This window comes from Actinomycetospora sp. TBRC 11914 (assembly GCF_012933465.1).
GTDB lineage: Bacteria > Actinomycetota > Actinomycetes > Mycobacteriales > Pseudonocardiaceae > Actinomycetospora.
The window spans coordinates 57672-287311 of sequence record NZ_JABBND010000001.1; the positions used below are offsets into that span (position 1 = coordinate 57672).

Annotated in this window: 209 protein-coding genes and 3 pseudogenes (2 of these 212 cut by a window edge); 124 read left to right on the forward strand and 88 right to left on the reverse strand. The window is 73.5% G+C overall.

Annotated features, from left to right (window positions below):
- Positions 1–2771, reverse strand: the 5' portion of a protein-coding gene (locus HH311_RS00270; protein WP_169181603.1) for a tetratricopeptide repeat protein. Its footprint begins 1051 nt before the window's first position; the window shows 2771 of its 3822 coding nt (coding positions 1–2771); its start codon is at positions 2769–2771; its stop codon lies off the left edge, out of view.
- A gap of 211 nt (positions 2772–2982) precedes the next feature.
- Between HH311_RS00270 and HH311_RS00275 the strand changes: the two genes are divergently transcribed.
- Complete coding sequence (locus HH311_RS00275) at positions 2983–3264, forward strand: hypothetical protein (RefSeq protein WP_169181604.1); 282 nt, start codon at positions 2983–2985, stop codon at positions 3262–3264.
- Positions 3265–3464: 200 nt separating this feature from the next.
- Complete coding sequence (locus tag HH311_RS00280) at positions 3465–3692, forward strand: hypothetical protein (RefSeq protein WP_169181605.1); 228 nt, start codon at positions 3465–3467, stop codon at positions 3690–3692.
- Here the strand turns inward: HH311_RS00280 and HH311_RS00285 are convergent.
- The gene (locus HH311_RS00285) at positions 3689–4681 is read right to left on the reverse strand and encodes an IS481 family transposase (RefSeq protein ID WP_169181606.1); all 993 of its coding nucleotides are present in this window, start codon (positions 4679–4681) and stop codon (positions 3689–3691) included. The genes HH311_RS00280 and HH311_RS00285 overlap by 4 nt on opposite strands.
- Positions 4682–6211: 1530 nt before the next feature.
- On the opposite strand from HH311_RS00285, the gene HH311_RS00290 reads away from it, so the two are divergent.
- From HH311_RS00290 to HH311_RS00315, 6 genes are all read left to right on the forward strand, one after another.
- On the forward strand, positions 6212–9526 hold the full coding sequence (locus tag HH311_RS00290) for a P-loop NTPase fold protein (protein WP_169181607.1): 3315 nt from the start codon (positions 6212–6214) through the stop codon (positions 9524–9526).
- Between the two features lie 562 nt (positions 9527–10088).
- Positions 10089–10742 carry a hypothetical protein gene (locus HH311_RS00295; RefSeq protein WP_169181608.1) on the forward strand — a complete coding sequence of 218 codons (654 nt, stop codon included), beginning with the start codon at positions 10089–10091 and terminating at the stop codon, positions 10740–10742.
- Position 10743: 1 nt separating this feature from the next.
- Positions 10744–11484: a hypothetical protein gene (locus HH311_RS00300; RefSeq protein ID WP_169181609.1), complete on the forward strand. Its 741-nt coding sequence runs from the start codon at positions 10744–10746 to the stop codon at positions 11482–11484.
- 1387 nt (positions 11485–12871) lie between these two features.
- On the forward strand, positions 12872–13684 hold the full coding sequence (locus HH311_RS00305; RefSeq protein ID WP_169181610.1) for a pentapeptide repeat-containing protein: 813 nt from the start codon (positions 12872–12874) through the stop codon (positions 13682–13684).
- Positions 13685–13773: 89 nt separating this feature from the next.
- Entirely contained in the window at positions 13774–14031 is a 258-nt protein-coding gene (locus HH311_RS00310) for a hypothetical protein (RefSeq protein ID WP_169181563.1), read from the forward strand.
- A gap of 526 nt (positions 14032–14557) precedes the next feature.
- Positions 14558–14701, forward strand: a complete 144-nt coding sequence (locus tag HH311_RS00315) for a hypothetical protein (protein WP_169181611.1) — start codon at positions 14558–14560, stop codon at positions 14699–14701.
- A gap of 1999 nt (positions 14702–16700) precedes the next feature.
- On the opposite strand, the gene HH311_RS00320 is transcribed toward HH311_RS00315, so the two are convergent.
- The 3 genes from HH311_RS00320 to HH311_RS00330 form a co-directional block, all read right to left on the reverse strand.
- Positions 16701–17219, reverse strand: a complete 519-nt coding sequence (locus HH311_RS00320; protein ID WP_169181612.1) for a DUF1269 domain-containing protein — start codon at positions 17217–17219, stop codon at positions 16701–16703.
- 110 nt (positions 17220–17329) lie between these two features.
- Complete coding sequence (locus HH311_RS00325; RefSeq protein ID WP_169181613.1) at positions 17330–20143, reverse strand: BTAD domain-containing putative transcriptional regulator; 2814 nt, start codon at positions 20141–20143, stop codon at positions 17330–17332.
- A gap of 90 nt (positions 20144–20233) precedes the next feature.
- Positions 20234–21589, reverse strand: a complete 1356-nt coding sequence (locus HH311_RS00330) for an FAD-binding oxidoreductase (RefSeq protein WP_169181614.1) — start codon at positions 21587–21589, stop codon at positions 20234–20236.
- A 319-nt stretch (positions 21590–21908) separates the two neighbouring features.
- On the opposite strand from HH311_RS00330, the gene HH311_RS00335 reads away from it, so the two are divergent.
- From HH311_RS00335 to HH311_RS00350, 4 genes are all read left to right on the forward strand, one after another.
- Positions 21909–22979 carry an alpha/beta fold hydrolase gene (locus tag HH311_RS00335; protein ID WP_169181615.1) on the forward strand — a complete coding sequence of 357 codons (1071 nt, stop codon included), beginning with the start codon at positions 21909–21911 and terminating at the stop codon, positions 22977–22979.
- Positions 22980–23219: 240 nt separating this feature from the next.
- The gene (locus tag HH311_RS00340; RefSeq protein ID WP_169181616.1) at positions 23220–23372 is read left to right on the forward strand and encodes a hypothetical protein; all 153 of its coding nucleotides are present in this window, start codon (positions 23220–23222) and stop codon (positions 23370–23372) included.
- Between the two features lie 103 nt (positions 23373–23475).
- Positions 23476–23751 (forward strand): STAS/SEC14 domain-containing protein, encoded by a 276-nt coding sequence (locus HH311_RS00345; protein WP_169181617.1) that lies wholly within the window; start codon positions 23476–23478, stop codon positions 23749–23751.
- On the forward strand, positions 23748–24230 hold the full coding sequence (locus HH311_RS00350) for an STAS/SEC14 domain-containing protein (protein ID WP_169181618.1): 483 nt from the start codon (positions 23748–23750) through the stop codon (positions 24228–24230). Before HH311_RS00345 ends, HH311_RS00350 begins: the two co-directional genes overlap by 4 nt.
- Before the next feature lie 370 nt (positions 24231–24600).
- Here HH311_RS00350 and HH311_RS00355 read toward each other — a convergent pair whose 3' ends face one another.
- Positions 24601–25491 carry a universal stress protein gene (locus tag HH311_RS00355; RefSeq protein ID WP_169181619.1) on the reverse strand — a complete coding sequence of 297 codons (891 nt, stop codon included), beginning with the start codon at positions 25489–25491 and terminating at the stop codon, positions 24601–24603.
- Positions 25488–25664: a hypothetical protein gene (locus tag HH311_RS00360; RefSeq protein WP_169181620.1), complete on the reverse strand. Its 177-nt coding sequence runs from the start codon at positions 25662–25664 to the stop codon at positions 25488–25490. The genes HH311_RS00355 and HH311_RS00360 overlap by 4 nt, the downstream gene beginning before the upstream one ends.
- Positions 25665–26042: 378 nt before the next feature.
- Between HH311_RS00360 and HH311_RS00365 the strand changes: the two genes are divergently transcribed.
- The 3 genes from HH311_RS00365 to cydD are packed head-to-tail and all read left to right on the forward strand — an operon-like array spanning position 26043 to position 31939.
- On the forward strand, positions 26043–27437 hold the full coding sequence (locus HH311_RS00365) for a cytochrome ubiquinol oxidase subunit I (RefSeq protein WP_169181621.1): 1395 nt from the start codon (positions 26043–26045) through the stop codon (positions 27435–27437).
- A 39-nt stretch (positions 27438–27476) separates the two neighbouring features.
- Positions 27477–28559 (forward strand): cytochrome d ubiquinol oxidase subunit II, encoded by a 1083-nt coding sequence (cydB, locus tag HH311_RS00370; protein WP_169182557.1) that lies wholly within the window; start codon positions 27477–27479, stop codon positions 28557–28559.
- Positions 28556–31939, forward strand: coding sequence for a thiol reductant ABC exporter subunit CydD (gene cydD / locus HH311_RS00375; protein ID WP_169181622.1), 3384 nt, complete (start codon positions 28556–28558; stop codon positions 31937–31939). Before cydB ends, cydD begins: the two co-directional genes overlap by 4 nt.
- Here cydD and HH311_RS00380 read toward each other — a convergent pair.
- Together HH311_RS00380 and HH311_RS00385 are read right to left on the reverse strand one after the other, a co-directional pair.
- Positions 31926–33401 carry an AAA family ATPase gene (locus tag HH311_RS00380; protein ID WP_169181623.1) on the reverse strand — a complete coding sequence of 492 codons (1476 nt, stop codon included), beginning with the start codon at positions 33399–33401 and terminating at the stop codon, positions 31926–31928. The genes cydD and HH311_RS00380 overlap by 14 nt on opposite strands.
- Positions 33398–34375, reverse strand: a complete 978-nt coding sequence (locus HH311_RS00385; RefSeq protein ID WP_169181624.1) for a universal stress protein — start codon at positions 34373–34375, stop codon at positions 33398–33400. The genes HH311_RS00380 and HH311_RS00385 overlap by 4 nt, the downstream gene beginning before the upstream one ends.
- Positions 34376–34920: 545 nt before the next feature.
- On the opposite strand from HH311_RS00385, the gene HH311_RS00390 reads away from it, so the two are divergent.
- From HH311_RS00390 to HH311_RS00400, 3 genes are all read left to right on the forward strand, one after another.
- Positions 34921–35130, forward strand: a complete 210-nt coding sequence (locus HH311_RS00390) for an SHOCT domain-containing protein (RefSeq protein ID WP_248291979.1) — start codon at positions 34921–34923, stop codon at positions 35128–35130.
- Positions 35131–35237: 107 nt separating this feature from the next.
- On the forward strand, positions 35238–36563 hold the full coding sequence (locus tag HH311_RS00395; protein ID WP_169181626.1) for a wax ester/triacylglycerol synthase domain-containing protein: 1326 nt from the start codon (positions 35238–35240) through the stop codon (positions 36561–36563).
- Between the two features lie 199 nt (positions 36564–36762).
- Complete coding sequence (locus HH311_RS00400; RefSeq protein ID WP_169181627.1) at positions 36763–36978, forward strand: dodecin family protein; 216 nt, start codon at positions 36763–36765, stop codon at positions 36976–36978.
- Between the two features lie 447 nt (positions 36979–37425).
- Here HH311_RS00400 and HH311_RS00405 read toward each other — a convergent pair whose 3' ends face one another.
- From HH311_RS00405 to HH311_RS00435, 7 genes are all read right to left on the reverse strand, one after another.
- Positions 37426–38799: an MFS transporter gene (locus tag HH311_RS00405; RefSeq protein WP_169181628.1), complete on the reverse strand. Its 1374-nt coding sequence runs from the start codon at positions 38797–38799 to the stop codon at positions 37426–37428.
- A 63-nt stretch (positions 38800–38862) separates the two neighbouring features.
- Positions 38863–40248, reverse strand: a complete 1386-nt coding sequence (locus tag HH311_RS00410; RefSeq protein WP_211189446.1) for an MFS transporter — start codon at positions 40246–40248, stop codon at positions 38863–38865.
- Positions 40241–41047, reverse strand: a complete 807-nt coding sequence (locus HH311_RS00415) for a PEP/pyruvate-binding domain-containing protein (RefSeq protein WP_169181629.1) — start codon at positions 41045–41047, stop codon at positions 40241–40243. The genes HH311_RS00410 and HH311_RS00415 overlap by 8 nt, the downstream gene beginning before the upstream one ends.
- A gap of 7 nt (positions 41048–41054) precedes the next feature.
- Positions 41055–42695, reverse strand: coding sequence for a PEP-utilizing enzyme (locus tag HH311_RS32990; protein ID WP_169181630.1), 1641 nt, complete (start codon positions 42693–42695; stop codon positions 41055–41057).
- A gap of 426 nt (positions 42696–43121) precedes the next feature.
- The gene (locus HH311_RS00425) at positions 43122–45236 is read right to left on the reverse strand and encodes a glycosyltransferase (protein WP_169181631.1); all 2115 of its coding nucleotides are present in this window, start codon (positions 45234–45236) and stop codon (positions 43122–43124) included.
- Entirely contained in the window at positions 45233–46087 is an 855-nt protein-coding gene (locus HH311_RS00430) for an NAD-dependent epimerase/dehydratase family protein (RefSeq protein WP_169181632.1), read from the reverse strand. The genes HH311_RS00425 and HH311_RS00430 overlap by 4 nt, the downstream gene beginning before the upstream one ends.
- Positions 46084–46881, reverse strand: coding sequence for an aldolase (locus HH311_RS00435; protein WP_169181633.1), 798 nt, complete (start codon positions 46879–46881; stop codon positions 46084–46086). The genes HH311_RS00430 and HH311_RS00435 overlap by 4 nt, the downstream gene beginning before the upstream one ends.
- A gap of 133 nt (positions 46882–47014) precedes the next feature.
- Between HH311_RS00435 and HH311_RS00440 the strand changes: the two genes are divergently transcribed.
- The 6 genes from HH311_RS00440 (at position 47015) to HH311_RS00465 (ending at position 54714) form a co-directional block, all read left to right on the forward strand.
- Positions 47015–48019 (forward strand): iron ABC transporter substrate-binding protein, encoded by a 1005-nt coding sequence (locus HH311_RS00440; RefSeq protein ID WP_211189447.1) that lies wholly within the window; start codon positions 47015–47017, stop codon positions 48017–48019.
- 10 nt (positions 48020–48029) lie between these two features.
- On the forward strand, positions 48030–49595 hold the full coding sequence (locus tag HH311_RS00445; RefSeq protein WP_169181635.1) for an iron ABC transporter permease: 1566 nt from the start codon (positions 48030–48032) through the stop codon (positions 49593–49595).
- A gap of 14 nt (positions 49596–49609) precedes the next feature.
- Positions 49610–50686 carry an ABC transporter ATP-binding protein gene (locus tag HH311_RS00450; protein WP_211189448.1) on the forward strand — a complete coding sequence of 359 codons (1077 nt, stop codon included), beginning with the start codon at positions 49610–49612 and terminating at the stop codon, positions 50684–50686.
- Positions 50687–50905: 219 nt separating this feature from the next.
- The gene (locus tag HH311_RS00455) at positions 50906–51697 is read left to right on the forward strand and encodes a hypothetical protein (protein WP_169181636.1); all 792 of its coding nucleotides are present in this window, start codon (positions 50906–50908) and stop codon (positions 51695–51697) included.
- A gap of 207 nt (positions 51698–51904) precedes the next feature.
- Positions 51905–53077 carry an NAD(P)-binding domain-containing protein gene (locus HH311_RS00460; protein ID WP_169181637.1) on the forward strand — a complete coding sequence of 391 codons (1173 nt, stop codon included), beginning with the start codon at positions 51905–51907 and terminating at the stop codon, positions 53075–53077.
- Between the two features lie 59 nt (positions 53078–53136).
- On the forward strand, positions 53137–54714 hold the full coding sequence (locus HH311_RS00465) for a class I adenylate-forming enzyme family protein (protein ID WP_169181638.1): 1578 nt from the start codon (positions 53137–53139) through the stop codon (positions 54712–54714).
- 19 nt (positions 54715–54733) lie between these two features.
- Here the strand turns inward: HH311_RS00465 and HH311_RS00470 are convergent, their stop codons facing one another.
- On the reverse strand, positions 54734–55123 hold the full coding sequence (locus HH311_RS00470) for a DUF5997 family protein (RefSeq protein WP_169181639.1): 390 nt from the start codon (positions 55121–55123) through the stop codon (positions 54734–54736).
- Between the two features lie 42 nt (positions 55124–55165).
- On the opposite strand from HH311_RS00470, the gene HH311_RS00475 reads away from it, so the two are divergent.
- Entirely contained in the window at positions 55166–55861 is a 696-nt protein-coding gene (locus tag HH311_RS00475; protein WP_169181640.1) for a LysR family substrate-binding domain-containing protein, read from the forward strand.
- Between the two features lie 37 nt (positions 55862–55898).
- Here the strand turns inward: HH311_RS00475 and HH311_RS00480 are convergent, their stop codons facing one another.
- From HH311_RS00480 to HH311_RS00495, 4 genes are read right to left on the reverse strand one after another with little or no spacing between them, the layout of a single operon-like run.
- Positions 55899–56858, reverse strand: coding sequence for an alpha/beta hydrolase (locus HH311_RS00480; protein WP_169181641.1), 960 nt, complete (start codon positions 56856–56858; stop codon positions 55899–55901).
- A complete protein-coding gene (locus HH311_RS00485; protein ID WP_169181642.1) occupies positions 56855–58492 on the reverse strand; it encodes an NAD(P)/FAD-dependent oxidoreductase in 1638 nt (545 codons plus the stop codon). The genes HH311_RS00480 and HH311_RS00485 overlap by 4 nt, the downstream gene beginning before the upstream one ends.
- A gap of 10 nt (positions 58493–58502) precedes the next feature.
- Positions 58503–59630, reverse strand: a complete 1128-nt coding sequence (locus HH311_RS00490) for an NDMA-dependent alcohol dehydrogenase (protein ID WP_169181643.1) — start codon at positions 59628–59630, stop codon at positions 58503–58505.
- A 55-nt stretch (positions 59631–59685) separates the two neighbouring features.
- Positions 59686–60243, reverse strand: coding sequence for a TetR/AcrR family transcriptional regulator (locus HH311_RS00495; protein WP_169181644.1), 558 nt, complete (start codon positions 60241–60243; stop codon positions 59686–59688).
- Positions 60244–60314: 71 nt separating this feature from the next.
- On the opposite strand from HH311_RS00495, the gene HH311_RS00500 reads away from it, so the two are divergent.
- Positions 60315–61769, forward strand: a complete 1455-nt coding sequence (locus tag HH311_RS00500) for an NAD(P)/FAD-dependent oxidoreductase (RefSeq protein ID WP_169181645.1) — start codon at positions 60315–60317, stop codon at positions 61767–61769.
- Positions 61770–61807: 38 nt separating this feature from the next.
- Here the strand turns inward: HH311_RS00500 and HH311_RS00505 are convergent, their stop codons facing one another.
- From HH311_RS00505 to HH311_RS00520, 4 genes are read right to left on the reverse strand one after another with little or no spacing between them, the layout of a single operon-like run.
- The gene (locus tag HH311_RS00505) at positions 61808–62773 is read right to left on the reverse strand and encodes a zinc-binding dehydrogenase (protein ID WP_169181646.1); all 966 of its coding nucleotides are present in this window, start codon (positions 62771–62773) and stop codon (positions 61808–61810) included.
- Entirely contained in the window at positions 62773–63855 is a 1083-nt protein-coding gene (locus tag HH311_RS00510) for a phosphotriesterase (RefSeq protein ID WP_169181647.1), read from the reverse strand. Before HH311_RS00510 ends, HH311_RS00505 begins: the two co-directional genes overlap by 1 nt.
- On the reverse strand, positions 63852–64577 hold the full coding sequence (locus HH311_RS00515) for an HpcH/HpaI aldolase/citrate lyase family protein (RefSeq protein WP_169181648.1): 726 nt from the start codon (positions 64575–64577) through the stop codon (positions 63852–63854). Before HH311_RS00515 ends, HH311_RS00510 begins: the two co-directional genes overlap by 4 nt.
- Positions 64574–65833 carry a cytochrome P450 gene (locus tag HH311_RS00520; RefSeq protein ID WP_169181649.1) on the reverse strand — a complete coding sequence of 420 codons (1260 nt, stop codon included), beginning with the start codon at positions 65831–65833 and terminating at the stop codon, positions 64574–64576. The genes HH311_RS00515 and HH311_RS00520 overlap by 4 nt, the downstream gene beginning before the upstream one ends.
- A gap of 67 nt (positions 65834–65900) precedes the next feature.
- Between HH311_RS00520 and HH311_RS00525 the strand changes: the two genes are divergently transcribed.
- The gene (locus HH311_RS00525; RefSeq protein WP_169181650.1) at positions 65901–66383 is read left to right on the forward strand and encodes an SRPBCC family protein; all 483 of its coding nucleotides are present in this window, start codon (positions 65901–65903) and stop codon (positions 66381–66383) included.
- 12 nt (positions 66384–66395) lie between these two features.
- Here HH311_RS00525 and HH311_RS00530 read toward each other — a convergent pair whose 3' ends face one another.
- The 5 genes from HH311_RS00530 to HH311_RS00550 are packed head-to-tail and all read right to left on the reverse strand — an operon-like array spanning position 66396 to position 71317.
- Positions 66396–66989 (reverse strand): TetR/AcrR family transcriptional regulator, encoded by a 594-nt coding sequence (locus tag HH311_RS00530; RefSeq protein ID WP_169181651.1) that lies wholly within the window; start codon positions 66987–66989, stop codon positions 66396–66398.
- Positions 66990–67029: 40 nt separating this feature from the next.
- Positions 67030–67791, reverse strand: a complete 762-nt coding sequence (locus tag HH311_RS00535; protein WP_169181652.1) for an SDR family NAD(P)-dependent oxidoreductase — start codon at positions 67789–67791, stop codon at positions 67030–67032.
- Positions 67792–67804: 13 nt separating this feature from the next.
- Entirely contained in the window at positions 67805–68635 is an 831-nt protein-coding gene (locus HH311_RS00540; protein WP_169181653.1) for an enoyl-CoA hydratase/isomerase family protein, read from the reverse strand.
- On the reverse strand, positions 68632–70164 hold the full coding sequence (locus HH311_RS00545; RefSeq protein ID WP_169181654.1) for an AMP-binding protein: 1533 nt from the start codon (positions 70162–70164) through the stop codon (positions 68632–68634). The genes HH311_RS00540 and HH311_RS00545 overlap by 4 nt, the downstream gene beginning before the upstream one ends.
- Before the next feature lie 4 nt (positions 70165–70168).
- The gene (locus tag HH311_RS00550) at positions 70169–71317 is read right to left on the reverse strand and encodes an acetyl-CoA C-acyltransferase (RefSeq protein WP_169181655.1); all 1149 of its coding nucleotides are present in this window, start codon (positions 71315–71317) and stop codon (positions 70169–70171) included.
- 172 nt (positions 71318–71489) lie between these two features.
- Between HH311_RS00550 and HH311_RS00555 the strand changes: the two genes are divergently transcribed.
- The 12 genes from HH311_RS00555 (at position 71490) to HH311_RS00610 (ending at position 85528) form a co-directional block, all read left to right on the forward strand.
- Entirely contained in the window at positions 71490–72809 is a 1320-nt protein-coding gene (locus HH311_RS00555; RefSeq protein WP_169181656.1) for an NAD(P)/FAD-dependent oxidoreductase, read from the forward strand.
- Entirely contained in the window at positions 72806–73567 is a 762-nt protein-coding gene (locus HH311_RS00560; RefSeq protein WP_169181657.1) for an SDR family NAD(P)-dependent oxidoreductase, read from the forward strand. Before HH311_RS00555 ends, HH311_RS00560 begins: the two co-directional genes overlap by 4 nt.
- A gap of 36 nt (positions 73568–73603) precedes the next feature.
- Entirely contained in the window at positions 73604–74023 is a 420-nt protein-coding gene (locus tag HH311_RS00565; protein WP_169181658.1) for a Zn-ribbon domain-containing OB-fold protein, read from the forward strand.
- Positions 74020–75144, forward strand: coding sequence for a thiolase family protein (locus HH311_RS00570; RefSeq protein WP_169181659.1), 1125 nt, complete (start codon positions 74020–74022; stop codon positions 75142–75144). The genes HH311_RS00565 and HH311_RS00570 overlap by 4 nt, the downstream gene beginning before the upstream one ends.
- On the forward strand, positions 75138–76358 hold the full coding sequence (locus HH311_RS00575; protein ID WP_169181660.1) for a cytochrome P450: 1221 nt from the start codon (positions 75138–75140) through the stop codon (positions 76356–76358). Before HH311_RS00570 ends, HH311_RS00575 begins: the two co-directional genes overlap by 7 nt.
- Positions 76358–77113: an SDR family NAD(P)-dependent oxidoreductase gene (locus tag HH311_RS00580; RefSeq protein ID WP_169181661.1), complete on the forward strand. Its 756-nt coding sequence runs from the start codon at positions 76358–76360 to the stop codon at positions 77111–77113. The genes HH311_RS00575 and HH311_RS00580 overlap by 1 nt, the downstream gene beginning before the upstream one ends.
- An 82-nt stretch (positions 77114–77195) precedes the next feature.
- The gene (locus HH311_RS00585) at positions 77196–78101 is read left to right on the forward strand and encodes a CoA ester lyase (protein ID WP_211189449.1); all 906 of its coding nucleotides are present in this window, start codon (positions 77196–77198) and stop codon (positions 78099–78101) included.
- A 5-nt stretch (positions 78102–78106) separates the two neighbouring features.
- Positions 78107–78547 carry a MaoC family dehydratase gene (locus tag HH311_RS00590; protein ID WP_211189530.1) on the forward strand — a complete coding sequence of 147 codons (441 nt, stop codon included), beginning with the start codon at positions 78107–78109 and terminating at the stop codon, positions 78545–78547.
- Complete coding sequence (locus HH311_RS00595) at positions 78544–80637, forward strand: acetate--CoA ligase family protein (protein ID WP_169181663.1); 2094 nt, start codon at positions 78544–78546, stop codon at positions 80635–80637. The genes HH311_RS00590 and HH311_RS00595 overlap by 4 nt, the downstream gene beginning before the upstream one ends.
- Entirely contained in the window at positions 80634–81803 is a 1170-nt protein-coding gene (locus tag HH311_RS00600; protein ID WP_169181664.1) for a CaiB/BaiF CoA-transferase family protein, read from the forward strand. Before HH311_RS00595 ends, HH311_RS00600 begins: the two co-directional genes overlap by 4 nt.
- Complete coding sequence (locus HH311_RS32995; RefSeq protein WP_169181665.1) at positions 81800–83935, forward strand: acyl-CoA dehydrogenase; 2136 nt, start codon at positions 81800–81802, stop codon at positions 83933–83935. Before HH311_RS00600 ends, HH311_RS32995 begins: the two co-directional genes overlap by 4 nt.
- Positions 83936–83944: 9 nt before the next feature.
- On the forward strand, positions 83945–85528 hold the full coding sequence (locus HH311_RS00610; RefSeq protein WP_169181666.1) for an AMP-binding protein: 1584 nt from the start codon (positions 83945–83947) through the stop codon (positions 85526–85528).
- Here the strand turns inward: HH311_RS00610 and HH311_RS00615 are convergent.
- Positions 85523–86191: a GntR family transcriptional regulator gene (locus tag HH311_RS00615; RefSeq protein ID WP_211189450.1), complete on the reverse strand. Its 669-nt coding sequence runs from the start codon at positions 86189–86191 to the stop codon at positions 85523–85525. The two genes, HH311_RS00610 and HH311_RS00615, sit on opposite strands and share 6 nt — an antisense overlap.
- Before the next feature lie 41 nt (positions 86192–86232).
- Here HH311_RS00615 and HH311_RS00620 point away from each other — a divergent pair, with 41 nt between their 5' ends.
- The 7 genes from HH311_RS00620 (at position 86233) to HH311_RS00650 (ending at position 95380) form a co-directional block, all read left to right on the forward strand.
- The gene (locus HH311_RS00620) at positions 86233–87009 is read left to right on the forward strand and encodes a citryl-CoA lyase (protein WP_169181667.1); all 777 of its coding nucleotides are present in this window, start codon (positions 86233–86235) and stop codon (positions 87007–87009) included.
- Between the two features lie 108 nt (positions 87010–87117).
- Complete coding sequence (locus HH311_RS00625; protein ID WP_169181668.1) at positions 87118–88647, forward strand: HNH endonuclease signature motif containing protein; 1530 nt, start codon at positions 87118–87120, stop codon at positions 88645–88647.
- Positions 88648–88892: 245 nt separating this feature from the next.
- Entirely contained in the window at positions 88893–90242 is a 1350-nt protein-coding gene (locus HH311_RS00630) for an LLM class flavin-dependent oxidoreductase (RefSeq protein ID WP_312029854.1), read from the forward strand.
- The gene (locus tag HH311_RS00635; RefSeq protein ID WP_169181669.1) at positions 90235–91458 is read left to right on the forward strand and encodes a CaiB/BaiF CoA-transferase family protein; all 1224 of its coding nucleotides are present in this window, start codon (positions 90235–90237) and stop codon (positions 91456–91458) included. Before HH311_RS00630 ends, HH311_RS00635 begins: the two co-directional genes overlap by 8 nt.
- Positions 91458–92399: a CoA ester lyase gene (locus tag HH311_RS00640; protein WP_169181670.1), complete on the forward strand. Its 942-nt coding sequence runs from the start codon at positions 91458–91460 to the stop codon at positions 92397–92399. The genes HH311_RS00635 and HH311_RS00640 overlap by 1 nt, the downstream gene beginning before the upstream one ends.
- The gene (locus HH311_RS00645) at positions 92396–93610 is read left to right on the forward strand and encodes an MFS transporter (protein WP_169181671.1); all 1215 of its coding nucleotides are present in this window, start codon (positions 92396–92398) and stop codon (positions 93608–93610) included. Before HH311_RS00640 ends, HH311_RS00645 begins: the two co-directional genes overlap by 4 nt.
- Before the next feature lie 165 nt (positions 93611–93775).
- Positions 93776–95380, forward strand: coding sequence for a Na+/H+ antiporter (locus HH311_RS00650; protein WP_169181672.1), 1605 nt, complete (start codon positions 93776–93778; stop codon positions 95378–95380).
- 31 nt (positions 95381–95411) lie between these two features.
- Here HH311_RS00650 and HH311_RS00655 read toward each other — a convergent pair whose 3' ends face one another.
- The 7 genes from HH311_RS00655 to HH311_RS00685 form a co-directional block, all read right to left on the reverse strand.
- A complete protein-coding gene (locus HH311_RS00655) occupies positions 95412–95873 on the reverse strand; it encodes a hypothetical protein (RefSeq protein WP_169181673.1) in 462 nt (153 codons plus the stop codon).
- An 857-nt stretch (positions 95874–96730) separates the two neighbouring features.
- On the reverse strand, positions 96731–97153 hold the full coding sequence (locus HH311_RS00660; protein WP_169181674.1) for a MerR family transcriptional regulator: 423 nt from the start codon (positions 97151–97153) through the stop codon (positions 96731–96733).
- A 175-nt stretch (positions 97154–97328) separates the two neighbouring features.
- Positions 97329–97787: an Hsp20/alpha crystallin family protein gene (locus tag HH311_RS00665; RefSeq protein WP_312029855.1), complete on the reverse strand. Its 459-nt coding sequence runs from the start codon at positions 97785–97787 to the stop codon at positions 97329–97331.
- A gap of 184 nt (positions 97788–97971) precedes the next feature.
- Complete coding sequence (locus HH311_RS00670; RefSeq protein ID WP_169181675.1) at positions 97972–99348, reverse strand: diacylglycerol kinase family protein; 1377 nt, start codon at positions 99346–99348, stop codon at positions 97972–97974.
- 55 nt (positions 99349–99403) lie between these two features.
- Positions 99404–99913 carry an amphi-Trp domain-containing protein gene (locus HH311_RS00675; RefSeq protein WP_169181676.1) on the reverse strand — a complete coding sequence of 170 codons (510 nt, stop codon included), beginning with the start codon at positions 99911–99913 and terminating at the stop codon, positions 99404–99406.
- A gap of 99 nt (positions 99914–100012) precedes the next feature.
- A complete protein-coding gene (locus HH311_RS00680) occupies positions 100013–100846 on the reverse strand; it encodes a YhjD/YihY/BrkB family envelope integrity protein (RefSeq protein WP_169181677.1) in 834 nt (277 codons plus the stop codon).
- Between the two features lie 155 nt (positions 100847–101001).
- Complete coding sequence (locus HH311_RS00685) at positions 101002–102234, reverse strand: AI-2E family transporter (RefSeq protein ID WP_169181678.1); 1233 nt, start codon at positions 102232–102234, stop codon at positions 101002–101004.
- 321 nt (positions 102235–102555) lie between these two features.
- Here HH311_RS00685 and HH311_RS00690 point away from each other — a divergent pair, with 321 nt between their 5' ends.
- The gene (locus tag HH311_RS00690) at positions 102556–103020 is read left to right on the forward strand and encodes a hypothetical protein (RefSeq protein ID WP_169181679.1); all 465 of its coding nucleotides are present in this window, start codon (positions 102556–102558) and stop codon (positions 103018–103020) included.
- Positions 103021–103178: 158 nt separating this feature from the next.
- Here the strand turns inward: HH311_RS00690 and HH311_RS00695 are convergent, their stop codons facing one another.
- The 3 genes from HH311_RS00695 to HH311_RS00705 form a co-directional block, all read right to left on the reverse strand.
- Positions 103179–103706 (reverse strand): hypothetical protein, encoded by a 528-nt coding sequence (locus tag HH311_RS00695; RefSeq protein ID WP_169181680.1) that lies wholly within the window; start codon positions 103704–103706, stop codon positions 103179–103181.
- A gap of 15 nt (positions 103707–103721) precedes the next feature.
- Positions 103722–103976, reverse strand: a complete 255-nt coding sequence (locus HH311_RS00700; protein WP_211189451.1) for a DUF1049 domain-containing protein — start codon at positions 103974–103976, stop codon at positions 103722–103724.
- Between the two features lie 131 nt (positions 103977–104107).
- Positions 104108–104380: a hypothetical protein gene (locus HH311_RS00705; protein WP_169181681.1), complete on the reverse strand. Its 273-nt coding sequence runs from the start codon at positions 104378–104380 to the stop codon at positions 104108–104110.
- Positions 104381–104708: 328 nt separating this feature from the next.
- Between HH311_RS00705 and HH311_RS33000 the strand changes: the two genes are divergently transcribed.
- The 5 genes and pseudogenes from HH311_RS33000 (at position 104709) to HH311_RS32430 (ending at position 109047) form a co-directional block, all read left to right on the forward strand.
- Complete coding sequence (locus HH311_RS33000; protein WP_169181682.1) at positions 104709–107213, forward strand: LuxR C-terminal-related transcriptional regulator; 2505 nt, start codon at positions 104709–104711, stop codon at positions 107211–107213.
- Between the two features lie 81 nt (positions 107214–107294).
- Positions 107295–107492, forward strand: coding sequence for a hypothetical protein (locus HH311_RS00715; RefSeq protein ID WP_169181683.1), 198 nt, complete (start codon positions 107295–107297; stop codon positions 107490–107492).
- Between the two features lie 103 nt (positions 107493–107595).
- A complete protein-coding gene (locus tag HH311_RS00720) occupies positions 107596–108030 on the forward strand; it encodes an SHOCT domain-containing protein (protein WP_169181684.1) in 435 nt (144 codons plus the stop codon).
- A 20-nt stretch (positions 108031–108050) separates the two neighbouring features.
- Positions 108051–108839 (forward strand): annotated as a pseudogene (locus HH311_RS00725) (glutaminase); the annotation flags it as partial.
- A gap of 82 nt (positions 108840–108921) precedes the next feature.
- On the forward strand, positions 108922–109047 hold the full coding sequence (locus HH311_RS32430; protein ID WP_312029965.1) for a glutaminase: 126 nt from the start codon (positions 108922–108924) through the stop codon (positions 109045–109047).
- A gap of 22 nt (positions 109048–109069) precedes the next feature.
- On the opposite strand, the gene HH311_RS00730 is transcribed toward HH311_RS32430, so the two are convergent.
- Positions 109070–111817 (reverse strand): AAA family ATPase, encoded by a 2748-nt coding sequence (locus HH311_RS00730; protein WP_169181685.1) that lies wholly within the window; start codon positions 111815–111817, stop codon positions 109070–109072.
- Between the two features lie 585 nt (positions 111818–112402).
- Here HH311_RS00730 and HH311_RS33670 point away from each other — a divergent pair.
- The 5 genes and pseudogenes from HH311_RS33670 to HH311_RS00750 form a co-directional block, all read left to right on the forward strand.
- Positions 112403–112663, forward strand: a pseudogene (locus HH311_RS33670) (esterase/lipase family protein); the annotation flags it as partial.
- 47 nt (positions 112664–112710) lie between these two features.
- Positions 112711–113103 carry an alpha/beta hydrolase gene (locus HH311_RS30835; RefSeq protein WP_396027419.1) on the forward strand — a complete coding sequence of 131 codons (393 nt, stop codon included), beginning with the start codon at positions 112711–112713 and terminating at the stop codon, positions 113101–113103.
- A 110-nt stretch (positions 113104–113213) separates the two neighbouring features.
- Positions 113214–114278: a helix-turn-helix domain-containing protein gene (locus HH311_RS00740; protein ID WP_169181686.1), complete on the forward strand. Its 1065-nt coding sequence runs from the start codon at positions 113214–113216 to the stop codon at positions 114276–114278.
- Positions 114275–114913 carry an HD domain-containing protein gene (locus HH311_RS00745; RefSeq protein WP_169181687.1) on the forward strand — a complete coding sequence of 213 codons (639 nt, stop codon included), beginning with the start codon at positions 114275–114277 and terminating at the stop codon, positions 114911–114913. Before HH311_RS00740 ends, HH311_RS00745 begins: the two co-directional genes overlap by 4 nt.
- Positions 114914–114919: 6 nt before the next feature.
- On the forward strand, positions 114920–115696 hold the full coding sequence (locus HH311_RS00750; RefSeq protein ID WP_169181688.1) for an SGNH/GDSL hydrolase family protein: 777 nt from the start codon (positions 114920–114922) through the stop codon (positions 115694–115696).
- 28 nt (positions 115697–115724) lie between these two features.
- Here the strand turns inward: HH311_RS00750 and HH311_RS00755 are convergent, their stop codons facing one another.
- Positions 115725–116516 (reverse strand): alpha/beta fold hydrolase, encoded by a 792-nt coding sequence (locus tag HH311_RS00755; RefSeq protein WP_248291983.1) that lies wholly within the window; start codon positions 116514–116516, stop codon positions 115725–115727.
- Positions 116517–116571: 55 nt separating this feature from the next.
- On the opposite strand from HH311_RS00755, the gene HH311_RS00760 reads away from it, so the two are divergent.
- The 4 genes from HH311_RS00760 to HH311_RS00775 all read left to right on the forward strand — a co-directional run bounded on the left by HH311_RS00760 (position 116572) and on the right by HH311_RS00775 (position 119817).
- Positions 116572–117447, forward strand: a complete 876-nt coding sequence (locus HH311_RS00760) for an AraC family transcriptional regulator (RefSeq protein ID WP_169181689.1) — start codon at positions 116572–116574, stop codon at positions 117445–117447.
- Positions 117448–117515: 68 nt separating this feature from the next.
- Positions 117516–118289: a phosphatase PAP2 family protein gene (locus HH311_RS00765; protein WP_169181690.1), complete on the forward strand. Its 774-nt coding sequence runs from the start codon at positions 117516–117518 to the stop codon at positions 118287–118289.
- A 107-nt stretch (positions 118290–118396) separates the two neighbouring features.
- Positions 118397–119182, forward strand: coding sequence for a phosphatase PAP2 family protein (locus tag HH311_RS00770; RefSeq protein ID WP_169181691.1), 786 nt, complete (start codon positions 118397–118399; stop codon positions 119180–119182).
- 242 nt (positions 119183–119424) lie between these two features.
- A complete protein-coding gene (locus tag HH311_RS00775; protein WP_169181692.1) occupies positions 119425–119817 on the forward strand; it encodes a hypothetical protein in 393 nt (130 codons plus the stop codon).
- An 18-nt stretch (positions 119818–119835) separates the two neighbouring features.
- Here HH311_RS00775 and HH311_RS00780 read toward each other — a convergent pair whose 3' ends face one another.
- Genes HH311_RS00780 through HH311_RS00795 form a run of 4 tightly spaced genes read right to left on the reverse strand, consistent with a single transcriptional unit; the run spans position 119836 to position 123248 of the window.
- Positions 119836–120798 (reverse strand): AraC family transcriptional regulator, encoded by a 963-nt coding sequence (locus tag HH311_RS00780; protein ID WP_169181693.1) that lies wholly within the window; start codon positions 120796–120798, stop codon positions 119836–119838.
- Positions 120798–121250 (reverse strand): DUF1931 family protein, encoded by a 453-nt coding sequence (locus HH311_RS00785; protein WP_169181694.1) that lies wholly within the window; start codon positions 121248–121250, stop codon positions 120798–120800. The genes HH311_RS00780 and HH311_RS00785 overlap by 1 nt, the downstream gene beginning before the upstream one ends.
- A 1-nt stretch (position 121251) precedes the next feature.
- Entirely contained in the window at positions 121252–122979 is a 1728-nt protein-coding gene (locus tag HH311_RS00790) for an FAD-dependent oxidoreductase (protein WP_211189453.1), read from the reverse strand.
- Entirely contained in the window at positions 122976–123248 is a 273-nt protein-coding gene (locus HH311_RS00795) for a UBP-type zinc finger domain-containing protein (protein WP_169181695.1), read from the reverse strand. The genes HH311_RS00790 and HH311_RS00795 overlap by 4 nt, the downstream gene beginning before the upstream one ends.
- Positions 123249–123564: 316 nt before the next feature.
- Here HH311_RS00795 and HH311_RS00800 point away from each other — a divergent pair, with 316 nt between their 5' ends.
- From HH311_RS00800 to HH311_RS00845, 10 genes are all read left to right on the forward strand, one after another.
- Positions 123565–124053, forward strand: coding sequence for a thioredoxin domain-containing protein (locus HH311_RS00800; RefSeq protein WP_312029856.1), 489 nt, complete (start codon positions 123565–123567; stop codon positions 124051–124053).
- 249 nt (positions 124054–124302) lie between these two features.
- Complete coding sequence (locus HH311_RS00805) at positions 124303–124797, forward strand: Hsp20/alpha crystallin family protein (protein ID WP_312029857.1); 495 nt, start codon at positions 124303–124305, stop codon at positions 124795–124797.
- A 25-nt stretch (positions 124798–124822) separates the two neighbouring features.
- Entirely contained in the window at positions 124823–125344 is a 522-nt protein-coding gene (locus HH311_RS00810) for a general stress protein (protein ID WP_211189454.1), read from the forward strand.
- Between the two features lies 1 nt (position 125345).
- Positions 125346–127250, forward strand: coding sequence for a molecular chaperone DnaK (dnaK, locus tag HH311_RS00815; protein ID WP_169181697.1), 1905 nt, complete (start codon positions 125346–125348; stop codon positions 127248–127250).
- A gap of 8 nt (positions 127251–127258) precedes the next feature.
- Complete coding sequence (locus HH311_RS00820) at positions 127259–127891, forward strand: nucleotide exchange factor GrpE (protein WP_169181698.1); 633 nt, start codon at positions 127259–127261, stop codon at positions 127889–127891.
- Positions 127892–127897: 6 nt separating this feature from the next.
- Positions 127898–128887 (forward strand): DnaJ C-terminal domain-containing protein, encoded by a 990-nt coding sequence (locus tag HH311_RS00825; RefSeq protein WP_169181699.1) that lies wholly within the window; start codon positions 127898–127900, stop codon positions 128885–128887.
- A 17-nt stretch (positions 128888–128904) separates the two neighbouring features.
- Positions 128905–129219, forward strand: coding sequence for a chaperone modulator CbpM (locus tag HH311_RS00830; RefSeq protein ID WP_169182568.1), 315 nt, complete (start codon positions 128905–128907; stop codon positions 129217–129219).
- Complete coding sequence (clpB, locus tag HH311_RS00835; RefSeq protein ID WP_169181700.1) at positions 129219–131861, forward strand: ATP-dependent chaperone ClpB; 2643 nt, start codon at positions 129219–129221, stop codon at positions 131859–131861. Before HH311_RS00830 ends, clpB begins: the two co-directional genes overlap by 1 nt.
- Positions 131858–132340, forward strand: coding sequence for a thioredoxin (gene trxA, locus HH311_RS00840; protein WP_169181701.1), 483 nt, complete (start codon positions 131858–131860; stop codon positions 132338–132340). Before clpB ends, trxA begins: the two co-directional genes overlap by 4 nt.
- Positions 132337–132813, forward strand: coding sequence for a hypothetical protein (locus HH311_RS00845; RefSeq protein WP_169181702.1), 477 nt, complete (start codon positions 132337–132339; stop codon positions 132811–132813). The genes trxA and HH311_RS00845 overlap by 4 nt, the downstream gene beginning before the upstream one ends.
- A gap of 97 nt (positions 132814–132910) precedes the next feature.
- Here the strand turns inward: HH311_RS00845 and HH311_RS00850 are convergent, their stop codons facing one another.
- Positions 132911–133207: a putative quinol monooxygenase gene (locus HH311_RS00850; protein WP_169181703.1), complete on the reverse strand. Its 297-nt coding sequence runs from the start codon at positions 133205–133207 to the stop codon at positions 132911–132913.
- Between the two features lie 354 nt (positions 133208–133561).
- Between HH311_RS00850 and HH311_RS33005 the strand changes: the two genes are divergently transcribed.
- The 3 genes from HH311_RS33005 (at position 133562) to HH311_RS33010 (ending at position 136019) form a co-directional block, all read left to right on the forward strand.
- Entirely contained in the window at positions 133562–134536 is a 975-nt protein-coding gene (locus HH311_RS33005; RefSeq protein WP_169181704.1) for an AraC family transcriptional regulator, read from the forward strand.
- 126 nt (positions 134537–134662) lie between these two features.
- Positions 134663–135133: an STAS domain-containing protein gene (locus HH311_RS00860; protein ID WP_169181705.1), complete on the forward strand. Its 471-nt coding sequence runs from the start codon at positions 134663–134665 to the stop codon at positions 135131–135133.
- Positions 135134–135281: 148 nt separating this feature from the next.
- On the forward strand, positions 135282–136019 hold the full coding sequence (locus tag HH311_RS33010) for an ANTAR domain-containing protein (RefSeq protein WP_169181706.1): 738 nt from the start codon (positions 135282–135284) through the stop codon (positions 136017–136019).
- A gap of 64 nt (positions 136020–136083) precedes the next feature.
- On the opposite strand, the gene HH311_RS00870 is transcribed toward HH311_RS33010, so the two are convergent.
- Positions 136084–137043 carry a helix-turn-helix transcriptional regulator gene (locus HH311_RS00870; protein ID WP_169181707.1) on the reverse strand — a complete coding sequence of 320 codons (960 nt, stop codon included), beginning with the start codon at positions 137041–137043 and terminating at the stop codon, positions 136084–136086.
- 245 nt (positions 137044–137288) lie between these two features.
- Here HH311_RS00870 and HH311_RS00875 point away from each other — a divergent pair, with 245 nt between their 5' ends.
- The gene (locus tag HH311_RS00875; RefSeq protein ID WP_312029858.1) at positions 137289–138713 is read left to right on the forward strand and encodes a helix-turn-helix domain-containing protein; all 1425 of its coding nucleotides are present in this window, start codon (positions 137289–137291) and stop codon (positions 138711–138713) included.
- A 24-nt stretch (positions 138714–138737) separates the two neighbouring features.
- Here the strand turns inward: HH311_RS00875 and HH311_RS00880 are convergent, their stop codons facing one another.
- Positions 138738–139106, reverse strand: a complete 369-nt coding sequence (locus HH311_RS00880) for an STAS domain-containing protein (RefSeq protein ID WP_169181709.1) — start codon at positions 139104–139106, stop codon at positions 138738–138740.
- A 392-nt stretch (positions 139107–139498) separates the two neighbouring features.
- Between HH311_RS00880 and HH311_RS00885 the strand changes: the two genes are divergently transcribed.
- A complete protein-coding gene (locus HH311_RS00885; RefSeq protein ID WP_169181710.1) occupies positions 139499–140026 on the forward strand; it encodes a hypothetical protein in 528 nt (175 codons plus the stop codon).
- Positions 140027–140185: 159 nt separating this feature from the next.
- The gene (locus HH311_RS00890) at positions 140186–141373 is read left to right on the forward strand and encodes a hypothetical protein (RefSeq protein ID WP_169181711.1); all 1188 of its coding nucleotides are present in this window, start codon (positions 140186–140188) and stop codon (positions 141371–141373) included.
- Positions 141374–141391: 18 nt separating this feature from the next.
- Here the strand turns inward: HH311_RS00890 and HH311_RS00895 are convergent, their stop codons facing one another.
- From HH311_RS00895 to HH311_RS00905, 3 genes are read right to left on the reverse strand one after another with little or no spacing between them, the layout of a single operon-like run.
- The gene (locus tag HH311_RS00895) at positions 141392–141793 is read right to left on the reverse strand and encodes a hypothetical protein (protein WP_169181712.1); all 402 of its coding nucleotides are present in this window, start codon (positions 141791–141793) and stop codon (positions 141392–141394) included.
- A 57-nt stretch (positions 141794–141850) separates the two neighbouring features.
- Complete coding sequence (locus tag HH311_RS00900) at positions 141851–143020, reverse strand: zinc-dependent alcohol dehydrogenase (protein WP_169181713.1); 1170 nt, start codon at positions 143018–143020, stop codon at positions 141851–141853.
- Between the two features lie 23 nt (positions 143021–143043).
- On the reverse strand, positions 143044–143979 hold the full coding sequence (locus HH311_RS00905; RefSeq protein ID WP_169181714.1) for an SRPBCC family protein: 936 nt from the start codon (positions 143977–143979) through the stop codon (positions 143044–143046).
- A gap of 315 nt (positions 143980–144294) precedes the next feature.
- Here HH311_RS00905 and HH311_RS33015 point away from each other — a divergent pair, with 315 nt between their 5' ends.
- From HH311_RS33015 to HH311_RS00920, 3 genes are all read left to right on the forward strand, one after another.
- Positions 144295–145035, forward strand: coding sequence for an ANTAR domain-containing protein (locus tag HH311_RS33015; RefSeq protein ID WP_169181715.1), 741 nt, complete (start codon positions 144295–144297; stop codon positions 145033–145035).
- A gap of 132 nt (positions 145036–145167) precedes the next feature.
- Positions 145168–146640, forward strand: coding sequence for a helix-turn-helix domain-containing protein (locus tag HH311_RS00915; protein WP_312029859.1), 1473 nt, complete (start codon positions 145168–145170; stop codon positions 146638–146640).
- Between the two features lie 63 nt (positions 146641–146703).
- Positions 146704–147156, forward strand: coding sequence for a hypothetical protein (locus HH311_RS00920; protein ID WP_169181717.1), 453 nt, complete (start codon positions 146704–146706; stop codon positions 147154–147156).
- Here HH311_RS00920 and HH311_RS00925 read toward each other — a convergent pair whose 3' ends face one another.
- From HH311_RS00925 to HH311_RS00960, 8 genes are all read right to left on the reverse strand, one after another.
- Positions 147157–148335: a low temperature requirement protein A gene (locus tag HH311_RS00925; protein ID WP_211189457.1), complete on the reverse strand. Its 1179-nt coding sequence runs from the start codon at positions 148333–148335 to the stop codon at positions 147157–147159.
- A gap of 15 nt (positions 148336–148350) precedes the next feature.
- Positions 148351–150465: a xanthine dehydrogenase family protein molybdopterin-binding subunit gene (locus HH311_RS00930; protein ID WP_169181718.1), complete on the reverse strand. Its 2115-nt coding sequence runs from the start codon at positions 150463–150465 to the stop codon at positions 148351–148353.
- Positions 150462–151532: a xanthine dehydrogenase family protein subunit M gene (locus HH311_RS00935; RefSeq protein WP_169181719.1), complete on the reverse strand. Its 1071-nt coding sequence runs from the start codon at positions 151530–151532 to the stop codon at positions 150462–150464. The genes HH311_RS00930 and HH311_RS00935 overlap by 4 nt, the downstream gene beginning before the upstream one ends.
- Positions 151529–152047 carry a 2Fe-2S iron-sulfur cluster-binding protein gene (locus HH311_RS00940; protein ID WP_169181720.1) on the reverse strand — a complete coding sequence of 173 codons (519 nt, stop codon included), beginning with the start codon at positions 152045–152047 and terminating at the stop codon, positions 151529–151531. Before HH311_RS00940 ends, HH311_RS00935 begins: the two co-directional genes overlap by 4 nt.
- 56 nt (positions 152048–152103) lie before the next feature.
- Entirely contained in the window at positions 152104–153273 is a 1170-nt protein-coding gene (locus HH311_RS00945) for a zinc-dependent alcohol dehydrogenase (RefSeq protein ID WP_169181721.1), read from the reverse strand.
- Positions 153270–153719, reverse strand: a complete 450-nt coding sequence (locus HH311_RS00950) for a hypothetical protein (RefSeq protein WP_169181722.1) — start codon at positions 153717–153719, stop codon at positions 153270–153272. Before HH311_RS00950 ends, HH311_RS00945 begins: the two co-directional genes overlap by 4 nt.
- Positions 153720–153888: 169 nt before the next feature.
- Entirely contained in the window at positions 153889–155037 is a 1149-nt protein-coding gene (locus tag HH311_RS00955; RefSeq protein WP_169181723.1) for a glutathione-independent formaldehyde dehydrogenase, read from the reverse strand.
- Positions 155038–155069: 32 nt separating this feature from the next.
- Positions 155070–155630, reverse strand: coding sequence for a type 1 glutamine amidotransferase domain-containing protein (locus tag HH311_RS00960; RefSeq protein ID WP_169181724.1), 561 nt, complete (start codon positions 155628–155630; stop codon positions 155070–155072).
- A gap of 369 nt (positions 155631–155999) precedes the next feature.
- Here HH311_RS00960 and HH311_RS00965 point away from each other — a divergent pair, with 369 nt between their 5' ends.
- Complete coding sequence (locus HH311_RS00965) at positions 156000–157112, forward strand: glycosyltransferase family 4 protein (protein WP_169181725.1); 1113 nt, start codon at positions 156000–156002, stop codon at positions 157110–157112.
- A gap of 5 nt (positions 157113–157117) precedes the next feature.
- Here the strand turns inward: HH311_RS00965 and HH311_RS00970 are convergent, their stop codons facing one another.
- Together HH311_RS00970 and HH311_RS00975 are read right to left on the reverse strand one after the other, a co-directional pair.
- The gene (locus tag HH311_RS00970) at positions 157118–159286 is read right to left on the reverse strand and encodes an amylo-alpha-1,6-glucosidase (protein ID WP_169181726.1); all 2169 of its coding nucleotides are present in this window, start codon (positions 159284–159286) and stop codon (positions 157118–157120) included.
- Positions 159283–159549 carry a GlsB/YeaQ/YmgE family stress response membrane protein gene (locus HH311_RS00975; RefSeq protein ID WP_169181727.1) on the reverse strand — a complete coding sequence of 89 codons (267 nt, stop codon included), beginning with the start codon at positions 159547–159549 and terminating at the stop codon, positions 159283–159285. The genes HH311_RS00970 and HH311_RS00975 overlap by 4 nt, the downstream gene beginning before the upstream one ends.
- Before the next feature lie 214 nt (positions 159550–159763).
- Between HH311_RS00975 and HH311_RS00980 the strand changes: the two genes are divergently transcribed.
- The 7 genes from HH311_RS00980 (at position 159764) to HH311_RS01010 (ending at position 169241) form a co-directional block, all read left to right on the forward strand.
- The gene (locus tag HH311_RS00980) at positions 159764–161152 is read left to right on the forward strand and encodes a cytochrome ubiquinol oxidase subunit I (protein ID WP_211189458.1); all 1389 of its coding nucleotides are present in this window, start codon (positions 159764–159766) and stop codon (positions 161150–161152) included.
- Complete coding sequence (locus HH311_RS00985) at positions 161149–162393, forward strand: cytochrome d ubiquinol oxidase subunit II (RefSeq protein WP_211189459.1); 1245 nt, start codon at positions 161149–161151, stop codon at positions 162391–162393. Before HH311_RS00980 ends, HH311_RS00985 begins: the two co-directional genes overlap by 4 nt.
- Before the next feature lie 217 nt (positions 162394–162610).
- Positions 162611–164794: a malate synthase G gene (locus HH311_RS00990; protein ID WP_169182570.1), complete on the forward strand. Its 2184-nt coding sequence runs from the start codon at positions 162611–162613 to the stop codon at positions 164792–164794.
- Between the two features lie 53 nt (positions 164795–164847).
- Positions 164848–165612, forward strand: a complete 765-nt coding sequence (locus tag HH311_RS00995; protein ID WP_169181729.1) for an alpha/beta fold hydrolase — start codon at positions 164848–164850, stop codon at positions 165610–165612.
- 109 nt (positions 165613–165721) lie between these two features.
- The gene (locus tag HH311_RS01000; protein WP_169181730.1) at positions 165722–167893 is read left to right on the forward strand and encodes a SpoIIE family protein phosphatase; all 2172 of its coding nucleotides are present in this window, start codon (positions 165722–165724) and stop codon (positions 167891–167893) included.
- Positions 167890–168261, forward strand: a complete 372-nt coding sequence (locus HH311_RS01005) for an STAS domain-containing protein (protein ID WP_169181731.1) — start codon at positions 167890–167892, stop codon at positions 168259–168261. The genes HH311_RS01000 and HH311_RS01005 overlap by 4 nt, the downstream gene beginning before the upstream one ends.
- Positions 168262–168323: 62 nt before the next feature.
- Complete coding sequence (locus tag HH311_RS01010; RefSeq protein ID WP_169181732.1) at positions 168324–169241, forward strand: ATP-binding protein; 918 nt, start codon at positions 168324–168326, stop codon at positions 169239–169241.
- A gap of 75 nt (positions 169242–169316) precedes the next feature.
- On the opposite strand, the gene HH311_RS01015 is transcribed toward HH311_RS01010, so the two are convergent.
- Positions 169317–170087 carry a GAF and ANTAR domain-containing protein gene (locus HH311_RS01015; protein WP_312029860.1) on the reverse strand — a complete coding sequence of 257 codons (771 nt, stop codon included), beginning with the start codon at positions 170085–170087 and terminating at the stop codon, positions 169317–169319.
- Positions 170088–170519: 432 nt separating this feature from the next.
- On the opposite strand from HH311_RS01015, the gene HH311_RS01020 reads away from it, so the two are divergent.
- The gene (locus tag HH311_RS01020; protein WP_169181733.1) at positions 170520–170987 is read left to right on the forward strand and encodes a hypothetical protein; all 468 of its coding nucleotides are present in this window, start codon (positions 170520–170522) and stop codon (positions 170985–170987) included.
- 53 nt (positions 170988–171040) lie between these two features.
- On the opposite strand, the gene HH311_RS01025 is transcribed toward HH311_RS01020, so the two are convergent.
- The gene (locus tag HH311_RS01025) at positions 171041–173248 is read right to left on the reverse strand and encodes a phosphatase domain-containing protein (protein ID WP_169181734.1); all 2208 of its coding nucleotides are present in this window, start codon (positions 173246–173248) and stop codon (positions 171041–171043) included.
- 60 nt (positions 173249–173308) lie between these two features.
- On the reverse strand, positions 173309–173536 hold the full coding sequence (locus HH311_RS01030; protein WP_248291984.1) for a hypothetical protein: 228 nt from the start codon (positions 173534–173536) through the stop codon (positions 173309–173311).
- Between the two features lie 323 nt (positions 173537–173859).
- Here HH311_RS01030 and HH311_RS01040 point away from each other — a divergent pair, with 323 nt between their 5' ends.
- The 3 genes from HH311_RS01040 (at position 173860) to HH311_RS01050 (ending at position 176384) form a co-directional block, all read left to right on the forward strand.
- Complete coding sequence (locus HH311_RS01040) at positions 173860–174204, forward strand: hypothetical protein (RefSeq protein WP_169181735.1); 345 nt, start codon at positions 173860–173862, stop codon at positions 174202–174204.
- A gap of 91 nt (positions 174205–174295) precedes the next feature.
- Positions 174296–175582 carry a wax ester/triacylglycerol synthase domain-containing protein gene (locus HH311_RS33020; RefSeq protein WP_169181736.1) on the forward strand — a complete coding sequence of 429 codons (1287 nt, stop codon included), beginning with the start codon at positions 174296–174298 and terminating at the stop codon, positions 175580–175582.
- 79 nt (positions 175583–175661) lie between these two features.
- A complete protein-coding gene (locus HH311_RS01050) occupies positions 175662–176384 on the forward strand; it encodes a TIGR00266 family protein (protein WP_169181737.1) in 723 nt (240 codons plus the stop codon).
- A 7-nt stretch (positions 176385–176391) separates the two neighbouring features.
- On the opposite strand, the gene HH311_RS32465 is transcribed toward HH311_RS01050, so the two are convergent.
- From HH311_RS32465 to HH311_RS01100, 11 genes and pseudogenes are all read right to left on the reverse strand, one after another.
- Positions 176392–176799: a hypothetical protein gene (locus HH311_RS32465; protein ID WP_312029861.1), complete on the reverse strand. Its 408-nt coding sequence runs from the start codon at positions 176797–176799 to the stop codon at positions 176392–176394.
- 200 nt (positions 176800–176999) lie between these two features.
- Positions 177000–177317 (reverse strand): annotated as a pseudogene (locus HH311_RS33025) (cytochrome c biogenesis CcdA family protein); the annotation flags it as partial.
- Positions 177214–177960 (reverse strand): thioredoxin domain-containing protein, encoded by a 747-nt coding sequence (locus HH311_RS01060; protein ID WP_169181738.1) that lies wholly within the window; start codon positions 177958–177960, stop codon positions 177214–177216. The pseudogene HH311_RS33025 and the gene HH311_RS01060, both read right to left, overlap by 104 nt.
- Positions 177957–178415, reverse strand: a complete 459-nt coding sequence (locus tag HH311_RS01065) for a hypothetical protein (protein WP_169181739.1) — start codon at positions 178413–178415, stop codon at positions 177957–177959. The genes HH311_RS01060 and HH311_RS01065 overlap by 4 nt, the downstream gene beginning before the upstream one ends.
- A 60-nt stretch (positions 178416–178475) precedes the next feature.
- Positions 178476–180089, reverse strand: a complete 1614-nt coding sequence (locus HH311_RS01070; protein WP_396027411.1) for a molybdopterin-dependent oxidoreductase — start codon at positions 180087–180089, stop codon at positions 178476–178478.
- Between the two features lie 67 nt (positions 180090–180156).
- Positions 180157–180714 (reverse strand): glutathione peroxidase, encoded by a 558-nt coding sequence (locus HH311_RS01075; RefSeq protein WP_169181740.1) that lies wholly within the window; start codon positions 180712–180714, stop codon positions 180157–180159.
- A gap of 110 nt (positions 180715–180824) precedes the next feature.
- Positions 180825–181703, reverse strand: coding sequence for an LLM class F420-dependent oxidoreductase (locus tag HH311_RS01080; RefSeq protein WP_169181741.1), 879 nt, complete (start codon positions 181701–181703; stop codon positions 180825–180827).
- A gap of 117 nt (positions 181704–181820) precedes the next feature.
- The gene (locus HH311_RS01085) at positions 181821–182540 is read right to left on the reverse strand and encodes a DUF4383 domain-containing protein (protein ID WP_169181742.1); all 720 of its coding nucleotides are present in this window, start codon (positions 182538–182540) and stop codon (positions 181821–181823) included.
- A 73-nt stretch (positions 182541–182613) separates the two neighbouring features.
- Positions 182614–182967 carry a WhiB family transcriptional regulator gene (locus HH311_RS01090; protein WP_169181743.1) on the reverse strand — a complete coding sequence of 118 codons (354 nt, stop codon included), beginning with the start codon at positions 182965–182967 and terminating at the stop codon, positions 182614–182616.
- A gap of 139 nt (positions 182968–183106) precedes the next feature.
- Positions 183107–184003 carry a MerR family transcriptional regulator gene (locus HH311_RS01095; protein ID WP_169181744.1) on the reverse strand — a complete coding sequence of 299 codons (897 nt, stop codon included), beginning with the start codon at positions 184001–184003 and terminating at the stop codon, positions 183107–183109.
- 192 nt (positions 184004–184195) lie between these two features.
- A complete protein-coding gene (locus HH311_RS01100; protein ID WP_169181745.1) occupies positions 184196–185221 on the reverse strand; it encodes a 6-phosphofructokinase in 1026 nt (341 codons plus the stop codon).
- A 301-nt stretch (positions 185222–185522) separates the two neighbouring features.
- On the opposite strand from HH311_RS01100, the gene HH311_RS01105 reads away from it, so the two are divergent.
- From HH311_RS01105 to HH311_RS01125, 5 genes are all read left to right on the forward strand, one after another.
- The gene (locus tag HH311_RS01105) at positions 185523–186563 is read left to right on the forward strand and encodes a helix-turn-helix domain-containing protein (protein WP_169181746.1); all 1041 of its coding nucleotides are present in this window, start codon (positions 185523–185525) and stop codon (positions 186561–186563) included.
- A 67-nt stretch (positions 186564–186630) separates the two neighbouring features.
- A complete protein-coding gene (locus HH311_RS01110) occupies positions 186631–187344 on the forward strand; it encodes an SDR family NAD(P)-dependent oxidoreductase (protein ID WP_169181747.1) in 714 nt (237 codons plus the stop codon).
- 17 nt (positions 187345–187361) lie between these two features.
- Positions 187362–188609, forward strand: coding sequence for an acyl-CoA dehydrogenase family protein (locus HH311_RS01115; protein WP_169181748.1), 1248 nt, complete (start codon positions 187362–187364; stop codon positions 188607–188609).
- Between the two features lie 26 nt (positions 188610–188635).
- A complete protein-coding gene (locus HH311_RS01120; RefSeq protein WP_169181749.1) occupies positions 188636–189112 on the forward strand; it encodes a nuclear transport factor 2 family protein in 477 nt (158 codons plus the stop codon).
- Between the two features lie 48 nt (positions 189113–189160).
- Positions 189161–190018: a PaaX family transcriptional regulator C-terminal domain-containing protein gene (locus HH311_RS01125; protein WP_312029863.1), complete on the forward strand. Its 858-nt coding sequence runs from the start codon at positions 189161–189163 to the stop codon at positions 190016–190018.
- 32 nt (positions 190019–190050) lie between these two features.
- Here HH311_RS01125 and HH311_RS01130 read toward each other — a convergent pair whose 3' ends face one another.
- Positions 190051–190440: a RidA family protein gene (locus tag HH311_RS01130; protein WP_169181750.1), complete on the reverse strand. Its 390-nt coding sequence runs from the start codon at positions 190438–190440 to the stop codon at positions 190051–190053.
- 101 nt (positions 190441–190541) lie between these two features.
- On the opposite strand from HH311_RS01130, the gene HH311_RS01135 reads away from it, so the two are divergent.
- From HH311_RS01135 to HH311_RS01145, 3 genes are read left to right on the forward strand one after another with little or no spacing between them, the layout of a single operon-like run.
- Positions 190542–191927: an AMP-binding protein gene (locus HH311_RS01135; RefSeq protein WP_169181751.1), complete on the forward strand. Its 1386-nt coding sequence runs from the start codon at positions 190542–190544 to the stop codon at positions 191925–191927.
- Complete coding sequence (locus tag HH311_RS01140; protein ID WP_169181752.1) at positions 191924–192136, forward strand: hypothetical protein; 213 nt, start codon at positions 191924–191926, stop codon at positions 192134–192136. Before HH311_RS01135 ends, HH311_RS01140 begins: the two co-directional genes overlap by 4 nt.
- Positions 192137–192138: 2 nt before the next feature.
- Positions 192139–194424, forward strand: a complete 2286-nt coding sequence (locus HH311_RS01145) for a bifunctional salicylyl-CoA 5-hydroxylase/oxidoreductase (protein ID WP_169181753.1) — start codon at positions 192139–192141, stop codon at positions 194422–194424.
- Positions 194425–194506: 82 nt separating this feature from the next.
- On the opposite strand, the gene HH311_RS01150 is transcribed toward HH311_RS01145, so the two are convergent.
- From HH311_RS01150 to HH311_RS01160, 3 genes are all read right to left on the reverse strand, one after another.
- Entirely contained in the window at positions 194507–196111 is a 1605-nt protein-coding gene (locus HH311_RS01150; protein WP_169182574.1) for a thiamine pyrophosphate-binding protein, read from the reverse strand.
- Between the two features lie 2 nt (positions 196112–196113).
- Positions 196114–196887, reverse strand: coding sequence for a cyclase family protein (locus HH311_RS01155; RefSeq protein ID WP_169181754.1), 774 nt, complete (start codon positions 196885–196887; stop codon positions 196114–196116).
- 139 nt (positions 196888–197026) lie between these two features.
- Complete coding sequence (locus HH311_RS01160; protein ID WP_169181755.1) at positions 197027–199609, reverse strand: IPT/TIG domain-containing protein; 2583 nt, start codon at positions 199607–199609, stop codon at positions 197027–197029.
- Between the two features lie 332 nt (positions 199610–199941).
- On the opposite strand from HH311_RS01160, the gene HH311_RS01165 reads away from it, so the two are divergent.
- Both HH311_RS01165 and fmdA read left to right on the forward strand, forming a co-directional pair.
- Positions 199942–200226: an FmdB family zinc ribbon protein gene (locus HH311_RS01165; protein WP_169181756.1), complete on the forward strand. Its 285-nt coding sequence runs from the start codon at positions 199942–199944 to the stop codon at positions 200224–200226.
- Positions 200227–200318: 92 nt separating this feature from the next.
- Positions 200319–201572: a formamidase gene (fmdA, locus tag HH311_RS01170; RefSeq protein ID WP_169181757.1), complete on the forward strand. Its 1254-nt coding sequence runs from the start codon at positions 200319–200321 to the stop codon at positions 201570–201572.
- Here fmdA and HH311_RS01175 read toward each other — a convergent pair.
- Positions 201505–202218, reverse strand: coding sequence for an alpha-ketoglutarate-dependent dioxygenase AlkB (locus HH311_RS01175; RefSeq protein ID WP_169181758.1), 714 nt, complete (start codon positions 202216–202218; stop codon positions 201505–201507). The genes fmdA and HH311_RS01175 overlap by 68 nt on opposite strands.
- A 183-nt stretch (positions 202219–202401) precedes the next feature.
- Between HH311_RS01175 and HH311_RS01180 the strand changes: the two genes are divergently transcribed.
- Positions 202402–203265: an SGNH/GDSL hydrolase family protein gene (locus HH311_RS01180; protein WP_169181759.1), complete on the forward strand. Its 864-nt coding sequence runs from the start codon at positions 202402–202404 to the stop codon at positions 203263–203265.
- A 4-nt stretch (positions 203266–203269) separates the two neighbouring features.
- Here the strand turns inward: HH311_RS01180 and HH311_RS01185 are convergent, their stop codons facing one another.
- On the reverse strand, positions 203270–203680 hold the full coding sequence (locus HH311_RS01185) for an NUDIX domain-containing protein (RefSeq protein ID WP_169181760.1): 411 nt from the start codon (positions 203678–203680) through the stop codon (positions 203270–203272).
- A gap of 29 nt (positions 203681–203709) precedes the next feature.
- A complete protein-coding gene (locus tag HH311_RS01190) occupies positions 203710–204315 on the reverse strand; it encodes a dihydrofolate reductase family protein (RefSeq protein WP_169181761.1) in 606 nt (201 codons plus the stop codon).
- 244 nt (positions 204316–204559) lie between these two features.
- On the opposite strand from HH311_RS01190, the gene HH311_RS01195 reads away from it, so the two are divergent.
- The 6 genes from HH311_RS01195 (at position 204560) to HH311_RS01220 (ending at position 210206) form a co-directional block, all read left to right on the forward strand.
- On the forward strand, positions 204560–206059 hold the full coding sequence (locus HH311_RS01195; protein ID WP_169181762.1) for a hypothetical protein: 1500 nt from the start codon (positions 204560–204562) through the stop codon (positions 206057–206059).
- A 113-nt stretch (positions 206060–206172) separates the two neighbouring features.
- Positions 206173–206961: a hypothetical protein gene (locus HH311_RS01200; protein WP_169181763.1), complete on the forward strand. Its 789-nt coding sequence runs from the start codon at positions 206173–206175 to the stop codon at positions 206959–206961.
- Positions 206958–207815 (forward strand): hypothetical protein, encoded by an 858-nt coding sequence (locus HH311_RS01205; RefSeq protein ID WP_169181764.1) that lies wholly within the window; start codon positions 206958–206960, stop codon positions 207813–207815. The genes HH311_RS01200 and HH311_RS01205 overlap by 4 nt, the downstream gene beginning before the upstream one ends.
- A gap of 156 nt (positions 207816–207971) precedes the next feature.
- On the forward strand, positions 207972–208334 hold the full coding sequence (locus tag HH311_RS01210; protein ID WP_169181765.1) for a hypothetical protein: 363 nt from the start codon (positions 207972–207974) through the stop codon (positions 208332–208334).
- 99 nt (positions 208335–208433) lie between these two features.
- Positions 208434–209099 carry a hypothetical protein gene (locus HH311_RS01215; protein WP_169181766.1) on the forward strand — a complete coding sequence of 222 codons (666 nt, stop codon included), beginning with the start codon at positions 208434–208436 and terminating at the stop codon, positions 209097–209099.
- Between the two features lie 129 nt (positions 209100–209228).
- On the forward strand, positions 209229–210206 hold the full coding sequence (locus HH311_RS01220; protein WP_169181767.1) for a heparin lyase I family protein: 978 nt from the start codon (positions 209229–209231) through the stop codon (positions 210204–210206).
- Here HH311_RS01220 and HH311_RS01225 read toward each other — a convergent pair.
- Together HH311_RS01225 and HH311_RS01230 are read right to left on the reverse strand one after the other, a co-directional pair.
- Positions 210203–210634, reverse strand: coding sequence for a hypothetical protein (locus tag HH311_RS01225; protein WP_169181768.1), 432 nt, complete (start codon positions 210632–210634; stop codon positions 210203–210205). The genes HH311_RS01220 and HH311_RS01225 overlap by 4 nt on opposite strands.
- Before the next feature lie 100 nt (positions 210635–210734).
- The gene (locus tag HH311_RS01230; protein WP_169181769.1) at positions 210735–211679 is read right to left on the reverse strand and encodes an NADP-dependent oxidoreductase; all 945 of its coding nucleotides are present in this window, start codon (positions 211677–211679) and stop codon (positions 210735–210737) included.
- 101 nt (positions 211680–211780) lie between these two features.
- Between HH311_RS01230 and HH311_RS01235 the strand changes: the two genes are divergently transcribed.
- The 3 genes from HH311_RS01235 (at position 211781) to HH311_RS01245 (ending at position 213856) form a co-directional block, all read left to right on the forward strand.
- A complete protein-coding gene (locus tag HH311_RS01235) occupies positions 211781–212296 on the forward strand; it encodes a MarR family transcriptional regulator (RefSeq protein WP_169181770.1) in 516 nt (171 codons plus the stop codon).
- Positions 212297–212439: 143 nt separating this feature from the next.
- The gene (locus tag HH311_RS01240; protein WP_169181771.1) at positions 212440–213237 is read left to right on the forward strand and encodes a GntR family transcriptional regulator; all 798 of its coding nucleotides are present in this window, start codon (positions 212440–212442) and stop codon (positions 213235–213237) included.
- Between the two features lie 16 nt (positions 213238–213253).
- The gene (locus tag HH311_RS01245; protein ID WP_169181772.1) at positions 213254–213856 is read left to right on the forward strand and encodes a GNAT family N-acetyltransferase; all 603 of its coding nucleotides are present in this window, start codon (positions 213254–213256) and stop codon (positions 213854–213856) included.
- 351 nt (positions 213857–214207) lie between these two features.
- Here HH311_RS01245 and HH311_RS01250 read toward each other — a convergent pair whose 3' ends face one another.
- Both HH311_RS01250 and HH311_RS01255 read right to left on the reverse strand, forming a co-directional pair.
- Positions 214208–214639: a hypothetical protein gene (locus HH311_RS01250; protein ID WP_169181773.1), complete on the reverse strand. Its 432-nt coding sequence runs from the start codon at positions 214637–214639 to the stop codon at positions 214208–214210.
- Between the two features lie 96 nt (positions 214640–214735).
- Positions 214736–216454: an ABC transporter substrate-binding protein gene (locus HH311_RS01255; protein WP_169181774.1), complete on the reverse strand. Its 1719-nt coding sequence runs from the start codon at positions 216452–216454 to the stop codon at positions 214736–214738.
- 197 nt (positions 216455–216651) lie between these two features.
- On the opposite strand from HH311_RS01255, the gene HH311_RS01260 reads away from it, so the two are divergent.
- From HH311_RS01260 to HH311_RS01315, 12 genes are all read left to right on the forward strand, one after another.
- On the forward strand, positions 216652–217704 hold the full coding sequence (locus tag HH311_RS01260; protein WP_169181775.1) for an LLM class flavin-dependent oxidoreductase: 1053 nt from the start codon (positions 216652–216654) through the stop codon (positions 217702–217704).
- A gap of 15 nt (positions 217705–217719) precedes the next feature.
- On the forward strand, positions 217720–220008 hold the full coding sequence (locus tag HH311_RS01265) for a penicillin acylase family protein (RefSeq protein WP_169181776.1): 2289 nt from the start codon (positions 217720–217722) through the stop codon (positions 220006–220008).
- A gap of 96 nt (positions 220009–220104) precedes the next feature.
- Entirely contained in the window at positions 220105–221475 is a 1371-nt protein-coding gene (gene glnT, locus HH311_RS01270; RefSeq protein WP_169181777.1) for a type III glutamate--ammonia ligase, read from the forward strand.
- Positions 221476–221527: 52 nt separating this feature from the next.
- Positions 221528–222427 carry a glutamine amidotransferase gene (locus HH311_RS01275; protein ID WP_248291986.1) on the forward strand — a complete coding sequence of 300 codons (900 nt, stop codon included), beginning with the start codon at positions 221528–221530 and terminating at the stop codon, positions 222425–222427.
- Complete coding sequence (locus tag HH311_RS01280; protein WP_169181778.1) at positions 222415–223107, forward strand: glutamate synthase; 693 nt, start codon at positions 222415–222417, stop codon at positions 223105–223107. Before HH311_RS01275 ends, HH311_RS01280 begins: the two co-directional genes overlap by 13 nt.
- Positions 223107–224474 carry an FMN-binding glutamate synthase family protein gene (locus tag HH311_RS01285; RefSeq protein WP_169181779.1) on the forward strand — a complete coding sequence of 456 codons (1368 nt, stop codon included), beginning with the start codon at positions 223107–223109 and terminating at the stop codon, positions 224472–224474. The genes HH311_RS01280 and HH311_RS01285 overlap by 1 nt, the downstream gene beginning before the upstream one ends.
- Complete coding sequence (locus HH311_RS01290; protein WP_169181780.1) at positions 224467–225645, forward strand: FAD-binding oxidoreductase; 1179 nt, start codon at positions 224467–224469, stop codon at positions 225643–225645. The genes HH311_RS01285 and HH311_RS01290 overlap by 8 nt, the downstream gene beginning before the upstream one ends.
- Complete coding sequence (locus HH311_RS01295) at positions 225642–226292, forward strand: XRE family transcriptional regulator (protein ID WP_169181781.1); 651 nt, start codon at positions 225642–225644, stop codon at positions 226290–226292. The genes HH311_RS01290 and HH311_RS01295 overlap by 4 nt, the downstream gene beginning before the upstream one ends.
- A 51-nt stretch (positions 226293–226343) precedes the next feature.
- Positions 226344–227075, forward strand: a complete 732-nt coding sequence (locus HH311_RS01300) for a ZIP family metal transporter (RefSeq protein ID WP_169181782.1) — start codon at positions 226344–226346, stop codon at positions 227073–227075.
- 233 nt (positions 227076–227308) lie between these two features.
- Positions 227309–227986 carry an HAD-IA family hydrolase gene (locus tag HH311_RS01305; RefSeq protein ID WP_169181783.1) on the forward strand — a complete coding sequence of 226 codons (678 nt, stop codon included), beginning with the start codon at positions 227309–227311 and terminating at the stop codon, positions 227984–227986.
- Between the two features lie 31 nt (positions 227987–228017).
- Positions 228018–229244 (forward strand): sedoheptulose 7-phosphate cyclase, encoded by a 1227-nt coding sequence (locus HH311_RS01310; RefSeq protein WP_169181784.1) that lies wholly within the window; start codon positions 228018–228020, stop codon positions 229242–229244.
- On the forward strand, positions 229241–229640 hold the beginning of the coding sequence (locus tag HH311_RS01315; RefSeq protein WP_169181785.1) for a class I SAM-dependent methyltransferase. The gene runs 443 nt beyond the window's last position; only the first 400 of its 843 coding nucleotides appear in the window; its start codon is at positions 229241–229243; its stop codon lies off the right edge, out of view. The genes HH311_RS01310 and HH311_RS01315 overlap by 4 nt, the downstream gene beginning before the upstream one ends.

Here is a 229640-nt window from a genome sequence, read left to right on the forward strand (position 1 = left end):
GCCTCCGACCGGACCTGACGGATTACGCCGTCCCGCACTTCAATATAGCTATCGTACGCAGACTTGAGAGAATGTGCATCAATCTGGAGGGCAGCTCCAGCGCCAACCATCAGAATCCATAGTTTGCTGCCCACACTGTCAAACTCGGGTGGTGACCCGTCACCCCCCTCCAAGCACAGCCGGACCCGCGCCACCCAATTCTGCGCCTCAGCCACTTGGCCCCGCGCGGACCATAACGAATTCAATGTCACCGCGATGTGGTAACCCTCTGTCCAGCGCTTCGACTCCAGCGAGTACGCGAGCATATCTGTCAAGTTTCGACTCTCGACCTCAACGAGAGCCATCGCAGCTTCGCCTTGGCCGCTGTCAATTTCTTTAGTCAGAACTTGAGCATAGCCCCCATAAGCACTGAGAAGCGCTTGGCGCGCGCCGAGAATCTCGGCTGAAAATTCATTGGAAGATTCGTGTCGCCATCGCTGTATAAGGTAGAGGGCCAGGCCTGGGTGGACTGAGTAGTCGAGGCGTCGTGCCGCGACGAGCCCAACTGCGGCTGCAGCTTCCAGGGTGTCCGTCCAGGCATCGGGCTCAACATGAGCAAAACGTTGAGGTACGCCGTCCATAGAAGAGAACGCAGTGAGGACGTGCACAGAGACGACACCATGAAAAAGGCTCACCGCAGTGAGGAGCCTTTGCTGTGTTCCGTCGAGATAATCGACTGAGTTGGCCAGAGAAGCCGACAATGGCAGCAGGATGTCGCCGTCCCAATCTTGGCCGTGCGGCGCAAGCCCCCTCAGAAACATAAGCAGCTCTTCTGGCCCAACCCGCGCAAGTTGCGGCAGCGTTACGCGCATATACAGCGGATGGCCATCTAACCAGGACATTAAGTCCTCGTAGCCTCGCTCGGCTCGCTTGGCTCGTGCTGCCGGTAAAGGTGACAAGAGCTGGTCGGCGTACTCGGCGGCCTCTTGTGCATTCAGTCGCGGCAGCGGAATTCGTAGCACCTCGGAGCCCAGCCACAGTTCGGGACTGCGACTAGTGAATAATAGTAAGCTTTGCCCTCCACTGCCGATGTCGTGCAAAAACTCCACGAACTCATCTCGAGACTTGCGAGTCAGCGGCAGTCTCGGCGACGATGATCCGGGCATCGAGCATGCGTGCTCGAAATTGTCGAGAATAATCAACATGCGACGCGCGTTCAGTTCAGCGAGCACTGAGCTTCTGCGTGCAGCTGTGCTTCTCTCCGAGAAGGCGGTGCCAAATACTCGATGACCGATTGCGTCTACAATCGCCTCGACGTCCGAAGCGTCGATGTCCGGGTCTGCGAAATCCCACACTAGCAAGTCGTTGCGGTCGATCGCGCCGCTCTCGCACCACCACTCTCCGAACGCTCTCGCAAGCTCAGTTTTGCCCCGACCAGCCAAGCCGTAGAGGAGAATGGTGGGCCGCAGGCGGGCCGCTGTCTCAAGACTGTGATACATGTCGTCCCGACCGACAAAACTCTGCGCCAGAATGTGAAGTTCAGGTTTGGCCGGTCGGGCTCTGAGCTGGTCAAGTGCCGCATTCAGGGGCACTTCGCGGGACGCAGGTGTTGCCGCTAGGCCGGCAAAGTGCGCCTCGGAATCTTGATAGTGCACGGGTACAACCCAATCGGCCAGGCGCAGCTCACCTCTGGGTGAGGGTCGGCGGTCGTTTCGAGCTAGGCGAACTCGCCCAGACATCACAGCGTCTGCAACAGGCTGGCCGGCGAAGATGCTCTCGTAAAACGCCGCCATGAACTCAGCCGCCGCAACTGCGGAGATGGTGTACGCCATCGCCACTACGGACGACGCTCCTTCTGCCAGTAGGCTCGTGGCGATCGCGGACTCAAGGGTCTTGCTAAGAGCCCCAGACTGGCAAGCATTTAGTACCACCACCGGGACGCGCGCCTCCCCGAGCACTCGCGCGACTTGGGCGGCGGGCACATGATCCGGACCACCCTCGAACCGCTCAAACGCTAGCGTTCCGATAGCCTCGCCCAGGGGTGGGGCTGACGGCTTTGAATCCGAATCATCTCCACGGCGGTTCAATGCACCGTGACCATCAAAATGGACAATCTGGAAGGGTTCGTCGGAGTCGGCTGCCTGCCTCAGCGAAGCTTCGAGCGCAGCGAATGTAGGTGGGCGCAAGACCACCAAGTCAACTTCTCCACCCACAGCGGCCAACCTACGCAGTAGCGGGCGAGCTATCATCCGGTAGCTCACGTCTCGTGGGCCATCCGGGCGGGCGATCACCATGAGGACTCGTAAACGGCGGCCCGGTATAGGTCGGGCTGGAGTTGTCGACTTCGATAGAACGCTTCGGCAAATCGTGAACGTCTCCAGGGCCGCTGGAACTGCCGCGGAGGGCTCGGCCAATAGCTCCCAGGGCAACCCCAGCCACTCGGCGCGCGCCGAACGCAACATAATCTGCGGGCGCGTCCTGTCGGCCGAAGACCGCTCTCGTAATGCCGCGTACGCTTCCCGTGCCACTTGCGAGGAGAGTATGCTCGAGAAGAGACGCTGGCCCCATTCTCGAAATTCACTGGCAATTCGAACCGCCCGGTCGTTGTATACCCCGTAAGGCGCTTGGGCGTAGTCCTCTAAGTACCACCGCAGCTCCTCAAGTTCCTTGATGGAGAGCGGTAGTGTCAGCTGAACAGACTTAACCAGCAACTTTGGAGACTGCTCGTCGATACGGATAGAGATACGAGCACGTCCCGAATCTCCAATGTCGAATATCAACTGATCTCGCATGTCTGCTCCCGCGATAATCCGATCGACTCTGCTCCGACACAATGTTTACAGAACGTGCGGGAGCCCTCAGCGCGGCGACCACGCGGCGCGGTGCGCCTCCCATCGCGCCGCGTCCGCGCAGCCCTGCAACGTCGTACGGGCCGAGGCGCTCACCAGTCACGTCGCGCGCCCTGCAGCACGTGGGCTCTCCGCCGCCACCGTTAACGATCGCGTGACGACGAGCCCCGAGCCTACGGACCTCGAGGGACAGGTGAACGCGTTCGCCGACGACCTGACCGCGACCGTCCGCGCCCTCGTCCCCGGATGCGATCGCTTCGAGGCTGGAGTGCTGGCTGCCGACGACGATGGCAGCGGACGGATCAGCGTCAGGCAGACCCCCAACACGGGGGGGGTGCCGCTCAAGGTCAACGGCGAACCGCTGCTGACGCTGACCGTGTCGATGTTCCTGTTGTGGGACGCGCCGGGGGCAGTACATCGCCGTCGACGACTCTGAGTTCAAGGTCTGGGAAGGCGCCCAGGCCAAGGGCGAGCCGCTGCTCCGCTACGAGTACCTGCGGTGGCCGCGGCCGACGACGTTCCCGGCGCCCACCTACAGGTCCACGGGCACGGGACGCCATCGCCCACCTCATGTCGCGCGCGGGAACTGGCACGAGACGTGGCCGCAGGCGCGCTAAGAGCGACGCCGTGCCGCGGATGAGTGAGCTGCACCTCCCGCTCGGTGGGCCACGATTCCGCCCGTGCCTCGAGGACGTCCTCGAGATGCTGGTGAACGAGTTCGGGGTCGAGTGCACCCCCGAAGGACTCACGGCCTTGCGGGACGCCCGCGAGCAGTGGCGTGGCGTACAGCTCGCCACCGCGACCAGGGACGCTCCGGAGCACGCCATCCGGGCCCTGGCGGAGCTCGGGTACTCGGTGAGCTAGATGTTCGAGCCGGACAGGTTGGTCAAGCGGGTGATCGGGGGCTTCCGCTCGGTGGCGCTGTGGGGCCGGTGGTGGTTGTACTCGTGCAGCCAGCCCGGCAGCGCCTTCCGCCGCTGGGATTCGCTCAGATAGAGGCGGCGGAAGGCCCACCCGGCGGTCATGGTGCGGTGGAAACGTTCGATCTTGCCGTTCGTCTGGGGTCGGTAGGGCCGGGTCCGCTTGGGCACCACGCCGAGCTCGGCGCAGGCGTCGCGCCAGGCGTGCGAGCGGTAGGCCGACCCGTTGTCGGACAGCACCCGTTCGACGGTCACGCTGCGGGCGGCGAACCAGGCCACCGCGCGCACCAGCACGCCGATGGCGGTGGCGGCGGTTTCGTCGTCGTGGACCTCGGCGTAGGCCACCCGGGAGTGGTCGTCGATCACGGTGTGGACATACGCGGTCCCGATCTTGGGATTGTGGTGCCGGTTGCGGGGCTTGCCGGCGGTGCCAGCCCGGTTCTTGAGGCCTTGACTGCGTCCGACGTAGCGCCATCCGCCCTGGTCGGGGATGTTGCCGGGCTTCTTGACATCGACGTGGATGATCGAGCCGGGATAGGGGTGTTCGTAGCGGCGCACCGGCTCCCCGGTCGCTCGATCAACATGGGAGAGCCGGCTGATCCGGCAGCGGCGCAGCACCTGGTGCGCGGTCGAGGACGCGACCCCGACCCGCGCGGCGATCTCGAGTGGGCCCAGACGCTGCTTCCACCGCAGGTGCACGATCTTGCGCACCACTGGCTGCGGGGTCTTGCGCGGCATCCGGTGCGGGCGGCTCGAGCGGTCGGCCATGCCGGCCTCGCCTTCGGCCTCGTAGCGGGCCGCCCAGCGTTTCGCGGTCGGCCAGGACACCTGGAACCGGGTCGCGGCCTGCGAGACCGGGCAGTGCCCGTCGACGATCAGACGCGCGAGCTTCAATCGGGCTCGCGGGGTCAGGGCAGCGTTAGCGTGGGCCACGGAGGACCTCCCGGTCGGTGTGGAAGCCGTCAGACAGCTCCACAGCACTCCCGAGAGGTCCTCCCCTCAAGATCATTCAGACCGTGTCATCGCACGCGTTCAACCAACGTGTCCGGTCAGTACAGCTAGAACGGCCAAGAGGTCGAGCCGCCTGGGACGCCGTGGAAGGCAAGGTTTCTCCAGACCGATCAGCGTCCCCGGAGCATGTGGAAATGTCGGTAACGCACACCCCGGGGCGATCGAACAAAGCGGCGTGGTCAGCAGTGCGCGCCGACGTAGCGCCCGCCGCGGGTTGATCATCCCGACGACACGCAATCGCGTCGCGAAGGCCTGTCTGACGGTCTGGTCGCGGTTGCGCTACGGCCCGGTCTCCCTGAGCGGCGGGGTGATGCTCGTCGTCGCAGCTGGGATGGCTGCGAGCAGACTGACTCCGCGCAGAGGCCATCGCGCGGAGTAGGGCCGTCCGGTCGCAACGCAGCCCCGTGAAGCCGACGGTGTTAGCACTGTCAATCGGTCCACAGCGCTCGGCATTGTCCGTGCGCGGCTTTGACGGCTTCGTAACGGATGGCGTCTTCTAGCGCGAGCGGGTTCGAGCGGGCAGGCGTGTGGGGCCGGCGTCGGCAGGCGGAGTTGACATAGAGCGACTTATCGGATAAGTAGGCGCGTCTATACTGGTTCGTGCATCGGGTGAGCCTAGTTGCGACGATCCGTTGCCCGGGGCCCGGCGGCTCTGGAAGTGAGCGCAGGGGACAACTCACGGAAAGGCCGCGTTCTACTGCCGGCCAAAGCGGCCATTGTCCACGACACGGCAAGACGTCGATCCCGCGGCCTGTCTCTGTCTGCGCCGATTGACCGCATCCCGAAGCTGTCGAACGGGCGAGCCGCGCTCGGCCTCACGACCCGACTCGATACAGTGCGCGGACACTGCGGTGCCGCAGCTCACACCAGAGATCTCAGCGGCGCAGCTCAGCGTGTCATCACTCAAGCGTTACTCGACCGAAAGTCGGGGCCCGCCTCACCGCAGCGACACGACCCCAACCGGCCGGTCGATCACACCCTCAGCTGCACTCCAATTCCGGAAGAGCCCCTTACACGCCCACTTTGACCCCAAGGGGCTTTACGCATCGAGTGCGGGAGGAGTGGAGGACGGGACGAGCACCCAGCCCCGATCGGGCTCGCTCTGACGTGCCTTCTGATCCGTAGTTACGTGCCGACCGCGTGCATGCCCACTAGCGCTCCGGCCCTCGCCGACCCATGCACACCCCAGTTGATCTATCAGGGGTGTCGTCGTTGACACCAACGAAGTAGCGGGCCCTGACGCGGCTAGTGCTCTCTGGGCGCTCATCGCTGTCGCCCTGCTGTCGTGAGGGGCAGCTCCCGGCCTCCGTACATCCGGTGACAGGGACAACATTGACCCGAAAGGCCGCATCCGACGCAGCGCCGCCGAGTGTTTGATTACTAGCCGTGGCGAGTGTGTCTCCCGGGGAGGGCGGAGGACCTGACTCCGCCTACGTGTTGCGGTTAAGGCCGTTGACCAAGCTCAAACACTTCGGCGCTCTGTACTGGGGCGCGGTCGGCGAGGTCAGCGCCGCGCAGTTAGTGCTGGCAGCAGGCAGTCGCGAGGAGCCGCTGCGCTTGTGGGATCCCGCGACCAGCGAGATGTTGGCGGCGCCGCTGCACGGCATCGTCGCGTCGCCGTGGGGGGCGTTCGGCGAACTCGGCAACGCGAAGCTAGTCCTGGCCACACCCGGGCGCGATGACACGACGGTGCAGCTATGGGATCCAGCCACCGGCCAGGCGCACGGAAAGCCGCTGACCGGTCACACCGGCCGGGTGTCGTGGGGGGTGTTCGGCGAACTCTCCGACGGACAGGTGGTGCTGGCCACCGGCGGCGACGACACGACGGTGCGGCTATGGGATCCGGCCACCGGCCAGGCGCGACGGGAGCTGGCCGGCCACGACGGCGGAGTCTTCTGGGGGGTTTTCGTCGAGATCGAGAGTCAGGTGGTGCTGGCCACCGGCGGCATGGACGGGACTGTGCGGTTGTGGGATTCGGCCACCGGCCAGGCGCGACGAGAGCTGACCGGCCACAACGGTGGAGTCTTGTGGGGAGCGTTCGCCGAACTTGAGGGTCGTGCGGTGCTCGCTACGGGTGGCGGCGCCCGTGACCAGACGGTGCGGTTGTGGGATCCCGCGAGCGGAAAGGCAGTGGGTGAACCGCTTTGGGTTCATCAAGGCGTCGTGAAATGGGGAGCGTTCGCCAAGCTGCCGGATGGAAGTCCGGTGCTGGTCACTATCGGCGACGACGGTTTCCTACGGGTGTGGGAGTTGCTGTACGAGAAGGCCGTTACCCGACGGCGTCCGATATACCGAAGCGACACCGTCGGCGGCGAGGACGAGCTGCGTAGGGGTGTAGAGGCAACCGCCCTGGCAGAGCTCATCACCTCCAAGTCGGTGCGGCCGCCGTTGGCGATCGGACTGTTCGGGGATTGGGGAACTGGCAAGAGTTACTTCATCGACCTCATCCGCCGCGAGGTCGCCGGCGCGGCCCGCCGTGGCGGCGACCTCGCGTTCCGGGAAGTCCGCCAGGTCGGGTTCAACGCCTGGCACTACGCCGAGACCGACTTGTGGGCCAGCCTTGTTGCCCAGATCTTTCGCCAGCTCGCTAACCCCACTCCGGACGACAGCACTGCGGAGGCTGGCAGCCTTGACCGGGAGACGGCACAGCGACGACAGTTTCGGCTGGATGCAGACCTTCTCGCCCAACGCGGCACCGTCCAGGAGCTCACAGCGGCCGAGAACAGGCTCGACGATCTGCGCGCCGTGGTACGCGACGAACGCCGGACCCCCTGGAGGAAGCTCCCGGAGGAGCAGCAAACGGAGCTTAAGGGGGCTTTGGGGTCCATCGACGCCGCCAAGGCTTACGCCGTGGCGACAAGCCAGATGAGGTGGCTGCGACTGCTGGCCTTCCAGCTCCGGGAGCTGCGTCGCGCACTGCGGGGCCGCGAGCTGGTCGTCGCAGCGTTGGCGACTCTGATAGTAGCCGGGCTAGTAGTAGGCGTTGCCGCTCTCGGTCCGTTGCTGGTGCAGTGGGCCGGGCGTTTGCTCGCCGTTGTCGGAGGCGGCGGGCTGGTAGCCGTCGTGGCGGCAAGTCAAGATCAAATTCGAGGGGCCCTAAAGCAGGTCGCTTCGGCCACCGCCCGCGCGCGACGCTTCATTGAGGCCCAGCAGAGCCAACTCCAGAGCGCGATCAAGACTGAAGAAGTCAGAATCGCTGCTCTGAAGCGCAAAGTGCAGAACTTCACTGCCGCCGGGAAGCTGGCTGGGCTGGTCGCTGAGCGCGCCGCCGAGGGCTACTACCGACGCTCGTTGGGGTTAATGACCGACATCCGCGAGGACTTCGAACACATGGCCAGCCTGCTTGCCGCCGCCGCCGAAGCCCCCGACCAAACCTCGTTTGGAGGCGAGCCCCAACTGGCCGCATCTTCCACTAACGGCGAGCGGGTACAGCGCTCTCCGCTTCAAGATAAGGCTGGGGACGAGCTGCCGCGCATCGACCGGATCGTGCTCTACATCGATGATCTCGACCGGTGCCCCCCGGCACGAGTGGTGGCGATGCTCGAAGCGGTGCACCTACTGTTGGCCGTCAAGGGAGGGCTGTTCGTGGTGGTACTCGCGGTGGACCCGCGCTGGCTGCTACGCGCCGTTGGCGCCCACTACCGCGACGTGCTTGACCATCGCGACACTGCCTTTGCCGGTGCCGGTGTTGAGCAGGCCGACGAGGCCACGCTGGGGGCGGCCACCCCCGCCCAGTACCTCGAGAAGATCTTCCAGTTGGTTTTCACCCTGCCCTCCCTGCGTGACCCCGGGTACCAGAGCCTTATCGACTCGATGATCGACCTCCGCGACGACACAACGCAGGCACCAGCAACCTCGCCTCAGCCGTCGGTTGGCGATTCCACCCGGGGCTCCCCAGACCGAGCTCGACGGCAACGTCGGGGGCCGGATCAGCTCATGACCGGACACCAGCCGGTCCAGTTGTCCGCAGCCCAGAGGGTCGACAAGATCGACCCGTTCGCGCTTAGCAAGGACGAGAGGGACCTGATGCGGTTGTTGGGCCCCCCGCTGATCGTCACACCACGCAGCGTGAGGCGCTTGGCCAACAGCTACGGTCTGCTCGCCGCCCTGCGCCGACTGCGCGACCCAACGGACGAGGACCCTGCCGTCACGCTAGCGGCCATGGTGCTACTCGGCGCCCTCGTCGGCTACCCCGCTCTCGGGCCCCAGCTAGTCAACCGCCTTCACCGAAACGACAGCCCTAGCTATACGTGGTCTGAGTTCCTCGCCCAGGCTCCACCGGTGCCTGGCCGCGATCCCGGAACTTCCGATCACGTGCGAGCGAGCGCCGAGACAATCCCTGGCGGCGGACCTGATGGGCCTTCGGCAGCGCAGGGCCGAGCTTCCGACCCGGACCAAGCCCGCACGCGCCGGAGTGGCGAGGCCCAATCGCGATGGATCCAGAAAGTGCACGACGTTGCCGACGCCCGAGTCGCCGCCCTAGAGCGTGAGGCGCTGGACTTCACCGCTGCTGGAGAACCCGCCGGGCTGGTCCTCGAACGCTCCTCCTCTCCCGCTGACGCGATGCCTGCACAGTGGCAGGAGATGACCGAGGCCTTAGTCTCGGTCACAAAGCGCGCCAACAAGAAAGGGATCCAGTTGCCGGAGGACCTAGAGGTCTGGGCAGCCGTCGTTGAGGACGTGGCCCGGTTGTCCTTCCCCGCTGGCGCTGTGATCACTCAGCTCGCTTCGCGTACTCCGACCCCTGATGACGGCCATCGCACCTGACTTCACGATCGGTTTCAGCGCCGACCACCGTGTCAGTCGGCGATCGCCGCCGAGACCGCGCGTCCACGCTAACGAGCGACCTAGAGCAAGCGACGCACTTGCCGGGGAAGCCGACCCCAGGTGTCTCGGGGGTGTGCAGTACCGCAGCGCGGGCTGGGGCGTGACCCCGGAACCCTAGTTAGCGCCATCACAGCCGCTGAGCGAGTCAGTAGTCCGACCCTAGTGGACGGCCATGCAGATCGGAGAAGGAGCGCAAGCATAGACGTCCGGGCGAGTGACGAACGGGCCGCTGCTTGCTTCCGTCGGAGGACTTCCTACGACCTAAAACGCTTGCCGGCGTCGAGGGACGTGCCCGGATGTGAGACCACCGGAGGAGCGCTGGGGCTCTACGGGTACAAGCTTGTAGCACTAGTCTGCCCCTCCATCCTGCCGCTACACTAACGCTTCCCGAGAGTGGCGAAGCGATCGCAGGCCAGATTGACGGCTCCCGAGCGTCGCGAGACCGCAATAACGAGCTGACGTCCCGCTGTCGTCACAGGAAGACCCCTGAAATGGAGGTCGTATGACGTGGCCCGCGCTCCTTCTGGCGTTTGGTGTGGCGACATTGGTCGTCATCTTAGAGATCCTCGGCCGGTACGGAGAGGGATTCGGATCAGCTTTTAGAACCCCGGGCTTCGTCTTGGTCCTAACATTAAATGTTGGATGGAGCTTCCTCGCGACTTCGCTAGTTCTCAACTTTAGTGGAAGCGCTCTGAGTGCACCGCTAGTCGGTGCGATTGGAGGGATCGTTGGTCCCATTTTGTCCAACGTAGGCGTCGCGCGCATCAGTCGCAGATCATCTGCTGAGACGCTGATTGGACCAGCGTTCATTACTGGATACGCGTTTAGATTGATGGATGAGAGTGTCGACGATCGTGAGGCCTCAAAGCGAGCACTGCGCGCAATCTCAGCTGCCGAGGCTTTCGCAAACGTTCCGGACAGCTTGATTTACCAGTACATTCAATCCGCAATAGTGTCGCGTGAGCAAAGTCCGAGCAGCAGGAGGGCGCTGACATCCTTCGTCAAGAACCTCGTGGACACGGAGATGGAACCGAAGGAACGGAACTACATTCTTGCGCAGTTCCTGCTTGAAAGAGGCGGAAAGCGCGCTCTCGACGACCTGATCGAGGCCAGTGCAGGGGCTGCGCCCCGCAATTCTCAGGTCGAGGAGACGTAGAATGTGGTGGCTGCTTTCGGCCGGGGTCGCCGCAGTCGCAAGCCTGATTGAGATTTTTTCTGGCTACGGCACAAGAATCCCGAAGACCGCAGCTGGATGGGTCTCTCTTAGAGTCTTCATCGACGGCTTTGTGGGCGCTGTCATCTATGCTCCGGCAACAGCGGTACTCCCGGCAACTTGGAGCCCTACGTTGACGGCTTTCCTCGCAGGGTTATCGGGCGCGGCTATCCTTCGAGCGTCGATAAACGTCAATCGGGGCAGTGGGCCTAAAGCTTCTCTAGGGCTCGAGAGCGGATACTCTCGATTGCTAGATCAGGTCAATAAGCAGATCAAGTCTGCTGGACAACTCGATACCACAAGCTGGTTGGCCGGCAATCGAGACATGCTGACGTCCGTTGACTATCAGGAGTTTGCACTTATTGCTAGACTGTACCTTCTTCAAGACCCAGTCGGCGACTCGAAGGTAGGGCTTGACCTAATCAAGAGGCTACAGAAGGACGGCTCGAAGACCGATGAGGAGAAGCGTGAAGAATTGCTAAATCACCTCGTAAAGTCGAACGAGATCGCGCTGCTGAGGCTGGTCGTCAAAGAAGTAGCGGGGGAGGACGGAGGCGAGCGGGGCAAGGGGTCTAGAGTCGTTGCGCCCGACCGTCGCCAGAGCACTGAGAGCGACAGGACTCATACGAGTGACGTTGTGAACGCACTTGAGGGTAACGAGACACCAGATAGGAAATTAGGGTGAATTGTTCTCTGTGACTGTTCCGAGCGCAGGAAGGACCTATCAGCGTTGGTGCACCTAACCTCGAGGCGGTCTAGGCAATCTCCTAGGCCGACGCTCGTGCACGCGTCCGCGTCCTTCGGAGTCCGTGCGCGCTGAAGGGCACCACGCCGCCCTCGAACTCCTCGCCGGCGGCCCTCGACCAGGTCACATGCCTGCACCCAGCCATCCGCCGCGACCTGGCCCACCTCGACGGCCCGGAACTCGGCAGCAGCCTGCTCGAACGCGTCATGCGCGAACTCAACGCCCGTACCGACATCGGCGGCAGCCGATGGTCGGTCGACGGCCTCTGCGACCTGGTCACCATCCAGCTCGCCCGGATGACCAAGCATCCCTCGTGGGCCACACTGCGCGCGTCGACCCATCCGCCGAGGCATCGACTTCAAGATCAATAACCTGAAGTCCAACGCTGGCTGACGCTACCGAATTCTCACGGCTCCAGTGGCGCGGCGCACCTTAAACATAGAGGGCAGCCAATGTGCAAGCGTCGATACCCACGGCCATATCGGCGCCAACCAACGCACCATACTCCGTATCGAGCTCACCGAGCCCCAGACGCCCGCTCGACAAGAACATCGATCAAGGCAGCGTTGGGCCTGACGGAACAGACGACTCGTCGTGCTAACCGAACCACGGATTACGAGGACGTTTGTCTCCGCGAGCGGCAGCCTCTGTGCGTCCATCGGTGCACGTCGATAGCCCCGCCGTGCTCGCCCACGCGCTCACGTTCCACCCGTCTCATGCCGCGACCCGTTCCACCGGCGCGGGCCAAGCCGCTCGCGGTCGGCGCCAGAGGCGGACTCGCGGCTCCGTTGAGGCAGGTAGCTAACCCGGAGCTCGCCCCCCGCTCGGGGGCCCGCTGCCGGGGGCGACGGGCGGGGATGCCGGCTGCCACAAGGCCCGTGCAGCCGTCTCGCTCCCCGCGCGCCGACCAAGCACGCGTCCTTCTTGCAGTCTTCAATGCTCGGGCAGAATGTAACGCGAGGCCTTCCAATGATGGCAGTCGGTAGAGCTCTGCTCACCAGACGTAATCTGAGACTACTCCTAATGAGTGGTCGTGGTGCCGGTTCGCTACGTTCGTTACCACCCTAGCCTCGAAGGTTGGGAAGATAGCCGTCCTGCAATCGTCCGTATTCAATTCGTTCGGAACACGATGACACAGCCGCGCTCGCGAGACCGTCGCCGTCGCCCTTCTGGTCACGCTTCAGTGGCGAACCGGCTACGACGACCGCCCGTAGCCGGGCGCTATGCCTCAAGATCGGCGCTGCGCTGTCCCAAGCGGTCATTATGGCGTCGCTTCACCGACGGGCTTGCGCGAGTGTGGCGTGGAGTGCGGGGGAATGCAGCTGTGGTGGCGGCAATCGCCACCGCCCTGGCGGCAGTGATAAGCGCCCTCGTGGCCACTGCCGCGCTGAACTCCACTCAACGACAGATCGAGATCGCTGAGCAGGGCCAGGTCACCGATCGCTATACCCGAGCTGTATCACAGCTTGGCGATCCGGGCCCCGACGTGCATCTTGGTGGTATATACGCTCTTGAGCGCCTGTCTCACGATTCCCCTCGCGATCAGCCAACGATTCTCGCTGTGCTGTCTGCATATGTTCGCAATCACGCACCAAAATCGTCTTGCCCCTCTCGGAATCCGCCGGCGTCGGGCCAAAGTTCGGCATTACCAGCGGTGGTTTTTGGTCTGCCTGAACCTCCGAGCGACGTCGCTGGGGCGCTCACCGTCCTAGGGCGACGTGATCCGGCCCAAGACGCAGGTAGTAGGATCGATCTGGCCGGAGCATGTCTGCTGGGCGCTAATCTGATCGGCAACAACTTTGCAGGCGCGCGCATCTTCGACGCCGACCTCACGGGCGCCAATTTGACTGACAGTGGCCTCAAGGGCACCGAGTTCGTAGGCAGCAAACTTAACTTCTCCCACCTCGCAGATGCAGATCTTCGAGGTGCTGACTTCTACGACGCTGATCTTTCTTTTGCCCGCGCCGCTGGCGCCAATTTTGCGGGCGCAACACTAAGGGGCGCCAACCTCAGCGGCGCCGACCTAACGGGCGCAGACCTAAGCGGTACCGACCTAACGGGTGCTGACATTTCGTCCGCTATCCTTATTAATGCCACTGGGGCAAACCTCACCGACACTCTCGGGGTACCGCTCCGCTGAATTGCTGGCCTGGGCCGGCCGAGGTCGGAGCGCCGAGCGAGGTCGCCCAAGGCCGCCTCACCGCCCCTGCGCGCGCAGCCGCCGACTCCTTGCGCACCGTTAACTCCGAGCGCGGCCTCGTCCGCCGGTTCGTAGCCCTGTTCTGCTCTGAGGTCGCCACCTACCTCGACGAGCCGGACCGCCGCGAGGCAGCGCGCGATGACGTGGCGGACAGGCTTGCCGCCGTCGCCCCACGGGTGGTGATCGCGCACTCGCTCGGCTCGGTTGTCGCATACGAGGCGCTCTGGGCCCGCCACGCGCCAGCCGTGGAGCTGCTGGTCACCCTTGGTGCGTTCAGGGCCACCTGAACTAGCCGATCAGGGCACAGGACTACTGGCCGAGGGCAGTCTGAAGCTTTGCCTGGCCCACGGCCCGCTGAAGGCGATCTGGTTCCGACATAGCCCGACGAAACTGGACAGCACGGCCATCCACTGGCCGGTCAAGGGCAGCGACACGATCTCTACCTGGCGCTGTGGCCAACCGAGGCCGGCGATGTCGCTGACCTGCTCGACGCCGTGGACGCCGACGGACGGGGGGCGTGCCAGGACGCCTGGGCGCTCGGACCCAACCAAGCACCTTCTGGATCTGCCCCGATGAGTAGCCCGACGATGACCACCGCCTCGAGCGCATCGAGCAGCTCGGGGTAGCCGTGGGCGGGGAGCAAGTAGGTCTCGACCTCGGTGCGTCGCCTACATGCGGGCGGGGTGACCCTGGTCGAGCCCTACCGCCAGCTCATCGGCACGGCAGCCTCCGGCTCAGCTCCCCGACGGGGTCAGGACGACCTGGCCATCGCCTTCGCCGAAGGAGCTGTCGTTGATTCGGCAGGTGACGCTCGTGGCGGTCATGACGTGGGTGGCCGAGCTCCCGGCGCCACCGCCGCCGGCCGCCGACGTGCCGCCCGCTCCGCTGCTGGGTTTCCCACGGTTGACGCCCCCGCCGCCCCCGCCGCCGTTCGCGCCGAGCCCGGAGCCGCCCTGACTCCGGCCGCCACCCATGCCCGACTCGCCGCCGGCCGCGCCGCCCCTGCCGCCGTCAACAGGAGAACCGTCCCTGCCGTTCTGTCCCGTCCACGAGGGGCTCCGCTGCGGAACCCCGCTGCATCCGGCGAAGCCGCCCTGCCGTAGTCCATCGGGTCCCCGCTGGGCCCGCCGTCACCGCCCCCGCCGCCGGCTCCTGTGCTGCCAGTCATCCACTGACGCGAGCTATCGGCACTGCCCCTCGCCGACCACCGGAACCATCGCTTCTGCAGACGGCAATTAGCGCCTGCGGGCCGGCCGCGACATTGCAGCCTGCTTGCTGTCGCAAGTGGGCACAGCCACGTGGGGATGAGACGTTAGGGCTGCACCTGAGCAAGTAGTCGAGACTTAGCCCGTGCCCAGCTACATGCACGAACTTCCTGTGGCAGACCGCGACTCCGGCACGGACGTCTTCTACCGACTGCCCCAGATCAAGCGGTTGGACTGGCCAGAGGAGGTAGTCAAGCAGTGGCTGTACGACAACGCCATCATGTGGCCTTCCTCGCCGGCTATCGAGTCGAGACGTCGACCTTGAGGAGGTCCATTGGGCCTTTGAGCTCGTCCCCTGACCGAGCTCGCCATCAACATCAGCGTTGAGGACGAATAATGCCGACTATGCCCGCGACGAAGACGCTCGCTAGCAGCCAGCCCAAGATTTGGACACCGAGTTGGCCAACCGACAGGAGTGCTAAGTAGCCATCACCAGGGCGCACTTTGCACACCTTGTCCGCGCCTCCAGTAACGATTGGAAGGGTCAGCGAAGTGGCGTAAGTTATGCTCTGCGAAAGCGAACATGGGCGGTCGACGGGCAGACCGGGACTGTCGGTAGCCTGCACTAGCCAAGAGCCGCCTAGGAGAGTACAGAAGGCCACCGAGACGACCATGAGAAGCGTCAGCCAGTAGATCGCCCGTGCTGGCGTCTCGCTCCCACCACGGGACGGTGAATCTGCCGGGATGTCGTATCCATGGCATGGTCGGCGGGCAGCCGCTGGCCGGAATTGCGCTCGGAGGCGAGTGCCGGGCCAGATGACTCCGTGGGTCGTTGACCACGTCATCTGGAACGACGAACGCCGACGACCACCAGGCCCAGGTCGGCAACGAGGCTGACCCAGGTCTGCGGCTCGACCGGGGTCATCTTGCAGAAGGAGGGCAAGACGGGCCAGCAATCGACGTTGCCGATGCGCAGATCGGGCGCAACTTCGAGATGGTCGCCGGTCGCAGTAGAAGTCCAAATGGACCGGCCATCAATCTCACCGGGACTAGGATCGGAGGGCTTCTCAATATCTCAAACCAAAGCGCTTGCTCAAGTGTGTCCGAGGTTGAGGCCGGCGCTCGATGGCCCTCGTCGCTCGACGTGTCGGATGAACGCACCAGCGCGGGCGCCGCTGACAGGGGAGACGCCAGCTCGGGAGCGCAAAGCATCTGGACGACGGAAGGGGAACGCGAAAAGTGGCGCCTTTATGCTTGGCGCGCAACTGGTTGGCGGGCGGACGGGCAAGTGCTGCTCGAGCACTGCACCTACTCGGGCGTGCCGCAAGGCGTGAGTCGCGATGAGTTGATGAGGTGGATTATCGGGCCTCCAGAGCGCCGATACGAGCCGTCAGCCTTTCAGCAACTCGCCCGTGCCTATGACAGGGAGGGCGACCAAGCTGACGCATTGGGATGCGCGACAGGGTCGCGGAGCCGCTCCTTCTTCAACGCGCGACAGCACGTCGTCAATAGTACGGGTGCAAGCATCCAAGCTGACGGGATTGAGGTCCGTCGAGACGTCGTCTTCGGACCGGGTTTTGCACCCACCCCGACGCCGGGGCGGCCCGAGCCCGGGTGGTCGATCACCTGGTCGGCGCGCGGTGACGCCGGGACATCCCCGCGCCGCGGGTGCCGCACGCGGCACCGTCGCGGCCGCGAGGTGAGCGATCGTCCCGCTCGTGCCCGACTCGAGCAGGACGCGACCCGCGCGGTCAGTGCGACACCCCGCTCGATGCTCCTGTCTGGTCGGTGGACCGGGTGTCGGCGGAGAAGGCGCGGGTCAGCGCGTCCTGCTGGGTCCGGGTGAGCGTGGTGGCGAGCAGATCGATGTGCGTGTCCGCGAGGACCTCGCCGACCGCGTCGACCACGGCGTCGTCGGTGAGCAGGAACAGCGCTGACGTGCCGGCGACGATGCGGTCGCGGACCCGACCGAGGAACGCGTCGGGCAGCCCGACGTGGGCCAGCCCCGCCCCGGCGGCGGCCGTGGACCCGCTGAGCGGGAGCAGGAACACCGTCCCGAACAGCAGGCCCCAGAACGCGCCGGACAGCGCGGCCGTCCCGGCGGCGGTCCCGGCCTGGTAGGTCCGGGGCCGCGCCGCGTCGGCCGCCCAGGCGACGACGGAGGCGTCGTCGAGGGTGAGCAGCCGCTGGTTCTGCCGGCGCTCGAGCGGTCGCAGCGCGGTCTCGGCACCGGTCTCGGTGTCGAACGTCCAGATGCTCAGCGTGGTCATGTCGGTGCTCCGGTCCCGCTGCGGGCGGTGTCCCCGCCCGTCTGCCGACCACGGTGCCGCGGGTCCTCCAACGCGACTCCAACTCCGGTCGCGCGGGTTGGAGCCGCTGCTCAGGCCAGGAACTCGACGAGGGCGGTGCGGGCCCCCTCGGCCCGGGCGCGGGCGGCCGTCGTGGCGCCGAGACGGGCGGTGATGGCCGCGAGCAGTGTCGACATCTCCTCGTCCCGGGGCCACGGCACGCCGGCCGAGCGGTGCTGGGCCTCGGCCGCACCGAGGACGCGCAGCGCCGCGGCGTCCTCGCCGGCCCGACCGAGCGCGAGGCCGTAGATCTCCAGGGCGAAGGCGTTGTCGCGCAGGCCCGCATCGGCCGACGCCTGCAGCATCGCGCGCGCCCAGGGCAGTGCCTGGTCGGGACGGCCGTCCGCCAGCGCGATCGTCGCCGCCCCCGCCGCGGCGCTCCACGCCGTGTACAGGTTGTCGGCGGCACGGGCGTCGTCGTGGAGCGCGGCGAAGCGCGCCACCAGCTCCGGGCGGGGATCGGCGACGGCCTCGGCGAGCAGCTGCGCGTGCCGGACGACGACGTCGAGCGCCGGGGCACCCGCGGCGAGCCGCGTGCTTGCGGCCGCCACCTCGGCCAGGACCTCCGCGTCGCCGACCCGGCCCAACGGGCCCGTCGTGACGGCGAGGTCGTCGCACACGATCGCGGCGTCGTCGCCGGTCAGGGACTCCGCGGCGGCCAGCGCCTCCCGGACGCGAACCCGCCCGGCGGCGGGATCGCCCTGCACGAGCCGGGAGTTGGCGTCGCCGAGCAGGAGGAGCACGCGGTCGACGGGCTCCGCGAGGGCCGGGTCGGCCTCGACGGTCCGCAGGACGGTCTCGCGCTGGCGGTCGCCCTCCAGGGCCTTGCCGCTGAACGCCCAGTACAGCCCGAGGCGGGCCACGAGCGCCGCGCCCAACGGGGTGGGGGCGTCGACCAGGGTGCGCTGCACCGTCGCGCGGATCCCGGCGAGGTCGTCGTCGAGGGCCGCGTACCAGCTCGCCATCGTGTGCGAGCCGAGCCGCGGCTTGTCGCGGGCGAGACCCTCGACCCACGCGTCGCGCCGGGCCGCCGGGTCCTCACCGGCCCGGTCGGCCTCGTGCACGGCGTGCCCGCGCACCGTCGCGAGCTGGGCGAACCGCGACGCACCACCGGCTCGCGGCGGCCCGAGCGCCGACAGCATGGAGCGGTGCACCAGCCCGGCGACGGCGTCGACCGCGTCCGTCGTCGTCATCCCGGTCAGCGCCGCCGCGACGTCGACGGTGAACGGGCCGGGCACGGCACCGACGGCGCGGTGCAGCGCGGCGAGGGGCTCGGGGAGGGCGCGGTAGCTGGTGTCGACGGCGTCGCGGACCGTCCGGTGATGGTTCGTGCCGCGGCGGCGCCCGACCCGGCTCAGCGTGCTGGCGTCGGCCCGGACCTGGGCGGCGATCTCGGTGAGCGTGTACGCGCGGGCGCGGCCGGCGGCCAGCTCCAGCGCGAGCGGGAGCCCGTCGACGGCCTCGGCGATGTCGCGGACGTCGACCATCGACTCGTCGTCGCCCACCCCGCCGGGCACGAGCGCGTCGAGCCGGTCGAGGAACAGCTCGACCGCCGCCGTCGACGTGAGCGGTGCCAGGGCCACGACCTCCTCGCCGTCGACCTCCAGCGGTTCCCGGCTGGTCGCCAGCACGGCGAGCTGCGGTCCTCCGACCAGTACCTTCTCCACCAGCTCGGCGACGGCGTCGAGGACGTGCTCGCAGTTGTCGAGGACGACGAGCATGCGCCGCGCGGACGTGAAGCGGCGCAACGCCTCCGCGGGCTCGGCGGGACCCGAGGCCGGCACCTCCAGCGCGGACGCGATCGTGTCGGGGACCCCCTCGGGGGTGGCGACCGTGAGGTCGACGAACCACGACCCGCCGGGCGGCGCGGTCTTCCGGGCGACCTCCAGCGCGAGCCGCGTCTTGCCGCACCCCGCCGCGCCCACGATCGTGACCAACCGCCCGGGCACGACCAGCCCCGCGAGCTCGGCCGTCTCCCGTTCCCGCCCCACCAGCCGGCTGCGCGCCTCGGGGAGGTGCTGCGACGGCTCCGCCCGGGCAGGCGCGACGACGGGCCCGGGTGCCTCGTCACGCAGCAGTTCGGCGTGCAGCGCCTGGAGTTCGGGCCCCGGCTCGACACCCAGCTCCTCGACGAGGACGGTGCGGGCGTCGGTGTAGGCCTGCAGCGCCTCGGCGCGCCGCCCGGCGTCCCGGTAGGCCGTCATCCGCAGCAGCCACAGCCGCTCCCGCAACGGTTCCTCGGCCAGCGCCGTCTCGAGCTCGCCGAGGGCCTGCTCCGGAGCGCCGGTGCCCAGCAGAGCCCCGATGTGGGTCTCGCGGAGGCCGGCACGGACCGCGTCGAGACGGGCGACTGCGGCATGCGCCCAGTCCTGCTCGGCGGCCACGCCGTAGGGCCGACCCCGCCACAGGGCGGCCGCCCGGGTGGCCTGTGCCAGAGCGCCGGTCGCGTCGCCGGAGGCGAGACGATCGGCCGCGGCGGTCGCCAGCCGGACCAAGCGGGCCGAGTCGGTCGGGTCGTCCCCGGTCAGCACGAGCCGGTAGCCGCCGGGGTCGCGGACCAGGACCCTCGACGGCTCGCCCCGCGCCCGGCCGGGTTCGAGCACCCGGCGCAGCCGCCACACGTGGGAGTCGAGCGTCGACACCGAGCGGTCGACGCCGCGCTCGCCCCACATGGCCTCGCACAGCGCGTCCACCCCGACGGTGTGGCCGCCGTGGATCAGCAGCAGCGCGAGCGCCGACTCCAGCCGGGCGCCCCCCACGGCACTCACCTCGCCGCCCCGTTCGACCTCCAGCCGGCCGAGGTCCCGGAAACGCACGGGCGGCTCGGCGGGCGTGTCCGTGGTCATCGGCTCCCCTCGCACCGAGGGGAGCTCGTCGTCACGGTCCCGAATATGGACCAGGCCTGAGCCGGTCCACAACGGGCGCGCTACCGGGACTCACGACACGGATGCGGGTTCCAGGATCGTGACGCCGGTCCGGAACAGGTTCCGCGGGTCCGTCTCCGCCTTCACCTCCTGCAACCGGGCGAGCGTCGCCGCGTCGAAGGCGCCGCGGGCGTCGACGGGCCTGCCGTCGGGCCGGCAGGTGAAGTTGAGCAGTGACCGGCCGCCGCTCCACGGCAGCAGCCGCTGGTAGAACGCGGTCTGGATGCCGGCGGCGTCCGCGAACGCCGGGCCCGGGTAGGCCGAGGTGAACACGTTGAACGCGGCGTCTCGGTGGCCGACGGCGTCGGGCACGGCGGCCGGGCGGGCGAGGGCGCCACCGAGGTGGCGCAGCTCCAGCATGTGCGGCGTCGACGCGCCGACCTCGGCGAGCAGCACCTCGATCGCGGCGTCGTCCCACACGGGGAGCACCGCGCCGCCGCAGCTCACCGGCTGCGGGGCGGTCGGGTCGCCGTGGATGGTGCCGAACTCGAGGATCGGCAGGGGCCGCACGGTGTCGAGGATCGGGGCCGCCACGGCGCGGAGCGGAGCGATGAGCCGCTCGGCCTCCTCGGGCGCACCGCTGTACGTCACCCGCAGGTGGGCGACGAAGCGGCCGCGCAGCGGCGCCGGGACGGCCTCGATCGGCGGGAAGGACACGAAGGCCACGGACAGGCTGAGCGCGTCGGGCGCGCCCGCGGTGACGCGGCCGAACGCGGCCACCAGCTCCGCGGCGCACTCCCCCGGCAGGAACAGCCCGCCGCCGTACAGCGCGTCGCCGGGGACGAGGTCGAACTCCAGCTCCGTCGCGACACCGAAGCCGCTGCCGCCGCCGCGGACCGCCCAGAACAGCTCCGGGTCGGGGGCGGCAGTGACGTCGCGGACCTCGCCGTCGGGGGTGACGAGCCGAATCCGGCGGACCCGGTCGGCCGCCCAGCCGTACCGCCGGCCGAGCGGGCTCAGCCCACCACCCGTCGTGTAGGACGCCACGCCCACCTCGGGCGACGACCCGCACAGCGGGATCAGCCCGGCCGGCGCGCAGTGCGCGAGGACCGGCGTCCACGTCGCGCCGCCGCCGACGACTGCGGTGCGCCGCTGCGGGTCCACGCGGACCCGGTCGAGCGCGCGGGTGTCGATCAGCACGCCGCCCTCGTCCCCGCCGACCGGGCCGTGGCCCGTCGTGCGGACCACGACGGGCAGGTCGCGCTCGGCGGCGAACCGCACCGCGGTGACGACGTCGGCCTCGTCGCGGGCGGAGACCGCGACGTCGGGGGTGGGGATCGCGGACAGGTCGAAGCCGGCGCGGGCCGCGTCGTAACCCGGGGTGCCGGGCGTGAACACGGTGGGGATGGTGTCGAGGATGGTGGACATGGCCGGCTCCTGGGGACGGGGCCGGTCGTCGGCCCGCTCGGCCACGACGTTGCGCGCCGCAGCTCCAAGACCCCTTCAACCCGGCTCCAGCGGAATTGGAGACGGTCCTGTCACCATCCCGACGTGCTGAGGAGCCCGTCCGCCCTGCGGTCCGCGCTGGCGCCGCTGCCCGGGCACTGGGGAGCCGCCGATCCGGCGCCCGTGGGCACACGCGGCGTCCACTCACTGCCCGTCTGCGCACCTAGGGCCCGTCCGACCCTTTTGTGTCGTTCGCGCCACTGGTACGTGGGGTGGACGACACCACTGAGGGAGGCCGGTCATGGCAGCCATCGAGAACCCGTTCTACACACACGAGCACCACGGCGATTACGAGGAGATCAGCATCGGGCGCCTGGACCTCGAGGAGGGCGGCTCGATCCCGGACTGCCACCTCGCGGTCACGACCTTCGGAACGCTGAGCGAGGCCAAGGACAACGTGATCCTCGTGGTCACGTGGTACTCGGGCACCCACCAGATCTTCCGCGAGCAGTACATCGGCGAGAACCACGCGCTCGACCCGTCGCGGTACTTCATTGTCGTGATCAACCAGATCGGCAACGGACTGTCGACCGCGCCGCACAACGCGTCGGGGGTCAACGCCGAGCTCGCGATGTCGGCATTCCCGAAGGTCCGCATCGGGGACGACGTCGTGGCGCAGGAACGCCTGCTGCGCGAGCACTTCGGCATTGATCATCTCCAGCTCGTGGTCGGCGGCTCCATGGGCGCGCAGCAGACCTACGAGTGGGCCGTGCGGTTCCCCGACAAGGTCCTGCGCGCCGCGCCCATCGCCGGCACCGCGCAGAACACCGACCACGACTTCCTCTACGTCCGCACGCTCATGGAGGCCATCACCTCCGACCCGGGATTCCGCGACGGCGAGTACTCCTCCAACGACGAGGTCCAGGTCGGACTGGAGCGCCACGCCCGAATGTGGGGCGTCATGGGCTTCTCCACCGAGTTCTGGAAACAGGGCGTCTACCAGGGCCTCGGCTTCGACGACATGGACGCGTTCCTCGCCGGATTCCTGCAGCCCTACTTCACAGTGCGCGATCCCGATGATCTGCTGGCGATGATGTGGAAGTGGCAGCGCGGCGACGTCGCGCGGCACACCGGCGGCGACCTGGGCGCGGCCCTCGCAAGGATCACCGCGAAGACGTTCGTGATCCCGATCGACGAGGACATGTTCTTCCCGCCGCGGGACTGCTCGTTCGAGCAGAACATGGTCAAGGGCTCGGAGCTCCGGGTCGTGAACGACGTCCTGGGCCACCTCGGCCTCTTTGCGGTCAATCCCGACTACATGCCCCAGATCGACCGGCACCTGCGCGATCTGCTCCGGACCCCGGTCGGCTGACCATCGCCCGAACCGACCGCCGCCCGGCGTCTCTCCGCGCAACCGAAAACGGTGCGGCCGTTCGAACGGCGTCGCCCGGCCACCCCATTCTCGGCGCCGTTTGGAGGTCTTCCGGATATCGAGTGCACGGGAGGCCATGGGCGACCGGGCCGGTGGGGCCGTGTCGGTGCAGTAGGCAGGCCCCGAGAAAGTTGATGACCGAGGTTCCTACGCCTGCGCCCCGTCGCGGACCCGGCGGCGATGGGCCCGCTCGCCGTCCTCGGCGCACTGCCCGGCATCGCGGTGGGGGTCGCGATCGTGACCGCGAGCCCCGAGCCGTTCCTCGTCCTGGTGGTACTCACTGTCGGACTCCGGATCCTCGCCACCGCCCGCCGCACGAGCGCCCGTCGGTGATCACCACCGGTCCGGCTCTGCTCGCGCGGTCCACCCCGATGGTCCGCCCGCCCGGGGACCGTCGGCCGTGTCGGCGGCGATGCCCACGGGCTGCACTCACGAGATGATCGAACGAGACCTGGATGTCCCGGCCGGCGTGGCTGCCGTGCGGGCCGTGGGCATCGTGACCCCGCAGGACTACCACGACGTCGTGGCCCCGATCCTCGCCGCGGCCGTGGCCGAGCGGCGCGGGCTGCGCATCCTGTGCACGGTCGACGAGGCGTTCACCGGGATGACGCCGGGCGCGGTGTGGGACGACGTGCGCCTCGGTTTCGCCGCGATGCGCCACCTCGCCGGCTGCGCGCGGTGGTCTCCGACCTCCTGTGGGTCCGGGACATGACCGCCTTCTCGGCCTTCTTCCTCCCCGGCCACGTCCGCGTGTTCGCGGTGGCGGAGCGGGACGAGGCCCTGCGGTGGTTGAGCGAGCTGCCCGGTCAGCTCGCCGGGGTGCGCCTGCAGGCCGAGGACGGCGTGGTCGTCGTCGACATCGGGCAGCCGCTGCGCCGCGAGGACGTCGACGCGATCGCCGCGGAGGTCGACGGGTGGCTCGCCGAGCACCGCGACCTGCCCGGGCTGGCGTTGCGAGCGCACGGCTTCCCGGGGTGGGAGAACCTCTCCGGCCTGCTGCACCACATCCGGTTCGTCGCCGGTCACCAGTCGCGGGTCGCCCGGTTGGCGCTCGTGTTCGACGCGCCGGGCGCCGACGTCGCGGCGCGCCTCGCGGGCACGCTCCTGCACCCCGAGATCCGCCACTTCCCGGTGGCGGCGCGCGACGAGGCCGTGCGGTGGGCCGCGACCCAGCCCGTTCCCGCCGGGTGAGGTCGCGCCGGCGCCGAGGTCGCGTGACCCCGGCGCCGGTAGCAGGTCAGGCGGCGACGGGCAGCGGCACCACGGTGACCGGGCCGGGGCCCCGGAGCACCTCCTCGGTCGGGGCGGCTCAGGTCGCGTGGCTCTCGTGGTCGTCGGCCTCGGCGCGACCCTCGGCCGGTGCGCGGACGACGAGGACGCTGCCATGGGCGTGCACACGGTGCTCAGGCCCACCGAGCCGGCTCCTCGGGGCCGCCGCCCGGGTCTCCCGCCGTCCCTCGCCGTCGACGTCCGGGTCCGGCTCGTGCCACGGACCGGGTGACGCGCCCCTGCGGGGACCGTCGTGACGGTCCCCGCAGGGGTGTCGCGACAGATGCAGGCCCTAGACCGACGACGCCCGGTGAGCCACCGCGTCGTCACGGACGGCGCGGGCAACTGCGGTCGGCAGGACGGCCACCGGGCAGCGGGTCAGGGCGATCACGTCCCGGCAGGTCGACCCGAGGAGGGCCTTCCCCAGGGTGCCGCGCCCGCTGGAGGCGAGCACGAGCAGCCGACCCCGGGGCCCCGCGGCGCGGATGAGCTCCTCGGCGGCGATCCCGGAGCGTACGAGCTCGTGGATGCGCAGGTCGGGATGGTCCGCCGGGAGACCCGCCACGGACTCCGCGAGCCAGCGGCGCAACTCGATCTCGTCGTCCTCGTCGATCCAGGGACCCACGGTCACCGCGGTCAGGGGGACGCCCCAGCGCTCGGCGGTCACGGCGGCGAACGCCGCCGCGCCGACAGAGGGCTCCGACCCGTCGATCCCGACGACGACGTCGCCGACGTGCACGCTGCGAGGAGTCCAGTTCTGCGGGACGACGACCACCGGGCACGGCGCATGCGCGAGCAGGTGGGCGATCGTACGCCCCACGCCGGGCGCGTACCCCCGCTCCGGGATCCGGGAGCCGGTCACCAGCAGCAACGCGTCCGCGGCGGCCTCGGCCAGCGCCGGCCCCACCGCACCCTCGACCACGGAGAGCCGGACCACCAGGTTCGCGGCGACGTCGTGGGCCGCACGCCGGGCGTGGTCGAGCAGGCCGCTCGCCCGTCCGGAGGGGGCGTGGGGGTCGGGGTCGCTCCCACCGGGAGGGTGGACCTGGACCAGGTCCAGCTCGGCCCCGCGAAGGACGGCCTCCCGGGCCGCCCACCCGACCGCACGCAAGGTCGCCGGATGGTCATCGACCCCGACGAGCAGCCGTGAGCGGCGCTCCCGCGACACGGCGTCCGTGCTCACCGAGGGACCGGCGCCCCGAGGCGCACCCCGGAGAAGTCGACGACGTCGTTCTTGCTGGTGAGCACACCGAGGCGCACACCCGCGAAGTCGGTGACCCATCCCTCCGAGTCCACCGTCCCGACCGCGATGCCGCTGAAGTCCTCGACCCGGCGCTCCTCGTCCATCTCCGCCATCTCCTCCCGTTCGGTTGGGACTCGAGCGTGGGCACCGGGGAGGTGCGCACACTCGGGTCCTTCGGGCCCCGCTCGGCGGTCATCGGTCGCCCGCACGAAGGCTCTCGATGCGGTCCGGGGGCGGTGTCGACCACCTCGAGCCTCTCGGGTCCGGTGCCGGCGGCCTCCGCCGCCGCGGCGAGCACGGCCGGTCGATCACCCCGGCGTGGGGGCCCGCCACCACGGCGCCCCGGCCCACACGTCCGCCTCCCGCGCGCCGGGGGACCCGATGGTCCGGGACCTCCCGGAGGACGTCCGGCCCTGATCTTGCCCCGGGGCCCCGACGCACCCTGCCCCCGACGCCGACCCCGGCGCCACACGATCCGGAGGGCGGGAGAGATGGCGCTGGACCTGGCGCGGTGGCAGTTCGGGATCACCACCGTCTACCACTTCCTCTTCGTCCCCCTGACGATCGGCCTGTCGCTGCTGGTCGCCGGGATGCAGACCGCCTGGGTCCGCACCGGCGACGAGCGCTGGTTACGGATGACGAAGTTCTGGGGGAAGCTCTTCCTGATCAACTTCGCCATGGGCGTCGTCACCGGCATCGTCCAGGAGTTCCAGTTCGGCATGAACTGGAGCGACTACAGCCGCTTCGTCGGCGACGTGTTCGGCGCGCCGCTGGCCATCGAGGGGCTCCTGGCCTTCTTCCTCGAGTCGACGTTCCTCGGCCTGTGGATCTTCGGCTGGGACCGGCTCCCGAAGCGGGTGCACCTGGCGACGATCTGGCTCGCCGCGATCGGCACCACGCTCTCGGCCTACTTCATCCTCGCCGCGAACTCGTGGATGCAGCACCCGGTCGGCTCGACCGTCAATCCGGTCACCGGGCGCGCGGAGCTGCACGACTTCGCCGCCGTACTCACCAACTCGACCGCGGTCGGGGCCTTCGCCCACACCATCACCGCCGCGTTCCTGTCCGCGGCCATGCTGATCCTCGGCGTCTCCGCCTGGCACCTGGTCCGTGGCAACGAGGTCGCGGTCTTCCGCTCCTCGCTGCGGGTGGCGCTGTGGACCGTGGTCGTCGCCGGTCTCGGAGCCGTCGTCACGGGCGACCTGCAGGCGCGGCTGATGACCCAGCAGCAGCCGATGAAGATGGCCGCGGCGGAGGCGCTCTACCAGACGTCCTCGCCCGCGTCGTTCTCGCTGTTCACCATCGGCAGCCTCGACGGCTCCCAGGAGCTGTGGAGCATCCGGCTGCCCAAGGTCCTGTCGTTCATGGCCACCGGCAGCCCGGACGGCACCGTCGAGGGCATCGACAACATCCAGGCCGACTCGGTCGCCCGCTTCGGCCCGGGGGACTACGTCCCGAACATCCCGGTCGCCTACTGGTCGTTCCGCGTGATGATCGGGTTCGGCATCCTCGCGCTGCTGCTCGCCCTGGTCGGCCTCTGGCTGCAGCGCGGCGGCCGGGTGCCCGGGCAGCGATGGTTCGCCGGGCTGGCGCTCGCCGGCATCGGCTTCCCCGTGGTCGCCAACTCCGTCGGCTGGATCTTCACCGAGACGGGCCGGCAGCCCTGGGTGGTCTACGGCCAGATGACGACGGCGAGCGGCGTCTCGCCCTCGGTCGGGCCCTGGACGGTCGCGACCTCGCTGATCGTGTTCACCGTCCTGTACGGCGTGCTCGCCGTGGTCGAGGTGGGGCTGCTGGTCCGCTACGCCCGCCGCGGCCCGGACCCGGTGCCGCCGCCCGCTCCCGAGGGTGCCGACGAGCCCCGGCCGCTCGCCGTCGCGTACTGACGATCCCGACGACGGAAGCGAGGCACCGACGTGTTCGGTCTGGCACTCACCGACATCTGGTTCCTGCTCATCGCCGTCCTCTGGACCGGCTACTTCGTCCTCGAAGGCTTCGACTTCGGTGTCGGCGCGCTGCTCGGCGTGCTGGGCCGCGACGAGATCGACCGCCGGCGGATGATCAACACGATCGGCCCGGTCTGGGACGGCAACGAGGTGTGGCTGCTCGTCGCCGGCGGCGCCACCTTCGCGGCCTTCCCGCAGTGGTACGCCAGCCTCTTCTCGGGCTTCTACCTCGCGCTGCTGCTGATCCTGGTGGCGCTGATCGGGCGCGGGGTGGCCTTCGAGTACCGCGGCAAGGTCGACGACCCGCGCTGGCGGCGCCGCTGGGACGCGGTGATCATGGTCGGCTCGGCCGTGCCGGCCCTGCTGTGGGGCGTGGCGTTCGCGAACATCGTCCACGGGGTGCCGCTGGACGCGCAGCACGAGTTCACCGGCACGCTGCTCACCCTCCTCACGCCCTACGCGCTGCTCGGCGGGCTCACCACGCTCGGGGTGTTCCTGCTCCACGGTGCCGTGTTCACCGCGATGCGCACCGACGGCGAGCTGCGCGACCGCGCGGTCCAGGCCGCCCTGTGGACCGCGGCGGTCGCCGTCCCGATCGCGGCGGTGTTCCTGGGCTGGACCGAGGCCGAGCACGGAGGCGGCTGGACGCTCGTCCCGGCCGTGATCGCGGCGCTGGCGCTGGTGGTGGCGGTCCTGACCGTCGGGCAGGGTCGCGAGGGCCGTGCCTTCGCGGCCACCGCGATCGCGATCGTCGCGACGACCGTGACGCTGTTCGGGGTGCTCTACCCGGACGTCCTGCCCTCGACCCTGGACCCGGCCGGCACGCTGACCACCACCAACGCGGCCTCGACGCCCTACACCCTGCGCATCATGACCTGGGTGGCCGTCGTGATCACACCGATCGTGCTCGTCTACCAGGGCTGGACGTACTGGGTGTTCCGGGGCCGGATCACCCGGGGCGTCATCCCGCCGCCGGTGGGTCTGCCCCCGCGGGGGCGCGGCGACCGCTCGGGGCCGGACCCGGCGGAGCCCGGCACCGAGGCCGCCCAGGGCTCCCGGTGACGCCGCTGGACCCCCGCCTGCTGCGCCACGTCCGCCCGGCCCGCACCTTCGTGGTGCTCACGGCCGCGGCGGGCGTGGCCGTCGCCGGCCTCGTCGTCGCGCAGGCCGACCTGCTCTCGCGCACCGTGGCGAGGGCCTTCACCGACGGCGCCGGGCTCGACGTCCTCGCACCGCTGGTGCTCGCCCTGGTCGTCGTCGGCGGGACCCGTGCCGTGCTGACGTGGGCGACGGAGGCCGCGGCGGTGCGCACCAGCGCGCTGGTCCGCGCCCGGCTGCGGGCCGACCTCGTCGACCACGTGCTGCGCCTCGGCCCGCGCGACCCGCGCCTGCCCTCCACCGCCGAGCTGGCCGTCCTGGCCACCCGCGGTGTCGACGCCCTCGACGGGTACCTGCGCCGCTACCTGCCGACCCTGTTGCTCGCGACCACCGTGCCGGTGCTCGTCGGCGTCCGGCTGCTCACCGCGGACTGGGTGGCGGCCGCGATCGTGGCGGTCACCGTCCCGCTCGTCCCGGTGTTCATGGTGCTCGTCGGGCTGCACACCCGCGACGACACCGCGAAGCGCTGGCGCGCCCTCGCCGTGCTGGGCCACCACTTCCTCGACCTCGTCGCCGGGCTCGACGTCCTCGTGGCCTTCGGGCGTGCCGGGCGCCAGTCGGAGCGGCTCCGTACCGTCGCCGAGGAGTACCGCCGCGCCACGATGCGCACCCTGCGGGTCGCGTTCCTCTCCGCCCTGGTGCTCGAGGTTCTCGCCAGCCTGTCGGTGGCCCTGGTCGCGGTGTCGGTCGGGCTGCGCCTGGTCGACGGCAGCCTCGACCTCGCCACCGGCCTGCTCGCGATCATGCTCGCGCCGGAGATCTACCTGCCGCTGCGCGCGCTCGGGGCCCGCTTCCACGACAGCGCGGAGGGCCTCACCGCCGCCGGCGAGGTCTTCGCGGTGCTCGACACCGCTCCCCCGGATCCCGGGTCCGCCCGGCGGCCCGCACCGGACCCGTCGCGGGTGCCGCTGCGGGTCGAGGACGTGACGGTCGACGGGCGCCACGGCCCGGTGCTCGACGGACTCCGGATGCGGATCGTGCCCGGTGAGGTCGTCGGCGTCCGCGGCGCCAGCGGGGTCGGCAAGTCCACCCTGGTCGATCTGCTGCTCGGGCTGCGCCGGCCCGAGCGCGGCCGGATCTCCGTGGGTGGGGTGGACCTGGCCGAACTCGACCTCGCCTCGTGGTGGGAGCGGGTGGCCTGGGTGCCGCAGCGCCCGGTGCTGGTCGCGGGAACCGTCGCCGAGAACCTCCGGCTCGCCCGGCCCGGCGCCCCCGACGACGACGTGGCCGCGGCTGCCCGGGCGGCCCACCTCGACGTGGCCCTCGACGCCGAGGTGGGCGAGCGGGGCGGTGGGCTGTCGACCGGTCAGCAACGGCGGGTGGCGCTGGCGCGGGCGCTGCTCGCCGACCGGCCGCTCCTCCTGCTCGACGAGCCCACCGAGGGCGTCGACGCCGACACCGAGGCCGCCATCGTCGCCGCGCTGCCGGCCGCGCTCGCGGGCCGCAGCGCACTGGTGGTCAGCCACCGCGACACCGTGCTGGCGGCGTGCGACCGCGTGGTGGCGGTGGCCGGCGGGGCCGCGGTCACGGTGCCGTCGCCCACGACGGCGAGGGCTGCGCCCGCCGCTCCGGTCGTGGAGGTGCCACCGGCCGTCGTCGCGGACCCCGCACCCGTCGTCGGGACCCACCCGCTGCGGTGGCTCGCGGGGGCGGTGCGCGGCCGGCTGGGCCGGCTGGCGGCCGCGGTGGCCCTCGGGGCCGCCGCGCTCGGCTGCACCGTGGCCCTCACCGCGACCTCGGCCTGGCTGATCTCGGCGGCCGCCCTGCGCCCGCCGGTGCTCGCCCTGACCGTCGCGATCGTGGCCGTCCGGGCGTTCGGGGTCGGGAAGGGCGTCCTGCGCTACCTCGAGCGGCTCGTCACCCACGACGTGGCGCTGCGCCTCGGCACCGATCTGCGGGTGCGGGTGTGGCACGCCCTCGTCCGGCAGGGCCCGGCGACGACCGCCCGGCTGCGCCGGGGCGACCTGCTCGCCCGGTTGACCGCCGACGTCGACGCCCAGCAGGACGTCGTGGTGCGAGGCCTGGTCCCGGGACTCTCCGCGCTGCTGGGCGGCCTGGGGGTCGTCGCGCTGTTCGCGGTGCTGCTCCCGGCCGCAGCGGTCGTCCTGGCCGTCGGTCTGCTGCTCGCGGGGGTCGTCGGACCGCTGCTCGCGGTGGCGACCGGACGCCGGGCCGACCGGGCGACGGCGGCCACGCGGGCCGCGGTCTCGGCCGGCGTGGTCGAGCTCCTCGACGGGGCCGCCGACCTGCTGGTGCTGGGCGCGGCGGCCGGGCGGCGGCGACGTCTGGCCCGCCTCGACGCCCGGCTGGGGGCGCTCGAGCGCGCCCAGGCCGGCGCCGCCGGGCTGGGCGCCGGGCTCGGGGTGCTGGCCACCGGGCTGGCCGCCGCCGGCGCGACCGCCGTCGGCATCGCGGCCGTCGGCAGCGGGGCGCTCGCCCCGACCGCGCTCGCGGTGCTCGCGCTGACCCCGCTGGCCGCCGCCGAGCTCGTCGCGGGCCTGCCCGACGCGGCCGCCCGCACCGCCCAGGCCCTGCCCGCCGCTCGGCGTCTCGCCGAGCTCGAGCAGCGGGACGCGCCGGTCACCGATCCGGCGGACCCTCGTCCCGTTCCCGACGACCCGGCCGTGGCGACCGAGGCCCTCGCGGTCCGCTGGCCGGGGGCGTCGGTCGACGCGGTGTCGGGCGTGGGATTCGCGCTCGCCCCGGGCGGCCGGACCCTGCTCACCGGACCCTCCGGGGCGGGCAAGAGCACCGTCCTCGCCGCGGTCATGCGCACCCTCGCGGCCCGCCGCGGCGCGGTCACCCTGGACGGCGCGGACACGGCCACGATGGCGGCCGGCGACGTGCGGTCCCGGATGGGCTGGTCGGGGGCTACGGCCCACCTGTTCGACAACACGCTGCGCGAGAACCTGCGCGTCGCCCGGCCGGGCGCGACCGACCACGAGCTCGAGCACGCCCTCGCGCGGGCCCGTCTCGCCGACTGGTACGCCGGGCTGCCGGCCGGTCTCGACACCCCGCTCGGCGAGCACGGTGGCCCGGTGTCGGGCGGGGAGCGCCAGCGGCTCGCCGTCGCGCGGGTCCTGCTCGCCGACCGGCCGATCGTGGTCCTCGACGAACCCACCGCCCACCTCGACGGGCCCACCGCGACCGCGCTGGCCGGCGAGATCGAGGAGGTCACCCGGGAGCGCACGGCGCTCGTGGTCACCCACCGGCCCGGTGAGTTCCCGGGGCTCCCGGCCGTGGCCGTCGGGAGCCGGAGGGCCGCACCCGTCACCGGCCGATGACGGTCCAGCGGGCGTGGGACCGGGGGCTGTGGACCTCGGTGAGGGCGAGCTCGATCGCGGCCTCGGCCGGACCGGCGGTGTCGATGACGGTGGCCTCCGGCCACGGGTCGGCGTCGAGCGACATCACCGCGGCCACCATCGGTGTGGCGTCCGAGGCGGACCCGCGCCGGCTGCGGATGCGCGGCTCGGTGACCTCGCGCGGCGCCCGGCACTCCAGGCAGGTGAGCTCGGCGTGGGCCTGCGTGGCGAGCTCCGTCGCCCGGGCGCGCTCGTCGGCGTCGGTCCACGAGGCGTCGAGGACCACGGTCTCGCCGCGGGCGAGCAGGTCGGCGGCCCGGGCGCGCAGCGCCGCGTAGGTGGAGGCGGTGTGCTCGGCGCGGTAGAGGCCCTCGCCGTACCCGCTCGGCGCGGGTTCGGTGGGATCGAGCCCGGCGAGCTCCTTGCGCAGCGGATCGCTGGAGACGACGGCCGCGCCGAGCCGGTCGCCGAGCCCGTCGGCCACCGTCGTCTTGCCGGTGCCGGGCAGGCCGCCGACGAGGACCAGGCGCACCTGGCCCGCCTCGAGGTGCCGCCGGGCCTGGCCGAGCAGGGCACGGGCCTCCTCGACCCCGGGGCCGCCCTGGTCGACGCGCACCGCGGACACCGCCGCGCGGGTCGCGGCCCGGTAGGCGCGGTAGTGGTGGCCCAGCGAGGCCGGCCAGCGGTCTCCGGAGAACTCCCCGTAGAGCCGGAGGAAACGCTCGCCCAACGCGGGACCGCCCTGGTGCTCGAGGTCCATCGCCAGGAACGCCGCGTCGTCGAGGGTGTCGAGGTAGCGCAGCCGGTCGTCGAACTCCAGGCAGTCGAGGAGCACCGGCCCCATGCGCAGGCAGAACACGTCGTCGCTGAGCAGGTCGCCGTGGCCGTCGACGATGCGTCCGGCCTCGCAGCGCAGGTCGAACAGCGTCCTGCGGCCGGCGAGGTAGCGGGTCGCCAGGGCCGAGACGCGGGCGACGTCGTCGTGGTCGAGGATCTCCCCGACGTGCCGGCGCAGGCCGGCGAGGACCCCGCGCCAGCGCCCACGCAGCGCCTCGGCCCGGCCCTCGCGGGTGACCTCCGGGCCGCGGCGCGCCATCGCGTGGAACGCCGTCAAGCGGCGCGCCACCGCGCGCAGCTCGTCGTCGACGTGGGCGCCCTCGCGCACGAGTGCGCCCAGGCTGCGGTCGGCCGGCATCCGGCGCATCAGCACGAGGTGGTCGGCGACGGCGCCGTCCGGGCCGAGCAGCGTCTCGATCCCGAGGTAGGCCTCCGGGCTCAGCCGCGCGTTGAGCGCGACCTCGCGCTCGCAGGCCTCGCGGCGCGCGGCCACGGTGGTGAAGTCGCAGAAACCGAGGTCGACCGGCTTCTTGAGCTTGTGCACCCGGTCGTCGAGGAACCACAGCACCGCGGTGTGGGTCTCGCGGACGGCGGCGGGCCCGGTCACGCGATCGGGCCGATCGGCAGCGCGGTGGCCGACTCCTCCGCCGCGTGGGCCGTGGCGGGCGTCGGGACCGGCGGCGGAACCACGGTGACCGGGCACGGGGCGTGGAGCACGACGCCGAGCGCCACCGAGCCGAGCAGCGCGCTGCGCCACGGTCCCCGCCCGCGGTGCCCGACGACGAGGAGCTCGGCGTCGACGGCCGCCTCGACCAGGGTCGGCACGGACGAACCGGTGATCGCGATCGCCTCGGCCTCCGCCGTCGACCCGGTCTGCTCGCGCAGCTCCTCGATGCGTCGGCGGACCTCGGCGGTGGCCAGCCTGCGGCCCTCTGCCGGATCGGGCTGCACGACGTCCTCGAAGGAGTACGACTCGGGCGGACGCACCGCGACCACCGCGCGCAGCGCGGCACCACGACGTCCGGCCTCCGCCAGGGCCCAGCGCAGCGCCTCCTCGGCCCCCGGTGACCCGTCCACCCCCACCACGATCACGCTCTCCGTCGTCGGCGGTCGGTCACGGGCGGGCACCACGGTGACCGGGCAGGGCGCGTGCAGCACGCAGCCCAGGCTCGTCGAGCCCATCAGCACGCTCGAGACGGCCCCGCGCCCGCGGTGGCCGACCACCAGTTCCTGGGCCCCTTCCGCAGCCTCCACCAGGGCCTCGACCGGCCACCCGGGGACCGCGTCGATCTCGACCGGGGGCATGGTCGGCAGCTCGGGCCGGACCGCCTCGAGGACGGGCTCGACGATCTTCCGCGCGACCCGCCGCTCGCTCTGCTGGTACACCTCGAGCCGGGGCAGCGGAACGGCGCCGGTCGGGCCCCAGCCCCACGCCCCGGACATCTCCGGCGGCTCGTACACGAGCACGGCGCGAATCCGTGCCCCCCGGCGGCCGGCACGCCGGATCGCCTCCTCGAGGGCCGCGCGGCCCCCGACCGAATCGTCGATCCCGCAGACCACGGTCGGCAGGTGCTCGGTCATGGTGTCCTCCTGGTGTCGTGATCCATCAACGGGGCCCGGAAGCCCGCTCGTGCCGGCCCGCCGGGCTCGCGTCCTCCGTCGCGGTGCCCGCGCTGCCCGTCGGGACGACGAGGACGGGCCGGCGGCCTTTCCCGATCGCGGCGTGCGAGACCGAGCGGTGCTTCGGCCGACGACCACACCACCGTCGGCGGGCGTGGCGCCCGGGACGGACATGGGGACCTCCGGATCGGCGGCGGACGACGACCTCCGCACGATGGCGTGGATGCGACGGCGACCTCAGGGCCGAACGACCGTTCGGTGGTCATCGGACGGGCGCCGGACGTCCCGCGTCTCCTGGTCCGTCCGGCCCGGCAGGCCCGGCGTCGAGGACCCGGCGCGCGCCGGGAACCGGGAGCTCCTCGTCGCGGACCTGCGGAGCCCGGGGGCCCTCGGTCCCCGAGACGGTGACCGTTCGCCCCTGATCGCTCCGCCCGCGTCCGACCAGCGTCTCCCCCGACACTCCGAGGAGGGAGGCCGAGATGATGTGGGGTCACGGAGGCGCCTGGATGACCCCGGCCATCATCGGCGTGACGGGCTTGCTCGTCTGGGTCCTCCTGCTGACGGCCGTGGTGGCGTTGCTGGGTTGGTCACGATCGGCTCGCTCACCGCAGGTCCGCGCTCCGGACGCCCGCGAGGTGCTCGACCAGCGCTTCGCCCGCGGCGAGATCGACGCCGACGAGTACGCCACGAGACGTCGCGTACTCGAGGACCGCTGACGGTCACGAGGAGGCGAGCACGCCCGACGTGACGGCGAGTCCGACCAGCCGACGCCTCGGACCCGGTCGGGCAGGACCTCCGGCCCTGTCCCGGGGGACCGCCGGCCGTGAGGCTCGCCGCCGTGCAGCCGGACGGGATGATCGACCGGGCGCGCCCGGACGACCTGCTCGAGCTGGCGGTCGATCGCGGCCCCGTGCCGTGGCAGGTCGGTGCGCTGCTCGTCCTCGACCGCGCCCTCACTCCCTCCGAGGTGCGCCGCGCCCTCGCCGAGCGGGTGCAGGCGGTTCCACGGCTGCGGCGCAAGCTCGTGCGGACCCCGCCGCTGTGTGGCCGGCCGATCTGGGTCGACGACCCGGACTTCTCGGTCGAGCACCACGTGCGGGAGGTGAGCGTCCCCGGGTCCGACCGGACCACCCTGTTCGACGTCGCGATAGCTGCGGTGGGCTCCCGGGTGTCGCTGCGGCGCCCTCCCTGGGAGGTGGTCGTGGTCAGTGGCGGCGAGGGAGACCGGGGCGCGCTCGTCCTGGTGTTCCACCACGTGCTCGCGGACGGCATCGGCGGCCTCGCCGCCCTCGCGCAGCTCGTCGACGGAGCCCCACCTGCCGAGGACCGCAGCTTCCCGCGCCGACCCCCCACCACACGAGCGCTCGCCGTCGACGCCCTGCGGGCGCGGGCCGCCGTGCTGGCCCACCTGCCGCGGGCCCTGCGGCAGCTCCACGATGCCGTCCGCGAGCTCCGCTCGACTCGTGCGCCCCGCGCGCCCCGGTCTTCGCTCGACTGCCCGACCGGCTCACGACGTGTCCTCCGCGCGGTTCGGACGGATCTCGCGGCGGTGCGCGAGGCTGCCCACCGCCGCGGCGGTACGGTCAACGACGTCGTCCTCGCGACCGTGGGCGGGGTACTGGGCGCCCTGCTGGCCCGGCGCGGGGAGACGGTCGACGACGTCGTCGTCTCGGTGCCGATCTCGGCGCGGCGACGCACGACCGCCGACCAGGTGGGCAATGCCGTCGGCGTCCTGCCCGTCGCCGTCCCGACGACGGGGCCGGCCGAGGCCCGCCTTGCCACTGTCGCCCGCCGGACCGCGGGACGGGACCAGAGCCCGCGGGCGGCGTCCGCGCCGCTGCTCGACGCCGGGTTCCGCCTCGTCGCCGCGACCGGGGCACTCCCCTGGCTCCTCGACCACCAGCACCTCGTCACGACGTTCGTGACCAATCTGCGCGGCCCGGCGACACCCCTCGCGTTCCTCGGCGCCCGGGTCGTCGACCTCATCCCCATCACGACGACGACCGGGAACGTCCCGGTCGTGTTCGGCGCCTTCTCCTACGCCGGGGCACTGACCATCACCGTCGTCGCGGATCCCGACGGCTGCCCGGAGGTCGATGACCTGGTCGACGACCTGCGTAGAGAGCTCGCCGAGGTGCAGAGTCCCTGAGGACCGGCCGACGGTCAGCCCACCTCGGGCCGTCGACTCGACGACACGAGGTCCCCGGGCACTCGCCTGCCCCCCGGGAACTCCTGGCGGCGGCGCAACGACACGGTGGCGTTCCTTCGAGGGTCGGGCTACCGTCGTGGAACGATGTGGTCTGGATCACACCTGGCCTGCAGCGTTCTTCCCGTGAGGAGGTCAGGTCGTGACCGAGAGCGTCTACCGCGTCACCGAGGTCATCGGTACGAGCAGCGAGTCGTGGGAAGCGGCGGCTCGGAACGCCGTCGAGACCGCTGCGAAGTCCGTGCGGGACATCCGCATCGCCGAGCTCGTCCGCTCCGATGTGGTCGTCGAGGAGGGACGGGTGACCGGCTTCCGCGTCCGTCTCGCCATCTCTTTCAAGTTCGAGTCGGGCGACTGAGCGCCGTGACCTGGATCGGGATCGGGAACCACCTGGACCGGTGACCCTCGACCCCGGCCCGGAGGAGCGTCATGCTCTGGGTGTGACCGCACCGGTGGACGACCTCATGCGTCGCGCGGTGAAAGCTCGGCAACGGGCGCAGACCGAATTCGCGACGGCGGTGCGGGAGGCGAGAGCGGCTGACTGGTCGTGGGAGCGCATCTCGACCGCACTGGGCGGCTCGCCGGATCCGGAGAAGCTCCGACGGGCGTTCGGCGTCGAGCGGTTCGACGAGGGCGGCCCAGGCCCGTCGTGTTGCGGTGGGGAGGGCGGGTGCGTCTGCGCCGGGTGCGGGTCCCCCTGAGGCCAGGGCCCTCGACGGGTCGCCCGGCCGAGTCGGCGATGCACCCCGCGGACCGCTGAGGTCCCGGAGCCCGTGCACTCGCGGACGCGGACGTGCGGGGCGGATCACGGGCGGTCCGGACCCACGGACGTGCCCGTCGGACGTGTCGCCTCCTGGTCACCGGCCTCCGCCGTGGGAGTCGGCGAGGGAGACGGCTCGCCTGCCATCGCCGCGGCCAGCTCCTCGTCCTCACGCGGATCGTGGTTGCGTCCGAGGGCCAGACCAACAGCCGACAGGACGCACGCGACGGCGACGTACGACGCCGCCGCGACCCAGCCGAAGCTGGCCTGGAACTGCGTCAACAGCAGCGGCGCGATCGCGCCGCCGACGACACCGGCGACGGTGTAGCCCAGCGACGAGCCGGTGGCGCGGAGCCGCGGGGAGAACTGCTCGGTGATGAACGCGGCCTGCGGGCCGTAGGCGGCTGCGTGCAGGACGAGGCCGACCACGACGCCGAGGACCAGCAAGGCGAACGTCCTCGAGGAGATGGTCGGGAACAGCACGAAGACCCACACGCCCCCGCCGAGCACGGCGACGACGGAGAGGGCCCGCCGGTTCCACCTGTCCGACAGCGCCCCGAAGGCCGGGACGAGCCCGAGCTGCAGCGCCGAGCCGATCAGCACCGCGGAGAGCACCTGGGCACGCGAGAACCCAGCGGTCCGGGTCGCATAGGTCAGGACGTAGACGGTGAGCAGCGAGTAGGCCACGTCAGGACCCAGGCGGGAGAGGACCACGGCGAGGAGTGCGCGTGGCTGGGTCCGCAGGACCTCCACGATCGGGTGCGCCGGCGTCGATCCGGCGGCCTGCAGCGCGCGGAACACCGGGGTGTCCTCGAGCCGCAGCCGGATCCACAGGCCGAAGGCCACGAGCACCGCGGAGAGCAGGAACGCCACGCGCCAGCCCCACGAGAGCAGCTGGTCGGCCGTGAGCGCGGCGGCCAGGACGGCGAAGACGCCGTTGGCGAGCAGGTTGCCCGCGGGCGGGCCGATCTGGGCCGCCGAGGACCAGAAGCCGCGGCGGCGGGGATCACCGAACTCTCCGGAGAGCAGCACCGCGCTCCCCCACTCGCCCCCGACGCCCACGCCCTGGGCGAAGCGCAGCAGCACGAGCACGATCGGCGCGGCGACCCCGATCGTGCGGTAGGTCGGCAGCAACCCGATCAGCACGGTGGCGACCCCGATGAGCAGCAGCGTGATCACGAGGACACGCTTGCGCCCGACGGTGTCCCCGAGCCGCCCGAACACGAAGCCACCGAGCGGCCGGGACACGTAGCCGACCGCGAAGGTCGTGAACGCGAGGAGCAGACCGGTCACCGGGTCGTTGCCGGGGAAGAAGAGCTGTGGCAACACCAGCGCCGACGCCGTGCCGTAGACGGCGAAGTCGTAGTACTCCAGCGATGTCCCTGACAGGGACGCGACGAAGGCCCTGCGCCTGTCCATGGCGGTGTGGTGCCCCATTGGTGGCATAGATCACACATCCGGTCCAGCGCTCGAACCGGCCGGTCACGAGCCGCCCGTCACCGAGGCGCTGCTCGCGCCCACCGACCGTCCGGGCAGGGCCACCGCGCAGGCGAGGCCCGCGACCAGCGCCGCGGCGAAGACACCCAGGACGGTGTGGTGCTCGCCGAGGACCGCGAGCCGGTTGCCGGTGTCGACGAGGCGTCCGAGGAGCGCGATCCCGACGATTCCGCCGAGGTAGCGCATGGTCGAGTTGATGCCGGCGGCGGCGCCGCTGCGCTCGCGCGGGACGGCGGCGAGCGACGCGCTCTGTGCCGCGGGGGTCGCCAACCCGACACCGAGACCGAACAGCGCGAGCGGCAGGACCAGCGATCGCACCGAGGACAGGTCGTTCGCCGCCAGCAGGCCCACCGCCACGAGGCAGCACACGGTCCCGCCGACCGCGACCGGCCGCGGCCCGATCCGGTCGGTGAGCCGCCCGGCCACCAGGGAGGCAAGGACCGTCGTGGCCGTCATCGCGACGAGGAGCCGGCCGGTGGCGGCGGCGTCGACGGCGAGCAGCGCGTCGAGCACCTGGGGCAGCTCGAACAGCAGCGTGTACACCGCCAGGTTCTGGAAGGCCAGCAGGAGGGACCCCGCCGTGAACGACAGCGAGCCGAACAGCGCGAAGATCACGACCGGGTCGTCGGCCCGGCGCTCCCACCACACGAACAGCGCGAGCAGGGCGGCGCAGGCACCGAGGAGGACCGCAGCCCTCACCCCGTCGGCCTCCAGGCCCAGGACGAGCGCGCTCAGTGTAGTCGTGAGCAGGACCGCACCGACCAGGTCGAAGCGCGAGCGGTGCGTCGACTCGGCCCGTCGTCGGTGCCCGCTGGCGAGCAGCGCCGAGAGGCCGATCACCGGCAGGTTGACCGCGAAGATGCTGGTCCATCCGAAGACGCCGACCAGTTCGCCGCCGACCACCGGGCCGATGCCCGCCGCCAGCGACATGATCGCGCCGAACAGCCCGAAGGCGCGACCGCGGCGCTCCGGCGGGAGCTCGATCCGCAGCAGGGCCAACGTCGCCGGCACGGTCGCGGCCCCGCCCGCGGCCATCAGCACCCGGGCCACGGCGAGCGTGGCGAGCCCCCACGCCAGGATGCCGAGCACGGCGCCGGCGGCCGTCAGCAGCTGACCGATGGTGAGGACCCGCCACTGCCCCAGGCGGTCGCCCAGCTTGCCGCCCGGACTCTGCAGCACGAGCGCGGCGACGAGGTAACTCGCCACGACGGCCTGTGCCACCGCCCCCGGTGCCCGGGCGAACTCGCGGGCGATGTCGGGGAGGGCCACCGCGATCATGGTCGAGTTCAGCGGCAGCAGTGAGGAGGCGAGCAGCGCCGCTCCGAGCGCGCGCCGTGCTCCGAGCGCGCGCCGTGCTCCGGGCTCAGCCACCGGTGATCGGGCGTCGCTGCAGGAGGAACACGGCGCCGTCGACGAGGGCGAACTCGATGTCGTGTCCGCGGGACCCGTAGACGGTGTCGCACGCCTCGGCGAGGGCGTGCAGCGCGGCCAGCTGCGCGTCCTCCAGGCACGGCGTGTGGACCGCCGGACCGGCGACCGCGACTTCCTCGGTGCCCTCCGGACCGGCACGGAGCGCGACGTCCTTCTCCCCGGACGAGCGCTCGATCACCCGCCCGCCGGTGTCGAGCCGGTACCGGTCCGGGACGACCAGTCCGGCGACCACGGCCTCGCCGAGACCCCAGCTCGCCTCGATCACCCGCTCCTCGGCGCCGGTGACCGGGTTGCGCGTGAACATCACCCCGGCCACGTCCGCCGGCACGAGCTCCTGGATCACGACGCCCATCCGACACGGGCCGAGGCCGAGCCGGCTGCGGTACGCGCGGGCGCCGGCCTCTGCACCGGAGGCGTGCACGCGTCGAACGGCCGCCACTACGGCGTCGGGCCGACACACGCCGAGGACGGTGCGGTGGGCACCGGCGAAGCTGGCCACCCCGGAGTCCTCGCCGACCGCGCTGGAGCGTACGGCTCGCCGGCCGCCCCCGGCACAGGCCGCCCGCAGCGGTGTGACGACATCCGGGTCCGCACGGATCACGGCATCGACCGCGTCCACGGACAGCGCGAACCCGGTCGGCACGGGCAGACCGGCGCGGGCGGCCGCTCCGAGCGACACCGCCTTCTCGCCGAACGCGGCGGTGTCGGTGGCCTCGACGAGCGGGGTCAATGGGCACATGCCGCCCTCAATCCAGTAGCCGTACCTCGCCGGTCGTCCCGTCGACCCGCACCCACGCTCCGTCCGGGATGAGCCGGGTGGCCTCGCGGGTGCCGACGACGCCCGGGATGCCGTACTCGCGCGCGACGATCGCGGCGTGGCTGAGCTGGCCGCCGCGGTCGGTGACGACGGCGCCGAGCAACGGCAGGACGACGGTGAAGTAGGGCGAGGTCATGCGGGTGACCAGCACGTCTCCCTGCTGCACGCGGTCGAGGTCGGTGCCGTCGACGACGAGGCGGGCCGGGCCCTCACAGACGCCGGTGTTGACCGCGAGCCCGTGGAGCGTCGTTGCGGAGTTCGGGGTGTCGGGGACCCCGAACAGGTTGCCCATCGCGGCGTCCGTCGCGAGCGTGGCGCGACGGGCAGGCTCGGGGACCGCGTCCAGTGGTGGGGGCGGTGACGGCGGCGGGCCGATCAGCAGCGGCGCGTCGTCGACGGTCAGGGTCGTGCGGCGTCGGAACCGCGCGGCCACCTGGTCCGCACTCGGACCCGGCTCGCCGCGCAGGAGCGCCGCGAGTTCGGCCGCGTCCGCGTCGACGGCGTGTTCCGGGTCGGCGAGCGCGCCGCGGGCGGCGAGCCGGCGTCCGGTCTCGAGCAGGGCGCGGCGGGCGAGGCCGACGGCCCACCCGTCGGAGTACGTGGCTCGCTCGTCGCGGAGCCGGTTGGCCAGCCGTGCCTCGTGCAGTCGATCGTCGAACTCGGCGAGCTTCTCGGCGGGTACCCGCGCGCGGATCGCGATCAGCGCGGTATCCCCGTCGTCCCCCGGCCCGGTCTTCCGGTGCGCGACGGCCGCCCGGATCGCCCCGACCTCCATCGCGGGTAGCTCACCCGCGGACGGTTCCCCGACGTCGTAACCGATCGACCGGTACCGAACGGCGTCGAGGTAGGCCTGGGCGGCCGGCCCCGCGCCGGGGTCAGTGCTGAGGGCACCGAGGACAGCCGCCGGGTCGCCGGGCGAGCGGAGGATCGCTCGCGCGCTCTCGGATGCGGAGACGGCATCGACCAGCGCGTCCAGCTCCGCGGTGGCGAACCCGGTGGAGATGGGGGAGGTACCCCGCAGCAAGCCCATCAGCTCCCCGGCGGTCGCGCCGGTCCACTCCAGGGCGCCGGCGAGGAAGTCCCCGGTCGCCATCAGCGAGGGCGCGCTGTAGCGGTGGTGCAGCTCGACCATCGCCTCGAGATGGTCCCGGCACCGCGCGACGTGTTCGGCCAGCTCGTCGTCCGACAGCCGCGTCGGGTCGACCGCCTGGACGGCCAGATGCGCGGCGATCGCGTCGGGCTTGACCACCTCGTCCCAGTGGGTGAGGTCCTCCCGCCAGAACCGCTCGGTGAACGCGCGGGACGACGTCTCGACCCGCGCACGCATCTGCTCGGGGGTCGCTGTCCCACCGAAGCCGTACGGCAGACGCTGGGCGTACATGAAACCGCCGATCACCGCCACGTCGTAGCGGCCGAGCAGCAGCCCGTAGCGCGCCAACCCTTCGGCGAACCCGCGCGGGAAGCCGGAGACCAGCGCGGACCGCGTGAACGAGGTGATCGGCCGGTTGTTGTGGGTCGTGTCCAGCTCCCACGTGCCGTCGTTCGGTGGTTCGAACGTGTCGTCGTCCACAGGAATCACTCCACTCGGTCCGACCCCGTGACACGGCGGCGGCGACGCCAACGAACCCCCCTCCGCCGTCGTGTCGCGCGGGAGTCCCTCAGTGTCGATGTAACACTGAGCCACAGCACTAACCCGAATGAGTGGGCCAAGCATCGGATATACCCTCGAACGGCTCCAAAACCGATCAGGACTTCGACAGAGCGTTGCTAGACACGACTCGACGCCCCCGAGCCGCGGTCGCCCCGCACAACCCCGAGGAGGCAACACCGAGCTCGTCCCGGCGCTCAGCGCCTCACCAACCAGAAGGATCACGCGGCAGACCGCGCTACACCACGCCCTGGGACTTGGTCGTAGGCGACCCGGACCCGCAGCTGGCCCGGGCCGGGGTGCGGCTCGACGACGTCATTCAGGGCCAGAACATGTTCGGGGTCGCCATCATCGGACCCAGCGCTGGACCATCAGGGAGGTCCAGGTGCCGCGGAGGAACCACTGCTCCTGGACCCGCAGGCCCGCCCGGACGAGCAGCTCGTCGCCGTCCACGGGCCCGGTCTCGCCGCGGATGATCGGCACCCGCACGTACCAGACGACGGGCGGGTCGGGGACGGCGAGCACCGGAGGAACGCGCAGGTCGGGGGCGATCTGCGGGTGGCGCGTGCGCACGTGGTGCTCGAGACCGAGGGCGGACTGCCGGTCCCCCGCGACCACCGCGTCGCCCGGGCGGTGCGCGGCCGCGATCAGGGCTGCGGCGTCGTCGGCGCGCTCGCGCGGCGTGACCCGCAGCAGCGTCGTCGACGCGGCCAGCGACGCGGCGACCAGCACCACCGACAGCACGACCGCGACACGCCGCGACGACCATCCGGCCGCACCGCAGGCGGTGAGGACGCCCAGTCCGAGCAGCGCCGCGAGCACGTAGCGCGGCTCGTAGACCGGGCGCACCCAGTGCTCGACGGCGAGGAGCAGGGCTACCGGCACCCCGACCCAGGCGAGCGCCACGACGCGCAGGCGCCGCGCGCCCCGGACGATCCCGAGCAGCCCGAGGACGGCGACGACCAGCGCCGTCCCGTAGTCGGTGCCCGACCACTGCCAGGCCGCGAAGAGCGGCAGGCGCAGTTCGGTGTCGTAGAGCAGGGCGGCGTTGCGGTCGCCGACCGTCGACCGGTTGAGCTCCACCATCGCGGCGGTGGGCAGCGCGGCGAGGGCGCCCACCACGAGCAGCGCCGGGGACCGCCGCGGCGCGAGGGCCGCGCCGCCGGCGACGATCCCGGCGACGGCCAGCAGCGCGAACCAGTGGGCGAGGCCGGCTCCGGCGCCGGCCAACCCGACGAGGAGCAGCCCGCCCCGGCACCGGTCGAGCCACCGGGCGAGGCCCAGCGCCGTCCCCGCGACCGCGAGCACCGCGACGCCGTAGGGCCGGGCCTCCGTGATCCACGCGAGCACCAGGGGGTTCGCCGCGACCGCGAGCCCCGCGACCACCGCGATCCGCCGAGGCCCGCCGAGCCGGGCGACCGCGCGCGTCAGCACCGCGACGCCGACCGCCCCCGCCAGCAGCGACAGCACCCGCAGGACGGGGTCGGCCTCGCTCCCGACCAACCACAGCCACAGGTGGGCGAGCACGTACCAGGGCAGGTTGTAGGACGGCGGGATGTCGCGCAGGGACCAGGTGGTGCCGTGGCCCTCCCAGGCCGCGCGGAGGATCTCGGAGAGCGGTCGGCGCGCGACCTCCATCGAGTAGAGCTCGTCGTACCAGAGCCCGTGGGCGCGGCCGAACACGATCACCGAGCCGAGCACCAGGGCCAGGACGGCGGGGCCCGCCCACCAGACCCACGACGACGAGGTCGCGCGCCGGGCCACCAGCCAGCCCAGGCTGCGCAGCGACAGGCGCAGGCGCGCGGCGCCGGTCCACGCCGAGGCGCCCTCGGCCCGGGCGTCACGAGCCACCGGGACGCTGCGCACCGGCAGGCGGGCGGCGCCGATCGCCGCCACGAGGCTGGGGGCGCGGGCGTCCAGCACCGCCTCCCGAGCGCGGGGGCCGAGCACGAGGAACGCACCCGCGTCGGGCGGCAGCCCGGTCAGGGCGCTGACGGCGCGGCGGTGCAGCGCGCCCGTCACCCGGCGCCCCCGCGTCCCGTACACGCCCCGCCGACCGGCGAACACGGCGTCGGGCCGGTCGACGGTCCCGGCCAGCGCGTCGAGCAGGGCGGGCAGCGCCTCCGGCGGGTCCTGCAGGTCGGCGTCCAGGCACACCCACGCGTCGGCGTCGGGCTCGTCGGCGAGGCCGCGCTCGAGGGCCCGGTGCTGGCCGACGTTCTGCGCCAGCACGGTCACCGCGACACGCGGGTCGCGCGCGGCCAGCTCGGCGCCCACCGCCGCGCTGTCGTCGGGCGAGCCGTCCACGACGAGGCGCACCCGCCACGCCTGCTCGGCGAGGGCGGCCCCGAGGCGCTCGACCAGCGCGGGCAGCGTGGCGGCGTTGCGGTAGACGGGCACGACGACCGCGACGGTCCCCGTCGCCACGGGTGCGGCCTCGGGGGCGCGAACCTCGGTGCTCACCGGGCCGCCCAGGTGCGGCGCAGGCCCTCCTGGAGGTCGACGGCCGGCGTCCAGCCCAGCAGTCGGCCGGCGAGGGCCGGGTCGGCGACCCAGTCGGCGGTGTCCCAGGCGCGGCCGGGGTGGGCGCCCACCGCGCGGGCGATCGGTCGGCCGGTGGCCCGCTCGGCGTGGCCGACGAGGTCCTCGTTGGTGGTCTGCGTCCCGGTCCCGAGGTTGAGCACCTGCCCCGGCGGCAGGGCGTCGTCGGCGGCGGCACGCACGCAGGCGTCGACCACGTCGCCGACCCACACCCAGTCGCGGCACCGCCCGGGGGCGGTCAGCGGCAGCGTCGCGCCGCTCGCCGCCGCGGCGAGGACCGTCGGGACGAAGCGGTCGGCGTGGTCGCCGGGTCCGTAGACCTGGAACGCGCGCAGCACCGCTGCCCGGACGCCCCGCTCGGCGGCCGCGGCCAGCAGCAGCAGCGAGCCGGCGGCCTTGGTCGCGCCGAAGAAGCCGCGGGGCGTCACCGGGGCGTCCTCGGCCATCGGGCGCCCGGACGCGCCGTACTCGGTCGACGACCCCAGCCGGACCACGGTGCGGCACCGAGCGGGCAGGGCGTCGACCAGCCACGGTGCGGTGTTGACCGCGGTGGTGGCCGCCCGATCGGCGGCGGTGGCCTTCGCGCGGCCGGCGGCCAGCCAGAACACCACGTCGGGGTCGGCGGCCCGCACCGCCTCGCGCCCGGCGTCGGGGTCGGCGAGGTCGACCTCGGCGCGCGGCGGGGCGATGACGTCCCACCCGTCGGCGCGCAGGCGGGCAACGAGGTGGCGCCCGACGAACCCGCCGGCGCCGGTCACGAGCACGCGGGTCACGCGGGCAGGAGGGGTGCGGCGGGGCGCGCGAGGCGGCCGTGGAGGGCGACCAGCTCGGCCCGGTCGGCCCGCACCTGCGCGGGGGTGCGGCCGCGCAGGGCGTCGCAGGCGGCGTGCATCCGCGGGATCTCCACGGCGGGGTCGCGGTCGGCGAGGTCGGCGAGGAAGGACCGGCGCAGGAAGGTGAACGCGGCACCGATCCTGTCGAGCTCGGCGGCGAGCAACTCCGTCGGCACGGGGTCGCCGCGTCCCGGCAGCGTGAGGCCGGCCACCCCGAACGGCACGTCGACCGCCGCGCGGACCGCATCGACGGTGCCGTCGAGCAGCGGGGTGAACAGGTCGGTGGCGCCACGGTCGATCCGCAGGTCGTTGAGCCCGACGTAGAGCCGGCTCAGCGGACGGCGGGCCAGCTCGGCGACGCGGGCGACCGCGTCCCGCGTCTCGACGAGGATGCCGAGCCCGCACCGGCCGTCGACGAGCTCGAGAGTCCGGTCGACCTCCTCCGGCCGGCGCACCATCGGCAGCAGGAGCTCGTCGGCGCCGCGCGCGACGGCGGCCTCGACCTCGCCGGAGGTCCACGGCCCGTACGCGTTGACCCGGCAGAGCACGCGCCCGCCGGTGGCGGCCCGGACGCGCTCGAGGTCCCGGGGCGTGTGCCGGTTGATCTCGGTGTCCTGGCCCTCCTGGCGGCGAGCCTTGCCACGGCACTCCCAGTCGACGACGACGCCCGCGGCGCCGGCGGCCACGACGTCGTGGACGAACCCCGGGTCGACCGAGAACACGTACAGCTGCACGCGCAGCAAGGTAGGCAAGCCTGTCCTGTTATGTCCAGTTCCGTCCTGTTCACGGCCGCGAGGAGTACAGAGTCCCCCTCATGAAGGTAATGCTAGGTTTACCTCGGTCGGGAGATGAGGAGGCGTCGTGCGGGTGAGCAGGGGTGTCATCGGCCTCGTCGTGGGAGCCCTGCTCCTCGCCGGCTGCGGGTCGGCGGGTCCGCCCGAGCCGGCCACGGTGACGCTCTACAACGCCCAGCACGAGGACCTCGCCCAGGAGTGGGTCCGGGACTTCACCGCACGCACGGGCATCCGGGTCGAGGTGCGCAACGGCGACGACAGCGAGCTCGCCAACCAGATCGTCCAGGAGGGCCAGGCCTCACCCGCCGACGTGTTCATCACCGAGAACTCCCCGGCGATGTCGCTGGTGTCCGACCGCGGCCTGTTCGCCCCGGTGGAACCGGCCGCGCTGGGCCAGGTGCCGCCGCAGTTCCGGTCGGCGGCGAACGACTGGGTCGGGATCGCCGCGCGCTCGACGGTGCTGGTCTACAACCCACGGCTGCTGCCCGCCGACCAGCTCCCGCGCTCGATCATGGATCTCGCCGGGCCGCAGTGGCAGGGCCGCGTCGGGTTCCCGCCCGGCGGCGCCGACTTCCAGGCCATCGTCAGCGCCGTCGCCGCCACCCGCGGCGAGGCCGCCACCGGGCAGTGGCTCCAGGGCCTCGAGACCAACGGGCGGCTCTACCAGAGCAACACCGCGACGATGCGCGCCGTGAACGCCGGCGAGATCCCCGCCGGGATCATCTACCACTACTACTGGTCCAAGGACCGCGCCGAGGCCGGCGCCAACAGCGCGAACGCCGAGCTCCACTACTTCGGCAACCAGGACCCGGGTGCGTTCCTGTCCACCTCCGGCGGCGGCGTGCTCCGCTCGAGCGACACCCCACGCGAGGCCCAGGCGCTGGTGGCCTACCTCAACGGGCCCGACGGGCAGCGCGTGCTCGCGAACAGCACGGCGCTGGAGTACACGGTGAACCCGGCGGTGCCGTCGAACCCCCGCCTGCCCCCGATCGCGCAGCTCGGGGCGCCGCCCATCGACCCCAACGCGCTCGACGGGCCGCGCACCGTGCAGATGATGCAGCAGGCCGGCCTGCTGTGAGGGCCGCCGCGTGTCCGCCGGCCTGACGACGGCGCCCGCGGCCGCGGCCGCGCGGGTGCGGCCTCGGGTGCCGTTCGGTTCCGTCGCGGCGGTCGCGGTCGCGGCCCTGACGCTGGTGCCGCTGGGGTTCGTGCTCGTCGCCTCCGCCGGCGCCGGGCCCGCCGAGGCCGGCGCGCTGCTCTTCCGGGCCCGGGTCGGCGAGCTGCTGCTCAACACGGTCGGCCTGGTCCTCGCCACGACGACGGCGTGCGCGGTGGTGGGCACGGCCGCGGCGTGGGTGGTGGTGCGCACCGCGGTGCCCGGACGCCCGGTGTGGCTGGCCCTGCTGGCCGCGCCGCTCGCCGTGCCCGCCTTCGTCAACAGCTACGCGTGGGTGTCGCTGACGCCGGCGGTCGAGGGCTTCGCCGGCGCCGTGCTGATCACGACGCTGTCGTACTACCCCTTCGTCGCCCTGCCCGTGGCCGCGGTGCTGCGCGGACTCGACCCGGTGCACGAGGAGAGCGCCCGCGCCCTGGGCCTGGGGCCGGTCGCGGCGGTGCGCCGGGCCGTGCTGCCCCTGCTGCGCCCCGCCGTGCTCGGCGGCGCCCTGCTGGTGGGGCTGCACCTGCTCGCGGAGTTCGGCGCGCTGCAGATGCTGCGCTTCCCGACGTTCACCACCGCCATCTACGACGCCTACGAGGCGACGTTCGCCGGCCCCGCGGCCACCCTGCTCGCCGCCGTGCTCGTGCTGCTCTGCCTGGTGCTGCTGGTGGGCGAGCTGCGCCTGGCCGGTCGCGCCCGGCTGGCCCGCGTCGGCTCCGGCGCGGCGCGCCTCCGCCCGCCGCGGCCGCTGGGCCGGGCGACCCCGCTCGCGCTCGCGGGCCTCGCCGCGTTGGTCGTGCTGGCGCTCGGGGTGCCCCTCGGCGTGCTCGGACGCTGGCTGGTGGAGGGGAGCTCGACGGCGTTCCCGCTCGTCGAGCTGGGTGCGGCGACCCTCACGACGCTGGGCCTGGCCGCGGGTTGCGCGGTGCTCACCACCCTGCTCGCCCTGCCCGTGGCCTGGGTCGCCGTGCGCCGCCGCGGGCGCCTCATCCGGATCGTCGAGCGCAGCAGCTTCATCGGCAGCTCGCTGCCGGGCATCGTCGTCGCCCTCGCGCTGGTCACGGTGGCGGTGCGCGGCCTGCCGGTGATCTACCAGACGACCGCCCTGCTGCTCGTCGCGTACGCGATCCTCTTCCTGCCGCGCACCATGGTGGCGCTGCGGGCAGCGCTGGCTCAGGTCCCGCCCGAGCTGGACGACGCCGCCCGCTCGCTCGGTGTCCGGCCGGCCGGGGTGCTCGCGCGGGTGACCCTGCCGCTCGTCGCGCGAGGGCTGGGTGCCGGCTCCGCCCTGGTCTTCCTGGCGGTGGTCACCGAGCTGACCGCGACGCTGCTGCTCGCCCCGATCGGCACCGACACGCTCGCCACGGAGTTCTGGGGGCACGCCGACGCCGTGGCCTACGGGGCGGCCGCTCCCTACGCCGCGCTGATGGTCCTCCTCTCGGCGCCGGCGGCCTACCTGCTCACCCGGCGCGGGATCCCGGAGGCGGTGTCGTGAGCGGGAGCGGTGTCGTGGGTGGAGTCGGTGGGCCCACGGGTCTCTCGGTCGCCGCGGTGTCCGCGTCCTTCGGCGCCGTCCGGGTGCTCCACGACGTCCACCTCGAGGTGCCGCCGGGCAGCCTGACCGCCGTGCTCGGGCCGTCGGGGTGCGGCAAGACGACCCTCCTGCGCATCATCGCGGGTTTCCTGCGTCCCGACACCGGCTCCGTCGCCCTCGACGGACATCCCGTCCTCGGGCTGCCACCCGAGCGGCGGCGGATCGGCTACGTCAGTCAGGAAGGCAGCCTCTTCCCCCACCTCTCGGTGGCCGACAACGTGGGCTTCGGCCTGCCGCGACGCCTCCGGCGAACCCGCCGGCGCGTCGGGGAGCTGCTCGAGCTCGTCGGCCTCGGCCCCGATCTCGCCGACCGCGCGCCCCACCAGCTCTCGGGCGGGCAGCAGCAGCGCGTCGCCCTGGCGCGGGCCCTGGCCCCGGAGCCGCGCGTGGTGCTGCTCGACGAGCCGTTCGCCGCCCTCGACGCGTCGCTGCGCGAGACCACCCGCCACGGCGTGGTCTCTGCCCTCGCCACGGCCGGGACGACCGCCCTGCTGGTCACCCACGACCAGGCGGAGGCCCTGTCCGTGGCCGGCCAGGTCGCGGTGATGCGCGAGGGCCGGGTCGTGCAGGTCGCCCCGCCCGCGGAGCTCTACCGGCGCCCTGCCGACGCAGCGGTCGCCGGATTCGTGGGCGACGCCGTGCTGCTGCCGGCGACCGTCCGGGCCGGGCGTGCCGAGTCCGCGCTCGGCCCGCTCCCCGTGGCCGGTAGGCCGGAGGACGGACCCGCCACCGTCCTCGTGCGCCCCGAGCAGCTCGTCCTCCGGCCCGCCACCGACGGAGGTGCCACCGGCGAGCCGATCGCCCGCGTCGTGGCCACCACGTTCTACGGGCACGACGCGACCGTCCGACTCCGACTGCACCACGAGGCCGACAGCAACGGACACGCCCTGCCCACGGTGCTGGCCCGCACTCCCGGGCACGCCGCGCCCGCCGTCGGCAGCGACGTCCGGGTCGAGGTCGACGGGAACGTCACGACGGTGGATGGTCACTGACAGGGCGCACTCGACCTCGGGGTCTGGTTACGTGAGTCCTCCACACCTGGACGCCGATAGGTCAAGCCCTCTTCTACCCACCCCTACGATTCCCAGGCCTGCGATTCCTGGGTCTCCAGTGGCATAGCCCATTTCGGGGTCGGTTTCCATGAAACAGCCGAACCGAGGCGACCTTCCCGTCCTGTTCACCCGATACGACGTCGAGTAGATTGCCGGTCGATGGTGTGGTTGACGTCGCTCCCGGTCGGCCTCCTCATCGGAGGCTGTCTCCTCGTCGCCGGACTCATCGCCATCGCCAGTCGGCTCGCGGCGCGCGCCTTCCTTCTCGAGTCCCAGCACGACGGGGCCCATGCGATCGCCGCGCCGCTGATGTCGTCGTTGGGGGCCGGATTCGCGATCCTCGCCGCGTTGACCCTCGCCAACGAAGCCGCTGCCCTCAGCGACGCCGAGTCGATCGTGAGCAACGAGGCCGCCGACGCCTCACGTCTGGCGTGGGCGGCGACCACGCCCGGGGTGGCGGCCGACCTCGTCCACACCGCGTTGCTGCGCTACCTGGAAGCGACCCGGGCCAACGAGTGGCGTGGTCAGCAGGCCGCGGCCGGGAACGACCCGCGGACCGCGAGCGCCGTCGCCGACCTGGAGAGGGTCGTCCGGACCGAAGCGGTGAGGCCCGGGCTGAGCACGCCGGTGAGCACCGAGCTGCTGGCCTCGGTCGACGCGATCACCACCGACCGGCGCGCCCGGCTCGCCTCGGCGGCCAAGCAGCTCCCGGGCCTGTACGTGATCACCCTCGTCGTCGGCGGCATCGCCCTGATCGCGAACGCCGGGGTACTCACGGTGCGCGTCCACCGTCGAGGAGCGTTGGTCATCAGCGGACTGACCATCGTGATCGGCTTGAGCGTCGCGCTCATCCTCGCCCTGCACAATCCCTGGGACGGTTCCATCGTCGTCAGTGGCTATCCCCTGGACTCGGTCATCAACGACCTCGTTCACGATTACTTCCATACCTGACACCGCGCGCGGAACGGACAGGGACGCAGCGAACCGACGGACACGAGAGACACCCCGGTCCCCTGGACGGCGCCGGACCAGCGATATCGCGCGAACCCCGCGTAGGCCCCGACGATGGCGGGCCGGTCTTCCTCCGGTCGGGCGGTTGCTCTGCGTGCCCGCCTCTTGCGATGCTTCGCCGGCAAGGCGACTCATTGGGGGGACGAAATGGTCGATACGTCGCTGCTCGTGATCGGGGCTGGCCCGTACGGGTTGGCGGTGGCGGCCTACGCCCGACATCGCGGTATCGAGCCCACGGTGCTCGGGGAGCCGATGGGCTTCTGGCGCGAGCACATGCCCCGCGGGATGTTCCTGCGCTCGGGCCCGGACTGGCACCTCGACGCGACCAACGTCCACACCTTCGAGGCCTACCTCGCCGAGCGCGGCGTGGACCCGGCCGCCGTCGACCCGATCCCGGTCGACCTGTTCCTCGCGTACGCCACATGGTTCCAGGAGATCGCCGGCCTCCACGTGCGTCCCCAGCTCGTGACCGCGCTCCGCCGCCACGAGGGCGCCTTCGAGGCCGACCTCGACGGCAGAGGCACGGTGTCGGCAACGACGGTGGTCGCCGCCCCGGGGATCAGCCACTTCACCAACATCCCGCACCGGGCCGTGGCGGAACTGCCCCCGGAGCGGTTCACCCACACCTGCTTCCTCACCGAGGTCGACCGGGCCCGCGACGCCCGCACGCTGATCATCGGCGGCCGGCAGAGCGCGTTCGAATGGGCTGCGCTGCTCGCCGACGCCGGTGTGGACGAGGTCCACGTCGCCTACCGCCACGACACCCCCGCGTTCGCCCCGGCCGACTGGCACTTCGTCGACCCGATGATCGATCAGACCGTCGCCGTGCCCGGCTGGTTCCGGCACCTCCCGGCCGACCAACAGGACGCCGTCGCGCAACGGTTCTGGGCCGAGGGCCGGCTCAAACTGGAGCCGTGGCTGACCCCCCGCATGCCCGAGTCGGTGGTGCACCGCCACCCCCGCACCGAGGTGACCCGCTGCGTCGAGCTCCCCGACGGCGACATCCGCGCCGAGCTCTCCACCGGTGACGTCCTGCTCGTCGACCACGTCGTCCTGGCGACCGGCTACCGGGCCGACATCACCGCCGTGCCCTACCTCGCCGACCTGCCCGGCCTCGAGACCATCGACGGCTTCCCCGTGCTCGACGAGCACATGCAGACCAGCGTGCCCGGCCTGTTCCTCACCGGCTTCGCCGCCACCCACGACTTCGGGCCCTTCTTCGGCTTCGTCCGCGCCTGCCCTGCCGCCGCCCAGATCATCGTGCCCGAACTCGCCCGCCTCCTCGAGGCACGCGCAGAGCTCAGCGGCCAGTCGCGGTGAGCGGAGGCGACAGCAGGGCGAGAACGGAGAAGCGCCCGTCGACTTCGCCGCTCGGAGCAATGTCCGGTTCCCCCGACGACCGGCGCCGCGAGAGCACGACGCTGCCGCGGGAACGTGGGGCCGGGGAGGCCGCCCGCGCGGCGAACCGGCCCTACATCGCTGCGCTGCTCGAGATGCTGCACGATGCCGGCGAGCGAACCGTGCTGCGGCACGAGGGTCGCGACGTCAGTGGTTCCGCGTTGCTCGGGGCCGTCCACCGATACGGCCGAGTCCTCGACCAGCTCGGTGTCGGTCATGGGGACCTGGTCGCGCTCTACGCGCCGAACCGGCCGGAGAGCCTGGTGGTGCGCTACGCCACCCACCTCCTCGGAGCGGCGTCGGTGTACCTCTCCGCGCCCCCCGACCCGGCGATCCGGGCGCGCATGCTGGTCGACTTCGACCCCCGACTGGTCGTGGTCTTCCCCCAGACCGCGCACCTGCTCCCGCAGACCAGCGCCCCGATCGTCGCCGTCGGCCCGGTCAACGGGGTCGAGACCCGCCTCGATGTGCTGGCCGCCGACCAGGCGTCCGGGCCACTGCACCCGCGGGCACGCCAGCACGACCTGGCCGTGGTGGTGTCCTCCGGCGGCACCACCGGGGTGCCCAAGGGCAGTGTGAGGGACTTCGCCACCTGGACCGCCTCCGTCCGCGCCCCGCACCGCCCGGAGCGGCGCCAACTCGCGAACGGCCCCCTGGCCTACCTCACCCAGATCCTGATCGATCAGACCCTGCTCGGCGCCGGCACGGTCGTCCTCGACGACGACACCACCGCGGCCGCGACCCTCACCGCCATCGAGCAGGAGCGGATCACCGACCTCTTCCTCGTCGAGCCGCAGCTCGTCGACCTCGTCGACCACCCGGACCTGGCAGAGCGGGACCTTCGATCACTGCGCACGTTGACCCACATCGGGGCGTCCGCGCCCCCGACGCTGCGCCGCCGCGCCTACGAGCGCCTCGGACCGAGACTCGCGCACACCTACGGAGCCAGCGAGATGGGCATCGTCAGCGCCGCATCCCCGGCGGCGTACGACCGCGACGGGTTCACCGGCGCCGGCCCCATCGTCCCCGGCGTCGAGGTCCGGTTCCGTCGCACCGACACCTCCCTGGACCCGACCGTCGGGCGCGTGGAAGTGCGCTCGCCGACGGTCGCGCAGGGCTACCGGCACCGCCCGGTCGACGCGGCCGCGAACTTCGTGGACGGCTGGTATCGCACCGGGGACCTCGGACGCCTCGACGACGCCGGCTGCCTGCACGTCCTCGGGCGGGCCGTCGACTGCGAGGACCTCGACGGCGCCCTGGTCAGCCCGACCTCGCTGGAGGACACGCTGTGCCGGCTCCCGCCGGTGCGCTACGCCGTGGCGGTCTGCGACCTCGACCGGCCCCGGCGCATCCTCGCCACGCTGGGGTGGCCCGGCCGGTCGGTCGACCCGCGCGCCTGCATCGACGCCATCCGCGTCGAGCACGGCGCCTCCGTCGCCGACACCGTCATCGTCGTCCCGCTCACCCGGATGCCGCTCACCGAGCAGGGCAAACCGGACCGCTCGACCATCCGCCGCCTCGCCGCGGCCCGAGCAGCCCCGCGCGGCAGGGAGGCCTAGCGCGATGGGACACGGCCGGCTACCGCGCGCCCCCGTCGCCCGACCGTTCCGCGCGCAGTCGGGCCTCCTCGCGCTGCACCTCGGCGCGGAGGGCGCGCTCGCGCCGCAGCCACTCCGGCGGTTCCTCCTTCAGCGCCGTGATCTGGGCGGTGGTCAGCGGCTCGGTGATCTCGGCGCGGGCCAGACCGGAGATCGACACACCGAGCCGGTCCGCGACCACGGGGCGCGGATGCGGGCCGTCGCGGCGGAGCTCGCGCAACCACGCGGGCGGGTCGGCCTGCAGGGCGTCGAGCTCGTCGCGGGACACCACGCCGTCGCGGAACTCGGCAGGCGTGGCGTCGAGGTGCACGCCCAGCTTCTTCGCCGCCGTCGCGGGCTTCATCGTCTGCGTCGCCCTCTGCCGCGTCATCGGCCCACTTTATCGGGCTCGACCCGTCGATAGCCTGGGCTCGTGACCGACCCCGGCGAGACCGCGTCCTTCCGACTCGGGTACGTGCCGGGCGCCACGCCGGGCAAGTGGGCACGGATCTGGGCCGAGCGCCGCCCCGACGTCCCTCTCGAGCTCCTCGGCGCGACCACCGACGACGTCGTCGACCGGATCCGGTCCGGTGAGGTGGATGCCGGTGTGGTCCGGCTGCCGATCGACCGGACCGGGCTGCACGCGATCCCGCTCTACACCGAGACCACCGTGGTCGTCGCGCCGAAGGAACACGTGCTCACCGCGGTCGACGAGGCCGTGCTCGAGGATCTGGCCGACGAGATCGTCCTGCGACCGCGGGACGACACCCTCTCCTGGGACGATGCCGGGCCGGGCCGGGCGGCAGCGTTCGAGCCCACGACGACGGCCGAGGCGATCGAGCTCGTCGCCGCCGGTGTCGGCCTGCTGGTCCTCCCCCAGTCGCTGGCGCGCCTGCACCACCGCCGGGACCTCGCCCACCGGCCCGTGGTCGACGCGCCGCAGTCCAGCGTCGTCCTCACCTGGCCGGACGCGGACAACACGGAGCTGATGGAAGAGTTCATCGGGATCGTCCGCGGACGCACACCCAACAGTTCCCGCACCCCACGACGTCAGGACCGCCCGTCACCGGGCGCCCCGGCCCGCGCGAAGAAGCGGCCTACCGGGCGCCGGGCGACCCGCCGTCGGTGAGCCCGAAGAGCGTGACGCCGAGGGCGATGTCGAACAGCTAGGCGCGAGGGCCGAGCACGCGCCGGAGCCACGGCAGTCGGGCCGCCCGGGCGGCGCGGGAGAGCTCCGCGTCGGGCACCATCCCGTCGAACACGTGGAATCCGCCGGGCCAGACGTGCAGCTCGGCCTGGCCGCCCGCCGCCCACAGCGCGGACGCGTAGGTGACCGTCTCGTCGCGGAAGGTCTCGGCCGACCCGACGTCGAGGAACGTCGGCGGGAGCCCGGCGAGGTCCGTGCACCGTGCGGGCGCGGCGTAGACGGACACGTCGGGGCCACCACGCCGGCCACCGAGGAGCGCGGTCCAGCCGGTGTCGTTCGCCGTCCGGTCCCAGACCCCGACCCCCGCCATCTGCTGGGCGGACCCGGTGTCGTTGCGGTCGTCGAGCATCGGGCAGAGGAGCATCTGCCCGGCGGGCATCGGGCCACCACGGTCCCGGGCCATCAGGGTGATGCCGGCGGCGAGTCCGCCCCCGGCGCTCGTCCCGACGACGACGGCGCGCGCCGGATCGAGCCCCAGATCGTCGGCCTTCCCGTGGAGCCACGTCCACCCCGTGTAGCAGTCCTCGACCGGCACCGGGTCGGCGTGCTCGGGCGCGAGCCGGTAGTCCGCCGAGACGACGGTCGCCCCGAGGGCCTGCGCCCACTCGACCACCTCGAGCAGCGCCATGCCGCGCGACGAGCCCATGATCATCCCGCCGCCGTGCAGGTAGTAGAGCAACGGGGTGGGCCCGGTGGCCGCGGTCGGGCGGCACACCAGCAACCCGACCCCGGCCTCGTCCGCCCCGATCTCGCGCACCTCGACCGCCCCACCGCGGGCGAGGTCCTCGTCGCTGGCCGTGCGGGCGCCGGTGACGGCGCGCATGGTCGGGATGTGGTCGGGCCCGAAGCCGGGCGGGACGTGCTCGTTGATCGTCGGCAGCGCCGCCGCGAGCTCGGGGTCGAACGGCGGGCGGGTCACGCGCTCACCGGCCGGGGCGTGCGGAGCGACGGGGAGTGGGGGTCGGCCCGCTGCCGCGTGAAGCCTCGGTAGTCGTCGGCGGCGACGGCGTCGCACACGTCGCGGTAGGCGGCGATGCCGCCGACCCAGGCCAGGTGCACCCGTGGCTTGCCGGGGATGTTCGAGCCCAGGTACCAGGAGTCGGCGCGCGGGTAGAGCGTCTGGTCGACCATCGCGGCGGTCTGCGTGACCCAGGCCTCCTCCGCGGCCGCCTCGACCTCCATCGTCGCCACGCCGTCGGCCTCGCACCGGGCGATCGCGTCGGTGATCCAGTCGACGTGCTGTTCGATGGAGACGACCATGTTCGAGAGGACGTTCGGGCTGCTCGGCCCGGTGACGGTGAACATGTTCGGGAAGCCCGCGACGGCGAGCCCGAGGTAGCTGCGGGCGCCGTCGGCCCAGTGCTCCGAGAGACGCTCGCCGTCGCGGCCGACCGGGTCGACCGCGAGCAGCGCGCCGGTCACGGCGTCGAAGCCGGTCGCGAGGACGATGGTGTCCACCTCGGTGACCCCGTCGCGCGTCCGGAGGCCGTCGGCCGTGGCGCGCTGGATCGGGGTCTCCCGGGCGTCGACGAGGTGGACGTGGTCGGCGTTGAACGCCTCGTAGAACCCGGTGTCGAGACAGGGCCGGCGGGTCCCCAGCGGGTACGACCGCGGGGAGAGCGTCTCGGCGACGGCGGGATCGGTCACGGTCTCCCGGATGCGCTCCCGCACGAACTCGGCCGCGGTCTCGTTGGCCTCGAGGTTCGTCCGGATGTCGGTGTAGGCGGAGGTCACCGCGGTGAGCACCCCGCTGTCCCAGCGCTCCCGGTAGGTCGCGGCGCGCTCGGCCGGGTCGACCTCCAGCGCCGAGCGGGTGGGCAGTGCGACGGGGACCCCGAAGCCGGAGGCGCGCTGGGCGTCGCGCCACTGCGGGTACGTGGCCTTGCGCTCGGCGATCTCGTCGGCGTCGAGGGGCCGGTTGAACGCCGGGAAGGAGTAGCTCGGGGTTCGCTGGAAGACGGTCAGCTCGGCGGCGTCGGCGGCCAGCACGGGGGTCACCTGGATCCCGGAGGACCCGGTCCCGACGACGGCGACGCGCTCGCCGGTGACGTCGACGCCCTCGTGCGGCCAGCGGGCCGTGGACAGCACCCGGCCGCCGAAGTCGTCGAGCCCGTCGATCTGCGGGTCCTTCGGCACCGAGAGGCAGCCGGTCGCCCAGATCAACCAGCGGGAGGTGATGCGCTCGCCCGCATCGGTGGTGATCCGCCAGCCGTCGTCGGCCCACGACGCGGCGGTCACCGAGGTGTCGAACGTGATGTCCCGGCGCAGGTCGAACCGGTCGGCCACGTGCTGCAGGTAGGCGAGGATCTCCGGCTGCGCCGGGTACTTCTCGGTCCACGTCCAGTCCTGCTCGAGCTCCGGGGAGAACGAGTAGGAGTACGACATCGACTCGACGTCGCAGCGGGCACCCGGGTAGCGGTTCCAGTACCAGGTGCCTCCGACGTCGGACGCGGCGTCGATGACCCGCGTCCGCAGGCCGAGGTCGCGCAGCCGGTGGAGCTGGTAGAGGCCGGCGAAGCCGGCCCCGACGACGAGAACGTCGATGTCCGTCATGGGCGACCCTTCAGTGCTCGTGCACGACGACGCCGCGCAGGTTGCGGCCCGCGTGCATGTCCTCGTAGCCCTGGGCGATGTCGTCGAGCGCGTACGTCGTGGTGACCAGCTCGTCGAGCTTGAGCGCGCCCTGCCGGTAGAGCTGGATCTGACGGGCGATGTCGGCTCCTGCGTTGGTCGAGCCGAACAGACTGCCCTGCAGCCGCTTGCCGTAGAAGGCGAGCTGGCCGGCCGGGATGTCGATCCCGACCTGGGTCATCAGCCCGACGCCGGTGACCACACAGGTGCCCGCCTTGCGGATGGCGGCGAACGCCTCCCCGATGTGGTCGGGTCGGGTGACGCCGACGGTGACGATGGCGGAGTCGGCGCCCTGGCCGTCGGTGGGCCCCCGCACGATCTCGACGGCCTCGTCCATCGTGGCGACGGCGTGCGTGGCGCCGAACTCCAGGGCCTTCTCCCGCTTGAACGGCACCGGGTCCACCCCGACCAGGGTCGTGGCCCCGGCGTGGGCGGCACCCTGCACGGCGTTGATCCCGACGCCGCCGACGCCCATCACGATCACGGCGTCACCCGGCCGGACCGCGGCGTCGTTCACCGCGGAGCCCCAGCCGGTGCCGACCCCGCAACTGAGCAGGCACGCGACCTCGAAATCGATGTCGTCGGGCAGCGGCACGACCGAGTCCACCGACACCGTGGTGGTGGCACAGAACGTCGACAGGCCCGACATCTGCCCGACCGGACGGCCGTCCTCGGCGAGGTGGAGCCGGAAGTCGTCGGTGGTGCCGGGGCGGGCCCCGGAGAGGGTGCTGCCGCCCATGTTGCAGAGGTGCGAGCGGCCGACCGCGCACCACCGGCACCGGCCGCAGGCGGGCACGAAGGAGAAGACGACGTGGTCGCCCTCCCGGATGCCCTTGTGGTTCGGCGGGGCCACGGTGACGATCCCGGCGCCCTCGTGCCCGCCGGCGAAGGGGTAGACCGCCACCGGCAGGTCACGGGTCGCGATGTGGTCGTCGGAGTGGCACAGCCCCGCGGCCATCACCCGGACCTGGAGCTCACCGGGTCGCGGGTCGTCGAGGTCGATGTCGACGACCTCGTACTTCCCGGGCGCCTCACGGACGACCGCCCCACGCGTACGCATGTAGCCCTCCTCACACCGTCGTGTCGCATGACCAAACCATCGTTCGGTTTACGGGTCAAGACGATGCCGGAGGTCGCGGCCGCAGACCGTCGGAGACCAGCGCGATGTAGCGGGCGCGCCGGTCGTCGTCGCGCTCGGGGGCCTGGCCGAGGAGCATGAGCAGGTCGGCCAGGTCGACGTCCGTGCGCATGTCCCCGGCGCGCTGGGCGGCCGCGACCATGGCGCCCATCGCCGCCACGGCGCGCGCGGCCGAGCCCTCCGGGTCCTCCGCGGACCCCAACTCGAGCAGGGCCGCCGTCGTGACGACCGCACGGTGCGCGCTGTAGCCCTGGGCGATGGAGGCGAACAGGCCCTCCAGCTGCGACCAGGCGCTCGCGCCGAGCCGCACCTGGTCCAGCGCGTCCTCGGCGCGGACGGCGAGCGCCCGCGTGGACTCCTCGACGACGGCCCCGATCAGGTCGGACTTCGTCGGGAAGTGCCGGTAGAGCGTGCCGACGGCCACGCCGGCCCGCGCGGCCAGGGCGTCCATCCGCACCGCGTCGCCGTCACGGGCGACGAGCTCGCGGGCGGCCTCGACGATCTGCTGTCGGTTCCGGACGGCGTCGACTCTCACGTCGACAAGATGAACCCTGCTTCATTATCGTCGCAAGAGTGAATCCTGATTCAGGTAAGGGGATGGTCCACGTGGACGACCACGCGACGCCGCGGGTGCTCGTCATCGGCTCCGGGATCGCGGGCATCCTGACCGGGATCGAGCTGCGCGCCCGCGGTCTGACCGACTTCACGATCCTGGAGAAGGCCGACACGCTCGGGGGCACCTGGCGGGACAACGTCTACCCCGGGGTCGCGTGCGACGTCCCCGCGCACCTCTACAGCTTCTCCTTCGCCCCCAACGTCCACCCGACGACGCGCTTCGCGAGCGGACCGCAGCTCTGGGACTACTTCCGGGAGATCGCCGAGCGGTACCGGGTCACCGAGCACATCCGGTACGGCACCGAGGTCGCGGACGCGCGGTGGGACGGCTCCCGTTGGACGGTCACGACGACCACCGGCGAGTCGCTGGTGGCCGACGTCGTCGTGTCCGCGGTGGGCCGGCTGCAGCAGCCCTCGCTGCCCGACATCCCCGGGATCTCCGACTTCCGCGGACGCGTGTTCCACTCCGCGCGCTGGGACCCCGCCGCCGACGTCGACGGCGCCCGCCTCGGGATCGTCGGCACCGGGTCCTCCGCCACGCAGATGACGGTGGCCACCGCCCCGCGGGTCGCCCACCTCGACCTGTTCCAGCGCACCGCCCAGTGGATCTTCCCGATGGACAACACCCCCATCCCGTGGTGGCGCCGGACGCTGATGCGGCTGGTCCCGGGCTACGCCCGCCGCTACCGCGCCGGCATCAAGCGCTGGGTCGACGAGATCGGGCGGGCGGCCACCGGCGACCCGCGCGCGGCCGACGAACGGCGGCAGGCCTGCGTGGACGCGCTGAACACGGTGCGCGACCCGGACCTGCGCGCGAAGCTCACCCCCGACTACGAGGTCGGCTGCAAACGGCTGGTGATCTCCGGGGAGTTCTACGACGCGGTGCAGCGCGACAACGTCGAGGTGGTCACCGCGGGCATCCAGCGGGTGGAGGCGGACGGCGTACGCACCACCGACGGGGAGCTGCACGAGCTGGACACCCTCGTCCTCGCGACCGGGTTCCACGCCGACGCCTACCTCCGGCCGATGACGGTCACCGGCGAGGACGGCATCACCCTCGACGACATCTGGGCCGACGTGCCGATGAACTACAAGTCGGTGGCGCTGCCCCACATGCCGAACTTCTTCCTCATCAACGGGCCCTTCTCCCCGGGCGGCAGCGCCTCGGTGCTCTCGATCATCGAGATCCACGTCGGCTACGTCATGCAGCTGATCGACCGGGTCGTCGCCGACCGGGTGGCCCTCGAGCCCGACCCCGATCGCAGCGCCGAACTGCTCGCGGCGATCCGGGAGCAGGCGTCGAAGACGGTCTGGGGCACCGGCGGGTGCTCCAGCTGGTACCTCGACCGCAACGGCGTGCCCCTGGTCAACCCGATCCTGCTCGACGACCTCGCCGCCGACATGGCCCACCCCGAGCCGACCGATTTCCACGCCGTGCCCCGCTGACCACGACGCCGTCGCGGCGGCCCTCGGCTGACGGGTCGCTAGCGCGCCGCGACGACGACCTTCGTCCGGCCGGGTCGCGGCCATGCGGCCCGGTCGAACGCGGTCTGCACGTCGTCGACGGGCAGGACGTCGGTGACGTAGGCCGCGCGCAGCGCCGGGTGCGCCGCGAGGTGGGCGTCGGCGGCCGCCAGCACCCGCCGCCGTTCCAACGCCACCCCCGAGCGCATCGTCAGGTTCTTGCGCAGGAACGTCCGCATCGGGAACGGGTAGACGAGATCGTCGGCGACCCCGAAGTAGAAGACCTGCCCGCCGAACGCCGCCGCGTCCACGGCCTGCGCCAGCGTCGCGGTCTGGTGCCCGATCGCCTCGATGACCACGTCGGGGCGATCGGCGCCCACCGAGGCCACCCACCGGTCGATCGGGGCGTGGACGGCCTCCGTGACCCCGTACACCGACGAGACGGCGCTCCGGTCGACGCGGTCCACCCCGATCACCCGCGAGGCGCCGCCGCACGCGGCGAGGTGGGAGAACAGCAGGCCGATCGGGCCCTGACCGAGTACCGCGACCGACCGCCCCGCCACCGGTCCCAGCTGCTCCATCGCGTAGAGAACGCACGCCAGCGGCTGGATGGTCACGGCCTCCCACGGCTCCAGGCCCGCGGCGTACGGCGCGACCCCGTCGCCCGCGGTGACGACGTACTCGGCGATGCCGTCGAAGCCGGACGCCCACCCGACGACCCGCTCCCCCACCGCGACCTCGGGGTGGGCGGAGGCCAGGACCTCGCCGACGACCTCGTGCATCGGGAATCCCGGCGACCCGAACGACGGCCGTTCCGGCGGCGCGTCGGGCGCCGTCCCACCCCGGAAGAACGGGAGGTCCGAGCCGCAGATGCCGCCCGCGGTCGTCCGGAGCAGGACGTGGCGCGGCGGGAGGGCCGACGCGTCCGGATCGGGTGCCTCGCACGGCGCGAACGTCGACGGCGCCACGAGGCGCTGGGCCCACATCAGGCGTTCCGGGGCGAGCGCAGCGACGGGGAGGTGTTCCGGGGCGAGCGCAGCGACGGGGAGATGTTCCGGCCGAGCAGCCGGGCCGGGTTCGTCACCATCATCTGCTCGATCGCCTTCTCCTCGAGGCCGCGCTCCCGCAGCGCGGGGAGGATGACGTCGCTGACGTGCGTCGGCACCCAGGTCGCGGGATAGGCGTCGAAGGAGTCGAGCCAGTCGCAGGCCATCAGGCAGTCGTGGGAGAGCACGATCCGGTCGGCGTAGCCCTCGCCGCACAGGGCGATGATCGTGTCGAGGCGCTGGTCCTCGCTCGCGCGGCCCGCGCCGTTCAGCCCGAACCGGTCGGAGGCGATCGTCGACCCGGCGTCCATGAGGGCGCGGAGGTAGTCGAGGTCGGTCGTGTCGCCGGAGTGCCCGACGACGACGCCGGCGAGGTCCAGCCCCTCCTGCGCGAAGATCGCCTGTTGCGCCAGCCCGTTGCGGGCGGGCGCGTGGGTGTGGCAGGTGATCGGGGCTCCCGTGGCGATCGCCGCCTGCGCGGCCGCGCGCAGGATGCGCTCGTTGTTGGCGGTGACGCCGGGGGCGTCGGTCATCACCTTGATGTTCTGGGCGCGGACCCCGGACTCGCCGATGCCGACCTGCAGGTCCCGCAGGAACAGCTCCGTCATGACGTCGACCTCGCCCGGCCGCCGCGGCCGGTGCTTCAGGTAGAAGGGCAGGTAGTCGTCGGTGTAGATGCCGGTGGACACGACGACGTGGAGCTCCGGCACGGCCGCGTTCGCCTCCGCGACGAACGCCATGTCGCGGCCGTGGAACAGCGCCGTGCAGTCGACGATCGTGCGGATCCCCCGGGCGTACGTCGCCCGCAGCTGGGCGACGACGTCGGCGAGGGCGGCCTGGCGACCCCGTGGCCACGCCCGCTCCGGGTAGTCCCGCGCGAACTCGACGGAACTGACGACGAGGTGCTCGTGGGTCAGGGTCGGGCCGAGGTCGCCGACGGCCACCGGCCCCCGGACGGTCTCGATGGTCGAGCTCCGCTCCGCTCCGTCTCCGGTCTCCACGGTCTCCACGGTCGAGCTCATGTCGTCCTCTCTCGCGCAGCCTGCAGGGCCCGGGCCATCCCGGACGCGATCACGGCCCGGTCCGCGGCCACCGTCAGGAAGGACAGCCCCCGCGCCAGGAGGTCGGTGACCGCGTCGGCGTCGGCGGCCACGCCGCCGACGGGCAGGTCCCGACGACGGGCGGCGGCGACACAGGTGTCGACGGCGGCGGCGAGCCCGGGCGGCGGCGGCCCGGTGACGACGCCGAGGCCGAGGTCGAGCCCGAGGTCGACCGTGCCGAGGAACAGGCCCGAGAGACCGTCCGTCGCGGCGATCGCGTCCACCTGCTCCAGCCCGGTCGTCGTCTCGATCATGGGCAGGACCAGCGGGTGCTCCGCCTGGGCCCGTCGCCGGGCCGGGCCGTACGACCGCACCCCGGCCGGCGGGTACCGCGCGGCCCGGACCGCGGCCGCGGCGTCGTCGGGACCCGAGACCAGCGGGACCACCACGCCGGCGGCCCCGAGGTCGAGCGCCGTGCCGACCAGACGCTCGTCGTTGGCCGCCACCCGGACCAGCGGGGTCGCCCCGGCCAGCTCCACCGCCTGCAGGACCGGCGCGAGCGTCGAGTCGGTGACCGTGCCGTGCTGCGTGTCCACGAGCACCCAGTCAAAGCCGGTCGCGGCGACCGCCTCGGCCTGGACCGGGTCCGGCGAGGTGACCCACGCCCCGAAGCCGGGCGGACCGCCGTCGGGAACGAGGCTCATGCCCGCGCTGCCTCGACCGGGACCGAGCCCCACCCCCACTGGAACGACGACGGGTGGCGCTGCGCGCGGGCCTCGTCCACGGCGTAGTCGCCGACGCGGGCGAGGAACTCCTCGGCGAGGACGACCATCTCCAGCCGCGCCAGGTGCGCACCGACGCAGAAGTGCTGGCCGCGCCCGAAGGAGAGCTGGCGCGGGATCGGGCGGTTCCAGCGGAACGCGTCCGGGTCGTCGAACTCGCGCGGGTCGCGGTTGGCCGACGCGATCAGCGACATCACCCGCTGGCCGGGGCGGACGGCGACCCCGCCGATCTCGACCGGCTCCCGCACCGTGCGCAGGAACCACTGCGCCGGCGCGCAGTAGCGCAGGAACTCCTCCCGGGCCATTGGCAGCGTCGTGGTGGGGTCGGCGCGCACCGCGGCGAGCTGATCGGGATGACGGGCGAGCTCCCACAGACCGTGCGCGGTGACCTTCGGGACCGTCTCGGTGCCCCCGACGAAGATGCAGACCAGGTTGGTGGCGATCTCGCGGTCGTCGAGGCGGCGACCCTGGAACTCCAGGTCCAGCAGGCCGTCGATCATGCGGCTGCGCCACGGGGCGCCCTCGTCGACGTCCCCGGCGCGGTGCCGCGCAACGGCCGGGACCAGGATCTCCAGGGACCGGGTGAAGAGCTTCACCTTGTCCAGGCCGCCGTCGCCGGAGTTGGTGCCGGTCGAGGAGTTCACGACGTCGAGGACGTCGTCGGCCAGCTCCGGGGGCAGCGCCAGCAGGTGGCAGATCATCCCCGCGGCCACGCGGCCCCCGTACTCCTGCGCGAGGTCGAACGGGCCGCCGCGGTCGAGGAGCTCGTCGAGCCGGGTGCAGGCGAGGTCGCGGACGACGTCGGCGAGCGCGCGGACCTGTCCGGCGCGCAGCGGCCCGGCCGAGGCGTGGCGCACCGTCTCGTACACCGGTGAGCCGAACATGTTCGCGCTGCCGAGCGGGTCGGTCGGCGGGTCCGCGACCGGGCCGCCGTTGTGGGTCCGCAACGTGCTCGGCGAGGGCAGGCTCGACTCGCTGGAGACGAACGTGCCGCTCATGTCGCCGAGCACGGCGTACACGTCGTCGAACCGGGAGATCGCGAACGTGTCGTAGGCGGGCAGGTAGTGCACCGGGCTCTCGTCCCGCAGGCGCCGGTAGAACGCGAGCGGATCGGCCATCACCGCCGGCGAGAACGGGTCGTAGTCCTCGGGCGCCGGACCGAGCGTCGCTGCCGTCATCTCCGCCTCCGCTGCTTCGCCGACCCTGTGTTTGGTTAAAGCCGTGGCGAGGCTAACATCGCGGGCCATGGGCGTGTTCACGGCGAGCGGCGAGACCCTGCTGGACGCGACGCCGGAGGAGACCTACGACTTCATCTCCGACCCGCGGAACTGGCCGAAGCTCTTCCGGGGCAGCGCCGACATCTCCACCTCGGTCGAGATCCCGCTGGGCGTCGGGGACTCGTTCACCGAGGTCGTGGAGGTGGGAGAGCTCTCGCTCCGCTCGACCTGGACCGTGATCACGGCGGTCCGTGGGCGGGTCTTCGCCTACCAGCAGGTCGACGACCTCGGCGCCGACGGCGACGGGCAGGGCGGGGTCGACGGCATCACCACCATCACGTACACCCTGACACCCGTCGACGGCGGGACGATGTTCCACCGCGTGCTGCGCTGCGAGCTGCCGCGCGGGGTCAGCATCCCCGTCCCGCTGCTCGTCGCCCGCGCGACGACGGCCAACATCGAGCACTTCCAGGAGAACGTCGGGCGGGAGATCGCCCGGGTGCGCGCCTGACCGGACGCCGGATCAGCTCCGGGCGGCGGCGACGGAGCCGACCGCGATGCCGGCGATCACCGTGTCGGCGATCTGGTCGGCGACCGCGTCCGGGCCGAGCGGACCGTCCGGGTTCCACCACCGGGTCAGCCAGTTCAGCGCGCCGAGCAACGTCATGGTCATCAGCCGCGGGTCGCGGTCGGGCCGGAACGCCCCCGAGGCGATCCCGGCCTCGACGATCTGCTGGACCATCGAGGTGTACTCGCGGTCGTTGGTACGCCACTGGTCGCCGAGATCGGTCGCGGCGGTCTCGTAGAGGTAGACCGCCGCGAAGTCGTAGATGTCGACGAGGACGTCGACGTGACAGCGGACGACGGCCCGCAGCTGGTCGGCGGGCTCGCCGCCGCCGTCGCGGATGGCGCGGACCTCGGTGAGCAACCGGTCGGCCGGCACCTTCACCACCGCGAGGAGCAGATCCTCCTTGGAGGAGATGTAGTTGTAGAGGCTGCCCTTCCACATCCCGAGGTCATCGGCGATCTCCTCCAGCGACGCCCGGGCGAACCCCCGGCGCCGGAACACCTTGGCGGCCGAGCGCACCACGTCGTCCCACCGGCTGGGTCGGGCCATGGTGTCCTCCTTGTCCGGGGTGGAGTCCCACCCTAGGAGTTCACCGCGGCCCCATCCGGATCGCGCCGTCGAGACGCACGGTCTCGCCGTTCACCATCGGGTTCTCCAGCAGCGAGATCGCCATCTTCGCGTACTCCGCCGGGTCGCCCATCCGTCGCGGATGGGGCACGGACGCCGCGAGGGACTCCTTGACCGTGTCGGAGAGCGTGTCGAACAGCGGGGTCTGGAAGAGGCCCGGCGCGATGGTGTTGACCCGGATCAGCTTCGAGGAGAGGTCCCGCGCCGCGCAGATGGTCATCGCCACGACGCCGCCCTTCGACGCCGTGTACGCCATCTGCCCGATCTGGCCCTCGAAGGCGGCGACGCTCGCCGTCATGACGACCGCCCCCCGCTCGCCGTCGACCGGCGGCGTGTGGGCCGCCATCGCCGCGCCCGCGACCCGCAGCACGTTGAAGGAGCCGAACAGGTTGACCCGCACCACGCGCTCGAAGTCGGCCATGCTCCCCGGCTCGCCCGACTTCTCGACGACGCGGGTGAAGCTGCTGATCCCCGCGCAGTGCACCACCGCGCGCAGCGGGCCCGCCTCCACCGCGGCGTCGACGGCGGACCGCACCTGCGACTCGTCGGTGACGTCGGCGGGCACGAACCGGCCCCCGAGGTCGGCCGCGACCTTCTCGCCGTTCGAGGACGGGAGGTCCGCCACCACCACCTGGGCGCCCGCCGACGCAAGCGCCATCGCGGTGGCGAGACCGAGCCCCGACGCGCCGCCGGTGACCAGGGCCACACTGCCGTCGAGCTGCATGGATCTCCTCTGCTCAGGGGGTGGGGGCCGGACCGAACTGGGCGTCGCGCCAGGCGAGCGCCTCCTTGACGCCCTGCTCGGCCGCCATGGCCCAGAACTCGTTGTCGTCGTCGTTGCCGTGGGAGTCGCGGATGGCGTCGAAGGCGGCCTTGAAGTCGCCGATGTCACGGCGCCGCAGGATCTCGGCCATCGCCGACTTGAAGGCCGTGACCGACGTCGGGTGCATCCGGGCGACCGACGAGGCCAGCCGGATCGCCTCGTCGAGGACCTCGGACTCCGCGACCACGCGGTTGACCGACCCGCAGGCCAGCAGCTGCTCGGCGGACAGGCGGCCGAGCAGGGCGATCTCGTTCACGAGCTTCACCGGGAGGAGTCCGGAGAACGCCGCCGCCCCGGCCGCGCCGCCCGTGCGCATCACCTCGAGGTTGAACACCGTCCCCGGAGCCGCGACGACCAGGTCGGTCGCGAGCACCTGGAACACCGCCTGCCCGACGACGTGACCGTGCACGGCCGAGACGATCGGCTTGGTGAACTCGCAGGTCAGGTCGAGCGGCGAGCCCTCGGGCCAGATGAACTCGTAGACCTTCGACCAGTCGTGGGCCTCGGCGGCCAGGTCCTTGATCACCTGGCCGACCTCGGCGAGGTCGTGGCCCGCCGAGAACATCCGGCCCGCGCCGTGCTGCACCACCACCCGGACCGCGGGGTCGGCCTCGGCCTCCTGCAACGCGTGAAGCCAGTCCAGGTCGAGCTGGCGGTTGATGGCGTTGAGCCGCTCCGGGCGGTTCAGCGTGAGGACGCAGACGCCGTCGGACACGCGCGTCGTCACGAACTCGTAGTCGGTCACGACCGCTCCCTCTCCCGCGCGCTCAGCTCGCCCTTCGCCAGCTTCCCGACGGAGGTCCGCGGCAGCGCGTCGAGGAACTCCACCTCGCCGGGCAACTTGTAGCGGGCGAGGCGCTCCGCGCAGTGCGCGAGGACCTCCTCGGCGGTCACGGGACCCGAGGCCACCACGAACGCCTTCCCCATCTCGCCGCGGCGCGGGTGCGGCACCGCGATGACCGCGGCCTCGAGCACGGCGGGGTGGGCGGCGATGACCTCCTCGACCTCCGTGGAGGAGACGTTCTGGCCGGCGACCTTGATGATGTTCTTGGTCCGGTCGACGAAGTAGAGGTAGCCGTGCTCATCGAACCGGCCGAGGTCACCGGTGTGCACCCAGCCGTCGACCATCGTGCGGGCGGTCTCGGCCGGGTCGTCGAAGTAGCCCGCCATGACGGTGCGCCCGGGCACTCCGTGCACGACGATCTCCCCGACCTCCCCCGCCGGCACCGCCTCGCCGTCGGGACCCTCGATCCGCACCTGTCGGTCGAGGGCGGGCAGCCCGACGGCCGGCCAGCGCTGGGGTCCGTGCAACGGCGACATCGCCACGGTCTCCGTCACCTCGGAGAGACCGTAGATGTTGATCAGCTCGAGCCCGAAGCGCTTCTCGAACTCGTCCTTCTCGGCGTCCGGGATGTTGATCGCGAACCCGGTGCGACGGATGCGGTGGTCGCGGTCGTCGTCGCGCGCCGGCTCGGCGAGGAGCGCCTTGGCCTGCGCGGCGACGACGCTGGTCGCGGTCGCCCCGTGCCGCCGGACCTGGTCGAGGTAGCGCGCCGGGTCGAACGCCTCGAGCAGCACCACCGTCGCGCCGACGGTGAGCGCCGCCAGCACCGTCACCGACTGCGCGTTGACGTGGAACAGCGGCAGCGCCGTCAGGCACCGGTCGGAGGGCTCCAGCCCCATCCCGAGACCCATCCGGACCCCGGACCACAGCGCGTTGGCGTGCGTGACCATCACGCCCTTGGGCTTCGACGTCGTCCCCGAGGTGAAGAGGATCTGGTGCAGGTCGTCGGACCGCACCCCGGGCCGGGCGGCGGCGGGCGCCGCCGCCAGCAGGTCCGCGAACGGCCGCATCCCGTCCGGCGCCGGACCGTCGCCGGCCACGAACACCACCTCGACCCCGGTCACCACCGACGTGGCAGCCGGGTCCACGACGGCGACCCGCACCCCGGCGCGCTCGACGAGGAACGCCACCTCGGAGGCCGTGTTCGCGATGTTCGACGGGACGATCACGGCGCCGATCGACGCCGCGGCGAACCAGGTGATGAGGAACTCGGGGCCGTTGCGCAGGTGCAGCAGGACCCGGTCGCCCGGCCCGACCCCCACCGCGAGCAGTCCACCCGCCGCCCGCGCGACGTCGTCGGCGAAGCGCGCGTACGTCCACTCGGAGACCACGCCCGCGCGGTCCTCGACGACCAGGAAGACACGTCCGGGGTCGCGACGGCACCGCTCGTCGAGCAGGTCCGTGAGCGTCCGTTCCCCCACCGCGTCCACGACGTCAGACCCGCTCGATGATCGTGGCGTTGGCCTGGCCGCCGCCCTCGCACACGGTCTCCAGCCCGTACCGCGCGCCCCGGCGTTCGAGCTCGTGGAGCAGGGTCACCATGAGCCGGGTCCCGGTCGCGCCGAGCGCGTGACCGAGGGCGATCGCCCCGCCGTTGACGTTGGTGCGCTCCAGGTCGGCGCCCGTGTCGTGCGCCCAGGCCAGGACCACCGTCGCGAACGCTTCGTTGATCTCGAACAGGTCGATGTCGTCCATCCCGAGCCCCGCCTTGCGCAGGACCTTGTCGGTGGCGGGGATCGGGGCGGTGAGCATCAGCCACGGGTCGCTGCCGGCCGCGACCATCGAGACGATGCGGGCGCGCGGGGTGAGGCCGTGCCGCTCGACGGCCTCGGCGGACGCGAGCAGCACGCCGGTGGCGGCGTCGGCCACCTGACTGGCGGTCCCGGCGGTGAGGATCCCGCCCTCGGTGATCGGCTTCAGCGTCGCCATCTTCTCCAGCGTCGTGCCGCGACGGATCGTCTCGTCGGTGTCGAGCTCGTTCACGCGGTGGACCTCGCGGTCGAAGCGGCCCTCGGCCCACGCCTGCTCGGCCCGCTGGTTCGACGCGAGCGCGAACCGCTCGGTCTCCTCCCGGGTGATCGCCCACTTCTCGGCGATGCGCTCCCCCGACATGAACTGGTGCACGCGGTCGGACCCGTAGCGCTTCGTCCACCCCTCGCCGGAGAAGGGGTAACCGACGCCGAGGTCCTCGCCCCACTCCCCCGAGCAGTTGAGCGGCACGAGGCTCATCACCTCGATGCCGCCGGCGATCGCGAGGTCGTAGTCCCCGGCCCGGATGCCCTGCGCCGCGAAGTGCAGGGCCTGCTGCGAGGACCCGCACTGGCGGTCCACGGTGACCGCGGGGACCGATTCCGGCAGGCCCGCCGAGAGCCACGCCGTCCGCGCGAGGTTGAACGCCTGCGCGCCGAACTGGGAGATGCACCCGACGATCACGTCGTCGATCAGCTCGGGGTCCACTCCCGACCGGTCGACGAGCTCCTTCATCACGGCTCCGCCGAGGTCGGCGGGGTGGAACCCCGACAGACCTCCGTTGCGCTTGCCCATCGGCGTGCGCAGCGCGTCGACGACGTAGACCTCGGTCATGCGATTCCGACCTCGCTCTCGGTGCTCCGCACCCACGGGAAGCAGCTCGAGAATGAGCAAACCAGCGTTCGTTCATCGCCGTCAACCCTCGGGCCCCGGGCCGGGACCCTTGGCGGCCGGACCGACGAGAGCCTAGGGTGACGCCCCGTCTGATATATCAGGTTGGAGGACGATGAAAGCCTGCATCATCGGTGGCGGCGTCGCCGGGATCACGGCCGCGAAGGCGCTCGCCGAGCGGGGGCTCGACTTCGACTGGTTCGAGCAGGGTTCGGCGATCGGCGGCATGTGGCGCTACGAGAACGACAGCGGGACGTCGTCGGCCTACCGCTCGCTGCAGATCGACACCAGCTCCCGCAGCCTCGCCTTCCCCGACTTCCCGATCCCGCCCGACCGGCCGGCCTACCTGCGGCACTCCCAGGTGCTCGCGTACCTGGAGGCGTACGCGGAGCACTTCGGGGTCGCCGACCGGGTGCAGACCTCCACGCCGGTCCGGTCGGTACGCCGTGACGATCGCGGGTGGGCGGTGACCGTCGGGGAGGAGACGCCGGCGCGCCGCTACGACGCGGTGATCGTGGCCAACGGCCACCTCTCCACCCCGCGTCGCCCGGAGGTGCCCGGGCACTTCGACGGCGAGCAGCTCCACTCGCACCACTACCGCACCCCGGAGCCGTACACCGGCCGGCGGGTGGTCGTGGTCGGGATGGGCAACTCCGCCTGCGACATCGCCGTGGACCTCGCGCGGGTCGCGTCCCAGGTGCACCTGGCTACCCGGAGCACCGCCTGGATCCTGCCGAAGTACCTGCTCGGCCGGCCCACCGACCACTGGAACGGCCTGCTGGTCCGCAAGCTCCGGCTGCCGACCCGGGTCGCCCGCAACATCGTGCGGCTCGCGGTCCGGCTCGTCGTCGGGGACCAGGAGCGCTTCGGCGTCCCCCGGCCCCCGCACCGCATCGACCAGGCCCACGGCACCGTCGGGCAGGAACTGCTCCAGTACGTGGCGTACGGCTGGATCCAGGTGACCCCGGCGATCGAGCGCCTGGACGGCGGCGAGGTGGTCCTCACCGACGGGACCCGCCGCGCCGCCGACGCGATCGTGTGGGCGACCGGGTACCGGCCCTCGTTCCCGTTCCTCCCCGACGACGTCGTCGCCTCGGCCGACGAGGGCGCGCGGCTGTACCGGCGGATCGTGCACCCGGACGAACCGGGACTCTTCTTCTCCGGGCTGGTCCAGCCCGTCGGCCCGACGATCCCCCTGGTCGAGGTGCAGGGCCGGTGGATCGCCGACGTCCTCGCCGGGGTCGTCCCGCTGCCGGAGCGCGCCGCGGCGGAGCGGGAGATCGAGGCCCACCGGCGGTGGGTCCGGAGGACCTTCGTGCGCTCCGAGCGCCACCGGCTCGAGGTGGACTTCCGGGCGCACACCGCGGCGCTGCGCGAGGACATGGCGCGGACGACGAGCCCCGGACCGGCGTCCGACGCCCGGGCGACGGCATGAGGCTCGCGGACCGCGTCGCCGTGATCACCGGCGCCGGCTCGGGGATGGGCCGGGCCGGTGCCGAACTGTTCGCCGCCGAGGGCGCCGCCGTCGTCGTGGTCGACCGGGACGCCGCGGGGGCACAGGCCACCACCGCGGCGGTCGAGGCCGCCGGGGGTCGCGCCGTGACCGTGGTCGCGGACATCGCCGAGGCCGACGGCAACGAGGCCGCCGTCGCCGCGGCGACCGCGCAGTTCGGCGGGCTCGACGTGTTCTGGGCGAACGCGGGGGTCGCCGCGCCCTTCCGCCCCGTGTCCGACATCGAGCCCGGCGAGTTCGACCGGCTGATGGCCGTCAACGCCCGCGGCCCGTGGCTCGGCGCCCGGGCCGCCCTGCCGGCGCTGCGGCGACGCGGCGGGGGCGCGGTGGTGATCACCGCGTCGCTCTCCGGCCTGAAGGGGCGGGCCGACGCGAGCGCCTACCAGGCCTCCAAGGGCGCCACGGTCATGCTCACGCGATCGTTGGCGCGGGAGTTCGGCCCCCTCGGGATCCGGGTCAACTCGGTGTGCCCGGTGGCCTCGGTGACGGCGATGTGGCCCACGCTGATGGCGGGCTACGCCGACCCCGACGACGCCGCGGTCGACTTCGCGCGGGCCGTTCCGCTGGGTCGACTGGCCACGCCGGAGGACGTCGCGCGCGCCGCCCTGTTCCTGGCGTCCGACGACGCCGCGTTCGTCACCGGGGTGAACCTGCCGGTGGACGGGGGCGCGTCGGCTTAATTGACCGTGCGTTTGGTTATCGCTAGCGTCGCGGCCATGGCCCCTGTCTCCGTCGAGCGGACCGGGTTCGACCCCCGACCTCGGCTGCGCACCGATCCGCCCGCGATCGAGGGCGTGCGGTGCGCCGCCTGCGTGCACCCCTCGCTGGAGCCGGTGACGCGCTGCCCGGTGTGCGGCGGCGAGGTCGCGCCGACGACCTTCGCGTCCACCGGCACGGTCTTCTCCGGGACCGTGCTGCGCATCCCGGTCGGCGACCGGACGCCACCGATCTCGCTCGCCTACGTCGACCTGGACGACGGTCCGCGGGTGCTCGGCCACGGGAACGACCCGGAGCAGGCACTGCGGCCGGGGCAACGCGCGGTGCTCGTCGGCCGGACGGCCGAGGGCGACCCGTGCTTCGCGGGCGAGGAGACGGAGCGCAGCGGAGCTCGACCGGTCAGCGAGGAGGACGCATGACCGGCGTCGGCATCCGGGGCGTCGGGACGAGCACCTTCGCCAAGCAGCCGCAGCGCGGCGCTCCCGCCCTGGTGCGCGACGCGGTGGCCGAGGCGTTCGCGGACGCGGGGTCGGCCCACGTGGACGCCGTGTTCGCCGGCACCGTCTTCGACGGCCCCGGCACGGTCCAGCGCTGCCTGCAGACGCTCGGAATCGTCGGGGTCCCGGTGGTCACGGTGGAGAACGCCTGTGCCAGCGGGACCACGGCCTTCCACGAGGCGGTGGAGGCCGTCCGGCTCGGCCGCTACGAACGGGTCCTGGCCGTCGGCGTCGAGACCATGAACCACACCTTCGCCGGCTCGATCGTCCCCGAGGACACCGACCGCGAGGGCCGCTCCGGCATGGCGATGCCGTCGATCTACGGGATGGCCGCGGCGCGCTACGGCGCGGAGTTCGGGACGACGCCCGAGCAGCTGGCCGCGGTGGCGGTGAAGAACTACCGGCACGGCGTCGCGAACCCGCGCGCGGCCCGCCGCCGCGAGGTCTCGATCAACGAGGTGCTGGCATCGCGCATGATCGCCGACCCGCTGACCGTGCTGCAGTGCTGCGGGATGAGCGACGCCGCCGCGGCCGCCGTCGTCGGGCCCGCCCGTGCCGGCGACGTGGCCGTCCGCGGGACCGCCCTGCGCTCGGGCGGGCTGTGGGACCACCGGAGCAGCAAGGTCTGGGGCTGGGACGTCGTCCACGACACCGCCACCGCGGCGTTCGAGGCCGCCGGTGTCGGGGTGGCCGACGTCGACGTGTTCGAGGTGCACGACGCCTTCACCATCGGCGAGATCGTCACGACGGAGGCCCTCGGGCTCGCCCCGCTCGGGGAGGGCGGGAAGCTCGCCGCGGAGGGGATCACGGCACTCGGCGGGGAGTCACCGGTGAACCCGTCCGGCGGCCTCCTGTCCCGCGGGCACCCGCTCGGCGCGACGGGGCTCGCCCAGATCGCCGAGATCACCTGGCAGCTGCGCGGTCGGGCGGCGGACCGCCAGGTCGAAGGGGCCCGGCTCGGGGTCGTCGAGACCATGGGCGGTGGAGCCGCGGGGATCGACGGCAACGGGTGCGTGGTCGCCGTCCTGGAGGGGTCGTGCTGAGCGGGACCGACCTGCTGGAACCGTCCGCGGTCGCCGATCCCTACCCGCTGCTCAACCGTCTCCGCGCCGAGAGCCCCGTCGTCTGGGCGGAGAAGCAGCGCGCCTTCCTCGTCCTGCGCCACGACGACCTCACCGCGGCGCTGGGCGACCCCCGACTGTCGTCGGACCGGGTGCGCCCGATCTACGAGAAGAAGCTGACCCCGCAGCAGCGCGAGGAGCGGGCGCCGACCTACGACCTGCTCGAGCACTGGATGGTGTTCAACGACCCGCCGAACCACACCCGCCTGCGCAAGCTCGTCCGGGCGGCGTTCACCGTCAAGGCCGTCCGCCGGCTCGAGCCCCGCGTCGTCGCGATCGTCGACGAGCTGCTCGACGGGCTCGACGACCGTCGCGGTGACGAGGTCGACCTGATCACCGAGTTCAGCTACCTCATCCCCGCGGCGGTCATCGCCGAGATGATGGGCGTCCCGCGCGCCGACGTGCCGAGGTTCAAGGACTGGTCCGACTCCGTCATGACCATCGTCTTCGGCGTCGCCCGCGAGCCGGGGGTCCTCGCGGCCGCCCAGCAGGGGCTGGTCGAGCTCCGCGACTACCTCACGGACCTGGCGCGCCACTACCGCGAGCACCCGGCCCCCAACCTCGTGTCCGATCTCGCCGCCGCCGTGGACGACGACGACCGTCTGACGCTGGACGAGATCGTCGCCACCTGCGTGCTGCTGCTCTTCGGCGGCCACGAGACGACGACCAACCTCATCGGCAACGGCAGCCGGGCGCTGCTGCGCCATCCCGACCAGCGGTCGTGGTTCCTCGAGCACCCCGACCAGGTGGGCGCCGCGGTCGAGGAACTGCTGCGCTACGACGGCCCCTCGAAGCTCGAGGTCCGCCGGTGCGTCGAGACCCACGAGCGCCGCGGGGTGACCATCCCGGCCGAGGCCCAGGTCTACCTGGTCCAGCTCGCCGCCAACCGCGACCCGGAGGCGTTCGCCGACCCCGACCGCCTCGACCTCGCCCGGACCGACGGCCGGCACGTCACCTTCGGGCACGGCATCCACTACTGCCTCGGCGCCCCGATCGCCCGCCTGGAGGGCACCATCGCGCTCGAGAGACTGCACCGTCGCTTCCCGACGATGGCCGAGGGCCCCACGGACCCGGTCTGGCACCCGACGCTGGTGAGTCGCGGCATGTCGTCCTTCCCCGTGGTGCTGGAGCGCTGATGGATCCCTTGTTCGACCTCACCGACCGCGTCGTCGTGATCACCGGCGCCTCGAGCGGCATCGGTGCCAGCGCGGCGCGGTGCTTCGCCGACCGCGGTGCGCGGGTGGTGCTCGCGGCGCGGCGCAAGGAGCGGCTCGACGAGCTGGCCGCCGACCTCCCGGGGGCGGTCCCGGTGGCCTGCGACGTCGCCGACCCCGACGCGTGCGCGGCCCTCGTAGATCGGGCGATCGCCGAGTGCGGGCGCCTCGACGTGCTCGTGAACAACGCCGGGACCCATCACGTCGGACCCGCCGAGGACGAGCCGGTCGAGACGTTCTCGGCCGTCGTCGACCTGAACCTGACCTCGGTGTTCGCGCTGTCGCAGGCGGCCGCCCGGCCGATGCTCGCCGTCGGGCGGGGCTCGATCATCACGATCGCGTCGGTGTTCGGGCTGAACGGAGCGGGTCAGGTCCCGCAGGCCTCGTACTCGGCCAGTAAGGGCGCGGTCGTCAACCTGACCCGCGAGCTCGGCGCCCAGTGGGCGCGGCGCGGGGTGCGGGTGAACGCGATCGCGCCGGCCTTCTTCTCGACCGAGATGACGACGGCGATGTTCGACGACGAGGGCGCCACCCGCTGGATGCGCCGCAAGACCCCGATGGGGCGCGCGGGCGAGCTCGACGAGCTCCACGGTGCGCTCGTGTACCTCGCCAGCGACGCCTCGAGCTACGTCACCGGCACCACCCTGCCCGTCGACGGCGGCTGGACCGCGGTCTGAGAGAGCAGAGCAGGGCCGACTCGTCCGGCCTCCGCCGGAGGTCTCTGATATATAAGGTTTAGAGGTCAGGAGGAGCACGCCGATGCCGACGTCGTCGTCCGCGAGCAGGTCCCCGTACCGATCGATGCTGTTCGTGCCCGGGCAGCGGCCGTCCTGGGTGGAGAAGGCCCGGCGTGCCAGGCCGGACGCGATCATCCTCGACCTCGAGGACGCGGTGGCCGACTCCGCGAAGGCCGAGGCCCGCGAGGCCGTGGCCGCGTCGATCGACGCCCACCCCGGCGACGTCGACCTGTGGGGTCGGCCGAACGGCCTGGACACCCCGCACGTCGGGTTCGACGTCGAGGCGCTCGTGCGGCCCGGCCTGGTCGGGCTGGTGCTGCCCAAGCTCGACGGCCGCGACGACGTGATCCGGTACGACGCCCTGGTCACCCACGCCGAGCACCGTGCCGGGCTGCCGATCGGGTCGACGCGCTTCCTCGCGTCGCTGGAGACGGCGCCCGGCATGGCGCGCTGCGAGGAGATCGCGGCCGCCTCGCCGCGCATGTGCGCCCTGGTCGGGGCCACGGCGCGCGACGCCGACACCGCGCGGTCCCTGGGCTACCGCTTCTCGCTCGAGGGCCACGAGACGCTCTACCTGCGCAGCCGGATCCTGCTCGCGAGCCGCGCCGCCGGGCACGACTTCGCGGTCTGCGGCATGTGGCAGGACATCGCCGACCTCGACGGCCTGCGCACCTTCGCCCGGGCCCAGCGCGACCTCGGCTACGACGGCCAGATGCTGATCCACCCGAGCCACGTCGGGCCGGTCCACGAGATCTACGGGCCGAGCGCCGAGGAGGTCGAGTTCTACCGCGGGATGGTCGCCGCGTTCGACGCGGCCGCCGCGGGCGGCGCGGCCTCGGTCGACTACCGCGGCCAGCACATCGACGCGGCCCACGCGAAGACCGCCCGCGCGATCGTCGCGCGCCACGGGAGAGAGGACCGGACGTGAGCGGGATGTACTACGAGCAGTTCGTCGTCGGGGACACCATCGAGCACCCGCTGCGGCGCACGATCACCGAGGCCGACAACACGTGGTTCTCGGCGTTGACGATGAACCCCCAGCCGCTGCACATGGACGAGGAGTCCTCCCGCGACACGAACTTCGGGACGCGCATCGTCAACAGCATCTTCACCCTCGGCCTCGTCTGCGGGATGCCGGTGTACGACATGACGCTCGGGACCACGCTCGGCAACCTCGGGTTCACCGAGATCTCCTTCCCCGCCCCGGTATTCCACGGCGACACCCTGCGCTCGCGCACCACGGTCACCGAGAAGCGGGAGTCCCGGTCCAACCCCGCCGCCGGCATCGTCACCGCGCGCCACGAGGGCCTCAACCAGCGCGACGAGATCGTCTGCTCCTGCGTGCGGGTGTTCCTCATGAAGAAGCAGCCGTGAGCGCGATCGAGCCGCTGCCCGTCGACCCCCGGTTGGAGCCGCTGTTCCACCCGGGGTCGGTCGCGGTGGTCGGCGCGAGCTCCCGGCCGGAGCGGGTCGGGGCCCGCGTGCTGCGCTTCCTCGTCCAGGGCGGGTTCGCGGGGAGCATCCTGCCGGTCAACCCGCGCGCCGAGGAGCTGTACGGCCTGCGGTGCCACCCGTCGATCACGGCCCTGCCGGAGGTGCCCGACCTCGCCGTCCTCGCCGTCGACGCGTCCCAGGCGACGGCGGCGGTGCGGGAGCTCGCGGCCCGCGGCGGGCGGACCGCGATCTGCCTGGCGGCCGGGTTCCGGGAATCGGGTGCCGCCGGCGCGGTGCTCGAGGACGAGCTCGCCCGCACCGCCCGCGAGCTCGGCGTGACGCTCCTCGGCCCCAACTCCGCGGGCATCCGCCACACCGCGACCGGGCTCTTCGCCACCTTCGCCACCGACGTCGCGCTCGGCCCGCTGCCCGGATCGGTCGCCGTCGTCAGCCAGAGCGGCGGGCTCGCCGGCTACCTCGGCGCGGCCGTCACGAAGTCCCGCGGCATCGGCTACCGCTGGATCGTCGACCCCGGCAACGAGGCCGACGTCGACGTCGCCGACTGCCTCGCGGTGCTCGCCCGCGATCCCGAGGTGTCGGTGATCGGGCTGATCACCGAGGGCTTCTCCGACGGCGACCGCGTCCGCCGCGCCCTCGCGACGGCGGCCGCGCAGAGCACGCCCGTCGTGGTCCTGAAGATCGGGACCTCGGAGGCGGGGGCCCGCGCCGCGGCCTCCCACACGGGTGCGCTCGCCGGGAGCGACCGGGTCTACGACGCCGTGCTGCGCCAGCACGGTGTCCTGCGGGCCCGCGACGAGCACGAGTTCCTCGCGGCCCTGCGCCTGCACGCCGCCGGCCGGGTCCCGCAGGGCCGGGGCGTCGCGGTGTTCAGCCTCTCCGGCGGGGTGGCCACCCTGCTCGCCGACCTCTGCTCCGAGCGCGACCTCGACATCCCGACGCTGCCCCCGCCGCCGGACCCGGCCGCCGCCGAGGCCCTGCCCGCCGCCCGCTTCGACAACCCGCTGGACCTCACCGGCCAGATCGGCAGCCGGCCCGACCTGCTCGAGGACGTCCTCGACCACGTGCTCGGCCGCCCCGAGATCCACAGCGCGGTCCTGGGCTTCGCCTACATGCTGCAGGCGACCCACATCAGCGACGTGTTCGTGCCGGCGATCGTGCGGATGGCGGCCCGGCACGGCAAGCCGCTGATCATCACCGGACTCGCGAACGCGGCCGCGGAGGCCGACCTGGCCGCCGCCGGGATCCCGGTCGAACCGCTCGCGATCGACGCCGTCGACGCGATCGCCGCGGCGAGTCCGGCCCGCCCGGCGGGGCGGCCGGGCCCGAGGGCGTCCGTCCCGGCGCCTCCGGTCGCGGGGACGGTCGAGACCGGGCCCGCCGCGGCGGCCCGCCTGCGCGGCATCCCCTTCGTGACGTCGAGCGTGGTGACGCTCCCCGAGGAGGCCGCGGCAGTGGCCGCGGAGCTGGGGTGGCCCGTCGTCGCGAAGCTGGAGGGCACCGGCGAGGCCCACAAGACCGAGGGCGGCCTCGTCCGCACCGACCTGGCCGACCCGGCGGCGCTCGACGTCGCGTTCCGGGCCCTCGCCGCCGAGCGCGACCGTCGGGGTATCGGCCAGATCGTCCTGCAACCGCAGGTCGAGGGCGTCGAGACGGTGCTCGGGCTGTCGACCGATCCGACGTTCGGACCCGTCGTCATGGTCGGGCTCGGCGGGGTGTTCGTGGAGACGCTGCAGGACGTCGCGTTCGGGCTCCCACCGCTGGACCGCGCCGAGGCGGCCCGGGCGATCCGGTCCCTACAGGGTTTCCCGCTGCTCGACGGAGCCCGCGGGAGCCGCCCGGCGTGCGTCGAGGAGCTGGTCGACGCCGTCGTCGCCCTGTCCGACGCGGCGCTCGCGCACCGGGGGCGGCTGCTCGAGGCGGACGTGAACCCGTTCGTCGTGTCGTCCGTCCCGGGGCGCAGCGCCGCGGTCGACGTGCTGCTGACGTGGGCCGACGGTGGTCCCGAGTGACCGGGGCGGGCGGAGCGACGGGGAGAGGCACCGGCTGGCTCGACCGCACCGACACCGGGTCGGCCCTCGACGGCGTCCGGGTCCTCGACTTCTCCACGCTCCTGCCTGGGCCGCTGGCCACGCTGATGCTCGCCGAGCAGGGTGCGGACGTGCTCAAGGTGGAGCGGGCGGACACGGGGGACGAGATGCGCCACGTCGGGCCGTTCGCGGCGGACGGCTCGTCGATCCGCTTCACCCTGCTCAACGCCGGGAAGCGGTCGGTCGCCCTCGACCTGAAGTCGCCGGCCGGCGTCGCGACGGCACGCGCACTCGCCCGAGAGGCGGACGTCGTCGTCGAGGGCTTCCGACCCGGCGTCATGGACCGGCTCGGGCTCGGGGCGGATGTTCTGCGCGAGGACAACCCGCGGCTCGTGTACTGCCCGATCACCGGCTACGGGCAGGACGGGCCCCGCGCGCACACGCCGGGCCACGACCTCAACTTCGCCGCCGAGCTCGGGCTGCTCTCGCTCGTGCGAGACGCCGACGGCGCACCGCCGATGCCGGCGACGACGTGGGCCGACATCGGCGGCGGGAGCTACCCGGCGGTCCTCAACGTGCTGCTGGCGCTGCTGCGCCGCGAGCGGACGGGCGTCGGGGCCCACCTCGACGTCGCGATGGCCGAGAACCTGCTGACCTTCGTCTACTGGGGCGTCGCCGCGGGCGGTGCGGGCCGCTGGCCGACCGCGAACGGCGAGGTGGTCACCGGCGGGTCGCCGCGCTACGGGCTCTACCGCGCCGCGGACGGCCGCTGGCTCGCCGTCGCGGCGCTTGAGGACCGCTTCTGGCACCGGTTCTGCGCGGCCGTCGGCCTGGAGCCCGCGGTCCGTGACGACCCCGACCCGACGACGGTGCGCGCCGCGGTGGCCACCCGTCTCGCCGCGCGGACCTCGACCGAGTGGGAGGCGGTGCTCGCGGCGGCCGAGGCCTGCGTCAGCCCGGTCCGCGACCTGGCCGACGCGGTCGGCGACGAGCACGTCGTCGCCCGCGGCGTGCTCGCGGGCCGGGTCGCGACGCCGTCCGGCGAGACGCTGGCGGCCGTGCACGTCCCGCTCGCGGGCGCGCTGCGCCGACCGCCGTCGGCCGCACCGCCCCGCGCCCCCGATCTCCCCGCCGAGGAGGCCCCGTGACCATCGCCCTCGACCCCGAGCACGTCGACTTCCGGGCCGTGCTCGGCCAGGCCCTCGAGCGGATGAAGGCCACCCCGGCCGCCCACGCCGCGCTCGACCGGGACACCGAGACCCTGCCCACGCTCTGGGCCGAGGCCGCCGACCAGGGCTGGCTCGCCCTGCACCTGCCCGAGGACGTGGGCGGGGCCGGGGCCGGACTGTTCGAGGCCGCGCTGGTGATGGAGGCGGTCGGCGAGCACTGCGCCCCCGGTCCGTTCCTGCCGACCGTCCTGTCCGCGGCCGTGATCGACGCCCTCGGCTCGGAGGAGCTGCGCCACCGCCTCCTGCCCGACCTCGCGAGCGGCGAGCGGGTGGCCGCGACCGGGCTCGTGGACGGGGACGGCTTCGTCCTCGGCGCCGCCGTCGCGGACGTGCTCCTGCTGCGACGGGGCGACGACCTGCTCGTCGTCGACGCCGACCACGAGGGGGTCGTCCGCGAGGTGGTGCGCACGGTCGACCGCAGCGCGGGCGGGGCACGCGTGCGGTACACCGGGTCCGAGGTCGACGAGGTGCTGCCCGGCGGCGCCGCCCTCGCGCTGCGGATCGGGCGGGTGCTCGCCGCCGCACAGGCCGCCGGCGCCGCGAACGCCCTGGTCGGGATGAGCACCGGATACGCGCTGGTCCGGGAGCAGTTCGGGCGGCCGATCGGGTCCTTCCAGGCGGTCAAGCACCTCTGCGCGGACATGCTCGTGGCCGCCGGGACCGCGACCGCCGCCGTCTGGGACGCGAGCCGGCCCGGCGTGCGGACCGCGGACCAGGCGGGGCTCGACGCCGCGGTCGCCGCGACCGTGGCGCTGCCCGCGTTCCGGGTCTGCGCCGAGACGAACATCCAGGTCCACGGCGGGATCGGGTTCACGTTCGACCACGTCGCGCACCTCTACCTGCGCCGCGCCGCCACGCTCTCCGCCGTCTTCGACCCGGCGGGCACGGCGAGCGCGGACGTGCGGGCCCTCGCCGAGGCCGGGGTGACCCGCGACCGGGAGGTGCCACTGCCCGACGCGGCCGACGCCGTCCGGGCGGAGGCGCGGTCGTTGCGGACGCAGATCGCGGCCCTCCCCGCCGACGAGCAGGCGGAGGCGCTCGCCGCGTCCGGGGCCCTCATGCCGGAGTGGCCCCGGCCCTTCGGCCGCGCAGCCGGCACGCTCGAGCAGTACGTGCTCAAGCGGGAACTGGCCGAACTGCCCCGCCCCCGGATCGAGGTCCCCTGGGTGCCGATGACGATCGGCCAGCAGGGCACCCCGGACCAGGCGGAGCGCTACCTCCCCGGGTCGCTGCGGGGCACGGTGCGATGGTGTCAGCTCTCCTCCGAGCCCGACGCCGGGTCCGACGCCGCCGCCGTGCGCACCCGCGCGGTGCGCACCGATGGAGGGTGGCTCGTGACCGGGCAGAAGGTGTGGACCAGCCACGCCGGGACCGCCACGCACGGGCTCGCCACGGTGCGCACCGACCCGGACCGGCCCAAGCACGCCGGCCTGTCGCTGCTGATCGTCGACATGTCCTCCCCCGGGATCACCGTGCGGCCGTTGCGCGAGATCGTCGGCGGCGCCCGCCCGGGCGCGACCGAGTTCGGGGAGACGAGCTTCAACGAGGTGTTCCTCGACGACGTGTTCGTGCCCGACGCCGACGTCGTCGGCACGGTCGACGACGGGTGGCGCCTCGTGCGCATCCTGCTGGGCAACGAGCGCACCACGATCGGCGAGCGCAGCTCACCGATCACGGCGGAGGCCCTGCTCGACGCCCTGGTGCGGATCGCGCCGGACGACGCCGGGTTCTCCCGCGAGGTCGGCGCGGCCCTCGCCGAGGAGCAGGCGGTGCAGGCCCTGACCCTGCGGCGGCTGTTGCAGGCGATGACCGGCGCCGAGCCGGGCCCGGAGGCGCAGATCGCCAAGATCGTGAACTCCGAGCGCATCCAGCGGATCGCCGACGTCGGCCTGCGCCTCGTCGGCACCGCCGGCGTCGACGAGGCGGACGACTTCGGCTGGCTCTACCTGCGCAGCCGGTTCACCACGATCGGCGGCGGCACCTCGCAGATCACCCGCAACGTGCTCGCCGAGCGGGTGCTGGGGCTGCCCCGCGAGGTGGCTCGCCCCTAAGGAGGGCCCATGGAGTTGACGGACCACGGTGACCGAATCGCCCTGCTCGCCGACGGGGCGCCGACCACCTACGCCGAGCTCGCCGCGCAGGTCGACGCGCTGTCCGCCGACCTGGCCGCCCGAGGGGTGCGGCGCGGTCAGGTCGTCGGGCTGTGCCTGCCGACCTGGCCGGAGGCCGTGGCGTGGGAGTTCGCCCTCGCCGCGCTCGGCGCGGTCGCGATGGGCATCCACACCCGCTACCAGCGCCACGACGTCGCGCACCTGCTCCGGACCGCGGAGCCTGCCCACGTCGTGGTGCCGTTCGCGTTCCGCAGCGGCAGCCGGGAGCTCGACCTCGCCGGGACCCTGCGCGACGCCGCCACCGACGCCGGGGCTGCCCCGACGGTGCACGTCGTGCGCGCCCCGGACGGCGCGGAGCTCGCGGGCTTCGACCTCGGGGGCGGGGTCCACGCCTCCTGGGGCGACGGCGGCGGGGCGGCCATCCCCGACGTCGGGCAGCCGGGGGACCCGTTCAAGCTCTTCACCACGTCGGGCTCCACCAGCGCCCCGAAGCTCGCGGTGCACGACCGGGCGTCGGTGTTCGCGCACGCCGCGCACGCCGCCCGTGCCCTCGGACTCGGTCCCGGCGACGCCCTGCTGCTGCCCCTGCCGCTTGCCGGGGTCTTCGGGCACACGGCCGCGATGGCCGCCCTCGCCGCCGGCGCGACCCTCGTGCTCCAGCCCGTGTTCGACCCGGCCGGGGCGCTGCGGCTGGTGCGCGACCACCGGGTGACCCACCTGATCGGCGGCGACGACCTGTTCGGCCGGCTCAAGGACGCGTGGGAGGCGGATCCGGTGGAGCTGCCGGCGTGGCGGCACGGCGCGATCGCCGACTTCTCCGGGCGGTCTCCCGAGGTGGCGCACTGGGCGCAGGACCGCTTCGGGGTGCCGGTGTGCGGGGTCTACGGGTCCTCCGAGAGCTTCGCGCTCGCCGCGCTCCAGGACCCCGACCTGGACGTCCACCGCCGGGTGCGCGGCGGTGGCCGTCCGGTGTCGGACGACATCGAGGTCCGGGTGGTCGACGCCTCGTCGGGAACGGACCTCGCGGTCGGCGAGACGGGCGAGCTGTGGTTCCGGGGCCCGCACGTGATGAGCGGCTACCTCGGCAACACCGATGCGACGTCGGCCGCGCTCACGCCGGACGGCTGGCTGCGGACCTCCGACCTCGGGCACCTCGACCCCGACGACCCGCGCCGCTACCTCTACTCCTGCCGCGCGGGCGACGCGCTGCGGCTGCGCGGGTTCCTCGTCCAGCCCGCCGAGATCGAGGCGTTCCTCATCGAGCACGACGAGGTGGCGACGGCGAAGGTGGTCGGGGCGAAGGACGCCACCGGCGGCGACGTGGCGGTGGCCTTCGTCGTCGCCGTCGAGGGCTCCGGGTGCCGCGAGGAGGACCTGCTGACGCACTGCCGGGCCCACCTCGCGGCCTTCAAGGTGCCGACGCGCATCGAGCTGCTCGCGGAGCTCCCGACGACGGCCGGGACGAACGGGCCGAAGGTCCGCACCACGGTCCTGCGCGAGCGGGCCGCGACCCTGCTCGCGGACGGATCATGACCCGCGGTGACCGCTGAGCAGCTCCGCCGGGACCGCGTAGTGGCGCTCGGTGACCTCCCTCGCTCCCTCCCCGTCGCGCCGGCGCAGCGCGGCGACGAGCTCGTCGTGCTCGTCGAGGGCGCACGGCACGTGCTCCGGGAAGACCTCGAGGAAGGTCCGCGGGATCGTCCGGCCGGTCTGCGCGATCAGGCTGATCAACCGGCGGGACCGCGACGCCCGGTTGATGTCGCGGTGGAACCGCCAGTTGTGCTCGGCGAGTCGGTCCCCCGAGCGCATCGCCTCCTGCGACGCCTCCAGGTCGGCGAGCTCCTCCGCGGTCATCCGCTCCGCCGCGAGCTCCGCCGCGAAGCCGGAGAGCCGGGCCATGAGCCGGAAGTTGTCGACCACCTCCCCCGGCTCCAGACCGATCACCGTCACCCCGCTGCGCGGCGCCATCCGCAGCAGCCCCTCGGTCTGGAGCGCCAGGCACGCCTCGCGGACCGGCGTGCGGCTCACCCCCAGCTCGGCGGCCACGGCATCGAGGTCGAGCCGCTCGTCGCGCCGGTACCGGCCGGTCAGGATGCGATCCCGCAGCTCGCGGGCCACCCGGTCGCGCACGGTGTCACCGAGCCGCCCGACCGGGGCCCCGGCCAGGGCCCACGGTCCTTCGTCCGCTTCGTCCACCCCGCCGAGTCTAGAGATATATCAGGTAGAGGAGCCCGCCCGTGTCCTACTCCCCCACCCCGATCCGCTCCGACATCGCCTGGAGCACCCCCGACCGCATCGCTGTGCGCGGGCTGGACCTGCCGTCGGAGATCCTCGGCCACTTCTCCCTGGCCGACTTCTCCTTCCTCCAGCTCACCGGCCGTCGTCCCACGCCCGAGCAGTCCCGCGTGTACGACGCGCTGCTGATCACGCTGGTCGAGCACGGCCTGACGCCGAGCGCGCTGGCGGCGCGCATGACCTACGCGGGCGCTCCGGAGTCACTGCAGGCGGCCGTGGCGGCCGGACTGTGCGGGCTCGGCAGCGTCTTCGTCGGGAGCACCGAGGGCGCCGCGCGCATGCTCACCGACGCGCTCGCCGACGACCCCGAGGACCTCGACGCGGCCGCGGCGGAGATCGTCGCGGGCTTCCGCGCCCGCCGCGAACCCGTCCCGGGGATCGGGCACCCGTTCCACAAGCCGGTGGACCCGCGGGCGCCCCGGCTCTTCGAGATCGCCGCCGAGAACGGCCTGTCCGGGCGCTACGTCGACCTGGTGCAGCGCGTCGCGGCCGCCGGAGGCCGGGCGATCGGGAAGGACCTGCCCTGCAATGCGACCGGGGCGATCGGCGCCCTGACCTGCGAGCTCGGCCTCCCGGTGCGCGCGGTGCGCGGTCTCGGGGTGATGGCCCGCGCGATCGGGCTCGTCGGGCACATCCTCGAGGAGGGCGAGCGGCCGATGGCGGTCGAGCTGTGGCGCCGGGCCGACGACGAGGCCTCGGCACACCTGCGGCCGGAGTGACCGGTTCGCATTGCTCCGTTCGACAGGACGGAGGATGGCGACCGCTGATCGAACATGCGTTCGAACAGCGGATGTTCTCGCAGCTCAAGGGCACCTAGCCTGATCGACATGAGCACGAGCGACGCCGACGAGGCGGTCATCGCCCGGGCCCGCGACGCCATGACCGCGGCCCGGCTCGCCGAGCACGCCCTGCTCACCACCATCGGGGAACTCGCCGAGACGGCCGCCTGGACGTCCACCGGACACCGCGACCTCGGCCGCTTCCTCGAGGAACTCTGGCGCCTCGACCACGCCCACGCCCGACACCTCCTGCGTCACGCCGAACAAGCCCTGCCGCTGGTCGCACTCTCCGGCCAGGACCTGCCCCCGCGCCTGCCCGCCTCCGCCGCGGCCGCCGCCGACGGCGCCATCGGCGAGGAACACCTGCGCGTCCTCGTCCGCGCCATGGACCGCATCATCGCGCTCGAGGACATCGAACCCGCCCAGGTCACCGCCGCCGAGGACCTCCTGGCGTCCTCGGCGCGACAGCTCTCCCCGCACGGCCTCGAACGCGTCGCGGCCCGGCTGCTGGCCACCCTCGACCCCGACGGGGCCGCACCGGCCGAGCCCGACGAACCCGACGACGAATGGCTGCTCGTCCACCGTCGCGACGGCACCCTGGCCTTCACCGGCCACATCCACGGCGCCGCCGACGTCGAACTGCTCCTCGAGACCCTCGACGCCCTCGCCGGACCCGCCGGCCCCGACGACACCCGCCCCCTCGGCGCCCGCCGCGCCGAAGCCCTGCTCGACCTCTGCGCCGCCGCCCACACCCCCACCGGCCTCATCGACCCCCAGGACACCGAGGACCCCCAACCCCGCCCTGACGACGTGGCGTCAGAGGGCGAGGACCCCGACGGCGAGGACTCCGACGGCGAGGACTCCGACCTGGAACGCCGCCACAGCCGACTCCACCTCGTCCCCGACGAGCCCGATCCCCACGAGCCCGATCCCCACAAGTCCGATCCCCACGAGTTCGATCCCGGCCCCGGCGCCCGCAGCGAGCCCGATCCCGGCGTTGGCGGACCGGACGACAGTCCGCCCGCACCACCGTCGACCCCTTCGCGAGCGCGCCCCGGCGCGCACCGGGCGGGGCGACTCCCGATCCCCGCCCGCGCGCAGGTCGCGGTCACCATCCCCCTCGAGTGGCTGCGCGCCCAGATCGGCCACGCCGAGTTCGACACCGGACGCCCCCTCGACCCCGCCGCCGCCCGACGCCTCGCCTGCGACGCCCAGATCCTCCCCGCCGTCCTGGGCACCCGCAGCGAACCGGTCGAACTCGGCCGCGCCACCTACGCCGTCACCGAAGCCCTCCGCCGCCTGCTGACCATCCGCGACCGCGGCTGCGCCCACCCCGGCTGCACCCGCCGCCCCCGCCGCTGCCACGCCCACCACATCCGCCACTGGATCGACGGCGGGGACACCGACCCCGACAACCTCGTCCTGCTCTGCCGCTACCACCACCACCTCGTCCACCACGGCGGCTGGGACATCCGCATGATCGGCGGCCGCCCGTGGTTCACCCCACCCCGCTGGATCGACCCCGCCCGACGACCCGTCCCCGGCGGCGGCAGCCCACCCGGCACCGTCGCGGCCTGACCGTCAGACCCGCGCGGGCTCCCCGCCGGGGAGTTCGTTGAGCACGGGCACGGGGTGGTCGCGGAGCGACGGCAGGACGGGCCCGGTCATCGCGCGAGGTACCCGCCGTGCCGCCGCCGGCACCAACGCGACACGTCCCGACAGGTCGAGAGGCACGCGGGCCCCCTCCTCCTGCCCGGTTGACCTTTCCCGATCCCGGCCCTACGGTCAATACCTGATATATCAGAGCCGTCGATGGAGGTTCCGTGCCGCGACCCGATCAGATGTCCCTCGTCGCGTTCCTGCAGGCATCGAACGTGTCGGTGTACTCCGGGTCGTGGCGCTACCCGTCGGCCACCCAGGACTTCGGGGACCTGCGTTACTACCAGCGGATCGCGCGGGTCCTCGAGGAGGGCACGTTCGACCTGATGTTCTTCGACGACCGCCTCGCGATGCCGGCGATCTACGGGGACTCGACCGACGACGCGGTCCGCTACGGCGCCCGCCCGGTCAAGCTCGACCTCACCGCGGTGCTCGGCGTGTGCGCGGCGGCGACGGAACGGTTGGGCCTGGGGGCGACGTACTCGACGACGTACTACCCGCCCTTCCACGTCGCCCGGACCTTCGCCACGCTCGACCAGCTCACCCGCGGCCGCAGCGCGTGGAACGTGGTCACCAGCGTCAACGACGCCGAGGCCCGCAACTTCGGCCAGGAGATCCACCTCGGCCACGACGAGCGCTACGACCGGGCCGAGGAGTTCGTCGAGGTCGTGGCGCAGCTGTGGGACTCCTGGGAGGACGACGCGGTCGTCGGCGACCGCGACTCGGGCCTGTTCGCCGACCCGACGAAGGTCCACGAGCTGCACCACCACGGGCGGTACTTCGACGTGCGCGGGCCGCTCACGGTGCCCCGTTCACCCCAGGGGCGGCCGGTCCTGCTGCAGGCGGGCTCGTCGGGGCGGGGCCGCGACTTCGCCGCCCGCTGGGCCGAGCTGATCTTCACTGGCGACCCGAGCCGCGAGGTCGCCGCCGAGCACTACCGCGACCAGAAGGAGCGCATCGCGGCCGCCGGGCGTGATCCGGACGACGTGCGGATCCTGCCGATGGCCTACACCGTCGTCGGCGAGACCGAGGCGATCGCGAAGGAGAAGGAGGAGATCCTCCTGTCGCAGCTGGTGCACCCGATGGCGTCCCTGACGCTGCTCTCCGAGCTGCTCAACCACGACTTCTCCGGGCACGACCTCGACGACCCCGTCACCGACGAGCTGATCGCGGGCGTCTCCGGCATCCGCGGTCTGGTGGAGGGGGTCCGACGGCAGGTCGGCGACGAGCCGCTGACCCTGCGCACCCTCGCGGCCCACCGGGCGACGCTGCTGCAGGGGCCGCGGTTCGTCGGGACCGGCGAGCAGGTCGCCGAGCAGATGGCCGACTGGTTCACCGCCGAGGCCTGCGACGGCTTCGTCCTCGCGGCCACCCACTTCCCCGGCTCGTTCGAGGACGTCGTCCGGATGGCCGTGCCGCACCTGCGCCGCCGCAGGGTGTTCCGCTCCGAGTACCCCGGCACGACGCTGCGGGACACGCTCGGGCTGCCACGCCCGGAGCGCCTGCATGTCTGAGTCGTCCCCCGTCGCTCCGCTCGCCCCGGAGCTCCCCCTCCGCGGACTCCGCGTCCTGGACATGGCTTCGCTGGCTGCGGCGCCGCTCGCCGCGACCTACCTCGGCGAGTTCGGCGCCGACGTCGTCAAGGTCGAGCCCCCCGGCGTCGGCGACGCGATCCGCGGGTGGGGCGCCCAGAAGGACGGCGTCGGCCTGATGTGGAAGAGCATCGGGCGCAACAAGCGCTCGGTGACCGTCGACCTGCGGGTGCCCGACGGGCAGGACCTCGCTCGGCGGCTGGCCGCGCAGTGCGACGTCGTCGTCGCGAACACCCGCCCGCAGACCCTGCGGCGCTGGGGCCTCGACTTCGAGCGCCTCCACGCGGAGAACCCGCGCGCGGTGATGCTGCACGTCACCGGCTTCGGGTTGGAGGGCCCGAAGAGCCAGCGGCCGGGATTCGGCACGCTCGGCGAGGCGATGAGCGGGTTCGCGCACATGACCGGCGAGGCCGAGGGCCCGCCGACGCTGCCCGCCTTCATGCTCGCCGACTCCGTCGCGTCCCTGAACGCCGCCTACGCCGTGATGATGGCGCTCTACGACCGCGACGTGCACGGCGCGCCGGGCCGGCTCATCGACGTCAACCTGCTCGACCCGCTCGCCCGGATCCTCGAGCAGTCCCTGGTCACCTGGGACGCGGTCGGCACGGTCGGGCGGCGGGCCGGCAACAAGTGGGACATCTCCGCGCCGCGCAACACCTACCGCACCGCCGACGGCCGCTGGATCGCGATGTCGGGGAGCGCGCCCACCGTGGCGCTGCGGGTGTTCCGGGCGATCGGGCGGCCGGACCTCGCCGAGGACCCGGACTTCTCCGACGCGCAGCGCCGCCTCGCCCGCGCCGGCGAGGTCGACGCGGTGGTCGCCGACTGGGTCGCGCAGCAGACCCTGGACGACGCGATGGCCGTCTTCGAGGCCGCCGAGATCGCCGCCGCCCCGGTCTACGACGTGACCGACCTCGTCGCCGACGAGCAGATGGTCGCCCGTGAGGTGTTCCGGCGCGTCCCCGACGACCAGCTCGGCAGCCTGCTCGTGCAGGGACCGGTGCCGCGGATGTCCGGCGTCGACGCCCGGATCGACCACCTGGGGCCGGAGCTCGGCGCCCACACGCGCGAGGTGCTCGTCGAGGCGGGCCTGACCGACGCCGAGATCGACGACCTGTCGTCCCGAGGAGTGATCTGATGACCGTCCCGGCTGCCCCGTCGCTCCGCTCGCCCCGCCCACCCGTCCGCCGCTCCGAGCTCGCCACCCCGGCCAGCAACGACCGGATGTTCGCGAAGGCCGCCGGGGCCGGTGCGGACATGGTCTTCCTCGACCTCGAGGACGCCGTCGCGCCCGCGTTCCGCGAATCCGCGCGGGCCAAGGCGATCGCCGCGCTCAACGAGATCGACTGGGGCACCACGGTCCGCGCCGTCCGCATCAACGGCGTGGACACGCACTGGTGCCACGACGACGTCATCGACCTCGTCGAGCAGGCCGGGGCGAACCTCGACACGATCGTCGTGCCGAAGGCGACCTCGGCCCGCGACGTCTGGTTCGTCGACACCCTGCTCACCCAGCTGGAGCGCAAGCTGGGACTGGAGCGGCGCATCCGGCTGGAGGTGCTGATCGAGAACGTCGCCGGGCTCGCTCACGCCGAGGAGATCGCGACGGTGTCCGACCGGCTCGACGCGCTGATCTTCGGCGCCGGCGACTTCAGCGTCTCGCTCGGCGCGCGGGTCGACACGAACTTCGTGCCCACCGTCGACTACCCGGGCGACTTCTGGCACCACGCCCGCTCGACGGTGGCCGTGGCCGCCCGGATCGCCGGGGTGCTCGCGATCGACGCGCCCTACCCCGATTACCGGGACCCCGAGGGCTACCGCCGCGAGGCCACCCGTGCCTCGGCGCTCGGCTTCTCCGGCAAGTGGGCGATCCACCCCTCGCAGGTCGCGATCGCGAACGAGGTCTTCTCCCCCACGCCCGCCGAGGTCGAGCACGCCCGCCGCACCCTCGAGGCCTACCGGGAGGCCGAACGGAACGGGCTCGGTGCGACGGGGATGGACGGCAAGCTCGTCGACGCCGCCCACGTCAAGCTCGCCGAGGAGCTCCTCGCGCGGGCCGACGGGATCGAGGCGCGGTGAGCCGCCGGTGGGTGGTGGCCACGGGAGTCCTGATCATCACCGCCGTCGCCTACGTCGACCGGGTCAACCTCTCGGTGGCCGAGCCGGTCCTCGCCCGCGAGTTCCACGCCTCGACGGCCGTGCTCGGGGTCATCCTGTCCTCGTTCACGTGGACCTACACCGCGTGCGCCATCCCGGCCGGTCTCCTCGTCGACCGGGTCCGCACCCGGGTGGTCTTCCCCGCGATCCTCGGGCTGTGGGCGGTCGCCAGCTTCCTGACGGCGGGGGTGCGGACGGTCGGCGGGCTGATCGCCCCGCGGCTGCTGCTGGGTGTCAGCGAGTCCCCCTTCGCCCCGGCGTCGATCCGGACGCTGAACACGTGGCTCCCGCAGCGGGAGCGGGGCCTCGGGTCGAGCATGTTCATCTCCGGGGTCGCCCTCGGCTCGGCCGTCGGACCTCCGGGGCTCGCCTGGCTGGTCGCCCACCACGGCTGGCAGAGCTGCTTCGTCGCCACCGGCATCCTCTCCGCGGTGATCGCCGTGGTGTGGGCCGTGGCCTACCGCGAACCGCGCCCGGCGGAGGACCACTCCCCCGCCCCCGAGGAGCGCCCGACCGCCCTGCCGTGGCGCGCCCTGCTCGGCTCGCGCAACCTCTGGTTCCTCATCGGCGGCTACTTCTGCCTGCTCTACATCCTCTACACGTTCGTCTCGTGGGTGCCGGGCTACCTCGTCGCCGACCGTGGCTTCACCCTGCTCGGCTCCGGGGTCTCGACGTCGATCCCGTGGGCGGTCGCCTTCGTCGCCGGCCTGTTCGGCGGCCGGCTCTCCGACGCCGCGCTGCGTCGCGGCCGCGCCCCGCTGGCGGCCCGCAAGGTGGTGCTGGTGGGCGGCATGGTCGTCGCGCTCGCCATCGTCGGCGCCGCCCTGATCGACTCCGCTGCCGCCGCGATCGTGTTCCTCGCGATCTCGACGTCCGGGATCATCGTCGCCAACGGTGCCGTGTGGGCCGCGACCCAGGACGTGGTGCACGACCTGGGCATGACGGGCTCGGCCTCCGGTTTCGTGAACTTCTGGGGCAACGTCGGCGGGATCCTCGGCCCGATCGTCACCGGCGTCCTCGCCACCACCACGGGCACCTTCGTCGCCCCGCTGGTCGTCGCCGGCGCGCTCGCCCTGGTCGGTGCGGCGTCGTTCGGGGCGCTGCGCCCACGGGATCAGGCCGTGGCGTCCTAGCCCCACCTCTTGCTCAATGGTTCGGCAGCGCCTCCACCACGACACCGGCGCCCTTGCGGGCCCGGCGAAGGCACGGACGCCGACCGGCAGGTCAGACCTCCAGGAGTTCGGCGAGCCGGGCCGGAGGCTGGGACCTGCCGGGCCGGTGCCCTAGCGTCGTACGGCGTGTACGACCCCACCGGGCTGACGATCCTCGTCCTCTTCGGCGTGGTGATCCTGGCGCTCTCGATCCTGGCGCGACGGACCGGGACGAACGCACCGGTCCTGCTCATCCTCGGCGGCGTGGCGCTGGCTCTGGTGCCGACGATCGCACGCCTGCAGGTGCCACCCGAGTTGGTCGTCCTGATCTTCCTGCCTGCGCTGCTGTACTGGGAGTCGCTGACGACGTCGCTGCGGAAGATCCGTCGCGATCTGCGCAGCCTGGTCCTCTCCTCGGTGTTCCTCGTCCTCGCCACGGCCGCCGCCGTCGCGGCGGCCGCCCACTACGCGCTCGGCATGGACTGGGCCGTGGCGTTCGTGCTCGGGGCGATCGTGGCGCCGACGGACGCGACGGCCGTGACGGCCGTCGCGCGCGACCTCCCCCGCCGCCAGCTGACGATGCTGCGTGCGGAGAGCCTGGTCAACGACGGCACGGCGCTCGTCGTCTTCTCGGTGGCGCTGGGGGTCGCGACCGGTCAGGAGGAGTTCCGGGTGCTGGGCGCCCTCGGCGATTTCGCGATCTCCTACCTCGGTGGGATCGCGGTCGGCGCCCTCGTCGCGTGGCTCGCGGTCCTCGCCCGCCGGATCGCCGCCGACCCGATGCTCGTGACCGTGGTCAGTGTCCTCACCCCGTTCGTCGCCTTCCTGCTCGCCGAGGAGATCCACGCATCGGGTGTGCTGGCGGTCGTGGTGTGCGGTCTGGGGATCGCGCGCGTCGGCCCGCGCATCACCAGCGCCCGCGCCCGTGTCCTGGTCCATTCGTTCTGGCAGGTCACGACCTTCCTGCTCAACGCCGCGCTCTTCGTCCTGGTCGGGATGCAGCTGCCGCGAGCCATCAGCACCGTGTCGTCGCGGTCGGTCGCCGCGGCGGTCGGCGGCGCGCTGCTCGTCGCGGTCGTCGTGGTCGCGACCCGGTTCGTCTGGTTCTTCACCGTTCCGTACGTGATCAGGACGCTCGACCGCCGCCCGGCGCAGCGCGCCCGGCGCATCGGCGCCCGGGGACGCCTGCCGCTGGCCTGGTCGGGGTTCCGGGGAGCGGTGTCGCTCGCGATCGCGCTCGCCGTCCCGCTGACCACGACGGCGGGCACGCCGTTCCCGGAGCGCGACCTGCTCATCGTCCTCGCGCTGGGGGTCATCCTCGTGACCCTCGTCGGGCAGGGCCTGACGCTCCCGGCCGTGATCCGCTTCGGTCGGTTCGGACCCGACACGGCCTTCGACGACGAGGTGCTGCTGGCGCGGCGCCGCACCCTCGACGCCGCGCTGGTGGCGCTTCCCCGGCTCGCGGCCGAGCGCGCGGTCCCCGAGGCGCTCGCCCGACGCGTGCGCGCCGAGCAGGAGCACCGCCTCCACATCCTCGACCCCGCCCACGGCACGCTCGACGACGACCTCGACGACGCCGCCGAGGACGCCGCGATGGAACGTGACCTGCGTGTGGCGCTGCTCGACGAGCGGCGTCGGGTGCTGCTCGCCCTCCGCGACGAGTCCGTGATCGACGACGCCGTCGTGCTCCGCGTGCAGGCCGAGCTCGACAACGAGGAGCTGGGGCTGCGCGGTGCGCCCGGCCCGGAGTGATCCGAGGGGGCGGATTCTCGGCGCGACGACGTCAGCCTGTCCGGTCGACCCGGTCGTGCCGGGTGTCCTCCAGGGGTGACGGGGACGACCCGGCGGCGCGGGTGGGGATCAGGGCGTCGGGTGCGGGCGGTGGTGGGAAGAGCTGGAAACAGAAGTCCACGGTGAGGTTGCCGTGGCCGGAGTCGTCGACGGTGGCGCGGGTGGTGATCAGCCCGGCGGAGTCGGCGGAGTGCAGGGCGGCCAACAGCCCGGCCAGCCGGGCGGCGGCGCCGTGAGGTGGCCGGTCGGTCTGGATCAGGGTGCGATGCGAGGGGGTCAGCGTCCAGGCCTGCGCGGAGCCGGCGCCCTGGTTGGTGGCGGTGACGACGTCGAGCAGCCAGTGCGCGGGTTTCCCCGCGAACGGGGCGGTCTTGTGGGCCAGTACCTCGACGACGTGGTCGGCGCGGACCAGCCCGTGATCGAGGGTCTCGATCCATACCCGCTGCAGTCCCACCGCGTCTCCCCTCCCGTGCTTCGTCGTCCCTCTGGGCTCACGTGATCGCGTGACGGTGGCTGCTCTCGACGTCTCGCGTGCCTCACCGCCGCGAAGGACCGCCGGACGGACACGCCGGGAGCGGCCCCGGAGCCGCAGGCCGGCGCCACCGCCTGGGACCGACCCGGTCACCGATGGAGCGCGGCGTGCCGCCGCTGGGGTGGTCGGTCCAGGGGGATTGCGTCCGGCACTGCGTGTCCGGGGCCGCCCCCGAGCGGAGTGATCAGACCCTGTTCAGAGAGGCGTCCGGCGATTCACTCACCTCCTTCCCGTCACGCCGGTCGAGGTGGTCCCCTCGGCGCGTGGCGGAGGGGAACGGGGCCCCGGGCCGGGTCGTCGGCGGCTCCCGACGTGCCCCTGGTCGATGCTCGGCCCTCGGAGCGACCCCCCGCGACGCGCCACCGGGCGACCCGACCCGCCACCCCGGCGGGTCCGGGTGGCCGGCCGGGGCGGAATCCGCGCGGGCACCCGCTCGCCCCGGCCCGGTGGGTATTCGGCGAGCACGATCGCTACGAACTCGGCGTCGAACACCGCCTGGTCGGCGGCGGGCTCGGCCACCGGCCGGGCCGGCTCTGCCGCCGGCTCACCGCTCCGGCCCGGGCTCCCACCGGGGGAGCAGACCGGGGCCGGGCCCTCGACGGACAGCGTCCCCGCTCGCTCGAGCGCGTCGAGTACGACGGTCATCGTCTGAACACCTCCTCCGGGCACGAGCGCACCGGCTTCAGCGTCCTGTTCTGTGTCTCAACTCACTGGGTAGTTACAACTATAGCTGCAGCTTTTTGTGAGGGTCAACCCCTCATCTTCGTCGGTGGCGGCGGTCAGTCGTCGGGAGCGAGCAGCACCTGCCCGCGGGCGGTGTCGCGCTCGTCGAGGGCGGTGTCACGCTCGTTCCGGGCGGTGTCGCGCTCGTCGAGGGCGGTGTCACGCTCGTCCCGGGCGGTGTCGCGCTCGTCGCGGGTGCGGGCGTGGCGGGCCTGTTCGGCGGCCAGATCGGCCCGCAGATCGAGAATCTCCGCCGCGCTGGCCAGCGTGTGCCCCTGCTCGGCCATCTCGCGCAGCGCGACCACCCGGTCGAGCTGGTTGCGGGAGTAGCGCCGATGGCCCCCGGCCGAGCGGGCCGGGCTCAGCAGTCCGGCAGCGTCCAGGCTGCGCAGGAACGCCGGCGTCACCTCCAGCAGCTCCGCGGCCTGTCCCATCCCGAACGTCGGGTGATCAGGGTCGTCGAGGCGTTCCAGGGCCATCGGTGCTCGTCTTCTTTCCGCCTGGCCCCGGAAACACCGAACGGGGCGGGTCGCTACGACCCGCCCCGCCCGGCCCTCGCGGGTGGCTCACGTCGGGGTTCGGTTCGACTGACTGAGGTCGGCGACCCCGGTGGCCGGCCGCGGGTTCGACGTCCCGCCGGCCCGCGCCCTGGCCCTACCCGGATGCGCTCTCCTGGGTGGTGGCCTTGTCCTTGCCGCCCTCGATGGTGTGCGGTGTGCCGGCGTGCTCGATGCTGATCTGGCGCGGCTTGGCCCGCTCGGCGATCGGGATCGTCAAGCTCAGCACGCCGTCGACGTAGGCGGCGTGGAGGTTCTCGCGGTCGAGCTCCGGGCCCAGCGACAGCCGACGGCTGAACCGCCCCCGAGGCCGCTCGGCCACCAACCAGTCCCCGACGTCGGCCGGGGCGGTGCGCTCCGCCGAGACGGTCAGGGTGTTTCCGTCGACCGACACGTCGATCGAGCCGGGGTCGACCCCGGGGACGTCGAAGCTCGCCACGAAGTGGTCCTCGGCCCGGTAGAGATCCATCGGCATCCCGGTGCCGGCCTGGCCCCGCCAGCCGGTCATCCGGTCCAGCGATCGGAACGCGTCGAACGGGTCGTAGTTCAGCAGCACGATCTCCTCACTCCCCTCATCACCGCACTGCCACCGCACGAACTGACACAGATAGTTGTAGGTGCGCGTAGAGGTTTTGTCAAGCACGAACGTCAGCCATCCGGCATCGGTCTCGCGCCCGCGCCGAGCTCGAGGAGCGCAGCACCGGCGCTGAGCGCGTACCGCGGGGCGATCGTGGTCTCGGTCATCGTTCCGGTCCCGGTTCGCGGTCGCGGCCGGGCCGCGCGAGCGGGCGCGGGGCACGTCCACCGAACGCGGCCTGCACGACGACGCGGATCGTCGAGCGCAGACCCAGCTCGCGCGGGAGGACGTGGCTCGTCCTCCCCAGGGGGCGGCGCACCCGGAGCGCCCCGGGACGCACCCGGAAGTCCAACGGTGCCCGCATCTGCAGCGCTTCGCCGTCGAGGCCGACGTCGATCTCGTCGTCCGAGTCCACCCGGAACGTCGTCGCCTCCCAGGAGAGGAAGCCCCGGAACCGTTCGGGCCGGTTCACCGCGAGCGCCGCCAGGAAAGCCGCGGCGTCGCGGTCACCGCGGAGCACGAGGGCGACCACCCCGAGTCGGCCGGTGTCGAGGCGGGGCCGCGTGGTGCGGGTGCCGGCCGCCCGGCCGTACGGGTTGTTGGAGACCTGCACGACGTGCGCCCCGTCGTGGGTCTCGCCGTCGGGCCCGGTGAAGCGCAGGTCGAACGGTGCACTCCCGGGCCCCAGCGCGGCAGGGAGCGCGCCGAGGGCGGTGTCGACCTTGGCCGCGCGGTACTCGGGTGAGCGGACGACCGCGGCGTACAGCCCGAGCGAGACGTTGTTGACGAACACCCGTCCGTTCACCTCCCCGAGGTCGATGGACTGCTCCACCGCCTCGCCGAACGCGTCGAGGGCCTCGACCACGTTCTCCCGATCGAGGCCGAGATCGAGCGCCAGGTGGTTCCGCGTCCCGGCGGGGACGACCACCATCGCGACCCCTCGCCGGGCCGCCACGCTTGCGACGAGCGCCTGCGACCCGTCACCACCGGCCATGCCGATCACGTCCGCACCGTCGTCGACGGCACGTTCCGCGAGGTCGAGCAGATCGTCACCCGGCTGCAGGACGACGCCCGCGATCCCCCGGGCCCGGCACTGTCCGGCGAGGTCGAACCGCTCGGCCTTCCCCCCGCCGCTCTTCACATTCATGATCAGCACGCCGCGCCGCGCCGGCGGCACCGTCCGCGCCGGCGCCGTGTCGTCGGTGAGCAGGTCGGGGTGGTGCGACACGACGCTCCTGGTGAGCGCCACCGCGACGAGGACCAGTGCTACGCGGACCAGGATCGAGACGAGCCCGGAGCCGTGCAGGGACACGACGACGAAGGCGGCGACCGCGACGACGACCACGAGGCCCGCGAGGAATCGGCGTGGTCCCGTTCGGGTGAGCGCGAACCACATCGCGAGCACGGCGGCCATCACCAGGAGCACCGCGACGGGCACCCGCCACAGATCACCGATCAGGTCGAACGCCGTCGTCCCGAGGGCGACGGCGAGCAGCAGGAGCGCCCCGATCGCCGCGAGACGTCGGGCTCGGTCGGTCACCTCGCGACCTTGCGCAGCCGCGTTCCGGGGCGTCCGCGGGTCGACATCGCACCGACTACGGAGTCGCGGTCGTCCCGGATGCCGGCGACCACTTCAGCTCCAGCTCGAGCTCGACCTCGTCGCCGTCGACCTCGACCTCCGTCTCGCACCGGAATTCCTCGGGCAGGTGCAGTGTCACGGTCGGCCCAGCGAGCGGAACCTCCACCGTGCCGCCCTCGTCGATGGCCTTCGCCAGGTCCGCGAGCCACCGAGCGGTCTCCTGGCGCCCCAGGGTCACCTTCTGCTCGATCTTGACCTCCGCCATCGCCGAACTCCCTCCTCGCGCCGGAGGCCCGACTCTCCGAACCGCTTCCGCCCGGTCGGGGTCGGAGCCACGCGAAATCCTTCCGGCGCTGCTCACCGTGCGCGTCACCCGAGCCGCATGAGAGGCCGGGAGGAACTGCGCCTCACGAATCGTGCCCGTCCGCACCGCCCACCCACCCACCTCGAAGTCGTCGTCGTCGAACGTGCCGACCGCTTCGAAGCCGACCGTGCCCGCCGGCATGTCCGACATCTGCTTGAGCATTCCTCACCCTTCCCGGCGGTCGTCGAACGGCGATCCTCTGCCGAGGACCGACCCGGGGCCTCACCTGTGACGGGTGACAACCGGCCGTTGCTCGGCTCGTCAGCCGCTCGCCCGGCGGGTCCGGGACCCCGTGTTCCGTGCCCGCGCCAGGGAAGGGGACCCGTCCCGGCCGGCCAGCTCGGCGCCGAGCACGGCCGAGAAGACCAGGAGGAGCCCCAGCACGACGAGCCAGGAGACCAGCGCCACGGCGACGCCGATCAGTCCGTACCGTGTCGCCTCCCGCGAGATGGCAGCCGGGAGATATGTCCCGGACAGCACGAGGACCACGGCCTGACCGCTGCCGGTGAGAGCCGCCGCGGGCAGGAGTGGGCGCCACCCCACCCGCCCACCGAGCAGGAGCCGCTGGACCGGCCACCACAGCAGGGTCGCGGCGACGGCGTGGACGACGAGCTTGATCAGGACGTAGCCCTTCACCAGGGCGAGCACGAGCACGAGCAGCGCGAGGCCGCCGAGCCCTCCGACCAGCGCGGTGGCGGCCAGGAGTCCACCACCGAGGCCACGCAGGCCGGTGGACGGGAGCCCCCACGCCGACAGGTAGGTGCGTTGCAGCGCCCGGGTGAACCCCAGCACCGACACGACCAGCAGAACGCTCCCGAGCACCGTGAGCGTGTCCACCCCGGGTGGTCGATGGACCAGCGCCGCCGTCGCCGAGGTCGCCTCCCCGGACAGGCCGAGCCCCTCGACGAGCGCGGCCAGCCCGGGCTGACGGAGACCCTCGGGCAGGACCGCGGCGACGATCGCGAGCGTCGGGATCAACCCGACGAACGCCTGCGCGGACAGTGCGAGAGCCCGGTCGTACCCGTTGATCGCGATCATCCGGCGCATGACCCGCACGACCAGGGTGTCCTCGTACCGTTCGAGTGCCCTGCTCAACCGTGCGTCCCGGGCCACCTGACCACCTCGTCGATCGCCGCCGGATGTGGGTGCTGCTGACCAGGCCGACGAGGGAGCACGCCGGACGCGCCCCGGGACGGACCCGCATCCCCGTCGACCTCGCCGACGGGGTGAGGTCCCGGCCGGCCCGGGGTTCACGGAGACGTCGGCAGTGTTCCTCCCGGCCGGGGGCCGTCGCCGTTCGTGCGCACCCGCGCCGCCTTCTTCTCGGCCTTCGCGGCGGCCTTGCGCTCGGCCTTGGCCACGGCCTCCGCCGACGGCGGTTCGGCGCCGATGAGGGCCTCGACCCACTGGGCGCGGGGGTCGGCATCGATCAGCACGGCCTTCGCGAGCAGCGTCATCGGGACCGCGAGCAGCGCGCCGAGGGGACCGAGGACCCAGGCCCAGAACAGCAGCGCCACGAACGTCACGGTGGCCGAGAGCCCCACCGAGTCGCCGACGAACCGCGGCTGGATCAGCGACTGGATGACCGCGTTCAGGATGCAGTAGACGATGACGACGGTCAGGGCGAGCTTCCAGCCGCCGGTCAGCAGCGCGAGCAGCGCCGGGGGCACCAGACCGATGAGGAAGCCGACGTTGGGGATGTAGTTGGTGATGAACGCCAGCACCCCCCACAGCAGCGCCAGCGAGATGCCCATGATCGCCAGCGCGATGGTGTCGAGCACCGCGACGATGCCGCCGAAGACGGTGGTGACGAGCAGGTAGTTGCGGGTGCCGCGGGCGAACCCGTCGAGTGCCTCGGTCATGTGCGGACGTTGCGCGCCGATCATCTGCATCCGGCGGGAGACCCCGCCGGACTCCGCGGCCAGGAACAGCAGCAGCGCCAGGATGAAGACCAGGGTGCTCACCACGGAGCCCAGCCCGGACAGCACCGCGCCGATGGACGAGATCAGCTTCTGGGGGTTGGCCTGGTTCGCGACGTCGCCGGACTGGGCGGGATCGATGCCGAGTTTCGTGAGCTGCTGGGTGGCCGAGGCGAGCAGTTGCTGGGAGCGCCCCGAGTTCTGCGAGAGCAGCGCGGCGAGCTGGCTGACCGAGGCGACCAGGAACGCGCTGAGCAGCAGGATCGCCCCGAAGATGACCACGAGCAGGGACAGCACCGCCGCCCACGCCGGCCACCCGTGACGCTGCAGCGCCGTCTTGATCGGGTAGACCGCGATCACGATCATCAGCGCCAGCAGCAGCGGCCCGGCCAGCCAGGACACCCAGTACAGCCCGGCGGCGGCGACCACGACCGCCGCGGCTCCGAGGAGCAGCACGACCCCCCGGGGGAGACCCGGCGGAGCGTCGGCCGTGAGCGGCCCGCGCGCCGCGTCCGTGGACACGACCCCGACCCGTGCGGCCCCGTCCTCGCGTGACTCGTCCATGAATCGTCCTTCCCGCCGGAGTTGGACGGTCCGGGCCCGACACCGGCGGACTCGTCCTGCCGAAGGGTCGGGCTCCGCGCGGGGACGGACCTCACCCCGCGTAGGTGACTTGCCTGGTTCGAGGAGACGGGGCGGCGCTCGGGACCCCGACGGCGAGGCCACCGGGACGGCCGCCCACGGCGGAGCTCCGCCGCGATCCGGGACCCCTGCGCGGCACGCTGCACCGGACCTCACCTGCCGCGGGCGAGGCCCCCGGGCCGGGCACGACCCGATCGTGGACACGCCACGCCCGGCAGAGTCAGCACCCGCGAGGAGACCACCATGACCGAGCAAGAGCTCCGCTCCGCGTCCGCGGGAGCCACCCCGCACCGCGCCCAGGGCGCCGGCCCGGCCCGGCCCTCCGGTGCCGCGACCGGCTGGGTCCGCTTCGGCGGCATCCTCATGGCCGTGGTCGGCGGGTTCGGCGTCATCGAGGGCCTCTACGCGCTCTTCCTGCCGACGACGTTCGTCAACTCGAACGGGGCCGTGCTCGCCCTGACCTACACCGGCTGGGGCTGGCTGCACATCGTCCTGGGCGCGCTCGTCCTCGTCGTCGGCCTGTCCCTCCTGCGCAGCGACGTGCCCGGATGGGCCCGGGGCACCGCGATCGTGCTCGTCGCTCTCAACGCGATCGTGCAGCTCAGCTGGCTGCCCGCGTACCCGGTGTGGTCGATCGTGATGATCGTGCTGGACGTTCTGGTCATCGGCGCGCTCGTCGCCATCGGGGACCGAGCGGCCTGGTCGTGACCCCGCGGTCCCACCCGTTCACCGTCCGCCGCCTCGAGCGCCTGGTCGACCTCGGCCTGCTGCGACCCGGCGGGCCGGTCAGTGCGGTGGACGCCCCGCAGCGGGCGACCGGCTGATCCGGCGGTACTTCCTCGCGGGGCATCGAGCACGGTCGCGCTTCAGTGCAGTTCGGCCTTCAGCACGATGATCACGACGCCGAGCAGGATCGACACGACGACCATCGCGATCTTGAACGGGACCGTCCGATGGGACCCATGACCCTCGAGGATGCTGCACAGGGCCAGGGTGACGACCCCGAGCCAGAGGGCCGCATCGATGCTCGGTCCCACCGCGAGCCCGAGTGACGAGAGCACCAGGAGCAACAGGCCGGCGAGGACGCCCGGGACGGCCGCCGTGGCGGAGGCCCCGATCTCGACCGTGATCTCGGTCCTCGACAACCGCTCGGAGGAGGCCAGGGCCGCCGACAGGAGCCCGGCGTACACCTCGCCGAGGAAGATCACGATGCCGGTCCCGGCGACCGTGACGACGGCCTTGCCGAGGGCGGTCTCGTGATCGCCGAGGTAGGCGAGCACCGACATCGCGAAGATCGTCCCGGTGAGCGCCGCCCGGAGAGCGGCTCGCGCCCCGTGGCCGAGGTCCCCCGGTCCGGACGTGTCGGCGCGCTGTCCCCCGTCCCTGGTCGCCATACCGCCGCTCCGCGGTCACTTCTGCCGGCGGCCGAGGACCACCCCGACGACGAGCCCGATGATCAGCGTGATCGCCAGCGCCGCCCACAGCGGCATGAGCACGATCGGGATCAGCAGGCGGATCTCCGTCAGATCGCGGTTCTCGACCACGAACACCACCGCGAGCACCAGGAGCACCACGGCGACGATCGCCCGCGGCGACCAGCGGTTCGTGCGTCCGGCGGACGAGGGCGCACCGGCGACGGGTCGTCTCGGGTCCTGCGCGGTCATCGTGGTCCCTTCGGTCGCCGGTCGCCCGCCCGGCGGGGCGGCTCGCCACCAGCGTGGGCGGCCACGGCGACGGCGACCTCACCCGGCGGAGGTGACATGCCCCCCGGCCACCACCGCGGGCGCCGACCCGGTCAGGGGGCGGGCTCCCCTCCCGGTCCCGTCGCGTCCCCCGCGTCCGGCCGGGCCATGGTCGGGACCTCCATGGGCAGCGAACGCATCTCGAGGACCTGCAGGCCGAACGCGTCCAGGCGGGCGAGGACACCCAACAACTGGGCCGAGTCGGCGACCTCCCCCAGCAGCACGGTCTCGACCGAGGCCTCGCTCACCTCGAAGCCCGTGAAGTCGGCGCGCACCGGGGGCGACAACCGCCCCAGGATGCGCAGCTCGTAGCGGGTCGAGGTCATCGCACGGTCCTCCTCCGCGTACCGGTTCGGCGTCCCCGGCGCACCGCGGACGACCGGGGTCCACCACCGTGCGCCCGGGGACCCGGGAGCCGCGTCATCCGCCCGGGGTGAGTAGCGAGGACGGGCCGATGGTCCCTACCCTCCGTCACCGGCCGCTGTTATACCTCTCCTCCCGTCCAACAGAGGGCGGGGCGCGAGGTGGTCCGGGTGCGGCAGGCGAAGGTCGAGGTCCCGGCGTGCCCGCCGCCGTTCGTGGATCGCCCGGAGGTCCGACGGGCCCTCGACGCGGCGGCCGATCCACCGGGACGAGGGCCGGTCGTGCTGGTCAGTGCCCCGGCCGGGCACGGCAAGACCGCCGCGGTGGCCGACTGGGTGCGCCTCGGGTGGTCCGGCCACCGCGTGGCTCTCGGTCGACCGCGCCGACCGCGACGAGCACCGGTGGTGGTCCTCGCTGCTGGTCTCGCTGCTGGAGTGCCCGGCCGTACCGCCGGGCGCCGCGCTGCACCGCGTGGCGGCGCAGGCGAACGGCCGGGAGACCGAGGCGCGCGAAGGCTTCCTCGCCGGCCTGGTCGAGGCCCTCGAAGAGCTCCCCGAGCCCGTCCGGCTCGTGGTCGACGACGTCCACGAGATCGTCGGCCATCCCGCGCAGCGAGCGCTGCGTGACCTGGTGCGCCATCCCGTGCACGGGCTCACCGTGGTGCTGGCGAGCCGGCTGGACCCCCCGATCGGTCTCGACCGGCTCCGGCTCGACGGGCGGCTCGGGGAGATCCGGGCCGACCGGCTGGCCTTCCGCACCGCCGACGCGGTCCGGTTCTTCGAGGCTGCCTCGGTCCCCCTGCGTGAGGACGAGGCAGCGTCGTTGGTGGAGCGCACCGAGGGCTGGGTCGCCGCCCTGCGTCTCGTCGCGCTCTCGCTGGAGTCCGCGAGCGACCGGTCCGCGGTGGTGGCCGACTTCACCGGAGACGACCGCTCGGTGGCGGACTACCTCGTCGACGAGGTCCTCGGCACCCTCGATGAACCCGAACGTCGGGTCCTCGAGGCGGCCTGCCTGTGCCCGACGGTGCCGCTCGACCTCGCCCGGGCCGTGGCCGGCGGTGACGAGACCGTGGACGTGCTCGAGCACCTCGAGACCCGGACCGGGATGGTGACCGCGGTCGACCGCCGCCGGGAGACCTATCACGCCCACGAACTGCTGCGCTCGCACGTGCTGGCCCGGCTGCGCCGGTCGCACTCCGAGCGGCTGCGGACCATGCAGCAGCGCGCCGCCGCGTGGTTCGAGAACCACGACGACCCGGCCCAGGCGGTGCGCTTCGCCGCGGCGGCCGGCGACGTGGCCGGGACGTCCTCGCTGATCCGGGCGCGGGGGGCCGAGCTGGTCGCCGCGGGCCGCTTCGCCGAGCTCGGCGAGGCCGCCCACCTGCTGAGGACCAGGAAGGCCACCATCCCGGCGGTCCTCGCCCTCGGGGCCCTCGAGGACGGGGGACCGGACCGCGCGGAGGTGCTGCTCGCGGGGAGCGACGCCACGGACCCGGCGGGCGTGGTCGCGCGCAGCATGGTGCAGGCCCGTCGGGCCCTCGTCGACACCGGCCCGGCGGACACCCGGCAGACCTGTTCCGTCCTCGTCCTCCCCGATCCCCCCGGTGAGGTCGCGCTGCGCGCCCTGGCCCTCGCGGGTCGGGCCAATCTGCACGCCCGGACGAGCCCGCAGGAGGCGGGCGCCGACGCCGAGGCCGCCCTGGCACTCGCGCGGGCGCGGGACTGGCCCTGGGTGGAGCTCCAGGCACACACCGCGCTCGCCGTGGTGCACAGCCACGTCGATCGCCTGGCAACCGCCGTGGTCCACGCCCAGACCGTGCTGGATCTGGCCGCCGGGCACCGGTGGCAGCACACCGCGGGTCCCGCCGAGGCCCTCGTCGTGCTCGCGATGAGCGACGCGGTCGGCTGCCGGCCCGAACAGGCCCTGGCGGACGTGGCCGCCGCCGAGACCCTCGAGCCCGCCCACGGTGAGCACCGCACGGTGCTGGCCGCGGTCCGCGGGGTCGCCGAGTACGACTCCGGTCGGCTCCGCGAGGGCTGGCAGCTGCTCCGGGCCGCCCGCATCCAGGCCCTCGCCAAGGACCTCGACGCGCGCGGGGTCGCCTTCGCCGCCCTGCTCGAACAGCAGGCCGCGCTCGGCCTGGGCCGCGTGCGGGAGGCCCAGGAGGTTGCCGGCGCGGTCGCGGACAAGCTCGAGGGCACCGGCGACCACGCCGTGCTCCGGGCGCGCCAACGCTGGGCCGCGACCCGCGACCCGCGGGCACGACGGACACTCGGTCCTGCCCTCGACGGCAGCCGGCCCTGCAGCAGCCCCCTGACCGAGATCGACGCCCGGGTCCTCGACGCCGAGATCGCCTTGGCCGCCGGCCAGCACCCCCTCGTGCGGCGGCGCCTCCACGAAGCCGCCCGCTACGCGGACCAGCGGGCGGTGGTCCGCCCGCTGGTGGTGGCCTCCCCCGCCGTGCACGATCACCTCGAGCGCCACCGCGGCAGCTTCGGCGAGCTCGACCCCCTCGTCGACCGCGTCCTCTCGATCGTCCACGAGAGGTCGCCCGAGGCCGCGCCCCCGCTGACCCGGCGCGAGCGCGAGGTGCTCGAGCTCCTCCCCACCGAGCAATCGGTGGACGAGATCGCGGAGACCCTCGCCGTGTCGCCCAACACGGTGAAGACCCACCAGCGCGGCGTCTACCACAAGCTCGGTGCCAGTGGCCGCCGCGACGCCGTCCGCCGCGCCCGCAGGGCCGGCCTGCTCACCCACGGCGGGCCGAACCCGTCCGACCTCACCCGCGTCGAGTGAGGACCGGTTCCCCGTCCCGGCCCATCCTGGCCGGGGCCCGGTGTCCCGGCGCGGCGGGCCGCAGGAGGGAGCTGGTGAACCGTGCGGTGCGAGATCCACGTCAAGGGCCATCTGCCGCCGGAGGTCTCCAGCGCCTTCGAGGAGTTCGTCGTGAGCGAGCCCCCTCCCCAGACGGTCGTCGTCGGTGAGATCGGCGACCACGCCGAGCTGGCGCGGCTGTTGGCCCACACGCAGGCCCTCGGTCTGACCGTGGTCTCGCTGCGGGCCCTGCCCGGGTAGCGCGAATTCACCCCCCGCAGGTGAAGGGCCGCGACCTCACGCACGGCGATCGTTCCCCCGACGGGCCACGAAGGTCCGGCGTGGCGCCGGGAAGGGGTCGGAGATGCTGCTCGCGCAAGGGGACACGTATCCGCTGCTGGACCTGTTCTGGACGATGCTCGTGTTCTTCGGCTTCGTCGTCTGGTTCTGGCTGCTGTTCGTCATCTTCGGCGACGTCTTCCGCCGTCACGACATCGGCGGGTGGGGCAAGGCCGGATGGACCGTGCTCATCATCGTCCTGCCGATCGTCGGCAGCCTCATCTACCTGATCGCCCAGGGACACGAGATGTCCGACCGGCGGGCCGCCGACGTCGCGGCCGCCCGCGCCGACTACGAGCGCGACGTCCGGAACATCGCGGGCAACGGCCACGCCGCGGGGCCGACGGACCAGATCGCCGCGGGCAAGCGCCTCCTCGACGAGGGCGCCATCACCCCGGAGGAGTTCGACGCGCTCAAGCGCAAGGCCCTCGGCAGCACGGCCGCCCACGCCGCGCCCTGACGGTCGAGACTGCCCGGAGCATGGTCACCGTCCCGGAGACCGACGGACACTCGCGGCTGCCCGCCGAGCGGGCAGCCGCGATCCGTACCCGCATCCGCGAGCTGCACCGTCGCCACGCCGACGAGCCGATCGACGTCGTCTCCTACTACCCGCCGGAGGCCGAGGCCCGGGGGGACCTGTTCGGCCTGTCCGGGGTCCACGTGTCGGGTGTCCGGGTCTCGGTCGGCGACAGCGACGTGCGCTTCCCCCTCCAGTCCATCTCCAAGGTCTTCACCTATGCCCTCGCCCTGGAGGACAAGGGCCGGGAGGCCACCCTGGCCCGGATCGGGGTGGAGCCGTCCGGGGATCCCTACAACTCGATCACCTTCGACGAGGCCCACCACCGCCCGCACAATCCGATGATCAATTCGGGGGCGCTCGCCGCCGCCGCCCTCGTGCACGGAGGGAGCTGCGCCGAGCGCGTCGCACGTCTCGTCGCGCGCCTGCGGGTCTTCGCCGGCAATCCCGCCCTCGACGTCGACCCGGCCATCCTCGACGAGCAGCTCCGTGCCACCGACTGGAACCGCGGCCTCGCCTACCTCATGCGCGCGCTGGGGATGCTCGACGGCGACGTCGAGGACGTCGTCCGCACCTACCTCTCGGCCTGCTCGGTCACGGTCACCACCGACGATCTCGCGGTGATGGGCGCGACCCTCGCCCACGGTGGCGTCAACCCGCTGACCGGCGAGCGGGCGATGCCCGCGGACTACGTCCGGGACGTCATCAGCGTCATGCTCACCTGCGGCATGTACGACGCCGCCGGTCAGTGGTTCCACGACGTCGGCATCCCGGCCAAGAGCGGCGTCAGCGGCGGCATCGTCGCCGCGCTCCCCGAGCGCCTGGGGGATCGCGGTGTACTCGCCCGGGCTCGACGCGCACGGCAACTCGGTGCGGGGTGTGAACATCTGCCGGGATCTCTCCGACCACTTCGGGCTGCACGTCTTCGCCGCCGGGAGGCCGGACGCGGCGTTCGTCTGATCTCCGGGCGGCCGGCGCGGTCTCAACGATGCTCGGCGAGGTTGCGGAGCTGGTGTCTGCCCGCGACGCCCAGGCGCGGGTAGGAGCGGTAGAGGTGGGAGGCGACCGTCCGCGGGGAGAGGAACAGCCGCTCCGCGATCTCGCTGTTGGTCAGGCCCTGGCTCGCCAGCAGGACGATCTCGCGCTGCTGGGCGGTCAGCTCCTCGAGCCGATCCCGGGCGGTGGTCGGGGCGGCGTCGAGCGCGACGCCGCACGCCCGGAGCTCGACTTCCGCTCGCTGCGCCCACGGCCGGGCGCCGAGCGCGCGGAAGACGTCCAGTGCGGGGCCCAGGACCGTCTTCGCCTCGTTGATGCGACGTTGCCGGCGGAGCCATCGGCCGAGGTCGAGCCGGGTCAGCGCTCGTTCGAAGGGCCAGGCGTCCCCGGCCGGGTCCTCCAGGGCCTCGCGGAAGTGGGGCTCCGCCCGGGACGGGTCCGCCAGCAGCCCCCGCGCCCTCCCCGCGATCTGGCGGAGTCGGGGGCCGGCGCCGGGCCCGAGCTCGGTGAGGACCCGCTCGAGGCGCTCTCCGACGCCGTCCGCGTGCTCGAGGTGGGCGGCGGCGTGGGCGAGGTCGGCGAGCCCGAGGTACGACGCGTGGTGGTGGACCGGTTCGCCGTCGACGTCGAGCAGTCCCAGCAGGCGCCGACAGGCCGCGTCGTGGTCGCCGTCGGCGAGCGCGACGAGTCCCGCGGCGTGGTGGATGCGGGCACCGAACGAGCGGTACTCCGCGACGTCGATCAGCTCGACGGCGCTCTCCAGGTGGGCCCGGGCGCCGGTCGGGTCACCGCGGAGGGCCAGGATCGTGGCCTCGGCGACGTCGGCGGTCGCCGACACGGTCTCCATGCGATGGGCCGCGCCCGCCTCTCGCGCCTCGTGGGCGGCGGTGAGCGCTTCGTCCCACCGCCCGCCGTCGATGCAGGCCCACTGCAGTGCCGAGAGCGCTGCGCCGCTCTGCCCGCGCAGGCCGGGCGCCCGCAGCGTGGCGAGGGCACGACGGAGCAGCACGACGGCGGTCTCGGTCTCGTCGAGGAGCCAGGCTGCCGCACCCAGCTTGGCCAGGTCGTCGCTCGGTGCAGCCGGGTGCCGACGCACCGCGGCGACCGCGTCCTCGCGATCGAGATGCGGATCGAGGCAGGCGTCGATCCACAGACGGTGCTCGTCACCGCGGACGAGGACGGCGGCCGGAGACGGCTCCGAGCTGGTCAGTCGGTCGGCCAGGTCGCGGATGTCACGACGAGCGGACTGCAGACCGGACTGGTAGACGACCGTGGCGGCGAGCCCGAGGGCCTGCTCGGCCGTCTCCGGGGAGTCGGTGGCGGCGTCCCTCGCGACGGAGACCAGGGTCTCGAGCGCCTCGGCGTGGCGGTTCGACCAGACCGCGGCCCAGCCCAGACTCAGCCGGGCGGCGACCCGCAGGGACGGGTCGTCGGTGGCTTCCAGCGCTCGCGTCGCGAGGTCGTGCACCCAGTCCGCCTGACCCGCGGCGAGTGCCAGGGCAGCGGCGGCGAGCAGTCGCCGGGTCCGCGCGCGGCCGGGTGGACTGAGTTCCGCGGCCCGTTCCAGCGCTCGGGCCGCCGGGCCGGCACCTCCTCGTCGCTGCGCGGTGGCCGCGGAGCTCTCCAGGAGCGCGGCGAGCGTCTCGTCGGGTCCCCACGCCGCGGCGGCCAGGTGCCAGGCGTACCGGTCGGGTTCGGCACGCAGCATCTCGGCCACCTCACGGTGCGCCGCGGCCCGGTCCGCGAACGAGGCGGAGTGGTAGACCGCCGCCCGGAGCACCGGGTGGGAGAACGTCAGTCGCCCCGCGCCGACCCGCACCAGACCCGACGCTTCGGCGGGCGCGAGCGCCTCCGCGGTCACCGCCGTGCCCGCTCCCGCGGGCAGGTCGTGCCCATCGGCGACGGCGACGTGCAGGAGCGCGGCGCGTGTCGTCGTCGGGAGAGCCTCGAGCTCACGCGCGACCAGCGACTGGAGACGACGGGGCAGCGGGAGCGGCTCAGCCGTCCAGCGGCCCGCCGCCGCGGGATCGGCGGCGACGACCCGGGACAGCTCGACGAGCGCCAACGGGTTCCCGCCCGCCTGGTCGAGCACCGCCCGGCGCAGCCGGCCCCGCGGCGGCACGGGCTGGAGGTCGAGCAGTCGGCCCGCATCGGCGTCGCCGAGCGGACCCAGCTGCAGCCGGGGGACGTCTTTCTCGAAGGCGGGCGCCGTGATCGCGTCCCGGCTGCCGACCAGGAGCCCGACGGGTTCGGACGACCATCGTCGAGCAGCGAACGCCAGGGCGTCGAGCGAGGCGGAGTCCAGCCATTGCCCATCGTCGACGACCACGAGGACCGGCGCCTCGGCGGCGAGGACCGACACCAGGGAGGCCACCGCGGCCCCGGTGACCAGGGCCTCGGACGCCTCCACCGCGTCGACCCGGCCGAGCACACCACCGAGCGCCCGCGACTGCGGCCCCGGCAGGTCCGCGAGCCGGTCGAGGACGGGCCACAGCAGCTCGTGCAGGCCGGCGAAGGCGAGATCGCGCTCGGACTCGCGGCCACTCGCGGTGAGCACGCGCGTCCCCGCGGCCCGCGCGTGCCGAACCACCTCCCCGAGCAGTGAGGTCTTGCCCGTCCCCGCCTCGCCGACCAGGAGCACGAGTCCGCGGGACGACGGCGCCGACAACCGCGCGAGGGCATCGCGCTGCTCGTCCCGACCGATCAACGAGGTCGGCCCGTCCGTGCCGTCCATCGCGCGGGCCGCTCCGGGGGTGCAGTCAACATGCGGATACCTCCTCGATGCTCGCCCAGCCGACGATCACAGGCAACGGTCGGCGCGCACGACCCAGGACACATCACCAGGGGCCGGACCACGACGCGGCCACCAGACAGCTCGGATCGGCCGCCCCCGCGGCCGTTCGCCACGTCCGGAGGGCGTCGCGCGGCGGCTTGTCGTCACGGCTGTCGCCTTCGCGGCCGCAGCCGGAGCCGATTGCCGACCGGAGCCGTCGAGCCGGAAGGAGACCGGACATGACCACCGGCCCGCTCGACGGTGGCCCGGGACGACCGGCGGCACCTCGCACTCGCGGTGAAGAGGCATTCCGCGGGCGTCGACGAGCCGACCCGCCGGGCGGGTCGTCGCGGTTCCGGCGCGTGCCGAAGGGCTTTTCTCCGGTCACCGCGGGTCGACGCCGGTTCCCGGGAAGTCGTGCGCCACCCGCACAGCCCGCCTCATCGCTCGCACATCGCCGGTCGCGCTCGAGAACTACACATGGATGTGCGACCGCACGGGTCGCGGTCCGGTAACCGGACGACCCTTTCTCGGAGAGGAAGCAGAATGCCCGACAAGCCCGCCGTGGTCCTGGTCCACGGATTCTGGGGCGGCGCCGCCCATTGGAGCAAGGCCATCATCGAGCTCCGCGCCCGCGGATACGACGATCTGCACGCCGTGGAACTCACCTTCGCCTCCCTCGCCGACGACGCCGAGCGCGTCCGGCGCCAGATCAGCCGGATCGACGGCCCGGTGCTGCTCGTCGGCCATTCCTACGGAGGCGCCGTGATCACCGAAGCGGGCACCGGCCCCGACGTCGTGGGCCTGGTCTACATCGCGGCGTTCGCGCCCGACGCCGGTGAGAGCCCCGCCAGCTGGCCGCCCAGTTCGCGCCGGCGGCGGCGTTCGGCAACGTCGCCCCCGACCCCGACGGGAACCTGTGGATCGCCCAGGACAAGTTCCGGGAGAGCTTCGCCCAGGACCTCGCCGAGGACGAGGCGTTCGCGATGGCCGTCACCCAGAAGCCCGCCCCGGGTTCGACGTTCGGCGACGCCGTCACCGTGGCGGCCTGGCGCACCGTCCCGTCCTGGTACCAGGTCTCCGGCCACGACCGCATGATCAACCCGGAGGCACAGCGCTGGATGGCGCAACGGATCGGTGCCCGGCACACGCTCGAGCTCGACGCCGGCCACGCCTCGCTGGCCACGCGGGCCAGGGACGTGGCCGGGCTGGTCGACGAGGCCACCGCCGAGCTGGTCCTGTACTAGGGCGACTTCCGGAGCCTGGCCGGTCCACCGCCGGCACGCCGTCGATCGGCCAGGCCCACGGAAGCGCCCCGGCTGCTCCGGCCCGAGTGGCACGCCCCGGCTCCCGCCGGGTGGACGCGGACCGCCCCCGCCGCACGCCGACGCCGCTCCCGAGTTCTCCCACCGAGGTCGACATGCTTGTCATCAACACCGACGACGTCGACGGCGACGAGCGCCCCGACTTCGTCCGCGAGGCGCTGAGCGGGACCCTCGTACCGCTCGAGCTGCACTGGCCCGACGAACTCCGCCATGTGCGTGCCCACGGCTACGTGGCCACGCTCGGTGAGCTGACCATCTGCTCCGGGCGGACGACCGCGCTGCGGGTCGACCGGACCCCGCGGCTGACCCGCGACGACACCGTCGAACCGAGCATCTTCGTCCACGTCCAACACTCCGGGAGCAGTCTCGTCGTCCAACACGGCCGCGAGGCGCTGAGCCGCCCCGGAGACCTGGTCATCTACGACGCGGCCGCTCCGTACACCCTGGTCAACGACAGGGGGGTGACCGGCGACTTCTTCCAGATCCCGCACTCGGCGCTGGCCCTGTCCGAGGACGTGATCCGCGGGGCGTGCGCGGTGAACCTGGCCGACGGACACCCGATCGCGTCGTTGACCAACAGCTATCTGCGATCGCTCGCGGCCGAGACGAGCCTGATGACCCAGCGCGACGCCGACCTCGCCGGGCGCCCGACGATCGAGCTCGTCCGGGCCGCGATCATCACGCATCTGGGCGGCGGCGACGGAGCGCCGGCCCCGACGAGCGCAGCGGGACTCGTGCAGTGCGTCCTGGAATACGCCCGTCGACACCTCGACGATCCCGAACTGTCGGCGCGGCAGATCGCGGCGGCCAACTACATCTCCGTCCGCCATCTCTACAAGGTGCTGGCCGAGCGTGGTATCGGCCTCGCGGACTGGATTCGGACCCGCCGCCTCGAGGCCTGTCGACACGGGCTGGCGGAAGCCCATCCCACGACGACCATCGCCGCCATCGCGCGCGGCCACGGATTCGTGGACATGTCCAGCTTCAGCCGAGCTTTCCGGTCCGAATACGGGATGACGCCCCGGGAATGGCGTGAACAGCACAGCCGCCCGACCACATCTTCCCGACCCCCGCGATCGACGAAGGAGCAGTCATGACCGAGCACGTGTCCGGGATCGCCATCCCCGATTCCTCGCTGGCCCGCGAGGCGACCGAACTCGTCCGCGCCGCCACCAGCGACCTGCTCTTCCACCACTCGCGGCGGGTCTTCCTCTTCGGAAGTCTCCACGGCCGCCGACTCGGGTGGAAGGCCGATCCCGAGCTCCTCTACGTCGGGGCCATGTTCCACGACCTGGGGCTCACGCGACGCTACGGTCGCGACGACCAGCGCTTCGAGATCGACGGCGCGGACGAGGCACGTCGGTTCCTCCGGGCGCACGGAATCCCGGACGGCGACGCCCACCGAGCCTGGACGGCCATCGCGCTCCACACGACCCCCGAGGTCCCCTGGCACATGGAGCCGGAGATCGCTCTGGTCACCGCAGGCGTCGAGACCGACGTCCTCGGGATCGGTTACGCCGAACTCGACCCCTCCGACGTCGCGGGGGTGACCGACGTCCACCCCCGACCGGGCTTCAAGACCGCGATCGTGGACGCCTTCGCCGAGGGCTTCCGCCACCGGCCACAGACGACGTTCGGGACCGTGAACGCCGACGTCCTCGAGCACCGGGTGCCGGGGTTCCGGCACACCGACTTCGTGGAGGTCATCGCGGGCAACGCCTGGCCGGAATAGCGGACGATGAACGGTGCCACGCGGTATGTGGCCCTCGGCAGCTCGTTCGGGGCGGGGCCGGGGCTGCGACCACGCGCGCCGGGGAGCCCCTGGCGAGCTGGCCGGTCGGCGATCAACTACGCGCATCTGGCCGCGGGCCACCTCGCGCTCGACCTGCACGACGCGACCTACTCCGGGGCCCGCGTCGCGGACATCCTCGCCGGGGCCCGGCAGGGTCGGGGTCAACTGGCCGCGCTCGACGCCTCGACGGCGTTGGTGACGGTCACCGCCGGGGGCAACGACATCGGGTACCTCCCGGCGCTGACGCTCGCGAGCCTTCCCGGCGCGGTGCGCGAGCGTGGCCGGGTTCGGCGACGCCTCGCCGGGCTCACCGACGACGGCCGACTGGGAGATCGGCTCCAGCAGCTCGAGCGGGACCTGGAGCGGCTCGCGATCCGGATCCGGGCCGCCGCGCCGTCGGCGCGGCTCGTGCTGGTCGACTATCTGACGATCCTCCCGTCGCGGCCGGATCCAGCACCCCCGCTGCCGACCGATGTCGCGGACTGGGGCCGGCGGGCCGCGTCGGGTCTCTCCCGGACACTGCGCTCGGTGGCGGCGCGGACGGACGACGGCTTCGTGGCCGCCGCCGACGCCTCGCGCGCGCACCACGCGTGGTCCGCGGCACCGTGGACCCGGCGCTTCCACTACTCGCTGCGCGGCGGCGCCGCGTACCACCCGAACGCGACGGGGATGGCGAACGTCGCCCGTCTCCTCGTGGAGCACCTCGAGGACGCCGCGCGGTGATCCGCGCACCCCGACCCTTCGCGCGGATTCAGCCCAGCACCTTCCTGATCGCCGCGGCGACCGCGTCGGGGGCCTCGAGGGGCAAGAGGTGTCCCGCGCCGGGGACGACGGTGAGGTCGGTCGCGGCGGGCAGGGTGGGGAGCAGCAGTTCGCGCAGTGCCCGGGGTGGCTCGACGCGGTCGGACTCCCCGACGATCACCAAGGTCGGCGTGCTGATCGCGCCGGGCCCCAGGTCCGCGGCGATCCCGTGCAGCGGCCAGTCGCGGCGCACCGCCGCGGAGGCGCCCGTGCTGTCGGCGATGACCTGGGCGCGAAGGTCCGCCGGGAGGGGGTTCGCGGTCAGGACGTCGTCGAGCGCGGCCGCCACGGTGTCGGCGGTGTCGTAGGCGTGGGCGAGCTGCTCCTGGTAGGCCGCGGTGATCCAGTGCGGCGGGCGGGGCGGAGCGGGAGCGACGAGGACCAGTCCGCGGAGCCACGCCGGACGGCGTCGAGCAAGGATCTGGGCGACCTTGCCGCCCTGGGAGTGTCCGACGACCACCACGTCGCGCACCCCGAGCCGGTCGACGACGGCCTCGGCGTCGTCGGCGAGGGCGGTGATCCCCCACGGTCCGGGCCGGTCGGCCTGCTCACCCCACCCGCGCTGGTCCCAGGCGAGCATCGCGTGGTCGGGCAGCCGGTCCTGCACGGGCCGCCACGTCGCCGCCGACCCGCCCCAGTAGTGCAGGAACAGCAGCGTCGGCCCGTGGCCCTCGTGGTGATGAAGGGTCATCGCCGGGTCGTCGAGGTGGATCGTCGCCGAGGTCGTGGTCGTGGTGTCCATGCCGTTCACGCTAGGTTCCGACCAGCGTCCGATCATCGTCGTCAAGGGTCAGCACATGGTGGAAACGGGACACGTGCCCGACGGTCTGCGCCAGCTGACGTACCAGCCCGGCCCTGCGGCCCCGGGCCCGATCGAGCTCCTGACCTTCGCCGGCTTCCGGCGCGTCGACCGTGCCCTGCGCACCCGGCCACAACGCCCGGACTTCGACGTCCTCGCGCTCGTCCGCGAGGGCACCGGTCGTCTGCGGGTCGACTTCGACGACACCGCGCTCGTCCCCCGGACCATCGCCTGGATCCGGCCCGGGCAGGTCAACCAGTGGATCGACATCGAGGATCTCGACGGAGATCTCGTGCTGTTCAGCACCGCCGCCGTCGCCTTCACCGCCGACCCGCCGGCCTGCTGGACCGTCCCCGACCCCGCCTGGCGACTGGTCACCCTCGCCGCCGACCACCTACGTGCCGAGTACGACGCCGCGCCGACCGGTCCGATCCTGGCCGACCTGCTCACCGTCCTGCTCCGCCGCGCCACCGCCGACCAACCGCAGGCACCCGAGCACCGCGACGACCTCGCCCGGCGCTTCCGCGCCGCCGTCGAGACCGACCTCGGCAGCGGCCGACGGCGAAGCGTCGCCGAGCACGCCGCCGCGCTCGGCTACTCCGCCCGAACCCTCGACCGTGCCGTCACCCGGGCCACCGGGGTGAGCGCGAAGTCCTACCTCGACCAGCGCGTCCACCTCGAGGCGCGACGGATGCTCGCCCACTCCGCACTCAGCGTCGCCGTCTGCGCCCGACACCTCGGCTTCCCCGACGCCGCGAACTTCTCCGCCTTCTTCACCCGGCTCTCGGGCACCACCCCGGGACGCTGGCGCCACCAGGCCACGGCGGACGTCCCGCGGCCCGCGACGACAGCACCGGAGCGATCCGACACGTGAGGCCTCGCGGGGGGCGCGGCGGCTCGAGCGGCCGACCACCGGCGCCGCTCGTGGGGCACGCTGGGGCGGTGACCGCCCTGCCCGGACCGCTCGACCGCCGGCGCCTCGCCCGGTTCGTCCTCGAGGCGGCGGTGATGGTCTCGCCGTTGGTCGTGTCCGAGCTGCTCGGACGGTTCGCGCTGCCCTCGGAGCGGACGGCGTTCGACCACGCCGAGCAGATCGCCCGCCTCGAGCACACCCTCGGCGTGGACGTCGAGCACCACGTCACCGCCGTGGCCGCCGCGCACCCGACGCTCCACACCGCTGCGACCGGCTATTACGCGACGGTGCACTTCGTGGGGACGGCGGCGGCCGCCCTGACCCTGGCGCTCCTGCGGCCCGGCCGCTGGGCGGGCATGCGGACGGCGTTCCTCGTCGCCTCCGGTCTGGCCCTGGTCATCTCCCGGCTGTGGCCGCTCATGCCGCCGAACCTCGCGGGGCCCGGGATCGGCTCGGCCGGGGCGGTGCTACCCGCGTCGCACCCCCCGAACGCCTACGCGGCCATGCCCTCGCTGCACACGGTGTGGGCGCTCTGGACCGCGGCCGCCCTGGTGCTGGCGACGCGCCGGACGCGGCCCGCGGTGCGGTGGCCCGTCGCGGTCCTGGGCGGGGCGCACGTGGCGGCCACCGTCGCGATCGTGCTCGGGCTCGGCCACCACTTCGTCGCCGACGTGCTGGCGGGGGTGGCGGTCGCCGCGGCCGGGGCGGGCGGAGCGGCGGTGGTGCACGCCCGGACGCGGCGCGGGCGACGCGCGCGCTCCCCGCGGGGGCCGGCGACGATCCAGGCACTCGTCACCGCCTGACCCGGGAGCGGGCACCCGCGTGATCCCCGCGGCGCCCGGGTACCACTCGGCCCCGGCGTCGTCGACCCCCCTGCGCGCCACCCGGAGGCACGCAGCTCGAGGGGGTCGTGATCGCCGTCGACGCGGAGAACCGCGAGTGCCGACGCGCCCGGGACGACGCAGCGGTCGTCCGGCCCGTCCTCGAGGGCTGGGACCGGCGCCGCGCCGGGCGGGTGCTGGGCGAGCTCGCGCTGATGCTGTCGCCGCTGGTGCCCTACCAGCTCCTCGCGATGCTCCCGGACTCCCCGGCGCCGGCGATCGCCCACGGCCGGGCGATCCTCGCGCTGGAGCGGTCCTGGGGGCTGGCCGTGGAGCAGACCCTCGTCGAGGCCACGGCCGCGCGCCCGACGCTGCTCGCGGTGGCCCACGTCTACTACGAGGTCGGCCACTTCGCCGGGGTGGTGCTGGCCGCGCTCCTCGTCGCCGCCGCGGCGCCCGCGCGCTGGCCGGTGCTCCGGACCGCGTTCGTGGTGACCACGCTGCTCGGGCTGGTGGTCTTCGTCCTCGACCCGACCGCACCCCCCAACCTGCTGCCCGGCACCGTCTTCGCCACCCTGCCGACCAGGAACCCGCCCGACCCGTTCGCCGCCATGCCCTCCGAGCACGTCGCGTGGACCGTCTGGGCGTTGACGGCGGTGCTCGTGGCCGCCGCCGCGCTGCGCCGGAAGCGCCACGGCGTCCTCGCCACGGTCGCGGTGGTGCTCGCCGTGGTGCACCTCGGGCTGACGGTGCTCGTGATCCTGGCGACCGGTCACCACTACGTGCTGGACGCCGCGGCCGGTGTCCTCGCCCTCGCGGGGGGCCTCGCGCCGGCCGTCCTGGGCCACCGCCTGCTGCGCCGGTGTGCTCGCTGAGCTTCCCGGCCTGGGCACCGCGGTCCTCGGCCCGACGGGTGGGAGTCGGCCGCCGGGATGTGCCCCGTCGAGCCGGTGCGACGCCGTCGAGGGCCCGGCACCGTGGCGGCCCAGGACGTCGAGGAGGAGAGCCGAGGAGGAGATACGTAGTGGGCCGGACACCGAGGACGACCACCGCCGCGTCGTCCCCCTCGCCCCCGACGCGGACCGGCCCCCGCGCCTCGTCGGCGACGAGGCTCGCCATGAGCTGCGCCGCGGCCGCGTGCGTGGTGGGGGGCTGCGCCTCGGGCACGACGCCCACCGGCCCGACGATGGACGTGACCGTGTCCACGATGACCGACGCCCCGGTGACGATCTATTTCGACGCACGTCAGCGGGGCCGGTCCGGCGTGGCGGGGCGCGGCGTGCCCCCGACGCCGGTGGAGCTGTCCCCGGAGCGCCCGTCCGCCGTCGTGACCGTGCCCTACGACCCGGGCTCCTGGCTGCGGGTGCGCGTGGCGGGTCCGGCCGACCGTCCGACGGGCCACATCGTGGGGTGCGAGCTGCGCGCCACGGACGGCCGCCTCCTCGCCGTCGACGCCACCGACCCCTTCGATCCCCCCGACGAGGACGCCAGCTGCGCGGGCTCCGAGTGAACCGCGGGGACGAGGGGATCAGGCGAACGCGGGGCCGCGCAGGGTCTGTGCGGGTGACCGGCCGAAGCGGGCGCCGTACGCGGCCGGGAACGTGCGCGGCGAGAAGCCCCACGACCTCGCCACCGCGGACACCGTCGTCTCGTCGGGCCGGTGGGACTCCAGATCGCGGTGGGCCCGACCCATCCGGACCCGGTCGACGTCGTCGCGGGGCAGCACGTCGCGGTGACGTCGCCAGCATCCCTGCAGGGCGAGGACGCTGAGCCCGACGCGCGCCGCCACGCTCCCCGAGGTCAGCGGCAGCTCGGGGTGGGCCTCGACCAGATCCAGACCCTCGCGGACCGGGCGCGGGCCCCAGGTCCGGACCGGCGCGTCGAGGGCTTCGCGCTCGGGATGCTCGGTGAGGCGCAGCAGCCCGGCCAGCAACGCGGCCTGCAGGGGCTCCGCGCTCAGCGGGTTCGCGAGGAGGGCCGCGGGGCCGGGCCCGGGCGCGCCGACGGACCGGACCACGCCGGCCCACGCCGCACCGCCCGCCGTCGGCGGCACCGTCGACGCCGGGAGCCGCAGCGGTCGCTGCACGGTCCGGCCGAGGAGCGCCTCCAGGGCGTCCTCGAGCGCGGCCGCCTCGACCCGCACCACGACGACATGGGTGCCGTCGCCGGTGGTCACCGCCGCCGGGGCGAAGGGGGTGACGACGACCGCCTGCCCTGGTCCGAGATCGAGCCCGCGGCCGTGGTGGTCGGCGTGGATCGGCCCCCGGACCGGCAGCCCGGCCAGATAGCCCGGGTCGTCGTCGATCCGCATCCGGATCCCCTCGGAGCAGCGGACGTCCTCCACGGACAGCGGGCCGCGGGTGATCCGGTGCAGGTGCAGGGCGAACCGGGCCTGCGGGGAGTGCGCGAGACGCAGCGCCGCGGTCAGGTGCTCCTCGGCGCGGCGCGGGTCGGTCTCGTGGACGTCGGAGGAGCGGGTGTCGGTCGTCATCAGAACACCTGCCGGAAGATCGTGGTGACTCGGTCCCAGTGCTCCGTCCCGGGATCGACGACCTCGGGGTCGACCGCGCGGAAGGTCCGCGCGAGGGCGACGGCGAGCCCGCCGAAGAGCTCGACCAGCACGTCCTCGGTCTCCTCCGCGAAGGTCACGTCGGCGGGTGGGCGACGGACGGTCTCCGCGAGCAGGCGCCGGATCTCGTCGGCCTCCTCGAGCTCGTCGAACTCCCGCATCCGCTCCTGGACCCCCTTGGTGACGGGGAGGTCCTGGGGCGCGATCACGTCCCGGCCGTTCGACCTGGCGGTGTTGCGGCCGGTGATCGCGACGTCGTCGATCATCTCGTCGACGAAGGTACGGAAACGCTTCACGTCGTTGCGATCGATCTTGACGTGTCCCACCGATCGGAAGAATCGTTGGAACACCGGGATTCCCGACGGGACGGTCATGTCAGCTCCTGCTGGTGACTCGGGCCAGGTACTCGTGCGCGAGACGGACCGCCATGGCCCCCTCGCCGACCGCGGACGCCACGCGTTTGATCGACCCGCTCCGCACGTCGCCCGCCGCGAACACCCCGGGGACGTCGGTCTCGAGCGTCGTCGGCGCGTGCCTGCTCGCTCCCCCGCCGCCGTCGCCGCCGCCGCCGTCGTCGAGGGCGGGTCCGGTGCGGACGTAGCCGCCGTCGTCGAGGGCGACCGACCCGGCCAGCCAGCCGGTGCACGGGCTGGCGCCGATGAACACCATGAGCTCGCGGGCGGGCAGCTCCGAGCGCGTCCCGCTCGTGGTGTCCTCCACGACCACCGCCTCGAGACGGCCGTCCTCGCCCTCGAGATCCCGCACCTCGGTGTGCAGGTGCACCTCGATCCGGGGGTCGCGCAGGATCCGGTCGGCCAGGTACCGCGACATGTACTCGTCGAGGGAGTGCTCCCGGGCGATCAGCCGGACCGAACGAGCGTGGTCGGCGAGGAAGAGAGCGGCCTGGCCCGCCGAGTTCCCGCCGCCCACCACCACCACCGGGTCGTCCACGCACAGCTGGGCCTCGACGAGGGTCGCGGCGTAGTAGACGCTGGTCTGCTCGAACTCGTCGAGCCGTGGGACCGGCAACCGCCGGTACCGGGCCCCGGTGGCGACCACGACGGTGCGCGTGGGGATGGCGTCCCCACCGGACAGCCGGACGGCGGGGTGGGGGCCGGAGACGTCGAGCGAGACCGCATCGGCGGGCACGGTCGCCGTGGCGCCGAACTTCCGCGCCTGGACCTCGGCGCGCTCGGCCAGCTCGGCACCGGAGATGCCGGCCGGGAAGCCGAGATAGTTCTCGATGCGCGACGAGCGCGCGGCCTGACCTCCGGTGGCGACGGCGTCGAGGACCTGGGTGGACAGCCCCTCGGAGGCCGCGTAGACGGCCGCGGCGAGGCCGGCCGGGCCGGCCCCGACCACGAGGAGATCGCACATCCGGGTCGTGGGCCGGTCGGGGCGCCGCCCGACGAGCGCCGCGAGCTCGGCGGTGTCGGGGTTGCGCAGCACCTGGTCGCGCCAGAGCACGACCGGGGTCTCCGCGGTCGTGATCCCGAGGCCCCGCAGGAGCGACTCGGCCCCGACGTCGGACTCGAGGTCGATGAACCGGTGAGGGAGCCGGTTGCGCGCCGCGAACTCACGCAGCCTGCGGGTGTCGGGGGAATACCGGGATCCGACGATGCGGAAGCCGATCCCCTCACCGATCGCGAGGGTGCGCCGTGCCAGGTAGGCCCGCAGGATCTCGTCACCGAACGCCGGGTCGCGGACCAGGAAGTCCCGCAGGCGGTCCACGGGGACCTCGAGCACCTCACCGGGGTCCAGCACCACCGTCGAGAAGAAGGCGACCTCACCGGTCAGCAGGCCGAGCTCCCCCAGGAACCGTCCGGGTCCGTGCACGCGGACGAGCCGCTCCGCCGGGGTACCGAGCGCCTCGACGACGGCGGTCCGGCCCGACAGCACCACGAGGAAGGACTCCTCGGGGCGCCCCTCGGTGACGAGCACCTCCCCGCGGCGGGTCTGCCGGCGCGACCCGTCCTGGCTCAGCACCCCGATCCGGTCCTCGGACAGCCGGGGGTAGGCGCCCGCAAGGTCCGGCGTCTCGCCGGGCGGTGCCGTGGCGAGCAGACGCTCGACGTCGTCGGCGGTGGTCGTCTCGGGACTCATGCGAAGGCCTCGTCGACGTAGCACCAGCGCCAGTCCTCACCCGGCTGCGCCGAGCGCACGATCGGGTGCCCGATCACGCCCGCATGGGCGCGGGCGTGGCGCATCGGTGACGAGTCGCAGCACCCGACGTGCCCGCACGTCAGGCACAGCCGCAGATGCACCCACGGCGTGCCCATCCGCAGGCACTCCTCGCACCCGTCGGTGCGCGGGACCACGTCGCGGACCCAGGCGAGGTGCGGGTCGGTGACCACGCCGTGCGGGGCGTTCATCGCCGACCTCCCCGGTCCGGCGGCCGTCCTGTCGGGGCCGGGGACGGCAGCGGGCCGAGCCCGCGGCGCGACCCGGCGCGCACACGTGTCACGAGCGACTCCTGGAGATCGGAGGTCAGGTCGCGGGTCGTCGGCTCGCCCGACCCGCGCCATCACCGTCACACCGCCGTGCCGCGTCCGATTCGGTCCGGCAGAGGAAAACCCGGCGGGCCTGCTGGACCCGGTGGGTCGATCCCCCGCCCCGGGCGTCGCGGCACCGTCGGTCCCCCGTCTGCGAGGGACGCCGGCGACCGGGGACCGCGGGGTGGAGGCGAGCGTGGAGCAGGTGTTCCGCCGGATGTACGCCCGCGTCGGACCCGTCGGCGCGTGGTCGGGCGTCGTCCGCTGTCCCCGGTGCCGGCGACGCAACCGGGTACCCGGCGCCGGGACCGGCGTGCCCGTCTGCGGCACCTGCCGTCACGTCCTGCCGTGGATCACCGCCGCGGGGGACGACGACTTCGCGGCGGTGGCCGACCAGGCGACGCTGCCGGTGATCGTCGGGCTGTGGGCGCCGTGGTGCGGGCTCAGCTGGGCGGCCCGGATGGTGCTGGAGCGGGCCGCCCTCGCCCGTCCGGGGCAGGTCAAGCTGGTCGAGGTCGACGTGGCGGTGGCGCCGCGGCAGGTGCAGCGGTTCGCGGTGCGCATGGTTCCGACGCTGTTGGTCCTGCGGTCCGGGCGACCCGTCGCCCGCCGTCACGGTGTCCTGTCGGCGCCCGAGTCCCGGCACTGGCTCGACGAGACGGTGGGCCCCGAGCCGCGCCGGTGAGGCCCCGCGCTCGGCCCGCCTCAGCGGCCGTGAGTACAGGTGTGGCCGCGACCGGATCGGTGCGGTGCCCGAGGGCCGGGTCGGCGGGGTCAACCGCGGCCGACCTCCCGGGCCCAACCGACGCCGCGAGATTGCCCCCGCGGGACCGGTTCGGCGCGGGGCGGGCACGGCGCACCGTGGGACTCGCCCGGCACCCGCCGCGGCGCCACCGAGAGCGACCCGCGTAGATCGGAGGCCTCCATGGCTCTCATGCGCTTCGATCCCTTCCGAGAGTTCGACCGGCTCGCGGAGCAGACCCTCGCCACCGGGGCACGCGCCGCACGCGGCATGCCGATGGAGGCGTTGCGCCGCGGCGACGAGTTCCTGGTCTTCCTCGACCTGCCCGGCGTCCGGCGTGAGGACGTCGACATCAGCGTCGAGCGCAACGTCGTGAGCATCCACGCCAACCGTGCTCCGCAGCGGCAGGAGGGCGACGAGGTCATCGTCGACGAGCGGCCGTACGGCGTCTTCGCCCGCCACCTGTTCCTCGGGGAGAACCTCGATCCGTCCGGGCTGTCGGCGGAGGTGGACTCCGGCGTGCTGACCCTGCGGGTCCCGGTCAACCCGGCGAGCAAGCCGCGCAAGGTCGCCGTGAGCTCGACCGCCGAGGAGGACGGCGCCCCGGACAGCAACCCCGGGAGCAGCGAGCAGTCCGAGAACAGCGAGCAGTCCGAGAACAGCCCGGTCGGGGCCGGCTCCCGCTGACCCGACGACACCCAGGAGGTCGATCATGACCGAGCAGGCGAGGTCCTTCGCCCAGACTCCGGACGACACCGTGTCGCCGACCGGCCGCCCCGCGGCCCGGCCCGCGCGCCGCGCGATCTCGTCCCACGACAGCTACGCCGAGGCGGAACGGACCGTCGACCGGCTCGCCGACATGGACTTCCCGGTCGAGCACGTCGCGATCATCGGTCGCGACCTGGCGACCGTCGAGCAGGTCACGGGCAAGTTGGACTATCCCCGGGCGGCGTGGCGCGGGGCCGTCCCCGCCGCCGCCACCGGCGCGCTGATCGGGTGGGTCTTCGGGCTCTTCCACTGGCTCGACCCGCTCGTCGCGTCGGTGCTCCTCGCCCTGTACGGCCTCGTCTTCGGCGCGGTCCTCGGCGCGATCGTGGGCGTGCTCGGCCACGCGCTGCAGCACGGCCGACGCGACTTCTCGTCGGTCGTGATGACGGAGGCCCAGCGTTTCGAGGTCGTCGTCGACGAACCGTTCGCCGACCAGGCGATCCGACTGCTCGAAGGAAGGAACTGACATGGCGCGCGCCGCGGGGATCGACCTCGGCACCACGAACTCGGTGATCGCCGCCTGGGAGGGCGGGGCCTCCGAGGTGATCCCGAACGCCGAGGGTGCGCGGACCACACCGTCGGTGGTCGCGTTCACCGACTCCGGGGAACGCCTGGTCGGGCAGCTCGCCCGCCGGCAGGCGATCCTCAACCCCCAGGGCACGGTCTACTCGGTCAAGCGGTTCATCGGGCGCCGCTTCGACGAGGTGACCGACGAGGCCGCCCAGGTCACCTACGACGTGGTGCCCGACGAGAACGGCAACGCGCGGATCAAGATCCGGGACAAGCTCTACGCCCCGGAGGAGATCAGCGCGATGATCCTGCGCAAGCTCGCCGACGACGCGGGCCGGCAGCTGGGCGAGAAGGTCGACAAGGTCGTCATCACCGTGCCGGCCTACTTCAACGACGCCCAGCGCACCGCGACCCGCGACGCCGGCCGGATCGCCGGCCTCGACGTGCTCCGGATCATCAACGAGCCGACGGCCGCCGCACTGGCCTACGGGCTGGACAAGCGCCAGCACGAGTCGGTCCTGGTGTTCGACCTCGGAGGCGGGACGTTCGACGTCAGCATCCTCGACGTCGGCGACGGCGTCGTCGAGGTGCGCGCCACCGCCGGTGACACCCACCTCGGCGGTGACGACTTCGACCGCCGGATCGTCGATCAGCTCGCCGACGAGTTCAAGTCGGAGAACGGCATCGACCTCCGCAATGACCCGCAGGCCCTGCAGCGGCTCTACGAGGCGGCCGAGAAGGCGAAGGTCGAGCTCAGCTCCGTCACCCAGACCCAGATCAACCTGCCGTTCGTCACGGCCGACGCGACCGGGCCCAAGCACCTCACCACCACCCTGATGCGCTCGACGTTCGAGCGGCTCACCGCGGATCTCGTCGACCGCACGATGGACCCGGTCAAGCAGGCGATGGCCGACGCCAAGGTGACGGCCGACGACATCGACGAGGTCATCCTCGTCGGCGGTTCCACGCGGATCCCCGCCGTGCAGGCCCTGGTGCGCCGGCTCACCGGCGGCAAGGACCCGAACATGACCGTGAACCCCGACGAGGTGGTCGCCGACGGGGCCGGCACCCAGGCGGGCGTCCTCACCGGCGACGTGTCCGACGTGCTGCTGCTCGACGTCACGCCGCTCTCGCTCGGTGTGGAGACCCAGGGCGGCGTCATGACGAGGATCATGGAACGCAACACCACGATCCCGGCGCGGGGCAGCGAGACCTTCTCCACGGCCGCGGACAACCAGCCCGCCGTCGACGTGGTGGTGCTGCAGGGCGAGCGCGAACGCGCTTCGGACAACCGCGTCCTCGGCCGCTTCCAGCTCGGCGACATCCGGCCGGCGCCCCGGGGCGAGCCGCAGGTCGAGGTCACACTCGACGTCGACGCCAACGGCATCCTCAACGTCACCGCGCGCGACCGCGACACCGGCGCGGAGCAGGGGATCACGATCTCCGAGAGCTCCACCCTGGACCAGGCCGAGGTGGATCGCATGGTCACCGAGGCGGAGCGGAACCGGGCCTCCGACCAGGAGCTGCGGCGGGACGTCGACGCCCGCAACACCCTCGACGCCGTCGCCCACCAGGTGCAGCGCCTGCTCGACGAGCTCGGCGACGACGCACCGGCGCACGAGCGCGCACGGGCCGAGATGCTCGTGACCGACGCCCGCACCGCCGTCCAGGAGGAGGCGCCGCGGGCCCGGGCCGAGGAGCTGACCCAGGAGCTGCAGGGTGTGCTCAGCGGGCTCCAGGCCGCCTCGGCCGGCCGCGGCAACGGGTCGTCGGGCCGGGCGCCCTCCGGTGCCCCGGAGGGCTCGGCGGACGGCGCGGGCAGCGACGACGACGTGATCGACGCCGAGTTCGATCGCACCTGAGTCGCCCCATGACCCCTCACACACCCGGGCGCGACCCGGAACCGACGCAGACCGCTCCGGACGCCATGGCCGACGAGGTCCGTCACGGGCCGGACGGGAGAGCCGAGCCGGACCCCGGCCGGGTCCGGGAGGAAGGAGGGAGCCCCGTCGGAAGCGACGAGACCGACAGCGCCGGCGGGGCGGACGGGCCGGACACCCGGACCCGTCCGTCCGTCGGCGAGCTGGAGGACCGCTGGCGGCGGGCGCTCGCCGACCTGGACAACCTGCGCAAGCGGCACGCCCGCGCGCTCGTCCGGGAACGGGCGGACGAGCGCGAGCGGGTGGCCGCGGCGTTCCTCCCGCTGCTGGACAACCTCGACCTGGCCCTGCAGCACGCGCAGGCCGACCCCGGCGCCATCGTGGACGGGGTCCGGGCCGTCCGCGAGCAGGCGGCGACGGTCCTCGCCGGGCTGGGCTACCCCCGGCAGGACGACACCGGCGTGCCGTTCGACCCGACGCGACACGAGGTGGTGGGCGTCGTCGCGCCCGGGGACGACCGGCCCCCCGGATACGTCACGGACGTGGTCCGGCCCGGCTACGGCAGCCCGGAGCAGCAGCTGCGGCCGGCGTCGGTGACCGTCACCGGGACGGCGGAGGGGTGAGCGGAGATGGCCCGCGACTTCTACGAGGTGCTCGGCGTCCCCCGCGACGCCGGGAGCGAGGAGATCCAGCAGGCCTTCCGGCGGCTGGCCCGGGCCAACCATCCCGACGTCAACCGTGACCCGGCGGCCGAGGAACGGTTCAAGGAGATCAACGAGGCCTACCACGTCCTCTCGAACCCCGAGGAGCGCCGCAAGTACGACCGGTTCGGGGAGGACTTCCGCAGGGTCCCCGACGACTGGGAGCAGACCGTCGGTGCCGGGGTCGGCGGCCGCGCGGGAGGCAGGCCGCGCTCCGGCCCGGCCCCCGGTTCCGGCTCCGCCGGCTCCGCCGGCTTCGGCGGGGGCTTCGGCGGCGACTTCGGCGGGGACTTCGGCGGGGACATCGACATCGAGGACCTCCTCGAGGGCATGTTCGGCCGCGGGCGCGCGCGGTCCGGGCCGATCGCCGGGGCCGACCAGGAGGCGGAGCTGCCCCTGACCGTGGAGGAGGCGTTCCGCGGCGGCCCTCGCCAGGTGACGCTGAACGGTACGGCCGGGCCGCGGACCTACACGGTGACGATCCCACCGGGTGTGACGGACGGGCAGCGCATCCGGCTGGCGGGCGAGGGCGGCCGCGGGGTCGGCGGCGGCGAGCCGGGCGACCTCTACATGGTCGTGCGGCTCCTCCCCCATCCCGAGTTCCGGGTGTCGGGGCGGGACATCACCGTCGATCTGCCGCTCGCGGCGTGGGAGGCCGCCCTCGGCGGGAGCGTGCCGGTCCCGACGCCCGCGGGTGGGACGAAGGTCGAGGTCCCGCCGGGCTCGTCGACCGGGCGCCGCCTGCGCCTGCGGGGGCAGGGCATGCCCAACCCGCGGGGGACGCCGGGGGACCTGTTCGCCGAGGTCAAGGTCATGGTCCCGCCCCGGCCCACCGACGCCGAGCGGGACCTCTTCGCCCGCCTGGCCGAGGTCTCCGACTTCGACCCCCGCCGCGACCGACGGCGAGGCCAGCCATGACCGAGAGGCGGTACGGGATGACGGTCCACCAGCTGGCGGTCCGCCGGCGGCCGACGGCCGAGGGCCGGCGGCGGTTGACCCGGGACGAGTTCAGCCGGCGCAGCGGGGTGCATCCCGAGCTGCTGCGGCGCTTCGTCGCCCTCGGCCTGGTGCAGACCGTGCCGGAGCCGGGCGGCGAGCCGCGGTTCCCACCGGGCCAGCTCGCCGCCATCGCCCGCATCGAGCGCCTCCGGCGCGGGCTCGGACTCAACTACGCCGCGATCGGGCTGGTGTGCGAACTGCTCGACCGCATTCAGGAACTGGAAGGCCGACTGCGGGAACGGAGCAGCTGATGGACCTGAACCGACTCACCCAGCGGTCCCAGGAGGCGTTGTCCGCCGCGCAGGACCTCGCGACCCGGGCCGGACACACCGAGGTCGACGGTGAGCACCTGCTGCTCGCCCTGCTGGAGCAGCCCGAGGGGCTGGTGCCCCGCCTGCTCACGGGGATGGGCACCGAGGTGGCCCGGCTGCGTGGGGATCTCGAGGCCGCGCTGGCGCGCAAGCCCAGGACCACCCGCCCGGCCGCCTCCCCGGGCCAGGTCTCCGTCACGCAGGCCCTGGCGCGTGTCCTGGAGGCGGCCGAACGCGAGGCCGCCCGGCTCAAGGACGAGTACGTCTCCGTCGAGCACCTCCTGGTCGCGCTCGCCGACGCGGGCGGGCAGACGGGGCCGGGCCGCATCCTGGCCCGGCACGGAGTCACCCGGGATCGCGTCCTCGCCGAGCTCACGACGATCCGCGGCAACCAGCGGGTCACCTCGGCGAGCCCGGAGGGCACCTACGAGGCACTCACCAAGTACGGCCAGGACCTCGTCGCGAACGCGAGGGCGGGCCGGATGGACCCGGTCATCGGCCGCGACGCCGAGGTCCGCCGGGTGATCCAGATCCTGTCCCGGAAGTCCAAGAACAACCCCGTGCTGATCGGCGATCCGGGCGTGGGGAAGACCGCGATCGTCGAGGGGCTCGCGCAGCGCATCGCGCACGGCGACGTTCCCGAGGGTCTCATCGACCGGACGGTCTTCTCGCTGGACATGGGTCTGCTCATCGCCGGCGCGAAGTACCGGGGCGAGTTCGAGGAGCGGCTGCAGGCCGTGCTCGCGGAGATCAAGGCCGCCGAGGGGCGGATCCTGCTGTTCGTCGACGAGATGCACACCGTCGTCGGGGCCGGCGCCGCCGAGGGGTCGATGGACGCGAGCAACATGCTCAAGCCGATGCTCGCCCGCGGCGAGCTGCACATGATCGGCGCGACCACCCTCGACGAGTACCGCAAGCACGTCGAGTCCGACGCGGCGCTGGAGCGCCGCTTCCAGCCGGTCTACGTCGACCAGCCCACCATCGAGGACACCGTGTCGATCCTGCGTGGCCTGCGCGAGCGGCTGCAGGTGTTCCACGGGGTACGGATCCAGGACGGCGCGCTCGTGGCCGCCGCGACCCTCTCCGACCGCTACCTGACCGAGCGGTTCCTCCCGGACAAGGCGATCGACCTCGTCGACGAGGCGTGCGCCCGGCTCCGCACCGAGATCGACTCCATGCCTTCGCAGCTGGACGAGATCACCCGTCGGGTGACCCGGCTGGAGATCGAGGAGGCGGCCCTGGCCCAGGAGTCGGACGCGGCGAGCGCCGCCCGGCTCCAGGAGCTGCGTCGCGAGCTGGCCGACCTCCGCGCCGAGGCCGACGCGATGCGCGCCCAGTGGGAGGCCGAGCGGCAGGCCATCAAGCGCGTCCAGGAACTGCGGGCGGAGCTGGAGCAGGTCCGCCACGAGGCCGAGGAGGCCGAGCGCGCCTACGACCTCAACCGGGCGGCCGAGCTGCGCTACGGGCGGTTGGTCGAGCTGGAACGCCGGCTGGCCGCCGAGGAGGAGCACCTCGCGACGCGGCAGGGTGGTCGACGCCTGCTGCGCGAGGAGGTCACCGCGGAGGAGATCGCCGACATCGTCTCCTCCTGGACGGGCATCCCGGTCAGCCAGCTCACCGAGGGTGAGCGGGAGAAGCTGCTGCGGCTGGAGAAGATCCTCCACAGTCGGGTGGTGGGCCAGGACGAGGCGGTCCGCGCGGTGTCCGACGCGATCCTGCGGGCCCGCTCCGGGATCAAGGACCCTCGACGTCCGACCGGCTCGTTCATCTTCCTCGGGCCCACCGGCGTCGGGAAGACCGAGCTCGCGCGGACGCTGGCGTCGGCCCTGTTCGACTCCGAGGAGAACATGGTCCGGATCGACATGAGCGAGTACCAGGAGCGGCACACGGTGTCGCGGCTGGTCGGGGCCCCGCCCGGCTACGTCGGCCACGACGAGGGCGGCCAGCTCACCGAGGCGGTCCGGAGGCGGCCCTACGCCGTCGTCCTGTTCGACGAGATCGAGAAGGCGCACCCCGACGTGTTCAACACGCTCCTGCAGGTGCTCGACGACGGCCGCCTCACCGACTCGCAGGGCCGCACCGTCAACTTCCGCAACACCGTCGTGATCATGACCTCCAACATCGGGTCGCAGTACCTCATCGACGGCGTGACCCCGAGCGGCGAGCTCACCGACGACGCGCGCGATCTGGTGATGGCCCAGCTGCGCTCGCACTTCCGCCCCGAGTTCCTCAACCGGGTCGACGACACCGTCCTGTTCACCCCGCTCGTCCCGGACCAGATCACCGAGATCGTGGACCTGATGCTCACCGAACTGCGAGCCCGGCTGGCCGAGCGCCGCATCGGGCTGCGGGTGACCGACGCGGCGCGGGAGTTCGTGGCCCGCGAGGGCTACGACCCGGTGTACGGGGCGCGGCCCCTGCGCCGGTTCATCGCCCGGGAGGTGGAGACCCGCGTCGCGAGGGCGCTGGTGGCGGGAGAGGTGGTCGACGGCTCGACGATCGACGTCGACGTGCGCGACGGCCGGCTCGTCGTCAGCCACGACGCGCCCACCCGGACCGACGAGGAGGTGGTGCCGGTATGACCGCCGGAACCGTCCGCAACCAGGTGGTGACCTGCCCCCACTGCGGCACGCGCAACCGTGTCCCGGCCGTCGGCGACGGCCTGCCGACGTGCGGGAACTGCCACCGGCACCTGCCGTGGATCGCCGACGCCGGCGACGCCGACTTCGCCGAGGTCGCCGAGCGGGCGCCGCTGCCGGTGCTGGTCGACCTGTGGGCCACGTGGTGCGGGCCCTGCCGCATGGTGAGCCCGGCCCTGGAGCAGCTCGCCCGGGAGCGGGCCGGCCGGATCAAGCTCGTGAAGGTCGACGTCGACGCCAACCCCGGAGTGGCCCGACGTTTCGAGACCATGGCGGTTCCCACGCTGCTGGTCCTGCGTGACGGCGAGGTCGTCGCGCGGCAGGCCGGCGCGGCGCCGATCCCCGCGCTGCGCGCCTGGCTGGACGAGGCACTTCCCGCGGATGCCGGGCCGGTGCCCGGCGAGGAGGAGACGACGTCATGACGAGTGCGACGACGGCCCTGCGCGACCGGGCCTGGGTGGTCCCGCTGCGGCTGATCTCCGGCGGCTACGTCCTCGACTCCGGTATCGGCAAGTGGCACGCCGACGACGACACGGCGAAACAGCTGCACGGGTTCGCCCGCGGCGCCTACCCGTTCCTCGGGAAGATCGACCCGGCCACCTTCACGAAGGCCCTCGCCGCCGGCGAGGTGGGGCTCGGGGCAGCGCTCCTGATCCCGCTCGTGCCGGACGTCGTCGTCGGGATGGGTCTGCTCGGCTTCGGAGGGGCGCTGCTGCGGCTCTACGCGGTCACGCCGGGCATGCGTCGCCCCGGCAGTGTCTTCCCGACGCCCGACGGCGTCGCGCTGGCCAAGGACGCGTGGCTCGTCGCGATCGGGGCGGCCCTGGCGCTGGGCGACCGCGTCCCTCGCCGTCGGCGGCGTTCGTCCTGGCTCGCGACCCTCCGGCGTTCCTGACCGGCCACCACGTCCCCGGTGCCCCGGCGCACCGGTCCACGACCCGTGGACCGGTGCGCTCACCGGGTGGGCGGGACGCGACCGAGGAGACCCTCGCTCAAAGCTTGTTCGCGAGCACGTCGATCGGGCTGATCTCGGGGGGCGAGGCGAAGAGCTCGTCGCTGCGCGCGCCGAGGGCCTTCCCCACCGGACCGTTGAGGTGCGCGTCTCGGGCGGACTCGTCCGGGAACGCGTCGATGATCCCGAAGGTCGTGTCGTCGAAGCGGACCGCGAACCACGGGTAGGTGCCGGGCTCCTCCTCGACCAGGGGCAACGCGGACCGCAGGAACTCCTGGACGGCGTCGCCCATACCGGGCTTGGCCTCGAGCTTGACGAGCAATGCCTTGGTCGCCATCAATCGTCTCCCATTCTCGAAGGGGGCATGAATCGGGACGGTCGGCCTCAGTCCTCGGTGACCGCATGCGCGCGCTGTGCATCGGGCGCGGGACCGGTTCGATCGTGCTCCTCGTCGGGTCTCCCCCGATCGACGTCCCGGTGAGATCACGATGGCGGAACAACCCGGGATGCCGCCTCGACCCCGCATGACGAGGCACTGAGTGATCGTTCCACCTCTCGGGGCGTGGGCACCCCGGTTCCCGACATCGATGCTGGTCGCGGCGTGGGGTCCCGTCGGTCCGGGCTACCGGGCGGCGTCGTCCGGCGGGTCGACCAGGACCTCCGCGATGTGCCGGCTGGGTAGGGTGGTCGAGTGTCTGTGGGGCCCGCACAGTTCTTCTCGTTCCGCGAGCACGATCTCGACGGAGCGAAGGCGGCCGTGGGCAAGGACTTCTTCACCACGTCGATGGATCTCCTGGACCGCAAGGCGAGATACGACTTCCGTTTCGACGGCGTCGTCCTCGGTGCCCTGGCGGTCGGGGTGGCCCACATCAACGCCGGCCTCGAGATCGGCATGGCCGACCTCGAGGACAGCTACTACGTCAACTACTCGGCCTCCGGCTCGATGCACGCCCGCCACCGCGGCCGCTCCGTCGAGGTGACGCCGGGCTGGGGAGCGGTGTACCACCCCATCGGTCCGGTCGGGATGACGACGAGCGACCAGTACGGCTCGTACGCCGTGCGCATCACGCGGAGCGCCGTCAACGAAGCGCTCGAGGAGCAGGTCGGCCTCCCGCTGCCACCGGATCCGGTTCTCGAGCCACACGTGGACCTGCGCACCGGCCCGGGCCGGCGCTGGGACCGGCTCGTCCGGCTCCTGTGCGACGAAGCCCGGACGACGCCGAGCGTGCTGTCGCACCCGATGATCGCCGCGCCGCTCCACGACGCCGTCGTCGCCGGTTTCCTCCACGCCACCGAGCACCGGTGGCGCGACGCGCTGGCCCGTCCGGTCAACTGCTGGAGCCGGACACCGGTGCGTCGCGCCGTGGAGGCCATCCGCAGCGATCCGACGCAGCCGTTCACGCCGACCACCCTCGCCCGGCTGGCCGGGACCCCGACCCGCACCCTGCACGACGGCTTCCGACGCCATCTGGACACCACGCCGATGGACTACCTCCGGCTCGTCCGGCTCGAGCGGGCACACGCCGAGCTGCGCGCCGCGGAGCCGCACGGGACCACCGTGGCGGCCGTGGCGCACCACTGGGGCTTCGGCCACGTCAGCAGGTTCTCCCAGGCCTACGCCCGGGTCTACGGCCGCCCTCCCGGAGCGACGCTGCGCGACCGCTGAACCGGTCGCCTGCGGCGGACGAACGAGGATTGCCGTCCGGGGATTGACCACGGCACGTCCTGCTCGGTACGTCTCGTGGCGTCCACCGATCATGCAGGTCGAAGCCCGGTCGCGGGAGGCTGCTCGATGAAGCCCGATGATGACCAGCTCGACCCCGGTCTCACGGGGCCCCACCTCGACCCGGCCCCCGACCCATGGGGCACGTCCGGCGGGGACCGACCCGCGGGTGTCCGCGTGCTCCGGGTCGGTGCCACCCTCGACGCGGCCGCCGCGGCGCAGCTGCGACGCGAAGCCCGGGGGCTGCTCGCACGCTCCGCCGAGCCGCTGGTGGTCGACCTCACGGCCGTCCGGGCCGTCGACCGCGCCGCCGCCTCCGGCGCGCTCCGGGAACTGGCCTACGAGGCCGGCGACGCGGACGTCGATCTCCGCGTCGTCCGGGATCCGGGCACCGCCGAGGTGACGGGGGCCCTCCTCGACGACGAGACGTTGTTCGAGCTCTTCCCCACCCTGGACGCGGCACTGCGACACCCGGCCGACGCGGGCGGCCCGCAGCAGCGTCGCCACCCCGGCCACCCTCCCGCCGCCGGGGGGAGGTGACCCCGGACGCGACCCGGGGGAACGAGCCACGCCCGTCCTCCCGGGCGGGTCGCGGCCCGGGTGGTGTGACCGGCGGGGCCGATGCCGCCCGCTCGGCGACCGGGCACCGTTCCGGGCAGCGGAGAGCACCACGGACGGAGGCAGCAGGGTGACCAGGAGCGCGAACGGTACGGCGGTCACGGTGTGGTCGCCCGAGGACGACGACGACGAGGACGAGTTCCTGGCGGCCCTGCTGGCGTCGGCCCACGCGATCGCCGGGTGCGAGCGGGTGGCCGACGCGTTGCCCCGGATCGCGGAGGGTGCCGTGGCGGTGGTGCCGGGCGTCCACGACGTCGGCGTCGCGGTCCGCGTGGCCGGCGAGCTGTCCTGCGCGGCGCACACCACGGAGACGGCCGCGGCCGTCGATCGCGCCCAGATCGGCATGGCGGAGGGCCCGTGCCTCGACGCGATCGCGGGCGCGGACACCGTGGTCCTCCTCGACGCGGCCACCGAGACGCGCTGGCCCCGGTTCGTGCCGGAGGCGGTGCGCCACGGTGTCCGGGCCAGCCTCTCGGTGCGTCTCGCCACCGCCGGGCCCGCGGCCGCGCTGAACCTCCACCTGACCCAGCACGCCCTCGGCGACCGGTCGACCCGTCTGCGGACACGGCGCCGTGCACAGCTGTTGGCCGTGTACGCCTCGCTCGCCCTGGCCCGGTCCGATCGGGTGGAGAAGCTGGAGCGGGCGGTCGTCCGGCGTGACGTGATCGGACAGGCCAAGGGGATCCTCATGCGCCACGACGGCCTCGACGCGGAGGAGGCCTTCGAACGCCTGCGGAGCGCCTCCCAGACCACCAACACCAAGCTCTACGACGTCGCGGCGTGGCTCGCCGCCCGCGGGGCCCCCTGATCCGGCGGGACGGCGCCACCGCCGGTTCCTCGGCGCCGGCCCGCCGACCGCCGCCGGGACGTCGTCACCCGTGCAGGGTCAGGCTGGGTGCCCGGCCGTACGCGGCGCGGTACGCGGCGGCGAAGCGGCCCGGGTGGGCGAAACCCCACCGGGCGGCGACGGTGGTGACGGTGTCATCGCCCCGGGGGTCGGCGTCCAGCAGGTCGCGGTGGGCGGCGTCGAGGCGGACCCGGCGCAGGTAGGCCATCGGCGTGGTCTGCAGGTGGCGGGTGAAGGCGTACTGCAGGGCGCGCGGGGTCACGTGCGCGGCGGCGGCGATCTCCGTCAGGGTCATCTCGCGGGCGGGGTCGGTCTCGATGAACGCCACCGCGCGACGCACGGTCTCGGGGTGGGCGTCGTGGCGGTCGGTGGTGGTGGGCTCGCTCAGGGCCGTGTTGGGGAAGGTGTGCAGCACGGCGGCGGCCAGGTGCTGGGCCGCGGTGGCGATCACCAGCGGTGCGCCGGGGTCGCCCAGCACCCCGTCGAGGTGGTCGATGACCCGGCGCAGCCGGGAACCGGCCGCCGGGGTGACCGGATGGTGGTCGAGCAGCCGCACCGGGTGGCGGTCGTCGGCCGGGGCGGCGACCTGGCCGAGCAGGGCGGGGTCGAGCATCGTGATGCCGTAGCGGGCGTGGTTGATCCGGCCCCGGTACGGACGGTCCGGCGGGGCGAACGAGAACACCTGGCCCGGCCCGTAGGTCTCGGCCGGCTGGGCGCCGTCCACCTCGTGGTCGTCGACGGTGCCCGCGCTGATGTCGCACAGGCAGATGTTCCCGAGTGGCTCGACGTCGTAGCTCATGGTGAAGCCGAGCTCGAGGCGGTCCACGCTGACGTTCCCGCCCGCGACGCGGGTGATCCGGGCCGGGGAGCGGCCGCGGTTCCCCGACCCGATCCGCATCGGGGCGTAGTGGGTGCTGAGGAACTCCTCGGTGGGGCCCAGCTGATCACTTTCGAAGACCAGGTCTTCGTGCGGTCGTGGAGTCATGTCGCGATCTCGCCGTCCGGTGTGGCGGTTAGGTGAGGTCGGTCGGGCATGTGGGGTCAGCGTGGCCGTCCGTGCACAGTGTCTTCGTTCTGCGACCCGTGTCCAGTCCGGGGCTTCGTTGCCGGTGCTGCCGCCCGCCGAGGTCGCGCGTACACGTTGACCTTGGAAGTACTACGCTACGTAGTGGGGGCAATCCAATGGGTGGCGATCCAGCTGTGTCCGACCTGGTGTGGAGTGATGGGCAGGTGCGTGTCGAGGTGGAGGGGGCGCTGGCCCGGGAGTACCGGTTCCAGGCCGCGCTGAGCCAGGCACTGGTCGGCGAGAGCCCCGAGCACGGCATCGCCGAGGTCCTCCACGACCACCTCGGCCTCGGAGTGGCCGTGGAAGACCCCTTCGGGCGGGTGCTGGCCCAGGCCGGACCCGACGGCGCCGCGACCCAGCCCCGCCTGACCCGCGCCCAACGCGACCACCTCATCGACGCCGCCCGCCGCGTCGCCGGCCCACTACGGGTCCGCGACCGCCTGGCCAGCCTCGCGGTCTCCCGCGGCACCCTGCTCGGCCTGATCCTGGTCCAGGACCCCGAGCACACCCTCGAACCCGCCGACAAGAAAGACCCCGACACCGACGCCCGCCCCGGCAGCCCCCGCGCCGGCGCCCTGCACGCCATCGGCCTGGCCACCGGCGCCCTCTCGCTGCACCTGCTGCATCGCCACCACCTGGCCCGCACCGAACTCCGCCTGCGCCACGACCTCGTCGAAACCGTCCTGCTCGAATGCGACCCCGACGACCTCGACGCCGAGATCGAACGCCGCATCGGCCGCGCCTCCGCGTTGAGCCACGACCTCACCGGCCCCCACCGCGTCCTGGCCGTCCACCCCCGCCACGGCCGCTGGCCCGGCGACCAAGCCGTCGGCGACCTCATGGAACACGCCGCCCGCACCCTGGACATGTCCTTCCTGGGCACCCTGCGCGGCCAGACCGCCATCCTGGTCTGCGGACCCCCCGCCGCCTGGCTCGCCGGCAGCGGCACCGCCCTCGCCCCCTGGACCGGCGAACCCACCACCACCACCCACGCCGCCACCGGAACCGCCACCCCCGGCACCGGCACCGGCACCGGCTCCGCCACCGACGCGCCGGGCTCGGGCACACCCTGGCAACTCGTCCACGACGCCTTCACCCACGTCCTGCACGACGCCCCCGCCGTCGGGGTCGGCGGCTACGTCGACCGCCCCGAACACCTCCCCCGCTCCTACCGCGAAGCCATGCAAGCCCTCACCGTGCGCACCCGCCAACCCGACCCCACCGGCCTGATCGCCTTCGAAGACCTCGGCCTCTACCGCCTCCTGGCCACCCCCGACGGCCGCCGCCAAGCCGGCGCCTTCGTCCAGGACTGGATCGGCCACCTCCTCGCCTACGACAACGACCGCCGCGCCGGCCTCGTCCACACCCTCGGGATCTACCTCGACCACGGCGGCAACTACGACGCCACCGCCGCCGCCCTACACATCCACCGCTCCACCCTGCGCTACCGCCTCCAACGCATCCGCGAACTCACCGGACACGACCTCACCGACACCGACACCCGCCTCAACCTCCACGTCGCCGTCCGCGCCGCCGTCATCGCCGAACCCCCCCTCCTCCCCGCGGCGGAGTACGTGCCGCCACTGTGAGGACCGCCCCGGAGGCCGCCGGCCTCAGCCCGGGAGACGGCCGCGGACGGCGTCGTACATGGTGAAGGCCTCGGTCAGGCTGGCCGTGTCGAGCCCGGCCGCGAGCGCTTCCGACGGATTGCACAGCTCCACCCGGCACCCTTCGGCGAGCCGGCCGGTACGGACCCGGGCCAGCAACCGGGCCAGACCCGGCACGCAGGTCCGCACCTCGGACAGGTCGACGACCAGCTCGACGGCGCTCAGCTCGCGCACCAGACGCTCGTCGAGCAGGGTCCGGAGCCGCTCGACGACCCCGGTGTCGACCGTGCCGGCCACTGCCAGCGCCAACCGGCCCGTGCCGAACGAGCGGATCGCGATCACCGGCTCGTCCTGGCGCGCGGGGGTGGACGCCACCTCCGCCAACACCCCCAGCGTCGCCTCCAGGCGCCGCCGTTGTTCCCGCATCGATGCCCCCAAGGACGTCTCCGGTCCAGTCGGTCCGCTGCGGGTGCGTCGCCGTCGTGGATCGACAGCGGTTCGGTCCCGGCACCCGCCCGACGAGGTATAGCCGCGACGACGGCACCGGGAGAGGGCCGGCGCGCGATCCCGTACGGCCGGGCGGACACCGCCGCCGCCACACCGGCCCGCGGGGACAAGGTGACTTCCGCGCCGGCCCGTCGCCGAGCGGTCGCCGGTTGCCCTGGGCGGATGGACCGTCGACCACGGTGCTCGGTTTCATCTCCGGTCGTCCCACCGAGCAACGTCGGGTGCCTGCCGCCGGGCGCGCGCGACCGCGAGAGCGAGCCATGGCCCCCGACCGAGACACGTCCGTGCCCGACGACGGGTCCTCGGTGTCGGTCGTGGAGACGGCCTTCGGCACCGTGGTGCGCACCCAGGCCATGGCGGGGTCCGTGGCCGCTGTCCGGCTGCGGCGCGTCGCGCTCCGCCAGCACCGCGAGAGCCTCGTGCTCCTCGACCTCCGAGCCACCCGTGCCGCGGCCCCGGTCGCCGTGACGGCGGTCGCCGACCTCGCGGCGGCCGTGCGGGCGCGCGGGGGCGACCTCCGGGTCGTGCGTTCCCCGCACACACCGCAGGCGATCGTCGGGGCGGCCCGCGCTCCGGTCCACGCCACGCTCGCCGAGGCGTTGGGGTGTCGATCGCGCACCCCGCGTGCGGTGGACCCTCCGACCCGGCCGTCCGATCGCCTCCCCCCGGCGACCGACGGCCGTGGCGGGATGGATCCGGCCGGGCCTCCCCTCACCCCCGGCGCCCCGGTCCGGATCCATCCCGCATCCCTGGACCTCCCCCACCCGCGTCCCCCGGAACAGGACTGATCCGCCGCCCCGTACCCGCAGGACGGAATCGCCCCGCCGGTTTCGCCATCACGGGCCGGTCCGGGGGGTGCGGTCCTTCCGCCACGGTGGGCGGCTCGGGGGCGCGATGCCCCCTGCCCCGCTCCTGGATGGGCGGAGATGCGGACGAGAAGGGGATCCATGGCCGACCTCGAGCAACGACACCGTCCCGCCGCGGCGAGCGGCCGGACCGTGGTGGTCGGTCTGCTCGCCGACCCGGACACCCCCGCGGAGCTCGCGGCGAAGCTGGCCGAGGACCTCCCCGACGAGCTCGCCGCGCATGTCGACCGAGGGGTCACCTGGGACGTCCGCACCATGACCCACCCGGTCACCGCCGAGGTGCAGGACCCCGAGGACGTCCTCGGCGCCGTGGCCGACCAGACCGCCCACACCGACTGGGACATCGGGATCTACCTCACCGACCTCCCGATGCAGCACGGCGAGCGGCCGATCCTGGTCGACGTCGACCACGACCGCTGCGTCGCCGGGCTCTCGCTCCCCGGTTTCGGCCCGATCCTGCAGCACCACAAGGTGCGCCACGCGATCGTCCGGGTGGTCGCCGACCTCATGGGCGTCGCCGACGCCGGGCTCGAGCGCGGGGAGCACCACCCGAGCCGGATCGGCCGCGCGACGGCGGAGCACCTGCAGCCGATCCACGCCCTGCGGGCCCGGGACGGCGCGCACACCCGGCGCTATGTCACCACTCCGTGGCGCGGCCGGGCCCGCCTGCTCGCCGGCATGGTGCGCACCAACCAGCCCTGGCGGCTCGTGGTCGGCATGCGCAGCGCGCTCGCCGCGGTCCTCGGGACCAGCGCCTACCTGACCATCACCTCGACGATCTGGCTGCTGGCCACCCGTCTCGGAACGGGCAAGCTCGTCCTGACCACCGTGATGTCGGTCGCGCTGATGGTCGCGTGGATCATCGGCGCCCACCACCTGTGGGAGCGCGCCCGCGACGAGGGCGAGCGCGAGGAGACCTTCCTGTTCAACGCCTCCACGGTGATCACGCTGAGCATCGGCGTGCTGGTCATGTCGGCGGCGGTCTTCGTGCTCACCCTGCTCGGATCCCTGTTCCTCCTCGAGCCGTCGGTGCTCGGCTACTACCTCGGCCGCCCACCCACGCTCGGCGACCACCTCATGCTCGCCTGGCTGGCGACCGGTCTGGCCACGGTCGCGGGGGCCCTGGGCTCCGGGCTGGACAGCGAGGACGCCGTCCGGCGGGCGGCGTACGGCTACCGCGAGCGCCAGCGCCGCGACCAGATCGGCGAGGACGACGAGGACGAGGGCGCCGGAGAGCGCACCTCGTCCTCGTCGTCCTCGGCGTCCTGACCGCACCGGCGGGCGGGCTCAGACGCGCTCGTCGGTCGAGGGGGTCCGGACCGCGCCCACCCGGCGGGACGCGGCGTCCGGGTGGTCGACGGCGTCCCCGCGGCGGACCTTCGCGGCCACCGCACGGGCCCGCTCGTCCTCCCGCTGCTCGTCCTCCAGCTGCACGTACCCGTCGTCGTCGCCCCCGACGGGCTTCGCCGCGCCTTCGAGGGCCTCCCCGACGACGCGGACCGGCACCGGCAGCGACCGGTGCGTCAGCATGGTGAAGAACGGCACCGCGGCGATGAACGCCGCCAGCGGCGGATCGACCATCCCGAGGGCGACGGCGGCCCCGACCCCGCCGAAATAGCCGATCGAGCGCGGGACGTCGATGAGGACCGGTCCCACCCGGATGCCGAACGTCGTGGATTCGTTGGACACGTCATCTCCTCGGTCGTCGTGGAACGGCGGGGGCGGGCCGAGCCGCGCCGCACCGCGCTACGGCGAGAGGACCACCTTCTCGCAGTCGTCGGCCTTGTCCAGGAAGGTGCGGTAGCCCGTCGGCGCGTCGTCGAGCGACAACCGGTGGGTGATCACGAACGACGGATCGATGTCGCCGTTGCGGACGTGCTCGAGGAGCCGCGGCATGTAGCGGTGCACGTGGCACTGACCGGCGCGCATCGTGAGGTAGCGGTTCATGAACGACCCCATCGGGAACTTGTCGGTGAACCCGCCGTAGACCCCGATGACGGACACGACGCCCCCGTTGGCGCAGCTCGTGACCGCTTCGCGCAGGACGTGCGGTCGTTCGGTCTCCAGCCCCACGGCCTGCTTGGTGCGGTCGTAGGCGTGCAGCGCCCCGACGGCGTGGTGGGCTTCCATCCCCACCGCGTCGATGCACTTGTCCGGCCCGCGCCCGCCGGTCATCTCGGCGAGCGCCTCGGGGACCGACACCTGCTCGTAGTCCAGCGTCTCGGCCCCGGTCTCCTTCGCCAGCCGCAGCCGGTGGTCGATGCGGTCGATCGCGATGACCCTCTCGGCGCCGCGGAGGAAACAGCTCGCGATCGCGAACTGCCCCACGGGGCCGGCACCCCAGACGGCGACGACGTCGCCGGGGCCGACCTCGGCCATCTCCGCCCCCATGTACCCGGTGGGGAAGATGTCGGACAGGAACAGGACCTTCTCGTCGGGGAGGTCGGACTCCACCTTGAGCGCCCCGAAGTCGGCGAACGGCACCCGCGCGTACTCGGCCTGCCCGCCGGGGTAGCCGCCGAGCATGTGGGAGTAGCCGAACAGCGCGGCCGGCGAGTGACCCATCAGCTTCTCGGCGATGCCGGCGTTGGGGTTGGAGTTCTCGCACAGCGAGGTCATGCCGCGCTCGCAGGCCCCGCACACGCCGCAGGCGATCGGGAAGGGGACCACCACGCGGTCCCCGACCGCCAGGTTGCCCACCCCGGGGCCGACCTCGACGACCTCGCCCATGAACTCGTGGCCGAGGACGTCGCCCTCGCGCATCGTCGGGATGAAGCCGTTGTAGAGGTGCAGGTCGGAGCCGCAGATGGCGGTCGAGGTGATCTTCACGATGGCGTCGCGCCGGTTCAGGATCGTCGGGTCGGGAACCTCCCGGACCTCCACCGACCGCTTGCCCGTCCAACAGGTGGCTCGCATGGTCTCTCCTTCGCGGGGTGTGGTCAGGCGACCGGCTGGGCCGGGCGCTGGGTGATCTGTTGGCGGGTGGACTGGCCCGTCGGGCTGCCTTCCGAGCGGACGATCTCGCCGATCTCGAGGACCTGCTTGAAGCGCCGCAGGTCGTCGCGGAGCTGCTGGTTCGGCTCCTCGCCGAGCAGCTTCGCGACGACGGCGCCCGCCTTCCCGCCCGGCGGGCGATAGCGCAGGTCGACCACGACCTCGGTGCCCCGGCCGCCCGCGGCGTCGCGGAACCGCACCGAGCCGGTGTTCGCCACGTCGGCGCCCTCGACCGACCTCCAGGAGATCACCTCGTCCTCGCGGTCCTCCACGATCTCGGCGTCCCAGCGGACCGTCGACCCGGCCGGACCGGTGGCCTCCCAGTGCGAGCGCCCCGTCGGGTCGGTGCGCACCGAGCGCAGGTGGGCCATGAACTCGGGGAGGCGCTCGAGGTCGCGCCAGTGGCGATACGCCTCCGCCCGCGGCCGGTTGACGGTGATGGCGGCGACGGCGCGACACTCGCCCGTCCCGTCGCCGCGCTGCTGGGCCAGGCCGCGGGCGGTCACGACGTCCGCGGCCGTCACCCCGGCGAGCGCCGCGAGGCCGAGCCCGAGACGCGTCGACGACGCTCCCCTCCGGGCGGCACCGACCGCGAGGGTGGCGATGTCGAGCACGTCACCCGCGACCCGGCTCCACACCCAGCCCGCGGTCCGGCGGCTGCCGAGGATCCCCGCGCCGTGGACCAGCTCCCGGGCTCCGTACAGCGCGGTGACGGCCTCGACGGTCGGCCCGCTGTCGCGGATCCCCGCCAGCCGTGCGACCGCGCCGGGCGCGGCGAGCTCCGCCGACCCCAGCGCCAGACTGAAGACCCCCAGCCCGCGCGCGAGGCCCGTCGTGGCGTCCCGCGTCGAGCTCCTCGGCCCTGACGTCCCTGCTCTCATCGCAGGTCCTCCTCTCGTCGGTTCGAGAGGTGGTGCCCGCCCGGCACGCCGCGGGCCGGGGAGGGGGCGAATCTCGTCCTTCGAGGTCGACACCGAGCCCACGAATCCGGTCCGTCGGGTCGTGGCCACCGGGGGTCCGGAGAACCGGGAGCGGCGAGCCGGACACCGGCCGGGCACGCGCCGTGCACCGCTCGTCACCGCATGCGAGCCGCGGGGCCGGGCTCCTGACCGATCAGGTCGATGACCGACCGGGCGTCCGGCGGGCACGGTACCGGGGTGCGCACCGTGCGGTGCCACGACGAACGGAGGTCCCAGGTGACGACGCAGGTGGGGGACGCAGCCGTGGCGGCATGCCGGTCACACCACGAGGACACCGACGAGCCGGACGAGTTCCTGGCGGCCCTGCTGGCGTCGACCCGCGCGATCGCCGGGAGCGAGCGGGTGGCCGACGCGCTGCGCCGGATCGCCGAGGGTGCCGTGGCGGTGGTGCCGGGCGTCCACGACGTCGGCGTCGCGGTGCGCCTGGCGGGCGAGCTGTCCTGCGCGGCGCACACCAGCGAGACGGCGGCGGCCGTCGATCGCGCCCAGATCGGGATGGCGGAGGGCCCGTGCCTCGACGCGATCGCGGGCGCCGACACCGTGGTCCTCCCCGACGCGGCCACCGAGACACGGTGGCCCCGGTTCGTGCCGGAAGCGGTGCGCCACGGCGTGCGGGCGAGCCTGTCGGTGCGCTTGACCGGCGCCCGCCCCGCGGGCGTGGTGAACCTGCACGTCACCCAGCACGCCCTCGACGACCGGGCGGCCCGGTCGGAGGCCCAGCGGTCGGCCAGGATGTTCGTCGCCTACGCCTCGCTCGCACTCGCCGAAACCGACCGGGTCGAGAACCTCCACCGGGCGCTGCTCCGGCGCGATCTGATCGGACAGGCCAAGGGCATCCTCATGCACCGCGACGGGCTGACCGCCGACGAGGCCTTCGACCGCCTGCGGATCGCCTCCCAGACCACCAACACGAAGCTCTACGACGTCGCCGCCTGGCTCGTCGCCCACTGCTCGTGATCCGCAGCCGGTCCTGCGCCGGCCGCCACCACGAGTCGTCCGGCGCCGGAAGATCGGACGCGTGGCCGGGGCCGCCCGGCGGGTAGTCGCGCAGGCATGAGTCGCATCGATCGCCACGGGGCCGGTCCGCGCGTGGGCGACGAAGCCTCGGCCGCCGACCTGGTCCCGAGTGATGGGCAGGCGCGTGTCGAAGTGGAGGGGGCGCTGGCCCGGGAGTACCGGTTCCAGGCCGCGCTGAGCCAGGCACTGGTCGGCGAGAGCCCCGAGCACGGCATCGCCGAGGTCCTCCACGACCACCTCGGGCTCGGGGTGGCCGTGGAAGACCCCTTCGGGCGGGTGCTGGCCCAGGCCGGACCCGACGGCGCCGCGACCCAGCCCCGCCTGACCCGCGCCCAACGCGACCACCTCATCGACGCCGCCCGCCGCGTCTCGGGCCCGCTGCGGGTCCGCGACCGCCTGGCCAGCCTCGCGGTCTCCCGCGGCACCCTGCTCGGCCTGATCCTGGTCCAGGACCCCGAGCACACCCTCGAACCCGCCGACAAGAAAGACCCCGACACCGACGCCCGCCCCGGCAGCCCCCGCGCCGGCGCCCTGCACGCCATCGGCCTGGCCACCGGCGCCCTCTCGCTGCACCTGCTGCATCGCCACCACCTGGCCCGCACCGAACTACGCCTGCGCCACGACCTCGTCGAAACCGTCCTGCTCGAATGCGACCCCGACGACCTCGACGCCGAGATCGAACGCCGCATCGGCCGCGCCTCCGCGTTGAGCCACGACCTCACCGGCCCCCACCGCGTCCTGGCCGTCCACCCCCGCCACGGCCGCTGGCCCGGCGACCAAGCCGTCGGCGACCTCATGGAACACGCCGCCCGCACCCTGGACATGTCCTTCCTGGGCACCCTGCGCGGCCAGACCGCCATCCTGGTCTGCGGACCCCCCGCCGCCTGGCTCGCCGGCAGCGGCACCGCCCTCGCCCCCTGGACCGGCGAACCCACCACCACCACCCACGCCGCCACCGGAACCGCCACCCCCGGCACCGGCACCGGCACCGGCTCCGCCACCGACGCGCCGGGCTCGGGCACACCCTGGCAACTCGTCCACGACGCCTTCACCCACGTCCTGCACGACGCCCCCGCCGTCGGGGTCGGCGGCTACGTCGACCGCCCCGAACACCTCCCCCGCTCCTACCGCGAAGCCATGCAAGCCCTCACCGTGCGCACCCGCCAACCCGACCCCACCGGCCTGATCGCCTTCGAAGACCTCGGCCTCTACCGCCTCCTGGCCACCCCCGACGGCCGCCGCCAAGCCGGCGCCTTCGTCCAGGACTGGATCGGCCACCTCCTCGCCTACGACAACGACCGCCGCGCCGGCCTCGTCCACACCCTCGGGATCTACCTCGACCACGGCGGCAACTACGACGCCACCGCCGCCGCCCTGCACATCCACCGCTCCACCCTGCGCTACCGCCTCCAACGCATCCGCGAACTCACCGGACACGACCTCACCGACACCGACACCCGCCTCAACCTCCACGTCGCCGTCCGCGCCGCCGTCATCGCCGAACCCCCCCTCCTCCCCGCAGGGGGGCAGCTCACGTCCCTGTGAGGCACCCGGCGCAGCCGTCCTCGACCGGCCGGTCGCCGACCGGTCGAGGGTTGCCCTGCGTGGATGGACCGCGGCACCTCGGACTCGGTAGGTCTGGTGGCGTCCACCGAGCCCGGCCGAGGGCTCGCGGTCCGAGGGGGGTGTCCGACGAACACCGACGACGACCAGTGCCGTCCGACGGGGGTCCGCGTGCTCGGCGCCCGCACCACTGTCGACGCACCCGCCGCGGCCGAGCTGCGGCGCGAGGCCAAGGCCCTGCTCGCCCGCTCCGCCGACCCGCTGGTGGTCGACCTGACCGGCGTCCGCGCCGCCGAGCCCGCGGCCCGCGGCGTGATCCGCGAACTGGCCTACGAGGCCGGCGACGCGGACATCGATCTCCGCGTCGCCCGGGATCCGGGTGCACCCGAGGTGACGCGCCCCCTCCTCGGTGACGAGACCCTGTTCGAGATCTTCCCCTCGGTCGACGCCGCCCTGCGACGCCGGGCCGACGCGGGGACCGTCGTGGGCTGGCGCTGATCACCCCGAGGGAGGCCCGCCGACGGGCCCGATCTCGGGCCGCCGCCAGAGCTCCCAGCCGGTCTGTGCCGCACAGACGACCGCCAGCGCCGCGAGCGTGGCCAGCGCGGGTACGACCACGGCGAGCGCGATGACCGCCGCCGAAGCCGCCCCGGCGAGCAACCGGTCGGTGGCCAACTGGTGGTGGTCCCGCCAGCGGTAGCCGACGTCGGCGACGAAGAACAGCGCGACCCCGCCGGCCAGCGCCAGTGCGGGCAGCAGCGGCAGGGACCGGTCCACCCCCTCGACCGCCTCGTGCACCCCGAGCGCGAAGAACACGATCCCGGCCACCAGCGGCAGGTGCAGGTAGCTGTAGGAGTCACGCGCCAGCCGCGCCCGATCGTGGCCCTCGGCGCCCTGCAACCGGCGCTGCGCACCGGTGCGGATGTAGCCGAAGTAGGACCACCACAACCCGGCCGCGATCAACACGGCGAGCACGACCCCGACGAGCACGCCGGGCCGAGCGAGGTTCGCCTGGGCCCCGGCACCGACCTCCACGATCGCCTCGCCCAAGGCGATGATGACGACCTGACCGTGCCGTTCGACGAAGTACGACGGCGCCACCTGCCACCCCGCAGTGCCGACCAGGAGCGGCCCGGAGAAGTCGATGACGGCAGCCAGGACCCAGAGCAGCTCCCGGTACGGCGACTCGACGAACGCGGCGGCCACCAGCAACGCCGGCCCGGTCAGCAGAGTGGGAACCAACCGCAACGCGGCCGAACCCACGCCGGCCTCGCCGCGCACACCCAGTGCCAGGAGCGCGACGTGGATCAGCCGGACGGCCAGGAACGCCAGCCCGAACACCCACGCCCGCGTGCCGAACGCCTGCGGCAGGGCAACGGCGGCCACCAGCATCGCCGCCATCGCCAGGAAGATCAGCGTTCGGGGAAGCGGTCCGGCGTGGGCGCTGGTGTTCGTCAGCCAGGCGTAGCAGACCCAGGCCCACCACACCGCGGTCAACGCGAGCAGCCCGTGCCCGAAACCCGCCCACGACACGTCCGCCAGGACCAGGGCCGTGACCTGGGACATCGCGTAGACGAACACGAGGTCGAAGAACAGCTCCAGCGTGCCGACCGACCGGTCCTCCGCCTCGCCCTGCGCATGCTCGGCGGACGGCACCGTCGCCTGTTCCTCGCTCACTCCCGCCCCGGAGATTCACACGACGAAGTCGTCGAGGGTCATCGGCACCGACCGCATCCGGACGCCGGTCGCGTGGTGGGCGGCGTTGGCGATGGCGGCCGCGGCGCCCACGATCCCGATCTCCCCGATGCCCTTGCACCCCATCGGGTTGACGTAGGGGTCCTCCTCGTCGATCCACTCCGCCTCCATCACCCCGACGTCGGCGTGCGCGGTGACGTGGTAGTTCGCCAGGTCGTGGTTGATCACGTGACCGGAGCGCGGGTCGAGCACGCTCTCTTCGTGCAGGGCCATCGACAGGCCCATGGTCATCCCGCCCAGGAGCTGCGAGCGGGCCGTGTCGGGGTTGAGGATCCGCCCGGCCGCGAACACGCCCAGCATCCGCGGCACCCGGACCTCGCCGGTGTCGGCGTGCACCGCCACCTCCGCGAAGTGCGCTCCGTACGCCGACATGGCATAGCGCCCGGAGTAGGGGTTGTCGGGCATGGAGCCGTCGGCCTGCGCGCCGTCGGAGGGATCGTCGCCCCACTTGTCGCGGAAGCGGTCCGCGGCGTCGGCGATCGTCGCGCCCCAGGACGCCGTCCCGCTCGAGCCCCCGGCGGTCGTCGCGGGCGGCAACGCGGTGTCCCCGATGGCCACGTGCACGGTCTCCGGGCGCACCCCGAGCGCGTCGGCGGCGATCTGGGTGAGGACCGTGCGGGCCCCGGTGCCGATGTCGGCCGCGGCGATCTCGACCTCGTAGCGTCCGGCGGCGCCGAGCGCGGGGTCCAGCGACGGGTCGACGTGGAAGCGGATCACCGCCGAGGAACCGGGCATGCTGTTCGTCGGGTAGCTCGACGCGGCGACGCCGGTGCCGATCCACCAGCCGTCGACCAGCCGGGCCCGCGGTCGCGGGTCGCGCAGCCGCCAGGCGAACCGGTCGGCGCCGCGGCGCAGGCAGTCCACGAGGTGGCGGCTGGAGAACGGCAGCCCCGACGCGGGGCTGACCGCCGGCTCGTTGCGGATCCGCAGTTCCACCGGGTCGATCCCGGTGGCGACGGCGAGCTCGTCCATCGCCACCTCGGCGGCGAAGCTGCCCGGCGCCTCTCCCGGCGCCCGCATCCACGAGGGGACACCGACGTCGAGGGGCACCAGACGGTGCGAGGTGCGCCGGTTCTGCGTGGCGTACATCGAGCGGCTGTAGACCGCGGTCTGCTCGGCGAACTCCTTGAACCGCGCGGTCTGCTCGACGACGTCGTGGACGATCGCGGTGAGCCGCCCGTCCGCCTCGGCCCCCAGGGTGACGTGCTGGATCGTCGGCGTCCGGTAGCCGACGAGGTCGAACATCTGCTGCCGGGTCAGCGCGTACTTGACCGGCCGGCCGGGAACGGCCCTCGCCGCGAGGGCGGCGAGCACGGTGTTGGCGTGCGGGGTGCCCTTGGAGCCGAAGCCGCCCCCCACGTGCGGGGAGATGACGTCGACCGACCCCGTCTCCAGCCCGAGGACACCGGCGACGGCCGTGCGGACCGCGGAGACACCCTGGGTGGACTCGAACAGGGTCAGCCGACCGTCCTCGGCGTCCCACGTCGCGACCGTGGTGTGCGGCTCCATCGGGTTGTTGTGGGTCATCGCCGTCGTGTACGTCTGCCGGACCGTGACCGGCGCCGACTCGAGCGCCGCTTCCGGGTCGCCCACGGTCTCGTCGGTCTCGAAGCTCGGGTTGACCACGTCGGGGGCGTAGAGATCGGGCGAGTCCTCGTCGAGCTCGACGTGGTGGTCCTGCTGGTCGTAGGTGACCTCGACGAGCTCGGCCGCCTCCCGGGCGGTCTCGGAGCGCTCGGCGAGCACGGCGGCCACGTACTGTCCGCGGAAAGCGACCGTATCGTCCTGCAGCACCGCGAACTCGGCGTCCGAGGTGTCCGCGAGGCGGGGCGCGTTCTCGTGGGTGAGGACGGCGACCACGCCGTCGAGGGCTTCCGCCGTGCTCGTGTCGATCGCCGTGACCCGCCCGCGGGCGATCGTCGACTGCACCGGGTGCAGGTAGAGCGGCCCGACGACCGGGTGCTCGAAGGCGTACCGGGCGGTGCCCGCGACCTTCTGCCCGCCCTCGATGCGGGGCAGCGCTCTCCCCATGGCGTCCGGCGTGAGAGTCATCCGGGCTCCTCGGTCGGATCGGTGGACGGGTCGTGGGCGAGGGTGCGCAGGGCCGCGGCGAGCGTGCCCGCGACCAGCGGGACCTTGAAGGCGTTGCCGCCGACGGCGGACTCGATCGGCCGCGCCCCGGCGGTCTCGGCCGCGGCGGCGGCGCGGAACGCCTCGTCCGTGGCCGGGCCGCCGCGCAGGGCGTCCTCGGCGCGGGTGGCGCGCCACGGCGTGTGCGCGACGCCGCCGAGCGCGATCCGCACGTCCGCCACGACGGGCCCGTCCGGGCCGTCCACGACCTCCATCGCCGCGGCCACCGACACCAGCGCGAACGCGTAGGAGGCCCGGTCGCGGACCTTGCGGTACGTGGAGCTGGTGGCGATCGGCGCGGCGGGCAGGTCGACGGCGGTGATCAGCTCGCCGTGGCGCAGGACGGTGTCGCGGGTCGGGTCGTCGCCGGGCAGCCGGTGGAACTCCTCGAGCGGGATCGTGCGCTCGCCGTCCGGGCCGAGGACCTGCACCTGCGCGTCGAGCACGGCCATCGCGACGGCCATGTCCGAGGGGTGGGTGGCGACGCACGCCTGGCCCGCCGGCTCGTGGGTGGCCCCGAGGATCGCGTGGTAGCGCGCCCAGCCGCCGATCGCCGAGCAGCCGCTCCCCGGCTCGCGCTTGTTGCACGGGGTCGTCCGGTCCCCGAAGTAGGCGCAGCGGGTGCGCTGGAGCAGGTTGCCGCCGGTGGTGGCCATGTTCCGCAGCTGGCCCGACGCCCCCTGGAGCAGTGCCTCGGCGAGCACCGGGTACTCGGCGCGCACCCGGCCGTGCGCGGCGAGGTCGGAGTTGCGCACCGCGGCGCCGATCCGCAGACCGCCGTCGGTGTCCCCGTGGGCCGGTGGGAGGTCGTCGATCCGGTCCGAGGTCAGGGAGGTGACGTCGACCAGCGTCGTCGGCGACGCGATGCCGAGCTTGAGGTGGTCGACGAGGTTGGTACCGCCGGCGAGGAACGCGGCGTCCGGGTCCCCGGCCACGAGATCGACGGCGCCCGCGGCATCGTCCGGGCGGGCGTAGGTGAACGGTTTCATCGCGCGGTCTCCCCCGCGTGGACCCGCTCGATGGCGGTGACGATGTTGACGTAGGCCGCGCAGCGGCAGAGGTTCCCGCTCATCCGCTCCGCGATCTCGGTGCGGTCCAGCGTCGGCGGGGCGGCGACGTCGCCGGACACCGCGCTGGGGTGCCCGGCGGCGGCCTCGTCGAGCATGCCGACCGCGGAGCAGATCTGGCCGGGGGTGCAGTACCCGCACTGGTAGGCGTCGGCCTCCAGGAACGCGACCTGCACGGCGTGCCGCTCGCCCTCGGGCGCGAGCCCCTCGGCGGTGGTGATCTCGTCGCCGTCGTGGGCGACCGCGAGCGAGAGGCAGGCCAGCACCCGGCGCCCGTTGCACAGCACGGTGCAGGACCCGCACTGCCCGTGGTCGCACCCCTTCTTCGGGCTGGTGGCGTCGAGGTGCTCGCGCAGCGCGTCGAGCACGGTGGTCCGCGTGTCGACGGTCAACGTCGTCGGCCGCCCGTCGACGACGAGGGTGAGGGTGGCGTCCACATCGGTCTCCTTCCATCGACGTCGTTCGCGGGGGTCGTCACGACGACAGCTGCTGGTCAGGGGCGGAAGACCGCGCGGACGCAGCCGTCCTCCTTGTTCTTGAACAGGTCGTAGCCGCGGGGCCCCTCGTCCAACGACATGACGTGGGTGGCCAGGTGGCTCGTGGTGATCTCCCCGCGGGCGATCCGGTCGAGCAGCATGGGGACGTAGCGCTGACCGTGCTGCTGGGCGCCCCGGAGGGTCAGGCCCTTGTTCATCAGCGCCCCGAGCGGGAACTTGTCGACCAGCCCGGCGAACACCCCGAGGGTGAACACCGACCCGCCCTTGCGGCAGGCCATGATCGCCTCACGGATCGCGGGGGGCCGGTCGTTCTCCAGGCGCAGCTGCTGCTTGACCTTGTCGTAGAGGTACTCCGGGCCGTAGGTGTGGGCTTCCTGGCCGACGGCCTCGATGCACACGTCGGGACCCCGACCGCCGGTGCGCTCCCGCAGCTCGGCGCCGACGTCCGTCGTGCTGTAGTCGAGGGTCTCCGCGCCGACGTGCGTCTGCGCCATGGCCAGTCGCTCGGGCAGGCGGTCGATGACGATCACCTGCTCGGCGCCGAGGAGCGTGGCCGCGCGGGCGGCCATCTGCCCGACCCCTCCGGCGCCCCACACCGCGACCGTGTCACCCGGACCGACGCCGCCGAGGTGCGCGCCCATCCAGCCGGTCGGGACGCCGTCGGAGGCGAACAGGGCCGTCAGGTCGTCGACCCCCTCGGGGACGGTGAACGCCCCCTGATCGGCGAACGGGACCCGCACGTACTCGGCGTGGCTGCCCATGAAGCCGCCCATGGCGTGGGAGTAGCCGAAGATGCCGCCGGGATCCTGGCCCCACAGGGCCTGGGTGATGCCGGGGTTGGTGTTGGTGTTGTCGCACAGCGACCACAGGTCGTGGTCGCAGTACCAGCAGCTGCCGCAGCCGATGAACGAGACCACCACCACCCGGTCCCCGACCTGGTGGTTCGTGACCTCGGGCCCGACCTCGACGATCTCGCCCATGAACTCGTGCCCGATCACGTCGCCGGCCTCCATGGCCGGGATGTAGCCGTCGAGCAGGTGCAGGTCCGACCCGCAGGACGTGGTGTACCGGACCTTGACGATCACGTCGTGGGCGTTCTGGATCCGTGGGTCGGGGACGCGTTCGACGGCGAGCTTGTTGACGCCTTCCCAGCACAGGGCCTTCACAGTCGCCCCTCTCCCCACGCCCGCGCGGTGACCGCGCGCAGCACCTGTCCGGCCGGTCCGGGGTGGCTCGACCCCGGCCGGGACGGTTCGACGACCTCGCCGCACTCGAGGATCGACTTGGTCTCGCGCAGCGCCGCGCGCAGCGCCCGCCGCAGGTCGGCCGAGCCACCGTCGGACGCCGTCGGACGGGCCCCGAGCTCCGTGCCCTTGTCACCGGGCGCCGGGCGCACGGTCACCTCGATCTCGTCGCGCATCCGGCTCAGCGGGCCGGGCGCGTCCACATGGGTCCGCACGTCGTCGCGCTGCCGGTAGACCGTGACGACCAACCACCGGCCCGGACGAGCGGCCTCCTCGGACGTGGGCTGGTCGGTGAACCCGACCAACCCCCGGACGGTGCCGACGACGCGGTCGGCCCACGTCGTCGGCTCGGCCAGGACTCTGCTCATCGGTTCTCCTCTCGGGGGCCGGCCCGGAGATCGGCGCCGGCCTGGTCCGCGACGACGCGGCCGCCACCAAGGCCCCCCGAGGGGCGTGGTGGCGGCCGCGTCGTCGACGGTGCGGGCCTCGGTCAGGTCGAGCGTGTCGAGGCGGCCCGCGGTGCCTCCGGCGGCCGGCTCAGCCGGTCTGGTTCGGGTGCAGGACGACCTTGGTCCAGCCGTCCTCGCGAGCGTCGAAGTGCTTGTAGGCCTCCGGCGCCTCGTCCAGCGACAGGTCGTGGGAGACGATCCAGGAGGGCTGGACCTTGTCGGCGGCGATGAGGTTGCGCAGGTGGCGGTTGTAGCGCTTGATCGGCGCCTGCCCGGTGCCCATCTGCTGGCCCTTGAACCAGAAGTTGCCGAAGTCGAAGCGGGCCTTGCCCTGCTGGGCCAGCTCGTCCGGGGCGCCGGGGTCCTGCGGGACGAACACCCCGACGGTGCCGATGCCGCCGGTGAACCGCACCGAGGCGACCAGCTTGTTCAGCGTGTCGGCGTTGTCCTCGTGGCCCTGCGGGTCGTGCGCCTGGTAGCCCACGCACTCGCAGCCGCGGTCGGCGCCCCGGCCCTTGGTCAGGTCCATCACCTGATCGACGGGCGAGGCCTTCGAGTCGTCGATCGGGGTGGCGCCGATCTGCTCGGCCAGCCGCAGCCGGTCGGGGTGGCGGTCGACCACCATCACCTGCGCGGCCCCCTTGGTGATCGCCGAGAGCGCCGCCATCTGCCCGACCGGGCCGCCGCCGTAGATGACGATGCTCTCCCCGGGCTTCAGCCCGGACATCTCCGTCGCGTGCCACCCGGTGGGGAAGATGTCGGAGAGCATGACGTAGTCGTCCTGCTTGTCGCGCGCGTCCTCGGGCAGACGCAGGCACTGGAAATCGCCCCACGGCACCCGCAGGTACTCCGCCTGCCCCCCGGGCCAGGGCCCCATGTCCGCGAACCCGTACGCCGCGCCGGCCAGCCCCGGCTCGTTGGCCCGCAGGCAGTAGTTGGTCAGGCCGTGCTCGCAGTTCTCGCAGTGCCCGCAGCTGACGTTGAACGGCGCGGAGACCATGTCTCCCACCGCGATCTTGTCCACCGCGTCACCGACCTCGACGACCTCGCCGAGGTTCTCGTGACCGAAGATGCGGCCCTGCTCGAAATCGGTGCGCCCCTCGTACATGTGCAGATCGGAACCGCAGATGTTCGTCGAGGTGATCCGTACCAGGACGTCGGTGGGCTTCTCGATCCGCGCGTCGGGAACCTCGTCGACGCTCACCTGGTGCGGACCGTGGTAGACGACTGCCTTCATGCTCGTGTCCTTCCTCTTGCGGAGATGGCGGGTCAGGCGCTGACCGCGGGCGACTTCGCGAACTGCTCGACGACCGCGGCGCAGAACGCGGCCATGTCCTGCGGACCCCGGCTGGTCGTGAACTGGCCGTCGACGCAGACCTCCTCGTCGACGACCTCGGCACCGGCGTTGCGCAGGTCGGTGCGGATGCTCGGCCACGAGGTCAGCCGCTTCCCGCGCACGCAGTCGGCCTCCGCGAGCGTCCAGGGGCCGTGACAGATCGACGCGACCGGCTTCCCGGACTCGACGAACGAGCGCACGAACCCGACCGCGTCGGAACTGGTACGCAGCTGATCGGGGTTCATCGTGCCCCCGGGCAGCAGCAGCGCGTCGTAGTCGTCCACCGAGGCCTGGCCGACCTGGCGGTCCACCGAGAACGTGCCGGCCGGGTCGAGGTCCATCTGCCGGGCGGCGATCTCGCCGTCGTGGAGCGACAACAGCTCGGTCCGGGCGCCCGCGCCGTAGAGCGCGCCGCGCGGCGCTTCGAGCTCCACCCGCTCGACGCCGTCGGTGGCGAGGATCGCGACGGTGACGCCTCGTAGCTCGTCTGCCATGGAGTTCCCTCCTCGGGAGTGACACGGGAATGGCCGGCGAGGGATGGCCGTCACGACGCCCCCGCAGCGGGCGGTCGCGCGATCCCGTATCGCCGGGCGGACACCGCCGTCGCGATATCGGCCCGTGGGGCCGAAGTGGGTTTCCGCGCCGCGCGCACCGGGCGTCCGGCCGGCCGTGGCGGGCTCGTCCCCCGGGGCGGGTCGCCACCGCGTGGATGTGATCTGTCGAGCCGATGCCGCGACGAGGACGCCCCGGCAGCGTGTCGGAGGACCAGGGCGGTCGAGTGCGAGGAGGTCCGGGTGAGCGGATGGGCGGAGTCGGCGTCGGCGGTGGGCGTGATCGAGCCGGTACCGAGGAGGGAAGGCACCATGGCCCGTCGACTCCCGACCGTCGACGCGCTCGGGGTCGCCGACGGCGAGCGCTCGGACGACCCGCTGCGGGTCGCGGTCGTCGCCCCTCCCTGGCTGGAGCTGCCGCCCGATGCGTACGGCGGCGTGGAGTCGATGTGCAGCGACCTCGTGGACGCCCTCGTCCGGCGCGGCGTCGAGGTCACCCTCCTGGCCCCGGGGCAGCACGGGACCGCCGCGGCCTTCCGCCCGACCGGGCCGGTCGCCGACTCCCGGCTGATGGGCCAGGCCCTCCCCGAGGTGGTGCACGCGGCGCAGCTCCCCGAGCTGCTGGCCGACCTCGGCGTCGACGTGGTGCACGACAACACGCTCGCCGGCCCGCTAGTGGCCGCGGCGCACGGGCTGCCCACCGTGGTCACCGCGCACGGACCGGTGCAGGGCGACCTGGGGACGTACTACCGGACGCTGTCGGTGGGCGCGTCGCTCGTGGCGCTCTCGGACGCGCAGCGCGGGGATCTGCCGTCGGCGCACTGGGCGGCGACGGTGCCCAACGGGGTCCGCCCCGACCGGTTCCCGTTCCACGCGGAGAAGGGCGAGTACGCCCTCTTCCTCGGCCGCATGAGCCCGGACAAGGGCCCGGTGTCGGCCATCGACGCCGCCCGGGCCGCGGGCATCCCGCTGGTGATGGCGGCCAAGTGCCGCGAGGACTCCGAGGTGGCGTACTTCGACCGCGCCGTGGAGCCCCTCCTCGGCGGGGACGTGGAATGGATCGGCGAGGTCGGCGGCCGGCGCAAGCTCGACCTCCTCGCCGGCGCGCGCTGCCTGCTGTTCCCGATCGACTGGGAGGAGCCCTTCGGGATGGTGATGATCGAGGCCATGGCGTGCGGGACCCCCGTCGTCGCCCTGCGACGGGGCGCGGTGCCCGAGGTGGTCGACCACGGACGCACCGGGTGGGTGTGCGACCGGCCCGCGGAGCTGCCCGGGGCGCTGCTGCGCGCCCACGAGATCGACCCGCGGGACTGCCGCGCGGTCGTCGAGGGGCGGTACTCCGACGCGGCGCTCGCCGCCAACTACGAGCGGGTGTACCGCCGGGTCGCCGCGGGGCCCCAGGAGGTGGCACGGCCCGCCTCCTGACGCGGTCAGGCGCGGGCGGGCGGCGTCGGCGACGGCGTCAGGTGGGACGGCAGGCCGTGCACGTCCCACCCGTCCGCGTCGACCTCGAGCTCCAGCCGCGCTCCCGCCAGCGGCAGGCGACCGGCCCGGAACGGCAGCATCGCCGCCGGCAGCGCCGGCTGGAGCTCCAGCCGGCCGCGCCGGACGTCGGGGTGGAACCGCAGCAGGGTCCGCAGCAGCGAGACCGGCGTCGCCGCCGCCCACGCCTGCGGGGAGCACGACGTCGGGTAGGGCACCGGGGCCGGGAACTCGTCACGACCGAAGCCGCAGAACAGCTCGGGCAGCCGGCCACCGAAGGCGCGGGCCGCATCGAGGATCCCCAGCGCCACCTGCTGCGCCTCGGCCACGAAGCCGTAGCGCATGAGCCCGGCGGCCACCAGGGCGTTGTCGTGCGGCCACACCGACCCGGTGTGGTAGCCCATGGGGTTGTAGGCACCCATGTCCGATGCCAGCGTCCGCACGCCGAACCCGGTCCACATCGTCTCCCCCACCAGGCGACGGGCGACCTCCCCCGCTCGCTCCGGCGGCACGATCCCCGACCAGAGACAGTGGCCGATGTTGCTGGTCAGCGAGTCCACCGGACACTTCTCGCCGTCGAGGGCCAGCGCGTACCACCCGCGATCGGGCAACCAGAAGCGCTCGTCGAAGCGCTCGCGGAGCGCCTCGGCGCGCTGCCGATGGTCGGCCGCGGTCGCGGGGTCGTCGACCGCCTCCGCGAGCTCGGCACGGGCGCAGTGCGCCGCGTACACGTAGCCCTGCACCTCGGCCAGGGCGATCGGCGGCTCGGCGATCCGGCCGCCCGCGGTGGTGACCCCGTCGAACGAGTCCTTCCAGCCCTGGTTGACCAGCCCGCGGTCGGAGGCCCGCCGGTACTCCACGAAGCCGTCGCCGTCGCGGTCGCCGTAGTGCTCCACCCACGCCATCGCCCGGTCCGCCGCGGGCAGCAGCTCGCGGAGGTCCGCGTCCGCCAGACCCCACCGGTGCAGCTCGCCCAGCAGCACCACGAACAAAGGGGTGGCGTCCACCGTGCCGTAGTACGCGGACGACCCGACCCGGCCGACGCTCCCCTCCCGACCACAACGCACCTCGTGGACGATCCGGCCGGGCTCCTCCTCGGTGATCGGATCGACCTTCCTGCCCTGCAGGTCGGCGAGCATGCGCAACGTCCCCAGGGCGAGCTCCTGGTCCACCGGGAGCGCCATGAGGCTGGTGAGCAGCGAGTCACGGCCGAAGAGCGCCATGAACCACGGTGCGCCGGCCGCCACGACCCGACGGTCGGGGTGGGCGGGATCGGCGATCTGGAGCGCGCCGAGGTCCTCGGTGCTCGTGTGCAGGGTGGTCTCGAGCCCCGGGTCGGGCGTCTCGGCCACCGGCGCCGACAGTCGCCACCGGGCGATCCGTCGCGCGGCGTCGCCCTCCGGGCTCGCGTCGTCCGGCGCGGGCAGGGTGTCGTGCGGTCCGAGCGCGACCGTCACGGTCCAGCGGGTCCGCCACGTCGACCGGCCCGGGACGACGACCGTGTGCCGGAACGTCGTCCCCGCCGTCGCGGGGTCCCCGTCACCCACCACCCGCATCCGTGACCGCTGGGACGAGGACGCGAGCACGAAGGTCACCCCGAGCCCGTCGTCCTCCGTCGCGATCCGGGGCCGGGTGTCGACCCGGCTCTCCTTGACCTCGAACAGATCGGCGAAGTCGGCCTCCACCTCGAGCTCGACGGTCAGCCCGGCCGCCTCCGCGGCCAGGTTGCGGATGGTCACCTCCTCCACCATCCCGTCGCCGACGCTGCGGGTCCGCTCGACCAGGAGGGTGGCGTCCGCCCGCCCCGTCCGCGGCGGCGTGCGCCCGACGAAGCTGGCGCGGAACCGCTCGCACTCGACGACCCCGAGGGGCTCGACGGGGGCCCCGTCGATGCGCAGCCGCCACGCCGACACCACCCGGGTGTCGTCGACGAAGAGACCCTGGACCCCGCCCGGGTCCACGTCCCCGCCGACCGCGGACAGGCAGAAGGACGTCCCGGCGACGAGGGTCGTCGTGCCCCCGTCGCCGCTGACCCGCGGCGGGGCCTCGTTCGAGACACCGGTACCCGCCGCGGGCCGGGCGCCGTCCGGGGATCCGAGTCCGCCGTGTCCCGTCATGTGCGGGCGCGCCGTCGCGCCACCACGCGGTAGAGGCCGAGCACGATCAACGATCCGAGGAGGGCGAGCACCCATGTCCGGAGGTCGAAGAAGTCGCCGAGACCGGTCCCGAACAGGGCCTTGCCGATGAACCCGCCGAGGATGGCGCCGACGATCCCCAGCAGGCCGGTCACGACGACACCGCCGGGGTCGTCACCGGGCATGACCAGCTTGGCCAGCGCGCCGACCAGCAGTCCCAGCACGATCCACCCGAGAATTCCCATGATCGCTCCCTTGTCACGCTCTCGATCGCGCCTCCGCGTCGCCGGCGGGCCGGTCCCGACCGGGCGTGCCACGGAGGCGTCCACGATCAACCGCGCACGCACCGGCCGTCGCGGTCACGTCGGGTCGAGAACCCTCGGCCGCGCTCGTCCTGCCGTGCGAGACCGATCTCCGTCCGGTTTCGGACCGCGCGCGCGGCCACCACCCTCGGGCGGCGTGTTCCCTCCCGCGGGCCAGCCCTTCCTGGAGCAGGCACGCCAGCTCCAGGCCCTCTCGTTCGCCGCGCACATCCCGCTGGTGTGCTTCGGCATCGCCTTCCCGGTCCTCGTGCTGCTCCTCGAGGGGCTCCACCAGCGCACCGGCACCGTCGGGTACCGACGACTCGCCCGCCGCTGGAGCCGGGTGATGGCGGCGCTGTTCGCGGTCGGGGTCATCACCGGCACCGTCCTCAGCTTCGAGATGGCCCTGCTCTGGCCCGCCTTCACCGCGACCTTCGGGAGCGTCTTCGGCCTCGGGTTCGCCATCGAGGGCTTCTCGTTCTTCACCGAGGCGGTCTTCATCGGCATCTACCTCTACGGCTGGGACCGGCTCCGACCCCGCGCCCACCTCGCGAGCGGTGTCCCGATCGCGGTGGCGGGTCTGACCGGCTCGTTCATGGTCATCGCGGTCAACGCGTGGATGAACCATCCGGGGGGCTTCACGCTGCAGGACGGGCGGGTGGTCGACGTCCGGCCGGCCGAGGCGCTGTTCGCGAACCCGTACCTGTGGCACGAGTTCGTGCACATGTACGTCGCGGCGTTCGTCGTCACGGGGTTCGTCCTGGCGGCCGTCTACGCCGTGTCCCGACTACGCCACGGCGACCGGGCCCACGACCGACTGGCCCTGGCGGTCTCGGTGACGATCGCCTCCGTCGCGGCGCCCCTCCAGGTGCTCGTCGGCGACTGGGCCGGCCGGGCGGTGGCGCGGTACCAGCCGGTCAAGCTGGCGGCGCTCGAGGGCCTCGGGCAGTCCACCGCGGGCGCACCGGTCCACGTCCTCGGCTGGTACACCGGCGACCGGGTCGTCGGCGGGATCGCGCTACCGCGGCTGCTGTCGCTGCTGGCCTTCCACGACCCGAGCGCCCTCGTCATCGGGCTCGACGCCGTCCCGGCCGACCAGGTGCCCCCGGTCAACGTCGTCCGGGTGTCCTTCCAGGCGATGGTGGGCCTGGGGACGCTGCTGGCCGTGCTGGGAGCGTTCTCGCTGGTCGTCGTCGTGCGTCATCGGCGACTGCCCACGTCGCGGTGGTGGACGCGGGCCGTCGTCGTGGCCGGGCCGGCGTCGGTGGTGGCGCTCCTGTGCGGCTGGGTCGTCACCGAGGTCGGACGTCAGCCCTGGACCGTCTACGAGGTGATGCGCACCCCGCAGGCGGTGACCGCGGCGCCGGGGATCCCGGTGGGCTACGCGGTGCTCGGCGCGGTCTACGCCGGGGTCGGCGTCGCGGTGGTGTGGGTGCTACGCCGTCTGGCGGCCATGCCGCTCCCCGAGGAGGTCCGGGACGAACCGCCTCCTGGTGCACCGCTCACCTCCTCGAGCGCCGGCGCGCGGGGAGGCGGTCCGGCATGACCCTCGCCGAGCTCCCGCTGGTCATCGTCCTCGTCGGCCTCGCCGCCTACACCACGCTCGGCGGAGCGGACTTCGGCGCCGGGATGTGGCAGCTGACGGCCGGCCGGGGTCCGGCGGCCGAGCGACTGCGCGACCACGCCAACCATGCTCTGGCGCCGGTGTGGGAGGCCAACCATGTCTGGCTGGTCTTCGTCCTTACCGTGGCGTGGACGGCGTACCCGGTGCTGGTCGGCGCCGTCGCCAGCACCATGGTGGTGCCACTGTCCCTCGCTGCCCTCGGCGTCCTCGCCCGGGGCGCGGCCTACGCGTTGCACGCCGGCACCCGGACCCCGGGTGAGCGCCGGAGGGTCGACGCCGTCTTCGGAGCCGCCTCGGTACTGACCCCCTTCGCGCTCGGCGCCGTCGTCGGAGGCGTCGTCTCGATGCGGGTGCCCGTCGGCAATGCCGCCGGGGGGCTGTGGACCAGCTGGCTCAACCCGTCGTCGCTGACCATCGGGATGCTGGCCGTCGTGCTGTCGTCGTTCCTCGCCGCGGTCCACCTGGCCGCGGACGCCGGCCGCGTCGGCGCACCCGACCTCGAGCGACGCTTCCGCGCGCGGGCTCTCGCCAGTGGTGTCCTGGCCGGGGTGATCGCCCTCGGCGGCCTGGTCGTGCTGCGCGTCGACGCTCCCGTGGTCGGGGCGGGCCTGCTGCGCCCACCCGGGCTCGTGGCGCTGGTGCTGTCCGCCGGAGCGGGCCTCGCCACCCTCGGCCTGGTGGCAGCACGCCGGCACGGCGCGGCACGGCTCACGGCGACCCTGGCGGTGGCCGCCGTCGTCGCGGGCTGGGGTCTCGCCCAACGTCCTGTCCTGCTGCCGGGCCTGACCGTCGACCAGGCGGCCGCACCGGCTCCCACGCTCGTCGGGCTGCTCATCGCGGTGGCCGGCGGTGCGGTGGTGCTGGCCCCGTCGCTCGGCCTGCTGTTCACCCTGGTGCTGCGCGGCCGCTTCGATCCCGCGACCGCCACGCCGCCCGGGCACCCCGAGGCCACGCGGGACGTCCCGGCTCCCACCCGATCGCACACCCGGCGCTCCTCGGTGGCGGCCGTCGGCCTCCTCGTGGCCGGTACGGGGCTGCTGACCGTGGCCGAGTCGGGGCAGGCCCACGCCGTGGGCGTGGTCGTCCTCGCCGCCGCCGCGGCGACCGGGGTCGCGGCGGCCCGGCCGTGGTCGCTGGCCGGAGCCGACCCACCACGGCCGTGACACCGCCTCCGACCGGCGGAGCATCCCGCTGCGGCCCGCCCCGGGGCCCGCGGCGCTCGCGCGGCGGCCGCGGGATCGACCTAGGGTTGGCCACCGAAGTCACCCGAGGTCACGGTGGGAGCCCGACGAGCGAGGGGCGACGCCCTGTCGTCGTCCCCGTCGTCCCAGCCGTCCCCGGGGTCCAGCAGGCCAGAGAGGCGGTCCGTCAGTGTCCGAGATGTCCGAGCGGTCGGGGCTGAAGGTCGACGAGCAGCTGCGAGCCTTCGTCGAGGAGGAGCTGCTCGCCAAGGTCGAGCTCACCGGCGAGCAGTTCTGGTCGACCCTGGCCGGCCTGCAGGAGCGGTTCGCGCCCCGGATCGCGACGGCGCTCGCCGAGCGCGACCGTCTCCAGGACCGGATCGACGCCTGGCACGCCGAGCACGGTGCGGGCTCCCGCGACGACTACGAGAAGCTGCTGACCGACCTCGGCTACCTGGAGCCGGAGCCCTCGAGCGTCCCGACGATCGACGTCGACCGGGTCGACCCGGAGATCGCCGAGGTCCCCGGCCCGCAGCTGGTGGTGCCGTCCACCAACGCCCGGTTCTCGCTCAACGCCGCCAACGCCCGCTGGGGCTCGCTGTTCGACGCGTTCTACGGCACCGACGCGCTTCCCCAGGACCACGAGCTGGCGAAGGGGTACGACGAGCGCCGCGGCGCGCAGGTCATCGCGGCCGCCGACGAACTGCTCGACGAGCTGTTCCCGCTCGAGCGCGGCAGCCACGCCGACGTCACGGCGTACCGCCCGTCCACCGACGGGCTGGCGGCCGACACCCCGGACGGCGCGGTCGGTCTCGCCGACACGTCCGCGTTCGCCGGGTTCACCGCCCCGGACGCCGACGGCCGGGGCAACGTGCTGCTCGTCCGCCACGGCCTGCACGTCGACCTGGTGATCGACCCGGCCACCCAGGTGGGCCGACAGCACCACGCGGACGTCAGCGACGTCGTGCTCGAGTCGGCCGTCACCACGATCGTCGACCTCGAGGACTCGGTCGCGACGGTCGACGGCGAGGACAAGGCCCTGGCGTACCGCACGTGGCTCGGGCTGATGACCGGCGACCTGGTCGCGGAGTTCACCAAGGGCGGCGAGACCGTCACCCGGCGGGTCCACCCCGACCGCGAGTACACCGCCGCCGGGGCGAGCGCAGCGACGGGGAAGGGTTCCGACGGCTCGGCCCTGACGCTGCCGGGTCGCTCGCTGATGCTGGTCCGCACCTGCGGGCACCACATGACCACGAACGCGGTACTCACCGCGGACGGTGAGGAGGTCAACGAGGGCGTGCTCGACGCGCTCGTGTGCGCCGTCGCCGCCCTCTACGACCTGCGCGGGCTCGGACCGCACACCAACTCCCGCGCCGGCAGCGTCTATGTCGTCAAGCCCAAGCAGCACGGGCCGGACGAGGTCGCGCTGACCGTCGAGCTCTTCGCGGCGGTCGAGGAGGCCCTCGGCCTCGAGACGAACACGCTGAAGATCGGCATCATGGACGAGGAGAAGCGGACGACGGCCAACCTGTCGGCCTGCATCGGCGCGGCCGCGCACCGCGTCATCTTCGTCAACACCGGGTTCCTCGACCGGACCGGCGACGAGATCCACACCTGCTTCGCCGCCGGGCCGGTGCTGCGCAAGGGCGACATGAAGTCGACGACCTGGCTGCAGACCTACGAGGACCGCAACGTCGACGTCGCCCTCGCGGCCGGTTTCTCACACCGCGCGCAGGTCGGCAAGGGGATGTGGGCCAAGCCCGCCGCGATGGCCGAGATGCTCGAGCAGAAGATCGGGCACCCGAAGGCGGGCGCGAACACCGCCTGGGTGCCCTCGCCGACCGCGGCGACGCTGCACGCGCTGCACTACCTGCGCGTCGATGTGCACGCCGTCCAGTCCGAGCTCGCGCAGCGGCCGATGGCCGACCGCCGCAACCTGCTGGAGCTCCCGCTCTCCGACCCGAGCACGCTGTCCGAGGACGACGTGCGCCGGGAGCTGGAGACCAACGCCCAGTCGATCCTCGGCTACGTCGTGCGCTGGGTGGGCATGGGTATCGGCTGCTCGACGGTGCCCGACCTCGACGGGGTCGGGCTGATGGAGGACCGCGCGACGCTGCGGATCTCCAGCCAGCTGATCGCGAACTGGCTCGAGCACGGCGTCGTCGACGCCGACACGGTGCGCGAGACGTTCGCGCGGATGGCGGCTCTGGTCGACGAGCAGAACGAGGGCCAGGACGGGTACCCCCCGATGGCACCGGACCTGGAGAACAGCGAGTCGTTCCAGGCCGCCCTCGAGCTGGTCTTCACCGGCGGGAGCGAGCCGAACGGCTACACCGAGCGCGCTCTCACCCAGTGGCGGCGGAAGGCCAAGACGACCGCCTGAACCGGGCTCCCCCGCCTCGCCGCCCGCGCGCGGGGAGAGCAGGATGCGGCGCCATGACGGTGGCACTGGTGCACGGCAACCCGGAGAGCGCGGCCCTGTGGGACCCGCTCGTCGCCGAGCTGGCCCGCGCGGGCGTCGAGGACGTCGTCCGGCTCTCCCCGCCCGGGTTCGGCGTGCCCCTGCCGACCGGCTTCCCGGCCACCGTCACGGCCTACCGGGACTGGCTGATCGGCGAGCTCGAGCGGTTCGACCGGCCCGTCGACCTCCTGGGGCACGACTGGGGCGGGGGCCACGTCGTCACCGCGCTCATGGCGCGCCCGGAGCTGGTCCGCAGCTGGGCCAGCGACGCGCTGAGCCTCTTCGAACCGGACTACGTGTGGCACGACCTCGCACAGATCTGGCAGACACCGGACGACGGCGAGGCCCAGCTCGCCGAGATGTTCGGCGGGACCCCCGCGCAGCGGGCCGCCCAGATGGAGCAGCTCGGCGTGGGCCACGCCGAGGCCCTCCAGATCGCCGGTGTCCAGGGGCCGGAGATGACGCGGGCGATCCTCGCGCTCTACCGCTCGGCCGCCCAACCGGCCATGGCCGAGCTCGGGAAGGACCTCCCGACCCTGGCCACCCGCCCGGGCCTCGCGCTTCTCGCCACCGCCGACCCCTACGGCGGCTCCGAGGAGCTCCGTCGACGCGCCGCGGAGCGCGCCGGCGCCGAGGTCGCCGTGCTCGACGGGCTGGGTCACTGGTGGATGGCCGAGGACCCGGCCCGCGCGGCGCGGGTGCTCACCGCCTTCTGGCGCGCGCGGGCCTGGAGCGCCTGACCCACACCGGCCGGTCCCACCCCATCCCCCACGACGTCCGGCCGTCACGTGTCAACGCGGGGCAAAGCACGCGTTGTGAGCGGAACTGCCTGGCCGATAGCCTTCGTGGGTGGCGACCACGGCGGTGGATTTACTGTCCGTGCTGCCGGACGCTCTGGCCCTCACCGCGGGCGCCGACCACGTCGTCGAGTGGCTGAGCCCGCGCGGGGAGCAGCTCTTCGGGGTCGCGGTCCGACGGGGCCACCCGATCCGCGACGCCCTTCCCGCAGGCGATCTCCTCGGCGCTCTCGACGACGCCTTCCGCAGCGGCGAGACGACGGTCGTGCCCCGTGGGGTGCTGTCGTCCGTCGTGGACGAGACGCCGAGCGGGCCGGAGTTCGGAGTCAGCTGCTCGCCGGTCGGCGACGGGCCCCGTCGGATCTCCGGCCTCCTGGTGCGGGTGCTGACCGACGGCCCCGACGACGACGCACGATCGAGAGCACGTGCGCGGGAGTTCCAGCACCTGACCGAGCAGCTCTCCAGCGCCGCGACGCCGGCGGACATCGGCCGGCTCACGGCCACCTCCGCGGCCACGTTGATCGGCGCCGACGCGTGCGCGGTCTACGCCCGTGCCGAGGGGGCTCAGGTGGTCGAGTCGCTGCACCACGAGGGCTGGCCCGAGGACGTGGTCGAGCGCTTCCGCCGGCTGACCCTGGAGCGCGGCCGGCCGTTGTCGGATGCGGTCCTGACCGGTCGCCCGGTCTGGCTCGAGAACGCTGAGCAGTGGAGGAGCTGCTACCCGGAGATGGCCCCGGTGGGCGTCGCCGGGGGTCACCAGGCCAGCGCCTGCCTTCCGCTGCGGGTGGAGGACCGCGAGCTCGGTGCGGCCGTGTTCAGCTTCTACCGATCTCGGGCCTTCGACCTCGCCGAGCGGGAGTTCCTGCTCGCCGTCGCCTCGCTGTGCGCGCAGGCCCTCGACCGCGCACGGCTCTACGCTGCCGAGCGCGAGGCGCGCGCCGCCGCCGAGCGCGAGCGGGACCGCATGTCCTTCCTGGCCCGGACGAGCCAGCTGATGGAGGCGCCGCTCTCGCTGGAGGAACGGCTGCGCCAGCTCGCCGACCTCGCCGTGACGGGGATCGCCGACTGGTCCGCCGTGCACCTGGTGCGCGGCAGCCAGGTGGAGCGGGTGGCCGTGGCCCACCTCGACCCGGCCAAGGTCGCTTTCGTCGAGGAGCTGGAGCGGCGGTACCCCCCGAGCCCGGACGCCCCCGGCGGCGCTCTCGAGGTGGCCCGTACCGGGGTCGCGGTGGTCATGTCGGAGGTGCCCGACGAGCTGCTCGTCGCGTCTGCGCAGGACGAGACACATCTCGAACTGATACGGGCGATCGGACTGCGTTCCGCGATCGTGGTGCCGCTGCTGACGCGCGGGCGCTGCCTCGGGGCGTTGACCCTGGTGCACGCGGAATCGGGGGAACGCTTCACCGACGATGACCTGACGTTCGTCGGCCAGCTCGCCACCACCGCCGCGCTCGCCCTCGACAATGCCGCCCTCTACGAACGGCAGCGCACGGTGGCCCGCACCCTCCAGGCAGCTCTCCTGCCCGCCGAGCTTCCTCACGTGCCCGGCGTGCAATTCGCCGGTCGTTACCGTCCACCGAGCCCCGAGCTGACCGACGTCTACGTCGGAGGGGACATCTACGACATCCACGAGGACTGCGAACGCGGCCGGTGGGCGCTCACGGTCGCCGATGTCTGCGGCAAGGGCCCGCAGGCCGCGGCCCTGACCGCGCTGATCCGGCACACGATCCACGCCGAGGTCGGGCACGGGTTCTCACCGGCGGGCGTCCTGCGGCGGGTCAACGCGGCGATGCTGCGCCATTGCGGGGGCTCCCGGGCCCGCTTCGCCACGATGGTCCACGGGGCGCTGACGGTGGGCCCGGGCGGCGTCGGGGTGACACTGGTCAACGGTGGGCATCCGCCCGGACTCGTCCTGCGGGGCGACCGGGTCGAGTCGATCGTCGTCCCCGGAACGCTCGTCGGGGTCTACCCCGACCTGAGCCTCGCCGAGGTCGAGGTCCACCTCGGGCCGCGGGACACCCTGCTGCTCTACACCGACGGCGTCACCGAGGCCCGCGGTCGGGACGGGTTCTTCGGGTCCGCGCGGCTCGAGGCCGTCCTGGCCTCCTTCTCCGGCGAGTCGGCCGACGTCATCGCCGATGGCATCCTCGCGCACGTGTCGGACTTCCAGGACGGTCGCCTCCGTGACGACGTCGCTCTCCTCGCGGTCCAGGTGGAGCCATGACCGCCCCGGGTGACTCGGCGCCGTCCGAGACCTCCGATGGTCTGCGGGTGACCCGCTCGTGGGAGTCCGACCGTCTGGTCCTGGTCCTGCGCGGTGATCTGGACATGGACACGCTCGCGATCGCGCAGCAGGAGGTGACCGCCGCCGAGGGCCAGGCACCGCCGGTGCTCGTCCTCGACCTCTCGCAGCTGGCGTTCGTCGACTCCTCCGGGGTCCGGCTGGTGCTGCTGGCCCAGCAGGAAGCCGACGACACGAGCCGTCGTTTCGCCGTGCGCCTCGGGCACGGGTCCACCCGACGCCTCTTCGACATGCTCGGGATCACCGCCCGCCTCGAGGTCCTCGACGACGGGGAGGTCTCGTCCCCGTGACCGGCGCTCCCCATCGGTCTCCCGCGACCACGGCGGGCCCGGATCCTTTCCGTCACCTCGGCGTGGTCCACCACGGTGTCGAGGAGCTCCTCGACGCCCTCGCCCCGCTGCTTCGCGCCGCCGTGACACGCGGCGACCTCGTCTGGGCCGCCGTCGACGAGGCGGCCCGCGACGCCCTGGAGCGTCGCCTCGGCTCCGCGGCCCTCGGAATCCTCTGGGGCGAGCCCGGCCAGCCCTACAGCTACAGCGCACAGACGACGGCCGCGCGCCGGGCGGATCGGCTGCGCACCATGATCGGAGACGGCCGAGCAGGCGTGATCCTCTGCGACGCCGCGACCGTGGGCGGTCCCGACGCGGACGTGTTCGCGGCGGAGTGCTGGAGTGGCGTCGACGCCAGTTGCAATCTCGCCCTGACCTGCCTACCGGTCACGCTGATCTGCCTCTGCGACGCCGCACGTACCTCCGACGACACCGAGCGATTCCTCCGATGGAACCACCCCGAGCTCGTCGTCGGCGCCACCGTGTGCCCCAACCCGCGCTACCGGGACCCCGCCGACGTCCTCGCCTCGCTCCCCGCGCCGCCTGCGCCTGCTCTGGGGCCCCCCAGCCAGGAACAGTCGTTCGCGAACGGCACCGCCACGCTGCGCGGCATCCGGGCCTGGACGAAGCGGCACGGGCTCGAGGCCGGCCTCGACCCCGAGCGCACCGAGGGGCTCGTCCTCGCCGTCTGTGAACTGGTCAGCAACAGCATCGAACACGGAGCCGGACACGGCACGCTCTCCTGGTGGGTTCGGCCGGGTCGGGTCGTCGCCCAGATCGACGATCCCGGACAGATGAGCACGACCACGCCCGGGCTACGTCGGCCCGACGTGCTCTCCGTGCGCGGGCGGGGTGTCTGGATGGCCCGCCAGCTCTGCGACCTCGTGCACCTCTGGACCACCGTCGGCGGCACCCACGCCCGCCTCGAGATCGGGGCCTGACCGACCGCGGGTGCCTCCTGGCCCGGCATCGTCGTCCGGCCCGAGCGTCGTCGTCCGAGCGGTGGTCGCACCGGGTCACGGGGTGGGCGGGCCCCCGCGGCCGCGGGTGGCTTCGCCCACGAGCCACTCGGCCACCGCGTGCAGCTTGAGGTTGGTCTGCTGGCTGGAACGCGACAGCATGGCGAAGGCCTGCTCCTCGGAGAGGGTGAACCGTTCGATGAGGATGCCCTTGGCCTGACCGATCACATCGCGGCTGCGCAGCGCGATGTCGAGCCCGGCGGCACGTTGGGTGCCGTGCAGGGCGATCGCGGCGTGTGACGCGAACAGCGACGCGATGTTCAGCGAAGACTCGTCGAAGGCGTGAGCGGTGTCGGCGTAGAGGTTCAGCGCGCCGGCGCTGCCTTCCTGTGCGAACAACTGGAACGAGCACATCGCGGCCACGCCGCGTTCGAGCGCGGCCGGGGCGAACCGGGGCCAGCGCTGCTCCCCGGTGGCGGCCATGTCCTCCACCAGCACCCGCTCCTCGTCGAAGATCGAGTCACGGCACGGCCCCTCACCCAGGCTGTCCTGCAACCCGTCGAGCTCGGCGACCACGGCGTCGCTGGGCGCGTAGGAGGTCACGGTGCCGCGGCGTTCGACCAGCGACACCCCGGCCCGGCCGACGTGCGGGACCGTGGACAGCGCCCCGGCGACGATCAGCCCGAGGAGGTGCTCGATGTCGCCATCCCGGGTGAGTAGTTCACGAGCCGCGGTGTCCAGGACCTCGGCGAGCCGGGCGCCGACCCGCTCGGCCACGGGTAGGTCGCGGTCGTCGGAACGCAGCGGTCCGTCCTCGTCGGCGGTCACGACCCTCACTGTCCCACCATGTCACCGGCCCACCCACCCGTCAGGACCAGCTGGGGGGCGAGATCGCCGTCGGCGCCGCGTACCGCCCGGTCCGCAGACGCTCGAGTCGACCCGCCTCGACCGGATTTCGACCGCGCCTATCACGAATTGTGCGCCACGAATGCACTACCCGTATCCGATCAGCGAACCAGCTGCCCCACGGGCGCAATCGAGATCGGGCGGGGCGCCGTCGGGATCGATCCCGGTTGCGCGGCCCCACGAAGCTGCGCAGACTGAAAATGTGCAGGAGTCTTCTCCGAAGATCATCCTGAACGATCGATCGAACGCCCACGGAATCGTCGCCGGCGTCGAGCAGATACGCCACGCTGCTCGACGGTTTCGGCGGAACTGTGGCGATGACGTCCGTCTGCTTGAGCACCAGGCAGGAGATCCATGCCCGACCCCCTGACCCGTGACCCCGACCCACCGGAGAGCGATGCGAGGCCTTCGTCCCTCGGTCTCGCGCGCGCCGAGGTCTCAGGGCCCGTGCTCGCGTGCGCCCTCGAGCTCATCGCCGCCGGGCACCCCCTGAGCCTCCTCCCGGACGCCCCCACGACGGAGCCGGCGATGGACGCCGAGAAGGGCCTGCGGCTGTGGGGCTACCTGGGCACGCTCAACGCCCGGACCGCCGAGACCGTCCTGACCGCCGCCACCCGCTCGGCGTCGGGGACCTACCACCTCGACATCCGCGGCCTGGACACGTTCTCCCTGCTGGCGTGGCCGGCCATCCAACGCGGCACCCGCGACTTCCGCCGGCACGGGGGCCACCTGCAGGTCGGCGTCGGCGAGGGCACCCGCGAGCTCTCCCGTGGCTTCCTGGGCGGACTGGGCTTCGTCGACCTCGAGCTCGTCCTCACGTGACCCGCTCGCGCGGGATCGACCGACGGGCAGCGACACCCCCGCCGTCGTGACCCTCAGTAGATCCGGCGCAGCCGGGCGCCCAGGGGACGGCCGTCGGGGTCGAGGACCATCCGGTACGCCGGATCGATCAGCCACCGCCGTCGCAGGGTGAGACGGACCTGTTCGTGGCCGGGTACGTGCCGGCGCAGGCGGCCCGGCGGGCGTGGGCCCTCGGCGCCCCCGAGATGCCACGCGTCCAGCGCCTCGGCCCGCGCCCGGACCGTCTCCGCCGCGCGGTCCGGGTCGAGCAGGTCGGTGTCGTCGGGGCGGCCGAGGTGCTCGCGCATCAGCTCGAGGCGCAGGCGCCGGGCGAGCCCGCGGGCACCGTCGCCGAGGCCGGCGGGGTCCGCGGGCGCCCGTCCGTCGCGGTCGGCATCGAGGACGGCGGCGACCAGCTCGGAGTCGTGGGTCCAGGAGCGGGTGTTGAAGTTGTTGCTGCCGACGGTGGCCCAGACGTCGTCGACCACGCAGACCTTGGCGTGCACGTACACCGGGCGCTGCGCGTCGTTCTCGACGTCGAGGACCTGCACGCGGCTCCCGCCGGCCTCGTGGACCATGGCGAGCGCCTCGCCCTGCCCGAGCACGGCGGGCCCGGGGCGGTCGTCGTGCTCCGGCCGCGGGACCACCGCGATCAGGTGCAGTCGCGGGGCGCGGCGCAGGGCCGCGGCGAAGACCCGCGCGACGTCGGCGGACCACAGGTACTGGTCCTCGACGTAGACCAGGCGCTCGGCCCGGCCCAGGGCCTTGATCAGCCCGCGGGCGATGCTGCGCTCGCCGCGGGGGGCGAACGGGTGCGGCGGCCGGCGGCGCGGGTAGGTCCGCAGGACCTGGACGGCGCACCGCCCGGCCGGCGCCGGGTCCGGCACGGGCTCCGGGAGCGGCGTCCCGCGTCGGGGCAGGCGGTGGAGGCGATCGGGGACGACGTGCCACGGCAGCCGGGCGAGCGGGGTCGGGTCCTCCCACCGTTCGCGGAAGACGACCTCGAGGTCGCGGACGACCGGACCGTGCAGCTCGAGCATCGCGTCGTGGCGGGGGCTGCGGGTGTACTCGTCGGCGTCGGCGGCCGACTGGGGATCGCCGCGGTGGGCGATGTCGTCCCGGGCGCCGAGGACGAGGTCGATGCCGCCGACGTAGGCGACGTCGTCGTCGGCCTCCGCGCGGGCGCGGACGACGACGAGCTTCTGGTGGTGGCTGCCGAGGACCCGGATCCGCTGGTCGAGCAGGACCTCGCCGCCGGCCGCGAGGAGGTCGCGCGCGAGGCGTCGGTTCTGGACGACGTGGTAGCCGAACGCCTCCAGGTGGGAGCGCCACAGGAGCACGGCGAGCCGGGCCCCGCGCCGCGCGGTCGCGGCGAGCGCCTCGGCGACCGTCGGTCCGTCGTCGGCGAGCTGCTGATCGCCGTCGCCGCGCCAGCCGGCGACGAGGACGACGTCGTCGTCGCCGGTGTCGGCCAGGCGCTCGGCGAGGGCGGCGTAGTAGGTGGTGCCGTGCACGCGCAGCCGGACCGCGTTGCCCTCGGTCCACGGCCGCAGCCGGGTCGCCGCGTTGCCGCGCTCGTCGGCGGTGAGGAACCAGTCCTCGATCGCGGCCCGGCCGGTGGCCGGCGCGAGACCCAGCACCGCGCACAGCAGGGGCAGCAGCTCTTCCCCGTTGGGGGCCTCGACCAGCGGCGGCGCCCCGGTGGCGACGTCGTCGGACCGCAGGGGCCGGACCGCCCGGTCGACGTCGAGGAGCCGCCGCATCGCGATCGCCGCCACCCGGCCCGGGTGGTCGCGGGCGAACCCGGCGTAGAGCTGCGGGTCGTGGCCCGCGTCGTCGCCGACGAGCACCCAGGTGGTGTCCGGGTGCTCCGCCGCCAGCTGGTCGAGGACGGCGCGCTTGCGGGCGAGGCCCGCGCCGACCAGCCAGCCGGAGAACAGGGACCTCCCGGCGGTCAGCAGGGTGCCCGCGGGGTAGTGGTCGTGGCGCAGCGCGCGCCGCAGCGGACGGGACAGCGCGGGCGGGAGCGTCGTCAGGAAGAAGACCTCGGCCGGGCCGGTGTGGGCCACCGTGCGCAGCAGCCGCTGCATGCCCAGCAGTGACCGGCGGTCGCGCGGGCCCCGGCTCACCAGGATCCGGAGTCGGCCCCACTGCCGGTGCAGCGGCGCGACCCGCAGGACGCCGTCGATGTCGTACACGAGCCCGAGCGATGAACTACTTCCGGTGTCGCGCTGTGCGGTCATCCCGTCACCTCCGCGGCCCAGGAGCCGTTCGTCATCACCGAGGTCGTGGAACGACCCGTCTCAGCGTTTCTCGGGAACGGTCTCGTAGTTGCCGTATTCCGCCGTGGTCCCGGCCGTCGCCCTGGCGGCGGCCACGAAGTCGTCGAGCACCGGTGAGGTGCGCGAGGCCGCCACCGCGAGGCACACCTGGTCCGGTGCCAGATCCGGGACGGGGACGTAGCTGATGTCCGGTCGCGAGTACCTTGCGCAGGTCCAGCTCCATGGGGCCTCCCGGGCCGGCGATGCCATGAGGGTATCGCAGCGGGTGGAAGAAGTCTTGGACCGCCGGTCGGGCCGATGGCAGCGTCAGGAATTGCGCGCCGTCCGGGATCGTCGACGACAGAGAATCGGCGACACGACCACGACCGAATGGTGTCACCATTCCGCTCGGGAAAACAGATGCACGATGAGCAGCATCGGTATCGTCGGCACCGGGAACATGGCCCGGACCATCGGCACGCTCGCGGTGGCGGGCGGCCACACCGTCGAGCTCAGCGGCTGAGCCCCGGCCGGGTGGCGCGCGCCCAGGTCGCCGTGCGCCGGGGCGCCGAGGCCTGTCAGGATGCCGCGCCATGTCCACTGACAGCGAGAGCGGAGCGGCGCGCCGCGGGGCCGGAGCGGGTGCCGTGGCCGGCCGGGCGCTGGGTGTGCTGGCCTCGCTGGTCCGCATCGTCACCGTCGTGTTCGCCGCGATCCTGGTCCTCCACGTGGTGCTGGTCGTGACCTCGGCCAACCCGCAGAACGGCGTCGCGCAGGCCCTGGCCGCCGGCGCGGACCGCCTGACGCTCGGGTTGGGCGACCTCTTCGCGCCCACGAGCCCGTCGCTCGCGGTGATCCTGAACTACGGACTGCCCGCGGTGGTCTGGCTGATCATCGGGGTCATCGTCGCCCGCCTGATCGGCGCCCTCGGCCGCTAGACCTGCCCGTCGGCGGTCGCGTGACCGTTGTCGGACGCCCCACGACGGACGACGATGGGGCCATGTCCACCGGCCGGCGGCGGGGATCGTCGTGAGCGACCCGGCCGAGCCGGCGTGCGTGCCGCTCTCCGACGAGGACCGCGCGATCCTCGACCTGGAGTGCGCGTCGGTCGTCGGGCACGTCCTGCACACCGTGCTGGTCGACGCGCCCGCCCTGACCGCGGCGGACGTGCGCGAGCGGATCGCCGCGCGCCTGCCCGCCGCGCCCGAACTGCGCTACCGGCTCGCCGGCACCCCCGATGAACCGGTCTGGGTGCCCGACGCCGAGCTCGACCTCGCCGAGCACGTCGTCGACGCCCCGGACGGGCCCTACGAGCCCGCCGCGCTCCGTGCCCTCGTCGCCGACCGGTTCACCCACCACCTCGACCGTGCGCGTCCCCTGTGGGCCATGGACGTGGCCCCGCTCACCGACGGTGGCACGGCGCTGCTCTGGCGGCTGCACCACGCCCTCGCCGACGGCGCGACGGTGACGCGGCTCTCCCGCACGGTGCTCTACGACGAGGGACCCGCCGACGCCGCGGGCCGGCCCACGACCGGACCCCCGGCCTCCCCGCCCGCCTCGATCCACGCCGACCACGTCCGCCGTCGGGCCCACCTCATGGGCGTGATCCGTCGGGAGTTCGCCGTGGGACCGTCGCACTCGCCGTTCGACGGCACGATCTCCACCCAGCGCGACGTCGCCTTCCTCGACACCGCGCTCCCGGCCGTGCACGGCGCGGCCCGGTCGGCCGGGGCGACGGTCAACGACGCGGTCCTCTCGGTGCTCGCCGGCGGGTTGCGCCGCTGGGTGGACCACCACGCGGGGACGGTCACCGACCTGCGGGTGCGCGTCCCCGTGAGCCTGCCGCGCGAGGACCCCGCCGCCGGCAACCGCGACTCCGCGTTCGACCTGCCGCTCCCGATCCACCTCACCGACCCGGTGGAGCGCCTGCGGGCGGTGCACGAGGTCACGAGCCGCCGCAAGGACGCCGGGGACGCGCAGCGCCTCGACGCCCTGCTGCACCGGCTCGGCGAGGTGTCGCCCCCGCTGCGGCAGGTCGCGGACCGGCTGCGCGCGACGGCGCGCGCGTTCACCGTGAGCGTCTCGAACGTCCCCGGACCCCGCACCCCCGTGGCCGTGCTCGGCCGCCGCGTACGGACGATGTGGCCGCTCGCCGAGATCGGCTTCCACCACGCACTGCGGGTGACGGCGGGCTCGACGGCCGACGTGCTGTCGTTCGGGCTGTGCGTCGACCCGGGTCTCGTCCCCGGCGTCGACGTGCTCGCCGACGGCCTGCGCGCGGAAGCGGACCTCCTGGTCCGCGACGCGCCGGTCTGAGCGGGCGGGCGGGGAACCGTCGGGTGAGAAGCGCGAGAAGCCCTCACCGGAACCGGCCGGCAGGCGCGAAGCTGACCGCATGGACACCGCAGTCAGGATGCTGCCCGACCAGGGCCACGCCCACGGGATCGACTACCGCATCGACTTCCGCCCGACAGCCGCCCTCGCCACCCTCGCGCTGCCGGCCGGGCACACCGTGCGCGCAGAGTCCGGGGCGATGGTGTCGATGGGCGGGGACGTCACGCTGGACTCCTCGATGGAGGGCGGGCTCTGGGGCGCGGTCAAGCGCACCGCCGGCGGCCGGTCCGGCTTCGTCTCCCGCTTCTCCGGTCCCGGCGATCTCGCCCTCGCCCCGCCCGCACCCGGCGACGTGGTGCCCGTGGAGCTCACCGGGCAGCCCTACGCCATCGCCGCGCACGGCTACCTCGCCTCGTCCGACGGCGTCGAGATCGAGACCGGGTGGGGCGGGGCGAAGTCGTTCTTCGCCTCCGACAGCGCCTTCGTGCTCCGCGCCTCGGGCACCGGCATCGTGCTGCTGTCGGCGTTCGGCGCCCTCGCCCACCGCGTCCTCGCCCCGGGCGAGCGCCACCTCGTCGACACCGGGCACCTCATCGCCTGGCCCGCCGACTCCCGCTACTCCCTGCGCAAGGCGTCGCGGAGCCTGTTCCGCTCGGTGACCTCGGGGGCCGGACTCGTCGCCGAGTTCACCGGGCCCGCCGACCTCCTGCTCCAGACCCGGGACCTGCGGGCCCTCGCGACCGCGCTGACGCCCCTCCTGCCCACACCGCAGCAGGACGGCTGACGACGGGTCAGTGGCGGCGGTCCCGCGCCAGGCGCCACGCCACCACGGCGACGGTGAGGACCGCGACGACCGCCAGGGCGGCGAGGTCGGGGACGTGGGCCCCGATCCCCGCGACGACGTCCTCCGCCGCCGCGGCGCCCGCCGGGTCCGACCCGGCGAGCCCGGCGGTGCCGTCGAAGCCGACGAACAGCACCCCGATCACGATGAACACCAGTCCGGAGATCGTCGACGTGGTGTGCAGCCGCAGCGGGCCGACCCGGTAGGGCCTGCCCCGCAGCCAGCGGCGCTCCCCGAGCCGGAGGCGCTGCCAGAGCAGCGCCAGCACGAACAACGGGACGGCCATCCCGACGGCGTAGACGGCGAGCAACGCGGCCCCGCGCACGGCCTGGCCGCCCGCCGCGGCCACGGTGAGCACCGCGCCGAGGATCGGGCCGGAGCAGAACCCCGCGAGTCCGTAGGCCGCGCCGAGGCCGACGGTGGCAGCCAGGTGCCCCGGCGGGCCATCGTGGCCTGGAACCGCGCGGCCGGTGCCAGGGCCCAGCCGCCGCCGAGGACCTGCACCACCCCGAGCACGACGATCACGACGCCGGCCGTGGTGACCACCACGGCGCGGTGTGCGGTGAGCAGCGAGGCCAGGGCGCCGGACCCGGCGCCGAGCGGGACGAGCACGACCGCGAGCCCGAGCAGGAACACGCCGGTCCGGGCGAGCAGCTCGGTGCGCCCTCCGAAGGCGTAGGCGAAGAACGAGGGCAGCAACAGGGCGCTGCACGGGCTGAGCAGGGAGAGGACCCCGCCGGCGAACGCGGCGGCGTAGCCGATGTCGAGCACGTCAGCGGCGCGCGGCCAGGGCACCGTCGATGGCCTGCTGGAACGTGGCCAGCGGCTGGGCCCCGAAGAGCAGCTGGTCACCGATGACGAAGCTGGGGACCCCACCGACGCCGAGCCGGGACCCGAGCTGCTGGTCGTCGGTCACGGCACGGGCGATCGCCGGGTCGGCCTCGTCGTGCTCGAACCGCGGCACATCGAGCCCGAGGCGACCCGCGAGGGCGCTCAGGGACGCGGGCGTGACCTGCCCGCGGTTCTCCGGCGGCTGGTCGCGGTACAGCGCGGCGTGGAAGTCCCAGAACCGCCCCTGCCGGCCGGCCGCCCGCGCGGCCTTCGCCTCGAGGACCGACTCCGGGCCGAGGTAGGCGAAGTCGTGCCACTCGATGCGCACCGCGCCGCTGTCGACGTACCGGCGCAGCAGGGCGGGCTGGGTGTTCGTGGTGTACAGCCGGCAGAACGGGCACTGGAAATCACCCCACTCCGAGACGACCACCGGCGCGGTCGGGCTCCCCAGCGCCAACGGGTCGCCGGGCTGGCGGCGGGCGACGGCGAGCCGGGCCTGGGCCACGGGATCCCCGGCGGACGCGGCCGGAGTGCCGGAGCTCGACGCGCTGCGGCCGCTCGTCACGGCGACCACGGCCAGGACCGCGAGGACCACCAGCGTCACGGCGGCCCCGAGCAGCAGGCGACGACGACCGCGGTGCTCCCGGTCCTGCTCGACCGGCTGGTCCGTCGGGGGCGGCGAGGTCATACCGGGGCTTCGGCCCCGGCCCGTACAGGGTTCAGGTCGCGGACGACCACCGCGACGGTGGAGGCGCCCGGACCCGTCGCGACCGCCCCGTCGTCGGGCGCGGCCGCCTCGCCGTCGAGCAGGGGGAGCAGCGACGAGGTGGTCGGGTGGACGACGGCGAGGAGGGCGCCACCGAGCACGAGGACGGCGAGGCCGGTCAGCTGCACCACGCGGACGGGCAGGGGCATCGCCGGTGTCGCGAGGGCGGCCGCCGCTCCCGAGAGGGCCATGCCGGCGCCGGCCAGCGCGACCCCGACGCCCTCCCAGGGCCCGATCGGCTCGCTGCCCCACCCCGTCCACCACCGCACGGGACGCCGGGTCCAGAGGTCGGGCCGGACGGCGGTGGTGATCCCCCAGCCCGTGACCGCGGCGGCGAGGACGAGCTCGGCGACGACGGCGAGCATGCGCACTGACACCGTGGAACCCCCTGGGGTGGCGACGGGGAGCAGGGTCGCACCCGGTCGGTAGGAGAAACGTCAGCGCGCGGTGACGGTGACGGTGTGCCACCCGGTGGCTCCGTCCGGGATCGTGAGGCTGAACGCCTCGGGCTGGGTGGCGCCGGTGGCGTCGCTGGCGCGGACCTGCAGCGTGTGCCGGCCGGGGGCGAGCGTGAGCACGGTGCGCCACATCCGCCAGGTGTCGATCGAGACGTCGGCGGCGAGCTCGGCCTGCTGCCACGACCCGCCGTCGGCGCGGACCTCGACCCGGGCGACGCCGCGGTGCTGGGCCCACGCGGTCCCGGCGACGACGACCTGCCCGGCGGCGACGACGGCGTCGCCGCGGGGGACGTCGATGCGGGACTGGGTCTTGACGGGCGCCCGGGCGGCCCAGCCGCGCTGCTGCCAGTAGGGCTGGAACGCCCCGTAGGTGGTGAGCTCCATGCCGGTGATCCACTTGCAGCCGGAGACGAACCCGTAGAGCCCGGGCACGACCATCCGGACCGGGAAGCCGTGCTCGACCGGCAGCGGCTGGCCGTTCATCCCGAGGGCGAGCATCGCGTTGCGGCCGTCGGTGCACGCCGCGACCGGGGTGCCGGTGGTGAACCCGTCCACGCTGGTGGAGGCGATCTGGTCGGCGCCGGGGCGCACGCCCGCCTCGGCGAGCAGGTCACGCAGCGGGACGCCCAGGAAGACCGCGTTCGAGATGAGGGTGCCACCGATGTCGTTGGACACGCAGGTCATGGTGATCGGGGCTTCGAGCAGCGCCCGGGAGCGCAGCTGGGCGTAGTCCAGGGTGATCTCGCGGTCGACCATCCCGTGGATGCGCAGCGTGTAGTCGGCGGTGGAGACCTGCGGGACCTGCAGGGCGGTGTCGATCCGGTAGAAGTCGCTGGTCGACGTGAGCCACGTCGGGGTCCCGGAGGCGGCGAAGTCGGCGTCGGCCGGTGGGGCCTTCGGGGCACCGGCGGGCGCGGGCAGTGCCCCGACCGCGCTGCGGGACGCCTCGGCGCCGCCGGCCGCCGCGAGCACCCGGCCGAGCAGCCCCGTCACCCCGGCGCCGAGCAGAACCGCGCCCGCGCCGAGGAACAGCCGGCGACTGGGGCCGACGGTGCCCGACGGTTCCGGCTCCTCGGGACCGTCCTCGTCGTCGGCGTGCGACGAGCCCGGGGCCGCGGCACGCGCCAGGCGGTGCAGCAGCGCGAAGCTCCCGATGCCGGCGGCCAGGGCGGCCAGTGGCGCCACCAGGTAGGCCGGGCCGAAGGTCGGCGACGCCGCCGCGCCGGCCACGCCCGCGATCCCGAGGACGGCGACCACCACGAGGCCGGGCACCGGGGTGCGCCGTGACAGCAGTCCCGCGACGACCGCCACCACGGCGATCACCACGGCCATGCCCGCGAGCAGCACCTGCTTGTCGTGCACGCCGAACGTGCTGGTCGCGAACTCCTTGAGGGCCTCCGGGGTCAGCCGGATGAACTGGTCACCGACCGCCAGGTACGGCGAGGACGGGGCCGCGACCAGTCCCGCCACCAGGTCCCCGAGCCCGAGCGCCGCGGCCACCGCGAGCAGCCCGGCCACGGCCGCCGTCGGGCGCGGGAGGAGCGTCGGGTCGGCCCCGGCGGACGCCGGTGGTGGATCGAGGTCGGTGGACACGCTCCGCGTTCGGCCGGCGGCACCAGGGGGTTCGGCTCATCGCCCGACGCCGGGACGTCACGGCACGTCAGGAGCGCTGCTCCACCGGGTGCGCGAGGAGCTCGTCGAGGTCGGGAGCGATCTGGGCAGGCAGGACCGGGGGCTCGTAGCGGCGCAGGACGGTGCCGTCCCGGTCGACGAGGAACTTGGTGAAGTTCCACTTCACCTCGTCGGGTGCCGCGTCGGGCCGGAGGCGGCTGATCGCCTCGTGGAACGACCCGTAGGCCGGACCGAAGTCGCCCGGCGCCTCCGCGCGCAGGAACGCGAACAGCGGCGAGGCGTCGGGTCCGTTGACGTCCACCTTGGCCAGGACGGGGAAGGTCACGTCGTAGGTGGTCCGGCAGAACTCCTGGATCTCCGCGTCGGTGCCCGGCTCCTGCTCCATGAACTGGTTGCAGGGGACGCCGAGGATCGTCAGGCCGCGGTCCTGGTGGGTGCGGTGCAGCGCCTCGAGGCCCTCGTACTGGGGGGTGAGCCCGCACTTGCTCGCCACGTTGACGATGAGCAGGACGCGGCCGGCGTAGTCGGCCAGGGGGACGGTCGCGCCCTCGGCGTCGGACACCGAGAAGTCGTGCACGGTGGTCATGGTTCTCCGAGCTGGTCGGTCGGTGCTGTCGATCTCCCGCTCTACCACGGCAGGACCCGCTGAGCACGACCACGACGGTGCAGAGGCCCTTCGAGTGCCCCGGGGGGCAGCTACGTCGCGGCGACCGCCCGGAGGAAGGGCTCGACCAGGGCCGACACCCAGTCCGGGACACGACGCGGATCGGCCGGCGGGCTCTCCACGATCACGAGCTCGTCGACGCCCAGGTCGGCCAGGGCGGCGACGTCGCCGGGGTCCGGACGGCGCAGCGCGACGCAGCGGCGGAGCCCGGAGACGTCGCGCCCGACCTCCCGGCCGAGCGTCTCGAGGTGACCGAGGCGCTCGGCGACCTGAGCCACGTCGTCCAGCGCGAACCCGTACCAGCCGTCACCCCAGGCGGCCACCCGGCGGAGCGCCGCGTCGCTGTTGCCGCCGAGCACGACCGGGATGCGGCGGTCGCGCACCGGCCTGGGGTTGACGCGTATCCCGTCGAACCGCACGAACTCGCCGTCGAAGGACGCGACGTCCTCGCGCCACACCGTCCGCAGGGCCGCGACGTACTCCGCGGTGCGCGCCGACCGCCGGGCGAACGGCACCCCGAGCGCGTCGAACTCCTCGCGTGACCAGCCCACCCCGACGCCGAGGGTCAGCCGGCCCCCGGAGAGCGCGTCGAGGGTGGCGGCCTGCTTGGCGATCAGGACGGGGTTGTGCTCCGGCAGCAGCAGCACCCCGGTGGCGAGGCCGATCGTCGAGGTGGCCGCGGCGGCGAAGGCGAGGCCGATCAGGGGGTCGTTCCAGTCGGCGGTCGCCGGGACCGCGATCCGCCCGTCCGCCGAGTACGGGTAGCGCGACGACGACGAGTCCGTCATGACCACGTGCTCACCGGCCCACAGGGTCGCGACGCCGCACGCCTCCGCCGCGGCGGCCACCGCGTCGCCGATGTCGCGCCGGGCGCCGTCGCCGATGCCGAGGGCGTGCAGACCGACCTGCATCAGCGGATCGTGCCACGGCGCGGACCGGCCGCGGAGCACACGAACGGCCGGTTCGTGACCCTCGATGGTCACGAACCGGCCGCTCGTGCCGGCGGGCGGGACTCCCGGGCGGGCTCCTCAGCGGTCGAACCGCATCCAGGCGCGGCGCCGGTCCTCGTGCGTCCGCAGCCCCGCCAGGGCCGCGACCCGGTGCGCCTGCTCGGGGGTCGCCGCGCCGCGGACGACGGCGCTCTCCGCCGCGGCCATGGCCCGGTCGACCGCGAGCTCCGCCCGGGTGGCCGGGACGGGCTGGCGGGGCAGCACCAGGTCCTCGGCCGGCTGGGGTGAGCGGTAGGGGTTGTCGTCGGGGAGCCCGCCGCTGAGGCGGCCGTAGGCACCGAGCAGCAGCAGGACGAGGCCGGCCCCGATGCTGAAGAACACGTTGGGCAGCCGGAACGCGAGGACGTTGAGGTCGCTGCCGAGCACGGCGAGGTTGACGAACGCCGAGACCAGGAACAGGCCGCCGATCACGATCAGCACGGTGGAGGCGGGGCGACCCCCGCGGACCGCCGCCGCGACCAGGACCGCGGCGGTGGCGAGCGAGATCGCGGAGAGCAGTCCGTTGGAGGAGAGCCCCAGCACCGCGCGGCCGCGGGTGGAGAAGAACGCGAGCCCACCGGCCAGGCCGACGCCGCCGAAGGTCGCGAGGACGGCGGCGGCGACCACGGCCCCGATGCGGTGCACCAGGACCACCCGGTGCGCGGGGCGGGCCGCCGCGGTCCCCGGACCCTCCGGCGCGCGGGGCGAGGACTGCGCTCGTCGACCGGGGCGCAGCAGGTCGAACACGGTCACGGTCATGGGGCGTCTCCTCGGGACGACGCGCGGGGGCGCGCGAGCGGGCGCCGGCACCGTCCTCGGCGCCGGCGGGGTGTCAGGACGTGGCGGGCGGCGCGCTCGGCGCCGGGCCCCCCGACGCGGTGACCGCCGGGTCGCCGTGCTGCCGGCCCGCCGCGAGGGCCCGTCGCAGGCGCGGGCGCTCGGCCTCGCCCACCCCGCCCCAGATGCCGTACGGCTCCTGGACGCGCAGCGAGTGCTCGAGGCACTCGGCGCGCACCGGGCAGACGGCACAGATCGCCTTGGCCCGCTCTTCGCGCTGCTGGCGACGAGGTCCGCGTTCCCCGTCGGGGTGGAAGAACATCGAGGAGTCCAGGTTCCGGCACGCCGCCCGGCGCTGCCAGTCCCACACCTCGACCAGGGGCCGGGGCAGCCGCAGGATGCTCGCCACCGTGATCACGCTCCGTCCGCCGCGTCACCGGTCTTCCGTGCCGGGGCGGACGCGACCTCGCCGATCGCGTCCCCGGACCCGGGCTCTGCCTCCCGGATGCCCCGTCGCACCGGCGCGAAACGACGCAGAAGCGTTGCAATCAGGAGACGGCGGGCGCGCACCGGCGGGCGATGTGGTGCAGCGCCGCGGGGAGGTCGTCGGCGGTGTCGACGGTGTCGGGCAGCTCGGCGAGGTCGAGCCCGGACCAGCCGGGACCGAGCGCCAGCACCGAGCCGGCTGCTGCGGCCAGCGCCCCGAGCACCTCGGGCCGGGCGGTCTGCAGGGTCTGCGCCCAGAGCACCGCGACCTCGGGGCGCGTCCGACGGCACGCCGCCACGAGCGCGCTCTCCGGCACCGACGGGCCCAGCGTCCGCGCCGGGAGCCGCGCCTCGGTGAGCGCGGCGTGCAGTGCCTCCAGCGCGAGGGTGTGCTGCTCCCCCTCGACGCACGCCAGGAGGACCTGGCTCCCGGCCGGCGGGACGGCCCCGGCCCCGTCCGGGAGGCCGATCGAGCGCAACGCGGTGCTGACGGCCCAGTTGGCCACGAGCTGGGCGTCGATGCTGCCGCCGGTCTCGGCGACCCGACGGTCGAGCGCCGTCAGTGCCGGACGGCAGACCTGTTGCCACGTCGCGACCACGCCGTGCTCGGCCAGGTGTCGGGCGACCGCCTCGGTCACCGCGTCGCCGTCCAGCCGGTGCGCCGCGTCCACGACGCCGCGCACCACCCGGGCCCGCGAGCGACGGTCGCCGACGGGTCCGTGGTCGTCGTCCACGGCGGGCGGGGTCGCGGCGTCGCGGTCACCCGCCGCGCGGGCGGCGGCCGCCGCCGCCGCGGGCACGACCCCCTGACCCACCAGCCGGCACATCAGCTGCAGGGCGACGACGTCGCGCTCGGAGTAGCGGCGGTAGCGCCCCGCCTGGTGGTCGGCCGGGCCGAGCCCGTAGCGCCGGGCCCAGCTGCGCAACGTCGACGGCGCGACACCCAGCCGGCGGGCCACCGCCCCCGCGGTCAGCTCGAGGCCGGTCCCGTCCCGCGGCGTCGTTCCCCCAGCGTCGATGTCGGCCCCAGCCTTTCCGCCGGCTCGCGTCCTCACCCTCGGAGGGCCGAGCCAGTATGGCAGTCGGCAGCGACGCGGAAGCGATGCGACGAGCGTCGAGACAGCACCGGCGCCCGGTTCCGATGAGCGGGTTCAGCCGAAGAAGACCGCGGCCTCGGCGTAGAGGGCCGGATCGACGAGCTTGAGCTCCCGGGTCGCCTCCTGCAGACCGACCATGACGATGTCGGTGCCGCGCAGCGCGGTCATCTCCCCCCACCGGGCGCCCGCCACGGCGTCGATGGCGTGGAGCCCGAACCGGGTCGCGAGCCAGCGGTCGCGGGCGGAAGGGGTGCCGCCGCGCTGCACGTGCCCGAGCACCGTCGTGCGGGCCTCCTTGCCGGTGCGCGCCTCGATCTCGCGCCCGAGCCAGTCCCCGACACCGCCGAGCCGGACGTGACCGAAGGCGTCCTTCTCGCCGGTGAGCAGGACCTCGTCGCCGCCGGCGGGCCGCGCGCCCTCCGAGACCACGATGATCGGGGCGTAGTCCAGGCGGAACCGGCTCTCCACCCAGTCACAGACCTGCTCGATCTTGAACTGCACCTCCGGGATGAGGATGGCGTTGGCCCCTCCCGCCATCCCCGAGTGCAGCGCGATCCAGCCGGCGTGCCGGCCCATCACCTCCACGATCAGCGTCCGGTGGTGGGACTCCGCCGTGGTGTGCAGCCGATCGATCGCCTCGACCGCGATGTTGACCGCGGTGTCGAAACCGAAGGTGTAGTCGGTGCCGGACAGATCGTTGTCGATCGTCTTCGGCACCCCGACGACGTGGACGCCCTGCTCGTGCAGCCGGCTCGCGACGCCGAGGGTGTCCTCCCCCCCGATCGCCACGAGGGCGTCGACGCCGAGCTCCTCCAGGTTGCGACGGATGCGGTCCACCCCGTCCTCGATCGCGAACGGATTGGTCCGCGACGAGCCGAGGATCGTCCCGCCCCGCGGGAGCAGGCCCCGTACCGACGAGACGTCGAGCGGCCGGGTCAGCGCCTCGAGCGGGCCACGCCAGCCGTCGAGGAAGCCCACGAACTCGTAGCCGTACTCCGGGACGCCGCGCCGGACGATCGCGCGGATGACCGCGTTCAGACCGGGGCAGTCGCCGCCGCCGGTCAAGATGCCGACCCGCATGTCGGGCACTCCCTCGTTGTCGACGCCGGAACTCGGGGTGACGCGGGCCACCCCACGCCGGGTGCCCATCCTGCGGCAGGGCGGAGCGACGCCCTCGGCCGCCCCGGCGAGTCTCTCGTCGATGCCTCCTCCGGCGAGCTGCTCTTCCACGGCGTGACGATCGTCGAGGCGTCGCGGCGGATCGTGGTGCACGATCTGGCACCTCCCGGTGCGCTCAGCGGCTGCTCACCTCGACCGGGTCCTCCTACAGTCGCTGACGCCGGCCCTCCCGGGACCGGCGCGTCGGACGAGGAGGTGGCGGATGCACACACCGGCGCGGACGCACTCCGACCCACCGGCGCGCCACCTCGTCGCGGTGGCGGACGCCGACGACGGCGACCGCTCCGCCGAGGTCCTCGCCCCGGCCTTCGCCTCGGTGCGGGTCCGGCCACTCGCCGACGGGACCTTCCACAGCTCGCTGCGCAGCGCCGTCGCCGGCGAGGTGCGGGTCTCCGTGGTGAGCGGCAGCCCGTGCGTGCTCACCCGCGACGCCGACCTCATCCGGCCCGGAGAACCCGGCTTCCTGACCGTCGTCCTGCACCGGGCGGGTCGGGCGGGGGTCGCGCAGGACGGGCGGCAGTGCCTGCTCGAGCCGGGCGACCTGGTCAACTACGTCACGTCGCGGCCCTACGAGGTGACGTTCTGGGAGCCGTACGAGGCCGTCGTCGTGACCGTCCCGGTCGCTGCGCTGGGCTCCCACGCGGACACGCTGGCCGGGCGGACGGCCGTCGCCGTCGGGACGGACCGGGGCCCGCGCGACGTCGTCGGGGCGCTGTTCGAGGGCCTGGCCGCCAAGGTCGAGGGCTGCACCCTCGGCGCGGGGAGCCGCAGCAAGGAGTACCTCGCCGACGCGATCACCTCGCTCGTCATCGCCGAGCTGGTCGACATCGCACCGCAGAGCGCGGGCGACGACCTCGCCGACCGCGTCCTCGCCCACTGCCTGTCCTCGCTGTCCGACCCGGGTCTCACCGTCGAGTCCGTGGCCCGGGCCCACGGCGTGTCCGTGCGCTACCTGCACAAGGTCCTCGCGCCGACGGGCAGCACCCTGTCGGCCTGGATCCGGCGGCAGCGGCTCGAGCGGGTCCGCCGCGACCTCGCCGACGAGTCGCTCGCCGGGCGCACCGCCTCCGCGATCGCCGCCCGCTGGGGGATGAGCGACACGGGGCACCTGAGCCGGGCGCTCAAGGCCGAGTTCGGGATGACCGCCCACGAGATCCGCCGCTCGGGCGCCCGCGAGAGCACCCCGCCGCCACTCCCCCGGCGGACCCGCGGCGACGGGCCGGACCCGGCGTCCACCCGCTGACACCGCACGTCCCGGGAGCCGCGACCGCGCGGCCCCGTCCTCCACCCACTCCACCGAGGGGACACCCATGTCCGCCACCGATCAGAAGGTCGTCATCGTCACCGGCGCGTCGCGCGGTATCGGGGCCGGTGTCGTCGAGGGCTACCGCAAGCACGGGTACGCCGTCGTCGCCACCTCCCGCTCGATCACCGCGTCCGACGACCCCCAGGTGCACACGGTCGCCGGGGACCTCGCCGACCCCCGGACGGCCGGCCGCGTCGTCGACGCGGCCCTCGAGCGCTTCGGCCGGATCGACACCCTCGTCAACAACGCCGGGATGTTCCTCGCCAAGCCGTTCACCGCCCACACCGACGAGGACTTCGCGGCGATGGTCGGGCTCAACCTCGGCGGGTTCTTCGGGATCACCCGACGAGCCGTCGCGACGATGCTCGAGCGGGGCAGCGGCCACGTCGTCACCGTGACCACCTCGCTCGTCGACCACCCGCTGAGCGCCGTCCCGTCGGTCCTCGCATCCCTGACCAAGGGCGGCCTCGACGCGGCGACCCGGTCCCTGGCCGTCGAGTGCGCCGGGTCGGGCGTGCGGGCGAACGCGGTGTCGCCGGGGATCATCAAGACCCCCATGCACCCGGTCGAGGCGCACGCGGCCTACGCCGGCCTGCACCCGGTGGGACGCATGGGCGAGATCGACGAGATCGTGCACGCCGTCCTCTACCTCGAGACCGCGACCTTCGTGACGGGCGAGACCCTGCACGTCGACGGCGGACAGTGCGCGGGCCACTGAGCGACGAGGAGCCCGCCGTGACCGTGACCGAAGACCCGCGCACCGCGCACCGGATCCTCCGCGCCGAGGCCCGCGAGTTCGCGGGCGACGTCCTCGCCCACGTCCGGGCGGTGACCGACCCGCTGCCGAGCCCGACCGAGCGCTACCGGGCCACCCGCCCGTTCTACCGCCGGATGGTCGAGGCCGGCTTCCTGCGCCGGCTCGTCCCCCAGGCCCTCGGCGGTGACGGCACCGGGGCGTCGGCCACCGCGGTGATGGCCGAGGAGCTCGTGGCCGGCGACCCCGGCGTCGCCCTGCACCTGTTCGCCACCGGGCTGGGCCTGACCCCACTGCTGCGGGCCGGGACGCCGGACCAGCACCGACGCTTCCTCGCCCCGTTCCTGGCGACGACGGGGACCCCGCTCGCCTCGCTGGCCCTGTCCGAGCCCGACGGCACCGCCAACCTCGACGAACCGGACCCCGGGACCGGCATGGCCGTGGGGCTGCGGACGACCGCCCGTCACGAGGACGGCGGGTGGGTCGTCGACGGCGAGAAGCAGTGGGTCTCACACGCGACCGGGTGGGACGGCACCGGCCCCGACCTCATGACGGTGGTGTGCCGGACCGGGGACGATCCCGACCCGCGGCGTTCGACGGCGGTCCTCCTCGTCCCCGGACCGATCGAGGGCCTGCGGATCACCGAGGTCCTCGACCCGCTCGGACACCGCGCCCACCTGCTCCCGCGGTTCTCCCTGTCCGACGTCCGCGTGCCGGAGGAGAACCTCGTCGGCGAGGTCGGTGACGGGCTCGGGATCGTCGCGGCCTCGTTCGGCGGCGCCCTCATCGGGGCCTGCGCGGTCGGCGTCATGCGGGTCGCCTTCGACCACGCGCTGCACTTCGCGCGCACCGATCGACGGGGCGGGAGCGTGCCCGTCGTCGATCACCAGGGGGTCGGCTTCCTCCTCGCCGACGTGAAGACGCGGATCGAGACCGTCCGGGCCCTCACCCGCGCGGCGTGCGCCGCGGTGGACGCCGGCGCGCCCGGCGCCGAGGAGCTCTCCGTGCACGCCAAGATCTACGGTTCCGAGACCGCCGTCGACACGCTCGTCGCGCTGATGCGGATCGTCGGCGTCGACTCCTACGGCCACCACCGACCCCTCGCCGGGCTGGTCCAGGACGCGCTCGCCTACCCGCTGTTCAGCGGCGGGAACGTCGCGTTCCGACGACGCCGCCTGCACGCCCTGCTCGCCGACCCCACCTACGACCCGTGGTGCACGGTCGACTGACCGCCCCGCCAGGAAGGAGCCCCACCATGGCCACCCCGACCCCGACCGCGGTGCTGACCGCCGAGGACCGACTCGACCTCGCCGACACCCTCGCGGGCTTCGCCGCCGGCATCGACGAACGGGACCCGACGACCCTCGGCGCGGTCTTCACCGACGACGCCACGCTCGACTTCGGTCCCGCCGCCCGCGCCATGGGCATCGACTTCCCGGTCCTCGAGGGCCGGCAGGGCATCCTCGACGGCGTGGCGGCCAGCGTCGGGCCGATGGACACCCTGCACACCGCGAGCAACGTCCGGGTGCTGCACGCCGACGGCGACGGTGTCCGGGTCACCGCCCTCGTCCACGCGATCCACCACCCGCCCGGCGTCCGCGACCGGCACTGCACCATGCACAACCGCTACGACATGACCTTCGTCCAGACCGACGCGGGCTGGCAGATGTCGCGATTGGTGATCGAGAACCGCTTCTGGTCCGGCGACGCGCAGGTGATGCTCGGCGCCTGACGGGCGTAGCGGCACGGCGACGCCCCGGACCGGCACTACGGTGGGCACGTGAGCACGGCGCCGGTGCGGGAGGCGGAGAGCCCCGCCGCACCCCGCGCGCTGATCGTGTCCCTCTTCGGGCTCTACGCCCGGGAGCTGGGCGGATGGCTGTCCGTCGCGACGATCGTGCGGCTCATGGCCGACCTGGGCGTGGACGAGCAGGCGACGCGGTCGGCGATCTCGCGGCTCAAGCGGCGCGGCTGGCTGGACGCCGAGAAGGACGGGCGGACGGCGGGCTACCGGGTCTCGGCCGACGCGCTGGCGATCCTCGCCGAGGGCGACGACCGGATCTTCGGCCGCCGCCGCGCGACCGCCGACGACGGCTGGCTGCTCGTGGCGTTCTCGGTCCCGGAGTCCGAGCGGGACCAGCGCCACCGGCTGCGGACGACGCTGGCCCGGCTCGGGCTGGGCACGGTCGGCCCGGGCACGTGGGTGGCCCCCGGTCACCTCGACGAGGCGGTGCTCGGCGCCCTGGACCGCGGGGGGCTGCGCCAGTTCACCGACGTCTTCCGGGCGACCCACCTGTCGTCGCGCCCGCCCCGCGACACCATCGCGGCGTGGTGGGACCTCGACGCCCTGCAGGCCACCTACGCGGACTACCTGCGCCGCTTCTCCGCCGTCGCCGAGCGCTGGCCGGACGGGCCGGTCGACGACGCCGAGGCCTTCGCCGACTACGTCCCGGCCGTCACCGCCTGGCGCCGCCTGCCCTACCTCGACCCCGGCCTGCCGCTCGAGGCGCTGCCCGAGGACTGGATCGGCCTGCGCGCGGAGGCCCTGTTCGCGCGGTTCCGCGAGCACCTGGCGGCGCCGGCCGCCGCCCACGTCCTCGGTGCGCTCCGCGCTCGTGAGCAGAAAATGTCGGTATAGCGACACTTTGTGCTCACGGGCGCGAAGCGCACCTAGACAGCGGCGACGGCCTGGATCTCCACCAGCGCCTCCGGCTGCCAGAGGCCGGTGACCCCCACCCCGGTCATCGCCGGGTAGTCGCGCCCGACGAGCTCCTTCCACACCGCGCCGATCTCCTTGCCGTGCGCCTGGTAGTCGGGGATGTCGGTCAGGTAGATCGTCACCGAGAGGAACCTCGTCGGGTCTCCCCCGGCCTCGCGCAGCGCCGTCACCACGTTCGCCAGCGCCCGGCGGAACTGCTCGACGATGCCGCCGGGGACGATCCGGCCGTCGGCGTCGAGGGCCGTCTGCCCGGAGAGCCAGACGGTGTCCCCGCAGCGCACGGCGTGGGTGAACCCGCTCGGCCGCGCGAGGGAGGCCGGGTTGACGAGGGAGATGGACACGGGACTCCTCCTGGTGTCGCGGTCGCCCGCCACGTTAGTGTGGTTTCGTGACCGTCGTAAAGCAGACGCGATAGGACGGTCCGGAGCGCGGAGGTTCCGCCGTGACCGACCAGCCGTACTGGAACCCGAAGACCGAGACCCTCCCGCGGGACCAGCTGCGCGAGCTCCAGCTCGCCAAGCTGCGCCGCACGGTGGCCTGGGCCAAGGCGCGCAGCCCGCACTACGCCCGCACCCTCGCCGGCGTCGAGCCGGACCGGCTGCGGACGTGGGACGACCTGGCCCGCATCCCGTTCCTCACCCGGGAGGAGTGGATGGCCGGCCAGGACGCCCGCCCGCCCTACGGCGAGCTGCCGGTGGTCGGCCCGGAGGCAGCCATCCGCGTCCACACCACCTCCGGCACCTCCGGCCGGACCCCGTTGCGGGCGCTCGACTCCCGCAGGGACTGGTCCTGGGCGGCCGAGATGTGGTGCTACGCGCTCTGGGGAGCCGGTGTCCGGCCGCACGACGTCGGCTACGTGGCCTTCGGGTACGGCAGCTTCATCGGCTTCTGGGGCCTGCACGGCGGCCTCGAGAAGCTCGGCGCCCTCACCGTCCCGGGCGGCGCCCAGACCACCGACAGCCGGGTCCGCCAGATCGTCGACTTCGGCGCGACCGTCGTCGCCTCGACCCCCACCTACGCGCTGCGCCTCGCGCACGAGGCGGAGGCGATGGGCGTCGACCTGCCCTCGGGGCCGGTGCACACCCTGGTCCTCTCCGGCGAGCCCGCGGGGTCGATCCCGGAGACCAGGGCGCTCATCGAACAGCGGTGGGGCGCCCGCGCGGTCGACACGGCCGGGATGACGGAGATCTCGACGATCGTCATGTTCGAGCCCGCCGCGCCGGGGCGCGAGATCGGCGCCGTCCAGACCGGCGGCTGCCACGTCATCGAGGACCATTTCATCGAGGAGGTCATCGACCCCGACACCGGCCGCGAGGTCCCCTACGGCGAGCGCGGCGAACGGGTCTGCACCTCGTTCGGCCGCTCGACCACGCCGCTGCTGCGCTACCGCACCGCGGACCTCGTCGTGAAGGTCCCGGCCGCGACCGCCGGCAACGGACGCACCTTCGACCTGTACCGGGGCGGGATCCTCGGCCGCGTCGACGACATGAAGACCGTCCGCGGCACCAACGTCTACCCCGGGGCGATCGAGGCGATCGTGCGCGGCGTCGCCGGGATCGAGGAGTTCCAGGTGCGGCTCGAGCACCTCGACGGGCGCGACGAGGTCATCCTCCTGCTCGAGTGCGCCCCGAGCCTTCCCGACGACGGGTGGGTCCGGCTGGCGGCCGACCTCGGCCGCGCGCTCGCCGACGCCCACGAGGGTCTGCGCTTCCTCCTGCGCCGCGCCGCGACCGACGAGCTGCCGCGCTTCGAGCTCAAGGCCAGGCGCCTCACCGACCTGCGGGCCGAGCAGCAGCGCGCGGCCCTGGCCCCGACGGAGATGGCGTGACCACCGTGACCACCGACCTGCTCGGCCGCGAGCTCACCGCCGCCGAGACCGAGCTGCTGGCCGCCCACGACACGCTGCTCGCGCTCCTGCGCACCGGCGACCTCGCACCGTGCGCGGCGGCCGGCGTCCGCGCCGCGCTGGCCCCGCTCGCCGTCGTCGTCACCGACCTGGGCCTGCGCTTCGACCACCTCCTCGACGACGGGGTCTGAGCATGCGGATCGCGTCGGTTGGCGGCGGCCCCGCCGGGCTGTTCACCGCGATCCTCGCGAAGCGGTCGGACCCCGGCCGGGAGATCGTCGTGTACGAGCGCAACGCCGCCGACGACACGTTCGGCTTCGGGGTCGTCTTCTCCGAGGAGACGCTGCAGAACATCGCCGACGCCGACCCCCCGTCCATCGCGCGCATCGAGGCCGGGTTCCGGCACTGGTCGGCGATCGACACCGACTTCCTCGGGACCGTCGAGCGCTCCGACGGGCACGCGTTCGCGGCCCTCGAGCGCACCCGCCTGCTGCAGATCCTCGGCGAGCGCGCGGTCGAGCTCGGCGTCGACGTGCGCTACTCCACCGAGGCGCCCCCGCTCGAGGTGCTGTGCCGCGAGTGCGACGTCGTCCTCGGCGCCGACGGGGTGAACAGCCGCACGCGCGAACAGCGGGCCGGACAGTTCGTGCCGCGGCGCGAGGGCCGCACGGCGAAGTACGCGTGGTTCGCCACCGAGCGGCCGTTCGACTGCTTCACGTTCCTGATCGTCGAGACCCGGTTCGGCCTGTTCTGGGCGCACGTCTACCCGTTCGACGAGCGGCGCTCCACCTTCATCGTCGAGACCGACGAGGCGACGTGGCGGCGGGCCGGGCTGGACGCCTACGCCGCCGTCGAACGGCGGCCCGGCGAGAACGACGAGGCGTCGATGCGGTTCTGCGAGGCGATCTTCGCCGAGCACCTGCAGGGGTACGGCCTGATCGGCAACAACTCGGGCTGGCTGTCCTTCACCGTGATGCGCAACGAGCGCTGGAGCGCCGGCAACGTCGTGCTCGTCGGCGACGCCGCGCACTCCGCGCACTTCTCGATCGGCTCGGGCACGAAGCTCGCCCTCGAGGACGCGATCGCGCTGGCCGGCGCGCTGGACCGCGAGAATGACGTCGACGCCGCGCTCAAGGCCTACGCCGAGGAGCGTCGGCCGGTCGTCGCGTCGCTGCAGCGGTCCGCCCAGACCAGCCTGGAGTGGTTCGAGGGCCTGGCGCGCTACCGCCACCTCGCCCCGCTGCAGTTCGTCTTCCAGCTGCTCACCCGCTCGCAGCGGGTCACCTACGACAACCTGGCGCTCCGCGACGCCGGGTACGTCGCCCGCCTGGACCGGTGGCTGGCCGAGCAGACCCGGGCGCTCGGCCTCGAGGTCGCCGACGGCACCCCGCCGATGTTCCACCCCTGGCGGCTGCGCGGCCGGACCTTCGCCAACCGCATCGTCGTCTCCCCCATGGCCCAGTACTCGGCGGTCGACGGCGTCCCCACCGACTGGCACCTCGTGCACCTCGGGTCCCGCGCGGTCGGCGGCGCGGGACTGGTGATGACCGAGATGACGTGCGTGACGCCGCAGGGCCGTATCACCCCCGGCTGCCCCGGGCTGTGGAACGACGAGCAGGCGCGGGCCTGGCGGCGCATCGTCGACTTCGTCCACCGCGAGACCCCGGCGCTGATCGGCATGCAGCTCGGCCACTCCGGGCGCAAGGGGTCCACCAAGGTCATGTGGGAGGGCATGGACGATCCCCTTCCCGACGACGAGGCGTGGGAGGTCCTCGGCCCGTCCCCGGTCCCGTACCGGTCGGACTCGCCGGTGCCGCGGGAGATGACCGCCGAGGACGTTGCGGCCGTCGTCGACGCGCACGTCGCCGCCGCCCGCCGCGCGGCCGACGCCGGCTTCGACCTCCTCGAACTGCACTACGCCCACGGCTACCTGGTCTCGTCGTTCCTCTCGCCGCTGTCGAACCGGCGCACCGACCGCTACGGGGGGTCGCTGGAGGACCGCGCCCGGCTGGGACTGGAAATCCTCGACGCCGTCCGCGCCGTGTGGCCGGAGGACCGCCCGATCAGCGTCCGCATCTCCGCGACCGACTGGGTGGACGGCGGGTTCGACGGCGACGACGCGGTCGCGCTCGCCCCGATGCTCGCCGCGCACGGCGCCGACGTCGTCGACGTCTCCACCGGCCAGACCTCCACCGACGCCGACCCGGACTACGGCCGGCTCTTCCAGACCCCGTTCGCGGACCGGATCCGTCAGGAGACCGGCGTCCCCACGATCACCGTCGGCGCGGTCGCCTCGGTGGCGGACGCCAACACGATCATCGCCTCGGGCCGCGCCGACCTGTGCGCGATCGCCCGCCCCCACCTGGTCGACCCCTACTGGACCTGGAACGCCGCGCTCGATCAGGACTTCCGCGGGGCGCCGGTGCCGAAGCAGTACCGCCCCGGCCTCACCGCCCGCCGGCGGGAGCAGACCCCCTGAGCCCCGCCCCTCCCCACCAGCGCGAGGGGACCCCTCGTGCGGCTAGAGCGGCGCATCCCTCCCCTCGCGCGAGGCGTCGGGGTCACCGGAACGCCTCGGCGAGCCACCACGAGGGCGCGTCGGCGACGACCTTCGCGTCGAGCAGGAGCGGCCGGTCCCGCGGGCCGTCGAGCCAGGGGCGGACGACCCCGAGGTCGGCGCCCGAGCGCACCACGGCCGCGTCGCACCCGTAGCCGCGGGCGATGGCGGCGAGGTCGGTGTCGGGGAAGCGCACCGTGCCGTGGTCGTCGTCGGTGAAGTGGTGGAACTCCGCGCCGTACCCGGCGTCGTCGTACACCACGACGACGAGGCCCAGGCCCAGCCGGACCGCCGTCTCCAGCTCGCTGACGCCCATGAGGAACCCGCCGTCGCCGCACGCCGCGACGGCCAGCCGGTCCGGGCGCGCGAGCGCCGCCCCGATCCCCGTCGCGAGCCCGAGCCCGATCGACTGGAAGCCCTGGGTGAAGCAGAACCCGGCCTCGTCGGGGACCTGCAGGTAGCCGGCCGGGTAGCCCATGAAGTTGCCGGAGTCGACGGCGACGGTGCGCTCCGCGGGCAGCAGCGCGTCGAGCGCGGCGGAGAGCGTCCGCGGGTCGATCCGCTCCGAGCCGGGCACGTCCGCCGGGGCGGCGTGCCGCGCGTCGGTGCGGATCCGCTCGCCGACCTCGGGGCTGCGGTACCCGGTGGACTTGGCGCAGGCGTCGAGGACGTCGGCCGCGGTGGCGGCCACGTCCCCGAGGACGCCGAGGGCGACGGGCCGGTTCGCGCCGAGCGCTTCGGGGGTGTCGTCGACCTGGACCAGCGTCGCGGCGGCGGTGAGCTCGCCGTGCCGGGTCGTCCACGTCGTCAGCGACGCCCCCCAGGCCACGATCAGGTCGGCGTCGGTGATGAGCTCGGCGGCCAGCGGGGTGGAGAAGCCGCCGGAGATGCCGAGCGACCAGGGCGAGCCGGTGAACAGGCCGTGCGCGACGGCGCTGGTGGCGAGCAGCGCCCCGCACCGGTCGGCGAGCGCCTCCAGCTCGGCGCGCGCGCCGCGGGCACCGCGCCCGGCGACGAAGACCGGGCGCCGGGCGCCGTCGAGCAGCGCGGCGAGCTCGGCGACGGAGGCGGCGTCGGGGCGGGGCGCGCGCCACGTCGTCCGGCCCGGGGGCGGCCCGTCGACGGCGGGTGCGGCCTGGACGTCGAGGGGCAGGTTCAGGACGACGGTACGGCGCTGGTCACGCGCGGTGCCGTGGGCGCGCACGACGTCGGCCGCCGCGGAGGCCGGCGAGTGCACCCGCTCGGGCACCGCGCCGACCGCGCGGACGAGGGCGTCCTGGTCGACACGGAAGTTCGACCGCACCTGGTGGCCCGCGGTGTCGGCGGCCAGCACCAGCAACGGCGTGCGGGACTTGGCGGCCTCCCCGATCCCGGTGACCGCGTTGGTGAGACCGCAGCCCTGGTGCACCGTCAGCACCCCGACCTCGCCGCAGGTGCGCGCGTAGGCGTCCGCCATCGTCGCGGCGCCGCCCTCGTGGCGGGCCGCGGTGTAGGCCACCCCCGCCGCGCGCAGCGCGTTGGTGACGTGGAAGTTCCCGCTCCCGACGACGCCGAAGGCGTGCCCGACGCCGAGCCCCGCCAGCAGCGTCCCGACCTGCCCGGCGACCATCGTCACGTCTCCACCAGCGCCAGCACCCGCGCCGGCGAGCCGGAGCCGCCGACGATCGGCAGCGGGCTGACCACGAGCACCGCGCCGGTGGCCGGGAGGCGCCCCAGGTTGCGCAGGCTCGTCAGGCCCCAGCGGTGCGCGCCCATGAGGTAGTGGTGGCAGGAGAACGGCGGGTCGAAGCCGGCGGCGGCGCCCGCGTCGGTGCCGACCGTCTCCACCCCGAACCCGGTCAGCGGCGACTCCTCGGCGATCCACCGCGCGCACGTGGCCGAGACACCGGGCGTGTGCGGGCCGGCGTCGTCGGCGTTGACGAACTCCTCCTGCGTGGCGCCCCGCGACTCCCACCCGGTGCGGTAGAGGAGCCACCCGCCGTCGGGAAGGGGTCCGTGCTCGGCCTGCCACGCCTCGAGGTGCGCGACCTCGAGCAGGAAGTCCGGGTCCTTGTCGACCTCCGCGCTCATGTCGATGACGGCGGCCGGCGCGACGAGCGTCGACATGGGCACCCGGGACACGTCGGGGCCCTCACGGCCGGTGACCCAGTGGTTCGGGGCGTCGAGGTGGGTGCCGGTGTGCTCGCCGGTGTGGATGTCGTTCCAGTACCAGGCCGGGCCGCGGTCGTCGTAGCGCGAGAGCTCCTCGAGGCGGAAGCGTGAGGTGTTCGCGAACGGCTCGGGCAGCTCCAGGATCGGGGTCGACTCCTGCAGCGGCGTGGTGAGGTCGACGACCTCGACGGCGCCGGTGCGCATCGCCTCGGCGAACGCGGTGAGGACGGACATGCTCAGCTCCTCGGGATCGGGATGCCGTCGACCATGGTGCGCCGCGCGCTCGCGGGCAGGAAGGGCCGCGATCGCCGGCGACCCGTTGACGACGGCCGCGATGAGCGCTCCGAGCCACCGTCGTCGTCAGCAGCCTCGGTCAGAAGGCGCGCTGGACCTTGTTCGACGTCGCGTCGTCGAGCTCGTCGGCGTCGAGGATCTCCGCCTGGACCGTGTAGATCCCGGAACCGTGCTCCTTCACGACGGAGGCCAGCTCCAGGCGGTGCTCGAGGCTCCCTCCGGGCTTCGTGGCCGTTTGTCCGGCGAGCACCTGGCGGCCGCTCGGCGCGGTCACCGACACGACGACCCGTTGGCCCGGGACCGCGGGGTCCACCCGGCCGAACACGAGGACGTCGAGGTCGCCGAGCGGCTCGAGACCGATCTCGATCCGTGCGCGACGGCGCACGTGGACCGGGTAGAAGACCCCGCCCACGGGTGCGAACCGGGCACCGGGTTCCTCGTCGAACGGCTGCACGAGCTCGCTGTACTCCCGGGGCACGGTGCCCGACACGCGCAGCGGCGCGGTGCCCGGTAGCCCTTCCTTCCCGTCGTGCGAGCCGATCGCGTAGGCCGCGAGATCCTCCTCGGGCCAGATGGCGACGTCGATCTCCTTCTCGGCGAGGCCCTCGAGCCAGATCCAGGCGTGGGGGATCTGCGCGCTCCAGCCCCTCGGCACCCCGTGGAGCGAGACGAACACCGGGCGGCGCTCGTTGACCGGGTTGCGCACGGCGGTGCGGATCAGCACGGGGTCGCACGGGCTGGAGCCGGCGCTGATGAAGTCCGAGACGTTCTCCTGGGCTCCGTTGTTCTGGCCACTGATCTCACCGAACTGGGCGGAGACGAAGGCGCGCAGGCAGGTGTGTCGCCCCACGACCGGCACCCAGTTCGAGGTGACGTCGGCGAAATCGTTCGCCGCGATCGTGGGGATGGTCTGCACGGAGATCGGGGCCCAGTTGCCGTTGTCGCCGACGCCGGGTGGGGTCACCGCGTAGTGGGTCACCTTCACGTTCGAGGCCCCGAGGGCGCCGCTGACGCGCACCCGCGACACCACGTGGTTGATCTTCGCGACCTGGGGCTTGTCGCCGTTGCCCGTCGGGCGGCCTTCGCTGTCCGACGGCTTGTCGAACGTGCCGAACGGGTTCCGGTCGACCCAGATGTCGGGCGACTGGAAGGCCGAGTCCCAGGGCTCGATGCGGAGGTCGAACGCGCCGGTGGGATCGTCCGCCACGGTCTGCGCCCATTCGACCCGAACGCGGCACACCAGTGGCCGAGCCTGGACCGAGTCGTCGAGAACGGTGATCTTCAGGGCGCGCGCCGGGTCCTCGGCCGTGCCTCCGGCGCCGAGGACCTCCGGGGTGTGGAGCAGGCTCAGGAAGCGGGTCTGCTGGTTGTTGTTCATGACACCGGAGATGGCGCGCGTGACGATGACTCCGCCGTTGTTCGGGGTCGCACCCACGGGTATCTGGTCGTCGAAGACCTGCGCGGTGGTCCCCGGCCGTTGCCGGACCTGCACGTAGTAGCTGAGCGCGTCGGAGACCCGGACCTTGACCAGGTGGACCCGCGACGACGTGTCCTCGGTGAGGCCGTGCGCCACCACCTCGAACGTCTCGCTGAACGGGTTGCGGTCCCAGTCGAGCGTGGTGATGTTCGCGGGCTGGTAGTACCCGAGTTTCTCCAGGTGGTAGCCGGAGAACAGCGGGTGGGTGTCGTGGGCCCCCATGAGTTCGAACAGCTGGGCGGTGGCGGCGGTCGGGTCCACGAGGTCGCTGCCGTAGACGTCTTCGCCGAGGGTCGCGGACCCATCGCCGGACGAGTTGGGCGCGGACACGACGTTGTGCCCGAACTCGTGGGCGAAGCGGCCCCAGTTCGCGGTCTCGTTGATGTACAGCGTGTTGACCTGGTGGCTGGCCGTCAGGTTGATGTGGATCCGGTTCGGGTCGCCGACGGGCAGGCCGTTGTCGTACGAGAAGGTGCTCTGGGATCCGCCTCCCCACGCGCGGACGAAGGTCCCGTTCGTGAAGACGACGAAGCACGCCATCGCGTAGTCGTCCAGGTGGAACCCCTGATCGACCGCACCCTGGGCGCCGATGGCCGCGATGCGGCCCAGCTGGTCACTCCGGAGGTTCTCGACGGCCGGGGACGTGTCGACGAAATCAGCCAGCGGCCCGTCGAGGTCGACGAACTGCGAGAGGTCGGTCTGGATGTCGGTCCGCCCGTAGCTCGCCTGGCGGTAGTAGGTGTCGACCCTGGACCAGGCGTCGTCGACCGTGGTGCGCACCGCGGCGGGATCGGGGGGCGAGGTGTCGTCGGCGCGCATCACGACGACGAGGACCCGGATGGTGCCGATCGGACTGACATCCCCCGGTCGTGGGTCGCCCACCCCACGGCTGACCACCGGTGGACCGTCGTCGATCGCTCCGGGGAGCGGGAAGCCGACGACGGTGAAGTCGGTCGGCGAGGTGGCGGGCCCACCGGGGGTCGTCACCCGCACCGACCCGGAATCCGTGTCGGGGTCGGTGAGGACCCGCAACTCGTTCGGCGAGGCGGACAGGACGAATGCGCCGGCCCCGCCCACCTCGACCTCGTTGTCGAGTCGGGCGGCCGAGAACCCGGAACCCTCGATGGTCAGCACCGTGCCGCGTGGTCCCTGCACGGGCTCGATGGAGTCGATGACGGTCGCCACGGGAGGCCCCCACTCACTCGCCCACCCGACGATCCCCGCGCCGGGCGCCCGACAACGCGCCGAGCACTCGTCAACCTGTCACCCTGCGTCACGCGAAGAATCGGACGAACGGGCAAGTTGTGACGGCTGGAAGGGTGAAGTGACCCAGCCTGAACAACGCCGCGCGACAATGCGCGCCGCCCGACGCACGCCACCTCGCGTGGAGCGTTCCGCGCCGGCCGGCGCCCTCGCGATGGACAGCCCGCGCGGACCGCCGCTACGTTCCTGGGAGGCCCATTCGTCCAGGCCGTACGGGTCGCCGGGGTCGTGGCGGAGCGGAGGGAGCCGGACCGATGCCCCTGTACAGCTACCGGTGCGACGAGGACGGCCCCACGGACGCCCACTGGCCGATGGGCACCGCGCCGTCGGTGATCCCCTGCCCGACCTGCGGCGGCGATGCCGGCCGCGTCATCACCGCGCCGCACCTCGGGCTGGCCGACCGCGGCCGCGTCGCCGCCATCGACCGGGCGGAGGCGTCCGCCGGCGAGCCCGCCGTGGTCTCGGCACCGCCGCCCCGGGCCCCGCGAGCACGCCCGCCCCGGCTCGACCCCCGGACGGCAGGGCTCCCGCGACCCTGACCGCTCCCCCTGCGTGCGTCGGTGACCCGCCCGCCGTCGTCCCGACCGTCCCACCGGCACCCGCACGACCGACACCGCAGGGGAGAGTTCCGATGCCGCAGAAGGTGTTCCCGCTCGACAGCAGCCGGAAGTTCACCGACCAGCAGATCGTCGGGCACAACCGCTGGCACCCCGACGTGCCCGCCCAGGTCCACGTGAGGCCCGGTGACGTGTTCCGCGTGGACTGTCGCGAATGGTTCGACGGCGCGATCCACAACGACGACTCGGCCGAGGACATCCTCCACGCGCCGCTCAACGGTGTGCACGTGCTCTCCGGCCCGATCGCGGTCGAGGGCGCGCAGCCCGGCGACCTCCTGATCGTCGACATCCTCGACGTCGGGCCGATCCCGCAGGAGGACTCCGGCCCCCTGGCCGGCCAGGGCTGGGGCTACACCGGGGTGTTCGCCAAGACCAACGGCGGCGGCTTCCTCACCGAGCAGTTCCCGGACGCCTACAAGGTCATCTGGGACTTCCGCGGCGGGAAGGCCACCTCGCGGCACGTGCCCGGCGTCGAGTTCACCGGGATCGTCCACCCCGGCCTCATGGGGACGGCGCCGTCGCACGATCTGCTCGCGTCGTGGAACCGCCGGGAACAGGCCCTGATCGACACCGACCCGCAGCGCGTGCCGCCGCTGGCGCTGCCGCCGCAGCCGGACTCGGCGATCCTCGGCTCGCTCACCGGCGACGACTTCGAGCGGGCGCGGAACGAGGCCGCCCGCACCGCGCCGCCCCGCGAGAACGGCGGCAACCAGGACATCAAGAACTTCACGAAGGGCAGCCGGGTGTTCTACCCGGTCTTCGTCGACGGCGCGAACCTCTCGATGGGCGACCTGCACTTCTCGCAGGGCGACGGCGAGATCACCTTCTGCGGCGCGATCGAGATGGGCGGGTTCATCGACCTGCACGTCGACCTGATCAAGGGCGGGATGTCCACCTACGGCGTGTCCGAGAACGCGATCTTCGTCCCGGGCAACACCGACCCGCAGTACAGCGAGTGGATCGCGTTCTCGGGCACCTCGGTGACGCTCGACGGCGAGCAGCGCTACCTGGACTCGCACCTGTCGTACCAGCGGGCCTGCCTGCACGCGATCGACTACCTGACGACGTTCGGCTACTCGCCGATCCAGGCGTACATGATCCTCGGCGCCGCGCCGATCGAGGGCCGGCTGTCCGGCGTCGTCGACATCCCGAACTCGTGCTCGACGGTCTACATCCCGACCGGGATCTTCGACTTCGACGTCAAGCCCAGTGCGCAGGGCCCGACGCGGATCGACCCGGGGATCGGCGTGCCCCGGTCCGCCGGCTGAACCCCGACACCCGCAGGGTCAGGTTGATGCGCTCGCCCGGCGCCGTCCCGATCGGCGGAGCGGGGACGTCGGGCAGCACCCGCGGCACCCCGTGGTGCACGAGGCGGTTCTCACGCCCGAACACGATCAGGTCGCCGGACTCCAGGACGACGTCGGTCCACGGCCGGCCGCGGTGCTCGGTGTTGCCCACCCGGAACACGCAGGCCGCCCCGAGCGACAGCGACACCACCGGGTCGGGGGCGCGCTCGTCGCGGTCGGCGTGCATCCCGAGCCGGGCGTCCCCGCGGTAGAAGTTCACCAGGGCTACGTCGGGGCGGTAGGCCGCGCCGTCGCCGTACGCCTCGGTCACCGCGGCGCCGCCGAGCTCGGCCAGCCACTCCGGCAGTGGGGTGACCGGCGAGCCGTCCTGGTCGTCGCGGGTCGCCGAGTAGCGGTAGGGGATCCAGTGCCAGCCCAGGCACACCGTCGCGACGCTCATCTCGTGGCCGCTCGGGAGTCGGGCCCGGCGCGCCCCGGGTCCTTCCGCGGCCCAGCCGCGGGCCGCCTCGACGAGGTCGCGCTGCCGGTCCTCGTCGAGCCAGCCCGGGACGTGCACCACCCCGGGGGCGACCTCGCGGCGCGGCCGCGGGACCAGGTCGAACACCATGACCTCCCGACGTCGGGTGTCCTCGTCCGGGAGGACACCACACGGCCCAGCCCGGTTGCGGGTCGGGCGGGACCCCGCCGCTACCCGGTACCAACGGTCCCCTACAGTGCGCGCCACACACGACGCGGCCGTCGGCCCCTTCGGGTGTCGCAGAGATGTGCCATTCGCAGGAGGGGACCCGTCATGGGACGTGCACGACGAGCCTGGACACTCGCGGCCGCGGTGTCGGCGACGGTGGGACTGCTGCTGGTCGGCCAGGTCGCCTCGGCGAACCCGGCGCCGCTGGAGTACGTGAACCTGGGTGACAGCTACAGCGCCGGGAGCGGCATCCTCCCGCCGGCGCCGGGGGCGCCCCCGCAGTGCACGCAGTCGGCGCTGAACTGGGCCCACGACCTGGCCGGGTCGCAGGGCTACCACCTCACCGACGTGTCGTGCGGCGGGGCGCAGACCAAGGACTTCACCACCTCGCAGTTCCCAGGGGTGGCGCCGCAGCTCGACGCGCTGTCGTCGTCGACCCGGCTCGTGACGCTGACCATCGGCGGCAACGACAACAACGTCTTCATCAACGCCATCGGCGCGTGCGGCTCGGCGGCCGCCACCACGGCCGGCCAGGGCAACCCGTGCGAGCGGACCTACGGCAACTCGTTCGTCAACACGATCAACGACAGCACCTACCCGAACCTGCTCAAGGCGCTCGCCGCGGTCCGGCTCAAGGCGCCGAAGGCCCGCGTCGCGATCTCGGGCTACCTGCAGATCCTCCCGCCGACGCAGGGCTGCTACCCGGTCATGCCCGTGGCGATCGGCGACGTGCCGTACCTGAACCGCATCGAGGCCACGCTCAACGACGCCGTCCGCCGCGCCGCCTCGCGCACCGGCGTCACCTTCCTCGACGAGTCCGCCACGTCGGCCGGGCACGACGCCTGCCGGCCGATCGGCACGCGGTGGGTCGAGCCGGTGGTCGGGTCGACCAACTACGTCCCGGTGCACCCGAACGCCCTCGGCGAGCGGGCGATGGCCGAACGGGCGCTCGCCGTCCTGGCGCCGTAGACGCTCAGCCGGTCGCCAGCAGCGGCAGCACGTGCCGGTCGAAGAACCGGCCGTCCGCGGTGTGCGAGAGCGTCCGCGAGACCGACTCCGGCGCTACCCAGCGGGCCTCCGGGTTCGCGGGGTCGAGGGGGCGCAGGGTGGCCTCCGGGCTGCGGAACAGGAACAGCGTGATCGTCTTCCACTCCGGCAGCCCGTGGCGCACCGCGAAGCGCGAGAACGACCCGAGCTCGCGGACCAGCTCCAGCCCGGTCAGGCCGCACTCCTCGTGGATCTCGCGGCGCGCCGCGTCCAGCACCTCCTCGCCGGGGTCGACGTGGCCCTTGGGCAGCGACCACGTGCGCGACCGCTGCGCGACGACGACGACCCGTCCGTGCGGGTCGACGACCACCCCGCCCGCGGCCCGGCTCCGGAACACCTCCGCAGTCTGCCCGGGCGGGGCGCCGTTCACGCGGGGCGTCGGCCACCGACGACGTGCCGGGTCGGGCGGTACACCAGCTCCTGGATGTCCCGGTCGAGCGTGCGGTGCTCGAGCAGCTCGAGGTCGAAGTCGTCCGCGCCGCCGAGGACGGGGTCGGTGCCCGTCCGGCCGGTGACCACGGGGAAGAGCGTCACCTGCAGGCGGTCGACGAGGCCCGCCTTCAGCAGCGCCCAGTTCATCGACAGGCTGCCGTGCGAGCGCAGCGGCACGTCGGACTCCTGCTTGAGGCGCCCGACGACGTCGAGGGCGTCCCCGCGCGCGACGGTCGCGTCCGGCCAGTCGAGGTCGCCGTCGAGCGCCGACGAGACCACCGTGGTCGGCATGGCACGCATGCGGCCCACCCACGGGTCACGCACGTCGGAGTCCTCGGTGCTCTCGGCCAGCATCGCCACGAACTGTCGGAACGTGGTGGCCCCGAAGACCATCCGCTGCTCCTCGGCGAAGGAGGCGAAGCGGTGCTCGAGCAGCTCGGGGCCCTGCTTGCCCCAGTAGCCGCCCCAGTCGCCGTCGCCCCCGTAGGAGCCGTAGCCGTCGAGGCTGGAGAAGACGTCCCAGGTGTAGGTCGCGGTCATGGTGTCCTCCGTGGGGTGTCGACCGGCCCGTCGCCGGTCCCTCACCCCGACGACGAACGGGCCCCTCCCGGATCGACATCGCCCGGCGACGTCCCGCGACCGGGACTTTGGTCCCTCGATGCCGGAAAAGTGGTGACCGCCGCCGCCGTCGGGTGCTTCACTGCCGTCCTCGTCGCGAAGAGTCACCGTGAACGAGGGTGGGGATGGTCCTGGTCCTGGTGTGGGTGATGGTCGGGAGACCGTCGTGGTGACCCCGGACGCGCGGGCGCGGGCGCGGGCCGACGTCCCCCTGCTGATCGTCGCCGCCACCGCCACCACCGTCCTCGCGCTGGGCGCGAGCCAGCTCCCGGCCGACGTCGGCGCGATGGCCATCCGGGTGGTCCTGCTCGCCGTGGTCGTCGGTGCCGTCCTGGCCGTCACCGCCCTGCGGCCGGTCGCCGCCGTGTACCTCTACGTCGCGACGCTGCCGTTCCTCGCCGGCATCGACCGGTCCACGCTCCTCCCGCTGGTGCGGCCCAACGAGGCCGTGCTCGCGCTCGTGCTGACCGGTGCGGTCGCCGGTGGGATCGTGCGCGCCCTCCGATCGGGCACCGTTCCCCGTCCGGTGCTCCACCCGGTGGACCTCCCACTCGCGGCGTTCGTCCTGCTCGCCACGGTCTGGCCCGTCGCCTCGGAGATGCTGCGCGGCCTCGCGCCGACCGGCGCCGACCTGGCCTCCACCCTGCCGGTGCCCAAGCTGGCGGCGCTGTACGTCCTGGTCCGCGTGACCGTGCGCCACCGCACGCAGGTCGAACGGCTCACCCGGCTCGTCATCTGGCCCGCGGTCGCCGTCGCCGTGATCGCCGTGCTGCAGACCCTGCAGTTCGGGCCGGTCCTCGCGGTGCTGCGGGTGTGGTGGAGCTCGGCGCAGGACGCCCCGTCCGACCTGGCGGAGCGGGGCACCACCACGCTCGGGTCGCCCCTGGCCACCGGCGACGTCCTCGTCATCGCGGCCGTCGTCCTGGCGTGCTGCGTGGTCCGGGGCCTGCTCGGGCGCCGGGAACGGGTCGTCGCGGCGGCCCTGCTGCTCACCGGCATCCTGGCGACCGGCCAGGTGACCGCCTGGATCTCGGCGCTGGTGGCGGCCGGGTTCCTGGTCGTCGCGTTCCCGCAGCTCCGCCGTCGCGCCCGGCGGGCGGTCGTGCCCGCCGCCCTGCTCGTGGCCGCCGTGGGTGTCCCGGCCGTGCTGGCGCGTGCCCAGGACACCGCGTCCTCGGGGGTGCCGATCAGCTGGCTCACCCGCTGGGACAACCTGAGCAGCTTCTACCTGCCCGCCCTGGGCGACTTCCACTTCGCGCTCGGGGTGCGGCCCAACCCGGTCCTGCCCGCCCCGGAGACGTGGCGCGAGGTCATCTACCTCGAGTCCGGATACCTGGAGCTGCTGTGGGTCGGCGGCATCCCGTTGCTGCTCGGCTTCGTCTGGCTCTCCTGGGCCGTCCTGCGCACCGCGCAGGAGGGCGCCTCGCGACCGGATGCGCGGGGGGCCCTCACCCAGGCCCTCGGCATCTGCTGGTGGACGCTGGTCGTGGTGTCGGTGCTCGACGCGCACCTCACCCTCCGCGGCACCGGCGACCTGCTCTTCGTGCTGCTCGGGGTCGCGGTGGGGGTGGCCCGGTCCGGCGCTCGCAGCACAGCGCCGTGGTTCCCCGGGCTCCGCCGGACCCGTCAGGTCGGGACCATCGGCCCTCTCCCCGCCCGCTCTTGAAAGGGCAACATCCGCCCCCACTCGGGCTCGGGCACCAGGCGTTTCGAGGAGGGGGCCGCGACATGCTTCTGGCATGGGGGACCGTGAGGCCCCATCGGTGGGTGGTGCTCGGAGTGACGGTCCTCTCCCTGGTGCTGACCGCGTGCTCGCAGGCGGCGCCCCCGCCGCCTCCGACCCGGCCCCCCGCCGGCGGCTACCTCCAGCTCAAGCCCGTCGGCGGCTTCCTGACCTTGCCCGACGACGGTGGAGCCGCGACGTTGGTGCACCAGTCCCCCTGGGAGCCGCGGCCGGACAACATCCCGGCGAACCACGCCGTGCCCCCGACGGACTTCCGCCCCGATGGCTACCCGGGGATGACCAACGGCCCGCAGGTGTTCAGCCGCATCAGCGGCAACTACGCCGGCACCACCGACGAGGTCCTCCAGTGGTCCGCGGCGAAGTGGGGCCTGCCGGACGACGTGATGCGCGGCATCGCGGTCGTCGAGTCGCAGTGGTACCAGAACCACAAGGACACCGTGGGGAAGCCCACCCAGGGCCAGGGCTACGGCGGCTTCGGCACCTGCGGAGGCTCGCCCCCCGGGGCGCCGTACGGCCCGGACGGCCCGGCCTCGTTCGGCATCACCGGGGTCCCCTGGTGCAGCCTCAACGACCCCAACGCACCCGGCTACGGCGGGTGGCCCTGGACCGAGAACTCGACGGCGTACGCGGCGGACACCGCGGGGGCGATCATCCGCGCGTGCTACGAGGGCTGGGAACCCCAGTGGGGCCCGACCTACCACGCCGGCGACCTCTGGGGCTGCGTCGGGCGCTGGATGACCGGCACCTGGAACACCCCCCAGGCGCAGGCCCAGGTGACCATGGTGCAACAGGCCATCCAGCAGCGGCCGTGGAACAACTGGTGACCCCGACCCCTGCCCCCCGGCGGGGAACTCGCCCGCGCACCCCGCTGCTCGGGGTGCTGCTCGTGCTCCTGCTCGCGGTGGCGTGTTCGACCTCGCCACCGCCACCGGGCAACGGCGCCTCCGGGGACGACGCCCGGCCCGCCGCGAACGGGCACCTCGCCCTCAAACCGGTGGGATCGTTCCTGCTCGACGACGCCCAGGCTGCCGCGATGGTCCAGCAGTCCTCCTGGGAACCGCGACCCGAGAACACGACGCCCAACCACACCGTCCCGCCTCCGGACTTCCGGCCACGGGAGTACGGCGGGATGGCCAACGGCGACTACGTGTTCAACCGCATCACGGGCAACTACACCGGCACCACCGACGAGATCTTCCAGTGGGCGGCCGCGAAGTGGGGACTGCCCGACGAGCTGGTCCGCGCCGAGGCCTCCGTCGAGTCCCAGTGGTACCAGGGCCACAAGGATGCTTCGGGCAACCCGATCAACCAGGAGGGCTACGGCGACTTCGGGGACTGCGGAGGCTCGCCCCCGCCGTCACCGTTCGGCCCCCAGGGGCCGGCCGCGTTCGGGGTCATGCAGGTCAAGTGGTGCGCCGTCAACGACATGAGCCAGGGCGGCTACGGCGGCTGGCCCTGGACCGAGAACTCCACCGCCTACTCCGTCGACACCTACGCCGCGGTCCTGCGGGGCTGTTACGAGGGGTGGGAGCCCTGGCTCGGGCCCAATTACCACGCCGGGGACCTCTGGGGCTGTGTCGGGCGTTGGTACACCGGCACCTGGTACTCGCCGACGGCCCAGAACTACATCGCCCGCGTCCAGCACGCCATGCAGACGAAACCCTGGCTCACGTGGTGACGGAACCCGAAGGTCCGACCGTGCCGGGACCATCGACCCCTTGAGCACGACCCCGACGTCCCCGACGGTCTCCGCGGAAGGGGTGGACCCCGGTGGCGGGGCGCTCGCGGCTGGTCACCGGCGGGATCGGGGGAACGGGTGGTCCAGGACCTGTGGATGCTTCTGGTGTTCCCCCCGGCGCTCATGGTCGTTGTCCTGCTGCTCGAACGCGTGGAGCGTGCGGCGACCGACCGGACCCGCGCGGCCGCCTCGGCGGGTGGCCGACGACCGGGTCCCGAGGTCGGCGACGGCGTCGATCCCCACGACCGCCGCGCGGCGACGGACCCGGCCACCGCCGGGTACCGCCACCCGGACACGGAGCTCCTCGAGGCCGTGGTCGACCTCGAACCACGGGCCTGGGCCCGTCTCGTGGTCGACGGCGTGCCGCACGTCGTCCGCGCCGGCCAGCTGCTGCACCGCGGTTCCCCTCGTCGTCGGGGAACGACCCGACGCCGGGAGCCGGCCGCTCGGGACGGGTGATCCGCGGGTCGCCGTCGCGGCAAACGACCGATCGAGCATGCTCGTGCGTCCGTCCGGGGTAAGGACTCCTCCGAACAGCCCGGACACCCGGAGGTCGGCGTGCTCAGGTTCGTGCTCCTGCTCGGTGCCGCCGTCGCCGTCCTCGTGATCGGGACGGTCCTGGTCGGGATGGTCCGGCGCGTGCAGGAGGGCTCGGCGCGGCGGGCCCGGCGGGACGCGGCGTCCCGACGACGGGTCGCGGACGCGGCGGAGCGCGCCGACCTCACCGCGGGCACGATCTCGGTGCCCGACCGGTTCGGCGCGCTCGGTACCGAGGGCCTCGTGCTGCTCACGGCCGAGCCGCAGCCCGGGGACCTCTCGTATTCGCTGGTCGCCCCCACCCCGCCGTTCGACCTGACCGCACCGGGCGCCGCCGGCACCCTCCAGGACTGGGAGACCGCGTCCCTCCCCCGGCGGCGGGCGCTGGTGCTCCGCGGCTACCTGGCCCACCCGCTGCCCCGCGTGCGCGCCGAGGCACTCGACCTGATCGGCACGCTGGGCAGCGAGGACGGCCGCACCCCGCACCACCTGGCCCTCCTGCTGCGCGACGACGCCGAGCCGGTGCGGCGCAAGGCGGCGGCGACGGCGTGGGCCGGCGGGCCGGGCACCGTGGGGGCCGTTGTCGACGCACTGCGCGAGGACCCCGCGGCGGACGCCGCCGAGCGGGCCCACGCCGAGCTGGTCGCGCACGCCCCGCCCGGCCGCGAGGTCCCGGCCCTGCGCTGAACCGGCGGTTTCGACCAGCGTGGTCCCGGGGCACGATCGTGGAGTACCTGTGCTCCCGCGGCCCCCGGAGCGACCATGGCCCGCCATCGTCGTGCGTCGGGGGCCTCGCGTGCGCGGACGGCCTCACTGGTGACCGCCGGAGCGCTCGCCGGCGGCGCCGCGATCGCGTGGGCGACCGTCTCGGGGTCCCACCCGGCACCGCTGCCGCCGCAGTCCCGGGCGCCGCAGGACGACCGGGCCGGCGCCCCACCGACCGGCCCGGCGCCGGCGATCCCGGCCCCCCGCCCCGCGGAGGCGACGCCCCGCGTCTCCGACGTCTCGGCCCCGGCACCCGCCCGGACCACCTCGGTCCGGTGGCGGGCCCACGACCCGCAGGCGTTCCGCCCCACCCGGGCCGGGACCACCGCGCCCCACGTCCGGCACGGCGAGGTGACCTGCCACGTCGGGTCGGGCCGCCGCTGCGAGCTCGAACCCGCCCTTCCCGCGCTGGACGAGGGCGACGAGCACGTGGTCGCGGTCTCGGTGCGGCTGGACCACCCCGCGACCGGGGGTCACCACGTCGTCGTGCGGTGGGACAACGACGGGCCGGGCGCCGCCCCCGTCGACCTCCGGGTGCGCGACGGCCGGCTCGTGCTCCACGGCGGCGACGGGCACCCCTCCGGCACGCGGACCGCCAGCCGGGATCTCGGGCCGGCGCCGGTCGGCGAGTGGACGCGGCTCGCCGTCCGGGTGCGCTTCTCCGCGAACCCCGAGAAGGGCAGCGTCAGCGTGCGGCGGGACGGCCGCACCGTCGTCGACCGCCACCGCCCACCCGGCGGCACCCTCTATCCCGGCCAGCAGAGCCACCTCAGCGCCGGGGTGCGCCGGGAGTCAGCGGCCGCGCGCCCGCCGACGGTCCGGCTCCGGGACTGGTACGTGGCCGGCGTCCGAACGTCCGAGGGGCCCAGCACCGGGGACCGGACCGAGGCGCACCGGAGCACGTCGCACCAGAAGAACTCGTCGCACCAGAGCACCTCGTCGCGCCAGAGCACCTCGTCGCACCGGAGCACCGGGCGGCACGCCCGGACGACGGCGACCGACCACGGCTCCGGCCACCGGGGCGACTAGCCGCCCTCCGCCCGGGTGTGCCGGTTCTCCCAGTCCTCCCGGAACCCGCTCCGGCCGAGCTCGAGGACGTGCAGCCCGACGTCCAGCGACCCGGCGCGGTCCTCGGCGACCGCCAGCAGGTCCACCAGCTGCGAGCCGTAGGTCTCGACCTCGGTGAGGTCGACGACGATCACCCGGCGGGCGTCGCCGGGTGCGGCGACGGCGCAGTCGGCGAGCTCGGCGTGCAGGCAACGGCTCAGGACCGCCGCGTCGTGCGCGCCGACGGCGCCCGCGACGGTGAAGACAACGCCCGCCCCCTGACCGAGGTCGCGCCGGTGGACCCGGGCCGAAGGGCTGGGTACGGGTGTCGGCGGGGGTCGGCGATCCCTGGTCGAGGTCGTCTTCGGGGCACGGTGGTCCGGGTGCAGCGGCGGAGTGGTGAGGCTCATCACACCACGGTGCTCCTGCCGCGGGCCGGCATCCACGCCGAACGGGTGTCACTTTCGGCAACAGCTCGGTCACCCGCGCGGCGCGGCGGGCACCCGCCGATCAGCCGATCGCAGGGAGGACGACGACCTTGCCGCGCAGCGTGCCCGCGGCCGCCTCGGCGTGGACCGCGGGCAGGTCGGGCAGCGGCACCCGCCGGTCGACGTCGACGCGCAGCTCGCCGCGGTCGACCATGCCCACGAGGCGCGCCAGCGTCTCGGCGTCGTCGCGCACGAAGACGTCGACGGCCCGCACGCCCCGGGCCTCGTCGGCGGGCGCCGGCGTCCGCGGGACGGTGTTCACGACGACGCCGCCGTCGCGGACCCGGCCGGCCAGCGCGCTCAGCTGCTCCGGGGTGATCGAGGCCAGGTTGAGCAGGACGTCGACGGGCTCGGTCACCGCGGCCACCACGTCGGTGGTGGTGTGGTCGACGACCTCGTCGGCCCCGGCGGACCGCAGCCGCTCGGCCGTGCGCGGGCTGCCGGTGGCGACGACGTACGCCCCGGCGTGCTTCGCCAGCTGCACGGCGTACCCGCCGACCGCCCCACCGGCGCCGTTGATGAGCACGCGCTGCCCGGCCGTCAGCTTCGCGTCCTCGACGACCGCCTGCCAGGCGGTGAGACCCACCATCGGCAGCGCGGCGGCGTCGGACAACGGGATGCTGCGCGGCGCCGCCGTCAGGACGTCCGCCGGCGCGACGACGTACTCCGCGGCCGCCCCGTCGGGCACCATCGGCAGGAAGCCGATCACCTCGTCGCCGACCGCCGGGCCAGCCACGCCCTCCCCCAGCGCGTCGACCGTGCCGGCCACCTCGATGCCGGGGGTGTGCGGCAGCGTCACCGGGAAGGCCTCGCGCAGCCAGCCGCCGCGGATGCCGTCGTCGACGAGGTTGAACGTCGTCGCGGCCACGCGGACGCGGACCTCCCCGGCGCCGGGGACGGGCTGCGCCACGTCCTCGTACCGGAGCACGTCCGGCTCGCCGTACTCGTGGAAACGCACTGCCTTCATCGGGGCCGCCGCCTTCGTCGGGAGCTAGGGTTGCTTCGAAGTCGAAGTACTGGAGCGTGACGCTAGCAGTGCTTCGAATTCGAAGCAAGTAGACTGGGCGGGTGCCCGACCCGCCCCATGCCGTCGACCCGGTCCAGCTCGGCGCCTACTTCGCCCTCATCGAGGTCTCGGGCCTGCTCCGGCACGCGATCGAGCAACAGCTGCGCGAGGCCGGCGACCTGACGTTCACCCGGTTCGAGCTCCTCATGCGCCTCGACCAGTCGCCCACCGGCAGCCACCGCATGACCGACCTCGCCGACGCCGTCGTCTACAGCCGCAGCGGCCTGACCTACCAGGCCGGTCTGCTCGAGAAGGCCGGGCTGGTCACCCGCACCCCGTCGGCCGACGACGAGCGCGGGGTCACGATCGCCATTACCGAGGCCGGGCGGGCCCTCGTCGCGCAGGTGCTCCCGGGTCACGAGGAGGTGGTGAGCCGGATGCTGTTCGACCCGCTCTCCCGCGACGACGCCCGGACCCTCGCCTCGCTCCTGGCCCCCGTGCGCGACCACATGCGCTCGGCGCCGCCCCGCTCCGCGACGGCGCGCCGGCGTCGGGGCGACCGGGCCGGCGACCCGTAGCGCGCCGACCGTCACCGCGCGACCGGGTCGCGGCGACCCGGTCGCGCCGGAGGTGACCGCCTCCCGCACCCGGCGTCCCGAATGACCAGACATTGCCGCCGGGCATATGTAGGGTCAATCGGGACCGACCGGGAGGAGCCGTCGTGGCGTCGAGGTCGCTGGAACGGGCGGGGGCCGCGCCGCTGTGGTCGCAGCTGCAGGACGACCTGCTCGGGCGCATCCACCGCGGCGACTTCGCGGCGGCCTTCCCCGGTGAGCTCGCCCTGGTCGAGGAGTACGCGGTCAGCCGCAACACCGTGCGCCAGGCCCTCGCGCAGCTGCGCGCCGACGGGGTGGTCACCGCCGCGCGGGGCCGCGCGCCCCGGGTGGTCGACGGGCCGGCCCGCCCCGAGATCAGCCAGCCCGTGGGCACCGGATCGACGCTCTTCGACGTCGTCGAGAGAACCGGGCGCACCCAGACGAGCGTGGTCCGGGCCCTCGAGCGGACCACCGACGGCGTCGTCGCGACCCGCCTGGGGCTCGAGGAGTCCACCCCGCTGCTGCACCTCGAGCGGCTCCGGCATGCCGACGACGAGCCCCTGGCCTGGGACCGCGTCTGGCTCCCCTTCGCGGCCGCCGCGCCGCTGCTGGGCGTCGACCTGACCCACACCGCCCTGCACCGCGCGCTCGTGCGCCACACCGGGCTGCGCGTGGACGGCGGCCGGGAACGCATCCACGCCGAGCTCGCCGACCCGGTCCGCGCCCGCCTGCTCGGCATCGCCCCCGGCGACGCCGTCCTCGCCATGGAGCGCACCGGGTACCAGCGCGGCCTGCCCGTCGAGTGGCGCCGGACCGTCGTCCGCGGCGACCGGTTCAGCCTCACCGCCGTGTTCGGTCCCGAGCAGGGCCGCGAGCTCGCCCCCGCGACCGACCGCACCGACCGCACCCCCGTCCCGGCGTGACCCGGAAGGCCAGGCGATGACCACGACGACCGAGTTCTCCGGTACCGCCCGCGCCACCGACGGCGAGCCGCCGGTCCGATGGACGACCCGGTGGGAGACCTCCCTCGAACCCCGCGAGCACGACGACATCGCGGCCCTGCTCGCCCGCAGCTACGCCTCCACCACCACCGTGTTCACCCACGGGCACAGCTGGGCCGGTGCCCGTCCGGAGCTGCGGATCCTCGGCCACCACCGCGGCGAGGTCGTCGCCCACGCGGCGGTGATCCGCCGCTTCCTGCGCGCCCCCGACCACGACACCTCGGTCCTCGTCGGCGACGTCGGCCTCGTCGCGGTCGACCCCGACCGCCAGGGTCTGGGTCTCGGCGGCGCGCTGATGGACACGGTCGCCGCGACCCTGCGCCGCCTCGGGCTCCCCTACGGCTTCCTCACCTGCGGACGCGAGGTCCGGGGGTTCTACCGACGGTGTGGGTGGACACCGCTCTCCGACCACGCCCTCCGGTCGATCAGCATCGACCTCGCCCTCGAGGATCACCGGCACAACGGCATGCTGCTGCCCGTCCACCGCTCCGCGGACGAGTGGCCCTCCGGGCCGATCGAGCGCAACGGCCAGGAGATCTGAGACCTACCCCTGGTCCCAGGTAGCGACGACTCCGCAACGACCTGCGCGCCACGCACACCTCGCGGGAGCCGGGGAGCCGGTCCGCGGGCGGTGCGCCTGCACCCGGACGCGGAGCGCCCCTAGCAAGATCAGGGAGTCGTTGCGCTCTCTACGGAGATCCGGTCGACGTGGAGGGGCTCCGTGATCTCCCGGGCAGATCGTGCCGGGCCGTCGCCCCCAAGGGGAGCGCACGGCTGTCCACGACAGGCGCAGCTGTGCGTCACACGTCGGTCCACCAGAGCCCGCAAGACCGCACCCCCGATGAGTGTGCGTCCCGCGTCGGTCCGCTCGCGGTGGTCCGGACGAGGGTGCTCAGCCCTTCCCGTTCCCCTTGCCCTTGCCGTTGCCCTTCCCGTTCCCGTTGCCCTTCCCCTTGCCCGGGCCGCCGTCGTCGTCGCCCTTCGCGTCCCCACCCCGGCCGGCCTTGGCGGCGTGCGAGGCCGGCGGCGGGTCGGCGCGATCCCGGGTGTCGACGACGGCCCGCTGCGTCACCGCGGGCACGTCGGGCTCGGACCCGGCACGGGCGGCCACCGCCTGCGGCGCCGGCGCGGTGGACGGCGCCGCAGCCGGCGGTGCCGGCTCGGCCCGGGGCACGATCGCGACCCCGGCGACCGGGGGCTCCAGGACATCGGCGGTCGGCGACGACGCCCCTCCCTGCGCCGAGAGCAGGACGACGGCCGTCGTCGCGACGAGCGCGAACACCGCCAGCGCACTGCCGGCGAGGCGCGGCCACGTCCAGGTCATCGTCCGCCTCCGGGGGCGCGGTCGGGTTCGGTCGGGGCGTCCACGGTGCGACCGGGCCGCCGCGTCCGCAACCCGGTGTCCACCCCGGTGCGACGCTCAGCCCGCCCAGGGCGGCAGGACGAAGTCGCCGTCGGCGTAGGTCGCGGGGCTCACCACCCGCTGGCGGCCGTCCTGGATCTGGTGCACGAGGTGGGCCTGCGCGAGGGACGGGTCGCCGGTCCCCTCACCCGTCCACGTCTGTGCCGTCTGGCCGGGGCCGTCGAACGCGTAGGCGCCGTTGACGCCCCGGTGCACCGAGCGGCGCAGGTGGTCGGCGACCGCGGTGAAGTCACGGAAGTCCGCCACCGCCCACGCCCCCGCGACGAGGTGCACGCGGTCGTAGGCGATCCCGGCGTGCGAGCGTCCCGGCACGGCGCCGAACCGGCGGGCGTAGCGCGCCGCGAAGGCGCGCCCGAGGCGGTCGGGGTAGGTGCCGGTCGTCGTGGCCCAGAGGACGCCGTCGGCGAGCGGGCCGAGCCGGGCCCGCAGCTCGGGCACCGACGGGGCGTAGATGCCGTAGAGCAGCCCCGAGCCCCGGCTCGCCCGGAACCCCTCGACGAAGGCCACGTGGTCGTCGACGAGGTAGCTGCCCACCATGACCGCCGCGGGCTCGCCGGCCGCCGCCCGCGCTCCCGCCCCCGACCACCCGTCCGCCGCCGGGGTCGCGACGACGAGCTCCCACCCGCGCCGGTCGGCCTGCTCGGCGGCCTTCTCGAGCCCCAGGTCGACGAGCTCCCAGGTCGGCCGCACTGCCAGCAGCCGGCGGGAGCCCGGACGCCAGGCGCCGCGGTCGCGCAGGTCGGACACGTAGTCCACGAAGTGCGGCCCGTAGTGGACGTCGCTCGGACAGACCTGGAAGACGCGGGCGAACCGGCCCGGCTCCCCGGCCGCGAGCCGTTCCATGAGTCCCGACGTGGCGGCGTGCAGGTAGGGCACGCCCGCCTCGGCCGCCAGGTGGTGGGCGAGGTCCTGCGGGGCCAGGTAGCCGGAGGTCAGGACGTCCACGTCGGCGGCGAGCAGGCCGGCGAACCCCGCCCGGACGGTGGCGGCGTCCTGCGGGTCGACGTCGGCGATGCGGAGCTCCAGGAGGCGTCCGGCGACCCCGCCGGCGGCGTTGAGCTCCTCGATCGCCAGGCGCGCCCCCTGCTCCATCTCCCGGGCGTCGGCGGTCGCGGCCCCGGTGTGCGGGAGGAGGGCACCCACGCGCAGCGGGCGCCGGCGCAGGAGCCGGGGCGACGGGACCCGCCGGGCCGGGGCCTCGTCGGCGGCGGCCAGCGCCTTGCCGAGGCGCATCTGCTCGAAGCCGGCCGCGCCACCGGGCGGCGGCACGACGACGAGGCCCTCGTCGAGCGCGCGGGCGGCCGCCGCCCCGCGGGAGGCGACGTCGAGCTTGGCGAGCACCCGGTCCACGTGGGTGCCGACGGTGCGCGCGCCGATCTCGAGCCGCGCCGCGATCCCCGCGTTGGTCAGCCCGGCCACCAGCAGCGTCAGCACCTCGAGCTCGCGGCGGCTGAGGCCGTGCGGGAGCGCCTCGAGCGGGTCGACCGACACCAGCGCCGTCGTCTCCTCGGCCCGCACCAGCGCGGCGACGGGCGCGCCATCGAGGTGGACCGCGCGGAGCTCGCCGACGGCGGCGCGCAGCGCCCCGGCCGCGAGCCGGCGCAGCTCGGCGGGCACGTCGTCGGCGGTGCCGTGCTCGACCACGCGCACGTCCCCGGACGCGTCGACCCGCAGGGCGGCGGGGCTGGGTGCCCGTCGCGGGCTGGTCAGGTCCATGGGCCGTCCGTCTCCTGCGTGCCGAACCCCCGACGACCGCGTTCGCCACCGGACTCTAGCCCGGAGCCGCCGGATCCCGGGCCGGCGTCACGTGATGGCCCCGCAGCGGAAACACGGGGTCCGTCGTTCTACGGATTCGCCGCGGGCGCCGCGGACCTAGCGTCCTGCCACCGATTCCCGACACCGTGGAGGCAGGCGTGCGCCTCGGAATCTTCGCCCCGACCCTGTCCGGCGGCTGGGTCATCTCGACCACGGCCCCGTGGTGGAAGCCCGACTGGTTCCTCATGCAGGAGACCGCCCTCAAGGCCGAGAACTACGGCTTCGACTTCCTCCTCGCCCCCAACAAGTACAAGGGCATGGACGGCGAGATCCACTTCTGGAACTACGCCCTCGACTCCTTCACGACGATGGCCGCGCTCGCGGCCGTCACGCGCAAGGTCATGCTGATCCCGTCGATCTCGCTGCTCTCGGTGCCGCCGGTGTACGCCGCCAAGCAGTGCAAGACGATCGCCGACATCGCCGGGCCCGGCCGCTTCGGCGTCAACATCATCAGCGGCTGGGAGAAGCCGGAGTGGGAGTCGATGGGCCTGTGGCCCGGCGACGAGTACTTCGGCTACCGCTACGACTACGCCGCCGAGTACATGACGGTCATGCGGGAGCTCTGGGAGACCGGGCAGTCCGACTTCGACGGGCAGTTCTTCCACATGCGCGACGCCCGGCTCGAGCCGTGGTTCGACGACGGGAACATGCCCAAGGTCATCTGCGCCGGCCAGTCCGACCGCGGCATGCAGTTCACCGCCGAGCACGCCGACTACCAGTTCATGGGCGGCAAGCTCGACATCGACGAGCTGACCGGGCAGATGGGCCTGGTCCGGGCGGCGTCGGAGCAGGCGGGCCGTCCCATGGAGGCGTTCCCGCTCTACCAGTGCGTGGTGCGCGACAGCCTGGCCGAGTGCGACGACGTCATCGGCCGGTGGCGCGAGACCCAGGAGCTCGAGGTCGTCAAGACGATGACCGGGCACGCGTCGATGAACTCCGAGGCCGACGAGAACTCACTGCACGCGACGCTGCTCGGCAACGACAACTTCATGCTCTGGGAGATCATCAAGGGCGACCCGAAGAGCGTCGCCGAGCAGCTGCGGGCGATCTCCGAGGTGGACGGCGTGAGCGGCGTGATGTTCACCTTCCAGGACTACCTCACCGACATCGACCGGTTCGGCACGCAGGTCATGCCGCTGCTGGCCGACTGACCAGGAGGCCCGCCGATGGCCGCGCTCCCCAGCAGCGAGCTCCCGGTCGCCGGGCTGCGCGGCGAGGTCGAGGTCCTCGTCGACCGGTGGGGGATCCCGCACGTCTACGCCGGATCGGCCCACGACGCCTACGTCGCGCAGGGCTTCCAGGCGGCCCGCGACCGGCTCTTCCAGATCGACCTGTGGCGGCGCCGGGGCCTGGGCCGGCTCGCCGAGGTGTTCGGTCCCCGTCACCTCGACGGGGACCGGGCGCGGCGGCTGTTCCTCTACCGGGGCGGGATGGACGCCGAGTGGGCGTCCTACGCCGAGGGCACCCGCGAGATCGTCGAGGCGTTCGTCGCCGGGGTGAACGCCGGCGTCGACTGGGCGCTCGCGGCCCCCGAGGAGCGGCTGCCGCCGGAGTTCGCGGCGCTCGGCCACCTCCCGGCCCGCTGGTCGCCCGACGACGTGGTGCGCATCCGCACCCACGGGCTGCTCTACAACGCCGAGCAGGAGCTCGCCCGGGCCCTGACGGTGCGCGACCTCGGGCCGGCGGCCGAGGAGCTGCGGGCGATCCGGGAACCGGGCGGCCCGCTCACCGTCCCGGACGCCGGGATCCTGGACGCCCTGCGCGACGAGGTCCTCGACGTCTACCGGCTGGCGTTCGCGCCGGCCGAGCTCGCGCCGGAGCCCGCCGTCGCCACCGCACCCTCCGGGAGCAACAACTGGGTGGTGTCCGCGGCGCGGTCGGGCACCGGGCGGCCGCTGCTGGCGAACGACCCGCACCGCGCGGTCACCGTGCCCTCGCTGCGCTACCTCGCCCACCTCGAGGCACCGGGCCTGTCGGTGATCGGGGCCGGGGAACCGAACCTGCCCGGGATCTCCCTCGGGCACAACGACCGCGTCGCCTTCGGCCTGACGATCTGGCCGATCGACCACGAGGACCTCTACGTCTACGACCTCCACCCCACCGACGACGACCGCTACGCCCACGACGGCGGGTGGGAGGCGTTCGACGTCGTCGCGGAGCGGACGCCGGTGGCCGGCGGGGAGGACGCCGCGCTGCGGCTCGCGTTCACCCGCCACGGACCCGTCGTGCACGTCGACCCCGAGGCCCGCGTCGCCGTCGCCGTGCGTGCCGCCTGGCTGCAGCCGGGCATGGCGCCCTACCTGGCGAGCCTGGGCTACCAGGACGCGGCCGACACCCGGGAGTTCCGCGACGCGCTGGCCCGGTGGGGCGCGCCCGGCGTCAAGCAGGTCTTCGCGTCCGTCGACGGGCGGATCGGCGTGCAGGCCTGCGGGCGGGTGCCCCGCCGGACCGGCTGGGACGGCGCCCTGCCGGTGCCCGGGGACGGGCGCTTCGAGTGGGACGGCGCGGTCGACGCCGGGGACCTCCCCGGGGAGGTGGACCCGGCGTCGGGCTGGGCCACGACGTCCAACCAGGCCGACGGGCCGGGCGAGGTCGTCGCGACGACCGACTGGTACTCGAGCGCCCGCCACGAGCGGTTGAGCGCGTGGCTCGGCAGCGGCGCACGCGTCGACGTCGGGTCCAGCCTGGCGATGCAGACGGACGCGACGAACGTCCACGCGCGGCGGCTGCTGGACCGGCTCGCCGCCGTCGGGGTACCCGACGATCTCCGGGAATGCTGGGCCGAGCTGCAGGCCTGGGACGGCGTGGAGGGGACCGACTCGCGCCCGGCCCTCGTCGTGCAGCTCTGGCTGCGGCGGCACTGGCGGCCGTGGCTGGCCGACCGGTGCCTCGCCCGTCTCGGGGTGGCGGCCGACCCGGCCGCCCGCGCCCGCCTGGTCCGCGAGGACACGCTGTTCTCCGACCTGCGCCCCGACCTGCGGATGCTCACCGTGGTCGACCCCGACCGCGACGACGACCGCGCGCTGCTGGCCGAGGGCCTCGGTGCCACGCTGCGCGCGGCCCTCGCCGAGATCGAGGCCCGGCTGGGGCCGGACCGCTCCGGGTGGACCTGGGGCGCCCTGCACCGCACCGAGCTCCGGCACCCCGTCCTGGGGCCGGCCGGGTCCCTGCCCCCGCAGCCCCGGGCCGGCAGCGGCGACACCGTCGGTCTCTCCGGGCACGACGCCGACTTCAACGCCGTGATGGGCTCGAGCTTCCGCATGGTCCTCGACGTCGGCGACTGGGACGCGAGCCGTGTCGTGACCGCGCCCGGTCAGTCCGGCGACCCCCGCTCCGAGCACTACGCCGACCTCCTCGGGCTCTGGGCGCAGGGCGGCTCCTTCCCGCTGGCCTACAGCCGGGCGGCCGTCGAGGCGGTGGCGACGGCGCGGCTGGTCCTCACGCCGCTCGCCTGATCACCAGCACGCCGGGCCGGCCCGCGTGCGCCGCCAGCCCTTCCGCATCTCCTCGGAAGAGATTACGTTTCCTGCCAAGACCCGAAGGGAGCCACGATGACGCTCGACGCCTCACCCGTCGTCCGGCCCGAGCCGAGCCGCACCGCCGCGGTCGGCGACGCCGCCGAGCCCTCGCTGGCCGAGCTCGCCCGCGCCGACGGCGTCCGGTTCCTGCTCGCGATGTTCGTCGACCTCACCGGCAAGCCGTGCGCGAAGCTCGTGCCGGTCGAGTCCGCGGACGAGCTGCAGCACGAAGGTGTCGGGTTCGCCGGTTACGCAGTGGGGGCGATCGGCCAGCAGCCGAGCGACCCGGACCTCATCGTCCTGCCCGACCTGGCGAGCTACACGCCGCTGCCGTGGGTGCGCGAGGGTCTCGCGCTGGTGCACTGCGACCCGCACGTCGAGGGCCGGCCCTGGCACTTCGCGCCGCGGGTGATCCTCAAGAACGTCCTGGCACAGGCCGCGCAGCGAGGCCTCGATCTGTGCGCCGGCGCCGAGATCGAGTACTTCCTCGTCCGGCGCGACGCCGACGGCTCCCTCGCCCCGGCCGACGTCAAGGACACCGAGGCCCAGCCCTGCTACGACGCCCGCGGCCTGACCCGGATGTACGACCACCTCACCGGCATCTCGACGGCGATGAACGCCCTCGGCTGGGGCAACTACGCCAACGACCACGAGGACGCCAACGGGCAGTTCGAGCAGAACTTCGCCTACGCCGACGCGCTGACCACGGCCGACCGCGTCATCACCGCGCGCTACCTCATCTCGGTGCTCGCCGAGCAGCGCGGCATGACCGCGACCTTCATGCCCAAGCCCTTCGCCGACCGCACCGGGTCCGGGATGCACCTGCACCTGTCGCTGTGGGGCGACGGGGCCTCCCGCTTCCCCGACGACGCGGACGCCCGCGGCTTCGGGCTCTCCGAGCTCGCGTACCGCTTCCTCGGGGGGATCCTCGAGCACGCCTCGGGCCTGCAGGCCGTCCTGGCGCCGACCGTGAACTCCTACAAGCGCACCCGGGCGTCGGCGCCCCGGTCGGGCGCGACCTGGTCGCCGAACCGCCCGACCTACGGCGGCAACGACCGCACCCACTACGTGCGCATCCCCGACGGGAACCGCATCGAGCTGCGCGGCGGCGACGGCGCGGCCAACCCCTACCTCGCGCTCGCGGTGGCGCTCGGCGCCGGGCTCGACGGGATCGCCCGCGAGGTCGACCCCGGCTCCCCCGGGTCGGCCGAGCGTCCCGAGCTCCCCCCGACGCTGCTCCACGCCGTCGAGGCCCTCGGCGCCGACCCCGTGGTCACCGCCGCCCTCGACGCCGCCGGCCCCGGCGTCGCCGAGTACTTCGGGGCCGCGAAGCGCGAGGAGTTCTTCGAGTGGCACGCCACCGTCGGCTCCTGGGAGCACGACCGCTACCTGACCGCGTTCTAGGGCTGCGCCCATGTGAACGGATGTGGTCGTCCTGGCGACCACATCCGTGCACATGGCGCCGACGAAGGAGGGCCTCTCCCCGATGTGCGGAATCGTCGGACTCCACCTGCGCGACCCGGGGCTGTACCCGCAGCTCGGGCGGCTGATGGTCTCGATGCTGGACGGCGTCGCGGAGCGTGGCCCGGACTCGGCCGGGGTCGCCGTCTACGGCGACACCCGCCGGGTGCCCGAAGGACACGCCGCCGTGTCGGTGCTCCTGCCGCCGGACGCCGACACCGGCGGGCTGGACGCGGTGGTCACGCGGGCCGGTGACACCACGGTCGTCGCGGCCCCGACCGGCCTCGACGAGCTGGTGGCACGGGTGACGACGGCGTTCCCGACGGCGCTGGTGGTCGGCACCGGGCACGACCTCGCGGTCTACAAGGGGACCGGGCACCCCGGCGCCCTCGCCGCAACCTACGACCTCGCGGGGGCGTCCGGGTGGCAGGCCCTCGCCCACACCCGCATGGCGACCGAGTCCGCGGTGACGCCGGAGGGCTGCCACCCGTTCTCCGTCGGCCCCGACCAGTGCCTGGTGCACAACGGCTCCTTCTCCAACCACGCCACGATCCGTCGCGAGCTCGAGCACGCCGGCGTGCGCTTCGACTCGGAGAACGACTCCGAGGTCGGCGCCCGGTACGTCGCCTCCCGGCTGGCCCAGGGCGAGGACCTGGAGAAGGCCCTGCTGGCGCTCCGCGAGGTCTTCGACGGCTTCTACACGCTGCTCGTCACCAGCGCGGAGGGCTTCGCCGTCGTCCGCGACCCGATCGCCTGCAAGCCCGCGATCGTCGCCGAGACCGACGCGTGGGTCGCGATGGCCTCGGAGTTCCGCGGTCTCACCGGCCTGCCGGGGATCGAGTCCGCCCGTCTCTACGAGCCCGAGCCCGGGAGGGTCTACGCATGGCAGCGCTAGGCACGGAGACGATCACCGTCGACCTCGCCTCGGGGTCGGTGCGGGCGCTCAACGCCGAGCTGCACGATCCGTCGGCGAAGCTCTACGAGGTGCGCAACCCGGCCGGCGCGCACGCCGTCGCCGCCGGGATCGACCGCGGGATCACCGTGGACGTCCGCGGCCACGTCGGCTACTACGCGGCCGGCATGAACGACGGCGGCATCGTGACGATCCACGGCAACGCGGGCACCGGGGTCGCCGAGAACATGATGTCCGGGACGGTCCGGGTCACCGGCGACGTCTCGCAGTCGGCCGGGGCGACCGCGCACGGCGGGCTGCTCGTGATCGGCGGCAGCGCCTCGATGCGGTGCGGCATCTCGATGAAGGGCGTGGACATCGTCGTCGGCGGCTCCGTCGGCCCGATGAGCGCGTTCATGGCGCAGGCCGGCCGCATGGTCGTCTGCGGCGACGCCGGCGACGGGCTCGGCGACTCGATCTACGAGGCCCGCCTCTACGTCCGCGGCACCGTCGGGGCCCTCGGCGCGGACTGCGTCGAGAAGGAGGTGCGCGACGAGCACCGCTCCGAGCTCGCCGAGCTCCTCGCGGCGGCCGGCCTGGAGCACGACGTGGCGCAGTTCCGCCGGTACGGCTCGGCGCGCCGGCTCTACCACTTCCACTCCGAGCAGGCAGGGGCGTACTGATGGCGCTGGAACATTCCCCGTCGCTGCGAGAATCAGCGACCTTCGACCGCGGGGTCATCGCCGAGATCCAGCGCGCCGCCGAGACCGGCGTCTACGACATCCGCGGCTGGGGCGCCAAGCGCGCCGTCCCCCACTTCGACGACCTGCTCTTCCTCGGCGCCTCCATGTCGCGCTACCCGCTCGAGGGCTACCGCGAGCGCTGCGACACCGACGTCGTCCTCGGGACCCGCAACGCCCGCTACCCCCTGCACCTGCAGACCCCGGTGACGATCGCCGGGATGAGCTTCGGCGCCCTCTCCGGCCAGGCGAAGGAGGCCCTCGGGCGGGGCGCCTCCGAGGTCGGCACCAGTACGACGACGGGTGACGGCGGCATGACGCCCGAGGAACGCGGCCAGTCGAAGACGCTCGTCTACCAGTACCTGCCCAGCCGCTACGGCATGAACCCGACCGACCTGCGCAAGGCCGACGCCATCGAGGTCGTCCTCGGGCAGGGCGCGAAGCCCGGCGGTGGCGGGATGCTGCTCGGCCAGAAGATCTCCGACCGGGTCGCCGGCATGCGCACCCTGCCCGCGGGCATCGACCAGCGCAGCGCCTGCCGCCACCCCGACTGGACCGGCCCCGACGACCTCGCCATCAAGATCCTCGAACTGCGCGAGATCACCGACTGGGAGAAGCCGGTCTACGTCAAGGTCGGCGCCACCCGCACCTACTACGACGTCAAGCTCGCGGTCGCGGCCGGCGCGGACGTCGTCGTCGTCGACGGCATGCAGGGCGGCACCGCCGCCACCCAGGACGTGTTCATCGAGCACGTCGGCATCCCGACCCTCGCCGCGATCCCGCAGGCCACGGCGGCCCTGCAGGAGCTCGGCCTGCACCGCCACGGCGTCCAGCTCATCGTCTCCGGCGGCATCCGCAGCGGCGCCGACGTCGCCAAGGCCATGGCCCTGGGGGCCGACGCGGTGGCGATCGGGACCGCGGCGCTGATCGCGCTGGGCGACAACTCCCCGGAGTACGCGGCGGAGTACGAGGCCCTCGGGACCGCGGCCGGCTGCTACGACGACTTCCAGGACGGCCGCGACCCGGCCGGGATCACCACCCAGGACCCGGAGCTCGCGTCCCGGCTCGACCCGATCCGCGCGGGGAAGCAGCTCGCGAACTACCTGCGGGTGCTGACGATGGAGGCGCAGACGATCGCGCGGGCCTGTGGCAAGTCGCACGTGCGGCACCTGGAGCCCGAGGACCTCGTCGCGCTCACGGTCGAGGCCGCCGCGATGGCCCGCGTACCGCTCGCGGGTACCGACTGGATCCCGGGAGCCGGACACGGAGCGGAGCGGAGCTGGACCCAGGGAAGGGGCCACCATGCCTGAGGTCGTCATCGTCGGGGGCGGCCTCGAGGGCTGTGCCACCGCGTGGGCGCTGGCGCAGCGCGGCGTGACCGACGTCGTGATCGTCGAGCGCGCCACCGTGGGCGCCGGCGGCACCGGGAAGTCGTCGGGCGTCGTCCGCTGCCACTACGGCGTCTCCTCGCTGGCCGCCATGGCCGACCGCGCGCTCGACGTGCTCGAGAACGCCGAGGAGGTCCTCGGCACCGACGTCGGCTTCCACCAGACCGGCTACGTCGTGGGCGTCGGGCCGCAGAACGTCGACGCCCTGCAGGCCTCGCTGGCCGACCAGCGCGCCGTCGGGGTCCGCACCGAGGACATCGACCGCGACGAGGTGGCGCGGCTGTGGCCGGTCGCCGACCTCGAGCCCTTCGCGGCGTTCGCGTACGAGCCCCGGGGCGGGTACGGCGACGCCTACCGGACCGCCCAGGCGTTCGCCGCCGCCGCCCGCGGTCAGGGTGTCCGGCTGCGGCAGGGCGCGACGGTGGCCGAGATCCTCGTGACCGGGGGCCGCGCCCGCGGCGTCCGGCTCGCCGACGGCGAGGAGATCCCCGCCGGCCACGTCGTCGTCACCGCCGGGCCGTGGTCGGTGCCGCTGCTCGCCGCCCACGGGATCGACCTCCCGATCACGGTGCACCGCGAGCAGATCGTGCTCATCGACCCCGGCCAGGACCTCGGCCCCGTGCCGGTGTTCTCCGACCTGGTGTCGCTGCAGTACGTCCGCCCGGAGAGTGGCGGGGAGATCCTCTTCGGCAACTCCGACCTCTCGAGGCTCGAGCCCGCCGACCCCGACCGGTACTCCAACCAGGCCGACGAGCACGCCCTCGACGTGGCGGTGGAGAAGGTCGGGACCCGGTTCCCCGGCCTCGTGGACGCCGCGATCAGCTCCAGCTACGCCGGCTGCTACGACGTCACCCCGGACTTCAACCCGGCGATCTCCGAGACCCCGGTCGAGGCACTCGTCGTCGCCGCGGGGTTCTCCGGGCACGGATTCAAGATCTCGCCGTCGGTGGGGCGCCTGGTCGCCGATCTCGTCGTCGACGGCAAGAGCAGCGACCCGGACGTCCCCGAGTCGGACTTCCGCCTGTCCCGCTTCGCCGAGGGGAACCTGCTGACGAGCCCCCACCCCTACGTCGGGGCGGGACAGATGCGATGACCGACGGACCGGACACCGGCCCGGCGACCCGGGAGGTCAGCGCGGCCCGGTCCCAGGAGGGGAAGCTCGAGCGGGCCATCGGCCACCGGGTGCGCCGGCTCCGCCAGGAGTCCGGGGCCACGCTCGCCGAGATGGCGGTGCGGACCGGCATCTCCAAGCCGATGCTCTCGAAGATCGAGCACGCCCAGACCTCCTGCAGCCTCACCACCCTCGCCCGCCTCGCCGACGCCCTCGACGTGCCCGTCACCTCGTTCTTCCGCGGCGCCGACGGGGAACGGGAGGCGGTGTACACCCCGGCGGGCGCCGGGCCGCGCATCGTCGCCCGCGGCACCCGCGTGGGCCACGACTACACGCTGCTCGGCTCGCTGCGCGGACCGCACAAGCGCCAGGAGGCCCACCTGGTGACGCTGACCGAGCAGAGCGAGGTGTTCCCGCTCTTCCAGCACCCCGGCCACGAGCTGCTGTACATGCTCGAGGGCGTGATGGTCTACGCCCACGGCGAGTCGAGCTACACGATGCGCCCGGGCGACGCGCTCCAGCTCGACGGCGAGGGTCTCCACGGTCCGCAGGAGCTGGTCGAGCTCCCGATCCGCTTCCTCTCCGTCCTCGCCCACGGCGACGACGGTGCCGATCCGTGCGACGAGTAGGGCGCGCTTAGGGTTCCCGGGTCGGCGGCGTTCGTCCGCGCGGGGACAGGGGTGACGGTGCACGGGTACGGACCGCTCTTCGCGCTGCTCTCGGTGGCCTCCACCGCGGCGGGCGGGTTCCTCGCGCTGCGCCTGCGAAGCCGGCTGGGTGCGGTGATGGCCTTCACCGGGGGCGTCGTGCTCGGTGTCGCGCTGTTCGACCTGGCGCCCGAGGCGATCGAGCAGCTCGGGTCGGCCGGCACGCCGCGCACGGTCGGGCTCGCGATGGGCATCGGCTACCTCGGGTTCCTCGTGCTCAGCCGGCTGGCCGTGCTCCACCACCGCGACGCGCCCGACGACGCGGCCGCCCACCGCCCGGTCGGCGGGCTGGGCGCGGCCGCGCTGTCGTTCCACAGCCTCCTCGACGGGTTCGGCATCGGCGCCGGGTTCGCCATCTCCCCCGAGGTCGGGGCGTTCGTGCTGGTCGCGGTCGTCGCCCACGACTTCGCCGACGGCATGAACACGGTGACGTTCGTGCTCTCCCAGCACCAGCGGCCGAGCCGCGCCCGGGCCTGGCTGGCGGTCGACGCGATCGCCCCCGAGATCGGCGCGCTCATCGGCGCCGCGGTCCCGCTGTCCGGCCAGGCCTACGCGCTGGGGCTCGCCGCGTTCGCCGGCGTCTTCCTGATGATCGGCGCGGGCGAGCTGCTGACCCAGGCGCACGAGGAGTCGTCGCTGCCGCGGCTGGCGCTGACCGTCGTCGGTGCCGCCTTCATCTTCGTGGTCACCGGGCTCGTCGGCTGAGACGTCGGGCCCGCCCGGGCGAGGGGCACTGGACGCGACCCCTCGGGCCGCGCGGGCTGCCCGGTGTGCTCCTGATCAACGCGCGCCGGCGCGGGTGACCCGCGCGACGAACGCTCCCGTTTGAGGTCCCGCCGCGGGGCTACCCCGGGGTCGCGACCCCCGGCGGAACGACGTCGGGCGCCGGTCGCCCGCGCCTTCCTGCCGCATCCTCCCTCTCCTCCCGAGGTGCCCTCGTGCCTGCTCCGTCCGCGCTCCTGCTCGGCTCCATCAGCTCCGTCGTCGACACCTCGGAGCTCCAACGCCGCGCGTTCAATGACGCCTTCTCCCACCACGGCCTGGACTGGGAGTGGGACCGCGAGCGCTACGCGGCCATGCTGACCAGCAACGGCGGCCGCGACCGCATCGCCGAGTACGCGCGGTCGACCGGCGAGTCCGTCGACGCCGACGCCGTGCACGCCACGAAGTCGCGGATCTTCCAGCAGCTGCTCGGGGCGTCGACCCTGCACCCGCGGCCGGGCGTCGCCGAGACCGTCCGGGCCGCGCACGAGCAGGGACTGCGCGTCGGGCTGGTCACCTCGACCTCGAAGGAGAACGTCGCGGCGCTGCTCGAGGCGGTGCGCGACGACCTCGCGGCGGGCGAGTTCGACGTCGTCGTCGACTCGTCGCGCGTCGAGCGCACCAAGCCCGACCCCGCCGCGTACACGGTCGCGCTCGACGAGCTCGGCCTGTCCGCCGGGCAGTGCGTGGCCGTCGAGGACAACCCGGGCGGCGTCGAGGCCGCGGCCGCCGCCGAGGTCCCCTGCGTCGCGTTCCCCAACGAGAACACGGCGTCGGCCGACTTCGGTGCCGCGCTCGCCCGCGTCGAGGCCCTCGACCTGGCCCAGCTGCGCGACCTCGTCGAGAACCGCTGAGCCCGCCGATCCCCACACCAGGAGATTCCCGATGGCCGCCCCACCCCAGCCGACGCTGACCGCGACCGAGACCGCCTTCCACGTCGAGGCCTACGAGCGGATCGACTACACGCTCCGCTACGTCGACGGCGTGTTCTCCCCGGAGAACACCGAGGTCGCCGACGCCTACCGCCCGTACGGCCGCTGCCTCGCCGTCGTCGACCGGGCCGTGCACGCCCACCACGGCGCGGCGATGCAGGCCTACTTCGACCACCACGGCATCGCCCTGACGGTGCTCCCGCTGACCATCCGCGAGCCGGACAAGTCGATGCGCACCGTCGAGCGGATCGTCGACGCGTTCGGGGAGTTCGGCCTCGTGCGCACCGAGCCCGTGCTGGTGGTCGGCGGCGGCCTGATCACCGACGTCACGGGCACCGCGTGCTCGCTCTTCCGGCGCGCGACGAACTACATCCGCATCCCGACGACGCTCATCGGGCTCATCGACGCCAGCGTCGCGATCAAGGTCGCGGTGAACCACGGGAAGAACAAGAACCGCCTGGGCGCGTTCCACGCGTCGCAGCAGGTGATCCTCGACTTCTCGTTCCTCGAGACCCTCCCGGTCGACCAGGTCCGCAACGGCATGGCCGAGCTGGTCAAGATCGCGACGGTCGGCAACGCCGGCATCTTCGACCTGCTCGAGAAGTACGGCGAGGACCTGCTGCACACCCGGTTCGGGCACCGCGACGGCACCGAGGAGCTGCGCGAGATCGCGCACCGGCTGACCTACGACGCGATCCACACCATGCTCGCGCTCGAGGTCCCGAACCTCCAGGAGCTCGACCTCGACCGCGTCATCGCCTTCGGGCACACCTGGAGCCCCACCCTGGAGCTCACCCCCGACCCGCCCTACTTCCACGGGCACGCCATCAGCGTGGACATGGCGCTCTCGACGACGCTGGCCGAACGCCGCGGCTACCTCACCGCCGGCGAGCGCGACCGCGTCTTCGCGCTGCTGAGCCGGCTCGGACTGACGCTCGACAGCCCGTACCTGACGGTCGAGCTGCTGACCAGGGCGACGGACTCGATCGTCCAGACCCGCAACGGGCAGCTCCGCGCCGCCGTGCCGCGCCCCATCGGGCACTGCGTCTTCGTCAACGACCTCTCACCCGAGGAACTGGCGGCCACCCTCGACACCCATCGCGAGCTGGTGGCGCAGTACCCCCGCGGCGGCGAGGGCGAGGACATGTTCGTCGTCCCCGACGAGGCGGGCGTCGCGTGAGCGCGCCGGCGCCCCCGGTCACGGCGCCGCACGCGCCACGCCCGGTGACCCCGGTCGGGATCCTCGCCGCGGAGCTCGACGCGGTGCTCGCCCACGCTGAGGCCGGCGGGCTCGACGCGGCCGCGCTCGAGCGGCTGCGGGCCGCGCGCGACCTGGCGGCCGGGCTGGACCCCTACCTCGAGCGGGCCACCTCCCCGGAGTCGCCGGCACTGGCCGATCTCGCGCGCCGCACGGCCGCCCACGACTGGCGCGCCCACCCCGGCGACACCGGCCTGGAGCAGGAGATGCTCTCCGGGCACGTCGAGGGGCAGCTGCTGCGCCTGCTCGTGCACGCCACCCGCGCCCGGTCGGTGCTCGAGGTCGGCATGTTCACCGGCTACTCCGCGCTGGCGATGG

What these genes read in the sequence shown, in the direction of transcription:
- HH311_RS00470 (WP_169181639.1), bottom strand. Translation starts at nt 55,123, where the DNA reads ATGACGCGGCAGAGGGCGACGCAGACGATGAAGCCCGCGACGGCGGCG.
- HH311_RS01250 (WP_169181773.1), bottom strand. Translation starts at nt 214,639, where the DNA reads ATGACCTGGACGTGGCCGCGCCTCGCCGGCAGTGCGCTGGCGGTGTTC.
- HH311_RS01255 (WP_169181774.1), bottom strand. Translation starts at nt 216,454, where the DNA reads ATGGACCTGACCAGCCCGCGACGGGCACCCAGCCCCGCCGCCCTGCGG.
- HH311_RS00810 (WP_211189454.1), top strand. Translation starts at nt 124,823, where the DNA reads ATGACCGAGCAGGCGAGGTCCTTCGCCCAGACTCCGGACGACACCGTG.
- HH311_RS00325 (WP_169181613.1), bottom strand. Translation starts at nt 20,143, where the DNA reads ATGACCACGGACACGCCCGCCGAGCCGCCCGTGCGTTTCCGGGACCTC.
- dnaK (WP_169181697.1), top strand. Translation starts at nt 125,346, where the DNA reads ATGGCGCGCGCCGCGGGGATCGACCTCGGCACCACGAACTCGGTGATC.
- HH311_RS00790 (WP_211189453.1), bottom strand. Translation starts at nt 122,979, where the DNA reads ATGAGTCCCGAGACGACCACCGCCGACGACGTCGAGCGTCTGCTCGCC.
- HH311_RS00340 (WP_169181616.1), top strand. Translation starts at nt 23,220, where the DNA reads ATGGGCCCGCTCGCCGTCCTCGGCGCACTGCCCGGCATCGCGGTGGGG.
- HH311_RS00505 (WP_169181646.1), bottom strand. Translation starts at nt 62,773, where the DNA reads ATGTGGGCCCAGCGCCTCGTGGCGCCGTCGACGTTCGCGCCGTGCGAG.
- HH311_RS00820 (WP_169181698.1), top strand. Translation starts at nt 127,259, where the DNA reads ATGACCCCTCACACACCCGGGCGCGACCCGGAACCGACGCAGACCGCT.
- HH311_RS01155 (WP_169181754.1), bottom strand. Translation starts at nt 196,887, where the DNA reads ATGTCCGTCCTCACCGCGTTCGCCGAGGCGATGCGCACCGGCGCCGTC.
- HH311_RS00795 (WP_169181695.1), bottom strand. Translation starts at nt 123,248, where the DNA reads ATGAACGCCCCGCACGGCGTGGTCACCGACCCGCACCTCGCCTGGGTC.
- HH311_RS01085 (WP_169181742.1), bottom strand. Translation starts at nt 182,540, where the DNA reads ATGACCGTGACCGTGTTCGACCTGCTGCGCCCCGGTCGACGAGCGCAG.
- HH311_RS01275 (WP_248291986.1), top strand. Translation starts at nt 221,528, where the DNA reads ATGGCGCCGACGAAGGAGGGCCTCTCCCCGATGTGCGGAATCGTCGGA.
- HH311_RS00550 (WP_169181655.1), bottom strand. Translation starts at nt 71,317, where the DNA reads ATGACCGAGGTCTACGTCGTCGACGCGCTGCGCACGCCGATGGGCAAG.
- HH311_RS00990 (WP_169182570.1), top strand. Translation starts at nt 162,611, where the DNA reads ATGTCCGAGCGGTCGGGGCTGAAGGTCGACGAGCAGCTGCGAGCCTTC.
- HH311_RS01050 (WP_169181737.1), top strand. Translation starts at nt 175,662, where the DNA reads ATGGACACCGCAGTCAGGATGCTGCCCGACCAGGGCCACGCCCACGGG.
- HH311_RS00750 (WP_169181688.1), top strand. Translation starts at nt 114,920, where the DNA reads ATGAACGGTGCCACGCGGTATGTGGCCCTCGGCAGCTCGTTCGGGGCG.
- HH311_RS00330 (WP_169181614.1), bottom strand. Translation starts at nt 21,589, where the DNA reads ATGTCCACCATCCTCGACACCATCCCCACCGTGTTCACGCCCGGCACC.
- HH311_RS01290 (WP_169181780.1), top strand. Translation starts at nt 224,467, where the DNA reads ATGCCTGAGGTCGTCATCGTCGGGGGCGGCCTCGAGGGCTGTGCCACC.
- HH311_RS00365 (WP_169181621.1), top strand. Translation starts at nt 26,043, where the DNA reads ATGGCGCTGGACCTGGCGCGGTGGCAGTTCGGGATCACCACCGTCTAC.
- HH311_RS01005 (WP_169181731.1), top strand. Translation starts at nt 167,890, where the DNA reads ATGACCGCCCCGGGTGACTCGGCGCCGTCCGAGACCTCCGATGGTCTG.
- HH311_RS00300 (WP_169181609.1), top strand. Translation starts at nt 10,744, where the DNA reads ATGTGGTGGCTGCTTTCGGCCGGGGTCGCCGCAGTCGCAAGCCTGATT.
- HH311_RS00985 (WP_211189459.1), top strand. Translation starts at nt 161,149, where the DNA reads ATGACCCTCGCCGAGCTCCCGCTGGTCATCGTCCTCGTCGGCCTCGCC.
- HH311_RS00345 (WP_169181617.1), top strand. Translation starts at nt 23,476, where the DNA reads ATGATCGAACGAGACCTGGATGTCCCGGCCGGCGTGGCTGCCGTGCGG.
- HH311_RS00805 (WP_312029857.1), top strand. Translation starts at nt 124,303, where the DNA reads ATGCGCTTCGATCCCTTCCGAGAGTTCGACCGGCTCGCGGAGCAGACC.
- HH311_RS00730 (WP_169181685.1), bottom strand. Translation starts at nt 111,817, where the DNA reads ATGGACGGCACGGACGGGCCGACCTCGTTGATCGGTCGGGACGAGCAG.
- HH311_RS00570 (WP_169181659.1), top strand. Translation starts at nt 74,020, where the DNA reads ATGACCGGCGTCGGCATCCGGGGCGTCGGGACGAGCACCTTCGCCAAG.
- HH311_RS00640 (WP_169181670.1), top strand. Translation starts at nt 91,458, where the DNA reads ATGACCGTCCCGGCTGCCCCGTCGCTCCGCTCGCCCCGCCCACCCGTC.
- HH311_RS00320 (WP_169181612.1), bottom strand. Translation starts at nt 17,219, where the DNA reads ATGACCACGCTGAGCATCTGGACGTTCGACACCGAGACCGGTGCCGAG.
- HH311_RS00390 (WP_248291979.1), top strand. Translation starts at nt 34,921, where the DNA reads ATGACCCCGGCCATCATCGGCGTGACGGGCTTGCTCGTCTGGGTCCTC.
- HH311_RS00755 (WP_248291983.1), bottom strand. Translation starts at nt 116,516, where the DNA reads ATGGACACCACGACCACGACCTCGGCGACGATCCACCTCGACGACCCG.
- HH311_RS00860 (WP_169181705.1), top strand. Translation starts at nt 134,663, where the DNA reads ATGAAGCCCGATGATGACCAGCTCGACCCCGGTCTCACGGGGCCCCAC.
- HH311_RS00415 (WP_169181629.1), bottom strand. Translation starts at nt 41,047, where the DNA reads ATGTGCCCATTGACCCCGCTCGTCGAGGCCACCGACACCGCCGCGTTC.
- HH311_RS01280 (WP_169181778.1), top strand. Translation starts at nt 222,415, where the DNA reads ATGGCAGCGCTAGGCACGGAGACGATCACCGTCGACCTCGCCTCGGGG.
- glnT (WP_169181777.1), top strand. Translation starts at nt 220,105, where the DNA reads ATGACGCTCGACGCCTCACCCGTCGTCCGGCCCGAGCCGAGCCGCACC.
- HH311_RS00335 (WP_169181615.1), top strand. Translation starts at nt 21,909, where the DNA reads ATGGCAGCCATCGAGAACCCGTTCTACACACACGAGCACCACGGCGAT.
- HH311_RS00350 (WP_169181618.1), top strand. Translation starts at nt 23,748, where the DNA reads ATGACCGCCTTCTCGGCCTTCTTCCTCCCCGGCCACGTCCGCGTGTTC.
- HH311_RS00955 (WP_169181723.1), bottom strand. Translation starts at nt 155,037, where the DNA reads ATGAAGGCAGTCGTCTACCACGGTCCGCACCAGGTGAGCGTCGACGAG.
- HH311_RS01230 (WP_169181769.1), bottom strand. Translation starts at nt 211,679, where the DNA reads ATGAAGGCAGTGCGTTTCCACGAGTACGGCGAGCCGGACGTGCTCCGG.
- HH311_RS00585 (WP_211189449.1), top strand. Translation starts at nt 77,196, where the DNA reads ATGCCGACGTCGTCGTCCGCGAGCAGGTCCCCGTACCGATCGATGCTG.
- HH311_RS00785 (WP_169181694.1), bottom strand. Translation starts at nt 121,250, where the DNA reads ATGACCGTCCCGTCGGGAATCCCGGTGTTCCAACGATTCTTCCGATCG.
- HH311_RS01100 (WP_169181745.1), bottom strand. Translation starts at nt 185,221, where the DNA reads ATGCGGGTCGGCATCTTGACCGGCGGCGGCGACTGCCCCGGTCTGAAC.
- HH311_RS00850 (WP_169181703.1), bottom strand. Translation starts at nt 133,207, where the DNA reads ATGGCGACCAAGGCATTGCTCGTCAAGCTCGAGGCCAAGCCCGGTATG.
- HH311_RS00870 (WP_169181707.1), bottom strand. Translation starts at nt 137,043, where the DNA reads ATGACTCCACGACCGCACGAAGACCTGGTCTTCGAAAGTGATCAGCTG.
- HH311_RS00660 (WP_169181674.1), bottom strand. Translation starts at nt 97,153, where the DNA reads ATGGCCCTGGAACGCCTCGACGACCCTGATCACCCGACGTTCGGGATG.
- HH311_RS00280 (WP_169181605.1), top strand. Translation starts at nt 3,465, where the DNA reads ATGAGTGAGCTGCACCTCCCGCTCGGTGGGCCACGATTCCGCCCGTGC.
- HH311_RS00960 (WP_169181724.1), bottom strand. Translation starts at nt 155,630, where the DNA reads ATGGCAGACGAGCTACGAGGCGTCACCGTCGCGATCCTCGCCACCGAC.
- HH311_RS00385 (WP_169181624.1), bottom strand. Translation starts at nt 34,375, where the DNA reads ATGACCGAGCACCTGCCGACCGTGGTCTGCGGGATCGACGATTCGGTC.
- HH311_RS00745 (WP_169181687.1), top strand. Translation starts at nt 114,275, where the DNA reads ATGACCGAGCACGTGTCCGGGATCGCCATCCCCGATTCCTCGCTGGCC.
- HH311_RS00535 (WP_169181652.1), bottom strand. Translation starts at nt 67,791, where the DNA reads ATGCAGCTCGACGGCAGTGTGGCCCTGGTCACCGGCGGCGCGTCGGGG.
- HH311_RS01190 (WP_169181761.1), bottom strand. Translation starts at nt 204,315, where the DNA reads ATGACCGCGACCTACACCTGGGACGTCTTCTCCAGCCTCGACGGCTAC.
- HH311_RS00490 (WP_169181643.1), bottom strand. Translation starts at nt 59,630, where the DNA reads ATGCGTACGCGTGGGGCGGTCGTCCGTGAGGCGCCCGGGAAGTACGAG.
- HH311_RS01075 (WP_169181740.1), bottom strand. Translation starts at nt 180,714, where the DNA reads ATGACCACCGTGCACGACTTCTCGGTGTCCGACGCCGAGGGCGCGACC.
- trxA (WP_169181701.1), top strand. Translation starts at nt 131,858, where the DNA reads ATGACCGCCGGAACCGTCCGCAACCAGGTGGTGACCTGCCCCCACTGC.
- HH311_RS00610 (WP_169181666.1), top strand. Translation starts at nt 83,945, where the DNA reads ATGGAGTTGACGGACCACGGTGACCGAATCGCCCTGCTCGCCGACGGG.
- HH311_RS01105 (WP_169181746.1), top strand. Translation starts at nt 185,523, where the DNA reads ATGCACACACCGGCGCGGACGCACTCCGACCCACCGGCGCGCCACCTC.
- HH311_RS00675 (WP_169181676.1), bottom strand. Translation starts at nt 99,913, where the DNA reads ATGCTCAAGCAGATGTCGGACATGCCGGCGGGCACGGTCGGCTTCGAA.
- HH311_RS00560 (WP_169181657.1), top strand. Translation starts at nt 72,806, where the DNA reads ATGAGGCTCGCGGACCGCGTCGCCGTGATCACCGGCGCCGGCTCGGGG.
- HH311_RS01040 (WP_169181735.1), top strand. Translation starts at nt 173,860, where the DNA reads ATGTCCACTGACAGCGAGAGCGGAGCGGCGCGCCGCGGGGCCGGAGCG.
- HH311_RS00965 (WP_169181725.1), top strand. Translation starts at nt 156,000, where the DNA reads ATGGCCCGTCGACTCCCGACCGTCGACGCGCTCGGGGTCGCCGACGGC.
- HH311_RS01210 (WP_169181765.1), top strand. Translation starts at nt 207,972, where the DNA reads ATGCTTCTGGTGTTCCCCCCGGCGCTCATGGTCGTTGTCCTGCTGCTC.
- HH311_RS01025 (WP_169181734.1), bottom strand. Translation starts at nt 173,248, where the DNA reads ATGACCGCACAGCGCGACACCGGAAGTAGTTCATCGCTCGGGCTCGTG.
- HH311_RS01180 (WP_169181759.1), top strand. Translation starts at nt 202,402, where the DNA reads ATGGGACGTGCACGACGAGCCTGGACACTCGCGGCCGCGGTGTCGGCG.
- HH311_RS00695 (WP_169181680.1), bottom strand. Translation starts at nt 103,706, where the DNA reads ATGGCGACCAGGGACGGGGGACAGCGCGCCGACACGTCCGGACCGGGG.
- HH311_RS00625 (WP_169181668.1), top strand. Translation starts at nt 87,118, where the DNA reads ATGAGCACGAGCGACGCCGACGAGGCGGTCATCGCCCGGGCCCGCGAC.
- HH311_RS00520 (WP_169181649.1), bottom strand. Translation starts at nt 65,833, where the DNA reads ATGACGGCAGCGACGCTCGGTCCGGCGCCCGAGGACTACGACCCGTTC.
- HH311_RS00460 (WP_169181637.1), top strand. Translation starts at nt 51,905, where the DNA reads ATGGTCGATACGTCGCTGCTCGTGATCGGGGCTGGCCCGTACGGGTTG.
- HH311_RS01175 (WP_169181758.1), bottom strand. Translation starts at nt 202,218, where the DNA reads ATGGTGTTCGACCTGGTCCCGCGGCCGCGCCGCGAGGTCGCCCCCGGG.
- HH311_RS00565 (WP_169181658.1), top strand. Translation starts at nt 73,604, where the DNA reads ATGGCCCCTGTCTCCGTCGAGCGGACCGGGTTCGACCCCCGACCTCGG.
- HH311_RS00720 (WP_169181684.1), top strand. Translation starts at nt 107,596, where the DNA reads ATGCTGCTCGCGCAAGGGGACACGTATCCGCTGCTGGACCTGTTCTGG.
- HH311_RS00970 (WP_169181726.1), bottom strand. Translation starts at nt 159,286, where the DNA reads ATGACGGGACACGGCGGACTCGGATCCCCGGACGGCGCCCGGCCCGCG.
- clpB (WP_169181700.1), top strand. Translation starts at nt 129,219, where the DNA reads ATGGACCTGAACCGACTCACCCAGCGGTCCCAGGAGGCGTTGTCCGCC.
- HH311_RS00830 (WP_169182568.1), top strand. Translation starts at nt 128,905, where the DNA reads ATGACGGTCCACCAGCTGGCGGTCCGCCGGCGGCCGACGGCCGAGGGC.
- HH311_RS01265 (WP_169181776.1), top strand. Translation starts at nt 217,720, where the DNA reads ATGGCCGCGCTCCCCAGCAGCGAGCTCCCGGTCGCCGGGCTGCGCGGC.
- HH311_RS00775 (WP_169181692.1), top strand. Translation starts at nt 119,425, where the DNA reads ATGAGCTGCGCCGCGGCCGCGTGCGTGGTGGGGGGCTGCGCCTCGGGC.
- HH311_RS00465 (WP_169181638.1), top strand. Translation starts at nt 53,137, where the DNA reads ATGTCCGGTTCCCCCGACGACCGGCGCCGCGAGAGCACGACGCTGCCG.
- HH311_RS00950 (WP_169181722.1), bottom strand. Translation starts at nt 153,719, where the DNA reads ATGAGCAGAGTCCTGGCCGAGCCGACGACGTGGGCCGACCGCGTCGTC.
- fmdA (WP_169181757.1), top strand. Translation starts at nt 200,319, where the DNA reads ATGCCGCAGAAGGTGTTCCCGCTCGACAGCAGCCGGAAGTTCACCGAC.
- HH311_RS00455 (WP_169181636.1), top strand. Translation starts at nt 50,906, where the DNA reads ATGGTGTGGTTGACGTCGCTCCCGGTCGGCCTCCTCATCGGAGGCTGT.
- HH311_RS01225 (WP_169181768.1), bottom strand. Translation starts at nt 210,634, where the DNA reads ATGAGCCTCACCACTCCGCCGCTGCACCCGGACCACCGTGCCCCGAAG.
- HH311_RS01080 (WP_169181741.1), bottom strand. Translation starts at nt 181,703, where the DNA reads ATGCAGGTCGGTCTGCACGCCCTCGGCATCGGCGACGGCGCCCGGCGC.
- HH311_RS00690 (WP_169181679.1), top strand. Translation starts at nt 102,556, where the DNA reads ATGACCGAGCAAGAGCTCCGCTCCGCGTCCGCGGGAGCCACCCCGCAC.
- HH311_RS01110 (WP_169181747.1), top strand. Translation starts at nt 186,631, where the DNA reads ATGTCCGCCACCGATCAGAAGGTCGTCATCGTCACCGGCGCGTCGCGC.
- HH311_RS01165 (WP_169181756.1), top strand. Translation starts at nt 199,942, where the DNA reads ATGCCCCTGTACAGCTACCGGTGCGACGAGGACGGCCCCACGGACGCC.
- HH311_RS00525 (WP_169181650.1), top strand. Translation starts at nt 65,901, where the DNA reads ATGGGCGTGTTCACGGCGAGCGGCGAGACCCTGCTGGACGCGACGCCG.
- HH311_RS01245 (WP_169181772.1), top strand. Translation starts at nt 213,254, where the DNA reads ATGACCACGACGACCGAGTTCTCCGGTACCGCCCGCGCCACCGACGGC.
- HH311_RS00295 (WP_169181608.1), top strand. Translation starts at nt 10,089, where the DNA reads ATGACGTGGCCCGCGCTCCTTCTGGCGTTTGGTGTGGCGACATTGGTC.
- HH311_RS00890 (WP_169181711.1), top strand. Translation starts at nt 140,186, where the DNA reads ATGGCCGACCTCGAGCAACGACACCGTCCCGCCGCGGCGAGCGGCCGG.
- HH311_RS01310 (WP_169181784.1), top strand. Translation starts at nt 228,018, where the DNA reads ATGGCCGCCCCACCCCAGCCGACGCTGACCGCGACCGAGACCGCCTTC.
- HH311_RS00900 (WP_169181713.1), bottom strand. Translation starts at nt 143,020, where the DNA reads ATGCGAGCCACCTGTTGGACGGGCAAGCGGTCGGTGGAGGTCCGGGAG.
- HH311_RS01285 (WP_169181779.1), top strand. Translation starts at nt 223,107, where the DNA reads ATGGCGCTGGAACATTCCCCGTCGCTGCGAGAATCAGCGACCTTCGAC.
- HH311_RS00845 (WP_169181702.1), top strand. Translation starts at nt 132,337, where the DNA reads ATGACGAGTGCGACGACGGCCCTGCGCGACCGGGCCTGGGTGGTCCCG.
- HH311_RS00975 (WP_169181727.1), bottom strand. Translation starts at nt 159,549, where the DNA reads ATGGGAATTCTCGGGTGGATCGTGCTGGGACTGCTGGTCGGCGCGCTG.
- HH311_RS00510 (WP_169181647.1), bottom strand. Translation starts at nt 63,855, where the DNA reads ATGAGCTCGACCGTGGAGACCGTGGAGACCGGAGACGGAGCGGAGCGG.
- HH311_RS00760 (WP_169181689.1), top strand. Translation starts at nt 116,572, where the DNA reads ATGGTGGAAACGGGACACGTGCCCGACGGTCTGCGCCAGCTGACGTAC.
- HH311_RS01030 (WP_248291984.1), bottom strand. Translation starts at nt 173,536, where the DNA reads ATGGCATCGCCGGCCCGGGAGGCCCCATGGAGCTGGACCTGCGCAAGG.
- HH311_RS00780 (WP_169181693.1), bottom strand. Translation starts at nt 120,798, where the DNA reads ATGACGACCGACACCCGCTCCTCCGACGTCCACGAGACCGACCCGCGC.
- HH311_RS00930 (WP_169181718.1), bottom strand. Translation starts at nt 150,465, where the DNA reads ATGACTCTCACGCCGGACGCCATGGGGAGAGCGCTGCCCCGCATCGAG.
- HH311_RS00590 (WP_211189530.1), top strand. Translation starts at nt 78,107, where the DNA reads ATGTACTACGAGCAGTTCGTCGTCGGGGACACCATCGAGCACCCGCTG.
- HH311_RS00635 (WP_169181669.1), top strand. Translation starts at nt 90,235, where the DNA reads ATGTCTGAGTCGTCCCCCGTCGCTCCGCTCGCCCCGGAGCTCCCCCTC.
- HH311_RS00905 (WP_169181714.1), bottom strand. Translation starts at nt 143,979, where the DNA reads ATGAGAGCAGGGACGTCAGGGCCGAGGAGCTCGACGCGGGACGCCACG.
- HH311_RS00555 (WP_169181656.1), top strand. Translation starts at nt 71,490, where the DNA reads ATGAAAGCCTGCATCATCGGTGGCGGCGTCGCCGGGATCACGGCCGCG.
- HH311_RS01020 (WP_169181733.1), top strand. Translation starts at nt 170,520, where the DNA reads ATGCCCGACCCCCTGACCCGTGACCCCGACCCACCGGAGAGCGATGCG.
- HH311_RS00920 (WP_169181717.1), top strand. Translation starts at nt 146,704, where the DNA reads ATGGACCGCGGCACCTCGGACTCGGTAGGTCTGGTGGCGTCCACCGAG.
- HH311_RS01150 (WP_169182574.1), bottom strand. Translation starts at nt 196,111, where the DNA reads ATGGTCGCCGGGCAGGTCGGGACGCTGCTGGCGGGGCTCGGCGTCGGG.
- HH311_RS01295 (WP_169181781.1), top strand. Translation starts at nt 225,642, where the DNA reads ATGACCGACGGACCGGACACCGGCCCGGCGACCCGGGAGGTCAGCGCG.
- HH311_RS01060 (WP_169181738.1), bottom strand. Translation starts at nt 177,960, where the DNA reads ATGACCTCGCCGCCCCCGACGGACCAGCCGGTCGAGCAGGACCGGGAG.
- HH311_RS00885 (WP_169181710.1), top strand. Translation starts at nt 139,499, where the DNA reads ATGGCCCCCGACCGAGACACGTCCGTGCCCGACGACGGGTCCTCGGTG.
- HH311_RS00405 (WP_169181628.1), bottom strand. Translation starts at nt 38,799, where the DNA reads ATGGACAGGCGCAGGGCCTTCGTCGCGTCCCTGTCAGGGACATCGCTG.
- HH311_RS00485 (WP_169181642.1), bottom strand. Translation starts at nt 58,492, where the DNA reads ATGACGGACATCGACGTTCTCGTCGTCGGGGCCGGCTTCGCCGGCCTC.
- HH311_RS00530 (WP_169181651.1), bottom strand. Translation starts at nt 66,989, where the DNA reads ATGGCCCGACCCAGCCGGTGGGACGACGTGGTGCGCTCGGCCGCCAAG.
- HH311_RS00515 (WP_169181648.1), bottom strand. Translation starts at nt 64,577, where the DNA reads ATGAGCCTCGTTCCCGACGGCGGTCCGCCCGGCTTCGGGGCGTGGGTC.
- HH311_RS01120 (WP_169181749.1), top strand. Translation starts at nt 188,636, where the DNA reads ATGGCCACCCCGACCCCGACCGCGGTGCTGACCGCCGAGGACCGACTC.
- HH311_RS00685 (WP_169181678.1), bottom strand. Translation starts at nt 102,234, where the DNA reads ATGGACGAGTCACGCGAGGACGGGGCCGCACGGGTCGGGGTCGTGTCC.
- HH311_RS01145 (WP_169181753.1), top strand. Translation starts at nt 192,139, where the DNA reads ATGCGGATCGCGTCGGTTGGCGGCGGCCCCGCCGGGCTGTTCACCGCG.
- HH311_RS00935 (WP_169181719.1), bottom strand. Translation starts at nt 151,532, where the DNA reads ATGAAACCGTTCACCTACGCCCGCCCGGACGATGCCGCGGGCGCCGTC.
- HH311_RS00360 (WP_169181620.1), bottom strand. Translation starts at nt 25,664, where the DNA reads ATGGCGGAGATGGACGAGGAGCGCCGGGTCGAGGACTTCAGCGGCATC.
- HH311_RS00700 (WP_211189451.1), bottom strand. Translation starts at nt 103,976, where the DNA reads ATGACCGCGCAGGACCCGAGACGACCCGTCGCCGGTGCGCCCTCGTCC.
- HH311_RS00825 (WP_169181699.1), top strand. Translation starts at nt 127,898, where the DNA reads ATGGCCCGCGACTTCTACGAGGTGCTCGGCGTCCCCCGCGACGCCGGG.
- HH311_RS00995 (WP_169181729.1), top strand. Translation starts at nt 164,848, where the DNA reads ATGACGGTGGCACTGGTGCACGGCAACCCGGAGAGCGCGGCCCTGTGG.
- HH311_RS00580 (WP_169181661.1), top strand. Translation starts at nt 76,358, where the DNA reads ATGGATCCCTTGTTCGACCTCACCGACCGCGTCGTCGTGATCACCGGC.
- HH311_RS00705 (WP_169181681.1), bottom strand. Translation starts at nt 104,380, where the DNA reads ATGACCTCGACCCGCTACGAGCTGCGCATCCTGGGGCGGTTGTCGCCC.